We start from the raw sequence: 226,261 nt of genomic DNA on the forward strand, positions 1-226,261 counted from the left end.
GCAGGACTACTACAAGGCCAACGTCGAGTTCTTCGACGACATCGGCTCACCCGGCGGCGCCGCCAAGGTCGGCGTGATCCACAAGGACCACCCCGTCATCTCCGAACTGCCTCCGCAGGGTCAGGATCATGCCTGACCGGGCATACTCGGCCTCACCGGCGTCGCTGACATCGGTCGAGGTGGATGCGCTCGTGATCGGCGGTGGTCCGGCGGGCCTGTCCGCAGCGCTCAACCTGGGCCATTCGCGCGCGTCGGTCGTGGTCCTCGACGCCGGTCGGCCGCGCAATGCGGCGACCGTCCGATCGCACGGGTTTCTGACGCGCGACGGCATGCCGTCACAGGAGCTGCGTCGGCTGGCTCGCGCCGAGCTCGCCTCCTACCCCACCGTCAAGCTCTTCGACCGCACGACGGTGTCGGCGCTGCTGCCGACGGATTCCGCCCGCGGCATGCGCTTCATCGCCGCCCTGCAGGGCCGCGGCGCCGGTGCGCCCGCCGTCGCCGCGCGGTCGGTCGTGATCGCCACCGGGCTGCGCGAGACGCTGCCTTCGATCGCGAACCTTCGCGCGTTCTACGGCCTCAGCGTGTTCAGCTGCGCGGCCTGTGATCCGTGGGAGCTGCAGGATCGTCCGCTCGGCCTGATCGGCGAAACCCCCGACCTCGCCGCGCGGGCGCGCCTGATCGCCCGTTGGACCGACCGGCTGACGGTCTTCACCAACGGCGCGGATGTCGTCGCAGCCGACGAGGAAGCCGAGCTCGCAGCATCCGGAATCGTCGTCGAGCGCAACGTGATCGCCGAGCTCGCGGGTCAAGGCGGGGCGGTCACCGCGGTGCGCCTCATCGACGGCTCGAGCGTGGCGATCGAGGGCGGGTTCGTGCGGCCTCGGTGGCAGCCGTCCTTGGGCTTCCTCTCCCCGCTGACCGTCGAACGCGACGCGGACGGCGGCCTCGTGGTCGACGCGGCCGGTCGCACGTCGCTGCCGGGGTTGTACGCCGTCGGCGACGCCGCCGCCGCGGGGCCGCAGCAGCTCATCGTGTCGGCCGGTCAGGGCGCTCGGGCGGCGGCCTCGCTCGCGCACGACCTGGTGGGTGTGCGGACGGCCTACTGACGCGGAGTCAGGGGGTGTCCGCGTACACCGACACCGTGGAGCCGTCCACGACGAACTGCAGCGCTGTCCCTTCGGGGAATCGCTCGAGCAGCTCAGCGGGCATGTCGGCGTTCACGAGGAGCGCAGTGGTGGCGTCGAAGTCCCCGGCGGTGCACCCCGCGGTGAGGATTCCCGGGCCCTCCGTGCCCTGCAGCCTGTCGGTGCGCGTCATGTAGAGGCAGAAGGTGCCCTCGACGTCGGTCCAGTCGTCCGGCACGTAGATGGGCGTCACGCCGAGGAGCTCGTCGTAGATCACGGCGCCCCCACGCTCCGGGCCGAAGAAGCCCTCGGGCCACTCCGCTTCCGGATCGGCGTCGAGCACCGCCACTCGGTCGTGCCGGTCGACGGTGGCCATCGTCAGTGCGGCACCCACGACGGCCGCGAGGAACAGTGCGAGCGCGGCCACGGTGATCCGGCCCATCCGGCTCCGCAGGAACGCTCGGAAGGGGGATGCCGCGACCGGCGCGACCTCGGGGTCGGGGGCCGGCAGGTCCGCACCCTCCGCGGGCGACGCGGTCTCGGCGCCGGCGGGCGGATCATCCGTCAGCTCCGGCTCGGCGGAGAACTCCTCCGTCGAGGGCTGAGTCGCCGGGCTCTCCTGGCCTGCGAGGCCGGGGCCGGGGCCGAGCGCGCTCTCATCGACGGGCACGGCGGCGGCGCGCCCTTCGAGCTCGTTCAGGCGCGCGAGCGCGGCAGGATCGAGACTGATGTCGGCGTCCGGCCCGTAGGCACGTTCACGCAGCATCCGAAGCTCGTCGACCGGGTGATCGTCCATCGGATCCGTCCTGGCACCGGCTGTTCGTCGCACGGTGTGAGAACATCCTCGCCCTTGTCGCGGGCGTTGCCTAGACGACCGGATGCCGTCGTGCGGGCTGCCGCTATGCCCCGCGGGATCCGGCGTCGGTCGAACCGACGTCGGTGCGGTGGAAGTTCTGGAACGACCGCGACGCGGTGGGTCCGCGCTGCCCCTGGTACCTGTTTCCGTACGGACCCGATCCGTAGGGATTCTCGGCGGGAGACGACAGCCGGAAGAAGCAGAGCTGTCCGATCTTCATGCCCGGCCAGAGTGTGATCGGCAGCGTGGCGACGTTGGACAGCTCGAGCGTCACATGACCCGAGAAGCCGGGATCGATGAAGCCGGCGGTCGAGTGCGTGAGCAGGCCGAGTCGGCCGAGCGACGACTTGCCCTCCAGCCGGGCGGCGACGTCGTCGGGCAGCGACACGAGCTCGAAGGTCGACCCGAGCGCGAACTCTCCGGGGTGCAGGATGAACGGCTCGTCGGGGGCGACCTCGATCATGTGCGTCAGGTCGGGCTGGTCCTGCGCGGGATCGATGAACGGGTACTTGTGGTTGTCGAACAGCCGGAAGTAGCGGTCGAGCCGGACGTCGACGCTCGAGGGCTGCACCATCTCGGGCTGCCACGGGTCGACCCCGATTCGTCCCGCGTCGATCTCGAGTCGGATGTCACGGTCGGAGAGCAGCACGCGCCCAGCCTAGCGGCGGGACCCCGCCTGTCCGGATGAGTGTGACGAGAGAGCGGATGCCGCGGCCCTCGGCATCCGCTCTGTTATTCTGTCCAGGCGCCGCAAGGTCTGCCCGGGGATGTAGTTCAATGGCAGAACTTCAGCTTCCCAAGCTGATAGCGCGGGTTCGATTCCCGTCATCCCCTCCAAAGCTCCGACATACGGCCGAAGGCCGTGGGTCGGAGCTTTCGTGTTGATGCCGTAGGAACCGACCCGCTTCGGGTGGTCCCGCTCCGCGAGAGGCTCCGTGCAGCGCGGAGCGATGCATGGAGTAGCGGAGTGGCCGATTCCCGTCATCCCCTCCAACGCCCTCATGAGTAGCATGCAACGCATGCCGATCAAGCTCGAGAACGTCGCCATAGCGGTCCGAGACCTCGAAGAGACGATCGCCTTCTTCACCGACCTGGGCCTCACCGTCATCGGCCGCGACACCGTCAGCGGCGAATGGACCGACACCGCGGTCGGGCTCGACGGCAACCACGCCAAGATCGCGATGCTCCAGACGCCCGACGGGCAGGGGCGGCTCGAGCTGTTCGAGTACATCCATCCTGAGGCGATCGAGACCGAGCCCACGCTGCCCAACGAGATCGGCATGCATCGCGTCGCCTTCTCCGTCGACGACATCGACGAGGCACTCGCGATCGCCGCGAGACACGGGTGCCGTCCGCTGCGCGGTGTCGCCACCTATCAAGACGTGTACAAGCTCACCTACGTGCGCGGCCCGAGCGGCATCATCGTCATGCTCGCGGAGGAGCTGAAGAAGGGCTGAGCTCAGTCGTGCGGCGGGCGCCGCAGGCGCTTGACGTCGGTGCGGCGCTTCTTGGCGTCCAGCCGCCGTTCCCTGGAGCCCCGCGTCGGGGCCGTCGGTCGCCTCGGCGGCGAAGGCGGCCGCAGCGCTTCCGCGACGAGGGCGGCAAGGCGGTCGCGAGCGGCATCCCGGTTGCGCAGCTGCGCACGATACTCGGATGCCGCGATCGTCAGGACACCGTCCACCAGGCGTCCACTCAGGCGTTCGAGAAGGCGCTCCCGCTGCAGCGGAGACAGCACGGCTGAGCCTGCGACATCCCAGACGAGCTCGGCTCGGGAGTCGGCGGTGTTGACTCCCTGGCCGCCGGGGCCCGATGAGCGCGAGAACCGCCACGACAGCTCGGATTCGGGGATCGTGGTCCCCGAGGTGACCCGAAGTCCGGGACGGTGGGCGGCGGGCATGCTTCCATCATCCTCCGGTGTTCGAGCGACGAACGAAGAGCCGGGGTCAGCCGCCGCCCGCGTCGTACGGCCCGTGGCGCCGCTGGTCGGTGGCCCCGTAGTGCTGCGAGGCGGGATCAGCGCCCGGCGCGCCACCGTGACCGCGGCGCGTCTCGTACGTCTCGGTCTCGGGCCGGAAGAAACGCGTGATCCGGAACCACAGTGATGTCTTCTCGCTCATATGCGCTCCTAACGCGTGGCACGAAGCTACCAGCATCGTCCTCCATTACACGGTCGAGGCGTGCCAAGGGAACCCCCCTGAAGTCAGGGCGCACACCGGGGAACCGCCTTGCTAATGTTCCGATCCATGAGCACGATTGCCCTCTATGTGAACGGCGGCCGCTTCGAACTCGCCGACCACTACACAGCGGACGATCTCGGCATGTACCTGCGCAGTCCGAAGGCGGGCTTCCTCGAGCTCCAGCTCGCGCACGGCGGCACGGTGCGCTTCGGCATCACTCCTGGCCTGGCCTGGGCGGTCGAGGAGATCCCGTGAACGCCGATGGGCGCCGTTCGTAGGTGAAGGCCCCCGCGTAGCGGAATACCTCGCCGAGCAGCGGTGCGGTGATCCGCACGTCGACGCACTGCCGAGCGGCGCCGGCCGGATCCATGCGCTCGTCCAGGTGCATGACGGCAAGCCGCGGCAATGGCAGACGAAGGCGACCGATCCACAGCGCCAGCCGCGTCGACCGCATCCGCAGCCCGCCATCTATGACGGACAGCCGGATGCCGACCTCCAGGCCGCGTCTCTTCCCGAGCCGGTCGACCAGAGCGCCGCCGGCGACCTCCATGGTGTCTTCCATGATGCGCACGCGTTCCCCGAACGCGAAGGTCCGCACAGCGCTGAGCGTGCCGTCCGCCGCGGCGGAGTTGACGACCGTGAAGGGCACCCCGTGGCCGTACTCGGGAAAGAGGACGTTCCGTCGAGCCATCACCGACAACAGGGGGCGCAGCATCCGGATCCGTGAACCCGCCTCCTCATAAACGCCCGTCCCGACCCCGGCCTCTCCGGGAGCGAGCGGCCCGAAGTACCGCTGAAGCCGTGGATCGAGCCGCGAAAACTCATCGCCCAGCACACGCTGGTAGACGGAAGGCGCGGGCACGGCCACAGGTTACGCGAAACCCGCCTGTTGCCTTCCGCGTGCGTTTGTGTCCGAGCGCTGTCCGCGGCGTGGATCGACCGTGGGTTCGCTGTTGCCGACGCCTTCGTAGCGTTGCCATCAGTCGAAAAACATCCACCGCAGAACAGGAACTCGCACCATGAGCACGACCGACCTTCAGGCCACGAAGCCCGAGCCCGTCCGTAACCGGGCGCGCATCATCGTCCCGCTCGCGGGCCTCCTGGTCGCCGCTGCGATCACGGTCGGCTCTGGCGCGGACTTCGTCGCCAACTCGGTGAACACCGGCAACGCGTACAGCACCGGCACCCTGCTGCAGACCAACTCCAAGGCCGACAGTGCGATCTTCAACCTCACGAACCTCAAGCCGGGCGACACCGTCAACGGCAAGGTCACGATCACCAACTCCGGCACGCTCGCCGCGGCCATGAAGCTGAACGAGAACGCCGTCAACGGCTTCGCCACCAAGGCGAACCTGGCGCTCACGATCACCGCGACCGGCACGGCCACTCCGGTCTGGTCCGGCACGCTCGGCGACCTCACCGCCGCCGGACCGCTCGACCTCGGCACCTTCGCTGCCGGCGAGGCGCGCGAGTACACGTTCAGCGTGACGCTGGCGCAGGCCGCGACGAACGCCGAGCAGGGCAAGACCGCCACCGCGACCTACACGTGGAACGCCACGCAGACAGCCGCCACGACCACCAACCAGTAATCCAGACCTGGGGGATAGGGAGCGAACATGAGCGCCGCGACGAAGGCTAAGACTCTGGGCAACGTGGGGATCACCGTTGCCGCCATCCTCGCCCTCGGCGTCGCGGCGCTCATGTTCGTGCCGGGGGTGCTCGGCTTCGACCGCTACGTGATCACGGGCGGCTCGATGTCGGGCACCTTCGAGCGCGGCGCCCTCGTGTTCGAGCGCCAAGTGCCGGTCTCCGACCTGCGTGTCGGCGACGTCATCACCTACCTTCCCCCCGCAGATTCGGGTGTGACCGAACTGGTCACGCACCGGATCTCGTCGATCGAGCCCAGCCCCGACGCTGCCGGCGCCCTCATGTTCCAGACCAAGGGCGATGCGAACGCGAACGTCGACCCGTGGACGTTCACGCTCGCCGATACCGTGCAACCGCGCGTCGAGGGCTGGGTTCCCGAAGTCGGCTGGGTCTTCATCGCCCTGGCCGAACCCATGATCAGGATGCTGGCGATCGGGGTCCCCGCCGCGATCATCGCCGCGCTCAGCCTGTTCGACCTCGTGCGGGCCACTCGGCGTCGCCGGCCGTCCGCCATCGCGGCCCCCCTCAGTGGCTCGCCGGTGGCCGGCATCCCCGCCACAGCCTGACCGCGCTCTGCGCGGCACCGGTCTCCGCCCCCCCACCTCGGGAGATCCGCCATGATCCGCCACCGCACGCACCTGCGGGACGCGCTGCCCGCTTGGGTCGCCACCGCCGGCATCGTCATCGTCTCCGCCGCCCACCTGGCCGCGGCATCCACCGGCGATCTCGTCCGTGATCCCGTGGTCCTCATCGCGCTCGCTCTGGGCCTCGGCGGGCTGCTCGCCGCGCTGCGGTTCGCGGCCGCGGGATGCTTCGAATCCCGGCTCGCGATGATCCTCGTCGCCGCAGCATCGGTCGTCCTGGCGCTGCTCACCCACACGATCGGCGCACCGGGCACGCCCGCACTCCGCTGGAGTGCGATCGACGTCGCACTCCTCCTGCTCGCGGCCTGCCTGGCGGCCGTCACGTGGCGCGCCACCGCATCGATGGCCGCCGCCGGAGACTGCTCCCGCTGATTGTGGATCCGGTGAGGCCGTCCTGTGGCCTTGCTGTAACCGACCGCCACGTAGCGTCGGGAACGACCCGATCGCACGAGGAGAAACGATGACCGCGGCCGCACTTCGCACAGCGGTGCTCGTCGCGCTCGCGGCGGTCCTGTTCGTCGCTGTCACGCCCTTCGGTCCCGGCTTCTCCTCCGCCGCGTTCACCGCGCAGACCGTCAACTCGGGCAACCGCATCGGAGCGGCCGCCGACTGGACGCCACCGACCGTGAGCGTGCGGTCATCGGCCACGCCGCTGCGCGACATCGCGACGATCACCGCCGATGCCTCGGATGCCGAGACCGGCGTCCGCGACGTCGTCATCTCGGTGCAGGCCGCCGGCGCCACCACGTGGACGACGCTCTGCACCAAGGCCGTCGCCCCCTACAGCTGCTCCTGGGACACCCGCACCGTCGCAGACGGCTCGTACAGCCTGCGCGCCGTCGCCACCGACAACTCGAGCTACGTCACGACCTCCGCGCTCGTCCCGGCGACCGTCGGCAACACCGTCGGCGTCACCCTGGCCGACCCGGGCGACGCGGTGCGCGGCACCGTCGCACTCCCGACCACGCTGACCAACACCGGCGCCGGTCCGTACACGGTGCGCGTCGAGTACGCGGTCGCGGACTCCGAGCAGTGGAAGACGCTCTGCACCACCGCCGTCGCGCCGTACAGCTGCGCGTGGGTGACCACCGGCATCGCCAACGACTTCTACGACCTGCGCTCGGTCGTCACCGCTCCCGGCGTCGCCGCCACCGTCTCACCCGTGGTCGAGGCCGTGCTGGTCGACAACGCGGCCCCGTCCATCACGATGGCCGATCCCGGCTCGCCGCTGCGCGGCACCGTCACGCTCACGGCGACTGCGACCGACGACCACTCCGGCGTGACCGCCGTCACGATCCAGTACGCGCCGAACGGCTCGTCCTCGTGGCAGACCGCGTGCTCCATCGTCACCTCGCCCTACTCGTGCCGCTTCGACACGACGAAGCTCGCGGGCGGCAGCTACTCGTTCCGGGCGACGGCAGCGGATGCCGCGGGCAACGCCGCGACCTCCGGCACGGTCGGCGGGCGCACGGTCGACAACTCGGTCGCCTCGGTGGCCGTCGAGGACCCCGGCGCCTTCCTCTCGGGCACCGCGATCCTTACGGCGACCGCCGCCTCGACGGCCGGAGTCGCCAGCGTCGCCATCCAGGTCGCCCCGAGCGGCACGAGCAGCTGGACGACCGTGTGCTCCGACGCCAGCACGCCGTACACCTGCGCCTGGAACACCAAGACGGTCGCCGACGGCCTCTACGACCTCCGCGCCGTCCTCACCGACAGCGTCGGCACGCAGACCACCTCCGCGATCCTGACGCAGCGGCGCGTTGACAACCGCCCGCTGCGCGGTCTCGATGTCCAGATGTTGAACGGCAGCTCCTCGGTTGGTCGCCTGCAGACCGGCGACATGATGACCTTCACGTACAGCGCGCAGGTCAACCCCGCGAGCATCACGTCCGGCTGGAACGGGGCCGCTCTGCCGGTCACGCTCCGCCTGCGCGACGGCAACCTCCTGGGGACGGGCAGCATGGGCGACACCGTCGACATCCAGCGCTCGGGAGCGGTCGTGAACCTCGGGTCGGTGAACCTCAAGGGCGACTACGTCCGTCTCCTGCGGACGACGACCTTCGCCGCAACGATGACCGCGACGACCGCGACCGTGAACGGCCTTCCGGTCACCGTGGTGACGATCAATCTGGGCGCGGTCGCCACCAGCGGCGGCTCGCTGCGCACGGCCGCCACCTCGGCCAACGCGGTGTGGACGCCGTCCGCGCTGGCCACGGACCTTTCGGGATCGACCTCGTCCACCACCCCGGTGACCGAGTCCGGTGCCCTCGACAAGGAGTTCTGACATGAGCGAGAGCGGCAGCGGCGACACCCCCGGGCGTCCTGTCCCGGATCCGCACGACGACGTCGATAGCATCGACGTTGTGGGGCAGCGCATCCTGGTCGTGGAAGACGACGACGGCATCGCGGTCCCACTCGTTCGCACCCTGACCCGTGAGGGCTACGAAGTCGAGCGCGTCGCCGAAGGCGCGACGGCCGTCGAACGGGGCATCGCCGGCGGATTCAGCCTGGTCGTCCTCGACCTGGGTCTGCCCGACATGGACGGCCTCGACGTGTGCCGGCGCCTGCGCGAGCACGATTTCACCGGCGGCATCATCATCCTCACCGCACGTGACGGCGAACTGGATCGGGTCGTCGGACTCGACGTCGGCGCCGACGACTACATCGCCAAGCCGTTCGCACTGGCCGAGCTGCTCGCGCGCCTGCGCGCGCTGCTCCGCCGCAGCGCCGCCGCGGTCACCCCGGCACCTGCCGCCGAAGTCCCGATCGCGGCATCCGCCACCGCTCTCACCGTCGACCCCGACGCGCGCCGTGCCTTCGCGGGCGGCCGCGAGATCGCGCTCAGCACGAAGGAGTTCGACCTGCTCGCCCATCTCGATCGCCATCGCGGCGTCGTGGTGACCCGCGAGCGCGTGATGGACGACGTGTGGGACGAGAACTGGTTCGGTTCGACGAAGACGCTGGACGTGACGATCGCCCGCCTGCGGCAGAAGCTCGAGGACTCCGGCGCGGGGGTGCGCATCACCACGATCCGCGGGGTCGGCTTCCGGCTGGACGACGGGATGGCGGATGCGTGAACGCCTCGTGCTGGCGTTCGTCGCGCTGGCTGTCGCGATCATCGCCCTGTACGGCATCCCGCGCGCGTACATCATCGCCGATCTGATCGAGACGAGCGAGGAGCGCCGGGTGGTCCGGCTCGCCGACTTCCTGGCCGTGCTCATGGCCGAGCGCGAGGCCGAGAGCGAGGTCACCGAGGAGTTCCTGCTGCCCATGCTCGAAGAGGGCGAGCGCGTGACCTTCACCGCCGCCGACGGCACGGTGGTCCAGGCGGGCGCGGCGCCGGCCGCCGATGACATCACCTCCACCGCCGAGGTCGAAGGCGGGGGCACCGTCGAGTTCAGCAGGTCCGGCGAGATCATCTCGGGCCGCGTGCAGGAGGCGGTGATGCCGGTCGTCGTGATCGGCGTCGTGCTGCTGGTCCTGTCGGCGGCCGCGGGCGTCCTGCTCGCGCGGCGGCTGTCCCGGCCGTTCGTGCGCCTGGCCGGAGTCGCGCGTGACTTCGGCACCGGATCGCTCGATCACGACACCGAGGACTTCCGGATCCCCGAGGCACGGGCCATCGACGAGGCATTGCGCACCAGTGCGCGCACCCTCGAGGAGCGCATCCGCCGCGAGCACGAGTTCGCCGCCAACGCCTCGCATCAGCTGCGCACGCCGATCACCGCGCTGCGCCTCGAGCTCGAGGACCTGTCGCTGTGGCCCGAGACCCCGGAGCCTGTCCGCGAGCAGCTCGGCCATGCCCTCCACGAGATCGACCGGCTCTCGGACGCCATCGCCGAGCTTCTCGAACTCGCCCGCGGGGGCACCCCCGGCGCCGATGAGTGGGTCGGCCTCGACGGGATGCTGGAGCAGGCCGGCGAGCGCTGGCGTGCACAGGCCGACACCAGTCGCCGCGCCATCACCGTGGAGCCGGATGCCGTGCGCAGCGTGAACGCGCCGGCGCCGGCGTCGCAGATCCTCGATGTGCTCATCCACAACGCGCTGCAGCACGGCAAGGGCCGCGTCACCGTCTCGGGCGTCCCCGGCAAGGGCTACGTCACGGTCCACGTGTCGGACGAAGGGCCGCGGCCCCGCGGCAACTCGATCTTCCAGCGCACTCCGGGCAAGAGCACCGGCGGAGGCGAGGGCATCGGACTGGCACTGTCGGCAGAGCTCGCCGAAGCGCTCGGCGGGCACCTGCTGCTCGAATCGGCCGCGAAGACGACGTTCGCGCTCATCCTTCCGCAGCAGAACGCCTCGGCCTGACCGTCACGCGACGGGTGTCGCCGCTTCGCGTGCCGCTCGCGCCGAGGACCGCACGGCGCCGATGCTCGCCAGGATCACGAGCGCGATGCCCATGAGCTCGAGCGCGGTGAGGTGCTGGCCGAGCAGCACGAACCCGGCGAGTGCGGCCGTCGCCGGGGCCAGGCTCATCAGGATCGCGAACACCGCGGCCGGCAGTCGCCGCAGCGCGACCAGCTCGAACGCGTAGGGAATCGCCGACGAGAGCACGGCGACCGCGGCTCCGAGCGCGACGAGTTCCAGCCGCAGCAGGGCGGTCCCGGCATCCGCGATCCCGAAAGGCAGGGCGATCAGCGCGCCGACGGTCATGGCGAGAGCGAGTCCGTCGAGCTTGGGGAAGGCCGCGCCCACGCGAGCGGAGGCCAGGATGTAGAACGCCCAGCTGCCCGCGGCGCCGAGCGCGAAGAGCACGCCGATCGGATCCAGGCGATCCCAGCCTCCGCCGGCGAGCGCCACCACGCCGGCCAGCGCGAGCAGCGCCCACAGCCACGACGACGCGCGCCTGCTGGCCACGATCGACAGCACGAGCGGACCGAGCACCTCGATGGTGACGGTGATCCCCAGCGGGAGCCGCTCGAGGGCCAGGTAGAACAGCCCGTTCATGAGTGCCAGCACCAGCCCGAACCAGACGACGCCGCGCCAGTCCGCACCGGAGTGGCCGCGCAGAGCGGGCCGGGCGATCGCGAGCAGGAGCAGCGCCGAGAACACCAGGCGCAGCATCACCATGCCGAGCGGACCAACCTCGGGGAAGAGCAGCACCGCCAGCGAGGCGCCGATCTCCTGGCATGCGAGCCCGGCGACGACGAGGAGAATCGCGGGCGTTGCCGCCCCGCGCACGGCCATCGGCTACGCCGGCGGTGCTGCGCAGATCGCGCGCGCCGTGATCTCGGCGTGGTACTGCTCGGCCGTCCACGGCAGTCCGGCCTCGAAAACAGTTCCACCGTCGGCGGCCGCGGCCTTCGAGGCAATGGCGGCGAGCTCCCAGGCCAGGTACGCGCCGAGCTCGGGGGCGCCGGCGGAGTTGTTGAGCACGACGGCGACGGTCAGGCCGCTCTTCGGGTCGGCGAACGCCGCCGTGGTGTAGCCGGGCACCGAGCCGTACTGGCCGATCAGCGAGCCGGCCTGGACGGCGCCGCCGGCGGCCGTGAACCAGGACGGGCCGTCGGCGGCAATCGCCTTGGGGTCGCCGAACCGGTCGTCCACACCGGGGTGCAGGGCGCCCGTGGCGAGGGCCTGCGCGTAGCGGCCCAGGTCGTCGATGTCGGTCACGGCACCGCTGTCGGTGAAGAGCACGGATTGCGAGAGCGCGCCCATGTCGAGCGGCTGCACGCAGTCGCGAAGGCCGCCTTCGACAGGCGGCGAGTACAGGCCGGCCAGCACCGCGTCGGCGGACGGCTTGGCCAGCTCGGTCTCGTCGAGTCCGAGGGGGGCGGCGACGTAGCGCTCGATCAGTTCGTCGGCCGGCATCCCCATGGCGCGCTCCAGCGCCAGGCCGAGCAGCACGTAGCCGGTGTCGGAGTCGCGGTATGCCGAGCCCGGCTCGGACGCGCGCCCCTGGCCGAGTCCGAAGGCCGCCAGTTCACGGGGCGCCCAGCTGCGGCTGGGGTTGCCGATCCACGACGACATCAGCTGCGGACCGTGCGCACCGATGCCCGAGGTGCTGTCGCACAGCTGCTCGAGTGTCACGTCCGACATTCCGGGAACGCTCGCGACCCACTCCGACAGACTGTCGCCGAGCCTCACCTTGCCCTCGGCCGCCGCCGAATAGAGGACGTCGCAGATCATCGCGCGCGTGACCTTGCCCGCCCGGAACTGCATCTCGGGAGTCACCTCGCCCCCGCTGCCCGGGGACTGCGTGCCGACGCCGGTCACCCAGCTGCCGGCCCACGGCGCCCACACGCCGACGATCGCGCCCGAGGCTCCGCTGGAGGTCATCGCGTTCGCGAGGGCGGCCTCCAGCTGCTCGACGGAACCGTCGGGCAGGGTCACTTCGGCCTGCGGGGGAAGGTCGATGACGACCTCGGACTCGGGGGCGCATCCGGCGAGGCCGAGTGCGAGCGCCACAACGGCCGCGATGGCGACGGCGGCGTGCCGCGCTCTGCGTTGACCCTGCATGCTCACCCCCCGTGGTGGTCTATGAATTCAAACACACGACCGCTTGCGCGCCGCATCCGTCTCTAGGCTGATGTCATGCCCTACGAGTTCGATGACTCCGTGGTCGCCGGTGTGCTTCACCACATGAACGTCGATCATGCCGATGACAGTCTGCTGATCACTCGCGCCTTCGCGGGTGGGCTTGACATCGCGTCGGCGAGCATGACCGGCTTCGACGGAGACGGCGGGACGTGGCAGGCCGTCACGGCCGACGGGTCGGCGAACGAGCTCCGCGTCCCGTGGCCGGGCGGTTCCATCAGCGAGCGTCCCGACGTGCGGCGCCAGATCGTGGCGCTGTACGACGAGGCCTGCCGCCGTCTGGGCGTGGAACCACGGGCGCACGCCTGAGAAAATATGTCAGGTTAGGTCACCCTAAATCTCCTAGACTGACCCCATGAGCGACCCGATCCCGTTCTCCGCCGCGCTGCGCGACCGCTCCAGTCGTGCGCACTCGTCGAGCGAGCACGCCGGCTTCATGGCCGACCTGATGACCGGCGAGGGAACGCGTGAGGACTACGTCGCCCTCGTGGCGCAGCACTGGTTCATCTACGAGGCGCTCGAGCGCACGGCCGGCCAGATGCGCAACGACCCCGTCGCCTCGGTCTTCATCAGCGACAAGCTCACCCGGCTTCCCGCCCTCGAGGCGGACCTCGACTTCCTCGTCGGCGCGGACTGGCGCAAGAGCATCGCGCCGCTGCCGACGACCCGCCGCTACGTCGATCGCATCAACGAGGTCGGCGCCACCTGGGCCGGCGGTTTCGTCGCCCACCACTACACGCGCTACCTGGGCGATCTGTCCGGCGGCAAGTTCATCGGACGCCTGATGTCGCGCCGCTTCGGCTTCGAGACCAACGGCATCGGGTTCTACCTCTTCGACGACATCGCCGACCCGAAGGCCTTCAAAGAGGTCTATCGCGAGCAGCTCGACGCCGCGCCGTGGGATGCCGCCGAGCAGGAGCGCGTGATCGACGAGGTCCTCCTCGCCTACAGCTTCAACACGCAGCTCTTCGACGACCTCGCCGAGGCGAAGGCAGGCCAGGTCGCCTGAGCCCCGGCCGGGTCGCGCGTTTCGTCTCGCTCCGCTCGCTCAACGACCGGACTGCGCTGCTGCAGCCGCCTGTGCGCGCACGCCGGCCATGAATCGTGCGACATCGGGATCGACGCGGATGTCGCTCGGCCGCAGCGGCCGCGACAGGTAGAGCCCGTCGAGCGATGTCAGGCGGGACAGCGCGACGTAGGTCTGCCCGGGCGCGAAGGCGCCGGAACCGAGATCGATGACGGCGCGCTCGTACGTCTTGCCCTGCGACTTGTGGATCGTGACGGCCCACGCCAGACGCAGCGGGAACTGGGTGAACTCGGCGACGATCTCGCGCGACAGCGACTTCGACCCGGCGTCGTAGGCGTAGCGGAACCTCTCCCACACGGCCGGTTCGACGTCGAACTCCTCGCCGTCGACGTCGACGCGGACGGTGCCGCCTGCGATGCGGGTGACCGTGCCGATGGTGCCGTTGACCCAGCGCGGCGGCTCACCGAAGCCCTGCGTGTCATTGCGCAGGAACATCACCTGCGCGCCGACCTTCAGCTTGAGATCGACGTCGGCCGGGTACGAGGCATCCCCTCGCCCGAAGTCACCGGTGATCTCGGCGTTCGCCGTCTGCTCACGCCCGACGAGCTCGTTGAGATGGCGGCGGTTGATGTTGTTGACGATGTCGTTGCGCGTGGCGAGCGTGATGATCGGGTGCTCGCCATCGGCCGGATCCGGCGGCGTCCGTGCACCGGTGTCGTTGAGGATCTGCGCGATGTCGGCGGTGACCCGCCCGTACCGCACGGCGTTGAGCATGGCCTTGAACGCGGGATCGGACTGCCGGTGGATGTCGACGAGCTCGCGGATGTGCAGGTCGGCTCCGTACGAGCCGATGTCGATGATGCCGTCGCCGGCGGTCTCGCCGACCCACACCTTCGCGTCGAAGAACCAGAACGAGCGATAGTGGTCGCGGATGTAGCGCAGCTCGTCGCCGCGCGGCGGCACCGGTGCGAGCTGGTACGGATCGCCGAACATCACGATCTGGACGCCGCCGAACGGCTCGGCCCGCCGGCCGCGCGCCTGCCGCAGCGACCGGTCGATCGCGTCCATCAGGTCGGCGTTCACCATCGAGATCTCGTCGATGACGAGGGTGTCGATCGCGTTGAGGATCTTGCGGGCGGCGTCGGACTGGTCGATCTCGCCCTGCGCGATGAGCCCGATCGGCAGCCGGAAGAGCGAATGGATCGTCTGACCCTCGACGTTCAATGCGGCCACGCCGGTCGGCGCACACACCGCGATCTGCTTGCTCGTGTTCCAGGCCAGGTGCTGCAGGAGCGTCGACTTGCCGGTGCCGGCTCGGCCGGTGACGAACACATGCTCGCGGGTGTCTTCGATGAGCCGGAACAGCGCCTCCTGTTCTGCGGAGAGAGGCGGCGTGGTCACCGATTCATGTTAGCCAGCGGATGCCGCGTCCCGGCCCTGCGCGGCGCGATCGGTGGACGATGGGGCTCCGTCCAACGGTGACGCGTCCGCCGGCGGCTCGGCATCCCGCCACCGGCCCGTCCCCGCGACGACCTCGTCCATGATCGCGCGGAACCGCGGGCAGGTCGTGATGTCGTGCGACCGGCACCGCAGCGCGTGCTCGGTCATTCGGCGCGATCGCTCCATGTCCGCCATGCGCCGGTCGAGATCGGCGAGATGATCCTCGAGCACTCGATGACGCTCGGGTGCCTGCTCGTCGAGGAGGACGCCGATCTGCTCGAGGCTCATGCCGGCGGCCTTGCTGCGCACGATCACCCCGATGCGCACCAGGTCGTCGTCGGAGTAGCGGCGCCGGTCGCCGCCGTCGCGATCGGGACGCAGCAGGCCGACGCCCTCCCAGTGCCGCAGCACGTGGGTGGGCAGGTCGAACCGGGCCGCGGCATCCCCGATCGACACCTCGCTTGACTTCATGTCGACATGAAGTCACAGGATCGAGCCCTACGCAAGTTCGAGAGAGGAAACCCATGTACGACGCGATCGTGATCGGAGGCGGCCCGGCGGGTCTGCAGGCCGCCCTCACCCTGGGACGCATGCACCGGTCGGTGCTGCTGCTGGACTCCGGCGACTACCGCAACGGCACCGTGGCGCACGCGCACAATCTGCTGACCAATGACGGGGTCGCCCCCGCCGACCTCCGGAGCCGCGCGCGAACGGAACTCGCGAAGTACCCGACCGTGCGCCTGCGAGACGCCGCCGTCGACAGTGTGACGCCGTCCGGCGAAGGCTTCACGGTCACGCTCACGGGCGGCCCCGAGGCGCACGCGGCCCGGATCATCTTCGCCACCGGCATGCGCGACGAGCTGCCCCCGATCCCCGGTCTCGCGGCCGAGTGGGGCCGGCGCGTGGCGCAGTGCCCGTTCTGTCACGGGCACGAGTTCGCGGGCGAGACGGTCGCCGTGGCGATCGCCGGCGAGCACGCGCAGATGATCCGCCTGATGCTCGACCCCATGGTCGCCGAGGTCGTCCCGCTCGATCCCGCCGACCTCGCGGCCGTCGACTCGGAACCCGACGGACTCGTGCTGCGGATGCGCGACGGCTCCACGCGCGCCGTCGCGGGGATGTTCATCGGCGCGACGCCGTCCCAGCGCGCCCCGTTCGCCGAGCGCCTCGGCTGCCGGACGCTGCCGAGCGGCGGCATCGAGATCGATGACATCGGTCGCACATCCGTGCCCGGCGTCTACGCCGCAGGCGACATGGCCCACCTCGCGACCGCCGCGGGGCCGATGGTCTCGCTCGCGGCCGCCATCGCGGCAGGGCAGCTGGCGGCGGTGGCGGTCGTGCGCGATCAGATCGCGTCGCGGATGGCGCCCGCCGGTCACGCCGTGTGAACAGAGGTGAGAGGCCTTCGACCGGTTCTTCCTAGACTGGGGACGTGGACCAGGGTTCGGTGGGCACGACGGAGGGTCGCGGTTCTGCGCCGTCGACCGCATCCGCGAGCCCCGGGCCCTCGGCATCCGGAATGATCCAGCCGCCGCGCAAGCCGGTCCGCCGCCGTTCCCTGGCACTGGATCTCACGCTCCTCGGCATCGTCGGGGTGCTGCTCGTGGGCGCGGTCGCTGCGGCGTTCGGCGTCATCCAGCGCGAGTTCTACAGTCCGACCGCGTTCGTCGAGCGCTATCTCGCGCTCCTGTCGAACGGGCAGGCCGCCGAGGCGCTCACGCTGCCCGGTGTGGCCGTGGACTCCGCCGCGCTGGACGCCGCGGGACTCCCGGCGACGGCATCCGAAGCGCTCCTCCGAGAAGCGGCGCTGGCCACCCTCACCGACGTCACGGTCGTGTCGGAGACCGCCGAAGGCGATCTCACCCGCGTCACGGTCGAGTACCAGGCGGGCGGCTACCCGGGCAGCACGACGTTCGAGATCGAGCGCGACGGCACCGTGGGGATCGCGCCGACGTGGCGCTTCGCGACCAGCCCGCTCGCCGTCATGGACCTCGTCGTCAAGGGGTCGATGCAGTTCCAGGTCAACGGCTTCGAGATCGACAAGCGGCAGGTCTCCATCGACGGAGTGGATGCCGACCCGCTCGCCCCGCTGCCGCTGCTGGTGTTCTCTCCCGGCCTCTACTCGGTGTCCGTCGACACCGCCATCTCGGCGACGCCCGGTGTGGCCGTGCTCTCGGACAGTCCCTTCCACGAAGTGCCGGTCGAGGTGCAGGCCGAGGCCACCGACGAGTTCATCGCCGTCGTGCAGGAGAAGGTCGAGCAGTTCCTGTCGACGTGTGCGACGCAGGACGTGCTTCAGCCGACGGCATGCCCGTTCGGCTTCGTCGTGCAGGACCGGGTCGACTCGGCGCCGCAGTGGTCCATCACGACGCAGCCGACCGTCGACGTCGCGCCGGACGGCGCCGGGTGGAAGATCCTGCCTACCGAGGCCGTGGCGCATATCGAGGTCGACGTGCAGTCGCTCTTCGACGGCGAGATCGAGCGCGTCAGCCAAGACGTCCCGTTCATCGTCAACGGCACGATCACCGTCGGCCCGGACGGGAAGGCCACCATCGTGGTCAGCGGTCCCGACACGAACTGACCCGGTCAGCCCCCGCTGCGGGCGTCGCGTTCGGCCAGTTCGGCGAGCTTGGCGTTGTACGCCTCGAGCTCGGCGTCGCCGGTGCGATCGGCGTGACGGTCGCGGCGCCTGGTCTCGCGCGAATCGCTCCGGCTCCACTGGATCGCCACGGTGATCGCCAGGATCAGCGTCGGGATCTCGCCGATGGACCAGGCGACGCCACCCCCCGCGTACTGGTCCTCGAGCGGCGTCGCACCCCACGTGCGGCCCATCGACCCGAACCACTCCGAGACCATGAGCCCGGACTGCATCATGATCGCGATGCCGAAGAAGGCGTGCATCGCCATGATGCCGATGAGCAGCAGCAGGCGTCCCGGGTAGGGCAGCCGGTACGGCACCGGGTCGATGCCGATGAGCGTCAGCACGAAGAGGTAGCCGGTGAAGAGGAAGTGCGCGACCATCCACTCGTGCCCGAGGTGGTCGTACAGCGACCAGCGGAACAGGTCGGTGTAATAGAAGATCCAGAGCGACCCGATGAACAGGCCTGCGGCGACGAACGGGTTGGTGAGCACCCGCGCGACCGGCGAGTGCACCGCCCACAGGATCCATTCGCGTCCGCCGCGGGTGCCGTCGTCGCGCTTGCGGATCGCGCGTGCCGCGAGTGTGACGGGCGCTCCCGCCACCAGCAGCAGCGGGATCGCCATGGTCAGGAGCATGTGCCCGACCATGTGCATGCTGAACAGGTAGTCCTGGTAGACGTTGATCACGCCGCCGGTGACCCAGACGAGCAGCGCCAGCCCGGCCACCCACATGATGGTGCGGTACAGCGGCCAGTCGTCGCCGCGCCGGCGCAGGCGCCAGACGCCGGCCAGGTAGAAGAAGACTCCGAACCCGGCGGCGACCGCCCACAGCAGGTCGATGTTCCACGCCGTGAGCCACCGCTCCGGGGTGAGCTCGACCGGCAGCGGCGCGCCGGTGAGGATCTCCGCCGGTGTGCGGATGAACGTCGGCGCCGCGGCGTTCGGCGGCGGGGTGCGGGCCAGGGCGGCCGCGGCACCGCTGGCCGCGCCCATGAGCACGATCTCGAAGACGATGAGGCTCCAGAACGTGCGGGCAGCGGCATCCTCCCGCAGTCGGCCGATGAGCTTCAGCCGGTACCACGCGCCGAAGAGGCCGAGCCCGACGAGCGCGACGATCTTGACGCCGAGGATGAGCCCGTAGGGGGAGAGCAGAGCCTCCCAGGTCTGCAGCCCGATCGCCGCGCGCACGGTGCCCGAGACGGCGACGACGACGAACGCGGCGAGCGCGATGCTCGAGTAGCGCGCGAGCACCGCGGCCAGGCGCGGGCGGTCGAGCAGCGGCCGCACCAGCACCATGAGCATGAGCCCGCCGAGCCACACCGCCGCCGCGATGATGTGCAGGATGAGGGCGGTCATCGCCTCGTGGTGGTTGGCCTCTTCGCCCGAGTGCCCCTGCGTGCCCATCGGCACGAGCGCCGCGAGGGCGAGGATCGCGACGAACAGCGTCGCCGTCCACGAGCGCACCGCGAAGGTCAGCACCGTCAGGCCGGCGCCCGCGACCGTCGTGATCAGCCAGGTGCGGCCGACCTCGGTCTCGACGACGAACCGGCCGAGCTGCGCGCCGAACTCGGGGCCCGCGTCGATCGCCGGGTTGAAGGTGACGATGAAGGTGAGGAAGCCGGTCGCAGCGGCGGCGATGGTGAAGACGGCGGCCGACACGGATGCCGCGTCCAGCGCCAGGTCGAACTCGCGCTCGCCCGCCCGCAGCGCGAAGAGCGCGGTGACGAGCCCGCCGACCATGCCGGCGGCCGACAGGTTGACGAACAGCTTGACCGTCGGCAGGCCCCAGCGGGCGATGGGTCCGGGATCGGCGATCGCCAGCGGCGCCGCCCCGCCGCCGTACGCCAGCGCCCAGACCAGCACGACGAGGGCGGTCACGACGAGGATCAGGGGCCCCGCGACCCGCAGCGCGCGGGGAGGGGCCGTGGGGATCACCGTTCCAGCCTAGGCGCGACCACGCGGTGCGCGTTCATCGGCCGCCGACCGCAGACAGCAGAGGAGGGATGCCGCAGACGCGGCATCCCTCCTCTTATGTGGTCGTCGTTACTTGACGGCGGCCTTGAGCTTCGAGCCCGCGGTGACCTTGACGCGCTGGCCGGCGGGGATCTTGATCTCCGCACCCGTCTGCGGGTTGCGGCCCGTGCGAGCCGACGTCTCGACGCGCTCGAACGAGATCCAGCCCGGGATCGAGACCTTGCTGCCCTTGGCAACGGCGTCGGAGACGGTGGAGAAGAGGGAGTCGAGCACGCCCGACACGGCGGACTGGCTCTGGCCGGTCGCGCTGGCGATGCTCGCGACGAGTTCGGTCTTGGTGATGGACTTGTCAGCCATGGGGATTGTCCTCCGAAAGCGGCGGAGTCGCCGCTTGTTTCATTTCTCGGACCGGGCGGCTCGCGCCCCCCGGCTGGTCGGATCGACCACGGCCGAATGTACCCGACAACGCGCCCATATCCGCGTATTTCCGGGGTTTTCGGCACCTTCTATCGGCGTGTCGGGGGCGAAAGTGGCCAGTGTGACCCCTGTGACCGCCTTTTTCGGTCATGAACGGTCCGATCCGGACACGTTCGATCCGACGGCCGGAGGCTCCGTTCGACCGGCGTTCGTGCCTCAGACGCGGTGTGCCGCGAGCACTCCGCGAGCCGTACGGGCGAACGCCGGGGCCACGCGCTCCTGGCCGTCGAGGTAGCCGCCGACCAGTGCCGCGTCGCGCAGCAGGACGAGCGAGGCGGCCGCATCGGCGGGGTCGTCCAGTCCCGCGGCGGTGGCCAGCTGCTCGAGCGTCGCGCGGAACCACTCGCGGTGATCGGCGATGAGCTCGCGCACCGGGCCGGCGTCGGGGTACTCGGCGGCGGCGTTGATGAAGGGGCACCCGCGCGTGTGCCGATCGCGGATGTCCTGCTCGATCCCGCCGATGACGAGCTCGAGCAGCACATCGGGATCGGATGACGCGGCGCCCGCCTGTGCGAAGAGCTCGCGCAGCTGCCGGTCCTCGCCCTGCAGGTACGCGAGCACGAGGCCTTCCTTGCCGTCGAACTGCTTGTACATGGTCGCGCGCGTGACTCCGGCGGCGTCGATGATGCGGTCGACGCCGACCGAGTGGATGCCCTCGCTGTAGAAGAGGTCGGTCGCGGCATCCAGCAGGCGCTGCCTGGCGGGCGAGAGGCGTCTGCCTGCTTCGGGGACTGTGGTGCTCATGGGTCTCCTCCGGTGTCCATCGTGCCACCCCAGACGATTTCAAGAATCTTCGGGAAATGGTCTTGCGTAGATAGAACGTTCGGTCTACTATCTCAACTGTACCACCCACACCACCGACAAGGAGAAAGAAATGAACACCACGACCAAGACCCCCATCGTCCTGATCCACGGCCTGTGGATGACCCCGAAGAGCTGGGACACCTGGGCCGAGCGCTTCCGCGCCGCTGGCCACCAGGTCATCGTCCCGGGCTGGCCCGGGATCGATGACCGCACTGTCGAGGACATCCGCCGCAATCCCGCGGCGCTGAAGGGCATCGGCCTCAAGCAGATCGCCGACAACTACGAACGCATCATCCGCGGGCTGCCCGAGAAGCCGATCATCATCGGACACTCGTTCGGCGGCGTCCTCACCCAGATGCTCGCGGACCGCGGCCTCGGCGTCGCCTACGTCGGCGTCGCCCCGGGACAGACGGCCGGCGTCACGGCGCTGCCACTGTCGACCCTGTGGACCGGCACGCCGATCCTCGCGAACCCGTTCGGCCGCAACGGCGCCAAGCCGCTGTCCAAGCGGCACTTCCACTTCACCTTCGGCAACGACCTGCCCCGTGAGGAGTCGGACGCCCTGTGGGAGGAGTACGCGGTGAACTCGTACAACCGGGTCTTCTTCGAGGGCGTGCTCTCGGTGCTCAACGAGAAGGGCGGCGTCACCCACGTCGACTACGCCCGCGCCGACCGCGCCCCGCTCCTCATCATCACCGGCGAGATCGACAACGTCGTGCCGCCGGCGATCGGCGAGGCCATCGTGAAGAAGTACAAGAAGTCGGGCAGCCCTGCGGTCGTCGACTACAAGACGTACCCGGGTCGCACCCACCGCCTGGTCAGCCAGGACGGCTGGGAAGAGATCGCCGACTACGCCCTCGAGTGGGCGACCGCCCACGCGACCAGCTCTGTCGCGAGCTAGGCCTGGTCGGCGCCGAAGAAGTCGCGTGCCGTCGCCAGCTGGGCAAGCGCCATCAGGCCGGCGACGGCGAGGTAGATCAGCCCGATCGTGTCGGCGCCGTAGGCGATCGTCACCCCGGTCGCCAGCACGACCAGCCAGATCGAGGCCCACGCCCAGCGCTGCCTGATCCGGTACGGGAAGAGAAGCACCAGCAAGGCCAGCGCGTTGACGACCGCGTAGGCGATGAACATCCGGCCCTCGTCCGGCGACGAGGCCACCAAGAAGATCGCGACCAGATGATTGAGCAGCATCCCGGTGTTGAGCACGATCAGCACGATCCAGCCGGCCTTCGCCAGTCCAGTTCTCATGTCGCGAGTGTAGGACCGCCTGCCACACCGGGGATAGACGGTCGAGCGCTAGTCGTGCAGGCGGCGGAGCGCGGTGACCACGTCGGCATGCCAGCGACGTGCAGCAGGCAGCACTCCGGTGAAGATGGCGGTGTCGTGCGTGACTCCGAGGTACTGCACGGTGCTCGCGTCGACGCCGGCCGTCCGCAGGGCAGCGCCGTACGCGACACCGTCGCCGCGGAGGGGGTCGTACTCGGCGGTGAGGATCACCGTCGGGGGCAGCCCCTCGTGCGAGGCGGCGAGGAGCGGGGAGGCGTAGGGCTCGCGGGCCCGCGCCTTGTCGGGCAGGTAGGTGCGCACCACCGAGCGCAGCTCGCGCAGGGCTATCACGCTCGGGATGCCGAGGGCCCGCGTCGCCCGCAGATCGAGATGCTTGCCGGTGAGGTCGACCACCGGCACCTCGAGGATCTGCAGCCGGAGCGGGTAACCCGCCCGGTCGCGGTTGACGAGGGTGAGCGCCGCCGCGATGTTGGCGCCCGCCGAAGCTCCGGCCACGCCGATCCGCTCCGGGTCCATGCCGAGCTCGTCCGCCTCGGCGAACAGCCACTGCAGCGCGGCGTAGGCCTGCTCGACGGCTACCGGGTAACGCTGCTCGGGGGCGAGGGCGTAGTCGACCGCGACGATCGCGACGCCGGATTCGTCCGCGCGGCGGCGGAACGCGGCATCCGTTGTGGGGTAGTCGATGCTCCCGATGCGGAAGGCGCCCCCGAAGAACGCCAGCACCGCCGGCGTCGCGGTGCCGGACCCCGACGCATCCGGGTAGTAGACGCGCACGCGGACGGCGGGATGCCCGGGCACCTCGACCCGATGCTCGGTGGTGCGGATGCCGGGACCCGGCGTTCCGACGGCCTTGAGCTCGGAGCGATCCCAGGCCAGTGCCGCCTTGCGATGACGGGCCCGAGCCGACGCGCGCGCACCCGTCTTGACGGACGAGCGCTCGGCCGGCGTCAGCGGTCCGTCAGCCGTCGGCTCGGGAGCCTCACCGGCCGACCGGGGCGATTCGCGCGAGAACGGCCACAGCGACGCGATTCGCGCTCGCACCTGACGCACGTTCTTGTCGAGAAGGTATCGCCGGTGCACGCGGAGGCGCTCGGCGAAGAACGGATCCAGCGGCATCCGGTCTCTCCTTGTCGCTCGGGACCTTCGAGTGTACGAGCCCCGGAGACTACTGTTGCGGCATGCCGGTCCTCAGCGTCGTCGCGGGAGTGCTGCTCGTGGTGATCGCGCTGAACGACGTCTTCCACACGCTCCTGCGTCCGACGGCGACCGGCCGGCTCTCGACGTTCATCTTCCGCGCGGTGTGGCGGCTCACCCGTCACCGTCGGAGCGTGGCGACGGCCAGCGGGCCGCTCACCATCCTCGCCACGGTGACCGTCTGGCTGCTCCTGATCACCGTGGGGTGGGCACTGATCTACCTGCCGTGGATTCCGGACGGCTTCTCGTACTCGGGCGTCGACCCCGACGACTACAGCCGGTTCGGCGAGGCCATGGCCTTCTCGCTCGTCGCGCTCACGACCCTCGGGCTCGGCGACGTGGTGCCCGCCGCTCCCCTGCTGCGATTGATCACGCCTCTTGAGGCGCTGACCGGCTTCGCGATGCTCTCCGCTGCCGTCTCCTGGTTCATGCAGCTGTACCCGGCGCTCTCCCGGCGGCGGGCGTTCGCGATCGAGCTGACGAGCCTCCATGAGGCCGGGCTCACGGTGGGACTGGGCGAACTCAGCGACGAGCGCGCGGCATCCATCATCCGATCGGTGTCGCGCTCCCTCGCCGAGGTCACCGCCGACCTGGTGCAGAACACCGAGATCTTCTACTTCACCGAGAAGGACGACACACTGTCCGCCCCGCGCGCCCTGCACTTCGCCCTCGAGCTGCGCGACGCGGCCGAGGGGTCGACCAGCCCCGATGTGCGGGCCGAGGGGCGAGTGCTCGCGCGCGGGATCGATGAGCTGACCCGCGTGCTGCGGAGCCAGTATCCGCATCTCAAGGGTGAGTCGCCCGACGAGGTGTTCGGCAGCGCGGCGCGCGGCCACGGCCACCTGCCCGATGAGGTTGCCGGCACGGACGGCCGCTAGAACGGCCGGTGGGAACGACGAAGGGCGAGGTTCCGAGGAACCCCGCCCTTCGCGGAATGCTGTGCTGTGCTTACCAGCTCGACTTGGTCACGCCGGGCAGCTCGCCACGGTGTGCCATGTCACGGAAGCGGACACGCGAGATGCCGAACTTCGTGAGGACACCGCGGGGGCGGCCGTCGATGACGTCGCGCGAGCGGACGCGGGCAGGCGACGCGTTGCGGGGCAGCTTCTGCAGGCCCACGCGAGCGGCTTCGCGCTGCTCGTCGGTCGACTCCGGCGAGACAAGCGCCTTCTTCAGCTCGGCGCGCTTGGCGGCGTAGCGGTCCACGACCACCTTGCGCTGCTCGTTGCGTGCGATCTTGCTCTTCTTAGCCATGGATCAACGCTCCTCTCGGAATTCGACGTGCTTGCGGATGACCGGGTCGTACTTCTTGAGCACGATGCGGTCGGGGTTGTTGCGGCGGTTCTTGCGCGTGACGTAGGTGTAACCCGTGCCGGCGGTCGAACGCAGCTTGATGATCGGACGAACGTCCTGAGCCTTCTTAGCCATCAGAGCTTCACACCCCTTGCGAGCATGTCCTTGACAACGGACTCGATGCCACGAGCGTCAATGACCTTGATGCCCTTGGCCGAGACGTTGAGCTTGATGTTGCGACCCAGCGACGGAACGAAGTAGGTCTTCTTCTGCACGTTCGGGTCGAAGCGGCGCTTCGTCCGGCGGTGCGAGTGCGAGATGTTGTGACCGAAGCCGGGAACAGCTCCAGTCACCTGGCACACTGCTGCCATAGTGATGTCTCCTTAGTACCGTGAGGCCGGACGGCCCCACCCAAGATCCCTTGTCTGCACCCCGCGCCACAGAGGACCGTTTCCGGTCTTCGGAGGAGTTGGGATGCGAACTGCGTGCTGGAGTGCGCGCAGACAAAGAGTCAGTCTAGCACGGACGGCGTGTCGCTCCCGCGCTGCGGCCTCTCCACAGGGCACGGTGCGGCGCCGCGCTCTGCGCTGAGCGTCTCAATCGGTTCGGGGAGCAACGACCCTGGGAGGTCGGACGGATCCTGCATACTGACCGCATGGTGAGCTTCGCCGACAAGCCGGTCCTCGACCTCACGGTCAAGGAGTGGGAGGAGTACCTCGAGGGAGAGCCGAGCGCGGACGGCGTGCGCCTGAAGCTGCGCAAGAAGAACTCCTCCGCTCCGGGCATGACGTGGACCGAGGCGCTGGACGTGGCGCTCTGCTTCGGCTGGATCGACGGACAGGTGGCTCGCCTCGACGACGACTACGTCCTCCATGCGTTCTCACCCCGGCGCAGGAACAGCCCCTGGTCGCAGATCAATCGCGATCACGTCGCCCGGCTCACGACTGAGGGCCGGATGCGCGAGGGCGGGATCGCCGAGATCGAACGCGCCAAGGCGGACGGACGGTGGGAGGCGGCATACCGACAGAAGGATGCCGCTCCGCCGCCCGAGCTGCAGGAAGCCCTCGACGCCAACCCGGCCGCAGCGGCGTTCGTGGCCGGTCTGACGAAGGCCGAGCGGTTCCGGATCTACTTCCGTCTCAACTCGATCAAGACTCCGGCCGTGCGGATGGCGCGCGTCAGAGACGTCGTCGACAAGGCCGCGCTCGGCATCCAGCACTACCGCTGACGACGCGCCACTGGCGGACGGGGATCCCCTATGGGTAAGAGATCACCGTCACACTTTCGCTGAGCTGTTCGCGCGTTCCATCCCCGACTTGGACTTCGGGGAACTGGAACGTCCCGGCCTCTATGCGCGTGCCGCTCTTTAGCGTGAGTCCGGCTCCAAGCCCTCCACCGCAGCCCATCTGCTCCCACTCATCGTCGCGGATGTGAATGACGCAGAGTGTGTCGTCGGCCCCTCGCGCGATATAGAGCTCAGCGCCTTCCACTTCCCCAACGAACCGCGTTGTGTCGGCATCGATGTCAGCCTGAGCCGAGGCATCAGGAACGACATCCCGGTCGGTCTGCTCGGCTTCGAACTCTGGAAGCGTCGTTGCCGCACATCCGGCCAGCAGCAATGCAGCGGGCAGGATGAGCAGCAGCTTCGTTGACGATCGCATGACCGCACCCTACAAGCGGGCCTCCGAACTGGAGCGTCCATTGGCCGATCGGCGCTGAGGACCGCTATCCGCGCGTCGCCACCTCGGGCACGTCCAGCACAGCAGCCGAATCGCCCACACGAACCGATCGCGTATCGGGTCCCGCCGAATACGGTGGAGCGATGCAGATTCGCGCAGCGGTGATGGTCGGTACCTTGCTTCTCGCTTCTTCCCTGACCGCGTGTGCCACCCCCGCACCCGGTGCCGGGGTGCCGGCATCCGGCGAGCCAAGCGAGCCATCTGCGGTGAGCGAGCCGACCCCCACTCCTACGCCCAGCACGGACGCGGCGGCGCTCGCACAGGCGCAGGCCTGGCTCGACGCGGCGACGCTCCCGCCCGGAGCCGTGCGCTCAGAGAAGCGTCTGAGCGGCTTCAGCTCCTACACGGGGTGGCCATGTGGCCCGTACGAGGAGCTCGAAGCGTTCTGGACGATCCCCAGCGCCACGGTGAGCGCCACCGCGAACTGGCTGCGCGAGCATCCGACCGCCGATCTCATCACCACGTCGCCCATGCCGGTGTCCGATGACCCGGTGATCGACTCCGCCATCGTCGGCTACATCCCGAGACCCGACGCTCAAGAAGGAATCGTGTACACGATCGGGAAGTCCGGCGACGGCGTCGCGGTGAGAGCCGAGATCGCAGCCCAGACCGACTCGGCCGAGTGCCCGCCGCTCCCTGACGGCGCAGGGTACGGAGCACCGGGACAGGGCTGAGCGCCGCTCTCAGTCTTGGTCGGATCGCACGGTGGCGCAGAGCTCATCGCTGCGCCAGGATCACGGGATGAGCACCGTCATCACCGACGTCGACGAGAGTCACCTGCGGCGATGCGTCGCGCTCGCGATTCAGGCGCTCGAGAAAGGCGACGATCCGTTCGGCTCCGTCCTCGTCGACGCGGACGGGACCATGCTGGCCGAGGCGATGAACCGCGAGCAATCGGATGCCGATCCCACCGCGCATCCTGAGCTCACGCTCGTGAGATGGGCCATCGCCCACCTCACCCCGGAACAGCGTGCCACGTCGACGATCTACACGTCGGGTGAGCACTGCCCCATGTGCGCGGCCGCCCAGGGGTGGGCCGGCGTGGGGCGCGTCGTCGCTGCGGCCTCCACAAGGCAGCTCGCGGAGTGGCGGGCGTCGTGGGGTCTACCGCCGGGTCCCGTGGCGGCACTGCCGATCACGGATGTCGCGCCCGGCGTCGTCGTCACAGTTCCGGTCGCGCCCTTCGACGCCGAGATGCGCGAGGTGCACCGACGCGCGGCCGCGCGTCAGGATCGGTGACTCGTCGCAGTCCTCGACGCGACCGCTACTGACGCGCCGTGCGACGCCGTCGCACGGCGGCGGCGGTGACCGCGACGACGACCGCCACCGATGCAAGCCAGAGCCAGACGTTCGTATCGATCCCGATGAGCGAACGCTGGAATGTCTCGCACACGGAGGCTCCGCTGAGTGGTGCATCCGCACACCAACCCCCGCGGACCACCGGCGCGAAGAGGATTGAGGCCCCGAGCAACCCTGCCGCACCGAGCCAGATGATCGTGGCTGGTGATCGCAGGGCTGCCGTCATTTCTCAGTTGACTACGCAGGGATGCCGAGCGTGGTCAGCAAGGAACTGACTCGGCTGCTGATCCCTGCCAGCTGCCAAGAGCCGATCAAGACGGCGATGAAGGCGAACCACGCGATCGTGCCGAGTGGGCTCCGGCGCACGATCCGGTGAATGAGCAGACCGAGCACCGTGATGATGGCGATCGTGGCGCCGGCGACCGACGCGAACGCCATCCGCACGTAGTCCGCCGCGTCAGGCGCGGAGTAGCTCATGAAGATCGCGGTGATCGCAAAGGGAACGACCATGACGCCCACGACGAGGATCACGCCGGCCGAAAAGCCCCAGAGCCCGGTCCCCGGCATCGGTCGCTGCACGGTCTCGCGCGCGGGCAGAGTCTCGCTCATGGGCCGAGCCTAGAGGCTCGATGACCGGCGAGCCAGAACCAGCCCCTTGGTTCAGAGCGCGGCGACCGCGGCAGTCAGGATGCCGGTGTCGTAGACGATCCGATGGCCGTCGCTCAGTACCCGCCGCGTACCGGGGTCGAGCGGGACAGCGGCCCAGTCGGACGCTGCGAAGCCCAACTCGACCTGCAGGCCGGAGGGCAGCCGCATCCGTCGCTCCTTCACCGGCCCCCACTCCTTCGACCTGATCAGTCGGGCCCGCGGGCGCAGCTGGCGAAACCAGCCGACGTCCGTGAGGGGATCGGACCTGTCGGCGAGGACGATGATGTCGACATCGCTGCCCATCCGCTCGGCGCCGCGCGCATACGATCCGACGACTGCAACCGCGACGACGTCATCTCGGCCCGCTGCCCAGATGGCGATGTCCTCGATCACCGCAGCCGCGTCGCGGCGGCGCCCCTTCAGCCTGGTCGTCATCCCGGCGCCTCAGATCGCACTCATCACGGCACGAAGGGGTCGGTGTTGTTGATGCCGAGCTCGAAGAGCTCCCCACCCCACCCGATCTGGGCGATTGCGATCCCGATGACGGACGCGACAGCCACGGCGATGACCGCGCGCAAGAGCCCCTGGCGGCCATAGGCAGCCCACCCGAGGGTCAGGAGGACGGCCAATCCGACGAAGTGGGCGAGCACCAGCGGGATGCCGCCGAACATCTCGCCGAAGCCGGCCATTGTGTTGTCGGCAGAAAGCGCCTTTGGCTGCTCTGTCTGCGCCTCCCACTGCGCGAAGCCGTACCAGTTCCACGCAATGACCGCGGCGGGGATGCCGAGGACGGCCACGACCCAGAAGAGCGTCCGGTCTCTGTCGGAAGGGGCCGCGGCAGCCGGCATCCGTTCTCCGTCCGTCTCTTCCTCGGGCACCGGTCGCGCGTCCGCCCTAGTCGAGGGTCCGGTCGTACGTCACCACTCGCACGCCGCCGTCGAGATCGACGGTGTCGACCGGGCGAAACAGGCTCGGTGCGAACGGCCCGTCGAACAGCGGCACCCCCGTCCCGATGATCGACGGGTTCTGCTTCAGGATGAGGCGATCGATCTCGGGCAGGAGGACAGCTGCGAGCTTGCCGCCACCTACGAGCCAGATGTCCATCCCCGGCTGACTCTTGAGATCGCGGACGAAATCGGCAGGGTCAGAGTTGACGACCTCCACTCCGGGATCTGGGCTGGTCGTCATGCTGCGCGAGAACACGATGTGACGCAGGTGCGGATACGCGTTCGTCATGCCGGCCTCGAGACCGAGCTGGTATGGCGAGGGACCTTCCACGACGGTGTCGAATGCGACGGCCGGTCCATCGATTCCGAGGACCGCCCGGGCGGGCGCCGGCAGAGTCTCGGGAAAGTTCGCCGCCATGAACTGCACGAGGTCAGGGGTGATGCGGAAGTAGTCCGCGCCGCTCGGGTCGCCGCGGTCGGGACCCGCGATGAACCCATCCAAGGTGGTGGCGACGTAGTAGACGAGCTTGCGCATGCGGTCCTTCCATTCGTCTTGATCGGCGCTCATCAGTCTGGCATCGGCGGGTCGGCGGACGACCGCTTCCTCTTCTGCCTATCCGCCCAGAGAGTCCCGCACCTTCCTGGGCAGCCCCGCCACCACGAGCTCATAGGAACGATCGATCGCCTCGCACAGCTCGTCGTCGGGGATGCCGCCGCGGGTGCTGAGCGTGTTCCACCCCGAGCGTCCGATGTACGCCGCGACCGCGGCATCCTCCGGATACCGGATCAACCACTCGTCGGCCTCATCACGCGTCGTCGCGGACTTGACGCCGATCGAGGCGCCGCCGCCGAGGAACACGAAGATCTTGCCGCGCTCGAGCGGGCCGACCTTGAACACGACGTCACCCTCCCAGGGCTCGTCCTCCCACGCGCCGGGCTTCGCGGCGCAGTAGGCGTGGATCTCGTCAGGGCTCACGCGAGCGCTCCGGCCGGGGGGATCGTCTTGCGCATCACGGTCTTGCTCTTGCCGATGTGCCGCTCGAACGTGAAGCCGGCCTTCTCGAACATCGCCCTCGTGCCGTTGTGCAGGAACGACGATGACGTCTTCTTGCCGGGGACGAGCTCGTTCGGAAACGACACCACCTCGCCGCCGCCGGCCTGGGCGATCAGCTCGAGCGCGCCGTCGAGCGCCTCACGCGCCACCCCCGACCGGCGGTGATCGCGATCGACGAAGAAGCAGGTGATGCGCCACGGCGCCGGGTTGGCCTCGCCCGCGTCGTACTGCTTGCGGTGGTAGATGTTCGGCAGCTCGACGGGGCTCCCGAACTCGCACCACGCGATCGCGTCGTCGCCGTCGAACACGAGCGCGGCGTGGGCTACGCCCTCCTCGACCAGCCTCAGCTTGAACGTGGGGCCGTCATACTCCCGCTTGACGGTGTGCTCGGTGTCGTCGTGGAAGTAAGAGCAGTAGCAGCCACCCCACACCCCGTTGTGCTTCTGAGCGAGTGCCAGCCATGCCGGGAACGTCTCGGGCGTGAGCGCCCTGACCACGTGCGACCCCGCCGCGCCCACTTCACCGTCTCCACCTGGTGCCATGCCGTCATCCTGTCAGCGTCACCGGCCGCTGTCACCGGCTCGACGTCCGGCCGCTGGTATCCTTCCGGGGGCCGCAAGACAGATCGAGGAGGTGATACCCATGAACGATTCGACGTGGGTGCTCCTCTCTGGGGCCACAGTCGGGCGATAGATCGTCCGGGAGCGCCGCAAACGCAGCACTTCCGAAAGGCACGATCAATGCGATTCACCTCTGAACAGCATCTGTCCGGCGACGTCATCGAACGTCGATTCACGCTGGGCGACATTCCCGGCATCCTGTGGATGCCCGCTGCCGCGACGGCAGCCGCACCTGTCCCCCTCATCCTCATGGGCCACCCGGGCGGCCTGAACGGCATGTACCCCCGACTGGAGGCACGGGCCCGGTCCGCCGCGGACCAGGGATTCGCCGCCGTCACGATCGAACTGCCCGGAGGCGGCGAGCGCCCGCCGCTGGCCGCCGCGGAACAGGCCCGGGCCGACCTTCACCGGGCCTTGGCGGCCGGCGAGCCGGTGGACGAGGTCGTCGACCGGCTCGTCCTTCCTCTCGTGGAAGCGGCGGTGCCGGAGTGGCAGCGAACCCTCGACGCCGTCCTCTCCCTTCCCGAGGTCGGCGGGCCGGTCGGCTTGTCGGGCGGCGTCATCGGCATCGGCATCCGTCTCGCCGCTGTCGAACCGCGCATCGCAGCCGCAGGGCTCTTCGCGGGAAGCTACGTACCTCGCTCGATGTTCGAGGAGGCGCGGAGGATCACCATCCCGCTGCACGTGCTCCTGCAGTGGGACGACGAGGGCAACGACCGGCAGCTCGCGCTGGACCTGTTCGATGCCTTCGGCTCGGCGGAGAAGACGTTGCAGGCCAACATGGGCGGTCACCGCGGTGTTCCGGCCCACGCGGGTGAGGATGCCGCCCGGTTCTTCGCCCGGCACCTTCGGCCGTCGTCTACGCCCGAGTAGCCGCGCTCGAGACCGCCCAGAGTGCACGAACGACCGCGTGAGACCCGAACGCCCGTCGTTCGTGCACTCTCGACGACATCCCCACGCCGCGGCCCAGCGCGACCGCCCGTCAGTCCACCGGCCCGGCGCCGCGCCCCCAGCGGAACGCCGAGACCGTCGGATCGCCGGGGATCCAGAACCGCCACGGGAACACCGCGGTCCCCGCCTCGCCGGCGACCCCGACCCGCGGGCCCGTCGCCACCCCCGCGATCGGCTCGGTCCGCAGCCACAGCTCGGCGACCGCGCCGTGCCACGGCTCCCCGGTGATCGCGTCGATGCCGTCGTGCAGCGGATGCCGCAGCCCGATCGCGTCGCCGAGCCGCCCGGGTCCGCGCGCCAGGTCGCGCGCAGTGCGGGCTGCCGGACGGCGGGCGGCCGCGGCATCCGCCCCCTCGACGATCTCCCCGCCGCGCAGCAGGATTCCGCCGGCAGTGCCCTCGGGCCCGCACACCACGTTCACACACGAGTGGATGCCGTGGCTCAGGTACACGTAGAGATGACCGGGCTCGCCCCACATCGTGGCATTGCGGGCGGTGAGCCCCATGCGCGCGTGCGAGCCGAGGTCGGCCACCGGGCCGGTGCCGAGCCCGTGATACGCCTCGACCTCGGTCAGCCGCACGGTGACCGACGCGCCCCACACAACGGTGCGCAGGTGCGCCCCGAGCAGGCGCGGCGCGACGTCGGCGGGGAGCCCGAGCAGGTCGTCGCGGCGAGCGCGGCGCAGGTCGGGGGCGGGCATGCCGGGATTCTACGCAATACCCGGGTCACCCTTGCGGGGCGATCCGGTCCGGCGCCCGACGCCATACCCTTCGTCCATGAAGCGCTGGTTCGTCCTGGCCATCCTCGGGGTCTCGCAGTTCGTCATGGTGCTCGACAGCACGGTGATGAACGTGTCGATCACGACCGTGGCCGCTGACCTCGGCACCGACATCTCGGGCATGCAGGCGGCGATCACCCTGTACGCGCTGACGATGGCGGCGTTCATGCTCACGGGCGGCAAGCTCGGCGACAAGTGGGGCCGCAGCGCCGCCTTCCGCATCGGCTCGGTGATCTACGGACTCGGGTCGCTCACCACCGCGCTCGCCCCGAACCTCACCGTGCTGCTGTTCGGCTGGTCGCTGGTCGAGGGCCTCGGCGCAGTCCTCGTCATTCCCGCCATCGCCGCTCTCGCCGCGATCAACTACAGCGGGCGCGACCGCGTGATCGCCTTCGCCGCGCTCGGCGCGATCACCGGCTTCGCAGCCGCCGCCGGCCCGCTCATCGGAGGCCTCATGACCACGTACGCCGACTGGCGCTACGTGTTCGTCGGCGAGGCGATCGTCATGGCCTTCGTGCTCATCGTGTCGGGGCGCATCAAGGACGTGCCGGCCGACCGCACGCTCCGCATCGATCTGCTCAGCGTGATCCTCTCGGCGAGCGGCCTGGCCATGCTGGTGTTCGCAGTGCTGCAGAGCAAGACGTGGGGCTGGCTCGTGCCGCTCAACCCGCCCGAGGTCGCCGGCGTCACGATCGCACCGTTCGGGGTGTCGCCCGTCGCCTACATGATCCTGCTCGCGTTCGTCGTGCTCTGGTGGTTCGTCCGCCGGCAGCAGCAGCTCGAGCGCAGCGGCCGCATTCCGCTGCTGAAGGTCAGCCTGCTGCGCATCAGCGCGCTGCGCAGCGGACTGACGATGTTCCTCGCGCAGTACTTCGCGATCGCGGCGCTGTTCTTCGTGGTCCCCGTCTATCTGCAGACGATCCTCGGCTACGACGCCCTCGAGACCGGGCTCAAGATCCTGCCCCTGTCGGTGGGTCTCATCATCTTCTCGGTCATCGGATCGCGCCTGTCGACGGTGCGCTCGGCCCGCAACCTCGCCCGCATCGGACAGTTCACGCTCGGAGTCGGCCTGCTGCTGGTCTTCGTCTCGGTGCAGCCCGCCCTCGCCGACTGGCTCTTCGCGACGGGCATGTTCGTCGTCGGGGCCGGCTTCGGAATGCTGGCCTCCCAGCTCGGGAACGTCAACATGTCGGCGGTGTCGAAGGACGACACGTCCGAGGTGGGCGGCCTGCAGGGAACCTTCCAGAACCTCGGCTCGGCGTTCGGCACGGCGATCGTCGGCTCGGTGTTCATCCTGCTGATGACGACGGGCTTCGGCGTGGCCGTCGAGGCCAGCGAAACGCTCGACCCCGAGGTCCAGCAGCAGGTCGTGGTCGCCACCTCCACCGGGGCCCCGATCATCTCGCAGCAGCAGGCAGAGCAATTGCTCCTGGATGCCGGTGCCGACGCCGGCGACGCGGCCGAGATCGCTCAGACCTACGCCACGACCCAGGTCGACGCACTGCGACAGGCCCTCTTCCTGGTGTTCGCCCTGACGCTCATCGCCATCGTGCTCGCGCGCGGCCTGCCCGCGACGGTCCCGGTGCCGGCGGCGAAGGCGCCCGGCGAGCCGGTCGCCACGGACGCCGAGCGTCAGACCGGCGGCACCTGACACCACGAGATCGACGATCCGGCGAGCGCCACGACCGCCACGCCGTCGTCGAGCTCGAGGATGCGGGTCTCGGTGCGCTCGGGCAGCGGCAGCTGGTAGGTGTCGTACGGGTTGTCGATCGCGTCGGGGGCCACGGTCACCGCGGCATACCGGGCGCTCGGCGACACGCACACCTGCACCACGGCGTCGCTCTCGCCGATCTCGGTCAGCAGCCGCGTGGCGCCGTCCTCCTCGACGAGCGAGACCGAGGTGCGCCCTGTCGGACCCTCGGCGTCGAGCACCGCCGCCGTGCGGATGGTCGACCCGTCCGGCAGCGGCGTCACCGTGCTCACGCCGCCGAGATCGGTGTCGGGCTCGACGAGCGGCTCCTCCGCGGCGTCGGCGAGGTCGACCGTGGCCATGTTCTCGATGCGCTGGATGACGGCATCCGATGATCCACGCGCGATGCCCTCGATCGACAGCGCCGTCCCGAGGGCGGTCGCCCCGTCGCCGCCCGACCCCGTGAGCAGCAGGGACCCGTCGAACGACAGCAGCAGGATGCTGTCGGTCCCGGGAACGAACCGCCATTCGGCGACGCGCGGATCCGCGCCTTCCACGGCGACGGCCTCGGCCTCGGCATCCGGGTCGTTCAGCGAAGCGGTGAAGAGCATGCTCTCCCGGCCGCTGTCGGCGCTGATCTCGGCATCCGAGAAGGTGTAGCCGATCAGCTCGCCCCGGTCGGCGCTCTGCAGGTTCGACACGAAGCCGTCACCGGGCAGCGGGAGCTCCTGCGGATCCGCACCGTCCAGATCGGTCATGATGAGCGCCGGCTGGTCGTCCTCGGTGCGCACCGAGACCACCAGGTGCGCCGACGTGGCGCGGTAGTCCTCGATGTGGGGGTGGGTGAACACCGGCACCGCGTTCTCGCCCGACAGATCCGTGCGGAAGATCGTGTCGCCGTCCTCGCCTCGCTGGAGCAGCTCGATCTGCGCGGCAGGCGTGCGGAACGACTCGCTGATGCTCGCGGCCGGCCCCCCGCTGACGGACTCGACACCTTCGATCTCGACGGTGTACTCGGTGTCGTCCCACAGCGGCAGCGCGAAGCGCACCCCGACGCTGCGGCCCGAGGTGTCGACGGTGAAGGGCGTCGCCGGCGTGACGGTCACCTGCGACTCGGCCACCTCGGCGAGGGACTGGGTGGTCGTGACGATGAGACGGGAACCGGATGCCGAGACCGCCGCGGCCGGGTCGACCTGCACGTCCGTGACCCGCGGCCCCTGCGCGACGCTGGCGGCCGCCCCGGCGAGCCCGAGCACGGCGAGCACCGCGACGACGATTCCGAAGGACGCGGCGAACGCACGGCCACGCCGGCGCAGGCCGCGGGCGCGGCGGCTGACCGGCTCAGTACTCATACGGATCCTGCGGCTCGTCGATCAGCTCGACCGTGTCGGGGTCGATCTCGAGGCGCCCGTCGGGGTTCGCGCGGACCGTGCCGGTCACGGTGACCCACTGGCCGGTATCGGGGAGCGGCTCGCCGGTCACGGGGATGCTCGCGGGCTGCGCGTCGATGACGCAGTGCGTGATGACCAGGCGAGTGAGGTCGAAGTCGCCGCCCTCGCCGGGGGTGACGAAGCCGGTGAGGGTGATGGGGTCGCCGTCGAAGGCGTCGGGGTTCGTGGTCGTCGCGAACACCGTCGCCCACTCACCGACCCCGAACGAGGAGGTGTCGCCCGTGGCGGCGAGAGTCACGACATCCGCCCCGGCGAACAGCGGGGGCGCGCCGACGTCGCGCGCCATCGCGAGCTCGGCCGACAGCGAGGCCGGCGGAAGCACCAGCGTGAGCACGACGGCGCCGGATGCCACGACCCCGCCCGCCACGGTCGCGACGAACCCGACCGGATGCCGGCTCTGGTCGTGGTCGTGATCGTGGCCGTCGTCCTCCTCGGCGCCGAGCGGCAGCGCGAACGAGGCGACCGCGCCGACCAGCACGAGCACGGCCATCGAGACGGCGAACCAGGAGGAGTCGGGGTTGATGTACAGCCCGAGCCGGCCGGTCACCGCGAGCGAGATCGTGACGACGGCGAGGACGGTGGCGAGCCCGACTCCGAGCCACCGGGTGGCGATGAAACGTCCGCTACGCAAGGAGGTTCACCACCGTTCCGATGACGAACGCCGACAGCAGCACGACCACGACGATCCCCGCGAGCGTGCGCGTGGTGAAAGTCGTCCGCATGAGCGCGAGCATCTTGACGTCGACGAGCGGGCCGACGAGCAGGAACGCGACGATGGACCCCGGCGTGAAGGTCGACGCGAACGACAGTGCGAAGAACGCGTCGACGTTCGAGCAGATCGACACGATCATCGCGAGGGCCATCATCGCCGCGATCGACAGGGCCGGGTTCGACCCGACAGCCACGAGCGTCTCGCGCGGGATCAGCACCTGAACGGCGCCGGCCAGCAGCGAGCCGATCACCAGCGCCGGCATGACCGCGCGCAGCTCGACGACGAACTGGGCGAGCGTGCGGCGTCCGCGGCCGCCCCGCTCGTGGGTGACGAGCTCGCAAGTGTCGCGGAAGCGGTCGGTCAGCAGCGCGTCGGGCGAGGGATGCCGGCTGTAGAGCCACCCGATGAGGTTGGCGATCAGGTAGCCGCCGACGAGCCGCGCGATGAGGATGCCGTCGCTGAAGCCGAACGCCTGGTGCGTCGTGATGATGACGATGGGGTTCACGATCGGCGCCGCGATCAGAAACGTCATCGTCTCGGGCACGCTGAAGCCGCGCATCAGCAGACCGCGGGCGAACGGGACGTTGCCGCACTCGCACACCGGCACGACCATGCCGAGCAGCGAGAGCACTGCCCTGCGGGCCCACGCCCGGCGCGGCATCCATCGCTCGATCACGCCCGGAGGCACCCACACCTGCACGACGATCGACAGCACGACGCCGAGCACGACGAAGGGCAGCGACTCGATGAGCACGCTGATCGCGAGCGTCAGGCCGTCCTGGGCGCGGGTGGACAGGGAGGCCGGGAAGAGCGTCGGCGCGAGCGCGTCGATCAGGAAGAGACCGGCGACTGCCGCCGCACCGATCGAGAGTGCGACGAGGATCTTCGCCGTGCGCGGGGGCGCAGCGACGGGGCGGAGGTCAGTCCGCGTCACGCTCGTCCCGGGCCGACGCGCAGTTCGCGCAGAGGCCGAAGATGTCGACGATGTGCTCGGCGTCCCGGAAGCCGTGCTTCTCGGCCGTGCTGCGTGCCCACTGCTCGACGTCCGTCGCCTCGATCTCGACGGTCAGTCCGCAGCTGCGGCAGATCAGATGGTGGTGGTGGCCGGTGCTGGTGCAGGCGCGATAGAGCGCCTCGCCCTCGGGGCTCTGCAGCGAGTCGGCGTCGCCCTGGGCCGCGAGGCCCGCCAGCGTGCGGTACACGGTGGCCAGGCCGATGCCGGTGTTCTCGTCGCGCAGCGTGGCGTGCAGCGACTGAGCGCTCACGAATCCGGTGGCGTCGGCGAGCGCCTCGCGCACGCGTTCGCGCTGCCAGGTGTTGCGCTGAGCCATGGCCGGGAGTCTACCGACGGGCCCTGAGAGGCTCCCGGACGCGGGAGGCGCTCATGCGTGCACCGCCTGGCGGGTGACCCGGCCGCGGCGCGAGCCGACGGCGCGGCAGACGAGGTAGATGACGAACGAGATGGTCGTGATGTACGGGCTCACCGGCAGGGTGCCGGCGATGGCGAGCAGGATGCCGCCCACGGCCGACACGAACCCGAACAGCGCCGCGAGCAGCGGCACCGCCAGCGGGCCGGTGGCGATGCGCATCGCCGCAGCGGCGGGGGTCACGAGCAGGGCCATGACCAGGAGCGCCCCGATGATGTGCACCGCGACGGCGACCACCAGTCCGAGCAGCAGCATGAAGGCGAGCGAGACGGCGGTCGTCGGTACACCGCGCGCGGCCGCCGACTGCGGGTCGAGCGAGTCGAAGCGCAGCGGGCGCCAGATGGCGAGCAGGCCGAGCAGCACGAGCAGGCTGATGACGACGAGCCAGCCCAGCTGGCCGGACTGCACCGAGACGATCTGCCCGGTGAGCAGGCTGAAGCGATTGGCGCTGCGGCCGTCGTACAGCGAGAGGAACAGGATGCCGAGGCCCAGGCCGAAGGGCATGAGGACGCCGATGATCGAGTTGCGGTCGCGCGCCCGCGCGCCGAGCCAGCCGATCAGCGCGGCAGCGATCAGCGAGCCGACGATCGACCCGGTGACGACGTCGCCGCCGATGAGCAGCGCCGCCGCCGCACCCGCGAACGACAGCTCGCTGATGCCGTGCACGGCGAACGCCATGTCGCGCTGCATGACGAGCACGCCGATGAGACCGCCGACCAGGCCCAGCACCGCGCCGGCCCACACCGAGTTCGACACCAGTGCGAGGATCTCGCCGTAGACCGGCAGCCCCCCGAACATCGCGTCGGCGACGTCGTCCCAGTTCATGCGTGGTCCTCGTCGTGGTGATGGTGGTGCGACTCCTCGGCGTCGGGCGCGCCGACCACGACGAGCCGATCGCCCGCCCGCAGCACGAACACCGGCGCGCCGTAGAGGTCGGTGAGCACGCGGGAGTTGAGGACCTCCTCGGGCGTCCCGAGCGTGAACCGTCCGCCGGCGAGGTACAGGATGCGGTCGACCTTCGACAGCACCGGGTTGATGTCGTGCGTCACCAGCAGCACGGCGGCGTTCTTCTCGCGCCGGTGGCGATCGATGAGGCCGATGACCGCCTGCTGGTTGGCGAGGTCGAGGCTCGTGAGCGGCTCGTCGCACAGCAGCAGGCCGGGGTCGTCGGCGAGGGCCTGCCCGGCGCGCAGGCGCTGCTGCTCGCCGCCGGACAGCTCGCCGACGGGGCGGTCCGCGAAGTCCTGGGCGTCGACGGCCGCGATGAGCTCGTCGACGCGAGCCGAGTCGCCCCGGCGCGGGAACGGCAGCCCGAAGCGGTGACCCGAGACGCCGAGCGTCACCAGGTCGCGGCCGCGCAGCGCCGTGTCGGGCGGCAGCGGGCGCGACTGCGGCAGGTAGCCGACGCGGCGGTTGCCGGCGCCGCGCACCGGCTCGCCGAGCACCGAGATCGTCCCCCCGCTCAGCGACTCCAGCCCGAGGATCGCGCGGAGCAGCGTCGTCTTACCCGAGCCGCTCGGGCCGAGCACGGCGATGAGCTCGCCGGGGCTGACGGTGAGGTCGAGCCCGGCCCACAGCTCCCGGTCGCCACGGCGGAGCGAGGCATCCGTGATCTGCAGCGCGGGCGCGCCGGAACTCACGCCGCCAGCGCGGTGCTCAGGGCCTCGATGTTCGCCTGCATCCACGAGATGTAAGTCTGGCCCTCGGGGAGCGTTTCTGAAAACGCGATCGTCGGGATGCCGCGGCTCTCGGCCTCGTCGAGGATCTGCGTCGTCTCGGCACCGCCGGTCTGCGTGTTCGTGATCACGACGCGCACGTCACCGCTCTCGAGAAGCCCGAGTGATTCGAGCAACGTCGCGGGCGCCACGTCCTGACCCTCTTCCACGGCCTCGCTGAAGTCGCCCGGAGTCGCGTTCGTCAGGCCTGCCGCCTCGATCAGGTACACCGGGACCGGCTCGGTCACGAAGACCTGGTCGCCGCCGTACGTGGCCGCCACTGCGTCCAGGTCCGCCTCGAGACCCTCGATCTCGGCGGTGAAGGCTTCGGCGTTCGCGGTGAAGGTCGCCGCGTCGTCGGGGCTGAGCTCACCGAGCTCGTGCGCGATCTCCTCGGCGACGTGTGCGACGGTGTGGGGGTCGTACCAGACGTGCTCGTTGAACCCCTCGATGTGGGCGTGCTCGCCATGCTCGTCCTCGGCGTGCTCGTCCTCTTCGTGCGCGGCCTCTTCGTCGTGGCCGGCGTTGTCGGGGTAATCGTGCGAGTACTCCGCCGCAGTGATGACCGGCGCTTCGCTGCCGCTGGACTCGATCAGCGCGTCGACGAACGAGTCGTAGCCGCCGCCGTTCTCGATGATCAAGTCCGCATCGGCGATCGTGAGCTGGTCGCGCGCGCTCGGCTCGAAGCCGTGGGGATCCTGCGCGTCGCTCGTCACGATCGAGGTCACCTCGACGAGGTCGCCGCCGACCTCCTCGGCGATCTGACCGTAGACGCTCGTGGACGCCACGACCTGCAGCAGGGCGTCGTCCGGCCCCTGTCCGCCGGCGGCGGCTCCGCTCGCGCATCCGGCCAGGGCGAGGGTGGATGCCGCGGCCAGGCCGAGCAGGGTCGTGCGTCGTCGGAGGGTCATGCCTCCACTGTAATGGTATTGAGAATCGTTCTCAAACCGGGGCTAGCGGGTGGTCCTGGGCGGGTCAAGCCCCGCTCCCGACCACGGTGCTGTCCGTAGCGTGAGCGGACCATGCCTGCTTCCTCCCGTCCCGACGCCGCGCCGCCGATCGCTCTCGCGAACCGGCGCCAGCTGATCGCGACCTGGGGCATCCCCGACCGCTATGGCGGCATGACGGCGTCGCTGCTGCATCGTGCCCGGTCGATCGTGCGGCTGACCGGCGCGACCGTCGACATCGTGACTTTCGACACCCGCCCGGATGTCGCGAGCATCCGCTCCCGCCTGATCGAGTGGGGCGAACTCGTCGACGGCGTTCGGCTGCGCAATGTCTACGAGGATCTCCGGCACGCACGACGGCGCCCCATGGCCGTCCCGATCGCCCCGGAGCTCGCCTCCCCACCGGGCGGCGACGTGACGGCGTGCCGGGACGGGAGCCTGGTGCTGTGGACGGACGATGCCGGCACGATCCTGCGGGCCGAGCACCGGCGCGCGGACGGGACCCTGGCGGTGCTCGATGAGCGCGAGCGTGCGGACGGACCACGGCGCCTGCTCACCGCGTTCGATCGGCACGGCCGCGCCACCGGCCAGTGGCGGACGGCGAAGCGCATGTACTTCGCGTGGCTCGACACGATCCTCGACGGCGACGCGGCGACGCTCGTGGTCGACAGCAAGACGGCGGCGCGCGCGCTGCAGCACTATCGGCGCCCCTCGGTGACGACCATCCACCGGGTGCACGGCTCGCACCTCGCCGGCGACGGCAGCGGACAGCTGTCGTCGGTGCGGCGCGACGTGTTCGAGCACCTCGACCGCTGGGACGCCGTGGCCCTGTTCACCGAGCGCCAGCGCTCCGACGTCGTCCGGATGCTGGGCGATCCCGGCAACCTCGAGGTGGTGCCCAACGCGATCACGGGCCCCGAGTCGCTCGGGCCCCTGCCCCCGGACCCGCTGCACGGCGTGATCGCCTGCCGCCTGGACCGCGCGAAGCGCGTCGACCAGTCGCTGCGCGTCATCGCCGCCGTGCGCGCCAAGGGTATCCCGGTCACCGTCGACATCGCGGGCGAGGGGTCACAGCGCACCGCGCTCGAGGCCGAGGCACGCCGGCTGGGGCTGGAGGGGGCGGTGCGGTTCCTCGGCTACACGCCGCACGCGAGACGGCTGCTGACGGGCGCGGCCTGGACGCTGCTGACCAGCAGGTCGGAGGGCACCCCGCTCGCGATCCTGCAGGCGATGGCCGCCGGCTGCATCCCGATCTCGTACGACGTGCCGTACGGCCCGGCCGATGTGATCCAGCACGGCCGCACCGGCTGGCTCGTGCCGGACGGCGACATCGCCGGAGCCGCGCGGCTGCTGGCGCTGCAGTGCCGGCTCGACGAAGGCAGCCGGGCCGCGATGCGGCGCGCGGCGCGCGAGTCCGCCCTGCGGAACACCGATCGCGTGGTCGTCGCGCGGTGGGCCGAGATCGAACGGGCCGCGGTCGCGCGCCACCGAGAGCGCGGCATCCCGGCCCCCGCGTCGCCAGACCGGCGACCGCTGACCGCGCGAGTCGCCGGGCGCGCCAAGCGCCTGCTCACCGCCGGCGTGCTCGTGCCGCTGCGGCGTTCCGCCCTCTGACCCGCGGCCCACGAACCGTCGCGGGTGGTCGTTCGCACCGCGGGCAGACAGCCACTGGCGACGGTTCGGCGACCCTCGACCCCGCCCGCTCTGACCGGCCTGCGTCAGTCGAGCAGCAGCGCGGGCTCCTCGAGGATCGACGCCACGTCGGCGATGAACCGCGACATGCCGTCGCCGTCGATGACGCGGTGGTCGAACGAGCCGGCGACCGTGGTGACCCAGCGCGGGCGCACCTCGCCGTCGACGACCCACGGCTTCTGGCGGATGGTGCCGAGGGCCACGATGCCGGCCTCGCCGGGGTTGATGATGGGTGTGCCCGCATCCATCCCGAACACGCCGATGTTCGTGATCGTGATGGTGCCCTGCTGCTGGTCGGCCGGCGTCGTGCGGCCCTCGCGCGCGGTGAGCGTGAGCTTCTCGAGCGCGCGGGCGAGGTCGCGCAGCGACAGGTCCTGCGCGTCCTTGATGTTCGGCACGAGCAGGCCGCGCGGGGTCGCCGCCGCGATGCCGAGGTTCACGTAGCGCCGCACCCGGATCTCGGCGCCGCCCTCGGCATCCACCCATGCGGCGTTCACCATCGGCGTGCGCTGCGCCGCCCAGATCACGGCGCGAGCCATGATCAGCAGCGGCGAGACCTTGATGTCGGCGAAGTCCGCCGAGGCTTTGAGCCGCTTGACGAGCTCCATGGTGCGCGTCGCGTCGACGTCGGTCCACACCGAGACGTGCGGCGCCGAGTAGGCCGACTGCACCATCGCCGACGACGTCGCCTTGCGCACGCCCTTGACCGCGATGGTCTCCTCGCGCGCCTCGACCGGCGGAGCCGAAGGACGGGACGGAACGGATGCCGCAGCCGGCGCCGCGACTGGGATGCGCTCCTCGCGCACGTCGCCCCACGCCGGGGTCTCGATGTTGCGGAAGACGCTGGCCTGCGAGGCATGCCGCACGACGTCCTCTCGCGTGACCTCGCCGGCGGCACCGCTGGGAGCCACGGCGCCGAGGTCGACGCCGAGGTCGCGGGCGAGCTTGCGGATCGGCGGCTTGGCGATGACCCCGACAGATGACTCGACCCGCTCCTGCGCGGTGGCCGCGGGCTTGCGCCGCCGTGACTGGACGGGACCCCCGGTGCCGTAGCCCACGAGGACGGCACCGTCGCCCTCGGCGGCGGGCTCGGCCGGGGCTCCGTGCTCGGACTGTCCGACGGTGGCCGGGCCTGCGGCATCCGTCGTCGACGCGATCGTGATGATCGCCGCCCCGACGTTGACCGTGTCGCCCTCACCGGCGAGGAGCTCGCCGACCGTGCCGGCGAACGGCGACGGGAGCTCGACGAGCGACTTCGCGGTCTCGATCTCGACCACGACGTCGTTGACCGCGACGACATCGCCGGGGGCGACGCGCCACGTGACGATCTCGGCCTCGGTCAGGCCTTCCCCGACATCGGGGAGGACGAAGGTCTGAATGCTCACTGGTAGTCCTTTCGATCACCGGTCGTCGAGCGAGCGGAGCGAGACGAAACGGGTCGCAGGACGCGTTTCGTCTCGTCGCTCCGCTCCTCGCTCAACGACCGGAACATCAGTAGGCGAGGGCCCGATCGACGGCCTCGAGGATGCGGTCGGCGTCGGGAAGGTAGGTGCCTTCGAGCTTGGCGGCGGGGAACGGGGTGTCGAACGCCGAGACGCGGAGCACCGGCGCTTCGAGCGCGTAGAAGGCCCGCTCCATGACGGTGGCGGCGACCTCGCTGCCCACGCTGGTGAAGCCCGGGGCCTCCTGCGCGTAGACCATGCGTCCGGTCCGGCGCACCGAGTCGAGGATCGGACCGTAGTCGATGGGCGAGAGCGAGCGGACGTCGACGACCTCGCAGCTGGTGCCCTCGGACTCGGCGAGCGCGGCCGCCTGCAGCAGCGTCGTGACCATGGCGCCGTGCCCGACGAGCGTGACGTCGGTGCCGCGGCGCACCACCCGGCTGGCGTGCAGCGGCAGAGCGCGCGAGGCGGTGTCGACCTCGCCCTTCTGCCAGTACTTGCTCTTGGGCTCGAGGAAGATGACCGGATCGTTCGACGCGATGGCGTCCTGAATCATCCAGTACGCGTCGTTCGCCGTGGACGGGCTGACCACCCGCAGGCCCGGAGTGTGCGCGAAGTACGCCTCGGGGCTCTCCTGGTGGTGCTCGACCGCGCCGATGTGTCCGCCGTAGGGGATGCGGATCACGACGGGCATCTGCAGCACGCCCTCGTGGCGGTTGGTGAACTTCGCCAGCTGCGAGGTGATCTGGTCGAACGCCGGGAAGACGAAGCCGTCGAACTGGATCTCGCAGACCGGGCGGAAGCCGGCCATGGCGAGCCCGATCGCGGTGCCGACGATGCCGGACTCGGCCAGCGGGGTGTCGAGCACGCGCCGGTCGCCGAATTCTGCCTGCAGCCCCTCGGTGACGCGGAACACGCCGCCGAGCTTGCCGATGTCCTCGCCCATGAGCAGGACCCGGTCGCTGCCGGCGAGCGCGGCGCGCAGGCCGGCGTTGAGGGCGCGGCTGATGGGCATGGTGGTCACGTCGCTCACGATGCGCCCTCCTCGAAGGATGCCTCGTACCCGGCGAGCCACGCCCGCTGCTCGTCGATCAGCGGATGGGGCTCGGAGTAGACGTGCGCGAACATGGCCTCGGTCTCGATGCCGCCCAGCGCGTTCGTGCGGGTGCGGACGTCGTCGGCCACCGCGCGGGACTCGGCCTCGACGTCGGCGAAGAACGCCTCGGAGGCGCCGCGCGCCTTGAGGAACGTCTCCATGCGCGCGATGGGGTCGCGGCGGCGCCACCACTCCTCCTCCGCCGAGGTGCGGTACTTCGTCGGGTCGTCGCTGGTGGTGTGCGCGCCCATGCGGTAGGTCATCGCCTCGATGGCGCGGGGGCCCTCACCGGACCGCGCCTCGTCGAGGGCGAGGCGGGTGACGGCCCAGCTCGCGAGGACGTCGTTGCCGTCGACCGGGATGCTCGGCATCCCGTAGCCCGCTCCGCGCCGGTACAGCGGTCCGCGCGACTGCGTCGCAACGGGGACCGAGATCGCCCACTGGTTGTTCTGCAGGAAGAAGACCTCGGGAGTCTGGTAGCTCGTCGCGAAGACCATGGCTTCGTGCACATCGCCCTGGCTGGACGCGCCGTCGCCGTAGTAGACGATGACGGCCTCGTCGCGCTCGGGCTCGCCGGTGCCGCAGCGCCCGTCGAAGACCAAGCCCATCGCGAGACCGGTCGCGTGCAGCGTCTGCGCGCCGAGCACGAGCGTGTAGATGTGCGTGTTGCCGTTCTTGGGGTCGGTCGGATCCCAGCCGCCGTGGGTGAGGCCGCGCATCAGGCGGATGATGTCGACGGGGTCGACGCCGCGGATGCGCGCGACCACGTGCTCGCGGTACGACGGGAACAGGTGGTCCTGCGTGCGCGCGGCCCGAGCCGAGCCGACCTGGGCCGCCTCCTGGCCGAAGCTCGGCGGCCACAGCGCGAGCTGCCCCTGGCGCTGCAGGTTGGTCGCCTGCACGTCGAACGCGCGGATGACGGCCATGTCGCGGTAGAAGCCCTCGAGGTCCGCATCGGCGAGGCCGTCGACGAGATCGAGGTACGGCTCCGCTGCGGCGGAGGGCGCGAATGAGCCGTCGGCCGCGAGGAAGCGGACGAGCGCGGGGTCATCCGGGTGCACGGCGACGTCGGGCGTCGCGGACTCGGTGACGCTCATCGGGTCACGCTCGCCTGGATGCCGCGGTGCCCCGCGGGGAGATCGTCGATGACGGATGCCGCGACCGCCACGATGCGCTGCACCGCAGCCTCTTCACCGACGGAGATGCGGATGCCGTCACCGGCGAACGGGCGCACGATCAAGCCGGCATCGTCGAAGGCCTGCCCGACCGAGAGGGTCTCGTCGCCCGCGGGGAGCCAGACGAAGTTGCCCTGGGCGGCGGGCACGCGCCAGCCGGTCTCGCGCAGGGCGTCCGCGAGCCGATCGCGGCGCTCGGCGATCTCGGCGACCCGGGCGAGCAGATCGGCTTCGGCGTCGAGGCTGGCGATTGCGGCGACTTCGGCCTGCGCCGTGACCGAGAGCGGGATGCTCGTGCTGCGGGCGGCATCGAGGATGCGGCGGTGGCCGATGGCGTAGCCGACGCGGAGGCCCGCCAGGCCGAACGCCTTCGAGAAGGTGCGCAGCACGACGACGTTCGGGTGCGCACCCGATGCCAGCACCCGGGCGCCGTCGACGGCCTCGGGATCGGTGACGAACTCGGAGTACGCCTCGTCCAGCATCACGAGGACGTCGGCCGGCACCTGGGCGACGAACGCATCGAACTCGGCCTGCGTGACGATCGGGCCGGTCGGGTTGTTCGGGCTGCAGACGATGACGGCCCGCGTGCGGTCGGTGATGGCCGCAGCCATGGCGGGCAGGTCGTGGCGCGCGTCCTCGGTGAGCGGCACCTGGACGCCCTTCGCGCCGGCGACGATCGCCAGCCACGGGTAGGCCTCGAACGACCGCCACGCGTAGATGACCTCGTCCCCCGGCCCGGCAGTGGCCTGGACCAGCTGGGCGAGGATCGACACGCTGCCCGCCCCGATGTGGACCTCGTCGGGGCCGACGCCGAACCGCGCGGCCAGGCGCTCCCGCAGTCGGGCGGCCGAGGCATCCGGATAGCGGTTCACCGCGGTCGTCGACTGCAGAGCCTCGACGACGCCGGGGAGCGGATCGAACGGGTTCTCGTTGCTCGACAGCTTGAACGCGTCGGAGCCGGCCTGGCGCCCCTGCTTGTACGGCGGCAGGGCTGCGATCTCGGGGCGGACGCGGATGGGGATGTCGGGGGCGTCGGTCACCCTGCGAGTCTACGAGCGCGATCATTGCCCGCGGGAGGATACGTGGACGTCCGAAAACACCCCCGTTCGTCCTCGCACCGGCCGGGCCCCGCATGCGAGACTGCGGCGTATGGGATTCCTCATCCGCGTCGTCGTCAACGCTTTCGCGATCTGGGTCGTCACCCTGATCACCGTGCTCGGGGTCACGGTCGTCCCGTTCCCGCCGGGCGAGACGCTGCAGTTCGTGCTGACGCTGCTGATCGTCGCGGCGATCTTCGCGCTGGTCAACACCCTCATCGGCACCGTCATCAAGGTGCTCGCGTTCCCGCTGTACATCCTCACGCTCGGCCTCATCGGCCTGCTCATCAACGCGTTCCTGCTGTGGCTCACGGCCTGGATCACGAGCTTCTGGGGTTGGGGCCTGCGGGTCGAGGACTTCTGGCTGGGCCTCATCGCGGCGATCATCATCTCGCTGATCAACTGGCTGTTCGGCATCATCCTCCGCCCTCGGAAGCGGGACTGAGCTCACCGGGCTCGCCCGCGCGGAGGGCACCGTACTCGACGACCTCGACGGACTCGGCACGGCCGAGCTCCTCGAACACGTCGTGCACGGCGTCGACCCGCGGATCGGACGAGGCGTCGATCAACGCCGCCGTCTCGGCGTAGGTCGCCATCTGGTGTGCCGGAATGTGCATGTCGTGCTTGCCCGTCGCCGGATCCGCCTCGCGCTCCACGATGAAGCTGCCCGGAGCGCCGACCGGCGTGGAGTGACCGCCCCCGGCGAGCGCGGCCGCGGGGTCGTCGGTGTGCCGCACTGCGACGCTGAGGGTCGACGCGCCGAGGTCGGCCTCGACCGGCGACCCGAAGGCCACGTGGGTGCGGACGTCGTAGCCCTCCTCGAGCGCGATGTGCGCCGTGATCATGCCGCCCTGCGAGTGCGCGAACGCGTGCACCACATCGCCCGGCTGGGCGCCCGCTGCTGCGAGGGCGGCGACAGTGGCCTCGTAGGAGGCCGACGCGTTGCCGGTATAGAGCTGCGCGTTGGACAGGTTGTCCCACGCGTCGTCGCCGCCCACCCCGTACGACTGCGTGCCCGCGACGTACACGGCGTACTGCTTGGAGCCGTCGCTCATCGTGTAGGTCTCGACCCTCACGCGCGAATCTCCGCCGCCGGGCATGCGCGCCGCGACTGCGGCCAGATCGGCCGGCGCCGCCGTGGCGGTCGGCGCCGGCGGAAGGGGCACGAGCATCGCCTCCACGCCGCGTCCCGAAAGCCGCGCATCGGCCGGGACCCGGCCCTGCCCCCCGTACCCGGTGATCGTCGCCAGCCCGATGGTGCCCAGACCCAGGGCAGCGCCCGCGATGACGCCGCCTTCGGGACCGATCTCCATGCCGCCGAGCAGGCCGAGCTCGGTGGCCTGACGCACCAGGTGCGCCGGCCACATGACCGCGCGATCCAGTTCCGCCGTCGACGCGGCCCAGAGCACATCCGGGTATCGCTCGACGAGCGCGTCGCGCCGGTCCTTGATGAGCGCCGCCGCGTCGAAGTCACCGGCCCAGACCGCGGCGCGGTACGCGACGTTGATCTCGACGAGCTCGTACATGGCCGCCGCCTCGCGGAGCGCGTCGCCGACCAGCGTGGCCTTCTCGATGCACGTGACCAGCCGGGTTCGCAGCACGTCGGTGTCGTGCCAGGCATCGACTCCGTGGTGCCCCTGGTCTCCGAGCACCGACTGCACGGCATCCAGGCGCAGCGAGACCGACTCGAGGTCGCCGCGCACCTGAACGAACGCGTCTGCGGTGCTGCGCAGCGTCTCGGTATCGACGGCGACCACACCGCCGCCCCGGATCTCCATCTCGCCCGACATCACACCCCTCCGGCGCGATACGTCCAGGCGTTGTCACGGGCACGCGCAGCGGCGTCGCGCGCGGCGTCGGCGAGGTCGTACAGCCCGGCGACGTCGCGTGCCCACTCGTCAGCCTGGGTATGGAACGCCTCCGCAGCGCGCGCCTGCCAGTCGGTCGCGGCGGCGAGGGCCAACGCCACCGTGGCGCTGTCGATCAGCCTTTGGCCGAGCCGCTCGAGCTCGCGGACGACGAAGTTCAGCTGTGCGGCGGTCGCCGCCCCGCCTGTGGTGTCGTAGAACATCGCCCCATGCTCGACCGCGGGCGCACACCGACGATGACCGGGATGGGGGTCTGTGCACGACAGCGCCCCGCCGCGGCCTGTGCAGGAGTCACAGCGCACCAACGGTCGGACCACTAGCAAGCGGGGCCGGATGGGTCAATCCCCCTTGCTCCGACGCGGAGGGCGCCTAACGTCGCCGCATCCGAAGTGAGCGCGCTGCCCGTCGCGCGCCGCCCCCCGACGTTCGGAGGCACGTCTATGGCCGGATGGAATGCGGACACGCTCGCCCCTCCTGTGGGAGCCGGATCCGTCACGATCCTCGAAGGATCCTCGTTCTGCACCTCCGCCGCGAACGGCGACATCGTTCCCGACCTGCCCTACGGCCTGTTCTTCCGCGACACCCGGATCGTGTCGCGATGGGTGCTGCTCATCGACGGCGCCCCGGTCGAGTCGCTGTCGTCACTGACGCCCGAGCCCTATCACGCCGTGTTCGTCGGACGCGCGGGTCACCTGCCCGGCCGCGCCGACACCCCGCTGACGGTCGAGCGGGATCGACACGTCAACGGCGGACTGCGCGAACGCCTCACCATCCGCAGCTACTCGAACGACCCGATGTCGTTCCGGGTCGAGATGCTGCTCGAGGCCGACTTCGCCGACATCTTCGAGGTGAAGGAGGGCAGGGCACGCGGCATCCCGCGCCCTACGCGCCGCGATGACTCCGGCCGCTTCCGGGTCGATGCGGTCGGCATGGTCGACCCGCTCGGCCTGGTCGTGCAGGCTCCCGAGGCCACCGTCGCCCGGGACCGGATCGCCTTCCGGGTCGTGCTGCCGCCCCGCGGCAGCTGGACCCAACTGCTCGTCGTCTGCCCGACGGTGAACGGCGAGGAGGTCACGCTGGGTCCACCGGTCGAAGGGCCGCTGCAGCACGAGGAGCCGGTGCGCCGGCTGCTCGCCTGGCAATCGGGAGTGCCCGTCGCCTCGATGGAGGACGGCGCGCTCGAGCGGGTGGTGCGCCAGAGCCAGCGCGACCTCGGCTCGCTCCGCATCTTCGACCCGAACCACACCGACCGCGCCGTCGTCGCGGCGGGCGTGCCGTGGTTCATGGCCCTGTTCGGACGCGACTCCCTGCTCACCGCCTACATGGCGCTGCCACTGGACCCCACCCTGGCGCTCGGTACGCTCCAGACCCTCGCGGACCTGCAGGGCACGGCCTGGGACCCGGCCTCCGAGGAGCAGCCCGGCCGCATCCTCCATGAGGTGCGACTCGGCGCCACCACGAACCTCGCGCTCGGCGGGGAGTCGGTGTACTACGGCACGATCGATGCCACGCCGCTGTTCGTCGTGGTGCTCGGCGAGCTCGCCCGCTGGGGCGGCCTGCCCGACGACGCGGGCGCGCTGCTGCAGGCCGCGGACCGTGCGCTCGAGTGGATCGAGCGCGACGGCGACCGTGACGGCGACGGCTTCGTCGAGTACGCACGGCTCAACGACTTCGGCCTCATCAACCAGGGCTGGAAGGACTCGTGGGACGGCGTCAACTTCGCCGACGGGTCGCTCGCGGATCCCCCCATCGCGCTCTGCGAGGTGCAGGGCTACGTCTATGCGGCGTACCGCGCTCGTGCCCTGCTCGCCACGATGAGCGGCGAAGCATCCGTCGCGCGGGAGTGGGACGCGAAGGCGGACGAGCTCAAGGTCCGGTTCAACGAGCGCTTCTGGATCCCCGACCGGGGGTGGTACGCCATCGCACTCGACGGCGACAAGCGGCAGGTCGACGCATGCGCGTCCAACATGGGTCACTGCCTGTGGACCGGCATCGTCGACGACGACAAGGCCCCCCGAGTCGCCGAAGCCCTCATGTCGCAGCGGATGTTCACCGGGTGGGGCGTGCGTACGCTGGCCTCGGACATGGGCGCGTACAACCCCGCGAGCTACCACAACGGCTCGGTCTGGCCCCACGACAACGCCATCGTCGCCGCCGGACTCATGCGCTACGGATTCGTCGAGGAGGCCCAGCGCATCACCGTCGGCCTGTTCGAGGCGGCGAACCGCTACGGCGGCCGCCTGCCCGAGCTGTTCTGCGGCTTCGATCAGGAGGAGTACCCGGAACCCGTCGTGTACCCGGCCTCGTGCTCGCCTCAGGCGTGGGCCGCGGCAGCGCCGCTGTCGCTGCTGCGCACGGTGCTGCGCTTCGACCCGTCGGTGCCGAGCGGCGAGGTCTGGGTCGCGCCGGCTCTGCCACCCGAGTTCGGCGACGTCCACCTTCGCAACGTCCCCTTCGCCGGGTCCCGGGTATCCGTCGACGTTGCGGGCGACACGACCACGATCGAGGGGCTGCCCGACCACCTCACCCTGCACCACGAGCCGCGCGGCGCGCGGACCGCGTCCAGTCGGCGGAGGACGCCATGAGGATCGGCATCATCGCTCCGCCGTGGATCCCGATCCCGCCGACGGCGTACGGCGGCATCGAGTCCTTCATCGACATGCTCGCCGTCGAGCTCGCCGAAGCCGGTCATGACGTGGTGCTCGCGGCATCCGGCGACAGCACCTGCCCCGTCGAGCGGCTTCCCGGGTTCCCGGCCGCCGACCCCGCCGCGATCGGCACGACGTCCGCGGAGCTGCGCCACCTGATCCGCGCCTACGCCGGCCTCGACGACGTCGACGTGATCGTCGACAACACCCTCGGCGGGCCGGTGCTCGCCCGCAGCGCCGCCCGACGGCCCGTCGTGACCATCGTGCACAGCCCGTTCGAGGACGTCGTGCTCGAGCTCTTCGGCGCCACGGGACCCGAGATGACGTTCGTCGCCATCTCCCACCATCAGGCGTCCACCTCGCGTCACATCCGCGTCTCGGAGGTCATCCACCACGGCATCCGGGTGCAGGATGTGCCGGTCGGACCCGGCGGAGACGACGCGTGCTTCGTGGGGCGGATGCATCCGGCGAAGGGGCTCCTCGAAGCGATCCGGGTCGCCGAGCTCGCCGGCATCCGCCTACGGATCGCGGCGAAGATGCGCGAGCCCCTCGAGCAGGCGTACTTCGACGAGGTCGTGCGCCCGGCGCTGGGATCGAACGCGGAGTACGTCGGCGAGCTGTCGACCGAGGAGAAGTACGAGCTCACCGGCGCCTCGTGCGCGCTGCTGAACCCCGTTCAGTGGGACGAGCCGTTCGGCCTGGTGATGATCGAAGCCCTCGCGACCGGAACCCCCGTCGTCGCCACCCCGCGCGGATCGGTGCCTGAGATCGTGCAGCCGGGCCGCAACGGCTTCATCGACGACGACCTGCACGACCTTGCCGCCGCACTTCAGCAGGCGCGTTCGCTCGATCGGGCTACCTGCCGCGCCGGCGTCGAAGAGCGCTTCACCGCGGCTCAGATGGCCCAGAGGTACGTCGCGCTGTTCGAGCGGATCCTCGAGAAGGGACCCCGCCGCGTCGGCGAGGGCACCCTGGCCGCTCTGCCGCTCGAGCGCTCGCGCGTGCCCCTGCCGAACGCACGAGACGCCGCCTCCTGAGGAAGCGGCGTCTCGGCGGAGGGCGTCAGAAGAGGTTCTTCAGCCCCTTGATCCCGACGACGACCGTGGCCGTGTCCGTCGCCGTGTTGCCCGCGGCATCCGTCGCCGTATAGGTGAAGGTGTAGATCGCGCCGTTCACGGCCTTCACCTCGAACCGACGGTCATCGAGCTGCGTGACCTCGGCGCGGGTGGACCCGCTCGCCTCGACCCCGGTCAGCGCGACCGTGACCTCGCCGCGATCGTCGGATGCCTCGACCAGCACCGTCACGGTGTGGTCCTTGTTGTTCGGCGCGAGGATGAACCACGGCACCGCGACCGCCTGGATCTCGGGCGCGGTGGTGTCGGGGGGCGTGAGGTCCAGTCCCACCAGCACCGGGTCGTGGTCGCTCGACCGGAACGGGTCGGGCGCGAACAGCGCGTCCTGTGCCGGCAGCTTGAACGACATGTCGTAGTCGATCAGGCTCGGCTCGTCGGCGTTGATGTTCCACGGCGCGGCGCCGCGGACGTCGGCCAGCAGGCCCGGCCCTGCCAGAGCGTGGTCGAGGTAGCCGAGCTGACCGTCGAACACGTAGCTGTAGGCATCCTCTCCCTGGTACTTCAGCAGGAGATCGGTGTAGCCCTTCGCCGTGAGCGTCGCGATCGGGTCCTCCTTGTCGTACGCGTTGAGGTCGCCGATGATGAGCTCGCGGCCGACGGTGCCCTGACCGGTCGGGTCGGTGGCGAGCCAGTCGGCGAGCGCGGCGGCGGCCTGCGTGCGCGTGACGTTGCAGTTGCCCTGCAGCGGGTGCTCAGGGTCGCCGGTGCACGCCGATCCCTTGGACTTCAGGTGGTTCACCACGACCGTGAACTTCGCGCCATCCGCGTCCTGGAACGTCTGCGTAAGTCCCGGCCGGTTGCGGTCGTCGAGCCAGCGGGCGTCCTTCTCCTGGTTCATGAGAGCGAAGGCGCCCACCGGCGTGACCGCAGCCGGCTTATAGAGCAGCGCCGTCTTGATCGAGTCGGTGCCGATCTTCCCGGTGGGAATGTACGCGTAGGTGCCCTCGCCGACCTTCGCGTTGAGGGCGGCCGTGATCGCCTTGACGGCGGCGTCGTCCTCGACGTTCTCGATCTCGATGAGGCCGAGCACGTCGGCGTCGATCTCGGCGAGCGCCGCCACGATCTTCGCCTCCTGGCGCTGGAACTCCTCGACGGTGTCCGCACCACGGGTGAGGTCGTCGTCGTTCGAGTTCGCCGGGGTCGGGTCGATGGTCGTGTAGTAGTTGAGCACGTTGAAGCTCGACACCACGAGATCGCCGCCGACGGCGGGGACGTCCGGTCGCGGATTGGTGACCTCGAACTCGGCGCCCTGCGTGGGCTGGATGGCGTACGCGCCGAACCGCTGGTCGAGGACTCCCGTGACATCGGTGACGAGGTCGCCGCCGCGGAACGTGTTCTGCAGCGTGAAGATCTCGCCGTTGGGGTGGATCGCCGGGTCGGGGTTCTGGCTGCTGCGCCCGTCGTCGATCGTGATCCGCTCGAGCAGGTTCTGCGCCGCGAGAGCAACGGCGGCGGGGTCGATCGGGGCGAACTGCGCCGTCGGCGTCGCCTGACGGTCCAGGCCGACATCGATCGTGCCGAAACGCCCGTACTCGAAGAACTCGAGGATCGCGAGGCTCTGCGGGAGCGTGACGTACATGCCCTCGACGGCTTCGCGCTGGGCGTCCGTCGCCGGGAGGGAGAACTCCAGCGGCGCGGGAAGCGCGGCGTCGGTCGCGCAGATCGCTGCGTCGATCGCCTCGATCTCGGTGAGGCCGCTGAACTCCTTGACCACTCCCACCACGTGCACCACGTCACCGGTCTCGACCGCGTCGCCGTTCGGGGCGAACACGAAGACGCCATCCGAGGTGGCGGCGATGCCGTCGCCGGCATCCTGCAGGTAGTACCCGCCGAACCCGCCGGTCTGGAAGTCGCCGACGACCGTGCCTTCGACGCGGACGGTCGTGCCCGCCACCGGCGATGCCGCGCCGCTGCCCTGCACCGCGCTGATCGCGGAGACATCGAGCGCACAGTCAGCGACTGGGGCCGGTGGGTCGACGGGCGGCTCGAGGTCGCTGCACTCGGTGGTGTGCGCGCCGAGTCCGGTGACCGTGTCGACGGCGAAGCCGTTCCACTGGACGGCCGGGTCGAAGGCATCCGCACCATTGGGATCGCCGACGCAGATCGCGGGCTTGCGCTGAAGCGTGTTGTCGGCGGTCGAGGTGAGGCCGGTGCCCCACTCGGTGCCGGGGTCGACGCCGATCTGGCCGAAGACGTCGACGACCGTGGCGTTCTTCACCAGCGCCAGGGCGTCATCGCCGTTGAAGAGGCCGGTGCCGGTCGTCTGATCGGCCTGCGCCAGGATCGCGGCGTTGGATGACGAATGGGCGACGACATGGACGCCTCCGGGTGCGATGGTGCCCGTCAGCTCGATGGTCACTCCTGCGGTCACCGCGCCATTGGAGAACTGCTGGAGGCGGTACGCCCCCGCACCGAGGTCGATCGGCGCGGGAGTGGGGTTGTAGATCTCGACGGCCTTGTTGTTGCTGGAGCCTTCGATCACCTCGCTGAGGATCAATTCAGCGGGGTCGGCAGCCATCGCAGGCGCCGCCATCAGCCCGGTCAGGGCGATGGCGGCGGCGGCGGTGGCTGCGACGGTTGCACGGAAACGGCGCACGGAACCTCCTGGACATGGGAAAAGGCCGGGTCGGCCTCCGGGCACAGGCTAGGCGAGCCTCCCGACGCGCGGAAGGCCTGGTCGAGGAGAGTTCCTTAACGATTCGTGTCGGCGGCGGTGATGGAGCCCTGTTCCCGCTTTGGCGAGCGCGAGAGGCAGGGCCAGAATGGTGCCATGACGGCCACTTCCGGAGACCCCTTCCGCGTGGTCTTCGTGTGCACCGGCAACATCTGCCGCTCGCCCATGGCCGACGTCGTCTTCCGCGGTCTGGCGGATGCCGCCGGCCTGGGCTCACGGGTGGCCTCGACCAGCGCCGGCACCGGCGATTGGCACGTCGGCGAGCGCGCCGATCAGCGCACCATCGACGCCCTCGACCGGGCAGGCTACGACGGCACCCGGCACCGCGCGCGGCAGTTCACCCACGCGGACTTCGCGCACAGCGACCTCGTCATCGCGCTCGACCGCAGTCACGAACGGATCCTCCACGGCTGGGCGCGCGGCGAGGGCGACGCCGACAAGATCGCGCTCCTGCTGTCGTTCGACTCCTCCGCCGCCACCCTCGATGTCCCGGACCCGTACTACGCCGGGCCGGGGATGTTCGATGAAGTGCTCGGTATGATCGAGAGCGCGAGCCGGGCGCTCTTCCGGCAGCTCGAACCCGCGATCCGCCCGGCGAAATGACGCCGGGCTCGCCCTTGCGTTCCGACGGGAGCACCGTGACCAACCTCCCCCCTCAGCCGCTGAGTCCTCTCGACGGCCGATACCGCGCCGCCGTCACCGGACTGGCCGACTACCTCTCCGAGGCGGGCCTCAACCGTGCCCGCGTCGAGGTCGAGGTCGAGTGGCTCATCGCCCTCACCGACCGGTCGCTGTTCGGCTCGTCGCCGCTGAGCGATGACGACAAGGCCCGGCTGCGCGCGCTGTACCTCGAGTTCGGCCAGGCCGAGATCGACTGGCTCGCCGAGAAGGAGGCGGTGACGCGTCACGACGTGAAGGCCGTCGAGTACCTGGTGCGCGACCGGCTCTCCACGCTCGGCCTCGACGCGATCGCCGAGCTGACGCACTTCGCGTGCACGAGCGAGGACATCAACTCCACGTCGTACGCGCTCACCGTGCAGCGCGCGATGCAGCGCGTCTGGCTGCCGAAGCTGCGCGCCGTGATCTCGGTCCTGAGCGACCTGGCCGTCGCGCACCGCGACGCGGCGATGCTCTCGCGCACCCACGGTCAGCCCGCGACGCCGACCACCATGGGCAAGGAGCTCGCCGTGTTCGCCTGGCGTCTCGAGCGCGTGGCCGCGCAGATCGAGTCCGGCGAGTACCTGGCGAAGTTCTCCGGTGCGACGGGCACCTGGTCAGCGCACCTCTCCGCCGAGCCCGACGTGGACTGGCCCGAGCTGACCCGCTCGTTCATCGAGGGGCTGGGTCTGGGGTTCAACATCCTCACCACGCAGATCGAGTCCCACGACTGGCAGGTCGAGCTCTACGATCGCGTGCGTCATGCCGGCGGCATCCTGCACAACCTCGCCACCGACGTGTGGACCTACATCTCCATCGGGTACTTCACGCAGATCCCGGTCGCAGGTGCGACGGGCTCGTCGACGATGCCTCACAAGATCAACCCGATCCGCTTCGAGAACGCCGAGGCGAACCTCGAGATCGCCGGCGGCCTGCTCGCCACGCTGTCGCAGACGCTCGTCACGAGCCGGCTGCAGCGCGACCTCACCGACTCGACGACTCAGCGCAACATCGGCGTCGCCCTCGGCCACTCGCTGCTCGCGCTCGACAATCTGCAGCGCGGACTCGGCGAGATCTCTCTCGCCGAGGACGTCCTGCTGGCCGACCTCGACGGCAACTGGGAGGTGCTGGCCGAGGCGATCCAGACCGTCGTGCGCGCCGAGATCGCCGCGGGCCGCTCGCAGATCACCGACCCCTACGCCCTGCTCAAGGACCTCACCCGCGGTCGCCGCGTCGGCGGGCCGGAGCTGGCCGAGTTCGTCCGCGGACTCGACATCGGCGATGCCGCGAAGGAGCGCCTGCTCGCGCTGACCCCGGCGACGTACGACGGGCTCGCGTCGAAGCTGGTCGACGAGCTCGGCTGACCCGGGTCAGGCCTTCGGGTCGGCGGATGCCGCGGCATCCGTCCCGTCGTCCTCGTCCGGCAGCAGCACCGGCTTGTCGATCGGCTTGGCGACCTGCGCCGGATCGACGGCCAGCAGCAGCAGCGAGACGATGAGCAGCACCGCGATGAAGGTGATCCCGGCGACGATCAGCGCGAGCACGACGGCGGCCTGGGTCTTCTCGGCGCCGCCCGCCTGGAAGAAGCCCATCGACACGAGCGTCACGACACCGGCGAACAGCGCGGCGCCGAAGGCGAGCCCGAGCAGCTGAACCGGCTTCATCAGGTCGCGGCGGGTGGGGCGGTCGTCGCTCACAGGGAATCCTTCTGGTCGGCGGAGACGGATGCCGTGGCCTCGGTCGCGACCGGGGCATCCTTTCGCGGCGAGAAGCCCGCGATCCCGAGATACACGGCGACGATCGCCGCGTAGGCACCGAAGATGCCCACGCCGATCGTGATGCCCGTGAGGGTGAACGTCTGGTGCGCTTCGTCGATCGTGTACTGCAATGAGTAGCCGGCCGGCACGATGGCCAGCCCGGCGGCGAGGAGCAGTCCCAGGGCGCCGACCACGACCGCGTCGCGGCTGTCGGACCGCCGCCCGGTGTCGGCGACCGCGGGGCGGGCATCGGCGACGCCCGGAGCGATGTCACGCCGGGTCCGCGGACCGCGGAGGCCGCGGAGGCCGCTGATGAGCTCGACCAGACCGGTCACCGCAGCCCACGCGATGACGACGGCGAAGAAGCCGGTGGCGGTGCGCAGCGGCCCGAGGCCGCCCACCATGCCGGCCACGAGGGTCAGGCCGCCCAGCACACCGGCGGGCCAGCGGAGGCCAGCGGGGTAGACGAGCCAGACCGACAGCAGCAGCACCAGACCGGTGGCGACGGCGTACCCGCTGAACACCGACATCCCGACCAGAGCGGAGTGGTCCGGCGAGAACGTGATCATCACCGCGGCGAGCGCGGCGAAGGCGGCACGCGCGAGCTGCACGTGACGCACGTCGAACGTGCGGGCGGAAGAAGCTGAGGTCACGGCGGATTCCTGCGAAGCGGAAGGGACGCCTCCAGTCTAGGCGCGCTGCCTGGACGAAGCCGCCGGGCGCTCAGGCCAGGGAGTCGAGGATGTCGACGAGCAGGTCATAGGTGGTCAGCGGGGAGATGATCGCGAACCGGAGGACGGGTTCCCCGGCGTGCGAGCTCGGCACCACGAAACCGCGCTGCTCTTCGAGGAGGCGGTCCGACCACGCCTGGTAGTCCGCCGCCGTCCACCCCTCCCGCCGGAACACGACGACCGACAGCTGCGGCTCGCGCACCAGCGACAGGCCGTCGCGGCGGGCGATCTCATCGGCGATGCGCCGCGCCAGGTCGATGCCGTACTCGATCGTCGCCCGGTACTGCGCGGTGCCGTGCGTGGCCAGCGAGAACCAGAGCGGCAGGCCGCGCGAGCGCCGGGTCAGCTGCACCGCGAGATCGGACGGGTTCCAGTCCGGCGACCCGGTGAGCGTGTCGAGGTACTCGGCCTTCTGCGTGTGCGCCTGCAGGGCGAGCGAGGGCTCGCGGTAGATGAGCGCGCACGCGTCGAAGGGCGCGAACAGCCACTTGTGCGGGTCCACGATCACCGAGTCCGCGAGCTCCACGCCGGCGAATGCGGGGCGCATCCGCTCGACGAGCATCGCCGCGAGGCCGTAGGCGCCGTCGACGTGCAGCCAGATGCCGCGCTCCTTGGTCACCGCGGCGACCGAGGCGATGTCGTCGACGATGCCGAAGTTCGTCGTGCCGCCGGTCGCGACCACGGCGAGCACAGCGCCCTCGTGGGCGTCCAGCACCGCGGCGAGCGCGTCGCCGTGGAGTCGGCCGCCGGCGTCCGGGGCGGCGGTGACGACGTCGACGTCCATCACCTCCGCCGCCGACGCGATGGACGAGTGCGCCTCGGCGCTGCACGCGATCACCCAGCGCGCCGGGTTCGGACGCCCGGCCTCCGCGTTGCGCCGGCGCGCGGCATCCCGTGCCGTCACCAGCGCCGAGAGGTTGCCGATGGTCCCGCCCTGGACGAAGACGCCGCCGGCGGTCGCGGGCAGGCCGAACTCCCGCCCGAGCCAGTGCAGCACCTCGTTCTCGGCGTAGACGGCGCCGGCGCCCTCCATCCACGAGCCGCCGTAGATCGCGGATGCCGACACGACGACGTCGAACGCAAGGGAGGCCTTGCTCGGCGCGGAAGGGATGAAGGAGAGGTATCCCGGGTGGTCCGTCGAGATGCACGCCGGAGCGAGGACGTTCTCGAACAGGGCGATGGCCCGTCGTGCGCCGATCCCGCCGTCGGTGATGGATCCCGACGCCAGCCGCGCGAGGTCGTTCGGCCGCAGCGGCTTGTCCAGCGGCACGTCCTCGTAGAGCGCACGGCGGCGGGCGTAGTCGAGCACGTCGTCGACCGTGTGGATCGTCTGCTCCGAGATGGCGTGCATCTGCTCGGGGCGCGCGGGCGAGGTCATGGCATCTCCATCGATCGGGTGACACCTCACGCTAGGCGCGCCCGCCGGGGCGGACAAGTCGGACCTGCGACAAGAGGGCAGGAATGGAGAAGCGGATGCCGCGGCTCGTGCGTAGCGTGAAACACGACAGGCCGCCGGTGCGGCCGCCACGACGTGAAGGAGAAGGACATGGCAGAGAAGACGACCTCGGACGGACTGAGTCAGGAAGAGCGGCAGGCCGTCAAGGACCGCGCGAAGGAGCTGCGCGCCCAGGCGAAAGCGGGCAAGAACCGCGAAGCGGGCTTGAAGCAGGTGCTCGAAGCGATCGGCAAGCTGGAGGGCACCGACAAGAAGCTGGCCGAAGGCCTGCACAAGGTCGTGTCCGAGACCGCGCCCGACCTCGTGCCCAAGACGTTCTACGGCTTCCCCGCGTACGCGAACGGCGACGGCAAGGTCGTGGTGTTCTTCCAGCCGGCGTCGAAGTTCAAGACCCGCTACGGCACGGTCAACTTCGACGAGCCCTCGCAGCTCGACGACGGCGACATGTGGCCGGTCGGCTTCGCGGTGATCGCGTGGACGTCCGAGGTGGAGAAGAAGATCACGCAGCTGGTGAAGAAGGCCGTCGGCTGACGTCCGGGCTCACGAGGGGTCGCCCGACGCGGGCGGCCCCTCGTCACGCACGGGGCGTCCGGAACTGCGCCGAGCCGAGAACGCGCTCGACCTGCAGCTCCAGCACGACGCGCTCCGGGTTCACCCGCGGCTGACGGTAGCGCGCCGCGTAGAGCGCGACGGCGTGGGCCACGGCATCCGGATCCGTCCGCACGCGAGCGGGCCCCTCGAAGCTGATCCAGCGGGCACGGTCCACCGAGCAGATCGTGGCGCGGCCGCGACGCTGGGCGTTGAGGAACTTCTGCGAGCCGCCGGTGCCGATGACCCGGACGATGCCCTCTTCATAGGTGAAGCCGACGGGAACCGCGTGGATGCGATCGTCGCGCCCGAGGGTCGACAGGGTGGCGAGGTGATACTCGCGGAGGAACTCGAGGGCGTCGTCGGTCAGCACTCGTCCAGCCTCGCACGCGGCGGGTCAGCCGGAGGCCGGTGGCCCCTCGCCGTCGGGCTCCCAGCGCAGGATGTCTCCCGGCTGGCACTCGAGCACCTGGCAGATCGCATCGAGCGTCGTGAAGCGCACCGCCTTCGCGCGCCCGTTCTTGAGCACCGCGAGGTTCGCCGGTGTGATCCCCACGCGCTCGGCGAGCGTTCCGACCGACATCTTTCGGCGGGCCAGCATGACGTCGACGTCGACGATGATGGCCATCAGATCACCTCATCCAGCTCGTCGCGCAGATGCCGCGCCTCGTTCTCGCGCTCCATCGCCTGCTTCAGGAGCATGCGCATGACGACGACCAGCAGCGCGACGCCGGCGATCACGAGCGAGGCGCCGCAGATCAGGCCCACGATGCCCGGCGCGGTTCCACCGGGCGCCAGGAACACGGCAAGGGCGAACATGAGAGCGGATGCCGCGGCGATCGCGCCGATGATCACGTCGACGTAGCGGAACGCCCCGGGCGAGAACACCGAGCCGCGGCGCACCATCGTCAGTAGCTGCCAGATGCAGACCGCGCACACCTGGAGTGTGACGATGCCCAGTGCGAAGAGGGTGATCAGCGTGATGCGGGCCCAGAGCTCGACGTCGTCGAGATCGCGCCAGACGGCCGGCAGGATCATGACCTGGACGAGCAACGAACCTGCGAGCGACAGTGCGATGACGACGCGCAGCGCCCAGATCGTCTTCTTCCCCATGCGAACTCCCGTTGATCTATCGATGTACGCATGGAATCTATCGAATAACGATAGAAATCACAACTCAGTCGATAGGTCTAGTGGAAGTCGCCGCCCGGTGCCATGTCGGTGAAGCGCGAGAAGTGCCCCTGGAACGCGACCGTGATGGTGTCGGTCGGGCCGTTACGGTGCTTGGCGACGATGAGGTCTGCCTCGCCCGCGCGCGGGCTGTCCTTCTCATAGGCGGCCTCGCGATGCAGCAGCACGACCATGTCGGCATCCTGCTCGATCGAGCCCGACTCACGGAGGTCGGAGAGTGCCGGCTTCTTGTCGGCGCGCTGCTCGGCTCCACGGTTCAGCTGCGAGAGGGCGATGACCGGCACCGCGAGCTCCTTCGCGAGCAGCTTGAGCGCTCGGGAGAACTCCGAGACCTCCTGCTGGCGGGACTCGACGCGCTTTCCCGAGGTCATGAGCTGGAGGTAGTCGATGACCACCATCTTCAGGCCGGCCTTCTGCTTGAGCCGTCGGCACTTCGCCCGGATCTCGACGAGGGTCATGTTGGGGCTGTCGTCGATGTAGAGGGGCGCGTCGTTGATGCGACCGCGGGTCGAGGCGATCGTGGTCCAGTCGCGCGAGTCGAGCGTGCCCTTGCGCATGGACTGCAGTGGCACCGAGCCCTCGGCGCTCATGAGGCGCATCGCGATCTCGCTGCGGCCCATCTCGAGCGAGAAGAAGATGGTCGGCATGTTGTGCTTGATGGCGGCCGAGCGCGCGAAGTCCAGCGCGAGCGTGGACTTACCCATGGCAGGTCGCGCCGCGATGATGATCATCTGCCCGGGGTGCATGCCGTTCGTGAGCTGATCCAGCCCGGAGAAGCCGGATGGGATGCCGGTCATTTGACCGTCGCGGCCGCGGGCGGCCTCGATCTCTTCGACGGCCGCGTCGACCGCGATGGTGAGCGGCACGTAGTCCTCGGCGGCCTCGGCGCCGGTGACCGAGTAGATCTCGGCCTGCGCGTTGTTCACGAGGTCGAGCGCCTCACCCTGACCGGAGTAACCCATCTGGACGATGCGGGTGCCGGCGTCGACCAGCCGGCGCAGCAGTGCGCGCTCCGACACGATGGAGGCGTAGTACCCGGCGTTCGCCGCCGTCGGCACGATCGAGGTCAGCGTGTGAAGGTAGTCGGCGCCACCGGCGCGCTGCAGCTCGCCGCTCTTGATGAGCTCGTCGGTGACGGCGACGACATCCGTCGGCTCGCCGTGCGAGTAGAGCGTCAGGATCGCTTCGAAGATCAGCTCGTGCTTCGGGATGTAGAAGTCGGTGCCGCGCAGCGTCTCGATGACGTCGGCCACCGCATCCTTCGACAGCAGCATGCCGCCGAGGGCGCTCTGCTCGGCGAGGAGGTCATGCGGAGGGGTGCGCTCGAACTCGCGCGGTCCGCCCATGCGCTCTTCCGAGATGTCGGCGATCGACATAGGTGCAGGATCCTCCACGTGTTCGATCGATGCTCGACCCGAAGGGCCGCGCCCCACGTTAGGCAGGGGTCCGGACACCTGCAACACGGCCTGTGGATAACTATGTGGAAAGACTGCGAGAAACGCCGGGAGACCTGTGAACAACGGGTGTGGACAAAGGCGGATCAACGGGTCGGTTCTGCGACGGAAACGCCGTCTGATCAGGCATCGCTGATTCCACAGCCTGTGGAAGAGGACGCGCTTGAAGTCAGGCTTGAAGGTTGCTGCGTTCAAGCCCGCCTGTGCACAATTCCGCGCGGAATCGATCGTGAACGAACGGCGCGAGTTGTCTGCCCCCCTAGACAATTGGTCCATCCAAGGTTTACCCTCTGAAATCCAGGCACCCTCAGCGCATTCCGTCCGGAAGGCGCGGCGTTGTTCGTCGTGGGAGGTGAACGTGGAGATCGCAAACTCGAAGTCGAGTGTCGTGCGACTCGCCCTTGTCGGGGCGGCCACCGCGTTCGCCTGGATCATCCTCTCGCTGCTGCTCGGCCTCGGTTCTGGGCAGGCGCACGCTGATGAGGGCGACAGCGACGGCAATGGCCTGCTGGGTGCCGTCACATCTCTCGTCGACCGCACGGCCGGCACCGTCACCGGTACGGTCACCGCCGTCACCGGCGGCGTCACCGGGGTCGTGAACACCGTGGTCTCCGTGGCTCCCGCCCCCGTGCAGCAGCCGGTCCGCGAGGTGGTCCAGACCGTCGGAACAGTCGTCACCGCCGTCACCACGCCGGTCACCGAGGTCGTCTCGGGCGGCGTCGTCGGCGCGGTCACGCAGCCCGTGGTCGACATCGTCACGCAGGTGCCGGTCGTCGGTGGCATCGTCTCGGGCATCGGCCTGGACGATGCCGTCACAGACCTGACCACGACGGTGGACGACACCCTCGGCGGAGTAGCCGGCGCCGTGACGGAAGTCGGCGAGACCGTGGGCCAGCCGGGTACCGGCAGCCCCGTTATTCCGGGCGTTCCCGGCCTCCCCGGCACGGTCGACCCCACCGAGACGGCGGATGCGGCGACACCGGCACAGGCCCTCCTCGCCGCCACCCTGAACACTTTCCGCGCCTTCGCCGCGGCATCCCTCCACAGCACGGCGGACACCGCGGCCTTCGCGCCCGGATCAGGCTCCGCCGCGTCCGCTGTGGCTTCCATGACGTCTTCTGACGGTCCTGGACCCCTGTCTCCGGCGGGAGGACTCTGCCCGCCGTCTGCAACCTCCACGGGACCCGGTGCCTCGGGTCTCGGCGCCTGGGCGCTTCTTGCCCTCGGTCCGCTTGCCGCACACCGTGCCTGGGTGCGTCGCGCCGGACCAGAGGACGAGCATGCTCCTCCGGCGCCCGTTGGTTCCACGGACGTCTCCCCCGACTGACGCAGTCGACCGTCTCATCGAGAACGGCTCGACTCAGCGCACCCTCACGCGCTGCGACAACTCAGTCAACAAAGGGGAAACATCATGCGTACTTTCATCAAGCGCGCCCTGTTGGGCACGCTCCTGGCCGGCGGCATCACGCTGATCGGCTCCACGGTGGCCAGCGCCGCCGAGACCACGGGTGAGGACGGGCTGCTCTCGGGCACCCAGGCCCTCATCAACATCAACCTCCCGATCGACCTCAGCGGAGTCTCACTCTCGGTCCTCGGTGACTCCACGAGCCAGTCGGCGCCCGCGCCCGCTCCTGCTCCTGCTCCTGCTCCGGCTCCCGCCGCGGCTTCGACCAGCGGGTTCGACGGCATCGCGTCGGGCACGCAGGCGATCGTCGCCGTCAACGCGCCGGTCACCGTATCGGGGAACGCCATATCGGTCGTCGGTGACTCGACGTCGACCGGCGCAGCTCCGGCTCCGGCGCCTGCATCCGCTCCCGCCCCCGCGGCGTCGACGTCGGGCCTGGACGGTGTGCTCTCGGGCACGCAGGCTCTGCTCTCGGTCAACGCGCCGATCACGGTCTCGGGCAACGCCATCTCGGTGCTCGGGGACAGCCAGAGCACGAGCGCCGCACCGGCGCCCGCAGCGAGCACCGGTGCCACCACCACGGCCTCATCGGCTGAAGGGTGGACCGACGGCAGCGACTCGATCCTCGGAGGCACCCAGGTCGTCGCTCCCCTCACCGCCCCCGTCTCCGTGATCGGCAACGCGATCTCGGTTCTCGGCGACAGCGAGAGCCAGACCGCACCTGCGACCACTGCCACCGGCACCGCTGCAGCACCCGGCGGCACCGGCGGGGAGACGAGCGGCGCCGACGGCATCCTCGGAGGCACTCAGGTCATCGCACCCATCGCCGCTCCGGTCACCGCGGTCGGCAACGCGATCTCGGTTCTCGGCGACAGCACGAGTGAAACCGCCAACGCATCGGCCGCACCCGCCACCGCATCCACCGGCGGCGGAACCGGAGCCATGACCGACGGTGCCGACGGCATCCTAGGAGGCACCCAGGTCGTCGCACCGGTCACCGCGCCCGTCAACGTGATCGGCAACGCGATCTCGGTCATCGGCGACAGCATGAGCACCGGCGCATCGGCGGCACCCGCCTCCGGAACGACCGGCGGCACCACCGCAGCCGAGACCGATGGTGCCGACAGCACCGCCGGCGGCACGCAGGTCGTCGCACCGATCACCGCACCCATCGGCCTGGTGGGCAACGCGATCTCGGCCGTCGGCGACAGCACGACGACCGGCGCTGCCGGTGGTTCGGCGGGCACCGGCGAAACGAGCACCTCCGGCACGTCCGGCACGGACTCGATCCTCGGCGGCACGCAGATCCTGGCGCCGCTGAACCTGCCGATCACGGTCGGCGGCAACGCGATCTCGGTGATCGGCGACAGCACGGTGACCACTCCGACCGGCCCGGTCGACCCGACGGATCCCACGGACCCGACGGACCCGACGGACCCGATCGACCCCACGGACCCCGGCATCCCCAGTAGCCCGGGTTCCACGAACGGCGGAGGCATAACCGGTTCGCCTGCCGGCACAAGCGCCGCCGTTCTCGCCACGACGGGAGGGACGAGCGACTTGCTCGGCCTGCTGATGGGCCTCGTGCTCGTCGCGGCCGGTGCGCTGGCGCTCGGGTCGCGGCGACGCTCCGCGTGAGTAGCGGGGGCGGGAAGGCGTCCCCCTCAGGCAGCCCCGCCTGCTATCGCGAGCGTGGCGGGAGGGCCGTTCCCCCGGCCCTCCCGCTCTCCTCGAGGAACATCACCATCTGACCCTCCACACGGGCGACCGGGCTATGCCTGGACCGGTCGCCCGTGGACGAGGCCCCAAGACAAGGCGGATGCCGCGAACCGGGGGGCCTTGCGGCATCCGTCCTCACCCATCCACCGCGTTCGCCGCGGTGGTACCGACCGGTCGTCGTCCACGCGGACCACGGCCCCGAGACAAGGCGGATGCCGCGAGCCGGGGGGCCTGCGGCATCCGTCTTGACCACCCACACCCCCAGAAAAGACGGATGCCGCGGACCCGAAGGTCCGCGGCATCCGTTCTGTATCGCTGCCTTACTTGGCGGCGACCACCTGCAGGGTGATCACGGCGGTGAGGTCGTCGCGGAGACGGATCGTCGCCTCGTGCTCGCCCACCGACTTGATCGGGGAGGTGATGTGGATCTTGCGCTTGTCCAGGTCGCCCAGGCCGGCGGCCTTGACCGCGTTGGCCACGGCCTCGGTCTTGACCGAGCCGAACAGACGGCCCTCGGCGCCGGCCTTGACGGCCAGCTTCACCTTGTTGGACTCGAGCGCGTTCTTCAGCGCCACAGCCTCTTCGTGGTCGTGGATCGCGCGAGCGTCGCGGGCGGCGCGGATAGACGCCACCTGCTTCTCGCCGCCACGGGACCACGCGACTGCGAAGCCCTGAGGGATGAGGTAGTTACGGGCGAACCCGTTCTTGACCTCGACAACGTCACCGGCGCTACCGAGCCCGGCGACCTCATTCGTGAGAATCAGCTTTGCCATCGGATGCTCCTTAGCGGCCAGCGCCGGCGTACGGCAGGAGCGCCATTTCGCGCGCGTTCTTGATCGCCTTGGCGATCAGACGCTGCTCCTGCACCGAGACACCGGTGATACGACGGGCGCGGATCTTGCCACGCTCCGAGATGAACTTGCGAAGAGTCGCGACGTCCTTGTAGTCGATGAGACCGACACGGATCGCCTTCGCGGGGGCCGCGTTCTTCGCGCCCTTCCGCGGCTTCCGGCGATCGCCGGTTGCCTTTCCAGCCATGGGTGTTCCTTACGTGTGGAGACCGGGTGCCTCAGCCGAGGCATCCGAAATCTGGTTCTGAGTTCAGAAAGGGGTGTCGTCGCCGTAGGCGCCCGGAGCCGCCCAAGCGTCGCCACCACCGGCGTTCGCGCCGCCCGCGTTCGCCGACCCGGGGGTCGACCACGGAGCGTCTGCGACCTGCGACTGACCGCCGCGCGACTGGCCACCGCCGCCGGCGGCACGCGTGACCTGTGCGGTCGCGTAACGCAGCGAGGGGCCGATCTCGTCGATCTCGAGCTCGAGGGAAGTGCGCTTTTCGCCTTCCTTCGTCTCGTAGGAGCGCTGCTTGAGGCGACCGGTCGCGATGACACGGGAGCCCTTCGTCAGCGAGCCGGCGACGTGCTCGGCGAACTCGCGCCACACCGACGCGCGGAGGAACAGCGCTTCGCCGTCCTTCCACTCGTTGGATGCGCGATCGAGGGTGCGCGGCGTCGACGCGATCGTGAAGTTCGCGACGGGAAGACCGTTCTGCGTGTAGCGCAGCTCGGGATCAGCCGTGAGGTTGCCCACGACGGTGATGATCGTCTCGCCGGCCATCGTCGTTACGCGTCCTGCTTGACGGGCTTCGCGGGACGGGCGGCCTTGCGGGCAGCCTTCTCGTCGGCACGCTGCTTCTCGGACGCGATCATGGCGATCGCCTCTTCTGCGCGCAGGACCTTGGTGCGCATGATCTGCTCATTGAGGTTCAGCTGACGGTCCAGCTCCTGCGTGGTGGCGCTGGTAGCGGTGAAGCTGACGACGGCGTAGATGCCCTCGGTCTTCTTCTGGATCTCGTAAGCAAGACGGCGCTTGCCCCAGATGTCGACGTTCTCAATCGTGCCGCCATCGTTGGTGATGACCTTGAGGAACTTGTCGAGGTTCGGGGCGACCTGGCGCTCGTCGATCTCGGGGCTCAGGATGACCATGAGTTCGTACTGGTGCGTCACTAACCCACCTCCTTCGGACTTGAACGGCTGTCGGGCATTTCCCGGCAGCAGGAGGGTGTGGTGCACGTCATCCGGCTTCTCGCGCACAGGGGCGCATGCGGACAACCCTCCAATGGTACCGGAAGCCAGGTCAGGCGGCTAATCAGGGTCAGCGGAAGGCGGCGATCCCGGTGAGGTGCTGGCCGAGGATGAGCGTGTGCACCTCGTCGGTGCCCTCATAGGTGCGGACGGACTCGAGGTTGGCGGCATGGCGGATCGGCGAGTTGTCGAGAAGCACGCCATCGCCGCCGAGTATCGTGCGGGCCTCCCGGGCGATAGCGATCGCCTCGCGCACGCTGTTCAGCTTGCCGAGCGAGACCTGCTGCGGCGTGAGGGTGCCGGCATCCTTCGCCCGCCCCAGCTGCAGGGCGAGCAGCGCGCCCTTCTGCAGCTCGACGACCATGTTCACGAGCTTCTGCTGGGTGAGCTGGAACGCCGCGATCGGCCGGCCGAACTGCTCGCGCCGGAGGGCGTGGCGCAGCGCGGCCTCGTAGCTGTCGCGCCCCGCGCCCAGGGCGCCCCAGACGATCCCGTACCGGGCCTCGTTCAACCCCGAGAACGGACCCTTCAGCCCGCGGGCCTCGGGGAGCAGAGCGGATGCCGGCAAACGCACGTCGTCGAAATGCAGCTCGGCCTGCACCGACGCCCGCATCGATCCCTTCGGCCCGAGCACGCTCGCGTGGAATCCGGCAGCGTCTGTCGGGACGAGGAAGCCCCGGACCCCGTCCTCGGTCTGCGCCCACGCGACGGCGACCTGCGCGACGGTCGCGAGGCCGATCCAGCGCTTTGCGCCCGAGAGCACCCAGTCGTCGCCGTCCCGGCGGGCGAACGTCGTCATGCTCGCCGGGTCGGAGCCGGCGCCGGGCTCGGTGAGCGCGAAGCAGCCGATCGCCTCGCCCGCGGCCAGCCGCGGAAGCCACTCCCGCTTCTGCTCCTCCGACCCCCAGCGGTGGATCGAGCCCATCGCCAGCGAGCCCTGCACCGACACGAAGGTCCGGATTCCCGAGTCGCCGGCCTCGAGCTCGAGCGCGGCGAGGCCGTACTCGACCGAACTTCGGCCGGGGCATCCGTAGCCGTCCAGCGTCATGCCCAGCACGCCGAGCCGGCCGAGCGCGGGGGCGAGCTCGGCCGGGAAGTGGGCCCGGTCGAACCACTCCGCGATGTGCGGGCGGATCTCGGCGTCGACGAACGCGCGCACCCGGTCGCGCGTCTCGCGCTCCTGCGGACTGAGCAGCGCGTCGATGGCGAGGACATCGGATGCCGCACGCAGCCCGTCGAGGTCGTCGGGGTCTCGCTGCGTCATCGGTCACTCCCTCGTTCGATCCGTCCCGTCGATTCTGCCCGGTCCCGACGCGAGCCGCGGCGCGCCTCCTTGGGCCGAAGCGGGGCCGCTAGCGTGGGCGCATGGAGTGGACCGCTGACGTCGGAGCCGGCGACTGGATCAGGGATCGGATCGACGACCCCTGGCAGGGGACGATCCACGACGTCGTTCCGCGGGGGTTCCCCTTCTATACGCGGATCTTCCACCCGGCGACTCGCTCGAAGCCGATCGGCAGTGACTGGCCGCCGCTGCCGTACGACCGGAATCGGCGGGGCTGGGAGGCATTCGCCAGGGAGCAGACCGAGATCGAGACGCTTCCGGCGCGGTGGGTCGACGCGGCGACAGCCTTCGGCACCGAGATGCATGCCGGCGCTCAATGGGGAGCGCTCGTCCGTGCGCGCGGCACGGACTGGGACCCGAACGCCTGGCAGCAGTCGCACGCGCCCGATGGCTGGCAGTTCGATGCTCCCTCGGAGGGCAAGCTCGACCCTGGTCTCGTGAGCGTGGTCGCAAACATCGCGGGCGTGCACACGTCGACCCCCGACGACCTCTTCATCGGGCTGTGGGAGGGCTGGGGCGGCGTCGTCGGCGCCATGGGCTGGGGACCGTCGCGCGTGCTGCTCACCGTGTCTGACGATGAGACCCCGGATGCCGCCACCGCACAGCACCTCGGTTTCCTCGGGAACTCCGCGCGCGACGTGTTGAACGACGTCTTCCGTCCGCCCACATGGCAGCCGGGCATCCTGTCGGACGAGGTCTCGCGGGGGCCGCGCCTGCAGCTGCCGAACCGGGACTATGTCCTGTTCCGGGGCGAAGTGAGCGACCTGGCCCGCGAGGACTGGATCCTTCGCGCGCCGTGGCGTGACACGAAGATGGAAGAGCACGGCTCCGCTCCCAGCGCGGAGTCGCCCAGCCTGATCTGGCCGGCTGATCGCTCGTGGGTGGTCGTCAGCGAGATCGACTGGGACTCCACGATCGTCGGAGGGTCGTCCGGGCTGCAGCGCGCCCTCTGCACCGACCCCCGCATAGAGGCCCTCGGCATCCGCGCCGACGTCTGCCTCCACTGGGACTCCGACGAGGTCAACCGATGACGGGGATGCCGCAGCCGGCCTCGCGCGCCTATCCCTTCGACGCACGCCCCCTCGTCGAACCGGTCGACCCCGCTGCCGCCCGCGCGTTCGCGCAGCACCTGCGTCAGACCGGACGGGCGCCGTCGGCCTTCCCGGGGTCGTCGGTCTTCAGCATCGTGTTCCTCGTCGTCTTCGCGGTCATGTTCGGCACGGTCGGCCTGGCGATCATCACCACGCTCGTCGGCCTCTTCGCGTCGATGGGCGACGGCGGCATCGCCGGCTTCCTGTTCAGCCTGCTGCCGTTCCTGCTCCTGGCCGCCATCGTCGCGGTGGTGGTCGTCTCGTTCGTGTCGTCGAGCCGGTCCACCGCCCTGCGCCTGTTCCGGCTCGACCGCTTCGCCCGTGCCAACCACATGACGTACGTCCCCCGGGTCGACGCCCCCGGCCTGCCGGGCATGATCTTCAGTCTCGGCGGGGCGCGGCACGCGACCGACCTCGTGCGCGGCGAGCGACCTCGCTTCGTCGAGTTCGCCAACTACCGCTACACGACCGGCTCGGGCAAGAACCGCACCACCCACGTGTGGGGCTACGTCGCTGTGAAGCTCGACGTGCCGCTGCCGCACATCGTGCTCGACGCCGTCGGCAACAACGGCCTGTTCGGATCGAACCTGCCCGCGACCTTCGACAAGGACCAGCGGCTGAGCCTCGAAGGCGACTTCGACCGGTTCTTCTCGCTCTACTGCCCCGAGGGGTACGAGGCCGACGCCCTCTACCTGTTCACGCCCGACATCATGGCGCGGTTCATCGACAACGCCGCGGCGCTCGACGTCGAGATCGTCGACGACTGGCTCTTCCTCTACGCCAAGCGCGACTTCTCGACGCCCGACCCCGCGATGTGGGCGTGGCTGTTCTCGGTGGTCGGCGCACTCCTGGACAAGTTCGCGCAGTGGGCTCGCTGGCGCGACGACCGCCTGCGCGCGCAGGCGGCGATGACGGATGCCGCGACCGCCGTCCCGGCCGGAGTCGGCGCCGCGGTGCCGGGCGCGGCATCCGTCCCCTTCGTGGCACCGCTCCAGTCGCTCCGCCCGCCACCGGGCGTCGCCCCTCAGGGCAGGCGGCTGCAGCGCGGCGTGCCGTGGGTGTCGATCATCGTGGTCGGGTTCGTCGCGGTCTACTGGCTCGTGTCGCAGACCGGCGTGCTGGCCCTCTTCTTCCGCTGATCAGCGGACGCCGGCGCGCTCCGACAGGTTGTGCGAGGCCCACTCGCCGAGCTGGTCGAGGATCGGAAGCAGTCGTTCGCCGCTGTCGGTGAGGCAGTAGGACACGGTCACCGGAGGCCCGGAAGCCACCGCCCGCAGCACAAGCCCCGCCTCGGCCAGTTCGACGAGCCGATCCGACAGGACGGCGTCGCTGATGCCGGGCACCGCACGTCGAAGGCCGACGAACGTGGACGCACCACCGCCGAGAGCCGAGACGATCATGCCGTTCCAGCGCTTGCCGAGCACCGAGAACGCCAGAGTCACCGCCGCGTCGCAGCGGCTGTGCTCCTGTTCGACCTCGGCCATCCCCCCATCGTACGCGTGCTACAGTCTCCGGAGTCGCTAAGTTTTACATAGCGACTCTCATTTCACGATCGGAGAATCATGTCGCTGTTCCGGCTCGATGCCAGCATCCTTCCCACCACCTCGGCGAGCCGTTCGCTGGCCGATCTCGTCGAAGCCGAATGGCTCGCGGCGCATCCCGAGTCCGGAGTGGTCCGTCGCGACCTCTCTGTGGAGCCCGTGCCCGCGACGGCCTGGCCGGACGCCGTCACCGGCGGCTTCGCACCCGAGGCCGACCGCACCGAGCGCCAGCGCGAAGCGCGCGCCCTCGCGACGACCCTGGCCGATGAGCTCATCGACGCCGAGGCGCTGCTGCTCGCGGTGCCCCTGTACAACTACGGGGTATCGCAGCACTTCAAGACCTGGTTCGACCTCGCGTACACCGATCCGCGGATCGACCCGCAGGGCACGGCCCTTCGCGGGAAGCCCGCCACGCTGGTGACCGTGCTCGGCGGCAACTACGCCCCCGGATCTCCGAAAGAGGGCTGGGATCACTCCACCGCCTGGCTGCGTCGCGTCCTCGAGGACGTCTGGGGGCTGGACCTGCGCATCGTGGAGCGTCCTTTCACGCTCGTCGGCGTGAACCCCGCGCTGGATGCGTTCACCGAGGTGGCCGCAGAGCTCAAGCAGACGGCCGAGACGCACGCCGTCCGCTCGGGCCGCGAGATCGCCCAGCTCGCCGCATCCTCCCGCTGAGCCATCCCTGGCGAGGGGTCGCGTCCCGCTCCGTTCACTCAACGAGCGGTGAAGGTCAGGAGCGGGCGGCCCACCACGCGAGCAGGCGGCGCTCGGCCTCGTCGACCCCGAGGATGCCCTCGTCGAGCCGCAGGTCCAGCAGGAACCGGTAGGCCTCCCCGACCTCGCGGCCGGGGCCGATGCCGAGCAGTTCCTGGATGCGGTTGCCGTCGACCTCGGGCCGCATCGCGGCGAGCTCCTCCTGGGCCGAAAGCTCGGCGATCCGGCGCTCGATGTCGTCGTACGCGCGCGCGAGCCGCCCGGCTTTCTTGGCGTTGCGGGTCGTGACGTCGGCGCGCGTGAGGATGTGCAGGCGATCCAGCTCGTCACCGGCATCCCGCACGTAGCGGCGCACCGCGGCGTCGGTCCACGCACCCTCGGAGTAGCCGAAGAAGCGCAGGTGCAGCTCGATGAGCCGCGTGACCACGCCGATCGTGTCCGAATCGAACCGCAGGGCCTGCAGGCGCTTGCGGGCCAGGCGCGCGCCCTTGATGTCGTGGTGGTAGAACGTCACGCCGCCACCGGGCTCGAGCTTGCGCGTCGCGGGCTTGCCGATGTCGTGCAGCAGCGCAGCGAGCCGCAGCGGGACGTCGGGAGCGGCTGGGCCCACGCGGCCGGAGGCTCCGCCCGACGCGTCAGCGTCGGGTGGAGGGGCCGTGGGGACCGGATTCCGCGTCTTCTCGAGCTCGATCGTCTGGCGCAGCACGGTGAGCGAGTGCTCGTAGACGTCCTTGTGGTGGTGGTGCTCGTCGACCTCGAGCTTGAGCGCCGGGACCTCGGGAAGGAAGCCGTCGATCAGGCCGGTCTCGACGAGAAGACGGATGCCGATCACCGGGTCGTCGGTCTGCAGCAGGCGGACGAGCTCACCCTGGATGCGCTCGGGACTCACGATCGCCAAGGTGGCGCGCAGCTGCTCCATGGCCGTCACCGTGGCCGGGTCGACGGCGAAGTCGAGCTGCGAGGCGAACCGGGCTGCCCGCAGCATCCGCAGCGGGTCGTCGCCGAAGCTGATGTCGGCGGCTGCCGGCGTGCGCAGTCGTCGGGCCACGAGGTCCTCGACGCCGCCGGTCGGGTCGACCAGCGTGCGGGCGGGCACCCGCAGGGCCATCGAGTTCACGGTGAAGTCACGGCGCACCAGGTCGCCCTCAAGGGTGTCGCCGAACTCGACCGTCGGCTTGCGGGTCACGCCGTTGTAGCTGTCGGCGCGGTACGTCGTGATCTCGACCTGTTCGCCCCGCACCTTGGCGCCGATGGTGCCGAAAGCGCGGCCGATGTCCCACTGCGCGGTGCTGATCGGCTTGACGATCCGCAGGATGTCATCGGGGCGGGCGTCGGTCGTGAAGTCCAGGTCATGCACCGCGCGGCCGAGCAGCGCGTCGCGCACCGGGCCGCCGACGATGGCGAGATCGTGGCCGGCGTCGGCGAAGGCGCGGCCGAGCGCGGCGACCACCGGAGACTCGGCGAGCGCGCCGAGGCGCGCGACACCCTCGGCCATGTTGAGCATGCTCCGAGCCTACCGAGCGAGGCCGCCGGTCCCCGCGTCGCTGCTCGCCCGCCGGTCAGGGGAAGGCGAGGAATCCGGTGACGACCAGCTCGCGGACCCGGGGAAGGAGGTCGGCGCGCAGGGCCGCGGCATCCACTCCCATCAGCTCCGCGATCGCGTCGACCAGGACGCCGACGGGGAGGTCACCGTCGCACGCGCCGACGAGCGCCGCGAGGCCCGGATCGACTCCGAGGGAGCGTCCGAACCCGCTGCCCTGTCGCAGCTCGATGACCGTCGGATCCTCCTGTCCGGGCAGGTGATGCCGCGCCTCGGTCACATCGGGAGCGACGGTGAGCAGCGTCGCGGCGAGCGCGTCGTCGTCGAGTCCGGCGAGCCGGTCGTGGGCGTCGAGCGACGCCGCGAGATGGGCGCCCAGACCGTCGCCCGGCAACGCCTGATGCAGCCGTTCGTAGCGTGCGAAAGTCGGCGCACCCTTAACCGGACGGCGCAGCAGCAGATACCCGAAGCCGACCTCGCTGACCTCCCGCGCCGAGAAGTCGTCGAGCCACGCGTCGATGAGACCCGCGAAGCCCTGCGAGCCGACGAGAGTGCCGCCGTCGCGCACCCAGAGCTCGGCGTATTCGAGCGGGTCGAGGCTCTCTCGCTCGACCACCCAGACGTCCAGCGGCACGGGCGAGCTGTCGGCCCACGCGCGCACCCGGTCGAGTCCGGGCCGGCCGCCCCGCGTCTCCCAGTTGCCGAGCAGCTGCGCGATGCCGCCGGGCTCGAGGTGCTCGCCGACGCCGCGGACGAATGCGGCCACGATGTCGTCGCCCTCCATGCCGCCGTCGCGGTACTCGTAGGCGGGAACGCCCTCGCGGCGCGGCGTGATCACGAACGGCGGGTTCGACACGATCCGGTCGAATCGCTCGCCCGCGACGGGCTCGAACAGGCTGCCGAGGCGCACCTCGATCCCGTCCACGCCGTTGAGCAGCGCGTTCAGCCGGGTGAACCCGAGCGCCCGCTCCGAGATGTCGGTCGCGACGACCGTCTCGACCGCACGGCGGGCACGGAGAGCCTGGATGCCGCACCCCGCGCCGACGTCGAGTCCGCGCCGCGCCGGAGTCGGCAGCTGCAGCGCCGCGAGCGTGAGCGACGCCCCGCCGACGCCCAGCACGTGGTCCTCTGCCAGCGGCCCCCCGAGCGCGGCCTCGTCGAGGTCGCTCGCGATCCACCAGCGGCCCGCGCCCGACTCGTCCGCGTACGACTGCGGGCGCACCAGGGCGAGCGGCCGCACCACGTCGCGGTCGAGTTCCGCAAGCCCGAGACGCACGACGCCGTCGGCGCCGGTCCGCGCGAGCGCGCGGGAGACGGATGCCGCGGGCTGCGGCATCCCGAGCACGAGAAGGCGGCCGAGAACCGCGAGCGGGTCGTCGCGTCCGGCGATGCCGCGCTCCGCCGGTGCGCGCAGACCCCTTGCGATCCCGTCGTCGGCGGAGGCACCCCACGCGTCGCGCAGCGCTTCGGCGGTGAATCCGGCGTCGTGCAGGTCGGCGGCCAGGTGACGGCATAGGGACGGATCGGGTTCGGGGAGCACGCCTCCATTCAACCCTGGCGTGCGCTACTTTCTGGGGCTCCGCCCCAGACCCCCGGCTTGCTGACGCGCGCCTCCTCGGCCCGAACGGCGGGTGCGCGGGAACCTCCGAGGCCCGGACCGTAGAATCGCACACGATCGTGCGGTCCGGACATCGCACAGGAGCCAACCACCCAGCATGACCGTGACCACGTCGAGATCGCCCGCCCGCCGCCGCGCCACCCGCGCCGCCGCGGTGGCCGCCGCGACTCTCGCACTCGTCGGAACGCTGCTCGCGCCGGCCGCCGCGATCGGGGCCGCGCCGTCGCCCACGCCCACTCCGACTCCGACTCCGCCCATCACGTCGGGTACGACGGCATTCACGCTGTCTCCCATCTCGGACGGGATCGTGCGACCGGGCGAGCCGCTGACGGTGTCGCTGACACTGCAGAACGAGACGGATGCCCCGACCCCGCCGATCACGGCCACGATCGCCCTCGGCCGCACCGAGCTGCCGGACCGCGCCGCGCTCACCGCATGGCTGTCGGGCGATACGGGACGCGTGACCGCTGAGCCCGTGGCGACGGCGGCGATCGAGTCCGTGGCACCGGGCGGGCAGGCCGTGACACCCGCCCGCATCGACCCTTCCTCGCCGGCGCTGGCAGGGCTCGAGCCGGGCGTTTACCCGCTCGTCGCGACCTACGAGTCGGCCACGGGCCCGGTGACCTCGACCAGCGCGATGATCGTCCCGCCCTCCGACGACGACGCAGTCGGCATCGGCGTGGTCGTTCCGATCACCGCGCAGCCGCTGACGGAAGGGCTGCTGACCGCCGAGCAGCTCACGGAGCTGACCTCGCCGGGCGGCAGCCTCACCTCGCAGCTCGACGGCGTCGACGGAACGTCCGCCATCCTCGCGATCGACCCCGCCATCCCGGCATCCATCCGCGTCCTCGGCGGCACCGCACCCGAGTCGGCGGTGGCGTGGCTCACCCGGCTGGAGACGCTCGCGAACTCGCGCTTCGCGCTGCAGTTCGGCGATGCAGATGTCGCGGTGCAGATCGAGGCCGGCCTCGAGCGACCGCTCGCGCCGCCCTCGCTGCTCGCGTACATGGATCCGGCCGAGTTCATCCCCGAGACCGCCGCGACCCCGACTCCGACCCCGGAGCCCGGCGTCGATCCCGCCGCCCCGGTCTTTCCCGAGCGCGCGGAACTCCTCGACATCGGGCCCGCCACCCGCGGCGCGGTCTTCTGGCCGGCAGCGGGCACGGCCGACGCCCCGGTCGTCGAGGCCCTCGGAGCCGTCACCTCAGGAGACCAGCGCTCGCTGACCCTCGTCGCATCGACGGAGACCGCCGCAGGCGCAACGGGTGGCACCGTGCCTGCCCATGCGCGAGCGGGCGAAGCCGAGCTCCTCGTCTACGACGCGGCCGTCTCCGCTGCGCTGCATCGTGCCTCGGGCCTGGAGGAGACCTCGCTCCGCGGCGCCGCGCTGACCGAGGCGACCGCCTACCTCGCGTTCGCGACCGCGGAGACCGGCGGAGCCCCGCTGCTGGTGACCCTCGGGCGCGACCCCGCCCGCTCCCGCGTCGCCCTGGGAACGACCATCGAGAGCGTGACCTCGGCGCCGAACGTCAGCGCATCGACCCTCGGCGCCCTCGCCAACACAGGGGCCGTGGACCTGGAGGTCGCCGGGGGCACGAGCGAGCAGACCCGAGTGGATGCCGCGACCGCCCTCATCGCCGAAGAGACCGAGGTCTCGCGCTTCGCGACCATCCTCGACGAGCCCCGCATGCTCACCGGCCCGCAGCGGGCCGAGATCCTCCAGCTCCTGGGCGTGGGATGGATTCCCACCCCCGAACCGTGGACCGACGCCGTCGTCGGCCATCGCGCGGCCACCCAGGTGACGCTGGACTCGGTCTCGCTGCTGCCGACGAGCACCATCGATCTTTACGGGTCCAACGCCGGGCTGCGGTTCTGGGTGCGCAACGACCTCGAGTACCCCGTGAACCTCGTCCTCTACGTGACGCCCGATGACCTCCGCCTCGACGTGCAGCGCGCGAATCCGGTGGTCGCCCAGGCCGAGAGCAACACCCGCGTCGAGGTCCCGGTGCAGGCGCGCGTCGGCAACGGCGAGGTGACCCTCGACCTGCAGCTGCGCAGCCGCGCGAGCGTGGCGATCGGCGACCCGGCTTCGGTCGACGTCACGGTGCGCGCCGAGTGGGAGACGTTCGGGATCACCGCGCTGGGCGTCGTCATCGGCGGACTCCTGCTGCTCGGCATCGTCCGCACGGTGCTGAAGCTGCGTGCCCGCCGCCGGGGTCGCGCTGCGTCGCGCGATGCGGGCGCGGCTTCCGGCACGACCGGTGACGATGGCAAGGAGACCCTCACGTGAGCGTCGGCCGCGCGAGCGTCGTCATCGGAGCGGGCACGCTCGTCTCGCGCCTCACCGGCGTCGTGCGCACGATCGTGCTGGTCACGGTGCTCGGATCTGTCGCGAGTCGCGCCGGCGATGCCTTCCAGGTCGCGAACCAGCTCCCCAACACGATCTACGAGATCATCTCGTACGGCATCCTCACCGCGGTCATCGTGCCGCAGATCGTGCGCTCGGCCGCGCACGCCGACGGCGGACGCACGTTCATCTCCAAGCTCTTCACCCTCGGCACCGTGGTGCTCCTGGTCACGACCCTCGTCGCGACGCTCTGCGCGCCACTGCTCGTGGAATTGTTCGCCCCGTCGTTCAAGCCGGAGCAGCACGCGATGGCGACGGTCCTGGCGTACTGGTGCCTGCCGCAGATCTTCTTCTACGGGCTCTATGCGCTCGTCGGCGAGGCGCTCAACGCACGCAAGGTCTACGGGCCGTTCACATGGGCGCCGATCGTGAACAACGTCGTGTCGATCATCGGGTTCGTCCTGATCGGCGTCTTCTTCGGCACGGACCTCAGCAGCGTCGCCGACTGGACCCCCGACATGATCGCGGCGCTGGGCGCCACCGCCACGGCGGGCATCGTCGTGCAGGCCGGCGTGCTGCTGCTTTTCTGGCGGCGCACGGGCCTGCATCTGCGACCGGACTTCCGCTGGCGCGGTGTCGGACTGGGCGACATCGGCCGCCTGGCCGGCTGGACCTTCGCGATGGTCGTCGTGCGGACCCTCGCCGGTGTCGTGCAGACCCGGGTGGTCACCGAGGCTTCAGGCGACGGAGCATCCGCTTTCGCGATGGCGAACGCGTGGCTCGTCTTCATGCTCCCCTACTCGATCATCGTGATGTCGATCGGCACGCCCTACTTCACCCGGCTGGCCGAGCACGCGCACGAGGGGCGCGACGAAGACGTGCGCACCGACCTCTCCGCGAGCATCCGCATCACCGGGCTGCTCGTCACGATCGCCGCGGCCGCCCTCATGGTGGCCGCGGTCCCCGCGACACGCGTGTTCGTCAACTTCGCCGATCAGGCCGTGGCGGCGGCGCCCGTGCTGGTCGCCTTCCTCATCGGGCTCATCCCACTGTCGATCCTCTTCGTCGTGCAGCGCGCCTTCTACGCCTACAACGACACGCGCACGCCGTTCTTCTTCACCGTGATCCAGTGCGCGCTCTTCGTCGCGCTCGTGCTCGTCGCCCGCGAGACCCTGCCTGTCGAGCAGCTCGCGGCCGGAATCGCGCTCGGGCAGTCGATCTCGACGGCCGTCCAGGTCGCGATCGCCGCCGTGCTGCTGCGACGGCGGCTGAGGCGCCTGGGCGCACGCTCATGGCTCGTCTCCTACGGACGGTTCGTCCTCGCCGCTCTCCCCGCTGCCGGCGCCGGATGGCTCGTGTATCAGCTGATGGGCGGAGACGACGGCTGGACCACGGCCGACAAGCTGCTGGGTGCGCTCGGCACGGCGATCATCTGCGCGGTGGCGTTCGTCGTCTACCTCGGCGTCCTCACCGTCCTCCGCGCACCCGAGCTGCGACCGGTTCTCGATCAGCTCCGGCGATTCATTCCGGGCGGGCGCTGAGCGCGGCATCCGGAGCACGCCGACATCCGCCTCGGTGCAGGAATGCCGCGCGGTTACCATGTGTTGAGGCAGGCGGGGCCATCGGGTCCCGATACAGAAGGGGGCGCGGTGCGTCACGTCATCATCATCGGATCGGGGCCTGCGGGCTACACGGCAGCCATCTACGCGGCGCGCGCGAACCTCGAGCCGCTCGTGGTCGCGAGCTCGGTCGAAGCGGGCGGCGATCTTATGACCACCACCGACGTCGAGAACTTCCCGGGCTTCCCCGAGGGCATCCAGGGCCCCGACCTGATGACCAAGATGCAGGAGCAGGCCGAGCGCTTCGGCACCGAGGTGCTGTACGACGACGTCGTCTCACTCGACGTCGACGGCCCGGTCAAGAAGATCGTCCTGGGCAGCGGCGCCGAGTACGAGACGCGCTCCATCGTGTACGCGACGGGCTCGGCCCACCGCAAGATCGGCATCGAGGGCGAAGAGCGCCTGTCGGGCCGCGGTGTGTCCTACTGCGCCACGTGCGACGGCTTCTTCTTCCGTGAGCGCGTCATCGCCGTCGTCGGCGGCGGCGACTCCGCGATGGAAGAGGCGACGTTCCTCACCAAGTTCGCCTCGAAGGTCTACGTCATCCACCGCCGCGAAGAGCTGCGCGCCTCGAAGATCATGCAGGAGCGCGCGTTCGCGAACGAGAAGATCGAGTTCGTCTGGAACAGCGCCGTCGTCGACGTGCTGGGCGAGGACGCGGTCACCGGCGTCGTTCTCGAGAGCACCGTCGACGGCACGCGCAGCGAGCTCGCCCTCGACGGCCTGTTCGTCGCCATCGGCAACGACCCGCGCACCCACCTCGTGCACGGCAAGCTCGACCTGACACCGGAAGGCACGATCTGGGTCGACGGTCGCTCGTCGCGCACGTCGATGCCCGGCGTCTTCGCCGCCGGAGACGTCATCGACCCGACCTACCGTCAGGCCGTCACCGCCGCGGGCAGCGGAACCGTGGCAGCCCTGGATGTCGAGCACTTCCTCGCCTCGCTCGGCGAGGCGGGCGCACCCGACGTCGTCGGCGATCCCATCGCCGGGCTGGACCCGAGCACCGACCGTCAGGCCGCGGACGCCGCCTGAGTCCCGCGCACCGGAACAATCCGGTCGCACTGCGCGTTCGAACAATCGAGAGACTTCCCCATCTTGAAGGAGATGACATGACCGCCAAGTCGACCACGTCCGCCACGTGGGAGCAGGACGTGCTCCAGGCCGACGGACCCGTACTCGTTGACTTCTGGGCGGAATGGTGCGGCCCGTGCCGCATGGTTTCGCCCGTGCTGGACCAGATCCAGTCGGAGCACCCCGACAAGATCACGATCCTCAAGCTCAACGTGGACGAGAACCCCGATCTGGCCATGAAGTACCAGATCACCTCGATCCCTGCCATGAAGGTCTTCAACAAGGGCGAGGTCGAGACGACGATCATCGGCGCCAAGCCGAAGTTCGCGCTCGAGAAGGACCTCGCCGCGTACATCGCCTGACGACTTCTGCGTTGAACCCCGCCGCCCCGGACCCCCGGATCGGCGGGGTTTTCGCGTACATGCCGGTGGCGGCATCCTTTCTCTGCGAAGTTTTTTCGGCGAGGATGTCGATCTCGGCCATGCTCGTACGACGTACAGGGTGAAGGGGCCGAAGCGGCTCCCGGGCCGCACGGCTCGCAAACCAGAAGGAGAAGTGACATGCGTTACATGCTGATCATGCAGGTGGAGCCCGAAGCCGCAGCGCGGGCGGCGGAAGACCTCGACATGGAGCAGGTCATCGCGGCCATGGGCGCCTACAACGAGAGCCTGCAGAAGGCGGGCGTCTTCCTGTCCGCGGAGGGCCTGTCCGACGCCGAGGAAGGCTTCCGCGTCGACTTCACGTCTGTCCCGCCGGTCATCACCGACGGCCCCTTCGCCGAGGCCCGCGAGGTCTTCACGGGGTTCTGGATCATCGAGGTCGCCAGCCGCGAAGAGGCCGAGCACTGGGCCAAGCAGTGCCCGCTCGGCCCGGGTGTCGCGCTCGAGGTCCGGCGCGTCAACGAGCTCGGAGACTTCGACATGCCCGACAACGAGTGGGTCGCCAAGGAGCAGGAGTGGCGAGCGGCCAACTCCTGACTCAGCCCCCGAGCTCAGTGTGCACGAGCTCAGTGCGCGTCGACACGCACCGTCGCATCCCAGCGGCGGTGCGTGTTCGCTTCGCCCAGCAGACGCCAGACCGCGGGGGTCAGCTCGGGGTACTCCAGCGCGATCTGCCGGAGCACGCGATAGTGGCGGGCGGCATTCGGCCGCGATCCGCCGTTGGCCTCGATGTTCTCGGCACGCAGGGTGAAGACGACGAGCTCGTCGACGGTGGGGAGGTCCTCCATGAACTCCCACGGGTCCTCTCCGCCGCGCAGACGCTCCGCGATGACCACGGCGAGCTCGTCGGATGCCTCGGCACGCAGAAGCTCGAGACTGGCCCGCCGGCGCGGAGTCTGATCTGGTGTCGGCACCTATCCAGGGTACGACGCTCCACCGACGTGAGGCATCGATCCACGCCTACTCTGGACGCATGAACGACGCGGACGCGCACGCCCGACGGGCGGTCGAAGCGGTGTGGCGCGCAGAGGCCGCTCGCATCGTGGCGGCCCTCACGCGTCAGACGGGCGACTTCACATGGGCCGAGGATCTGGCGCAGGATGCGCTGCTCGAAGCCCTCGCGAAGTGGCCGGCGAGCGGCATCCCCGACAATCCCGGCGCGTGGCTGCTGTCCGTGGCGAAGCGGCGCGCGATCGACGGCTGGCGCCGGCGGGAGCGGATGGGTCAGCGCGAGCCGCTGTTCGCCGCCGAGGTTCTCGACGCCGAGCGCGCCGATGCCGTGCCCGAGCTCGGGGATCCCGACCGGATCGACGACGACGTTCTCCGCCTGGTGTTCGTGGCCTGCCACCCGGTGCTCGCACCGCAGGCACGTCTCGCGCTCACCCTGCGCACGGTGGCCGGCCTCACCACCGAGCAGATCGCCCGAGTGCTGCTGATGACCGTGCCGACCGTGCAGCAGCGGATCGTGCGCGCCAAGCGGGCGCTGGCCGACGCCGCCGTGCCGTTCGAGGTCCCTGACCGCTCCGAACGCGGGGCGCGGCTCTCGAGCGTGCTGCAGGTGATCTACCTGCTGTTCACCGAAGGCTACGCCGCGGCAGCAGGCGATCGTCCGGTGCGCCCGGAGGTCGCTCGCGAGGCCGTACGCCTGGCCCGTCAGCTGCGCGCACTCATGCCGGCCGAACCGGAGGTCGATTCCCTCATCGCGCTCATGGAGTTCCAGTCCTCGCGCTTCGTCGCGCGGGTGGATGAACGCGGGCTCCCCCTCACACTCGGCGAGCAGGACCGCGCCCGGTGGGATCGCTCCGCGATCGCCCGGGGCAGCGAGGCACTGCGACGAGCGGATGCCGCGGGGCGGGGTCTCGGCTACTACGGACTGCAGGCGGCGATCGCGGAGTGCCATGCGGTCGCCCCGACGTTCGACGCCACCGACTGGGACCGGATCGTGCGCCTCTACGACGCGCTGGTGTCGCTCGCCCCGTCGGCGGTCGTCCGGCTCAATCGTGCCGTGGCCGTCTCGATGGCCGACGGGCCGGCAGAAGCGCTCGACCTCGTCGCCGAGCTCGAGCCGGAGCTCGACGGGTTCCGGCCGTTCCACGCGGCGCGAGCCGAGCTGCTCGAGCGGCTAGGACGGACGGATGCCGCGGCCGCCGCTTTCGAGCGTGCCGCCGAGCTCGAAGGGAACGACGCCGAGACGGCGGTGCTACAGCGTCGCGCCGCCGAACTCGCTGCGCGCGGCCCCGTCACAGCGGTCGGTGGTCACGCGGACGCGTAGCCCGACTCACCGATCTCATCGAGGATGCGATTGAGGTCCTGGATGCTCGCGAAATCTATGCTGATCTGGCCTTTACGCGCAGTCAGAGAGATCCGTACCCGTGTGTTGAGCCGGTCACCGAGGCGATCCGCCACCTCGTCGAGGTGCGCACGACGTGCCCCAGCCTGCGGCTTGGCCGGACGAGCCAGCCCGGCGCCCGGAAGCTTCGTGGCAGCCTCGGCGGCGCGCACGGAGAGATCCTCGTTGACGATCTTGTCCGCGAGGCGCTGCATCGCCTCCGGGGTGTCGAGGGCCAGGATCGCACGCGCGTGCCCGGCGCTGAGCACCCCGGCGGCGACGCGCTGCTGCACCGGCATGGGGAGCTTGAGCAGGCGGATGGTGTTGCTGATCTGCGGGCGCGAGCGGCCGATGCGGCTGGCGAGCTCCTCCTGGGTGATGCCGAAGTCCTCGAGCAGCTGCTGGTAGGCAGAAGCTTCTTCCAGGGGGTTCAGCTCGGAGCGGTGGAGGTTCTCGAGCAGCGCGTCGCGCAGCAGGTGCTCGTCGGCCGTTTCGCGGATGACCGCCGGGATGGAGGTCAGACCGGCCTCGCGAGCGGCGCGCGTGCGCCGCTCCCCCATGATGAGCTCGTACTCGCCCTGCTCATTGGCGCGGACGACCACCGGCTGGAGCACACCGAACTCGCGGACGCTGTGCACCAGCTCGGCAAGGTCCTCTGAGTCGAAGTGCGTGCGCGGCTGACGAGGGTTCGGCACGATCGAGTGCGGGTCGATGTGCGCGAGCCGCGCGCCCGGGACCGCGACCAGGTCCTCGGTTGCCGCGGCATCGCCGGAGCCGTTCGTGGACTGTCCGTCGGCGGTCTCCTCCGACGCGACCGACCGGGGGAAGAAGACGTCGGACGGACGATCCTCAGCCGGCTCGGCCGTCGGGATCAATGCCCCGATCCCTCGTCCCAGGCCTGTGCGCTTGGCCATCAGGATTCCTCTCCGCTGTTGTTCTCGTCGGCTGCTCGAACGACCGATTGGCCGTCGCGCCGAATGATCTCGACCGCTGCCTCGCGGTATGCCACCGCGCCGGCGGACTGCCCATCGTATGCGATGACGGTCTGGCCGAAGCTCGGCGCCTCCGACACGCGCACGGAACGCGGGATCACCGAGTCCAGCACCTCACCCGCGAAGTGCTCGCGCACCTCTTCGGCGACCTGCTGCGCGAGACGGGTACGGCCGTCGTACATCGTGAGCAGGATGGTCGAGAGATGCAGTGCCGGATTCAGGTGCTTCTGGATCATCCGCACAGTGCCCAGCAGCTGGCTCAGACCCTCGAGCGCGTAGTACTCGCACTGGATCGGGATGAGCAGCTCGCTCGCGGCCGTGAAGGCGTTGATGGTCAGCAGTCCCAGCGAGGGCGGGCAGTCGATGATGACGAAGTCGATGCGCTCCTCGACCGCGGCGAGATACTCGTCGAGCGCGGTACGCAGGCGGTGCTCACGGGCGACCTGCGAGACGAGTTCGATCTCGGCGCCGGCCAGGTGGATGGTGCTCGGGGCGCAGAGAAGGTTGGGGGATTCGGGGCTGGTCTGCACGATGTCGGCGAGCGGGAACTCGTCGATGAGGACGTCGTAGACGCTGGGGATGTCAGCGGTGTGCGGCACACCCAGCGCGGTCGAGGCGTTCCCCTGCGGGTCGAGGTCGATGACCAGCACACGGGCGCCGACCGAGGCCATCGCGGCGGCGATGTTCACGGCGGTCGTCGTCTTCCCGACGCCGCCCTTCTGGTTCGACACCGTGAGCACGCGGGTTCGACCGGACATCTTCACGTCGGCGCTCTCGAGCACGCGGCGACGTGCAGAGAGATCGGCCAGTTCGCGAGCGAGAGGAGTGTCGTCGAACGAGAAGGATGCTGTGGCCTCCGCCTCGTCGGGCTGTTTCACGTGAAACACTCTCCCTTTCGCGAGCGAACAACAACGTCACCCACTCTATCCCGCCACCGCTCGCGCGACGTGCCTTCACTCCCCTTGGGCGACGGCTCTGAGTCACGTTTCACGTGAAACAAGCCGACCTGCGTTGCGGGCCGTTCACGTGTCTCGGCACGGGATACTGCCGAACAGAAACGGCCCAGTGTGAACACCGTGCTCTGACGGATGGCTGGGCACGATGAAAGGGGCGGGTATTGGGGCGCTGACGCTCCGACGCCTTGTCTGGTGTCGCTCGACCCGGCGGTTTGATCGGGCGATCCCGCACCCTTTCGAGATTCTGCAACTTCACGTGGCCGGTAGCGCGTGGCAGTAAGGGCGCGGGCAGCGATCTGGCCTTGCGCGTCGGATCAGTGGCTTGCGTGATTCCAGTAAACCTCCGAGCTCGTCGGCTCATCGACGTGGGCCAGCGGCCTGAACACAACGCGCACGGCGATCCCGCCTCTCGCGGGGACGTTCGAACGCGAGGGCACACGGGTGCGTGATTCAGCAGCGAATGATGCACATCACCGCTCCTACCGGGTGGTCCAGCGCGGTTCGACACACACGCTTGCGACGAGCGCGTCGTCTCTTCCACCGAGCAGTCGGTGGCATGGCACCGACTCGTGCGTTCGCGACAGAGAGCAGCTCGACTCCTCCTGACGCACTCGGCTCAGCCGGGCCCGGACCGAGCGAAGACGATTCTCGTGGTGGTGCGGGCGGTGGTCGAGCGGTCGAGCCCCTCCGTGGTGCATGGTGCGAACGCGACAGGGCGAGTCTCACTTCTCACTCTCCGCCTGGCGCGACCAGCACCGCTCCACCGCGCATATCCAGACTGCCAACAGCGGTACGGGGGCCCCATCAGCCTGCAGACAGAAATCAGTACGGCACGTCGGGTTGCGAACCCGCTCCCCTATGCGCCTAGGCGTCGTGGCGGTCTTCCCATCCGTCGACTCCCTCGCTTTCGATGTTTCACGTGAAACGAACTGATCGAAGGTGCGCGGCAACGTAGCGGTTCTGGTTGCGAGAGCAGATGGCCGACCAGATCCACGCTCGACCACACGCGACCAACTCAACACACCGTGCTGCACCGAATGGGCGACTGCGATCGGTTCGTACTCGGCGTTACGCGGGTTGCCTCATGGAATCGCAGTGCGCCTCGCAGTGTCGGTAGTAGGCTCTCATCCTCGATCAGCTCCCGCCGCCGTCGCACTTTCGGCGATGTTTCACGTGAAACGAGCGAATCCAGCGACGACGACGTCGCCGCTCGACATCCGCGGAAAGCGAGCCTGGACTGAACTGTGTCCCTGACTCTCGCATCCCTGCTCGGCGGCCTGATGCCACTGAGCTAGACGGCACGTTCGGCCTTCCGTGGAGGCGATCAGGCTCATCGCGACAACGCTCGGCATGCGCGGCGGTGAGTCGAGCCGAGGGCGGGACACGAGTTCGGACGAGTACGTCCGAAAGTCGGCGGGAAACAGGGCGGCTAGCCACTCAGGCGTAGCCGACCTCGCATTGCCAGTGAGTCGGACAAGCGATGGCCCTGCAGCCCCCGACTCGAGAATCGGCGCAATACCCACCCCATCGATTCGATCGTCGCGTGCTGTGGGTCAGACAGAGTTCCACAACCCCGGGGTGTCCGGCACCAACTCCTTGACGTCAGCCCAGCCCCGTGCGTACAGGCTTTCCAACGCGTTTCACGTGAAACATTGACGACCAGCTGCAACCCCTGCGGTCCCAGGACGGGCGTGCGAGCCGTGACGCGTGAGCAATCGGCATCGTGCATCGACCCGCGACAGCTGCGTCATCCCGAGGATCTCGATCCGCGCGGGCCGACGCATGGTATGCACAAAGCTCGTACTCGTGGGGTCCGATGTTGCACGTGAAACACCGATCGGCTGAGATCGGCAGGTCAGGTCAGCGGACGGTCGCTCGCACGACTCGCGAAGGCTCCTCGAGGAGTCCTTCGCCCACCACTTCGAGTCGAGCGTTCGTCACGCGGTACTTGCGAAGCTGCTTCTCGGCTGCGTCGATCTCGGACGCGCCACTCGCGCCCTTGAGAAGGATGAGCTCGCCTCCGTTGCGAACAAGCGGCGCAGTCAGCGGAACGAGTGTGCGAAGCGCACTCACGGCACGGGCTGTGACGGCGTCCAGGACCGGGCCGAACTTCCAGTCTTCAGCGCGCGCTCGAACCACTTCGACGTTGTCGAGCCCGAGCTCTGTCGACTGCTCTGTGAGCCAGGCGACCCGGCGCTCCATCGGCTCGATGAGCACCCACTGCACATCCGGTCGAGCGATCGCCAGGACGATTCCCGGCAGACCGGCGCCCGATCCCACATCGCCCACGCGTCCCGGAGAGAACAGCGGCGCGATGACGGCGCTGTTGAGGATGTGCCGGCTCCACAGGCGGGGCGGCTCGAGGGGTCCGATCAGACCTCGCTCCTCGCCGTACTCACCCAGTGCTTCCGTGAACCGGCGGGCCAGTTCGATCCGGTCTCCGAAGAGAACTGCAGCCGCGGAAGGTTCCTGCTCGATCTCAGTCATCGATGTTTCACGTGAAACGCAGCGTCAGCCGCGCTTGATCACCGTGTGGCGGTCGGCGCCCTCGCCGTACGACTCCGACACGAAGCCCCGGTCCGACACGATGTCGTGCACGAGCTTGCGCTCATAGCTCGACATAGCGGGCAGCGAGGCCTGCGTCGCGCCTTCCTTCAGGCGATCGATCGCTCGGTCGACCAGAGTCGCCAGCTGACGCTGACGTGTGTCGCGCGACCCGCCGACGTCGAGGATCAGGCGGGAGAAACGACCGGTGCGCGTCTGCACGGCGATACGGGTCAGCTCCTGGAGGGCCTGGACGGTGTCGGGCTCGGCGATCAACGCCACCGATCCGCCTTCCGGTGCTTCCACTGAGACGTAGGCGCGACCGCCGCGCACATCGAGGTCGAGATCGCCGTCGATGTCGGCGATGTCGAGCAGTCCCTCGATGAAGTCGGCAGCGACATCGCCTTCCTGCTCGAGCTGCTCCGCGGTGGCGGGCACGCGTTCTGCGGGTGCGGAGTCGACGGGCGCGAACTCGGGAGTGCTGGTCATGGTGTCCTCAAACTCAGGGGGGCAGTGCTCAGGTCGTCAGGATGCGGTGCCGGCAGGGTCTTCAGAAGCATCGCCGGGGGTCGCCTTCTGTCCCTGCTGCTTCTGGCCCTGCTTCTTGGCACGCTGCTTGCCGACGGGCTGCTGGCGCTTGGGCGCGGCCGCACGCGCACGTTCGGCCTCTTCGTACAGGCGCTGCTGCTCGGCGACGTACTTCTCCATCGGCACGACCTTGCCCGAGGCGTCGATGGCCTTGCCCTTGCGGGCGAGGCGCTCCTCACGGGCCTTCGCCGCGTCCGAACCCGGCGTCGGCATCTCGCGGATGACCAGGAACTGCTGACCCATCGTCCAGAGGTTCGACACGAACCAGTAGATGACGACACCGAGCGGGAAGAAGACGCCCGAGAAGACGAAGGCGAACGGCAGCACCCAGAGCATGATCTTCTGCATCTGGTAGGCCTGGCCGGTCTTGGCCTCGGGGGAGAGGTTCTTCGAGATGATCTGCAGCTGGGTGAAGAACTGCGATGCGATCATCAGCACCACGAGCGTCGCCAGAATGGCGATGGCCGCCGTGTTGCCGGTATTGACCGCGTCGATCAGAGTCTCGTGCAGCGAAGCGACGCCGAACAGCTTCGCGTTGTAGAACTCAGCGGTGAGCTCTGCGTTGAGGAGCCCGACACCGCCGATGCCCAGCTGATAGTGCTTCGTCACGTCGTTGAGCACGCTGAACAGGGCGAAGAAGATCGGCATCTGCACGAGCAGCGGAAGACAGCTCGACACGGGCGTCGTGCCGTGCTTCTTGTACAGCGCCATGGTCTCGCGGCTCATGGCCTCGCGAGAGAGCTGGTCGCGCTTGCCCTTGTACTTCTCCTGAACTTTTCGCAGTTCAGGGGCAATTTCCATCATCTTGCGCTGGCTCTTGATCTGCTTCACGAAGAGCGGAATGAGAGCCGAGCGCACCACGATGACGAGGCCGACGATCGACAGCACCCAGGTGATGCCGTCCGCCGGCGGAAGACCAACCGCGGTGAAGAACCAGTGCCAGGCGACGAGGACAGCCTCGACCGCCCACTTCAGGGGCCACAGGATGATCCCGATGAGATCGAACCCGCCTGCGGCGGCGTCAGGGGCGGGAGTGGAGGCCAGCAAGAGATCCATGCGGAGGATCAGTCCTTTCCGGTGGGAGCAGGCACGACGAAACCACGGGTGGTCAGCGCGTGCCGGAAGTTCGAGTGCGCAGGGACGTCATCGACGCCGCCCACCGCCCAGGGGTGACAGCGGCCGAGGCGGGCCGCAGTGAGAGCAGCGCCCTTGACGGCGCCGTGCTGCTGCACCGCACCGACGGCGTAGGCAGAGCACGACGGGTAGTACTTGCAGACGTCGCCGTAGGTGTGCGAGATCGTCGCCCGGTAGCCGTGCAGCACCGCGAGCACCGCATTGCGGGGAAGCAGGGGTGCCGCACGAAGAAGAGCGGATGCCTCGAAGTGGGCCTCGCCGATGGCGTAGGACGGCAGGACGCTCATGTCGTCCTCCGTGCCAGGCACCGGGCTACCTCATCGCGCAGCTCGCCGAACGGAATGGTCGCGGCGCTCGGAAGAGCGCGAATGACGATGTCGATCCCGGGGCGCAGGGTCGGCAGCGACTCGGCCGAGAGCGCCTTCAGGCGACGACGAACCGTGTTGCGCACCACAGCACCGCCGACCTGCCGGCTCACGATGAAGCCGAAGCGCGCAGGACCCTCGGGATCGGATGCCGGATTGACGTAGGTCACGGTGTGCGCACCGGCGCAACGACGACCCCGGCGGACGACGGCCTTGTACTCCGCACCGCGGGTGAGTCGGTTCGGCCGCGCCAGCACCGCTGGGGGTCAGGCCGAGAGCTCGGTGCGGCCCTTGCCGCGACGAGCCGAGAGGATGGCACGGCCGGCACGGGTGTGCATGCGGGCACGGAAGCCGTGCTTCTTGGCGCGGCGGCGGTTGTTGGGCTGGAAAGTGCGCTTGCTCATGAGGATCGCTTCCGGATCAGGTGTCACCGGGAATCTGAGACCGGAGACGCTACGTACAAAGGGACTGCCGAATAGGCATAAGTCAACCGATTTAGGGTACGCCGAGCCGCCTGAGAACTCAAACTGAGCGGGTCGGACCGGCATTATGCCGCGGCGCGTGTCGGCGGTCCGGAACGACACACCGCATCCATCCACAGTGGGGTTTGCTCCAGGGTCGCCCGGGAACTAGCGTAGCTCGGGCAGTTATCCACAGGCCTCCGCGGGAGCTTTCCGCGGCTCCGGGTGGATTCATCAACACCCCGGGGGGGCCATGTCACCGCACGAGATTCCAGATGTTCCGGTCTGGTCGGCGGTGCTCGACGAACTCGCGGGGGACGAGCGGATCACCCCGCAGCTGCACGGCTTCCTGAGCCTCGCGGTGCCGCAGGGCGTCATGAGCGGCACTCTCTACCTCGACGTGCCCAACGATCTGACGGCCGCGCAGTTCACCAAGCGCATGCGCACGCCGATCATGGAGGCCCTGACCCGGGTCGGCCAGTCAGAGGAGACGCCGGCGACGTCCTTCCGCGTCGTGGTGAACCCCGAGCTGGCCGATGCGCACATGACGGCTCCGCTGCCGGTGCAGACCCAGAGCAGTATCGCCCCGACGGTCGTCGCGCGCCCCCCGATGGAAGAGCCCGGGGACGTGGCATCCGCTTCGTCGCGCAGCGACACCCGACTGAACCCGAAGTACACGTTCGACAACTTCGTCATCGGGCAGTCCAACCGCTTCGCGCATGCCGCCGCGGTCGCAGTGGCCGAGGCCCCTGCAAAGGCGTACAACCCGCTGTTCATCTACGGCGACTCGGGCCTCGGCAAGACGCACCTGCTTCACGCGATCGGCGACTACGCCCTCAGCCTCTACACCGGCATCCGGGTCCGATACGTCTCGAGCGAAGAGTTCACGAACGACTTCATCAACTCGATCGCCAACAACCGCGGGTCGGCCTTCCAGGCGCGCTACCGGGACGTCGACATCCTCCTCATCGACGACATCCAGTTCCTGCAGGGACGTGCCGAGACGCAGGAGGCGTTCTTCCACACGTTCAACACCCTGCACGATCACGACAAGCAGGTCGTGATCACCAGCGATGTCCCGCCCAAGCACCTCACCGGGTTCGAAGACCGCATGCGCAGCCGGTTCGAGTGGGGTCTCATCACCGATGTGCAGGCACCCGACCTCGAGACCCGCATCGCGATCCTCCGCAAGAAGGCGCAGAGCGAGCGGCTTCACATTCCCGATGAGGTGCTCGAGTACATCGCCACGGTGGTGTCCTCGAATATCCGCGAACTCGAGGGCGCGCTCATCCGCGTGTCCGCGTTCGCGAGCCTGAACCGATCGACGCTCGACATGTCGCTGGCGCAGACCGTGCTGCGCGACATCGTCGACCAGGACGACGCCAACGTCATCTCGCCGACCGACATCATCACCGCGACCGCGCAGTACTTCAAGCTGACCGTCGACGACCTGTACGGCTCGAGCCGTTCGCAATCGGTCGCCACCGCGCGTCAGATCGCCATGTACCTGTGTCGTGAGCGCACGAGCCTGTCGCTGCCCAAGATCGGCCAGTTGTTCGGCAACCGCGATCACACCACCGTGATGTACGCCTACAAGAAGATCAGCGACCTCATGAAGGAGCGTCGCTCGATCTACAACCAGGTGTCCGAGATCACCACTCAGCTCGGTCGCAACGGCCGCTGATCCCCGCTGCGGTCATATGCCGCAAGAAGTGCTTGACACCGGTCCCACAGAGGGCCAATATTCGCGTTCTTCACAGTGTGGAAAACCTGTGGATAACTCCACAAGCCTGCGGAAACATTGTTCGTGGGGCCGTCCGAGCCTGTGGATAGCTGTGGACAGCCGGTGCTGGGCGGAGGTCGTCTCCCGCAGCCCGTCCTCAGCCGTTCCACAAGTCACAACGATGTGGTTTCCCTCTCTCGACTGAGATCGGCCGAGTTGTCCACAGTTTCCACAGCGGTTAACACCATGACATTAAGTGTTTGATGAAGACCGGATCCGATGACCTTGACGGTGGAGAGCTCCGGTGGACGGATGCCGCGTCCATCGGCACTAGCATCGGAGGGGCCTGCCACTAGCATGAGAAGCCCCAACCCGCAGTCGAGGGAGCATTCGTGAAGTTCCACGTCAATCGCGATGTGTTCAGCGAGGCCGTGTCGTTCGTCGTCAAGCTCCTTCCGCAGCGCAATCCGCAGCCGATCCTGGCCGGCGTGCTGATCGAGGCATCCGAGGCGGGTCTTTCGCTCGCGGCCTTCGACTACGAGGCATCCGCACGCACGACCATCGAAGCGACGGTCGACGAGCCGGGCACCATCCTCGTCCACGGCCGTCTGCTGTCCGAGATCGCGAGCCGCCTGCCCAACGCCCCGATCCAGATCGAGGTCGACGAAGACGGCGGCATCGTCCTGACCTGCGGCTCGGCACGCTTCACCCTGGCTTCCATGCCGGTGCAGGAGTACCCCGCGATTCCCGAGGTCACCGGTGACTCCGGGCTGGTCCCGGCCGAGGATTTCGCCACGGCCATCGCGCAGGTCGCCTTCGCCGCGTCCCGAGACGACGTGACTCCCGTCCTCACGGGCGTGCAGCTCGAGGTGTCCGGCACCGCCCTCAGCCTCGTCGCCACCGACCGCTACCGCGTCGCGCTCCGCGAGATCCCCTGGGACGGCGGCGCATCCAGCTCGGACGAGCCGACCACCGCCCTGGTTCCGGCGCGGACCCTCATCGAGGTCGGCAAGACCTTCGCCCACGGCGGCGACATCTCGATCGCGTTCTCCGGATCGGGCGACCGCGAGATCATCGCGTTCACGGCGGGCAACAAGACCGTGACGTCGCTGCTGATCAAGGGCAACTTCCCGCCGGTGCGACGGCTTTTCCCCGAGGCCACGGAGCACCACGCGGTCGTCAACACGGCCGAGCTCGCCGAAGCCGTCCGTCGTGTCTCGCTTGTGCTCGATCGTTCTGCGCCGCTGCGGTTCACATTCACGACCGACACGGTCTCGATGGACGCCTCCGGCACCGAGCAGGCGCGCGCCACCGAGTCGGTCGACGCGAACCTGGTGGGCGAAGACGTCACGCTGGGGCTCAATCCCCAGTACCTGCTCGAGTCGCTCAGCGCGGTCAAGAGCGAGTTCGCGCGCATCACGTTCACCTCGAGCGAGAACGCCAACAAGCTGAGCCCCGTGCTGATCACGCCGCAGACGTCGGTCGACAAGGCCGGCTCGGACTCGTTCCGCTACCTGCTCCAGCCGAACCTGCTGCTGCGCTGACGATCCAGCCGGCGTCCGCGCCCGTCATTAGGCTTGACCGGTGATCGTGGAGCAGCTGAGTCTCGTCGACTTCCGCAACTATGCGGTCGCCGATGTCTCGCTGGCACCGGGACCGAACGTCTTCGTCGGCCGGAACGGCCAGGGCAAGACGAATCTCGCCGAAGCGATCGGCTTCTTCGCGACCCTCGGCTCGCATCGTGTGTCCAACGACGCGCCGATGGTGCGTGACGGAGCGGATGCCGCGATCATCCGGGCGCGTCTCGCCCACGGTGAGCGGCGGGTGCTGCTGGAGGTCCAGCTGAACAGGCAGGGCGCCAACAAGGCTCGGGTCAACGGCGCCCCGGTCAAGCCCTCCGAGCTGCCGCGGTACGCGCAGGTCGTGCTCTTCGCACCGGAGGATCTCCAGATCGTCCGCGGCGATCCGTCGTCACGCCGGCGATTCGCCGACCAACTCCTGGTGCAGCGCACACCCCGTATGTCGGGAGTGCTCGGCGACTACGATCGCGTGCTCAAGCAGCGCACCGCCCTGCTCAAATCCGCGAAGTCCCGGGGACTCCGCGGCGAGGCCCTGTCGACGCTCGATGTGTGGGACGACAAGCTCATCGTGCTCGGCACCGAACTGATCGAGGCGCGCCTGTCCCTCGCCGCCGACCTCAAGGGACCCCTGGCCGCCGCGTACACCGCGATCGCCGGCGCCGATCACAGCCCCGTAGCAGAGTGGGCACTGTCGGTGTCGGGCGCCGACCCGGAGGAGGGTTCCGATGGACCTGTCGACGCGGCATCCGGTTCCCGCGTCGCGGAGCTGTTCCGGCAGGCACTCGCCGACCGGCGCTCGGCCGAACTCGATCGCGGCCTCACCCTGGTCGGCCCTCACCGCGACGATCTCGTGCTCCGCGTGCGCGGTCTGCCGGTCAAGGGCTACGCGTCGCACGGCGAGTCGTGGTCGGTCGCGCTCGCGCTGCGGCTGGCCTCGGCCGAGCTGCTGCGGGCCGAGTCGCGCCTGGGTGATCCTGTGCTCATCCTCGACGACGTCTTCGCCGAGCTCGACACCGATCGCCGGGCCCGCCTCGCGCAGCTGGCCGGCGGTTACGAGCAGGTCGTCGTCACCGCCGCCGTCGAAGAGGATGTCCCCACCGCGCTGCGAGCCCGCATCGTCCGCGTCGAGGCCGGCACGATCCTGGAGTCCGCAGATGCCTGAGCCGATCGAGGGCGGCGGATCCACGGCCGACACCCCGGCCGTGCCGGAGACGATCGCGACCTATCTGCGGCTGCGAGGGCTCGAGCCGACGGCGCGCTCGTACCGCAAGCGCCGCCGCCGCACCGCAGATGACGAGAACGCGCCGTTCACCCCGGGCCGGGATCCCCGCGGGGTCGGCGACGTGCTGTCTGCGCTCACTCGCGAAGCCGGCTGGGACAAAGAGCTCGCGCGTGAGGACGTCGTGCGCGCGTGGGCCGACGTCGCCGGTGACGACACATCGAAGCACACCCGCCCGGTGGCCTTCTCGGAGGGCACGCTGACGGTTCAGGCAGACTCTACGGCGTGGGCGAAGCAACTCCAGCTGATGCGCGCGCACATCCTCTCGGAGATCGTCCGACGGTTCCCCGACGCCGGGGTCGACGCGATACGTTTCATCGGCCCGGACGTCCCCTCCTGGAAATGGGGCCCCAGAACGATTCCAGGGCGTGGCCCGCGCGATACCTACGGCTGAGTCACGTCAGATATCGTCCGAACAGATTTCCGTTCGCCACAGGGGCGTAGAGGCCCCTGAAACACAGCCGCACTTGATAGGCTGGACGGTGCCCCCGCCGAACGATCTGGAGCGCCCTGACTAATGACGTCCGTGAATCCCGAAGCCGTTCCCGAGGAACCCGCAGCTCGCTCCGCTGACCCCCTTCCGAACGGGTACGGGGCCGACGACATCCAGGTGCTCGAAGGCCTCGAGGCCGTTCGCAAGCGCCCCGGCATGTACATCGGCTCGACCGGAGCGCGCGGGCTCCACCATCTCGTCCAGGAGATCGTCGACAACTCCGTCGACGAGGCGCTGGCGGGGCACTGCGACCTGATCGACGTCACGATCCTGTCCGACGGCGCCGTCCGCGTCATCGACAATGGCCGCGGCATCCCGGTCGACATGCACCGCACCGAGGGCAAGTCCACCGTGGAGGTCGTTCTCACCGTGCTGCACGCCGGCGGAAAGTTCGGCGGCGGCGGCTACGCCGTCTCCGGTGGTCTGCACGGCGTCGGCTCCTCGGTCGTCAACGCGCTGTCCACGCGCCTCGAGGTCGAGGTCAAGCGCCAGGGCTACGCGTGGCGCCAGTCGTACCGCGACGGCGGCCAGCCGATCTCGCCCCTCGCCAAGGAGGAGGAGACCGACGAGACCGGCACGACGATCACCTTCTGGCCGGACGCGTCCATCTTCGACACCGTCGATTTCGACTACGACACGCTGCGCACTCGCTTCCAGCAGATGGCGTTCCTCAACAAGGGGCTGCGCATCAGCCTCCGCGACGAGCGGCCCGAAGGCCTCACCGAGGCGAGCGCACCGGGCGAGAGCGAGACCGACGAGCTGAAGCCGCGCCACGACAGCTTCCTCTACGAGCGTGGTCTCGTGGACTATGTCGAGCACCTCAACAAGGTGCGTCACGCCGACGTCGTCAATGACGAGATCATCGACTTCGAGACCGAAGACACCGAGCGCAAGATCGCGCTCGAGCTCGCGATGCAGTGGACGACGAGCTACACCGAGAACGTCTTCACCTACGCGAACACGATCAACACGCACGAGGGCGGAACCCACGAAGAGGGCTTCCGCGCCGCGCTCACCACGCTCGTCAACCGGTACGCGCGGGCGAACAACCTTCTCAAGGAGAAGGACGAGAACCTCACCGGCGAGGACATCCGCGAGGGTCTGACCGCCGTCATCTCCGTCAAGCTCTCCGAGCCCCAGTTCGAGGGCCAGACCAAGACCAAGCTCGGAAACACCGAAGCCAAGGCGTTCGTGCAGAAGGTCGTCGGCGATCAGCTGGGCGACTGGTTCGACCGCAACCCGGCGCAGGCCAAGAACGTGATCCGCAAGGCGATCGACGCGGCGACCGCCCGCCTCGCCGCACGCAAGGCCCGCGAGACCGCGCGGCGCAAGAGCGTCTTCGAATCGGCGGCCATGCCCGACAAGCTCAAGGACTGCACCAGCAAGGACCCCTCGATCAGCGAGATCTTCCTCGTCGAGGGTGACTCGGCCGGTGGCTCGGCGGTCCAGGGCCGCGATCCGCACACGCAGGCGATCCTGGCGCTGCGCGGCAAGATCCTCAACGTCGAACGCGCGCGGCTGGACCGCGCGCTCGGCAACAAGGAAGTCCAGGCGATGATCCAGGCCTTCGGCACGGGCATCGGCGAGGACTTCGACATCGCCAAGGCGCGATACCACAAGATCGTCTTGATGGCGGATGCCGATGTCGACGGCCAGCACATCACCACGCTGCTGCTGACCCTGCTGTTCCGCTACATGCGCGGACTCATCGAGGCCGGCTTCGTCTACCTCGCGCAGCCGCCGCTGTACCGCCTCAAGTGGTCCAACGCCGCGCACGAGTACGCCTACAGCGACCGGGAGCGCGACGCGCTGCTCGCCGAGGGCGCCGCAGCAGGACGCCGCATCCCGAAGGACAACGCGATCCAGCGCTACAAGGGTCTCGGTGAGATGAACGACCACGAACTGTGGGAGACCACCATGGATCCCGAGACGCGCACGCTCAAGCAGGTGACGATCGACGATGCTGCCGCAGCCGACGAGATCTTCACGATCCTGATGGGCGAAGACGTCGAGTCGCGCCGCAGCTTCATCCAGCGCAACGCCAAAGACGTGCGCTTCCTGGACATCTGAGCGCTTCGACCACTGAGAACTGAGTGAACATGGCTGACGACGAACGCCCCACCACCGAACCCGCGCACAACCACGGTCACATCGACCAGGTCGACCTCCAGTTGGAGATGCAGCGCAGCTACCTCGACTACGCGATGAGCGTGATCGTCGGGCGCGCTCTGCCCGACGTGCGCGACGGCCTGAAGCCCGTGCACCGCCGCGTGATCTACGGCATGTACGACGGCGGATTCCGGCCCGACAAGTCGTTCTCCAAGTGCGCCCGTGTCGTCGGCGAGGTGATGGGTCACTACCACCCGCACGGCGACGCCCCGATCTACGACGCCCTCGTGCGCCTCGTGCAGCCGTGGTCGCTGCGCTACCCGCTGGCTCTCGGCCAGGGCAACTTCGGCTCGCCCGGCAACCAGGGCGCGGCCGCGCCGCGATACACCGAGACGAAGATGGCTCCCCTCGCGCTCGAGCTCGTGCGCGACATCGAAGAGGAGACCGTCGACTTCCAGGACAACTACGACGGCCAGACCCAGGAGCCCACGGTCCTGCCGGCGCGCTTCCCGAACCTCCTGGTCAACGGGTCGGTCGGCATCGCGGTCGGCATGGCGACCAACATCCCGCCGCACAACCTTCGCGAAGTCTCCTCGGGCGCGCTGTGGGCACTCGAGAATCCGGATGCCTCGCGTGAAGAGCTGCTCGAGGCGCTCATGGAGCGCATACCCGGGCCCGACTTCCCGACGCACGCGCAGATCCTCGGAACGCGTGGCATCAAGGACGCCTACCGCACCGGCCGCGGCTCGATCACGATGCGCGCGGTCGTCAACGTGGAGGAGATCCAGGGCCGGACGTGCCTGGTGATCACCGAGCTGCCGTACCAGGTCAACCCCGACAACGTCGCGGTGAAGATCAGCGACCTCGCCCGCGAGGGCAAGATCACCGGCATCGCCGACATCCGCGACGAGACGTCGGGCCGCACGGGTCAGCGCCTGGTGATCGTGCTGAAACGGGATGCCGTCGCCAAGGTCGTGCTGAACAACCTGTACAAGCACACCCAGCTGCAGGAGAACTTCGGCGCGAACATGCTCGCGATCGTCGACGGCGTGCCGCGCACGCTTCCGCTCGACGGGTTCGTGACCCACTGGATCGAGCACCAGATCGAGGTGATCGTCCGGCGCACGACCTACCGCCTCCGCAAGGCGGAGGAGCGCATGCACATCCTGCGCGGTTACCTCAAGGCGCTCGATGCGCTCGACGAGGTCATCGCGCTCATCCGCCGGTCTCCCACCGTGGATGAGGCCCGCGAGGGGCTCAAGTCGCTGCTCGAGATCGACAACGACCAGGCCGACGCGATCCTGTCGATGCAGCTCCGTCGCCTTGCCGCGCTCGAGCGTCAGAAGATCATCGACGAGGCGAACGACCTCGAGGCCCAGATCACCGACTTCAAGGCGATCCTCGCCGACGAGTCGCGTCAGCGCCTGATCATCCGCGAAGAGCTCACCGCGGTCGTGGACCGTTTCGGCGACGACCGCCGCACCGAGATCCTGCACGGCTACGACGGCGACATGTCGATCGAGGACCTCATCCCCGAAGAGGAGATGGTACTCACCGTCACGCGCGACGGGTACATCAAGCGCACCCGCAGCGACAACTACCGCCAGCAGCACCGCGGCGGCAAGGGAGTGAAGGGCGCGCAGCTGCGCGCCGACGACGTGGTCGAGCACTTCTTCGTCACGACCACCCACCACTGGCTCCTCTTCTTCACGACCAAGGGCCGGGTCTACCGCTCCAAGGCGTACGAGGTGCCCGAGGCCGGGCGCGACGCCAAGGGCCAGCACGTCGCGAACCTGCTGGCGCTGCAGCCCGACGAGGAGATCGCCCAGATCCTCGACATCCGCGACTACTCCGCGGCCGAGCACCTGGTGCTCGCCACCCGCAGCGGGCTGGTCAAGAAGACCCGCCTCACCGAGTACGACACCAACCGCCAGGGCGGCGTCATCGCGATCAAGCTGCGCGAGGGAGACGAGGTCGTCAGCGCGCTCCTGGTCGAGTCCGGCGACGACATCCTTCTCATCAGCCGGCACGGGATGTCGCTGCGCTTCACCGCCACCGATGAGGCGCTGCGCCCCATGGGACGGTCGACCGAGGGCGTCAAGGGAATGTCGTTCCGCGGCGACGACAGCGTGCTGTCGGCGTCGGTCGTGAAGGACGACGGCTCGGTGTTCGTGGTGACCGAAGGCGGGTACGCCAAGCGCACCGCCGTCGACCAGTACCGCACCCAGAGCCGCGGCGGACTCGGCATCAAGGTCGCCCGTCTGACCGATGATCGAGGGGTCCTCGCGGGCGGTCTGATCGTCGCCGACGACGACGAGGTCTTGGTGGTTCTTGCCAGCGGCAAGGTGGTACGCTCTGCCGTGGCCGAGGTCCCAGCCAAGGGCCGCGACACGATGGGCGTCGTCTTCGCTCGTGCCGCTGACGAAGATCGCATCATCGCGATTGCGCGGAACGGAGAGCGGGGCCTGGCCGAGAACGCAGAGGCCGCCGACCCGGAATCGGCCACCCCCGACGCCTCTCCCGAGACCCCCGAAGAGAGTACTGACGCATGAGCACCGTAGCCGACAAGCTCGCCAAGAAATCCAGCCACAAGTCCAGCACCAAGCAGGTCCGCCTGCGCCTGGTCTACATCGACTTCTGGTCGGCGGTGAAGCTGTCGTTCCTGGCGGCCATCGCCCTCGCAGTGGTGACGGTCGTCTCGTTCGTGCTGGTGTACCTGGTGGTGCAGACCACGGGTCTCATCGCGCGGGCGGATGAGTTCTTCGGCAACTTCACCGACGGCAGCATCCTGCTCTCGCAGTTCGTGAGCCTGCCGCAGGTGCTCGCGTTCTCGGCGATCGTCGCGATCCTGAACCTCGTCGTGGTGACGGTGCTCGGCGCTGTGCTGGCCGGCATCTACAACCTCGCCGTGAAGGTGACGGGTGGCCTCCTGGTGGGCTTCACCTCGAACTGATCTCCGCGACTCTGCCCGATTCGTGAAAACGACTCCTGTCGGGTAAAGTCTTGGAGGCTGAACGGCGCGCAAATCGCCGTTGCAAGCGGGGGTATAGCTCAGGCGGTTAGAGCGCTTCACTGATAATGAAGAGGTCCCAGGTTCAAGTCCTGGTACCCCCACCACACAGCCGCGGGGCCTTAGCTCAGTTGGTAGAGCGCCTGCTTTGCAAGCAGGATGTCAGGAGTTCGAATCTCCTAGGCTCCACAATGCGAGACGGACTGGCCCGAAGGGTCGGTCCTTCTCGCATTAACGGGTTCAGCGATTCGAGGAGGAGCCGAGCGCAGCGAGGCGACGGAGTCTCCTAGGCTCCACGTTGAAGGACCGGCCTATCAGGCCGGTCCATTTATGTTCCAGGGGTAACATCAGATGTTTTTGTAGATCACGTCCCCCAATCGGTGGACAGCATGTAGGTTGCACACAAAGGACGACGCTTCCCGCCCTGCTCCTGCTCCGCTCGGCGACAGCATTCCGGCGCCGGCGGACCTCGCAGCGCTAAACCTGCCTCACCAATATCGGACACCTCGTTCGAGTGGGAGGGGATGGACATGCACTGGTCATGGATCAGACTCGCGGTGGGGGCCGCCGGTTTGTCAGGAATCGCGGCGGGATACGTCGTCAACGTCGATCGCGCCACGCGGCAAGGGGCCGACCTCTCGGTCGTCCTCGCAAACTATTTCGGGATGTTCACCATCGTGTCCACGATGCTGAGCGTCATCGCCCTCGGAGTCGCGGCTGCCTGGTCGCGGCTGCATCCGGGCACCACCCGCGAACCGCGGTCGGTCGCTCTGGGCCTCGCGTTGGCCACGGTGCCGATGCTGCTGCTCGGCATCGTCTACAACGTGCTGCTGCGCGCGGCTCCCTCGGGCATCGCACTCGGTGACTCGGCGGGGATCGCCATCCTCGACTCGTACGCGGTCGAGGTGCTCCACGTGGTGCTGCCGGTGTATCTGCTGGTGGATCTGCTGTTCGCGACGCGGCGGCGCGGTCTGCCATGGTGGAGCCTCGCGGTGCTGGCCGCCTACCCGCTGCTCTGGCTGTTGCACACGATGGTCCGGGGCGAGTTCGTCGCCGACCCGTTCGGCTCGACCCCGTGGTGGTATCCGTACCCGTTCCTCGACCCGCACGGTGCCGGTGGGTGGGGATCGGCACTGATGTACATCGCGGCGATCTTCGTGGCCTTCGTCGGGATCGGCGCGGCGGTCATCGCGACCGGCCGCTATCGTGAACGCCGCGCGGCCCGCAGGGCGCTGACGCCGGAACGGGTCGCCGTGCTGCACCGCTGATCCTGAGCTCGAGGCGGCCATTCCCGTGCGCGGGAATGGCCGCCCGTTATGGTGAAGCATGGATCTGCGCGTCGCCGCCTACGCGGTCGTCATCGACGACGACCAGCGCATCCTCCTCGCCCATTGGAACGAGGGCCGGCGCTCCGCCTGGACGATGCCGGGTGGGGGACTCGAGCCCGGTGAGGATCCCGAGACGGCCGCACGGCGTGAGGTGCGGGAGGAGACGGGCTACAAGGTCGAGATCGATGAGCTGCTCGGCATCCATTCACGCGTCATCCCTCCGAGCAGACGCCTCACCCCCGGGGTGACCGAGCCCCTGCACACGCTGCGCATCGTCTACCGCGCGAGTGTGACCGGCGGGCGACTGCGCAACGAGAAGAACGGAACGACGGACCGCGCGGAGTGGTTCCCGCTCGCCGAGGTGCCCGCACTTCAGCGGGTGAAGCTCGTGGACATCGCGCTGGGCATGGCCCAGCCGAAGACGAACTGAGACGGATGCCGTCAGCCGGCCGGCTGCGAGATGTCGGCGACGGTCGCGCCATAGGCTGCGATGAGGTCGTCGGCCTCGACGAACAGGCTGTACCCATGGGCGCCGGCGCCCATCGCGATGCGTCGCCCGGCGATCTGCTCGTCGGCGTAGACCGGCCAGTCCTGCGAACTGCCGATCGGCACGATCGTGCCGCGTTCGTACCCGGTCGCCTCGAGCGCGCGCTGCGGATCGGGCAGCTGCAGCTTGTTCACACCGACGACGGCACGCAGCTTGGGCCAGGAGATCGACCGGTCGCCGGGCACAAGGGCGAACAGGAAGGTGTCGTCGCTCCGCTTCACGACGAGCGTCTTGACGATGCCCGCGGGCTCGATGCCGAGCAGCGCGGCCGCCTCGGGCAGGCTCGCTGCCACGGGGCGTTCGCGCAGCTCGATGGCAAGGCCTCGAGCGGATGCCGCTTCTCTGACGCGATCGAGGGGATCAGGCATCCGGGGCGCGCAGCGGGTCGTCCGCGACCCACAGCTCGTCGTCGGCGCGGAGCGTCTGCCAGGCGGCGTAGAGCACTCCGAGCGCAGCGGCGACTCCGAGGATGAGGGCGATGACGCCCCCCGCTCCCATGCCCTGGCGCTGCGGGGTGCGTCCAGCGAGCTTGGCGGACATCGCCTTCGTCGCCTCCTTGGTGTACTTGTCCATCTTCTTGGAGTACTTCGCCGCGTCGGGCATCGACAGGCCCTTGCCGGACGCGAGGCGGGCACGGGTGTCGTTCGCGGCATCCCACACCGACAGCGCGGAGCCGACGACGGCGCCCGCGGCGGGCACGATGTTGTTCTCGAGGAGGTGCTTGGACGCCTTGACGCCACGATCGACGTAGGGGGCGGCGTACTGCTGGTAGCCGGCCTGCACCTGCGGCTTCACCTGTTCGCGGCCGAAGTGGCCGAGCTGCTTGCTGGCCTCTCGGGCGACGCTCGCGGCCTCACCCACGAGCACCTGCTGAGCCTCCCAGAGCTGATTGGCCTGGTTCTGAAGCTTGCGGAGTTCCTTCTTGCGCTTGCGGCTGACGCTCACGGTGCCCTCCCTTTCGACGGGGATCTGGATTTCCCCCATCTTGCCAGACCCTTCCCCGGGCGGGAGGGGTTGCACAGAACTCTGGAAGAATGTAGGAATGCCGATCCCCACCGCTGTCGCCACTTTCCACACCAACCACGGCGACATCGTCGTCAACCTCTTCGGGGACCACGCTCCTCGCACCGTCCAGAACTTCATCGGCCTGGCCGATGGAACGCTCCCCTGGACGCACCCCGCCACCGGCAAGCCCGGCGACGGACCGCTCTACAAGGACGTCGTCTTCCACCGCATCATCTCGGGCTTCATGATCCAGGGCGGCGACCCGCTCGGTCAGGGCGTGGGCGGTCCCGGCTACAACTTCGACGATGAGATCAACTCCGAGCTCACCTTCACCGAGCCGTACAAGCTCGCCATGGCCAACGCCGGACTCCGCCGCAACGCCATCACCGGCAAGGCGGAGGGCACGAACGGATCGCAGTTCTTCATCACGGTGCCCGGCCAGGGCGGCCGCGGTCCCGAGTGGCTGCAGGGCAAGCACACCATCTTCGGCGAGGTCGCCGACGACGCCTCGAAGGCCGTCGTCGACAAGATCGCGGACGTGCCCACCGCTGCGGGAGACCGTCCGATCGAGCCGGTCGTGCTCGAGTCGGTCGACATCGCCGCGGTCTAGGTTCACGCCGCGTCGTGACCACCGACCAGTTCAGTCGCAACCGCGACAACTTCTGCTACCGGCATCCCGACCGGCAGAGCTTCGTGCTCTGCCAGCGCTGCCTGCGCACGGTGTGCCCGGAATGCCAGACTCCGGCCGCCGTCGGAGTCGTGTGCCCCGAGTGCCTGCGGAACCAGCAGAAGGCGCAGTCGCCCGCGCAGCGGACGGCGGAACGTCGGTGGTCACGTGCGCGTCCCATTGCGGTGCGTGACACGCGCCCGATCGTCACGTACGCGATCATGGGGCTGACGGGATTCGTCTTCCTGCTGCAGCTGATCCCCGGGTTCGGCACGACGGTCACGCAGTCCCTGTACTTCTGGGCGCCGGCCCTCTATCCCGGGCTCACCGGAATCTTCGAGCCATGGCGCATCTTCACGGTCATGCTCGTGCACGATCCCGACGGGATTTGGCACGTCGCGCTCAACATGCTGGCCCTGTGGATGATCGGCCGGAGTCTCGAACCCCTGCTCGGGCGCTGGCGCTTCCTCACGCTGTACCTCCTCAGCGGCCTCGGCGGTTCGGTCGCGGTGGCCCTGCTCGGCTTCGGCATCCCCGTGGTCGGCGCGTCGGGCGCGGTCTACGGCCTGTTCGGCGCGCTCCTCATCATCGGGCGCCACATCGGAGCGAACATCACCGGGATCGTCGTGATCCTCGGAATCAACCTCGTCATCACCTTCCTCCCGCTGTTCACCGGCGGGGTCGCCCGTGTGTCCTGGCAGGCGCACGTCGGCGGGCTCCTCGTCGGGCTGCTGGTCGCGTTCATCTTCACGCGGACGCGGGCCGCGAGCCAGAAGTCGCTCCAGATCTGGCTGCTCGTGGCTCTCGGGGCGGTCCTCGTCGGCCTCTTTCTGATCCCGCCGTTGCTGTACTTCTGACGTCAGCGGAGCGCGGCCCGAGAGTTATCCACAGTTTCATCCACACCTGGGGATGAATGACACGGGTGTAATTCCACACCTGTTGACAGAGCTGTTAACAACTCCGGACGCACGAAAGCCCCGGATATTCCGGGGCTCTCGCAGAGATGATGGAGGCGGCTAGCGCCAGCGGGTGGTCATGAGGAAGCCGACGAACGCGATGCCGAACCCGATGACCAGGTTCCATGCGTCGATGCCCGGGATCGGGTACTGCATGCCGCTCAGATAGAACACGAGCACCCAGACGAGTCCGACCAGCATCAGGCCGATCATGATCGGCTTGAACCACACCGGGTTGGGTGCGGCCTCGCCTTCTGCGCGCTCGACGAGCGAGTCGTCTTCTTTGCCGGGTCGTGCCATGCCAGCAGTCTAACTGCCAGCCGGCCTCCAGCGTGCCCTGACTAGAATCCACCTGTGGAGGAAGCGCTGACCGGCCACGCGGGGGATGCCGGAACCCGCCGTCCGCGCGCGCGCCCGCGCACCTCGGTCATCGGCGTCATCGGTGAAGTGCTGATCACCGCCGGCGTCATCACTCTGCTCTATGTCGTGTGGCAGCTGTGGGTCGGCGACATCATCTACGGCGCCGAGCACAATGCCACCGGGAAGGAACTCTCCGAGGTCTGGGCCCAGGAGTACACCGCCCCTCCACCGACGCCCGAGGCCACCCCGACAGAGGATGAAACGCCCGCCGATGCGGTGACGGCCGCCCCGATCATCCTGGCCGAGCCCGGGGACGCCGAAACGTTCGGCGTGCTGCGCGTGCCTCGCTTCGGTGCGGACTATGCGGTCCCCATGGCCGGCGGGGTCACACGTGCACGCACGCTCGACCCGATCGGCATCGGCCACTATCCCGGCACCAGCATGCCGGGTGAGCCCGGCAACTTCGCGGTGGCGGCGCACCGCACCACGTGGGGCAAGCCGTTCAACCGCATCGCCGACCTCCGGGTGGGCGATCCGATCGTGGTCGAGACGGAGGGTGGCTGGTACACCTATCGATTCCGAACCCTGGAGTACGTCAGGCCGGACGCGGTCGACGTGCTGCTGCCGGTGCCGCAGGCGATGGACGTCCCGCCGGGAACGAGCTACATCACCATGACCAGCTGCAGCCCGATGTACTCGCTGGCCGAGCGCATCGTCGCGTACGGCGTCTTCGAGTCATTCACGCCGCGCACCGCCGGCGAGCCCCCCGCGCTCTCGGAAGCGGGGGCCTGATGTACGCGGCGCTCTGGCGAGTCCTCCCCGGCCCCTGGTGGGTGCGGGTGCTCATCCTTCTCGTGCTCGTCGCGGCGGTGCTCTACGGCCTGGTGTTCTATGCGTTCCCGTGGATCAGCCAGTTCGTGAACCCGCAGGAAGTCACCGTCCAGTGACCGCAGAGCGATGAGCACGTCGCCGGTGCTGATCGTCGACAACCACGACAGCTTCGTCCACACCCTCGCCGGCTACCTCCACGAGCTCGGCGTCGCGACGGACATGGTGGAGGCCGACGCCGTCGAGGATCCCCGCTCGGCGATCGCGCCGTACCGCGCCGTGCTGGTCTCACCGGGGCCGGGCGCTCCGGGCGACGCGGGCGCATCGATCGACATCGTGCGCGCGGCAGCAGAGATGCGGATGCCGCTCCTCGGCGTGTGCCTCGGCCATCAGGCCATCGCCGAAGCGTACGGAGCCACGGTCGACCACGCCCCCGAGCTGATGCACGGCATGATCTCGGCCGTGCACCACGACTCGAGTGCGCTCTACGCGGGGCTGCCCGACCCGTTCACGGCGACGCGCTACCACTCGCTGGCCATCGTGCCCGAGACGCTTCCCAACGAACTCGTGGTGACCGCACGGACGGACAGCGGCGTGGTGATGGGGATCGCCCACCGCAGCGCGCCGATCGTCGGGGTGCAGTTCCACCCCGAGAGCGTGCTCACGGAGGGCGGTCATCGCCTGCTGGGCAACTGGCTGGCTTCCGCAGGATTCACGGATGCCGCCGCCCGCGGCGCCGTGCTCAGCCCGCGTCGCTGAGCCGGTCGTGCGCTAGGTCCCCGAGCAGAAGACGAGCACGATCTCCGAACGCACCGGGACGTCGCCGGGAGCGAGCGACTGTGTCGACACGGTGGGCGGCGCCGACGCCGGGCACGCGGTGTCCTCGGCTGTGGACACGGTGAGCCCCAGCGCTTCGAGTTCGCGCTGAGCCGCTTCGACCGTGTACCCGGTCACGTCGTCGATGGTGACCTTCCCGGAGGCGACGACCAGGTTCACGGCGGTGCCGGCGGCGAGGCTGTCGCCCTCCTCCGGATCGGACGAGATGACCGTCCCCGCCGCGAGCGCCGGGTCGTTGCGCTGCGTGACCGTGCCCAGGGCCAGCCCTGCGGTCTCGAGGGCAGCGGTCGCGGCATCCTGTCCCAATCCCTCCAGAAGCGGAACGGTGGCCATCTGCTGGCCCTCGGAGACGTAGACGCGCACCTCGTAGCCCGGCGTGACGGACTCCCCCGCCGCGGGATCGGTCCGTATGACGTTGCCCTCGGCGACCTCGGAGCTCTCCTCGTCGACGCGGAACGCGAGCAGGTCGGCCTCGAGGAGCTCGGCGTTGGCCCGCTCGTACGTCATGCCGGCCAGCTCGGGGACGATGCGCGCGTTGGCGGGGACGTCGTCGCTCGGGTTGATGGTGGTGACCCAGAACACGATCGCGATCAGCAGCACGGCGAGCACGCCGACCCCGGCCCAGATCCACGCGACCGGAGGCCCAGCCTGCGTGCGCTTCATGGTGGTGTCGGTGCTGAGCTGGCGGAGTGACCGCGCGGTTTCGGCGGCCTGCTTCGGGTTGGGACCGTACAGCTCGCTCGTCAGCGCGCCGACCTGGCGCTTGGACGGCGAGCGTCCGTCGACGGTCGCGTCGAGGGCCTCACGGAAGCTCGCGGCATCCTGGTAGCGCTGGAAGGGGTCCTTCGCGAGAGCGCGCAGGGCCACCGCGTCGAGCGAGCGCGGGACCGTGTCCACCAGCTCGGACGGCGGAACCGGGGCTTCGCTGACGTGCTGATAGGCCACGGCGACCGGCGACTCGCCGCGGAAGGGCGGCCGGCCGGCGAGCAGCTCGTAGAGCACCACGCCGGCGGAGTAGAGGTCGGCGCGGGCGTCGACGGGCTCGCCCTTGGCCTGCTCGGGCGAGAAGTACGCGGCGGTGCCCAGGATGGTGGTGGTCTCGGCGACCGTGGCGGATCCGTCGGATACCGCTCGCGCGATGCCGAAGTCCATCACCTTCACCTGTCCGGCATCCGTCACCATCACGTTGCCGGGCTTGATGTCGCGGTGCACCACACCCGCGCGGTGCGAGTACTCGAGGGCTTCCAGGATGCCGTCGACGTAGCGCACGGCGTCGGGCACCGGCACCGGACCGGCGCTGATGATGTCCTTGAGCAGCCTGCCCGTGACGAGCTCCATCACGATGTACGGCACCGGACGGACGGTGCCGTCGGGGTTCGTGTCGGTGTCCTCGCCGGCGTCGAAGACGCGCACGATCGTGGGGTGCGCCATGCGCGATGCCGCCTGGGCCTCGAGCCGGAAGCGGGTGCGGAACGCATTGTCGCCGGCGAGCTCGCGATCGAGGATCTTGATGGCCACCGAGCGGCCCAGGGTGAGGTCGTAGCCGCGGTAGACGCTGGCCATGCCGCCGCGTCCGATGGGCTCGTCGATGCGATAGCGCCCCGAAAGCACGCGCGGGTCAGCTGTCACGATCTCTCCCTGCAAGGAACAACACCCAGACTAGCCGAGCGTTGACGGCGAGCCTCATCCGAGGCTCGCCGTCAACGGCGTCACGGGGTCGGAGCCGGCGTCGGGTCGGTGGGCGTCGGAAGCGTCGTCGTGCTCGAGGTGGGCGATGCGCCGGACTGCCGCGACTCCCCGCCGGACCCGCCGGTGCAGAAGAACACGTAGCTGGCGGTCACCTGCGAGGCGGGCTGGTTGGTGACGGAGATCTCCGTCGTCAGCTCGCCCGGGCCGAAGTCACGCGTGGTGGATCCGCCCTGGACGAAGGTCGCCCCGCTGATCGTCACCGTGAAGCCGCTCAGCGTGCCGGTCCCCGACGGGCACGAGCCGGACTGCCAGGTCAGATCGACCGTGGTGCCCTGCACCGGCTGCGCGCCGCCGTTGATGGTCGGGCCGCTCGACGGGCCGGGGATCGAGGTCTGGTCCGTGTAGCACGTGATCGTCAGCGAGGAGCCCACTGTGGGGTTTCCGCCCGAGGGATCGGTCGACTCCACCGTTCCGATGTCGCCGGCGGACGGCGCGGCGGAGCCGGCGGCCCGGACCGGCTTCAGGCCGGCCTCGGTCGCCTTGACCAGAGCGTCGTCGCAGTTCGAGCCGACGAGCGCGAGAGCGGCCAGGTCGACTGTCTCGGCGCTGGGGGTCGGAGTGCTCGATGGGGTCGGCGACGCGGACGACGACGACTTCGAAGGCTCGGGCTCAGGACCCTGGTTCGAGAGCATCGCCCAGATGGTGCCGCCGAGTACGAGCAGCAGCAGCACGATCAGCGCGATGAGGGGCCACGTCCACGGGCTGCGCTTCTTCTTCTCGGTCTCTTCACCCTGGACGGGCACGTCCTCGCCGGGGACCGGAGCGACGAGCACGCGAGTGGCTGCCGAGGTGTCGGCTCCCGAGGTGAGGAGCTGCGTCGCATCGCTCGCGAGGGCGACGCCTGCGACGGCGGGCACAGCGGCGGCAGCTGCCGCGACGTCACCGCGACGCAGGGCGCCCGCCGCACGCGCGACAGCGGCGGACGAGGCCGGGCGCTCTTCGGGCTTCTTGGCGATCATCGCCATGACGAGGTTCTGCACCGGAACCGCGACCGTCGGCGGCAGCGGCGGAGGCTGCTCGTTGATCTGCGCCATGGCGATCGCGACCTGGGACTCGCCGGTGAACGGGCGCTTGCCCGCCAGGCACTCGTACGCCACGATGCCCAGCGAGTAGGTGTCGGTCGCGGGCGATGCCGGATGACCGGATGCCTGCTCGGGCGAGAGGTACTGCACGGTGCCCATGACCTGACCGGTCGCGGTCAGCGGAACCTGGTCGGCGATGCGCGCGATGCCGAAGTCCGTGATCTTCACCCGCCCGTCGGGCGTGATGAGCAGGTTGCCCGGCTTGATGTCGCGGTGCACCAGGCCGGCCGCGTGCGCGGCCTGGAGCGCGGCGGAGGTCTGCGCGACGATGTCGAGCGTCTTGTCGGTCGACAGCGAGCCGTCCCGCTCGAGGATGGTGGACAGCGCCTCGCCCGGCACCAGCTCCATCACCAGGAACGCGCTGCCGGCCTCTTCGCCGTAGTCGAAGACGCTCGCGATGCCCTCGTGGTTCACGAGGGCCGCGTGCCGGGCCTCGGCGCGGAAGCGCTCGAGGAACCCGGGGTCTCCCATGTACTCGTCTTTGAGGATCTTGATGGCGACCGTCCGTCCGATGACGTGATCGGTCGCCTCCCAGACCTCACCCATGCCGCCGATCGCGATCCGCGAATCAAGCTCATAGCGGCCGCCGAAGGTCACACCTTGCGTCGGTCTCATCTGCCCAGCACCGCCTCCATGACCTTCTTTGCGATAGGTGCGGCGATGGTGTTGCCGCTCCCCGACTGACCTCTGCCGCCGCCGTCTTCGACGACGACCGCCACGGCGACCTGCGGGTTGTCCGCCGGAGCGAATCCGGTGAACCACAGGGTGTACGGATCGTCGGGTCCGTTCTCCGCAGTGCCGGTCTTACCGGCCACCTCGACGCCGTCTATTCTTGCACCCGATGCCGCGCCGTCACTGACATTGGCGACCATCATCGCGACCAGCTCGGCGGCGATCTGCTGCTCGAGCGCCCGTCCGAACTCGGTGTCCTCGACGATCTGCTGCACCGAAAGATCGGGTCCGATGACCCTCTCCACCATGCGTGGGTTCATCACGAGGCCTCCATTCGCGATGCCGGCAGACACCATCGCCATCTGCAGCGGGGTGGCCGTCACCTGTCCCTGCCCGAATCCGGTCAGAGCGGTCTGCGCGTCGTCCAGCGCACGGGGATAGCTCGACGCGGTCGAGACGAGCGGAAGCTCGAACGACGAGTTGAAGCCGTACTTCTCGGCCTCTTCGCGGATCGCGGTGTCGCCGAGGGCGACGGCGAGCTCTGCGAACGGGATGTTGCAGCTGAGCCGCAGCGCATCGGCGATCGTCACCGTCTCGCCGGGGCCGCACGTGGTGCCGCTGGCGTTGTGGACGATGCTGCTGGACTGGGGCAGCTGGTACGACGCGGGGTTCGGCAGCGTGGAGGCGGGCGTGTACTGCCCCGAGGCCAGCGCGGCGGAGGCGACGACGAGCTTGAAGGTCGACCCCGGAGGGTTGAGGTCGCCGGCGATCGAGCGGTTGGAGAGCGGATCGCCGGGATCGGCCTCGAGGGCGTCGTACGTGGCGATCGCCTCGCCCGTCTGGTGGGAGGCGAGCAGGTTGGTGTCGTAGCTGGGGCTCGTCACCATGGCGAGCACTCGCCCAGTGGCGGGCTCGATCGCGATGACGGCGCCCTCGAGGTCGCCGAGCGCGTCGTACGCGGCACGCTGCACCTGGGCGTCGAGCGTGAGGACGACGTTCGACCCCCGAGGAGGCTGGCCGGTGAAGATGCGCTCGATGCGCGAGAGGAACTGCGAGCTCGCGGTGCCGCTCAGGTAGGAGTTCATCGCCTGCTCGATGCCGGTCGAGGACCCCAGCGTCGGGTTGATGTAGCCCGTGACCGGTGCCCACATGTCGGCATCCGTGTAGACCCGCTGCCAGCTGTAGACGTCGTCGGAGGGGACCGACGTCGCGATCGCGGCCCCGCTGGCGATGATCGAACCGCGCTGCACCTCGTAGGAGTCGTAGAGTGCGCGGGTGTTCCGCGGATTCTGCGCGAGCTCCTCGGCCTCGATCACCTGGATCCAGCTCGTGGAGGCGAACAGCGCGAGGAACATGACGAGCATCAGGATGCTCAGCCGACGGAGTTCTTTGGTCATGTCAGCCGATCACCACCCGGGGACGGCTGCGCACGGCATCCGAGATGCGCAGCAGAAGCGCGACGATGATCCAGTTCGCCACCAGCGAGGATCCACCGGCGGCCAGAAACGGCGTGGTGAGCCCGGTCAGCGGGATGATGCGGGTGACGCCGCCCACCATGATGAAGACCTGCAGCGCGATCGTGAACGACAGCCCGGTCGCGAGGAGCTTGCCGAAGTCGTCCTGGCCGGCGAGTCCGATGCGGATGCCCCGGCTGGTGAACACCATGTACAGGCACAGGATCGCGAAGACGCCGATGAGGCCGAGCTCCTCCCCCAGCGCGGGCAGGATGTAGTCGCTCTCGGAGACCGGCGTCAGGTACGGCCGGCCCTGCCCGAGCCCGGTGCCGAGGATGCCGCCCTGGGCCAGGCCGAAGATGCCCTGCACGAGCTGGTAGCTGCCGCCGTTCGCGTCGATGACCTCGGGGTTGAAGGCATCCAGCCAGTTCGTGAAGCGGCCGTTCACGTACGACAGCACCTGCGACGCGATGAAGGCGCCGACGGCGGCCAGCGTCACGCCGATGAGCACCCAGCTGGTCTTGCCGGTGGCGACGTAGAGCATCGCGACGAACATGCCGAAGATCAGCAGGCCGGTGCCGAGGTCGCGCTGCATGACGATGATCCCCAGCGAGATCAGCCAGATCACCAGCAGCGGGCCCAGCTCGCGAGCCCGCGGCCACGTCATTCCGAGGAACCGGGTGCCGACCGAGGTGAGGCTCTCGCGGGTGCGCACCAGATACCCGGCGAAGAAGATGCCGAGCGCGATCTTCGCCAGCTCGCCGGGCTGGAACGAGAAGAAGCCGAGCGAGACCCACACGTCGGCGTTCGCGTCTGTCCCGAGGCCCGGGATGATCGGCAGGATCAGCAGCCCGATGCCGACGAATCCGAAGATGTAGGTGTACCGGAACAGCACCCGGTAGTTGCGCAGCAGGATCACCACGACGACGGCGCAGAACAGCGCGATCCCCGCCCACGCCAGCTGTCGCGTCGAGAACGCCTCCCAGCCGTGGCGGTCGCGCGCGATGTCGATGCGGTAGATCATCGCGATCCCGAGGCCCGTCAGCAGCGTCGCGATGGGCACGACGAACGGATCGGCGTCGCGGGCGCGCAGACGCAGCACGATGTGCAGGGCGACCACGAGGGCGGTGAGCCCGCCGCAGTAGACCAGGAAGGTCCAGTCGATCGCGCCCATCGCGCCGAGCTGCACCAGGGCGACGGTCGAGGCGTTGATCACGAACGCGAACAGCAGCAGTGCCAGTTCGCGGTTGCGCTGGGTCTGCGGCACCCGGATGCGGCGCAGCGCCCGCACCACCGCGGTGTCGGTCGAGACCGCCTCGGTGGCCGTTCCCGTGGAGCCGCTCATCCGTTCAGCTCCGCGGTGTCGCTGATCGTCGCGACGATCTGACGGGCATTGGAGAGCGAGCCGGCCGAGATGGTCTGCTCGACGGTGGCCCGCGCGAACTCCGACAGGGAATCCAGCGGGATCTCGGTGTCTTCGTACGGGGTCGACAGCGAGATGGGCCCGATGCCCTGCTGCACCCCGCGGAAGATGACGACCGTGTCTTCGTCGGCTCCGACGTAGTACCTCGTCTGCGTCCACTGGTAGCCGACCCACAGCACGCCGATCAGGATGCCGAGCACGAGCACCGCGCCGGCGATCCAGCCGATCCGCCGCCGGCGGACGCGACGGCGATCCTCCTCGATGAGCTCCTCGAGGAACTCGGCGGCGGGTTCGAAGTGCGTCGGCTCGTTCGCGGCCTGGCGGTTCGGGTGCAGCCAGCTGGGGCGGCCCGCCCGGGCGGCGGGAACGCCCACGCCGACCGGGTTCGAGGCGGAGCCGACGACCGTGGGCGTCCCGGAGAAGAGCGGATGCTGTCCGCCGACGTCGACGATGACGATCGTGACGTTGTCGGGAGCGCCGCCGTCGAGCGCCTGCTTGAGCAGGATGTCGGCCGTGCGTCCGGGGGCGACGCCGAGCCCGAGGGCCTTGCCGGTGTGCGGGTCGTCGACGACGCCGGAGAGGCCGTCGGAGCACAGCAGCCAGCGGTCGCCCGGCTGCGTCGGCATGATGAACGTGTCGAGCTCGGGGTCGGGGTCCATGTCGCCGAGCACGCGCATGAGGACGGAGCGCCGCGGGTGGTACCGCGCCTCTTCGGGCGTGATGCGTCCGGAGTCCACGAGCCGCTGGACGAAGGTGTGGTCCGTCGTGATCTGGGTGAGCGCCCCGTCGCGGAAGAGGTAGATGCGCGAGTCGCCGATGTGGGCGATCACCGCGTAGTCGTCGACCATGATCAGCGCGCTGACGGTCGTGCCCATACCGGCGAGCTCCGGGCGGTCGTGGACCGTGTCGATCAGCTCGGTGGCGGCATCCCCGATCGCATCACGCAGCGCCTTCTCGGCGGCCCCCGTCGACTCGTACGGCTTGTCGAGGCGCTCCAGGCGCGCGATCACCATGCTCGAGGCGACGTCGCCGCCCGCGTGCCCGCCCATGCCGTCGGCCACGACGAACAGGTTCGAGCCGGCATAGCCGGAGTCCTGGTTGTTGGAGCGCACCTTGCCGGTGTGCGAGATGGCGACGCTCGAGCCCTGGAAGACCATAGGTGGTGGGTCCGCCCGCTACTTCCGCAGTTCGAACGTCGTCGCGCCGACGCGGATCGGGGCGCCGATCGTCACGGGTGCGGGGGCGCTCACGCGCGCGCCGTCGTGCCAGGTGCCGTTCGTCGAGTCGAGGTCCTGGATCATCCACTGGTCGCCCCACAGCACGAGGCGGGCGTGGTGGCTGGAGGTGTAGTCGTCGCGGATCACGAGCGCCGACTCGCTCGACCGGCCGATCGTGAGCGGCTCGCTGCCGAGCGGCAGCTCGATCCCGGCCTTCGGCCCGCTCGTGATGACGATGCGCGACACGGCGCCGGCGGTCGCCGGGCCGCCCTTCGGCGCGGGCGCCGACGCGACGGGAGCGGTGGCGGTGTTCGCGCGGGCGGGAGCCCCGGCCGCGACGGGTACGGCGGCCGCCTGCGCCTCGGGCATGCGCCGGACCTTCACGCCGAACAGATCCGCGCGGAGCGAGTACACGACGGCGAACACGAAGGCCCACAGCAGCACCAGGAACCCGATGCGCAGCAGGAGAAGCGTCAGTTCGCTCATGCCAGCGGTCCCCCGTCGCGGACGTCATAGGCGCGGGTGGCGTCGTCGGCCGACATCGTCGGCCTGGGGGGTGCGGCCTGCGCGATGACGTGGAAGACGATGTCGGTGCGGCCGATGGTGACGGTGGAGTCCGGCGGCAGCGGCGCCTCCGAGACCTTGCGTCCGTCGAGCAGGGTGCCGTTTGTGGACTGCAGGTCACGGACCATCGCGCGCTCGCCATCCCACAGGATCTCGACGTGCTTGCGGCTGGTGCCGGCGTCGGCGATCGTGATGTCGGCGTCGCTGCCGCGGCCGATCACGGTGCGGCCCTTGACGAGCGGATGCCGCTTCCCGGCGATGTCGACGACACCACGCCACGACACCTTGCCGCCCTGCGCCGTGGTCGACTCGACCCGCAGCGTGCCGGTGGCGATCTGGTCGTCGCGCGACAGCGAGATCGAGACGGGGCCCGCGAAGGAATAGCCCTGCGCCTTGGCGTGCTTGTGGACGAGGGTGTCGAGCTCGTGCACGAGGGCGTCGCCCATTCCCGACATCCGCTCGTCATCGGCGGTCGACAGGTGCACGGTGAAGGTGTTCGGCGCGAGGATCCGGTCGCGGCTGACCACCGCCGCCTTCTTGTCGAGCTCGCTGCGCAGGGCGGAGGCGATCTCGACGGGCTGGATGCCGCTGCGGAAGGTCTTGGCGAACGCGCTGTTCACTGCGCGCTCGAGACCTTTCTCGAAGCTGTCAAGTAGTCCCACGGGGCTCCTCGGACGGGGGTAGCCGGATTGGTACATGCTAGTTGCACACTCTGCGCCCAGCATGGACGCTCCACCGAGATTGCCAGGTTCGAGGCCCGTCTTCTCGCGTGATATCCTCGGGAAGTTGAGTTTCGCGGGATCTTCGGATGCCGCGACTCGCGCGAGTGGCGGAATAGGCAGACGCGCTGGCTTCAGGTGCCAGTGCCCGAAAGGGCGTGGGGGTTCAACTCCCCCCTCGCGCACAGAGCGCAGAAGAAGGGCCCCGGGATCCGGGGGCCCTTCTTCGTTTCCGCTAGATGCCGTCGAGCGCGGGCACGAGGGTGAAGATGATCTCCTCGACCTCGCGCCCGACACCGGGAGCGAAGTCGACGTTGCGCGACACCTCGGTGAAGCCGACGTGCGCGAGCACCGCTCTCGAGCCGGCGTTCGCCGTCGCGGCGCGTGCGAAGAGGGGGCGCACCGGCTCACGGGAGATGAGCTGGCGCAGCGCGGCCGTCGCCACTCCCCTGCCCCAGGCGTGCCGGGCGATCCAGAAGCTCACCTCGCGGTCTCCGTCGATGGTGAACGCGGCAATGGTCCCAGCGAACCCGCCGTTCTCGGTGACGACCTGATAGAGGACGTCGGGGTTGGCGCGCTGCCGGGCGACCCAGGCGTCGAAGGCGGCGCGGTCATCGGGGTCCTCGGCGGTGAAGGCCGCCTGCGCCACGGCCTCGGGGTCGCGCATCATCTCGAAGATCGCGTCGAGGTCGTCGTCGTCGAGATCGCGCAACTCGATGTGGTTCACCGTCCCACCGTACCGAGGCCCCGGTACCATGGGGATGCCGCGTTTCGGCGTGGCCTATCCGGGGGGATCCGTCGACACCCGGGCTTGGAGCACCGCTCGGCCCGGGTGTGCGATGGGCCGCGACGACACCGCGCGACGCGTGTGCAACATTTTCGTCACCTTCGGACAACCCCTGTTGCGCAGGATTCCTGCACCGTTATTTTGGTGGCAACTCGTGGCATGAGCGCGGGGCAACACGAAAGAACGGCAAGTAATGAGCACGCAGGGCACCGTCAAGTGGTTCAACTCGGAGAAGGGCTTCGGCTTCATCGCTCCCGATGAAGGCGGCGCAGACGTCTTCGCGCACTACACCGCCATTTCGGCGAGCGGCTACCGCTCCCTGGAAGAGAACCAGCGGGTCGAGTTCGAGATCGCCCAGGGCCCCAAGGGCCTGCAGGCAGAGGACATCCGCCCCATCTGACCCAGCAGTCGCGCCGCGGCATCCCTCGCTTGTGCAGGAAGGGTGTCGCGGCGCAGCGGTATCGCGGCGAGCCCGCGATGGGTCAGCCGCGGTCGCCCCGCACCAGGTCGAGCCCGGTGCCGGCGAACTGGCGCAGTGTGGCGTCCGGCAGGAACGCGCGCGTGAGGCCGGCGCCGATGCGTGCGAGGTCGCTCTCGTCGCGGTAGAGCAGGTACAGCGTCTCGTAACGCGGGTGGAACTTCTCCTTGAAGCGATGCAGGGACGAGAAGCCGTAGACCGGCTCGAGCATCGTGGCCAGCCGATCCGAGAGCACCGCGATAGCCCCGGCATCCGGCGGGTACTCGTGCGCCAGCGGCGCACCCGAGAGCGACATGATCTCGGCTCCCTCATCCGAGAACAGTCGCGCCGACGAACCGATGAGGTACTCCATGACCGGGCCGAAGCCGCCCTCGCGGCGGCGCATGAGGTCCAGCGTCCAGCCGCGGACCCGGTCGTCCCCGGCGTAGACCGGCAGCCACGACAGGAACCCGTCGACATCGCCCGCCGGCGAGATCGCCAGCGCGAGCCGGACCTCGGGATCCTCGGCCTGCTCGAGCGTTCCGAGCGTGAATCCCATCTCGGGCAGTCCCTTGTCGCCCACCCAGGACTCGGAGATCGCGCGGAGCTGCTGACGGATGCCCCACGGTTCGTCGCCGAGTCGCGTCATCCGGAACAGCATCTCCTCGCGGCCGGCGCGATTGAGCGAGGTGCGCACCGCGTTCCACCGCTTGCCGGTGAACTCCAGTCCCGGCAGGTCGACGATCGTGTCGTCCGCGACCACGAGACTCCGCCACCCCTCCGGCACCGCCCGACGAGTCTCCTCGGCGCAGCTGAAGAAGCACGGCACCAGCCCGGCGAGCTCAGCGGACCGGATGAACTCCCGGACGGACGCGTGACGGGATTCCGGCGGACCGATCGGGTCCGCCAGGGCAATGGCCGCCCCGGCGTGGCGCTGGAACGCCACGAACCCGGAGGACGTGCGGGCGTAGGCGTTGCCATCCCACGTCGTCATCCACGAGAGCGTGCCCCCGCCGCCTGAGCGCAGCGCGGCCTTGATGTCGTCGACGGCGGGCGCCGGCGGCTCGCCGAGCTGCGCGCGCCGACGGGCGCGGAAGGCGCCGCGCACCCATACGAGATAGACGAGGAGTAGCAGCCACATCGCGGACTGGGCCACGGCGACGTTCACATCGCCGATCGGCCCGTCGATCCGGTCGGAACCGAGAACGAGCGTGAGGATGCCGAGCAGCGTGCCGGTCACGACGTTGATCGCGCCGAGCACGATCGTCCAGATCCAGGCCCAGCGGCGGCCGCGACGCAGGCCCGTGGCGAGCAGTGCGATGACGACGACATCGAGGGCGACGTCGAGGATCGATCCGCCCGCTGCTGCGGTGTGACCGAAGGGACCGTCGGTCGCCACCAGCAGCGTCAGCAGCTCGACGGCCAGGATCACGAGGACGGCGACGAAGGCGATCAGCCGCTGCTCGCGCACGGTCGTGCGCTGGATGCGGAGCGAGCGGTCGACGACGAGGATGAGGAGGACGGCGAAGGCGTGCTCGAGGTCGGCGAGCGACCCCCAGAAGAACAGGGTCACGAACGAGAAGCCGAGGAGGACCAGCCAGCCGCGCACCCGCCACGGCGCCGGAAGCAGTCCGATCGCGGCCGCGATGCCGGCCATCGTGCCGCCCGAGGGCCCGACATCGAGCACCAGAGCCTCGGCCTGCGCCCACGGCCAGGGCAGCATCGCCGCGAGCCACAGGAAGAGCGCGCTGGCGAAGATCGCGAACAGCTGGCCGATGCCGAAGTAGCCCAGCGCCGCGAGGGAGCCCCGCCGGTACTCGAGGTACGCGAGGCCGGCGAAGGTGGGGAGCACGAAGAGGTAGACGAGGGGATGATCGACGAAGAACGTGCCCGTGATCGGCGTCCACCATCGCCCCTCGATGAGGGCGGGAAGCCCGTATGCGACGGAGTCGAAGAGGGGATTCGCGGCGAAAGGAGTCCACAGCCCGCCCCAGATGAGGCCGGTGAGGAGCAGCGCGGCGATCAGCGACAACGTCACCGGCATCCGCGAGAGCGCGGTCACGACAGCAGGGCGCGCGCGCTGCGGGGCGTCGGTCATGGCTTCACGATAGCGACGCGGTTCGTCAGCTCCGGGCGGCCCGGGCGTAGTCCGCGAGGGCCTTGGCGTCCTCGGCATCGCGCATCGCGCGTCGTGCCGCGTCGAGAGCGGCCACGGGATCCTGGGCCTGCCGTGCGCGGGCCAGTTCGTGCTGCGCCGAGATGAGCCGCGCGCGGGCATCGGCTCCGGCGTGGACGTGGGCGACGGATGCCTCGGCCCGCGCGATCGCGCCGCGGGCGGCGGCGAGCGTTCCGGGCAGCGCGGTGCGCGCGCCGCGGAGGCGCTGCTGCGCCGAGCGGGCATCGCCCACCGCGAGATCGAGCCGGAGGCGCAGGCGCGCGATGCGGTCGACCGACCGCGACGGCCGGCGCGCGGCATCCGCTTCGGTCTTCTGCAGCTCGGCCTCGATGGCCCGCAGCTCCCCGCCCAGCCGGTCGGCGTCGGCGGCATCGAGGTGCTCGCGCACGACCACGGCCTGCCGGAGGGCGCTGCGCACGGCGTCGAACTCGCCGGGCAGCGCCTGTGCCGCCTGCACGACGAGCCGGTGAGCCTCTTCGAGGATCCGCGCGTCGGCGGCGGCCTGACGCAGTGCCCGCTCGGCCGCGGCGACCTCGGCGAGCACGCTGCGCGTGGGATCCGCGGATGCGGCCGCTGCCTGGTCGAGCAGCCGGGCGGCGGTATCCGCCTCGCTCACCGCGGCGTGCGCAGCGGATGCGGCCGCGCGCCACTCGGACTCATCGAATCGCGCCGACAGCTCCGCCACCAGGGCAGCGGGGTCCCCCATGGTGCCGCGGAGCTCACCGAGACGAGCCTGAGCCGCGGCGATCTGATCGACCGCCGACACGTTGGCGGCCACCCAGGCAGCGTGCTGCGCCCGCGCGCCGGCGATGCTCCGGAGGGTGTCGGTCGCCCGCCGCTGGATGCGCGCGGACACGCGCCGCACCTCCATCGGCGGCGCCTGCGTCGTGGTGAGGCTGCGGTACTCGTCGAAGGACTGGTCGCGGACGTGCTGCGCGGTCAGTCTCGCGCGGCGGAGGGATGTCGGAGCACCGCCGCCGTAGAGCGCGCCCGACAGGCCGACCTCGAGATCGAGCTCTCCGACCGCGTCGTCCAGCTGCACCAGGGCGGCGCCGGCCTGGACCCGGAGCGTCTCCGCCGCCGCGCGTGCTCGCGGGGAACGGCGCGCCCGCCGGATCGCCCATGCCGTGATCGCGATGGCCAGCGCCGCGACGCCGAACACGACCAGCGCGGGCACCAGCCACGCGACGATCGTGCCGACGATCTCAGTCACCGTGCTCCTCGACCAGCAGCAGACGGCGCAGCTGGTCGACGTCGTCGACGACCGCCTGAGCCCCGTCCGCCTCGTGCGGCCAGCTGAAGCCCCAGCGCACGAAGATCACCGGGACGCCGTGCTCGGCGCCGCCCTCGACGTCGTGGTGGCGGTCGCCCACCAGGACCGGCCGGCTCGTGTCGACGCCGGCGACCTCCAGGCGCCGCAGCGACTCGGCGACGATGTCGGCCTTGGCGCTCAGCGTCTTCTCGTCCTGCGTCGCGCCGACGGTGGCGGTCAGCGACGACGAGAGGTCGAAGTGGTCCATCAGCGCGACGACCTGGATCTCGGGTTTCGAGCTGGCCGTCGCCTGCGGAATGCCCGCGGCCGCGACATCCCGAACCAGCTCACCGACCCCGTCGAAGAGCCTGGCGCCGGTCGTGTAGCCGTCCTTCTTGCCCAGCACGCGATAGAACGCGACCGCCTCGGAGGCCTCGGCCGGACTCATGCCGACGTTGACCTGGAACGACTCGAACATCGGCGGCCCGATCCAGTGGACCAGCTCGCCGCGGGTCGGCGGACGCTTGCCGAAGTGCTCGAGCGCGATCGTCAGGCGGCGGAGGATGCCGTCGGATGCATCCACGATGGTGCCGTCGACGTCCCAGAGCACACAGGTCCACGGCGATCGTCTCGGCATCCTGACAGCCTATTCGCGCGCCGAGTCGGCGGCGTGCGTCAGAAGAGACGCGGGGCGCCGGACTCGATGCCCTTCATGCCGTCGTAGTCCAGCGTCACGCAGCGGATCCCGCGGTCGGCGGCGAGCACCTTGGCCTGGGGCTTGATCTCCTGCGCGGCGAAGACTCCGGTCACCGGGGCGAGGTGCGGGTCGCGCCCGAGCAGCTCGAGGTAGCGCGTCAGCTGCTCGACACCGTCGATGTCGCCGCGGCGCTTGACCTCGACGGCGATCGTGCCGCCCGCCGGGTCGCGCAGCAGCAGGTCGACGGGTCCGATCGCGGTGGGGAACTCGCGGCGCACGAGCGTGAGGCCGTCACCGATGACGTCGACCTGTTCGGCGAGCAGGCGCTGCAGGTCGGCCTCGACGCCGTCCTTCTGCAGCCCGGGGTCGATGCCGAGCTCGTGGGATGTGTCGTGCAGCACCTCGTAGATGCGCACCAGCAGCGCGTCGCCGGTCTTCGCGTGCGTGACGCGCCAGTGCTCGAGCACGCCGGCCGAGGCGGACTCCTCATCGGGCACCTCGACGTCGAGCCGGCAGGGCGGGCTCATCCAGTTCAGCGGCTTGTAGGACCCGCCGTCGGAGTGCACGAGCAGACTGCCGTCGCCCTTGTGGACGAGCAGGCGGGTGGCCAGGGGGAGATGCGCGGTGAGCCGGCCGGTGTAATCGACGGAGCAGCGGGCGATGACAAGACGCACCCGATGAGCCTAAGCCCGGTGGCGTCGCTCAGCCGACGGTCAGTCCTGCGCGTGACCGGCGCCGACGGTGGAGCCGGCGATCGGCTTGGCGGCGCCGGAGGCGAGACCGGATGCCACGATCAGCGCCACGAGGATGTACAGCGTGTTCAGCAGGCCGATGCTCTCGCTGATGAGGCCGAGCAGCGGCGGGCCGCACAGGAAGGCGATGTAGCCGATGGTCGCGGCCGCGCTGACGCGCGCCGCCGCCTTGGCCGGGTCATCCGCCGCGGCCGACATGCCCAGCGGGAAGCCGAGCGAGACGCCGGCACCCCACAGGGCCGCGCCGACGAAGACGAGCGGGGTGTTCGGCGCGAGGATGAACAGCAGCAGCCCGAGAGCCGCGAGCATCGAGAGCACCCGCAGGGTGGCGACGCGCCCGAACCGGTCCACGAGGGGCCCGCCGAAGATGCGGACCACGGTCATGCTGACCGAGAACACGGCCAGTCCGAGCGCTCCGACGGCCGGTGTGGTGCCGTGACCTTCGACCATGCCGAGCGCGAGCCAGTCGTTGGCCCCGCCTTCGGCGAAGGCCATTCCGAGCATGATCACGCCGAGCGCGTACGTGCGGGGCTCGCGCCACGCCGACATCGACGTGTGCAGGCGCTCGCGCCAGTGCGGGCGGTCGGCTTCGGCATCCGCATCGCCCGTCAGCTCGCGCGCAGGCACGTTGGCGAAGGCGGCGAACGCGATGACGACGATGACGACGGCCATCACGGCGGTGTGCACCAGCACGCTCACGCCCCACGCGGCGGCGACGGCGCCGATGCCCGCGCCGATCACGGTGCCGAAGCTGAAGAAGGCGTGGAACAGCGGCAGGATCGTCTTGCCGGACTGCTTCTCGATCGCCGCACCCTCGACGTTCATCATGACGTCGACGGCACCGTTGCCCAGTCCGAACATCGCCAAACCGGCCACCACGACGACGAAGCTGCCGGCGAGATCGGTGCCCACGCCGATGAGCAGGACGCCGACCGCGAAGACGATCATCGCGCCGAGCATGCCCTTGCGGGCGCCGAAGCGGGCGATCACGGGCGTCGAGATCGAGAGTCCGATGATCGACGCGATGCCGGCACCGAGCAGCATGAGCCCGATCTGGATGTTGTCGATGTCGAGGGTCTCTTTGATGGCCGGAACTCGCGAGGCCCACGTCGCGATCGACAGGCCGCTGGCCAGGAAGATGGCGAACACCGCAGTGCGCCAACGCACGAGCTGCGAGCGGGTCAGAACGAGTTCCATGCCGCAAGGGTAACCAACGGATTCCCCACGTGTCGAATCGATTCGACGCCCGCCACGCCATGGCGTTACGATCAGAGGGACATGAGCACGCGACGAGCCACCATCTCCGACGTCGCCCGCGAGGCGGGCGTGTCGGCGTCGACGGCGTCGGTCGTCTTCAGCGGGAAGACCCCGGTCTCGGATGCCACCCGCCGCCGCGTGCTCGACGCCGCCTCGGCCCTCGGCTACACCGGACCCGACCCACGCGCCGCGTCGCTCCGTCGCGGTCGCTCGGGCATCGTCGGCGTCGTGTTCGAGGAGCACCTCGGCACGGCCTTCCTCGACCCCATCAAGACGCTCATGATGGACGGCCTCGCCGACGGCGTCGCGCCGCTCGGCGCGGGCCTGCTCCTGCTGCGCGATCAGGATCCGAGCGGGACCGGCGCATCGCTCATGACGGCGCCGCTCGACGCCGCTGTGCTCGTGGGCTGCAGCGGACACCTTCGCGAGTCGCTGGCCGCAGTCACGGCGCGCGGCATTCCGGTCGTCGTCATCGAGGGCGACGCCGGCGACGACATCCCGCGCATCGGCCTGGACAACCGCGAGGCGCAGCGGCAGGCCGCGAGCCACCTGCGCACGCTCGGGCACCGCAAGGTCGCCGTCGTCACGCTGCCGGCACGCGCCGGCTGGGAGGCGGGCTGGCTGCTCGACGGCACGCCCATCGTCATCGACGTCACGCGCGAGCGCCTCGCCGGTGCACTGGAGATCTTCCCGGATGCCCCGGCCTACGCCGCAGCGGGCAGCTTCATCGCCGAGGGGCTCGCCGCCGGTCGCGTGCTGTTCGCCGACCCGGCCGAGCGGCCGACCGCCGTGCTCGCGCAGAGCGACCTGCTCGCCGCCGGTGTCATCCGGGCCGCGGAGGAGGCCGGGCTCCGCGTGCCCGAGGACGTCAGCGTCACCGGATTCGACGGCATCGTCGTCGACGGCCTCGCGCCCTATGAGCTCACGACGCTGGTGCAGCCCGTCAACGAGAAGGGCCGCGCAGCCGGCATGGCGGTGGCGGCCATGCTCGACGGCGCCGAGGCGGCCTCGATCACCTTCACGTGCGACTTCCGCGAGGGCAACACGTCGGGGCCCGCGCCGCTCTGACCGCGCCGGCCTGACCGCGGCCGGCCAAGCGCCGAACCAGGGGTTCCGCGCCGAGACCGGTGACGTCGCCCTCGGGTTCGGCCCGAAGCCCTGAGTTCGGCGAGCAGTCCGCGAGCGGAGCGGGCGTCAGGAGCGCTGCGGACCGAGGGGCAGGGCGCGCTCCCCGAAATCGGCGATGGTGTACCGCCCGCACGGGACGAGCTCGGCATCGTCCATCGACGTGCCTGGCGGCAGCTCGAAGGCCGGCGACTGGGCGTCGAGCACCAGGAACGTCACCTCGCCCACCGCGAAGTCGTCGCGGTCGACGAGCCACGCGTACCCGCGCAGCTCGTGGTCGACCTGCACCAGCGACCGCGGATCGGCGACGTGCGCCTTCGGCAGGCGCACGGTCCAGAACTGGCCGGCGCCGGTGCGGCCCGAGGCATCCGTCCACGCCACGACGCAGTCCAGGTCGGCGTCGGGCGCGGTCGCGGACGCCGCGATCCGAGGGATGCCGATCGCTCCGGCGAGCACGAGGGCGACAGCAGCCGCGCCGGCCAGCACCGCTCCGAGCGTTCGCGGAAGCGCCACGCGTGGGGTGAGCCGAGGGAGCACCACGAGCCCGACGACCGGAGCGAAGGCGATCGGCTGCAGGTACCGCGCGGCGTGCGTGCCGAGGCCGATCGCCCCGACGACCACGAGCACCGGCGCGATCCAGCCGAACGCCGCGACGACGAAGGCACCGGTCTCGCGCCGGCGGGCGAGCACGACCGCAGCGACGCCGCACCAGAGCCACAGCGCGACGCCCGCGATGACGGCCACGGCGCCGCCGGGCGAGTTCCACCGTTCGGCGGCGAGCTGGGCGTAGTAGCCGAGGGACTCCAGGGCGCGCGACGGGTCGGCGTAGCCGGCGCCGGTGTTCGCGATGAGGCCGGCGAGCGGCATCCGCAGCACGAACCCGGCCGCGCAGCCCACCGCCACCGCCACGACGAGCCGGGGTGCTCCGGAGCCGCGTCCGCGCAGTGCGACGACCGCGAGCACGGCGATCAGCGGGATGCCCGCCCACGCCGCGAACAAGGGGTTCGTGAGGACGGATGCCGCGGCCACCGCCGCGATCGTCCACGGAGCCCACCCGCGGCGCGGCGCCTCGAGCCCGCGCCCCGCGATCCCGACGGCGAGGACCGCCGCGATCACGGTGGCGCTGTAGTAGGTGGTCGTGAGCAGAAGCGATGCCGGTTCGAGGGCGTCGCGGCTCACCGAGCCCTCGGTGACGGCGAACAGGCAGAAGGCGCCGAATCCCAGCAGTGCGCCGGCCACCGGTGCGGGGGAGCGGCCGCGGGCGCCGGCGGCGACGCGGAACGCGCCGTACAGCGCGATGAGGTTCAGGACGGCGGCGAGGGCCAGCGTCCCGGCGACGCCCAGTCCCACGGCGGTGAGCAGGGCCACTGTCGCGGTCTCCGGCAGGAAGAGCACGGATGACATCGCCCAGTCCTGCCGCTGGCCGACGGCGAGCGAGCGGACCACGAGCGTCGTGACGAGGGAGTCGGCGTCGCGGAAGAGCAGCTCGGCGCGCGGGCTCGCGGCGACCAGCGCGACCGTCGTGATCGCGAGGGCGGCAGCGGTCGCGGCGCCGGTCGCTTCGGGCACCCAGCGCCGGGCGCGCGGCTGCTCGGGGTCGGCGTTCACGCGTCCACTCTGGCATGTGGGGTCGGCCGCGGACCGGGAGGGGGCGGCTGCGGTCATCGGCCACGGCCGCCGTCCGCGGGAATCGTCCCGGTAGACTGGACCGGACACCCTGATCGCCCGAGCCGCGCGCGTGAGCCCCCGGCCGACGACCACGAGGAGGCCGCGTATGCTCCTCGTTCTCGGCGCGTTCGCGATCACCCCGATCCTGCTTCCCTGGCTGGTCGCACGCGTCGGAGCCCGGGCGTTCTACGTCGCCGCGCTGCTCCCGATCGCGGGCTTCGTCCAGGCGGTCCTCTTCACCCCGGCGGTCCTCGCGGGCGACTACCCGTTCGAGTCCTACGACTGGATCCCGCCGCTGGGCATCGAGCTGTCGATGCGCATGACGACGCTGTCCTGGCTGATGACGCTCATCGTCACGGGCGTCGGTGCGCTCGTGATGATCTACTGCCGCTGGTACTTCGGCGGCAAGAGCGAGAACCTCGGCCAGTTCTCCGCCGTGCTCCTCGCCTTCGCCGGCGCCATGTACGGGCTCGTGCTCACCGACGACCTCGTCGTGCTCGTGATGTTCTGGGAGATCACGAGCGTCCTGTCGTACCTGCTCATCGGCTACTACAACCGCCGCGCCGCCAGCCGCCGTGCGGCGCTGCAGGCGCTGCTGGTCACCACGCTCGGCGGCCTCGTGATGCTCATCGGCGTCGTGCTGATGGTGGTCGATGCCGGAACCTCGAGCATCTCGACGATCCTCGCTGACGCCCCGACCGGGCCGGCGATCGACGCCGCCCTCGTGCTGCTGCTCGTGGGCGCCCTCAGCAAGTCCGCGATCTTCCCCTTCCACTTCTGGCTGCCCGGCGCCATGGCCGCACCGACGCCGGTGAGCGCGTACCTGCACGCCGCCGCGATGGTGAAGGCGGGCATCTACCTGATCGCGCTCCTGGCCCCGGTGTTCGCCGGCGCGGCAACCTGGCGGCCGATCGTGATCTCGCTCGGCGTCTTCACGATGCTGCTCGGCGGGTTCCAGGCGCTGCGCGAGACCGACCTCAAGCGCATCCTCGCCTTCGGGACGGTGAGCCAGCTCGGCCTCCTCGCCGTCGTGCTGGGTTACGGCACGCGCGACGCGGCACTCGCCGGGCTCGCCCTGCTGCTCAGCCACGCGCTGTTCAAGTCGGCCCTGTTCCTCGTGGTCGGCGTGATCGACCGCCAGCTCTCGACGCGCGACATCGCCGAGCTCAGCGGCGTCGGCCGCCAGGCGCCCGTCATGGCGACGTTCTCGATCATCGCCGTCGCCTCGATGGTCGGCGTGATCCCCACCGTGGGCTTCGTGGCCAAGGAGGGCGCCCTCACCGCGCTGCTTCACGAGGCGGTCGCCGGGGCGCCGTGGGGGATCGTGGCTTTCGCCGGGGTCGTCGCCGGTTCCGTGCTGACGGCGGCCTACGGCATCCGCTTCCTCTGGGGCGCGTTCTGGACGAAGCGGGATGCCTCGCGCCAGGCCGTGCCCGCGACGGAGTGGCCCGACCCGCCCATCGGCTTCCTCGGGGCGCCCGTCGTGCTGTCGGGTCTCACGCTGGTCGCCGGATTCGCGGCGCCGCTGCTCGACATCGCGTTCACCGGCTACGCCGATCAGGCCCCGGCCGGAGTCGGTGCCGGCGAGCACCCCGCGCACCTCGCGCTCTGGCACGGCCTCGAGCCGGCGCTGTGGATCTCGCTCACCACGATCGCGGTCGGCGCCTTCTGCTTCTGGATCACCGCCCGTGCCGGCTGGTCGCGGCGCGTGCTGCCGTTCACGGCATCCGACGCGTACAACGCCGTCCTCCGCGGCATCGCCCGGCTGTCGGTCCTCACCACGAGCTTCACCCAGCGCGGCTCGCTGCCGGTCTACGTCGGCACCATCTTCGTCGTCTTCGTCGCCGCCGAGGGCACCGCACTGCTCGCCGCCCCGAACTGGCAGGCGCAGCTCGACGCCTTCCACACTCCCGTGCAGCTCGTCGTCGCGCCGGTCATGATCATCGCGGGGGTCGTCGCAGTGCGGGCGCAGAAGCGCTACACCGGCGTCGTCCTCGTCTCGGCGACGGGCCTCGGCATGGTGGTCCTCTTCGCCACGAGCGGCGCGCCCGACCTCGCGCTCACGCAGATCCTCGTCGAGACCGTGACGCTCGTGGCCTTCGCCCTCGTGCTGCGTCGCATCCCCTCCCGCATGGGCGAGCACAACGCCTCGGTCTGGCCCGTGGCCCGCGCCGTGCTCGCCGCGGCCGTCGGCGCGACCATGGCGGCCGTGGCGCTCGTCGCGACCGCCGCCCGGACCGAGACGCCGATCTCCGAGCGGTTCCCCGAGCTCGCGTACGAGGTGGGGCACGGCAAGAACGTCGTCAACGTGGCGCTGGTGGACCTGCGCGGGTGGGACACGATGGGCGAGCTGTCGGTGCTCATCCTCGCCGCGACCGGCGTGGCCTCCCTCGTCTTCGTGACGCACCGCGCCGACACCCTCTCGCGTTTCATCGCGCCGCTGCCCGCGGCGGCCGCGCGCACGCGCCGGCCGCTGGTCGAGACGGCTGACGGCGTCAAGCCGGGCGGCGAAGGCCGCGGCCGCATGGCGTGGCTCGTCGGCGGCCAGCGGGTCCGGCCCGAGAACCGCTCGATCATGCTCGAGGTCATCGTGCGGATCCTCTTCCACACGATCATCATCGTGTCGCTGTACCTGCTGTTCGCGGGCCACAACCTGCCCGGTGGCGGTTTCGCCGGGGGGCTGGTCGCGGGTATGGCGCTCGTCATGCGGTACGTCGCGGGAGGCCGGTACGAACTCGGCGCCGCGGCCCCGACCGACGCTGGACGACTGCTCGGCGTCGGCATGACGATCGCCGTCGCGTGCGCGATCGTGCCCCTGCTGTTCGGAGCCGCACCGCTCACCAGCACCTACTTCGAGGCGGACCTGCCGGTGCTCGGCGAGGTGGAGTTCGTCACGTCGACGCTCTTCGACGTCGGCGTCTACCTCGTCGTCATCGGGCTGGTCCTGGACGTGCTGCGCAGCCTCGGGGCCGAGGTCGACCGCCAGGCGCAGGAGACCCGCGACGGCGCGCGCACCGAGGCGGGTCTCTCGTGAACGTCTCGGGCGTCCTGATCGTCGTGATGGCCGTGCTCTTCGCGTGCGGCGTGTACGCGATGCTCGAGCGCAGCCTCACCCGCGTGCTCATCGGCTTCCTGCTGCTCGGCAACGCCGCCAACCTGCTGCTGCTCATCGTGATGGGCGAGCCCGGGGTCGCGCCGTTCTTCGGGTCAGCGGCATCCTCAGACGAGATGTCCGATCCGCTGCCGCAGGCGCTGACGCTCACGGCCATCGTGATCACGTTCGCCGTCTCCGCCTTCCTGCTCGCCCTGATCTACCGGTCGTGGCAGCTGGGCCAGGCCGACACCGTCGAGGACGACGAGGCCGACCGCGCCGTGCGCGAGGGCACAGCCGACGTCGACGAGACCATGGACGTGGAGTACGAGATCGAAGACGAGGACGACGACGCGACCACCGACTTCGTCGGTCTCGACACCTCACCGATCACGGTGCTGGGGAGCCGCGACTTCGCCGGGCTGCGCGACGATGCCCCGGTCGACAGCCCCTCCGATCGCGCCGCCGGGCGCCGCGACGGCGGTGAGGACGAATGACCAACCTCGCCCCCGCCCTCGTGCCGCTGCTGGTCACCCTGCCCCTGCTCGGTGCCGCGATCGCGCTGATCGCCGGCCGGCACCGCCGGACTCAGGTCGTCGTCTCGGTCATCACGCTCACCATCGTCTGCGTCATCGCGGCGATCCTGCTCTACGTCGTCGACGCCGGCGATCAGGCCATCGCGGTGTCTGTCGGCGGCTGGGAGATCCCGTTCGGCATCGTGCTCTACGTCGACCGGCTCTCGGCGCTGCTGGTCGTCGTCTCGAGCATCGTGCTCCTCGCGGTGCTGCTGTTCTCGGTCGGACAGGGCGCCGCGGACGGCGACGACGAGACTCCCGTCTCGATCTTCCACCCGTCGTACCTGATCCTCGCGGCCGGCATCTTCAACGCCTTCATCGCCGGCGACCTGTTCAACCTCTACGTCGGCTTCGAGATCCTGCTCGTCGCGTCGTACGTGCTGATCACCCTCGGCTCGACGGAGTCGCGCATCCGCACCGGTGTCGTCTACATCGTCGTCTCGCTGGTGTCGTCGATCCTCTTCCTCGCGGCGATCGCGATGATCTACGGCGCCCTCGGCACGGTCAACATGGTGCAGATCTCGGAGCGTATGGGCGAGCTCCCGCAGGAGACGCAGCTGGTCCTGCACCTCATGCTGCTGCTGGCCTTCAGCATCAAGGCCGCCGTCTTCCCGCTGTCGTTCTGGCTTCCCGACTCGTACCCGACCGCGCCGGCGCCGGTGACCGCCGTCTTCGCGGGCCTGCTGACGAAGGTCGGCGTCTACGCGATCATCCGCACCGAGACCGAGCTCTTCCTCGACAACGACGTCAACTTCCTGCTCATGGTCGTGGCGCTCGCGACGATGATCGTCGGCGTGCTCGGCGCCGTCGCGCAGGCGGAGCTCAAGCGCATCCTGTCGTTCACGCTCGTCAGTCACATCGGCTACATGATCTTCGGGCTGGCCATAGCCACGCCCGCGGCCATCGGCGCGACGATCTACTACATGGTCCACCACATCGTGGTGCAGACGACGCTGTTCCTGGCCGTCGGCCTGGTCGAGCGCCGGGCCGGCAGCACATCGATCCTGCGGGTCAAGGGCCTCATGAAGGCCGCACCGGTGATCGCGGTGCTGTACTTCATACCGGCCGTGAACCTCGGCGGGCTCCCGCCGTTCTCCGGGTTCATCGGCAAGTTCGCGCTGTTCGACGCCGCGGCCGAGGTCGGTACCCCGATCATGATGGTGCTCATCGTGGGCGGCATCCTGACCAGCCTGCTCACCCTCTACGCGCTGATGCGCGCCTGGAACCTCGCGTTCTGGCGCGAGGAGGACGACTCGGCCGAGACCGAAGCCCGCATCTCGTACCTCGGCGCCTCACCGAGCGGCGTCGAGACCGAGCGCCGCGCCATCCCGAAGATCATGACGGCGTCCACGACCGGCATGGTCGCGATCACCGTCGCGCTCACGATCTTCGCCGGGCCGCTCTACGACGTGTGCACGCGCATCGGCGCGGCCCTCCTCGAGCCCGTCACCCTCGTGCAGCTCCAGGAGCAGCACGAGGTGAGCACCGGCGACACCGGAGAGGAGGGGCAGCCATGACCGAGGCGCATCCCGACCGGGGCGACAAGAAGCTGCTGCTGACCCAGCTGTGGAAGCAGCTGCCGTTCTTCGTGTGGCTCATCGCCCTCTGGATGATGCTGTGGGGCCAGTTCACGTGGGTCGCGTTCCTCACCGGCCTGGTCGCCGCGCTCATCGTGACGCGCGTGTTCCGGCTGCCGCCGGTGGAGCTGTCGGGCCGCGTGAACCTCTGGTACGGCGCGATCTTCGTGCTCGAGTTCCTCGCCGCCGTGGTGTGGGGCTCGCTCACCGTCGCCGCCCAGGTGCTGAACTTCTCCCGGCAGCCGGGGACCGCCATCATCGCGGTGCAGCTCGTGACCGACGACGACCTGATCATGACGCACACGGCGGTCACGGCATCCCTCATCCCCGGCTCGCTCATCGTCGAGACCGATCGCGACCGCCGCATCCTCTACCTGCACGTGATCGGGGTGCGCTCGTCCCGCGACGTCGAGCGGCAGCGCGCGACCGTGCGGCGCTGGGAACGGCAGATCGTGATGGCGGTGGGCTCACGCGCGCAGCTGGCGCTGGTCCGAGCGGATGCCGCGACCGCCGCCCAGGGAGGTGCCCGGTGAACCTGATGCTCGTGGTCATCGCCGTCGTGTTCGGCGTCGCCGCGCTGCTCACGCTGTGGCGCATCATCATCGGGCCGTCGATCCTCGACCGGGCCGTGGCGTCCGATGTCCTGCTCACCGAGGTGATGTGCATGCTCGGCGCGGAGATGGCCATCAACGGCCACACCCGCTCGCTGCCGGTGCTGCTGATCATCGCCGCGGTCGGCGTCTTCGGATCGATCTCCATCGCCCGGTTCGTCGCGCGAAGGGACAATACGCAGTCATGACCGCCGACAACTGGCTCGACCTCATCGCGCTGATCCTCATCCTGATCGGCGCCGTGCTCTGCCTGATCGCCGCGATCGGGCTGCTGCGGTTCCGCGACGTGCCGACGCGTCTGCACGCGGCGACCAAGCCGCAGGTGCTCGGCCTCATCCTCATCTGCATCGCCGTCGCGCTTTCGCTGCGGTCGTGGCCGGTCGTCGCGTTCCTCGTGCCGATCGTGCTCATCCAGCTGGCGACCGCACCGCTGTCGGCGCACATGGTCGGACGCCAGGCCTACCGCAACGGCACGATCGAGGAGACCGGCCTGTTCGTCGACGAGCTCGCCGACTCCCGCCGCACCCCGCCCGCCGCCGGCGGCTGAGAGCTCGCCCTCCGGCGCCGAGCGCTCGCCGGGGAACAGATTTCGCCGAGGGTGCGCAAATGACCGCTGGTGGTCGGGTCGCACGGTGATTCGTGCACTTTCGGCATAGTTCCGAGCGATGCGCGGCACCGGGGGCGGGCGACGCACCCGACGAGGCTGCGACTGGAACCGATCCTGCCCTCGATGACTCAAACCACGCCGAGAGCGCGCAGATGACAGCTGGTGGTCGGGTCGCACGGTGATTCGTGCACCTTCGGCGGTTCCTCCCATGCGGTGGGCGGGGAGTCCCCGTCCACCGGAACCGCTCGTCGATGAGATCCGATCAGAGGCCCGCGACACACTCCGACGATGGAGAGCGTGCCGTACTGGATGGAGGGCGTCCCGTTCACGCTGCCGGAGGGTCGAGACGCTGGTCTGTCAGACGCAGTCATGCGTCGCCGTCAGTTCGAGCGTCCGTTCCACGGAGTGCGAGTGACGGCGGGAAGTGGACGGCACAGCGATGAGCTTGCCGACCGGTGCGCGGCATTGCGTGTCGCGCTTTCACGGGATGCCGTCTTCAGCCATGCCACGGCGGCACGGCTGTACGGGATGCCGCTACCGCCGTGGATCGACGAGAGGCTGCATGTTCTCGTGCCGGGCGGCGGCGCGGTCCGTCGCCCAGGGGTCATCGGCTGGAAGCGAGCGGCCGATCTATCCTTCGCGGCCAGCCTGCACAGCCTCCCGGTAACGTCGCCCGCCGACACCTGGGTCACGCTCGCGGCAATGACGGGCGGGCGCGGCGGAAAGCTCTCGCGGGAATGGCTCGTCGCGATCGCAGACTTCATCGTCTCCGGTCACCGAACCCGCTATGGCAGAGAGCCGGCGCTCGCCACGCTTGACGACCTGACTGCTGCGCTGGGACGTCACGGCTCCGGCAGAGGAGCGACGGGCCTCGCCTGGGCGCTCGAGCGCGTGCGCGCGCCCGTCGACTCGCCGCCCGAGACGTTTCTCCGGCTCGGGCTCGTGCGGGCACGGCTGCCTGAGCCGAAGGTGCAGCCGACCATCGTCACGAGCGCCGGGCCACGGCATCCGGATCTCGCCTATCTCGAGGAGCGCGTGGTCATGGAGTATCTGGGCGACGTCCACCGGACCGACCGTGCGACATGGCTGAAGGATCTGCAGCGCGTGCAACTGTTCGAGGATGCCGCCTACCGCGTGATCCTCGTTGGTGGGGACGACCTCAGCCCGACAGGGATGCCTGCGCTCTGCGCGCGGGTTCGGCGAGCCCTTCGTCGGCCCTGACTGCGTCGAGAGGTCATGAATGACGCTCGCCCGCGCGGACGCTCGTCATTCGTGCACTCTCGACCCCATCGCGCGCCCCGAGCCGGAGTCAGCCGGCGGGGACGAGCGTCAGCGTGTTCGTCGTGGTGGCGTCGACAGCGTCGCGCGAGAAGGCCCACGGCGTCATGCGGGCTTCCTGCCAGGCCTCGGTCTGGTCGGTGTAGTTGGCGTGGAAGGCGTGGCCGCTCGTGCCGGTGAGGTGGTTCCACCGCGAGTCGTCGAAGTCGGCGAGGTCGACGACCATGCGCATCGACGGGACCGTGACGGTGGCGAACCCCTCGTCCATGGTCCAGCCCGTCGCGTTGACGACCGACGAGCCGCCGCCGACCGGGTACGGGCCGCGATTGAAGAGCCACTCGATCGGGGCGATGCCAGAGGATCCGAAGGTGTCGCTGCGCAGCGTGAGCGCGTGCAGGTCGCCCCAGTTCCACCTCGCCATGTTCTCGCCCTGCAGCTCGCCCAGGCGCTCGGCCGCATCGATCGCGGTGAGGGCGAGTAGCTCTTCTTGGCTCGACACGTCGAGCTCGTCGTTCGTCCACCAGTCCGACTGCGGGTCACGCAGCAGCCCATCGACGACCAGGAAGAGGCGCGCCTGATCCGACACCGGCGCAGGCTCGTCGCGGCCCTCGACGAAGAGGTTGTCGACGAGCTCGCTCCACAGCACGTTGGCGTAGGCGGCGGCGGCGGAGTCGGGGTCGTTCTGGGCGTCCCACGATCGCAGCAGGTCGAGCGCGGCATCCGCGGACTCGTCGCCGGTCTCGATCTCGGCGTACACGCCGGACAGCCGCATGCCGAGGAAGAACCCGTTGTCGGCCTGGATGTCGCGCATGTCGTCGGCCGTCAGCGGACCCTCGGCGGCCTTGCGCTGGATGAGGTCGACGATGCGCGCGGCGCGCCAGCCGTGATCCCAGTCGCGCGTGAGGAAGTGCGGGTACTCGTCGCCCACGATGGCGTTGTTCGCCGTGACGATGTAGCCCTCGTCGGGGTTGTAGAGCACCGGCAGCTCCTCGAACGGGATGAAGCCCTGCCAGTCGTAGGCCGAGTCCCACCCGGGCTGCGGCATCGAGCCGTCGCCGGCCCCGCGGATCGGCAGCGACCCGGGCGTCTGGTAGCCGATGTTGCCGTCGACGTCCGCGTAGACGAGGTTCTGGGCCGGCACCGCGAACAGCTGTGCAGCCGCGCGGAACTCCGCGAAGTCCTGCGCGCGGTTCATGGCGAAGATCGCGCCGGGCGTGGTGCCGGGCTCGAGCGCGGTCCACTTCAGGCTCACCGCGTAGTCGCCCTCGGGGGCGTCGACGGGCTCGTCGATGTCGTCCGTGTCGCCCGTATAGGGGTCCGCGGCGATCGCGGTGAAGTCCTCCGTCAGCCCGGACACGATGGGGCCGTGGGCCGTCGAGCGGATGACGAGCTCGACGTCTTCGCCCCCGGCGACCTTCAGCGTCTCGGTGCGCTCCTCGAGCGGCTCGAGGACGCCGTCGCGCCAGTAGCCGTCGTCCTCGATCTTCTCCAGGTACAGGTCGGTGACGTCGGTGGTGAGGTTGGTGAACCCCCACGCGATGCGGTCGTTGTGCCCGATGATCACGCCGGGAACCCCGGCGAACCCGAAGCCGGCGACGTCGTAGGCGCAGGCATCCGTGACGATGCGGCACTTGAGGCCGACCTGGTGCCAGACGCTCGGCAGGCTGGCGCCGAGGTGCGGGTCGTTGGCCAGCAGGGGCATCCCCGACTCGGTCAGGTGTCCCGAGACGACCCACGAGTTCGAGCCGATGCCCTCGCCGGCGCCGCCGACGAGCTCGCCGACGGCCTCGATGACCCCGTCCACCTCGGACCACTCGATGGCGGCGGTGGCGGCATCCGCTGCGATGTCCTCGGTCGTCGCGGCGACGGCCTCCGGGGCGGTCGAGATCGACGGCACGATCACCGGGTTCCGCTCGAACGGGTACCCGGGGTACAGCTGCGCCATCTCCTCGGCGGGCAGATCGGCGGCCACGACGGCGCGCTCGGTTTCCTCCTCGATGTTCGAGCGGAGGTCCCAGGCCATGGCCTTGAGCCAGGCGACGGAGTCGGCCGGGGTCCAGGGCTCGATCTCGTAGTCCGCGTTCTGCAGGCCGAGCACGGCGTACTCCAGCGAGACGTCGGCGCCGTCGTGATCGGCGAGGTAGGCGTTCACGCCGTCGGCGTACGACTCGTAGTGCGCGCGGGTGGTCTCGTCGAGTGCCTCGACCTCTTCTTCCGCGATCGCGCGCCAGCCGAGCGTGCGCAGGAACTTGTCGGTCTCGAGCTGCGATTCGCCGAACAGCTCCGACAGGCGCCCGCCCGTCACGTGGCGGCGGAAGTCCATCTCCCAGAACCGGTCCTGCGCGTGCACGTACCCCTGCGCATAGAAGAGGTCCTCGGCGGTCGTGGCGGTGATGGTGGGGATGCCGAGCGCATCGCGCTGGACGGTGACCTCGTCGCCCAGCCCGGCGACGGCGACCTCACCCGAGACCTGGGGGAACGAGCGCTGCACCGTGTACGCGAGGAATCCCGTCGTGACGAGGGCGAGCACCACGACGCCGGCGACGACCGAGAACAGTGTGATCCCCGCGATGCGTCCGCGCGAGCGGCGGCGCGGTGGGGCGTCCTCGGTCTCGGTGAGGACGGGTTCGGTGCTGGGCTTCGACATTGAAGGACTCTCGGGTCGGCGAGGGCGGCACGCGGTGTCAACCACCGTGAGCTTCGGTGCCGCGCTTTCGGGTCGCACGCACCGTCAGGCATCGTAACCCGCCCGAAGGCGGGAAGGATGCAGGCGGATGGATCTCGACCGTGGCGCGCTCGCCGGCGAAAGGGTCCTCAGTCGGAGCCGAAGTCGAACGCGGCGCCCTCGGACGCCTCGTCGACGGCATCCGCCAGCTCTTCGCGCGCGGCGTCGAACGCCTCGGCGTGGCCGGTGATCTCGTCGGCCTCGCCGGCGGTGACCCGGCCGACGAGCTCGCCCGCGGCACCCCCGATGATGCCCTGCGCGGCGTAGAGCTCGAGGCGCGCACGCGAGTCGGCGATGTCGAGATTGCGCATCGTCAGCTGGCCGATGCGATCGGTCGGGCCGAACGCCGCGTCGCCGACGCGCTCCATCGACAGCTTCTCGGGTCCGTACGACATGTGCGGCGCCGTCGTGTCGAGGATCGTGTAGTCCTCGCCTCGGCGCAGGCGCAGCGTCACCGAACCGGTGATCGTCGAACCGACCCACTTCTGGATGGATTCGCGCAGCATGAGCGACTGCGGCTCGAGCCACCGTCCCTCGTACATCAGGCGGCCGAGGCGGCGGCCCTGCTCGTGGTACGTCGCGAGAGTGTCCTCGTTCAGGATGCTGTTGACCAGGCGCTCGTACGCGGTGAAGAGCAGCGCCATGCCCGGCGCCTCGTAGATGCCGCGCGACTTCGCCTCGATGATGCGGTTCTCGATCTGGTCGCTCATGCCCAGTCCGTGGCGGCCGCCGATGCGATTGGCCTCGAAGACCAGCGCCACCGGGTCGGCGTACTCGACGCCGTTCAGCGCGACCGGCCGGCCGGCGTCGAAGGTGATCGTGACGTCCTCGGCCTCGATGGCGACCTCGGGGTCCCAGAAGCGCACGCCCATGATGGGCTCGACGGTCTCGAGCGAGACGTCGAGGTGCTCGAGGGTCTTTGCCTCGTGCGTCGCGCCCCAGATGTTGGCGTCGGTCGAGTAGGCCTTCTCCGCCGAGTCGCGGTACGGGAAGCCGTGCTCGACGAGCCACTCGCTCATCTCCTTGCGGCCGCCGAGCTCGGTGACGAAGTCGGCGTCGAGCCAGGGCTTGTAGATGCGCAGCGCGGGGTTCGCGAGCAGGCCGTAGCGGTAGAACCGCTCGATGTCGTTGCCCTTGTAGGTGGAGCCGTCGCCCCAGATGTCGACGCCGTCCTCTTTCATGGCGCGCACGAGCAGCGTGCCGGTGACGGCGCGGCCGAGCGGCGTGGTGTTGAAGTAGGTGCGGCCGCCCGAGCGGATGTGGAAGGCGCCGCAGGCGAGTGCGCCGAAGCCCTCTTCGACCAGAGCGGGCTTGCAGTCGACGATCCGGGCGATCTCGGCGCCGTACTGGAGCGCGCGCTCGGGGATGGCGTCGATGTCGTCCTCGTCGGGCTGGCCGAGGTCGCCGGTGTACGTGCAGGGCACGGCGCCCTTGTCGCGCATCCATGCGACGGCGACCGAGGTGTCAAGGCCTCCGGAGAAGGCGATGCCGACGCGTTCGCCGACGGGCAGGGACTGAAGGACCTTCGACATAGTTCGCCAGTCTACCGGCGGGCATTCTCTCACCTCTCCGGTGTGACGGCGGTGGAATGGCGCACCGGCCGTCCGTGCGTCAAAGTGGGTGCATGACCATCCACGTCAACGCGGACAACTTCACGCGGGCCGAGACGGACCGCATGTTCGCCGACATCCAGCGCGACGCAGGTGCCGTGAACACCTTCCGCCACAACCGCGAACCGGCCTCGATCGACGCACAGACCGTCATCCGCCTCAATCGCGACACGCTCTACAGCTTCGCGATCGTCGACCTCTCCGACGGCGCGCGACTGACGGTGCCCGACGCGGGCGAGCGCTATCTCTCGGTCATGATCGTCGACCACGACCACTACGTGCGCGCCGTGCTGCACGGCGCGGGCGAGTACGACCTGGCCGAGCACGCTCCGGACGCCGACTACGTCCTCGTCGCCGCCCGCACCCTCGTCGACCCGGACGACCCCGCCGACCTCACCGAGGTGGCCGCGGTGCAGGACGGCCTGCTGCTGGAGGTCGGCTCGTCCGTTCCGTTCGAGAGCCCCGAGTACGACCGGGCGTCCCTCGACGCCACGCGCACCGCGCTGCTCTCGCTGGCCTCGGGCCTGCGATCCTTCGAGCGCACCTTCGGCTCGCGCGACGCGGTCGATCCCGTGCGCCACCTGATCGGCACCGCGGCGGGCTGGGGTGGACTGCCCGTGGAGGAGGCCTCCTACGTCGGGGTCGCGCCGCAGCTGCCGGTGGGCTTCTACGACCTCGCGATGCACGACGTCCCGGTCGACGCGTTCTGGTCGGTCTCGGTCTACAACGCCACCGGCTACTTCGAGCCCAACGACGAGGGCCGCTACACGATCAACAGCGTCACCGGCGTGAAGGCCGAAGACGGCTCGATCACGGTGCACTTCACACCTCCGGGGTTCGCCACGGAGCCCAACAGCATCCCGGTCCCCGAGGGCTGGAACTACCTCATCCGCCTGTACCGGCCGCGGCCGGAGATCGCCGACGGGTCATGGCAGGCGCCCGACCTGGTACGGCGCCGTGATCGTGACGCCGAGCTGCCTCGCCCCGCCGAGCCGGTGGCGGTTCCGGATGCCGCGACCGGCGAGCAGGCCGACACGACGGATGCCGCGGCCGACGTCGCCGCCTCGACCGAGGCGGACGCGACGGATGCCGCGACCGACGTCGCGGTCGATGACGCAGACGCGTGGGCCCCGGCTGGGACGGACGACGAGGTCGAGCCGTCCGCGGACGCCGAGACGCCTGAGACGGGCCCAGAGGAGCCGTACTCGGAGCACTGATCCTGGCCTGCGTCCGGCGCTCCCTTGATTCTGTGTCCCCCGTATCCCTGGCGTTCCGCCACGCCCGCTGGTTAGGCTGACGAAGCCGCGAACCACCATCGGACCCGGTGAGTGGGGCGTGGGCACGCGACCACGACGGGGGTTCTGGTGCAGTTCACGGCACGTCTGAGAATGGCGGCGTTGACCGTCGTCGCAGTCCTCACAGCCTCTCTGGCGATTTCGCCGGCCGCTCTCGCAGCACCCGTGATCGCCGACCCCGCCCCCACCGATGTGACGGCGGTCGCCTCGCTCGCTAAAGAGGCGAGCGTCGCCCAGGTTGCACCAGGTGACACGTTCACCTACACCCTGACCGTCGGCTGCTCGTCGATCACCGACCTCGGATGCCGTGACGCCGTGCTCACCGATGTCGTGCCGGCGCCGTTCGTGGTCGTCGGCGCCGTGGTCGGGGCGGGCGTGAACACCGCCTTGGAGCCGGTGATCTCGGGCAACACGGTCACCGTGACATGGGTGACGGACCTCGATGGCGACGGCGGCGACGCGGTCGGCATCCTGGATGCCACGACCGGTGTGGTCGAGATCACCGCGCGCCTCCCCGAGGACGCGTCCTACGACACCAATGGGGTCGAGGTCTTCAACGAGGCGTACATCGAAGGTTCCAACTTCGTCGACGTGCGGGCCTCCGCCGGCGTCACCCCGATCATCACCCTCGACCTGGCCACCACCCCCACGAAGACGTTCACCCCCACGTCGGCGATCGCGACTCCGGGAACCGCGGTCACTGCGACGCTCGGCGGGAGCAACGACTCGAACGCCACGGTCGACACGCTGGTGATCCAGGATCCGGCCGACGAGACCGCCTCGCCGAACCCGTTCGACTACCTCGGATTCACCGGCTTCGGGACGGTCACCGCCCCTGCGGGCACGACGGGGACGACCTACGAGGTCTACGTCCCGCCGACATGGGTGGAGGCGCCCGGAGGAGTGCTGCCCGGCGGCGTAGCGGCGGAGGACGTGCGGGGCACCCGCGTCACCTTCACGGGCGAGATCCTGGCCGGCGCGACCGCGTCGGTCGAGATCGACCTCGCGACGACCGACCTCGCCGCGGCGCAGCCAGACGGCACGGTCGTCGAGAACACGGTGTCTTCGCAGGTCGCGCTCGCCGGTCAGTCGGCGACGGGGGAGACGAGCGCGGACTTCACGATCCTCGCGAACGACGTGCAGGTCGGCGCGACGAAGTCGTTCGACCCGGGCCTCGTGATCGCGGGCGAGCCGAGCACGGTCACGATCGGCGCCTCGAACGAGTCGACCATCCCGCTCGAGCAGGTCACGATCCGCGAGCCGGCGACCGGCGAATTCCCCGCGGAGTACACGTTCGCCGGCATCACCGACCCCATCGAGTACCCGGCCGGAGCGACCTCGGGCACGGTCATTTACCACCTCGTGGGCGGCGGCGAGCAGATCTCGCCGTTCGCGGACGGCGCGGTCCCGGCCCCCGCCGAAGGCGACCCGGCGCTCGTCGGGTGGTTCGAGGTCGTCTTCGAAGGCGCCATCCTGCCCGGCGGCGAGACGTCCGTCGTGTTCGACGTCGAGACCGACCCTGAGCTCGCGGGTCTTCCGCTGGCCGTCACCAACGTGGTCGGCGTCGAGGGCGAGAACCAGGGCGTGACGGGTGGTGCGGAGGAATCCGCCGACCTCTACATCTACGACGAGGTCGTCCAGCCGTACATCGGCAAGCAGGTGCGGCCGTCGCAGATCCTCGCGGTCCCCGGTCAGGTCGTCACGGTCTCGTTAGAGGGCGGGCTCACCGACCGCCCCAGCCCGCCCGAGACCCCCGACGGCTCCACCGGCAACGCCGACGTGATCGTCATCCAGGACCCGCAGTCGCCGATCGAGGGCGATCTGTGGTGGAACGCCTTCGACATCACCGCGATCGCGCAGACCCCGGTTCCGGCGCAGTCGTCGCTGACGATCGAGTACTACGACACGACCGACGGCCTATGGAAGGTGCTCACCGCCGACATCGAGGGCCCGCAGATCTACTCGGCCGCCGTTCCCGCCGACATCTCGGCGGTGGCCGGGGGCATCCGGTTCACCTACACCTACACCGGCGATGACGGACTCGGCTTCCCGCCGGGCACCGACCTCGCCCCGAACTTCACGAGCGAGCTGCGCGAGGCGGGCCGGTACACCGGGACGCCGCCGTTCTCGGAGGACGAGCCGACGTTCGTGCCCGACTGCGCCGAGTCGTCGGCCGGAGCGACCACACCGGGAGTGCCGACGGGCTCGGCCACGATGCCGACCGAAGAGTGCCCGGAGGTCGAGCTCATCCCCGTCGATCCCGGCACCGAGGATCTGATCGACAAGACGTTCGGAACGTCGAGCTCCGGCGGCCTGAAGTCCGTCATCGCGCGTTCGGGTGACACCATTCCGTCGACGCTGTCGTGGTCGACCGGCGGGTACTCCGGCCTCGAGACCGTGCAGATCACGGACGTCGCCGACCCGAACGCCGTCTCGCCTCCCTTCAGCATGTACGACGCCTTCAACCTCACCCGCGTGCAGGCGATCACCTCGGCCACCGATCCGCTGATCGTGTACGACCAGGTGACCGATGTGCAGCTGTGGAACGGCACCGCGTGGGTCGGCGCGGCCAACGACCCCTGCCCCGCGGGCTGCATCGGCCAGTTCCCCGGCATGAGCCTCACCTCGGGGGAGCAGGCGAGCACGACCGGCGTCCGGCTGATCTTCGCCGAGAGCCCGGACCGCGCCGCCGCATCGGCCGGCAGCCCCGACGCACCGCCGGTCGGCTCGGGGGTGGCCCGCTCCTTCGGCAACACGCGCCCGATCACCCTGGTCTGGCAGATTCGCGACGCACGCCGGTCGAACGGCGTGCCCGTCCTCGGTGATGTGCTCTACAACATGGACGAGCCCGGCGTCGTGCGCAACACCGCTCGCGCCGAGGGCTTCCCGTCCGACGGCGGCGACTCCATCGGCTCGGATGCCTCGGACGACGTGGTGATCGTCGACGTGCCCATCACGACCACCACCGACAAGAACTGGCAGGGCGGGCCGCTTGCGGTGCCGACCGACACGAGCATCCCGATCGGGCAGTACCCGCTGAGCCGTCTCACGGTGACGACGCGCAACACAACGCCGGCGCGGGTGGATCAGCTGCAGATCACGGACCCGGCTCCGGGGTCTGTGACCGACCGGCGCCAGGATCCGTTCCAGGCGTTCACGTTCAACAACTTCGCGGCGATCACGGTGCCGGCGGGTACGAGCTCGGCGGTCGTCCGGCTCTTCTGCCCGTCGCCGGCCGCGCCGGTGGATTACACCGTCGCCCAGGCGCTCGCCCTCGTGCCCGCCGCGCTGCCGTGCGACGTGACCGGCATCCAGGTGACGTTCGACGGCCGCATCGCCGCGAACGGCGCGGGTGTCGTCGCGTTCGACGTGCGCCTGCGGCCCTTCTGGCGCGGCACGACCGAGCGCGTCTCGGTCGCGGATTCGCCGATCTCGAACACCGCTCAAGGGGTCGTCGCCGACATCGAGCCGATCGGTGCGTGCCCGCCACCGGCCGACTCGCGCTACGCGTGCGACCAGGAGACGGCCTTCATCCAGCTGGAGGAGCCCACCTTCTCGGTCACCGCCGGAAAGTCGTTCTCGCCGGCGTCGCAGAAGGACGGCGACACCGGTCAGATCACGATGACGTTGACGGGCCAGCCGGGCGGATCGGCCCGGGCCCGGTTCCTGACCATCACCGACGACGATCCGACGTTCTGGAACGCGATGGACTTCGCCGGGATGTCTCCCACCTGGACGCTGCCCGTCCCCGTCGGTCAGGTGCGAGCCTGCTACCTCTCGGGCGGTGACTTCAGCGCGGCGAACGTCGTGGCCGACACCGTCGGCGGAACCTGGACGTGCCAGCCCATCACGCCGGGCTCCATGACGACGGCGACCGCCACGGCCTTCCTCGACGCGGCGCCGGACGATCTCCACGGCGTGCGGTTCACGTTCGCCCAGGCGAACGACCTCGGGTGGCAGAACCCGTCCAATCCGGTCGTGAACGTGCCCGTGCTGCTGGAGCGCCGAGCCGATCTCCGCACGGGCGGACCCGTGCCCACGACCCGCGCCGATCAGGTGCCGTCGCCCGGCGAGGAGGACGCGGGCATCTTCTGGAACACGGTCGAGGTGGACGGCGAGTCCGCCAACGTCGGAGCCGGGCCGCTGACCGACAGCGACACCGCCGACGCGGAGTACCGCTACCTCCACCTCGAGGCGGCTATCGCGGTGACGAAGTCGCCGACCGGCGACATCCGCCCCGGCGCCGTCGTGCCGTTCACGCTGACCTTCACGAATACCGGCGAGGCGCCGCTGCACGACCCCCTGTTCGAGGATCGGCTGCCGACGGACGAGAACGGCGTCATGCTCGTGCTCGACCCCGACCGCGATCCCACCGTGTCGCCGTATGCGTTCGCGCTCACCGGCACGGCACCCGTTCCGCCGCACGGCACAGCGCTTCCGACCGATCCCGACCTGGTCGACGTCGACGTCCTGGACGACACGATCTTCTTCCGGATGCCGGCGGGCAGCGTCCTCGAACCGGGTCAGACCTACACGATCACGATCCAGTTCATGCTGCGGCCCGGGCTTCCGGCGGGGACGCAGGTGCAGAACTGGGCGGTGGTCAGCGTCGACGAGCCCCTCGACGACTGCGTGCCCACGCTCGGCCCCGATGGCGAGTGCATAGACGACGCGATCGTCTCGCCGCTCGCGGTGCCGGCGCTCAGCACGATCAAGTACGTCCAGTCGGATGCCGATCACGGCCAGCCCGGCATCCCGGAGGTGTTCTCGACGATCGAGGGCTACGAGTGCGAGGGCACCGCGGTCGCCGGCCGGTTCTACCGTTCTCCCTGCATCCCCGTCACGCTCCCCGGCGGAACCGAGACGTGGCGCTTCCGGGTCGTGAACGCCGGCACGCTGCCCCTCGATCAGGTCGTGTCGATCGACAACCTTCCGACTCCGGGCGACCAAGGCCTCATCGTGCAGCTGCCGCGTGAGAGCGAGTGGCAGCCGACCTTCGTCGGCGACGTCGCGCTGGTGCCGACGGCCACGACGCCCGCCGGTGCGCTGCTGACCACCTTCTACTCGACGTCCTCCGTCCCCTGCGTCGCCGACCTCAATCCCCTCGGCACGCAGTGCGCGGCGGGCCAGTGGCTTCCGCTCGACGACTCCGTCGATCCGGCTGTGGTCCGCAGTCTGAAGTTCGTGGTCGAGTTCTCGGACGCTGATCTGCTGCACCCCGCCGAGACGCTCGACATCCAGTTCCGGACGCGCACGACACCCAGCATTCGGGCCGAGTCGGACTTCCCCATCGCCTACAACACCGTGGCGACCGGCGGATCCGCGGTGGGCAACACGCCGACCGTCGTGCCGGCCACCGAAGGGCGACGGGTCGGCGTCAGCTACCCGACCGGTCCGATCGAGCTGCAGAAGATCGTCTCCGGCCCGGCGGCCGAGTTCGCCCCCGACGAGTTCCCGGTGCAGCTGGTGTGCGCGAGCGCCGGGCTCGAGGTGCTGGACCTGCCCGAGGTGGTGCTGGTTCCCGGTGCGGAGCCGGTCGAGGTCGATCGTCTGCCCTGGGGCGCCGAGTGCACCGCGACCGAGGGTCAGTACGGCCAGACCTCGACGATCGTCGGCACCGCGACGGTCGGCGGCCCGGAAGACGAGATCGGCCTGATCACCGTCGAGAACGTCTTCGACGTGTCCGCCCTCTACCTGCGCAAGGTCGTGGATGCCGCGGGCCGGAATGCGCTCGGCGACCCCGTCGAGTACGGCCCGTTCACGTTCAGTGTCGCCTGCACCTTCGAGGGCGTCGAGGTCTGGGCGACCGGGTACGACGCGGACGACCCCATGACGGAGTCGCTGACCACCGACGAGACCTGGGCGCTCGGGGGCATCCCGGTCGGCGCTGACTGCGTGATCACCGAGGACGACACGGTGGGCGCGACCGCCACCTCGTTCGTGGTGAGCATCGACGGCGAGGTGCTGCGATCGGTTCCGGGGTCGGAGGTCGCGGTCACGATCGTCGACGGGACGAGCGTCGATGTCGAGGCGGTCAACGAGTTCGCCGCCGGATCCCTGATCCTCGAGAAGGTGCGCGACGGAGACGCGTGGGAGGAGTACGGCCAGGGGCCGTTCCGGATGGCCGTCGACTGCACGCTGGACACGGGCGCGGGTCCGGCGCGCGTGTGGACCGGCTTCGTGGTCCTCGACGAGGCGAACGACTACGAGTCCGAGATCGCGGACATCGCCACCGGCGCGACGTGCACCGTGGCGGAGGTCACCAGCGGCGGTGCGACGGGGGTCGCGATCGAGCCCGGCTCGGTCACCATCGGCGATGGCGAGCCCGTCACGGTCACGGTGACCAACACGTTCGACGCCGGCTCGATCACGGTGACCAAGGAGATCGCCGGCGACGGCGGCGAGCTGTGGGGCGCCGGTCCGTTCGAGGTATCGCTCGCGTGCACCACGCCGCTCGGGCGGCCGGTGGACCTGCCGTTCGACCCGGTCCGAGAGCTCACGGCTCCCGACTACACGACCACGTACGAGCCGCTGCTCATCGGGCTGGACTGCACCGTCACCGAGACCGACACCGGCGGTGCCACGTCGACGACGGTCACCGACGCGCAGGGGGAGCCGATCGACGTGATCGAGGTCACCGCCGCCGATACCGCCGTGACGGTGACCAACACGTTCGACGTCGGATCGCTCGTGGTGACCAAGACCGTGTCGGGCACGGATGCCGCCGCCCACCGGACCGACGAGTTCGCGGTGTCGGTGGCGTGCGTGTGGGACGGCGACGAGATCGAGGTTCCCGGCGGTGCCGTCCGCCCGCTCACGGCGGCCGCGCCCGCGCTCTACGAGGATCTGCCGGTCGGCGCCGAGTGCGCGGTCACCGAGACGGACGACGGCGGGGCGGATGCGGTGACGCTGACTCCCGCATCGCCCGACGATCCGACGACCGCGATCGTGACGATCGGGGCGGATGCCGCGGCATCCGTCACCGTCGACAACCGGTTCGACCTGCCGCTGCCGGCGACCGGCTCCGACTCGACCCGCCTCGCGGCTGCCGGCGGCATCGCGTTCCTGACGATCGCGGCCGGGGTGCTGGTGGTCGCCGGGTCCCGTCGCCGCCGCGAGGTCTGAGCGACGACAAAGGGGCGTGCCCGCAGCCGCGGGCCCGCCCCTTCGTCGATGGACTCAGTCGAGCTGCGCTTCGCGCGCCTCTCGCCACTCGTCCTCGAGGTGGTCGCCCGTCTCGTGATCCAGCTCGCGCTCCTGGCCGATCCGGCGTCCCCACCAGACGACGAGGGCGGCGACGCCGAGGAACACCGCGGCGATCACGACCACCCAGAACCCGACGGCGGCCCAGCCGCCCGCACCGTTGGGATTGAGGAACGGGTAGGGGTACCAGAACGGGTCGCCGCTGACCGGGTTCGTGATCATGGGGCCGCGGAGCAGGGTGTAGGCCGTCCAGGCGAGGGGGAAGGCGATGATCGCCCATACGGCGCGCCACCGCAGCGCACGGCGCTGCGGTCCGACGAACAGGTCGGCGAGCAGGAAGAGCGGCCCGATGAGGTGCAGGACCTCGTTCGACCACGGGATGGGCGCGCTGCCCTGCGGCAGCTCGATGTTGCGCAGCAGCGCGTTGTAGACGATGCCGGTGACGATCATGTAGCTCGTGACCGAGGCGAGCGCGAGCGCGAGCGCGGGTGGCTCGACCGCTGCGTGCCGGCCCCTCGCGAAGAACCACACCGCCGCCCAGATGAGCACCACCGCCGCGGCGGCGTTCGAGAGGATCGTGAAGAAGCTGAAGAAGTTGGCGACCGTGGTCGCGACATCCCGCTCCAGTTCGATCGCCGTGCCGACCGACTTCGACAGCTGCGCGATGATCGCCGCGGCGATGAGCGCCGCCATCGCCAGGCGCATGACAGACCAGGTTCGAGCCCATGCCGTGGTTCGCATGAGGTCACGATAGCGGCGAGAGGCGGTGCGGCGTCGATAGGATGGGGTGTAACCGTCAGATAACGGGGGAGTAGCCCATGCCAGGCATCGTGATCGTCGGAGTCCAGTGGGGAGACGAGGGCAAGGGCAAGGCCACCGATCTGCTCGGTGAGCGCACCGACTGGGTGGTGAAGTTCAACGGCGGCAACAACGCCGGCCATACCGTCGTCATCGGAGACGAGAAGTACGCGCTGCACCTGCTGCCCTCGGGCATCCTGTCGCCCGGCGTCAACGCCGTCATCGGCAACGGCGTGGTGATCGACCTCGAGGTCCTCTTCGCCGAGCTCGAGGCGCTCAACGCCCGCGGCGTCGACACTTCGCGGCTGCGTGTGAGCGCGAATGCGCACATCATCACGCAGTACCACCGCACGCTCGATAAGGTCACAGAGCGCTTCCTCGGCAAGCGTCAGATCGGCACCACCGGTCGCGGCATCGGTCCGGCATACGCCGACAAGATCAACCGCGTCGGCCTGCGGGTGCAGGACCTCTTCGACGAGAACATCCTGCGTCAGAAGGTCGAGGGCTCGCTCGACCAGAAGAACCACCTCCTGGTGAAGGTCTTCAACCGCCGCGCGATCACGTGCGACGAGATCGTCGAGGACCTCCTGTCGTACGCCGAGCGCGTGCGGCCGATGGTCGCCGACACGGGCCTGCTGCTCGGCAACGCCCTGGACGCCGGCGACGTCGTCGTCTTCGAGGGCGGCCAGGCGACCATGCTCGACGTCGACCACGGCACCTACCCGTTCGTCACCTCGTCGTCCGCGACGGCCGGAGGTGCGTCCACCGGATCGGGCGTCGGCCCGAACCGCCTCGACCGCATCGTCGGCATCGTGAAGGCGTACACGACCCGCGTCGGCTCCGGCCCGTTCCCGACCGAGCTCTTCGACGAGAACGGCGACTTCCTGCGCTCGCGCGGCTTCGAGTTCGGCACCACGACGGGCCGCCCGCGCCGCGTCGGCTGGTACGACGCCCCGATCACGCGCTACGCCACGCGCATCAACGGCATCACCGACCTCGTCCTCACCAAGCTCGACATCCTGACCGGGCTCGAGCAGATCCCCGTGTGCGTCGCGTACGACGTCGACGGCGAGCGGTTCGACGAGGTGCCGGTGAACCAGTCCGACTTCCACCACGCGAAGCCGATCCTGGAGTACTTCCCCGGCTGGAAGCACGACATCTCCGGTGCGCGCACCTTCGAGGACCTGCCGATCGAGGCGCAGGAGTACGTCCTGGCGCTCGAGGCGATGAGCGGCACGCGCATCTCCGTGATCGGCGTCGGGGCCTCGCGTGACGCCGTCATCGTGCGTCACGACCTCGTCGACTGACGTGCGACTTCTGCTGGGCGGGTACACCGCCGACATGGAGGGGTCAGCGACCGGGATCGGGATGCTGCTGGCCGGCGCCGCCGAAGACGGATCGGCCGGCGGTGCCCTGACCTTCACCGGCGACGTCGCGGCCGCCGCGTCGCCGTCGTGGCTGGCTCCGCATCCGACGCTGGACGTGGTGTACGCGGCGCTGGAGAAGCAGGGCGCAGTGCAGGCGTTCCGCCGCACCGGTGAGGCGACCTTCGCTCCTCTCGGCCGTGCCGTGCCCGCGGGCGAGGCCGCCTGCCACATCGCCGTCGCTCCCGACGGCCTCTCGCTGCTGGTGGCGTGCTGGGGCGACGGCCGCGTGGTGCGGATGTCGCTCGACGACGCCGGCGCGCCGTCCGGTCCGGTGGTCCTCGTCGCCGCGTCCGACCCCCTCGACGAGGCCGCGCAGCCGCGCGGCGGCGACGTCGACCTGGCCGCGGCGACGCGGGCGCTCCGCGAGGCGGCCGGGCCCGAGTACGCCCACCTCGTTCCGGATCACGATCGCCCTGCCGAGGAGGCCACGGGCGCGGCATCCGATCGTCCGTCACGTGCGCACCAGAGCGTCTTCCTGCCAGGGGGCGCCGTGGCGACCACCGACCTCGGGCTGGACCTCGTGCGCTTCTGGCGGACGACGGCGTCGGGGCTGCGACCCGGACAGCAGCTCGTGCTTCCGACCGGCAGCGGTCCCCGCCACATGGTGTGGCATCCGAGCGGCCATCTGTACGTCGTGACGGAGCTGTCCCGTGAGGTGTTCGCGCTCGCCGCGGGCGCCGACGGGCAGTGGCGCGTCGCGGGAGGCGTGTCGCTCGGCGCCGGAGCCACCCTCGCCGGCGACACGGCCGCCGAGCTCGCCGCGTCGCGCGACGGCGGCTTCCTCTATGCCGGCGTCCGCGGCAGCGACACGATCGCCACACTCAAGGTGCGAGGCGCCGGCGAGACCCTCGAGCCCGTCGCCCTCGTCGAGGCCGGGGTGCACTGGCCCCGTCACCATGCCGTCGTGCGCGACACGCTGCTCGTGGCGGGTGAGCGGTCGAACGAGGTGGTCTCGCTCAGCCTCGACCTGCGCACCGGGGTGCCCGGTCGTGTGCGCCATCGCACCGCCGCGCCGTCGCCGACCTGCCTGCTCCCGGTCGCCGCGGCCTGAACGTCTCGGGCGCCGGCGGGCACGTTGGGTAGCCTGGAGCGGACGAAGGATGCGAATGAGCTCGAGCGGGTCGGTGAGTCCGGATGCCCGGAACCGCCTCTTCGCGTTCAGCGGGTCCGTGTGGATCGGCGGGCTGGTGGTGATCGCGCTGATCGGCTGGGCCACGTTCGCCGACCTTCCGGATTCGGTCACCGCTCAGGGCGACTACACCTACGCGCCGTGGGAGAACCCCGATCCGACCGCCGCCGAGGCTGAGGGCGACGGGATCTACAGCGGCCGCGACGGCGATGTGATCCGGCTGGACGACCTCGATCCGTCGCAGCCTCTGCTGGTGACCGAGCTCGACGACACGTACGTCGGAGGCGTCACAGTGACGGGGCCGGGCGGAGAAGCGCTCGTCGAGGGCGAGTACGGCGATCCGCCGACCTTCGAGTCATACGCCTACGGGCTCGACGGGCAGTACGTCATCGTGACGTCGTCCTCGGCAGAGCTGTGGATCGATGGGTTCAGCGACGAGGCGTGGCGGCTGAAGATCTCGACTCCGGAGGTGCCGGACGAGTCGGGCACCGTGAGCGGCATCGGCCCGATGGTCTTCGCGTACTCGGGTGCGGCCACGACGGCGCGGGTGAGCACCCGCGGCGAGGGCTCGGTCGGCATCGAGACCGCGACGGCGCAGGGCGTGACCGAGATCCTCTACGAGGCCGACCCGGTCGATCGCTCGATCGCCTGGGAGGACGGCGATCTCGTCCTCTTCGTCGTCGACGCCTATGCCGACGCCGGATGGACGATCGCGTTCGACGACGATGCGCCGGCCCCCGCTCCCACGGCGACCCCGTCTCCGACGGGCGGTGACGGATGAGCGACGCCGCCCCGCAGCGCATCCGGCGCTTCTCGATCGGCGTCTGGATCGTCGGCACGATCGCGGTCGCCATCACCTCGTTCGTCGTGCTGCCGACGATCGTCGCCGATCCGGTGACCGGCGAGGTGCTCGTCATCGGCGACGACGAGGACGGCTACCGCGACTACCCCTGGTTCGACCCCGATCCGGACGAGTACGAGATCGTCGACGGCGTCATCCACGGCACCGCGCAGGGCGGATTCCTTCGGCTGGATGCCGGGGCCGAGCTGATGATGCTCACCACCGATGATGACGCCCAGGACGGCATCCTGCTCTATCAGCAGCTCGACACCGAGCTGGATCCCGAGGCGGAGGGCTGGGACCCCGGAGGGTTCGTCGGCTCGCTCTACCCCGACAGCCAGTCGCTGATCATGCCGGGCGCGGAGGACGGACTGCTGTGGTTCGGCCGCTCGGCGGGCGAGTGGACGGTGACGGTCACGACGCCCGAGACCACCACGATGGGCGAGTCGGCATCCGGAGACGAGAACGCCGTGCTCCTCTACGAGGGCGACGCCCTGAGCGGGCGATTCCAGCACACCGGCGACGGTCTGTTCATCGTCGAGGCCGTCACGGTCGGCGGCTGGCAGCTGCTCGTGAACGAGTTCGACGAGGTCGACGTGCGAACCTCGTGGGAGCCCACCGACCGCGTCGCGCTGTTCGTCTCGGCGGACACCGGCGAGGGCAGCTGGACCATCACCCTCGACACCCCGGCGAGCGACCTCACGCCGACCCCGACTCCCACCCCCTGAACGCACCAAGCAAGGAGACGATGTGACCTTCGCCGACACACTGGACGAGGCGTTCAAGGCGCGCCTGCCGCTGCTGTACATCGAGACGGGCGAAGAGGTTCGCGCGATCGCCGCGGTCACCGACTCTGCGCAGGCCCAGCGCAACCCGCGGGGCGTGTGGACCTGGACCTCAGCCCTCGGGCTGATCGGGCCCGACGGCAAGGCGATCGCGAACACGGCCCACCCGACCCGTGCGCTGCAGCACGTGGCGGGCGTGCACGATCCCTCCGCGTTCGTCTTCTGCGACCTGCACGCCTACTTCGGCTCGGAGCACCGGGCCGGCGATCCGGCCATCGTGCGCACCGTGCGCGAGACGGCCCTCGAGTTCCGCCACGGCGATGTCTCGCGCACGCTCGTCATCACCGCGCCGGTGCGGGTGATCCCGCCGGAGCTCGACGAGGTCACCCACCTGCTCGACTTCCCGCTGCCGACGGCGGAGGAGATCCGCGATCTGCTCGAGACGATGATCGACAACAACGCCAGCGGAGGCGGCCGCATCACCATCGATGCGGACGACACGGCTCAGGAGCAGCTCGTGCATGCGGCCCTCGGTCTCTCGATGGCCGAGGCCGAGAACGCCTTCGCCCGCGCCATGGTCAACGACGGCACACTGACCGCTGCCGACATCGCGGTCGTGCTCGACGAGAAGCGGCAGGTGGTGCGCAAGTCGGGCGTGCTGGAATTCGTGAAGGGCGACACCGACCTCGACGACGTCGGCGGGCTCAACAACCTCAAGCGCTGGCTCTCGCGCCGCGACGGCTCGTGGCTCGGCGGGGCGCGTTCGTACGGCCTGCCCGCGCCCAAGGGCGTGCTCATCACGGGCGTGCCCGGCTGCGGCAAGTCATTGACGGCCAAGGCGACCGCCGCCTCGTGGGGACTGCCGCTGCTGCGTCTGGACATCGGCCGCATCTTCTCGGGCCTCGTCGGCTCGAGCGAGCAGAACCTCCGCACCGCGATCGCCACCGCCGAGGCCGTAGCCCCGTGCGTCCTGTGGGTCGACGAGATCGAGAAGGGCTTCTCGAACACGACCGGCCAGGGCGACTCCGGCACGACCGCGCGCGTCTTCGGCACGTTCCTGACCTGGATGCAGGAGAAGTCGCGTCCGGTGTTCGTCGTCGCCACGGCCAACAACATCGACGCGCTGCCGCCCGAGTTCCTGCGCAAGGGCCGCTTCGACGAGATCTTCTTCGTGGATCTGCCGACCTCGCACGAGCGTGAGGTGATCTGGAAGCTGCAGATGTCGTCCCGCGCCACGGAGGCGAACGGGCTGGACGCGGTCGTGCGGGACGCGAGCGCCGTCGCCGCACTGGTCGCCGCGAGCGAGAACCACTCCGGCGCCGAGATCGAGCAGGCGGTGATCTCGGCCCTCTACGAGGGCTACAGCGCGGGTGGCGCCGTCACGCGCGCGACCGTCGAGCAGGTGGTCGAGACGATGATCCCGCTGGCGGTGACCCAGGCCGAGGAGGTCCAGCGGATCCGCAGCTGGGCCGCCGAGCGGGCCGTGCGGGCGACGGGTGCGGAAGACCTGGATGCCGCGGAGGTCACCGGAACCGAGCCCGAGGGCGTGCTGTCGTCGCGCCGCGGCGGGCGCACGGTGGACTATTGAGGACCGTGGACCAGTGACGGGGCGCCGAAGCGCGACGAGGAGGACGACATGGTGAAGCAGCTCGTGGTGAAGCTCCGCCCCGACGGCACGGTCGATGCGGAGACGTTCGGCATGCACGGGCCGGAGTGCCTGGACTACATCGAGACGCTCGAGGCGCTGCTCGACGCCGAGACGACGTCGTCGACCTTCACGCCGGACTACACCGCCGTCTCGACGGTCGCCGAGGTGGAAGCCGAGCAGGAGAACAGGAACCTCTGATGCGCGTCGTCGCCGAGTCGCCCGGACGAGGGGGATCGACCTCTCTCCTCGGCACCGCTGCGCCGCCGGAGGTCCCGGAGGGCGAGGTGCGCTGGTCGCGCTTCTTGGCGGCCACCGAAGCGGAAGGGCCCGGCGTGCGCGCTGCGCTCTGGCTGCAGGGCTGCGCGGTGCACTGCCCCGGATGCTTCAACCCGCAGCTGTGGGCCCCCCGAGGCGGCGCGCTCACCCCGACCGCGGAGACCGCGCGCGCGTGGGTCGACCAGGCGCGTTCCGCGGGCGCTGCCGGCGTCACGCTGCTCGGCGGCGAGCCGTTCGATCAGGCCGGCGCATCGGCGGTGGTGGCCGAGGCCTTCCGTGACGGTGGGCTGACGGTGATGACGTTCAGCGGCTACCCGCTCGAGCGGCTCACCGCCTGGTCGGCCGAGCGCGCCGATGTCGCACGTCTTCTCGCGGCGACCGATCTGCTGTGCGACGGCCCGTATCTGCAGGAAATGCCCGATCCGCACCGGCCGTGGATCGGATCGCGGAACCAGGGGATCCGGGCCCTGACCGACGCGCATGCGGATGAGGTGCGCGCCATCGCCGTCCACGGCCGGCTCGACACCCTCGAGATCCGGATCGCACGCGACGGCACCGTGGGTGTGAACGGCTGGGCGACGGATGCCGCGCTCGCCGCGCTCCTGGACGACCTCGGTGCACGGGCCGACCGGCCCGGAGACATGCGTGACCAGCAATGGAAGGCGGAGGCCGTTCGATGAGCGTTTCCCTGATCCTCATTCCCGCGGCGATCGCCGCCGTCACCGCGATCAGCGCCACCGGCGTCGGCGGCATCCTGTCGCTCGGCGGCCGGTCGGAGGCGAAGGAGTCGTCCGACGTCGGCGACGCGGCACGCCCGGTCGCGGTGCAGACGCGCATGAAGGATCCCGAGCTGCTGGGCGACGCCCTGCGTGACATCGGCGCCCTGAACGTCTCGGTCACGGGCGACGGGATCTCCGCCGAACTGGACGAGCTCACGATCACGATGACCCGCACGCCCGAGGGCATCTGGGCCGCTCACCTCGAGCGGCTGGACGGACACGAGCTGGCGGCATCCGACGCGACCGCACTGGTCCAGCGGCTCGATGCCGCCTATGCGCTGCGCGTGCAGCAGGCCGTCGCCGAGCGGATCCGCAGCCGCGCCGACACCGCCGGCTTCGAGCTCGTGTCCGAGACCCGCGACGAGGACGACACCCTGACCATGGTGCTGAACGTGAAGGACTACGCGTGACCGATGCGCGGGTGACGGCCGCTACGCCGAGCTTCCCCTGGCTGATCGGCATGAGCTCGTGGATGCTGCTCACCGCGGTGCCGGGGCCGATGCTGGCCTGGCTCGGCTTCGGCATCGTCGGCCTGGTCTCGCGCCGGCCCCGCTTGATGATCCTGGCCGTTGCGGCAGGTGCCGTGGCGATCCTCGTGAACATGCCGATCTGGGGGCAGTGGCAGGCGGTGGTCGCGGCGGTCGCCTACCTCGCCGGCATGGTCGTCGCCCTCATGGTCAACCCCTCGTGGCTGCGCATCATGTGGGAGCGGCGCATGAGCTCGCCGAACCGCGCTCCGCTGGTGCGACGACAGGCTGCGGCATCCGGATCCGCGTCGACGCGCAGCAGCGCGAGCGGCACGAAGACGTCGCGCCGCCGGCGCAGGCCCGCGGCCGAGCCCAAGCCGAAGGCGGAAGTGAAGGCCGAGCCGAAGCAGGCGCCGGCGGTCGAGGCGGAGGCGCTCGCGCGCACCGCGGGGGCATCGTCGGACGACCTCCTGGCCACGACCGATGGCCCGGCCGAGCCCGTGGACGTCAACACCGCGACCGTCGACGAGCTCGCGACTCTGCCGGGCGTCACCCGGTCGCGCGCCCGGCGCGCGCACAAGGAGCGCGAGCGCCAGGGCGGATTCACCTCGGTCGAGGACTTCGGCGAGAGCATCGGCCTTCAGCCGCACGAGATCGTCCGCCTGCGCCGACTCGCCAGCTGTTCGCCTCGTCCGCGGGGTGAGCGCCGCTTCGGACGTCGCGTCGACTACTGACGACGAAGCGCCCGATCCGAGGAGGACCGGGCGCTTCGAAACGGATCAGATCTTGGCGTCCTGCTTCTTGAAGAAGACCTGTTTGATGATCAGCAGGATCGATGCCGTCACCGGGATCGCGACCAGCGCGCCGATGAACCCGAGCAGGGTGCCGCCGATCAGAGCCCCGATCACCACGAGCGAGCCGGGGATCTCGATGGCCCGGTTCATGACCTTCGGGGTGAGGACGTAGGCCTCGATCTGGATGTAGATCAGGTAGCAGATCGCGAAGATCAGCGCCGAAAGCGGGCTGGTGAAGAGAGCGATCACGGTCGCGACGATCCAGTACAGCACGGGTCCGATGAGCGGGATGATCGTGATCGAGAACGCGAGAACACCCATGAGCAGCGGGTACGGCAGCTGGAGGACCGCGTGGAGGATCGTGGCCACCACGGAGTTGAAGAACGCCAGGATGACCATTCCCATCAGGTAGCCGCCGACCGAGTCGGTGATCTGGTCGGTCATGGCCCGCACGGTCACGCGCTTGCGTGCCGGCGCGAACTGCATCAGCGAGTCCTTGATGCCGGGGAGCGACGCGACGAAGTACAGGGTCAGGACGACGACGATCAGGCCGCCGGACACCGCCGCCGCGATGCCGCCCGCGACCTTCAGCAGGCCACCTGAGATCGCGGCGATGTTCGCCGGGTCGAAGATGAACTTCTCGACCTCGTCGAGCAGCGTGGTGAGCCCGGTGCCGAAGATGCCCTCGAGGAATGCGTAGAAGTCGGTCTTCTCGAAGTTCGAGATCATGTCGGGGAGTCCGGTGAAGAACTGCTGGATCTGGTCGATGAGCGTCGGCACGACCAGGAACATGAGTCCGACGCCGATGATGGTGCCGGTCAGGAAGATGATGGCGATGGCCCACCCGCGCTTGACGCCGTGCTTGCCGAGCCACTTGATGACCGGGTCGAGGCCGAGGGCTGCGAACATCGCGAGGCCGATGTAGACCAGGATCGTCGCGATGTTGCTGAGCGCGAGTCCTAGCAGAATGGCGACCAGGCCGCCGAGTGTCAGCAGCAGCCCGACGGAGAACGGGTTGTCGAGCCGCGCCCACAGCGGGCGGCCCTGCCGGTTGTCCGCCAGGGGCGAGGAGCCGGCGTGGTCGGCGACGACGCCGTCGGCCGAGACGGCCAGGTCGGTTCCGGCGGTAGGGCTCACGGCGATGGGGTCCGCGGCTTCGGCGGCGCTCGCGCCGAGGGGTGACGAGGCGTCGTTCATGGTCACACTCTAGGGGCGAGGGCTTCGCGGCCATGTTCCCATGTCGCGATTTCACCCGCGACGGGCGAGGAGTCACGCGCCGCCGTGCCTTCGAGGCCTCCGGTATCGTCGGAGATCGAGGAGGCCCCCATGACCGAGGACCCGATGACCACGCTCCGACGACTGCGCAGCAGCATCGACAACATCGATGCCTCGCTGGTCTACCTCCTCGCCGAGCGGTTCAAGGCGACCAAGCAGGTGGGGTACCTCAAGGCCGAGCACGGCATGCCCGCGTCCGATCCCGCTCGCGAAGAGCAGCAGGTGGCCCGGCTGCGACGCCTCGCCGAAGAGGCGGACCTCGACCCCGCGTTCGCCGAGAAGTGGTTCAACTTCGTCGTCGCCGAGGTCATCCACCATCACACCGAGGCAGCCGACTCCCGCTGACCAGGCCGGATCAGCCGAAGCGGCCCGAGACGACGAGCTCGCTCCCGGCGGTGTCCACCGCCAGCCCGACCAGGCGCACGCCCGCGGGCATCGACTCGTTGAGATCGAACGAGCGGCCCTCGTACGCGCGGATCTTCGAGCGCACCGCGAGCAGAGCCAGGCCGAGGACCGGGTTCGCACTGCGCACGGAGAGCCGGGTGACCGTCGCGGACATCGTCATCGGATCGATCCGGACCTCGGCGCGTGCCCGGGCCTTCGCAGACAGGATGCCCTTCCGAAGCCGCGCCTGCACCCAACCCGAGAGCTCGGTCCCGCGACGGGCGCGCAGATCGAAGTCGAAGGAGCTCAGGCCGAAGCGCGCTGCCGCCAGCTCGGCCGTGAGCGCCGCGCGAAGCCCGGCGCGCGCCTCCTCGACAGGCACGCAGAGCCGGAAGTGCGCACGCAGATCACCGGCCCGGGCCTCGTCGAGGCGGATCCACAGCTCACCCTCGGCATCGGTGACCCACTCCACCGGAAGGTCCGATGCGTCCAGCAGGAGGTCGAGCGGAACGCCCGCCACGTCCATCGGCGACGCGAGGACGCGAGCGCTCGCGATCAGCGCCGGCTGCACGTGCCCGATCTCGGCGGACCGGGGCTCGGCGACGTCTGCGTCCTCGCCCTGTCCGCCGACCGGCACGGCGTAGCCCGTCAGGTCGAGCTCGATCGAGGCGAGGTCGGGCCGCGCGCTGAATGCCGCAGTCCATCCGGGGATCGAGTCCCATCCTGCGGCGGGCTCGGGCCACTCCGCGGCGATCGCCGTTCGGAGCCGCGACGCGAGCTCGGCGTCTGTGGCCGGAAGCGGCCCGTGCCCGAGAGGGATGGCGTCGGACTCGTCGACGAGGGTGCTGCGCGAGGAATTCATCGGCGCCACCCTACCCGCGCGTCGACGCGACGGACGAGGATGCCCTGCCCCGGACCGCGCGGGGCGGCCGGGACGGGGCATCCGCTCGAGGGCTGCCTAGGGGACCGCGCGGCGGAGCGTGAAGAACGCGATCACCGCGAGCACGAGCCCGAGGGCGACGCCCCACAGCGACAGCCCGAACGCGCCCTGCGTGGCGAACCAGGTGAACACCTCGACCCATGCGTTCGCCTGGCCGACCACCCAGAGGCCTGCGACCAGCAGCGCGCCGATGCCGACCAGCACCACCGTCAGCCACAGCGATCCGAACCGCTTGAAGATCGTCGCAGCCCAGAACCCCACGATGAAGAACAGCATCGCGACGGTGAAGTAGAAGAGCGCGGCAGCCGCCGGACCGCCTTCCCAGATCCAGGGCAGGAAGAAGAAGTAGCCGTCCATTCCCCAGCCGCCCGTGGCCTTCTCGAGCAGACCCCCGACGACGAACACGGCCGAGAGGATGAGGCTGGTCAGCACTGCGGTGAGCAGCGTGCCGAGGTAGAACTCGCGGCGCGTGACGCTCATCGCCTGTGAGAAGGGGAACGTCAGCGTGAGGGCCTGGATCCCGACGACGGCGAAGTACCAGAGCGGAGCCTGTGCCCCACCGCCGTACTTGGGCCCCACGACCCCGGCGCTCTCCAGCGTCGCGTAGATCGCGAGCGTGATGAGCAGCGACCCGGCGAGCACCAGGAGGGGCACCCAGACGTAGGTCTGGCGATTGATCAGCTGCATGCGGACGACGCTGACGGTGCGGCTCATCGCAGGGCTCCTTCGTCGATGATGGTCTGTTCGGGGGATCCGCTCGCGTGCTGCGTGGTGCGCACGATGAGCTGCTGGAGCGAGACGGGGGCGACGTCGAGGCCCGCGGCGTCGAGCCGCTGCAGGTCGGCCGCGGTGAGTCCTCCGACCACGGTGACGGATGCGACGCGGCCGAGGCTCTCCCGGTGGATCACCTCGCGCCCCGCGACGAACGCGTCGACAGCGGCTGCCTCGCCGACGATGTTGGCCGCGCGGTCGCGGACCGCGTCGGTCTCCTCGTCCATGATGATGCGGCCCCGGTCGATCACCAGGACCCGCTCGATGAGGTTCGAGACCTCGTCGATCAGGTGGCTGGAGAGGATGATCGTGCGCGGGTGCTCCGTGTAGTCCTCGAGCAGACGGTCGTAGAAGACCTGACGTGCGACGGCGTCCAGACCCAGATAGGGCTCGTCGAAGAACGTGATCTCGGCACGGGAGGCGATGCCGATGATCACGCCGACGGCCGAGAGCTGTCCGCGCGAGAGCTTTTTGATGCGCCGCTTCATCGGCAGCTGGAAGTCCTCGATGAGCCGATCGGCGAGCGACTGGTCCCAGTTCGGGAAGAACAGGCTCGCGGTCTTGAAGGCATGCTTGGGCAGCGCGTCCTCCGGGTACTTCTGGCTCTCGCGCACGAAGCACATGCGACCGAGCACCGCGGCGTTCTCGTAGGGATCTTCGCCGAAGACCCTGATGTCACCGCTGGTCGCGAAGTTCTGGGCGGTGAGGATCGACATGACCGTCGTCTTGCCGGCGCCGTTGCGTCCGAGCAGGCCGTAGATCGTGTCCTTCTCGATGGTGAGGCTCACGTCGTCCACCGCGAGCGTCTCGCGGTAGCGCTTGGTGAGCCCGTTCACCTCGATCACGTGCGTCATCGTGCGTCTCCTTCGTGACTGGTCGCGACGGGCGCGGGGGCGCGGTCGCGGATGAGCAGGGTCAGGTCGTCCGCGTCGAGGCCGAGCTTGTGCGCCTCGGCGATGAGCGGCCCCAGGTAGCGATCGGCGAAGGCCGCTCGACGCTCGCCGAGCAGCCGATCGCGGGCGTTCGGCGCGACGAACATGCCGATGCCGCGCTTCTTGTAGATCACGCCTTTGTCGACCAGCACCGCGACGCCCTTGGCCGCGGTCGCGGGGTTGATCCGGTAGAAGGCTGCGAGCTCGTTCGTCGACGGCGCCCGGTCCTCTTCGGCCAGCGAGCCGTCGATGATCGAGTCCTCGACGCTCTCCGCGATCTGCAGGAAGAGCGCCTTGCCTTCTTCGATCACGCCGGCCTCCGGTTGTCTGGTTACTTACTCGACTAAGTAACCACAGAACCGAGCGCACTGTCAACCGCGCCCCTGAAGCGGGCGGGCGGGGCGGCGGATCAGGGGTGCGACTTGGGGTGGATGACGCGCCCCGGCGCCGTGTCGCCCGAACCGCGCGAGGGCACGGGCCACTGCGCAGGCAGAGGTGTTGGTCCGGTCTGCGGAGAGGGGCGGGATGCCGCGGCCCCGGCGTCCGGCGCGGGGGGCGGCGTGGTCGATGCACGCGGGGGTGCGGCATCTGCTGCCGGCGATGACGTGTTCGCGGGGCCGAGCTCGAGCGAGACCTTGGACTCGAGCACCTCGATCGCGCCGTCGGAGAGCGAGATGAGGCCGTCGAGCTCCTGTCGCACCCGGCGGTACGCGAGCTGGCGCTCGGCGGGGGTGGCGGCCTGGTCGATCGCGACGGTGAGCAGCTGCTTGGCGGTGTCGAGCCGTTTGCGCTCGACCTCGGTGAAGCTGGAGTCCTTGATGCGCCGCGCGTCGCGCTCCGCGACGTCGAACGCCACCTCGAAGTCCGCGACGGCGCTGCGGTACTCGGCGAGCTGCTCCTTCGTCAGACGCGCTTTGGGCGACGCGGGACGAAGGCCGTCCGCGATGCGCTTCGCGCGCAGGAACGCGGCGGTGAGCGGCTGGCGCCCGTCGCTCATCGCCGGGAAGGCGATCGTCTTGGCGACGTCGAGCTCGTACTCCAGCCACCGGGCGGTGACGGCGTCGTGGGTCGCGAACAGGCGCTCGAGCTGCGTCGCCTGCGTCTCGCGGGTCGGCGCTGCGCCGCCGATCGTGGTCGCCGTCGCGCCGGTGACGGCGGGGAGGGATGCCGCGGCCACCTGTCCGCGGGCGGCGGCCTTCAGCTCAGCCTTCGCGTGGAGCACCTCGAGGCGGCGCTTGTGGCGGCGCCGGGCGCTGCGCTCCCAGGCGCCACCGACCGCGCTCATCACCCCGAAGAGCGGGAAGACGAGCCACCAGTAATTGCCCAGGAACTGGAAAACGGGCTCCACCCTGTCATGCTAACGGGCGGACGGACGGCTGCGTCGGGCTCAGGGCACCCTGCCAGTGAGCGCTCCCACGCTCAGGAGTCGCGGGGGCGCCGTCACTCGGTCAACGCGGCGCGGAGTCCGGGGGGCGAGGCGAGAAGAGGTGAGGGCGCACCAGCGAGGAACGCAGGCCGTCCAGCATCGGGATCGCGGCATCGATCGCGTCGGCGACCGACCCGAGCACGCCGGCGACGCCGCTCTGCGGGTTGCGCTGCGCCCCGGGCACTCCCGCCTGCCGCTCCGCCTCCGCCAGCGTCGACTCCATCTCTGCGACAGCGACGCGGTATCGGACGAACTCCTCGGGCGTCACCCGCCGGCCGGGCGTCGGTCGCAGAAACTGCGCCCGGCGCTGCGCCTCGAGGAAGGCCAGCGCGGCCGGATGCCTCGAGTCGGTGACCAGCGGGTACGCCAGCGCCTTGTCGACATCGGTCTCGTAGGTGAGCCAGCGCGCGTTGACCGTGTCCTGCGCGGCGTACAGCCGCTCGATCGGCAGAGCTTCGGTCGTGGAGCTCGCACGGTACTGCACGTACGAGGCCTTCACGCGGGCACGGCTGGCGCGCAGCGCGAACGACGCGGCGCGTTCGGCGTCGCGGGCCGACTGCAGTGCGCGCTTCGCCCGGAGAGAAGCCGCCGAGCCGGACCGCGCGCGTTCGGAGAGGACGTCCGCCTGGGCGGCGCGCAGCTGGGCCTTCGCGGCCGCCAGCGCGCGGTAGGCCTGGGTCTCCTCGTGCCGGGACGCGTCGAGCTCCAGCCGTCGCGCGCGGCGACGGCCGGTCGTCAGGCCCATGTAGGAGGCGGCTCCGGCGCTTGCGACGGCCGGAGCGACCCACCACCAGCCCTGCACGAGCAGGATGAGAGGCTCCACCCTGTCATGGTAGCCGTGGCGCGGCCTGCCGGCACGGGGTCGCGGCGAACGCTCAGCCGAAGAGCAGCGCGAACACCGTCGCGCCGCCGCCGACCAGGATCAGGGCGACGATCGTCACCCAGGCGATGACCTTGGTGCGCGCCTGACGCGTGTCGTTGAATCCGCTGTACTCGTCCTCGTCGGCAGCCATGGCTCAATCCTAGGCCGGTGTCGTTCAGGCGACCGGCTCGGCGACCGTGGCACCGAAGGCGGCGGGCAGGGTGGCGGTGGACAGTGCGCTCAGCTCGGCCAGCGGCAGCGTGAAGAGCCCCTGGATCTCGAGCGCAGGGCCCTCGCCGTCGCCCGAGGCGTCGGTCACGCCGATGCGCAGCACCGGGTAGCCGCGACCCTCGCAGAGTCCGCGGAACTTCACATCGTCCTCGCGCGGCACCGACACGATCACGCGACCCGTGGACTCCGAGAACAGGGCGGTGGCGGCATCCACTCCATCGCGGTCGATGATCTCGTCGAGCCACACCCGCGCGCCGACGCCGAAGCGCATGGACGCCTCCGCGAGGGACTGCGCCAGGCCGCCCGACGAGAGGTCGTGCGCCGACGAGATGAGGGACTGCTGGCTGCCCGCGTGCAGCAGCTCGGCGAGCTTGCGCTCCTGGCCGAGGTCCACCGCCGGCGGGCGTCCGCCGAGGTGCCCGTGGATCGTGCCGGCCCACTGTGAGCCGGAGAGCTCGGTGGAGGTCACGCCGAGCAGGTAGATGTTCTCGCCGGCGTCCTGCCATCCCGACGGGATGCGGCGGGCGACGTCGTCGATGATGCCGAGGACGCCCACGACCGGGGTCGGGAAGATCGGCTGGTCGCCGGTCTGGTTGTAGAACGAGACGTTGCCGCCGGTGACGGGGACGCCGAGTTCCAGGCATCCGTCCGACAGGCCGTCCACGGCCTGGGAGAACTGCCACATGACCTCGGGGTTCTCGGGCGAGCCGAAGTTCAGGCAGTCGGTCACCGCGGTGGGGACCGCGCCGGTGACGGCGACGTTGCGGTACGCCTCGGCCAGGGCGAGCTTGGCGCCCTCGTAGGGGTCGAGCTGGCAGAAGCGGCTGTTGCAGTCGGTCGCGATCGCGAAGCCGAGCCCGGAGTGCTCGTCGACGCGGATCATGCCGGCGTCGTCGGGGAACGACAGCGCGGTGTTGCCCATGACGTAGTAGTCGTACTGGTTGGTCACCCACGACGGGTCGGCGAGGTTCGGGCTCGCGACCAGCCGGGTGAACTGCTCGCGGAGCACCGCCGGGTCCACGTCGCGCGGCAGGGCCGAGGCCGAGCCCTCGCGCAGCGCGTCGATCCACGTCGGGTAGGCGACGGGACGCTCGTACACTGGGCCGTCGACGGCGACCGTGGACGGGTCGACGTTGACGATCTCCTCGCCGTGCCAGAAGATCTGCAGGCGTCCGTCGCCGGTCACCTCGCCGAGCACGCTGGTCTCGACATCCCACTTGCGCACGACCGCGAGGAACGCGTCGAGCTTCTCGGGCGCGACGATCGCCATCATGCGCTCCTGGCTCTCGCTCATGAGGATCTCCTCGGGCGTGAGCGTGGGGTCGCGCAGCAGGACGTTCTCGAGGTCGACGCGCATGCCCGAGCCGCCGTTGGCGGCGAGTTCGCTGGTCGCGCACGAGATGCCGGCGGCGCCGAGGTCCTGGATCGCCTCGACGAGCTCGTCCTTGTAGAGCTCGAGGCAGCACTCGATGAGCACCTTCTCGGCGAACGGGTCGCCGACCTGCACCGCGGGCCGCTTGGTCGGGCCGCCGTCGGCGAACGTGTCGGACGCGAGGATGGACGCCCCGCCGATGCCGTCGCCGCCGGTGCGGGCGCCGAACAGCACGACCTTGTTGCCGGCTCCCGTGGCGTTGGCCAGCTTGAGGTCCTCGTGGCGCAGGACGCCGACCGCGAGGGCGTTGACGAGCGGGTTGCCCTGGTAGACCGAGTCGAAGACCGTCTCGCCGCCGATGTTGGGCAGGCCGAGGCAGTTGCCGTAGAACGAGATGCCGCTGACGACGCCGTGGACCACGCGCGCGGTGTCGGGGTGGTCGATGTCGCCGAAGCGCAGCTGGTCCATGATCGCGACCGGGCGTGCGCCCATCGAGATGATGTCGCGGACGATGCCGCCCACGCCGGTCGCGGCGCCCTGGAACGGCTCGATGTAGCTGGGGTGGTTGTGCGATTCGACCTTGAAGGTGACCGCCCAGCCCTCGCCGATGTCGACGACGCCGGCGTTCTGGCCCATGCCCACCATCAGGCGGGTCTTCATCTCGTCGGAGACCTTCTCGCCGAATTTGCGGAGATAGATCTTCGAGGACTTGTAGGAGCAGTGCTCGCTCCACATGACCGAGTACATCGCCAGCTCGCCCGAGGTGGGGCGGCGGCCGAGGATCTCGCGGATCTTCGCGTACTCGTCGGCCTTGAGACCGAGGGCCGCGTACGGCTGCTCCTTCTCGGGCGTGGCGGCGGCGTTGTCGACCGTATCGGCCTGGGCAGTCTGAGAGGGGGTGGTCACGCGGCTGAACTCCAGAGAATGAGGGATGCCGGACGGGGTCAATCCTACCGGCGACGGAGGTGTTGACATCGCGGGGTGACGGGTGCGGCTGCGTCTGACGCTGCCCGGTGAGAATTCATCTCCGGAGTGGGACCGGGGCCAGCTCGTCGTCGCGGGCGAGCTGACCCGGGCGGGCTGCGAGGCGTCAGCGGGCGCCGGCTTCTTCCGCCACCTTGGGCGCAGCGTTCGTGGCAGTGGCGATCACGTCGGCGACGGTCTCGGCCTGCGTGATGAACAGGGCGTGACTGCCGGGAACGGTCGTGATGTCGGCGCCGATGCGGTCGGCCATGTGCTGCAGCATCGCCTGGTCGAATGCCTTGTCCTCTGTCGCGATGACCGCCCAGCTCGGCTTGTCGCGCCACGCGGCCACCGTGACGGCCTCGCCGAAGACGGCCATGTTCACCGGCACTTGGCTGTCGGCCATGAACATCGCGTCGGCCTCGCTCACATCGGCGGCGAATCCGGCGTGGAAGGCGTCCCTGTTGAGGCGGCCGAAGCCGTCGTCGGCCACGTCGATGACGAACTCCGGTGTGGCGGCGAAGCCCTCGTACTGCTGCCCGCTGGTCTCACCGGCATCCGGGATGAGGGCAGACACGTAGACCAGGCCGGCGACCTTCGGGTGCACGCCCGCCTCCGTGATGACCGTGCCGCCCCACGAGTGGCCGACGAGGATGGCCCGGCCGTCTTGTGCATCGAGGACACGATTGGTCGCGGCCACGTCGTCGGCGAACGAGGTAAGCGGATTCTGCACGATCGAGACGTGGTAGCCGCGGGCGGTGAGGAGGTCGTAGACCCGGCGCCAGCCGGATCCGTCAGCAAAAGCCCCGTGCACGAGGACGACGTTCTTGATCTCTTCGATGGTTGTCATGACTCTTCCTTTCGAGTTCGGCTCCATGAGCCGGCCGGGTTGGGTGAAAGGTGTACCGCAAGCGATACGCAATATATTGCATGCACGATCAACGAGCAATGGGCATGTCGGCTTGCATTCAGTAACCGGAAGGTGCGCAATATATTGCATGCCGATTCCACGCGCCCCAGGTGTCGACCGCACGCTTCTCCGTGACGATGTCTTCCGACGGTTGCGCGACGCGATCGTCGACGGCACGTTCCTCCCTGGCGAGCAGCTGAAGGACGCGGATCTCGCGGAATGGCTCGGTGTGAGCAGGACGCCGGTGCGTGAAGCGCTGCTGCGGCTGGCGGCGAGCGGGCTCGTGATCGCCAGACCGGGCCGATCCACGACGGTGAGCGCCCTCGATCCCAAAGCGATCCGAGATGCTCGAGACGTTGTGGCTGCGATGCACGTGCTGGCCGTCCGGGGAATGGCGGGAAACGCCGCCGATGGCGATCTCGAGCGCATGAGGGATGCGAACCGCCGCTTCGCCGAAGCGCTGAGCGCCGGTGATATCGCCGCGGCGATGGACGCCGACGAGGACTTCCATCGCGTGCCGGTGGCGGTTCTGGGCAACGATGCGATCGTGGCGGTGCTCGACCAGTTCGGGCCTGTCGTACGTCGTGCGGAGCGAGCGCGGTTTGCGGCCGACGGCCAGTCCTCGCTCGAACGTCATGAGCACCTCGTCGCGCTACTCGCCCGTGGGGATGTCGACGGCGCCGCGGATCTCACCTTCAAGACCTGGCACACCTTGTCCGTCGACGACGAGGCGGCACACGAGGCGCGCTGAGCGGACGAGGGCTGTCCGCCCGAGACTCCTGACCGGCTCCCCGCAGCGATCACCCGCCGGCCCGACGAGAGCGCGGTTCCCACCCGCGGGGTTGACGGATACCGCGACGCCGTCTATCGTACAACCAAATGGTTGTACGAATTGAGTTGAGCGATGAAGAAATCGACCGCGTATTCCACGCCCTGTCGACGGCGACCCGCCGCGACATCCTGCGCCGCACGATCGAGGGCGAGCACTCGGTGTCGGCCCTCGCGAGCGACTACGACATGTCATTCGCCGCAGTGCAGAAGCACGTTGCCGTCCTGGAGGCCGCCGGTCTCATCATCAAGCGCGCCGAAGGCCGCGAGCGGCTGGTCCGCGCGGATCCGGCCATGATCGCCCGCGCCCGGGCACTGCTCGCCCGCTACGAGGAGCTGTGGCGCTCGCGCATCGATCGCCTCGACGCGATCCTCGCCGAACCCGCGGCCTCGACCGCACCGCACGACACCGAGAACACCGACACCGAAGGAGCATGAGATGCCCGTCACCGCAGTCACGACCGATCCCGAAGCCCTGACCATGACGCTCACGGCGGAGTTCGATGCTCCGCAGGAGCGCCTGTGGGAGGCGTTCACCGATCCGCGCCAGCTCGAGCGCTTCTGGGGCCCGCCCGGATACCCGGCGACCTTCACGGCATTCGACCCCGTGGTCGGCGGTCACGCGAAGTACCACATGACCAGCCCCCAGGGCGAGAAGTTCTACGCGACGTGGGAGTTCCTCGAGATCGACGGGCCGCGCTCGCTTTCGGTGCTGGACTCGTTCGCGGACGAGAACGGCGCCGTCCGCGAGGAGATGCCGACTTCCCGCATGACGATCACCTTCGAGCCCACCGCGACAGGGTCACGCCTCGAGAGCATCACGCGCTTCACCTCCGCCGAGGCGCTCCAGCAGTCCATCGACATGGGCATGGTCGAGGGCACCGAGATGGCGTTCAACCAGGTCGACCGCGTGCTGCAGGGGCTGCGGGACTACGCCGCCGGCAAGGGCACGCAGACCGAGCTGCTCGACGACACGCACGTGCGCATCACGCGCTTGATCGACGGCCCGATCGACCTCGTCTGGCGCGCTCACCAGGAGCCCGAGCTGCTGAAGCAGTGGATGCTCGGCCCGGACGGCTGGCGGCTCGACGTGTGCGAGGTCGACCCGTCGGTCGGCGGCCGCTACCGCTACGAGTGGGCTCCGGTCGACGGCGCCGAGGGCGAGCGCTTCGGGTTCGACGGCGAGACGCTGCTGTCGGAGGCGCCCCGTCGCGCGGTGACGACGGAGCACATGACGGGCACGGACTTCCCGTCGACGCTCAACGACCTCAACCTCGACGAGGAGGACGGTGCGACGCTGATCACGCTGCTCATCGAGTACCCCGACAAGGAGACCCGCGACATGGTGCTCGCCACCGGGATGACCGACGGCATGGAGGCCAGCTACGCGCGCCTCGAACGGGAGCTCGTCTCAGCCTGAGCCGGGCCACGACAGAGAGAAGGCGAGCGGATGCCGCAGCATCCGCTCGCCTTCTCCCGTGCGTGCGCTCAGGCGTTGCGGAAGCGGTTCACCATCGGGCAGTCGAACGGGTCGCGCGCGGCGAGACCGACGCGGTTGAGGTAGTCGATCACGATGGCGTAGGACTGGATGAGGCTCGTCTCGGTGTACGGCACGTCGCGTGTCCGGCACTGCTCGATGACGATCTCGCGGGCCTTGGAGAGGTACGGGCGCGCCATGCTCGGGAAGAGGTGGTGCTCGACCTGGTAGTTCAGGCCGCCCATGAGGGTGGTCGCCCACCAGCCGCCGCGGATGTTGCGCGAGGTGCGGACCTGCTTGGAGAAGAAGTCGATCTTGGCGTCGGCCGCGATGATCGGCATGCCCTTGTGGTTCGGTGCGAACGAGGCGCCCATGTACAGGCCGAAGACCGCGAGCTGCACGCCGAGGAACGCGAAGGCCATGCCGATCGGCAGGAACAGGAAGATCGGCGTGAGGTACAGGGTGAACCGCGCGACGATGAGCGACAGCTCGATCCAGCGGCCCTTGACCTCGCCGCGCGAGAGCAGGTGCTTCATGCCCAGGAAGTGCAGGTTGGCGCCCTCGAGGGTGAGCAGGGGGAAGAAGAACCAGCCCTGCTTGCGTGTGATGAGCGCGTGCAGGCCCTTGGCCTTCGCGGCATCCTCCTCGATGAACGAGATCGTGTCGATCTCGATGTCGGGGTCCTTGCCCACGCGGTTCGGGTTGGCGTGGTGCCGGTTGTGCTTGTTGTTCCACCAGGAGAGGCTGATGCCCACGACGCCGGCGGCGAGGAAGCGGCCGAGGCGGTCGTTGGCAGGGCCCGACGCGAGGATCTGGCGGTGCGCCGCCTCGTGCGCCAGGAACGACACCTGGGTGAAGATGATGCCGAGCGCGGCGGCGATCAGCAGCTGGAACCAGGAGTCGCCGAGCAGGATGAAGCCGGTGATCGCGCCGCCGAAGGCGAGCACGAGCGCGGTGCCCACGAGCGCGTAGAACCACTGGGCCCGCTTGAGGAGCCCGGTCTCGCGGACGACCTGTGACACCTCGGTGTACGCACGGGCGACCGGAGGGAAGCTCTCCGCCCGGGCGTAGGTCTGGCGGACTTCGCCGAGACGGGCGCCCGGTGCGACTGCTGTGATGGTGGCGATGATCGCACCTTCTTCGGTTCGGATGCCGGCTACCTTGCCGACGCGGAGCCAAAGGCGGTTGTGCCGATCGCTGTGGCTCACACTACGCGCGTCCATATGAACCAGCGGGTATGCGTGGCGGGGATTGACAGCGGGTTGCGAGATCCCGTACAGGAACGTTCCAGCCGCGAGTTTCCGGGCGGCGTGCCGCCTACGATGGGCGGGTGGACTTCTCCCTGGACCTGACCCCGGATCTCATCGCCGTCTTCCTGACGCTCTTCGTGCTCGAGATCGTGCTCGGCGTCGACAACGTGATCTTCATCTCGATCCTCGCCTCGAAGCTCCCGAAGGAGCAGCAGGCCCGGGCCCGCAACCTGGGCCTCACGCTCGCGATGGTGATCCGCGTCATCCTGGTGTTCTTCGCCGGCTGGATCATCACGCTCAAGGCCGATGTCTTCTTCATCGGCGAGATGGGCTTCTCGTGGAAGGACCTCATCCTCATCGCGGGTGGCCTCTTCCTCGTCTACAAGGCCGTGACGGAGATCCACCACAAGCTGGAAGGCGCCGAGGAGGAGCACGGCTCGGGCAAGAAGGTCGCTCAGGTCACCTTCGGCTCGGTGATCGCGCAGATCCTGCTGCTGGACATCGTGTTCTCGCTGGACTCGGTGATCACCGCCGTCGGCATGACCGAGAGCATGATCGTGATCATCACGGTCGTCGTGCTGTCGTTCGGCATCATGCTCTTCGCTTCGCGCTTCATCTTCACGTTCGTGAACAAGCACCCCACGGTGAAGATGCTGGCGCTGTCGTTCCTGCTGCTCATCGGCGTGTTCCTCGTGGCCGAGGGCTTCGGCGTCCACGTCGAGAAGGCGCTCATCTACATGCCGATGGCGTTCGCGGTCCTGGTCGAGGGCCTGAACCTCTGGGCCGCGACCCGCAAGGCCAAGCGCGAGCACCGTCGTCAGCACGCCGTGCAGCTGCGCCCGACGTACCCCGACATCGACGAGTCGGTCGCCGTCGCGGCCGCGCTGTCCGGCGGGGCGAGCGGCGGCTCGGTCGGCCTGTCGAGCAAGCCGGTCGCCGGCGACGTCGCACCCGGCGAAGACGAGCGCGCCGGTCTCGGCTGACCCGAGGCCGCAGGGGACGGATGCCGCGGCATCCGTTCACCCGCCGGACCGAAAGTCTTCGCCCGCCTGACACGGCCGGGCAGGCCGGGGTCGATTGGCTCGCGGCATGAGCCGATTCCTCAGATCCCGCGCCATGCCGCGGGCACTCGCCCTCTCGGTCGCCGCCGCCACGGTGGCCGCTGTGCTGATCCCCGCGCCCGCGCTCGCCGCGCCCGACTCCACGCCGGGCAACTCGGGCACCGTCAAGACCGTCGCGCCGACCCTGGTCGCCCGCGCCACCCTCTCCGCCGATCACCTCGAGGCCGGGCCGCCGTCGGGCGCGCTGGCGAGCTCGGCGAACGGGCGCACCGGTCCCTGGGCAGGTCAGGTGATCCCCGGCTTCTCGGCCGCGATCGACAACGGTGACGGAACGTTCTGGGCGCAGCCCGACAACGGCTTCGGCAGCAAGGGCAACTCCGCGGACTTCCTGCTGCGCAGCTATCTCGTGCGGCCGGCCTGGCAGACGGCTGCGGGAGGGGACGGCACGATCGCCGTCGAGACCTTCATCTCCTACAACGACCGCAACGGCGTGCTGGACTTCCCCATCGCGAACGAGGCGTCCGCGGACCGCCTGCTCACCGGCGCCGACTTCGACATCGAGTCGGTCGTCCGCGCGAAGGACGGCAGCTTCTGGGTGGGCGAGGAGTTCGGGCCGTTCCTGCTCCACTTCGCCGCCGACGGCACGCTGCTCGAGAAGCCGTACTCACTGCCCGGCGCCAAGTCGCCGCAGAACCCGTACCTGCAGCCGGGCGAGACGCCCCGCGTGCGGGCCAGCCGCGGGTTCGAGGCACTCGCCGGATCCGTGAACGGGCACTACCTGTACCCGATCGTCGAGGGGTCCTACGCCGACGACTCCGACCTCCGTCGTCGAGAGGTGCTCGAGTTCGACACGCGCCGCGGCGTCTACACCGGACGCACCTGGAGCTACCAGACCGACCAGGAGCCGAACGTCATCGGCGATGCCTTCACGACGAAGAACGACCGGCTACTGATCGTCGAGCGTGACGACTTCGAGGGCGACCAGGCCGTCACCAAGCGCATCTACGAGGTGAACCTCAAGACTGTCGACGCCCAGGGGTACCTCGAGAAGACGCTCGTCGTCGACGCGCTGCGCATCCAGAACCCCGACGGCATCGGCGCGGGCGACGGCTACGGCACGGGCGCGGTGTTCTCGCTCCCCGTCCAGTCGTTCGAGACGGTGGTGCAGCTGAAGGACGGCCGGCTGCTCATCGGCAACGACAACAACTACCCCGGCAATGACGCGCGCGTCCCCGGCACACCCGACGACACCGAGTTCGACATCATCGACCTGCAGCGCGAGCGCATCGAGCCGTCGGCGATCACGGTCGTCGGCCACCGCGGCGCGAGCGGCTTCCGCCCCGAGCACACCCTCGCCGCCTACGAGACGGCGATCGTGCAGTGCGCCGACTACATCGAGCCCGACGTCGTCTCGACCAAGGACGGCGTGCTCGTCGCGCGGCACGAGAACGAGATCGGCGGCACGACGGATGTCTCGGCCCGGCCTGAGTTCGCCGACCGCCGCACCACGAAGACCATCGACGGCGCCCGCGTCACGGGGTGGTTCACGGAGGACTTCACCCTCGCCGAGCTGCGCACCCTGCGCGCCAAGGAGCGACTGCCGCAGACTCGTCCGGCCAACACCGCGTTCGACGGGCTCTACCTGGTGCCGACCCTCGACGAGGTCATCGATCTCGCCCGCCACTCGGTCAGCTGCGACGGCCGTCAGGTCGGCGTGTACCCCGAGACGAAGCACCCCACCTACTTCGACTCGATCGGCCTCTCGCTCGAGGAGCCGCTGGTGGCGGCGCTGCAGGCGAACGGCGTGGACCGCGCCGATGCCCCGGTCATCCTGCAGAGCTTCGAGGTCGCGAACCTCAAGGAGCTGAACACGATGACGGACGTCACGATCGCCCAGCTCGTGAGCGGCTCGGGGCGCCCGTACGACTTCACCGCCGCCGGCGACCCCCGCACGTACAAGGACCTCGTCACGCCCGCCGGCCTCGCCGAGATCGCGACGTACGCCGATGGCGTCGGGCTCGAGAAGTCGGTCATGATCCCGCGCACCGCCGCAGGCACCCTGGGCACGCCGACGCCGGTGATCGCCGATGCGCACGCCGCCGGCCTCACGGTCCACGGCTGGACCTTCCGGCTCGAGAACCAGTTCCTGCCGGTCGAGTTCCGCTCGAGCTCGGACCCGAACGCAGCCGGTGACCTTCCGGGTGAGATCCGGGTGTTCCTCGACGCCGGCATGGACGGCCTCTTCAGCGACCAGCCGGGCGTGGCGACCGCGACGGTCGGCTGAGCGGACGTCGCGAAACAGCGGGCGGATGCTTCGGCATCCGCCCGCCTTCCCGTTTCAGGCGTCGAGGACCAGCCGGTAGCCCATGCCCGCCTCGGTGAGCAGGTGCACGGGGCGGGCGGGGTCGGCCTCGAGCTTCTTGCGCAGCTGCGACAGGTACAGGCGGAGGTAGCCCGTGTCGGTGATCTGCTCGGTGCCCCAGATGTCCTTCAGCAGCGCCTGACGCGTCACCAGGGTCCCCGGGTTGCGTGCGAGGAACTCGAGGATCTGCCACTCGGTCGGCGTGAGATGCACGAGAGCGCCCGCGCGCGTGACGGCCTTCGCCGCGAGGTCCACCTGCACATCGCCGAACGAGACCACCGGTTCGCCGGGGGATGCCGAGACCCGGCGCGACAGCGCGCGCAGACGGGCGAGCAGCTCGTCGATCTGGAACGGCTTCGTCACGAAGTCGTCGGCCCCGGCATCCAGCGCCTCCACCTTGTCGGCGGAGCCGGTGCGTCCGGAGACGACGATGATCGGTGCCGTTGTCCAGCCGCGGAGGGCGTGGATCACGCCGACGCCGTCGAGGCGCGGCATCCCGAGGTCCAGCATGACGATGTCGGGACGCTCGGCCGCCGCGAGGGTGACCGCCGCGGCGCCGTCGGGAGCGGCGACGACCTCGTAGCCGTGAGCGGAGAGGGTGATGCGGAGCGCCCGGACGAGCTGCGGGTCATCGTCGGCGACGAGGATCTTCACGGGGCCGCCTGTGCGACCGGAAGCGCGATCACCATCGTGAGTCCTCCTCCGGGGGTCTCCTCGGGGGTGAGCGTACCGCCCATGCCCTCGGTGAACCCCTTGGAGAGGGCGAGCCCCAGTCCGAGGCCGGTCGTGTTGTCGGTGTCGCCGAGACGCTGGAACGGCGCGAACATCTCCTCGTGGCGCTCGGGGGCGATGCCCGGGCCGTGGTCGGCGATCCGCAGTTCGACCCTGCCGCTCCGGGAGCGTGTCGTCACCTCGACCACGGCGCCGTCGGGGCTGTGGCGCTCGGCGTTGGCGAGCACGTTGACCAGCACCCGCTCGAGGAGGACCGGGTCGGCGGCGACCGTGGGCAGCGCCGCATCCAGCGCGAGCCCGACGGAGTCCGGGCCGAGGTCGAGCTCCTCCAGCGCGGCCAGCACGACGTCCGCGGCGTCGACCGGCTGGAGCGAGACGGCCAGGACCCCGGCCTGCACGCGGCCGACATCGAGCAGATCGGTGACGAGCCTCGACAGGGCGGCCAGACTCTCGTCGGCCGTCTCGAGCAGCTCGTGGCGGTCCTCCGATGACAGGTCGGACCCTTCCGCGCGCAGGCCTCCCACCGCGGCGATGGCGGCGGCGAGCGGGCGGCGGACGTCGTGGCTGACGGCGGAGAGCAGGGCGCTGCGCACCTGGTCCGCGACCGCGAGCGCTTCGGCCGCGCGGGCGGTCTCGGCCAGTTCGGCGCGTTCCAGGGCGGCCCCGAGCTGGGCGACGATGACGTCCAGCAGGCGCCGGTCCGCGGCATCCACTGTTCCGCCGTGCAGTTCGAGGACGGCGCTCGCCGCCCCGCCGCCCCGGGTCACGGCGACCGAGGCGAAGCGACCGTCGCGGACGGGTTCGCCGTCGGTGGCGATGACCTCTCCTTCCGGCCCGATCAGGCGCACGCCCGACAGGTCGAAGGCCTCCCGTGCCCGGGTGATCAGCGCGGGCACGGCGCTCTCGCCGCGCAACACGCTGCCGGCGACGGTCGCCAGCAGCTCGGCCTCGGCCGTCGCCCGCTGCGCGATGCGGGTGCGACGTGCGGCCTGGTCGACGACGTAGCTGACGAGGATGGCGATCACGATGTACAGGATCAGGGCCCACAGGTGCAGCGGGTCCGAGACCGCGACCGTGAACTGGGGCGCCACGAAGAGGAAGTCCAGCGTCAGCCCCGACAGCACGGCGGCGAACAGGGCCGGCCAGATGCCGCCGATGAGCGCCACCACGACGACGAGCAGCTGGTAGGCCAGCACGTCCGAGGTGATCGACTCCGGGGTGCGCGCGGAGTAGAGCAGCCACGTCAGCAGGGGGCCGACCACGAGAGCCACGACGAAGCCGAGCACGATGCGGTCCGCACTGAGCGATCCCGTCCAGGTGCGGGGCAGCACCGGCAGGCGGTCCAGCGTGTCGATCTCGTTCACGTCTCGATCCAACACCCGTCGCTCGGCCGTGCTGCCGGTCCTCACGACATCCATGCGGCGCGTCGGTCCGAAAAGACTCAGGCGCGGTTGAGGTCGTCCTCGAGCGCGACCCACGCGAGCATCGCGCACTTGACCCGCGCGACGTACTTCGAGACGCCCGACAGCGCGGCGGCATCGAGGTACACGTCCTCGTCGAGCAGGATGCTCCCGCGCGAGCGGAGCGCCTCACGGAAGCCGTCGATGAGAGCGGATGCCTCGGCCTTCGGCATCCCGTCGACCAGTTCCGCGAGCATCGAGGCGGAGGCCTGCGAGATCGAGCAGCCGTTGCCCTCCCACGTCACGTCGCGGATCACGTCGCCGTCCTCCGCCAGCCGGAGCCGGAGCGTGATCTCGTCGCCGCAGAGCGGATTGTGCTGGTGCGAGGTCGCCGAGCGGCCCTCTACGCCTGCGAGCCCGAAGCCCACCTTGCGCTTGGAGTGATCGAGGATGAGCTCCTGGTAGAGCGATTCGAGGCCGCTCATGCGCCCGCTCCGAAGAACGCGCGGACGCCCGCCACGGCGTCGAGGAACGTGTCGACCTCGTCGGCCGTGTTGTACAGCGCGGCGGATGCCCGCACCGAGGCAGTCAGGCCGAAGCGCCGGTGCAGCGGTGCGGCGCAGTGGTGCCCGACGCGGACCGCGATGCCGCGCGAGTCGAGGAACTGGCCGACGTCGTGCGCGTGCACGCCGTCGACGTCGAAGGCCCAGAGGCCCACGCGCTCGACTCCCGGGGCATCGCCGAGCAGGCGGATGCCGGGGATGCCGCGCAGCCCTTCGCCCATACGCGCCTCGAGCGCGCGCTCGTGGGCGTGGACGGCGTCCATGCCGACGCCGTCGAGGTAGCGCACGGCGGCGGCGAGGCCGATGGCCTGCGACACCGGCTGCGTGCCGGCTTCGAACCGCTGCGGCGGCGGCAGGTACTTCGCCTCGTCGAGGGTCACCGTGGTGATCATCGACCCTCCGGTGAGAAAGGGCGGCAGTGCCTCGAGCACATCGGCGCGGCCGTAGAGCCCGCCGATCGCGTAGGGCCCGAGCATCTTGTGGCCCGAGAACACCGCGAGGTCGACGCCGAGCGCGGGAAGGTCCAGCGGCAGGTGCGGCGCGGACTGGCACGCGTCCAGCACGGTGAGGGCGCCGGCCGCCTGGGCGAGGGCGACGAGCTCGGCGACCGGGTTCACGATGCCCAGCACGTTCGAGACGTGCGGGAACGCGACGACGCGGGTGCGGTCGGAGATGACGGATGCCGCGGCATCCAGGTCGATCGTGCCGTCATCGCGGACGGGGATGTGGCGCAGCACGGCTCCGGTGCGGGCGGCCAGCTCTTGCCAGGGGATGAGGTTCGCGTGGTGCTCGCTCTCGGTCACCACGAGCTCGTCACCGGCGCGCAGGGCGAAGCGCTCGCTCGCCGGGGCGCCCCGGCCGAGCGTGGCATTGCCGATCGCATAGGCGACGAGGTTGAGCCCGGCGGTGGCGCCGCTGGTCCAGACCAACTGCTCAGGTCGTGCCCCGACGAACGAGGCCACGGTCGCGCGGGCGTCTTCGAACAGCTCGGTCGCCTCGGCGGCGAGCGTGTGCGCGCCGCGGTGCACCGCGGCGTTGGACCGGGTGAGGAACGAGACCTCGGCGTCGATCACCGCCTGCGGCTTCTGGCTCGTCGCGGCGGAGTCGAGGTAGACGAGGGGAGCCTCGTTCACGCGCTCGCCGAGGAGCGGGAAGTCGGCGCGGATGGCCGCGAGGTCGAGCACGGGCGCGGGGGAAGTCACCCTCCCAGGCTACGCGCGTTGCCTGGGCGCGGCACGCGGGTCAGCGCCGACCCGATGCGGGCTCGGGCTCGACCGGAGCGGCGGCCGGCGGACCGGCGGGGCGCGTGGCCCGGCGTCCGTGCGTCTGCACGCGGGCCTCTGTCTCGGGCCCGGGCCGGCCGCTGCGATCGTCGCCCGGCAACGGCCGTGAGCGCCTGCCGTAGATGAGCTCCGACGAGTCGAGCAGCCACGGCACGAGCGTGATCGACACCCCGTGCACGAGCATCAGCTGCTGCGCGATGCGACGCGACCGCCGGTTGTGCAGCAGCGACTCCCACCAGTGCCCGACGATGTACTGCGGCAGGTAGACCGTCACCACGGACGACCCGAACTTCTCGCGGTACTGCGTGATGAACGTGGCCACGGGCGACGCGTACGACCGGTACGGCGACTCGATGATGACCAGCTTCATCGGCACCCGGTGCTCCTCCCACTGGCGTTGCAGCGCCGCCGATTCCTCGTCGCTGACGGCGACGTGCACGGCGATCGCCTTGTCGTGCTCGGCGGCCAGCGCGTACTCCACGGCCTTGAGCACCGGCTTCTGGAGCCGGTTCACCAGGACGATCGCGAGATCGCCGTCGGAGCCGAAGTGCGTCGTGTCGTCGACGCGGATCTCGTGCTCGACGTCGCGGTAGTACCGGTTCACGCCGATCATCAGCACGGCCAGGATCGGGATCGCGATGAAGACGAGCCAGGCGCCGTGGGTGAACTTCGTGATCGTGACGATGAGCAGCACCGAGATGGTCATCGCCGCGCCCAGGCTGTTGATCGCGAGTCCGCTGTAGGCCGACCGGCGCTCTCGGCGGGCGGATGCCGAGGCCGCGGCATCCGGTTCCGTCATCGCCTGCTCGCGCAGCGCTCGCCGCCAGTGCTTCACCATGCCGATCTGGCCGATGGAGAACGACACGAACACCCCGATGATGTACAGCTGGATCAGCGTGGTGAGGTTCGCCTGGTAGACGATGAGCACGACGATCGCGGTGATCCCGAGAAGGATCATGCCGTTCGAGTAGACCAGGCGGTCGCCCCGCGTGTTCATCGCCTTCGGCGCGAAGCCGTCGCGGGCGAGGACGGCGCCGAGCAGCGGGAAGCCGTTGAACGCGGTGTTGGCGGCCAGCAGCAGGACGCAGGCGGTCGCCGCCTGAATGACGTAGAACGGGATCGACCCCATGCCGAAGGTGGCCGCGGCGACCTGGGCCATGAGACTGGGCTGAGGCCCCGCCTCGCAGTCGAAGCCGATCAGATGGCAGGGGTTCTCGGCATAGTGGACGCCGGAGACCAAGGCGAGGGCGGTGAGCCCCGAGAACAGGAGGATCGCGATCCCGCCCATGAGGGTCAGCGTCATCTGCGCGTTGCGGACCTTGGGCAGACGGAACGCGGGCACGCCATTGGATACGGCTTCGACGCCGGTGAGGGCGGAGCATCCGCTCGAGAAGGCGCGGAGCACGAGCAGGATGACGGCGGCCTGGGTGAGCGATTCGGCCTGCACCGCGTACTCCGCGCTCGAGGCGACCGGCGGGTCGCCCATCAAGGTTCTGGTCAGACCGACGACGATCATCAGGGCGACGGAGCCGATGAAGACGTAGGTCGGGACCGCGAACGCGAACGACGCCTCACGAACGCCGCGCAGGTTCACGAGGATGATGAGCACCACGAAGCCCACGGCGAGCTGAACACGGAACGAGTCGAGCTCGGGGAGGGCGGAGATGATGTTGTCGACCCCGGAGGCGACCGAGACCGCCACCGTCAGCACATAGTCGACGAGGAGGGCGGCTGCCACGACCACTCCGGGCACCTCGCCGAGGTTCTTGCGCGCGACCTCGTAGTCGCCCCCGCCGGAGGGATAGGCCTTGATGAGCTGTCGGTAGCTCGCCACCACGACGATCAGCAGCAGCACGACGCCGGCAGCGACCCACGGCGCGAAAGAGAGGAAGGCGAGACCGCCGATGAGCAGGATCATCAGGAGCTCCTGCGGCGCATAGGCCACCGAGCTCAGCGCGTCCGACGCGAAGATCGGCAGCGCCCGCTTCTTGGGGAGAAGCTGCCCGTCGATCTCCTCCGAGGTCAGCGGCTCGCCGAGGATGAGGCGTTTGGCGCGGGGTGTCTCTTCGCCGTGCTCACGGATATCACTGGTCACGGCAGGCGACGCTACGCCCGCCCGGACGTCTGTGATGCGTCGAAAGCGGCATCCTCACGGAATCCATGCGCCGGCCGCCGGTGAGGTCAGTCCGCGGCGGGACCACCGAGGAACTCGCGCGCGGCGACGACGAAGTTCGCGACGCCGTTGTCGAGCGTCGGCTGCAGCACCGGGGCGAAGAACGGCGAGTGATTGGTGGGGATGTCGCGCTCGACCGTTCCGGCCGCGGTCGCGGCCGCGAACTTCTCCTTGTCGACGCCGCCCCAGAACCAGAAGACCAGCGGCGCACCGGAGTCGCGGGCGAACCACGAGACGTCCTCGCTGCCGGTGAACATGCCCGGGTCGACCACGGTGCCGTCGCCGAAGGCGGAGTCGAAGGCTAGGCGCAGGCGCGCCGTCGCGTCGACGTCGTTGATCGTCGGGGGCAGGGAGTGATCGATCTCGATCACGGGCTCTTCCTCGGCTCCGGATGCCTGGGCCTCGGCGCGGACGACGCGCTCGACCTTCTCGAGCACGCGGGCCCGTGCCTCGTCGTCGGGGTAGCGCAGGCTGAGCTCGAGCCGGGCCTCTGCCGGGATGATGTTGTTCTTGAGCCCGGCGTGGATCGAGCCCACGGTGACCACGGCGACGTCGCGGGGGTCCACCTCGCGCGAGACGATCGTCTGCAGGCGCATCACGGTCGCCGCGGCCATCACGACGGGGTCGATGGTCGAGTGCGGGCGCGACCCGTGGCCGCCGCGGCCGAGGAGGGTCACCGTGAGGCCGTCGGACGCCGCCATCTGGGTGCCGCTGCGCACGCCGATGGTGCCGGCGGGCAGGGGGGTGACGTGCTGGCCCAGCACGATGTCGGGCTTCGGGAAGCGGTCGAGCACGCCGTCTGCGATCATCGCCTGCGAGCCGGCGCCGTACTCCTCGGCGGGCTGGAACACGGCGACGATCGTGCCGCTCCACTCGTCCTTCGTTGCGACCAGCTGCTCGAGCGCTCCCAGCAGCGCGGCGACGTGCATGTCGTGGCCGCAGGCGTGCATGACGGGCACCTCGGTGCCCGAGGGGTCGGTGCCGCGTGCCGTGCTCGCGTAGGCCAGGCCGGTCTGCTCGGGAACGGGGAGCGCGTCCATGTCGGCGCGCAGCCACACGACGGGCCCTTCGCCGTTGCGGAGGATGCCGGCGACTCCGGTGCGGCCGATGCCCTCTTCGAAGTCGATGCCCAGATCGGCCAGATGCTTCGTGACGACTCCGGCGGTCCGCGTCTCCTGGAAAGACAGTTCCGGATGCCGGTGCAGGTCGATGTACAGCGCCTCGAGGTCGATCGTCATGCGGACGAGCCTATCCGGGCGCGTCAGCCCGGCAGGCGCGCGGTCGACCCGCGAACGATGAGCTCGTACGGCAGGTCGCCCGGCTGGTGCACCGGCACGGCGGCCCCGTTCGCCTCGAGCTCGGCGAGGATGGCGTCGGCCGCGCGCTCGCCCTGTCCCAGCGGGAACTGGTCCACGGTGGTGAGGCGGAAGAACTCGCCCAGCTCGTGCCCGTCGATGCCGACGACCGAGAGGTCTTCAGGCACCCGGTAGCCGAGCTCGCGAGCGGCCAGCAGCGCGCCGATCGCCATCTCGTCCGACGCGGCGAAGATCGCGGTCGGCCGGCCACCGGGCTTGCCGAGCAGCTGCTTGGCGGCGCGGAACCCGCCTTCGATCGTGAAGTCGGCGGGCTCGAACAGCGAGGGCTTCACCGGGATGCCGGCATCGGCCAGCGCCTGCTCGAAGCCCTGACGACGATGCGTGGGGATGTGGAAGTCGATGTCGAACTCGGGGCTCGCGCCGATGTGCGCGATGTCGCGGTGGCCCAGGGCGAGCAGGTGCTCCGTCGCCAGGCGCGCGACCGCGACGTCGTCGACGGTCAGTGTCGTGAGCCGTGGGTTGGGCCCGCCGATCGCGATCACCGGAAGGTCGAGGGCCATCAGCTGACCGGTCTCCTCCTCGCCCAGCTCGATCGAGATCGCGATGACGCCGTCGACGCGCTGGCGCCGCAGGAACGTCGCGAAGACGTCGCGACGCTCTGCGCGGTCGGCGGTGAGGCTGTAGAGGGTGATGTCGTACCCGCGCCGCATGAGCGCCGAGCTGATCCCGCTCAGCACGGTCGAGAAGAACCACCGGTCGAGGAACGGGACGAGCACGCCGATGTTGCGTGTGCGACCCGACGCAAGGCTGGAGGCAGAGGCAGAGACGACGTAGCCGAGGCTCTTCGCCGCAGCCTCGACCCGGGCCTTGGTGGCGCCCGAGACGTGCCCGCGTCCGCTCAGGGCGCGGGAGACGGTGGCCGTGGAGACGCCGGCCTGCCGCGCCACCTCGTCGATGCTGACCACGTCGTCCCCACTCTCTTTCCCTGATGGGGCTCCGCCCCAAACCCCCGGCTTGCTGACGCGCGCCCCTGAGGCGGGCTGAGCCCGCGACGCGGGCTTCATCCCGTCGGGCGGATCTCAGTCGTTGGCGAGCCAGACCGTCGTGTCGGCCGGGAGTTCACCGGAGGAAATAGGACCGCTCGCCGCGATCACGATACCGTCCGGCAGCGCGATCGCCGTGGCGCCGGTGTTGCCGATGACCGTCACGTCGCCGTTGCGGAACGCGACGACGTCGGTGCCGAAGCCCTCGAGCCACTCCAGTGCTCCGGCGCCGAGGCCGCGCTCGCGGCGGGCGGCGATGAGCGCGCGGTAGAGCGACAGCGTCGAGTCGTCGTCGCCGGCCTGCACGTCGCGGGCGAGGTGCGCCCACTCGGCCGGCTGCGGCAGCCAGGCGTCGCCGGTCGGGCTGAAGCCGTAGGCCGGGGCATCCGCGGTCCACGGGATCGGCACGCGGCAGCCGTCGCGACCGTACCGCTCGCCGTTCGTGCGGAACCAGGTCGGGTCCTGGCGCGCGTCGCCGGGGATGTCGATGACCTCGGGCAGGCCGAGCTCCTCGCCCTGGTAGAGGTACGCCGAGCCCGGGAGCGCCAGCATGAGGGTGGTCGCGGCGCGCGCGCGGCGCAGCCCGACCTCGGGGATGGGCTTGCCGGGGGAGTCCGGGCCGATGCCGTGTCCCTGCGGGTTCTCGGCGGTCAGCGCCAGGCGCGACGCGTGGCGGACGACGTCGTGGTTGGAGAGCACCCAGGTGCTGGGGGCGCCGACCGCGGCGTAGGCGGCGATCGACTCAGCGATCACGGCGCGCAAGGCCGGGGCATCCCATGCCGTCTCGAGGTAGGCGAAGTTGAACGCCTGGTGCATTTCGTCGGGACGCACCCACAGCGCCGTCTTCTCGGGGGTCGGCATCCAGGCCTCGGCGCACAGTGCGCGGTCGCCCTCGTACTCGGCCATCAGGAGGTGCCAGTCGCGGTAGACCTCGTGCACGCCGTCCTGGCCCCAGTACGGGACGTCCGCCTCTTCGCCGCCCATCGAGCCGGCGTCGGGGTCGGGCGTGTAGTCGGGCAGGCCCGCGGCCTTGACGAGGCCGTGCGCCACATCCACACGGAACCCGTCGACGCCGCGGTCGAGCCAGAAGCGCAGGATGCGACGGAACTCCTCGCGGACCTCGTCGTTGGACCAGTCGAAGTCGGGCTGCGACGAGTCGAACAGGTGCAGGTACCACTGGCCGGGCGTGCCGTCGGCCTCTACGACGCGCGTCCAGGCCGGACCGCCGAAGACGGACTCCCAGTTGTTCGGGGGCACCTCGCCCTCGACGCCCTTGCCGTCGCGGAACATGTAGCGCGCGCGCTCACGGCTGCCGGGAGCCGCGGCCAGCGCCTGCTGGAACCATTCGTGCTGGTCGGAGGAGTGGTTGGGGACCAGATCGACGATCACTCGGATGCCGCGCTCGTGCGCCGCGCCGAGCATGAGGTCGAAGTCGCTCAGCGTGCCGAAGAGCGGATCGACGTCGCAGTAGTCCGAGACGTCGTAGCCGGCATCCTTCTGCGGCGACCGCTGGAACGGGCTCAGCCAGATCGCGTCGATCCCGAGGTCGCGCAGGTCGTCGAGTCGCGACGTGATGCCGGGGAGGTCGCCGATGCCGTCGCCAGAGCTGTCCGCGAACGAGCGGGGGTAGATCTGGTAGATGACGGCGGTGCGCCACCACTCCGACCCCAGTGGGGCTCCGCCCCACACCCCTGGCTTGCTGTCGCGCGCCCCTGCGCGGGGGGCGGGCGCGTCGGTGCGTTCGGCGGTCTGCGGGGAAGTCATCGCAACAGGATACTGCAAGCGCTTACATTCGCAGTGCGAACAGGCTCAATGTGTTGGTGCGCTCCTTCATCGACCGACCGCCGGGGGTATCGTGAGGCGGTGTCCGAAGCCCTGGTGCGTGCCGAATCGCTGATCCGAACGATCCCCGACTACCCCGAGCCGGGCGTGATGTTCCGCGACATCACGCCTCTGCTGGCGGATGCCTCGGCCCTGCGCACCGTGATCCACGCGCTCATCGCCCCCTTCGACGGCGACTTCGACGTCGTCGCCGGTGTGGAGGCGCGCGGGTTCCTGCTCGCAGGGGCCGCGGCGATGGAGGCCGGCGCCGGCCTGGTGCCGATCCGCAAGGCGGGCAAGCTGCCCCGGCCCGCGGCATCCGTCGATTACGCCCTGGAGTACGGCACGGCGACGATCGAGGCGCACGACGACATCCGCGACGGCATGCGGGTCCTGCTGGTGGACGATGTCCTCGCGACCGGCGGCACCCTCGTCGCCGCTCGCGATCTGGTGGAGCAGCTGGGCGGCACGGTCGTCGGCACCGCCGTTCTCATGGAGCTCGAGGCGCTCGGCGGGCGTGAGGTCGTCGGCGAGGTGCACGCCGTCTTCACGGCCTGATCCGATGCTCCCCAGCCGCACTTCGTTGCGGTGGCCGCAGTTCGAACCACGGCGGATGCCGCGCACTGCGGCGGACCAGCGCCTGACGGAAGAAGCCGGGCCGCATCCCGAAGGACACGGCCCGGCTGCGGGTGGGTGCGGCCGGAGGATCCCGCCATGGTGAAGAACCGGCCGCACCTGCCGGGATCGCGGCTACGGGACCGCGATGGCCTGCTCGATGTCGGCGATCACCGCCTCCACCGCGCGCAGGAGCACGGCGCGGGCATCGAGGTTCTCGACGCGCTCCGGGATCTGCGTCCGGACGAATCGCAGCTCTGTGAGCGCCTTCGCGGTGTCGCCCGCCGCATACGCCGCGGCTGCGCGGTCCAGGCGCATGCCGAGCGACACGAGCGCGCCGTTCGTCACGTCACCGGACTGACGCAGCGCCGTGAGCGCGGCATCCACATCGGCGATCGAGGTGGTGAACAGGAACCGGTCCAGATCGACGCCTCCGGTCGACGTCACGACGACCCGCCCGGTGCCCTCGGGCACCTCGATCAGCGGCGTCGACGCGAGCGACCAGTCCGCCGAGTCGACGGCGAAGGTCGCGAACGGCTCGGCCCCGGCGTCGCCCCAGTGCAGCGACACCTCGCCCTCGCCCGCCGCCCGCAGCTCGACCCCGGTGATGCCGCCGAACTCGACCGGCTCGTACGCGAGCCACTCGCCCGGTCCGAGGTCCGTCAGCTTGCGGAAGCCGGCCGCCGACTCGTCGTCCACCACGGTCGTGCCGTCCGAACGGGCGTCGGCGTGCTCCGCCTGCAGCTCCCTCGGGTTGAGCAGCGCGACATCGTCGCTGGTGAGCTCGGGAGCGACCGCGCCGCCCAGGTCGGTGTACGAGGCGCCGATCTGGCCGTAGATGTTCTCGGTCTCCCCGTGACCTGCCTCGAGAGACGTCTCGACCACGGCGGTGCAGCCCGATCCCGTGAACAGCGGGTGGGTGTGGGTGTTGTCGTGGCCCAGGCCATAGCTCCACAGCACGCGGCTGCAGTCGATGACCTCGTCCTCGGCATCCGTCACCTTCACCTCGAACTGGACGCGGTCGCCCCAGTCGACGAACGAGCCGTCGACCGGTGTGACGATCTCGATCACCGGAGCGGTGTTGCCCACCGTGATCGTCACCGACGCGAGGCTGACCCGGCCGGATGAGTCCGTCACCTGCACGCGGGCGGCGTACTGGCCCTCTTCGGTGTAGGTGTGCGACGTCGTCGCCGGGCCCGGGGTGAAGGTGCCGTCACCCTCGACATCCCATGCGAAGCTCAGCGCGAGCCCGTCGGGGTGCTTCGAGCCCGAGGCGTCGAACTCCACCGCGAGCGGAGCCTGGCCCGAGGTGACCGAGGCCTGCAGGTCGACGCGCGGGCCCTTGGTTCCCTCGACGTAGTCCACCCGGTACAGGCCCGAGTCGGGGTTGGGCCGGAAGAACCCGTCGCCGTAGTCCAAGACGTACAGCGAGCCGTCCGGACCGAACTCGATGTCGATCGGATTGTCCCAGATCGGCATGCCGGCCGCGGTGAGCGCCGCGTTGGGCAGGAAGTCCTGGATGCGCGTGACCGGTCCGTCGGCCGTGTCCTGGGTGAAGGCGAAGATCCGGTCGCGCGAGAACTCGGCCATGAAGGCCTTGCCGTCCCAGTACGCCGGGAACTTCGTCGTGGCGGGGTTCTCCTCGTCGTAGCGATACGTCGGACCGCCCATCGGTCCTTGACCGCCTGAGCCGAACTCGGGCCACGGCTGATGCGTCGGCTGGTCGCCGTAGTAGAGCTGCGGCGCGGTCGCGCTCGGAAGCGTGGACAGTCCGGTGTTGTACGGGCTGTTGTTCACGAGCGTGCCGTTGCAGTCGTACCAGGCGCCGGGAACGAGCAGCTCGTAGTCCCAGTCGTTGTAGTTCGCGTTCGGGCCGTGGCAGAAAGGCCAGCCGCCGTTGATCGGAACCGTCGTGGATTGCCATTCGACGTAGCCCATCGGGCCGCGCTCGGGGTTGGCCGTGCCTGCATCGGGACCGTAGTCGCCCCACGTGATGGCGCCCGTGACCGGATCGGCGTCGATGCGGAACGGGTTGCGCAGGCCCATCGCGAAGATCTCCGCCCGCGCGCCGGCCGTGCCGGGCGCGAAGAGGTTGCCCGAGGGGATCGTGTACGAGCCGTCGTCCTGCACGTCGATCCGCAGGATCTTGCCGCGCAGGTCGTTGCTGTTGCCGGCGCCGCGACGTGAGTCGAGGCCGGGGTTGTAGCCCACCCGGTCGTTCATCGGGGCCATGCCGTTCGCGCCGGGCGTGCCGGCGGGCGTGTTGTCGCCGGTGGCGAGCAGGAGGTTGCCGTCCTTGTCGAACGCGACGTCACCGGCGACGTGGCAGCACTGACCGCGCTGCACCTCGACCCGGATGATGTCCTGCTGGGTCGACAGGTCGAGCGAGTTCGTCGCGTCGTTCCAGGTGAAGCGGCTGAGCTGGTTGTAGCCCTTCCACTGCTCCCAGTACGACGCGTCCGCGCCGGCCGGAAGCGTGTTGGGCGCCGAGCCGGTCGCCGTCGTCGTCGGGTACGGCGCCACCATCACGCGGGGCGCGTAGTAGAGGTACACCCACTTGTTCGTGGCGAAGTCGGGGTCGAGGGTGACGGTCTGCAGACCGTCCTCGGAGTTCGCGTAGACGTCGATCGTGTTGACGATCGACGTCGTGCCCTGGGCCGGATCGGTCAGCCGCACCTGCCCGTTACGGGTGGTGTGCAGCACGCGCGAGTCGGGGAGGACCGCGAGGTCGATGGGCTCGCCGACGTCGCGGGAGAGGGTCACACGCTCGTAGTTGGCCCACGTGGTGGCCGAGATCTCGTCGCCGTGGTCGTGGCCGGGATGAGCCGCCGCGGGGAGGGCGATTGTGAGGGATGCCGCGACGAGAAGTCCCGTCGCGAGTGCCACGAGGCGTGGCGGCGCTGCGTTGCGCATGTAGTGCTCCAGTCGGATGAGTGGCGGGATCCGTTTTGCTGGAGTGCGTCTTGCGATGGCTGCGGGTGTGGAAGGCGGACGGGATCGAGGGGTGAGGAGGGGGGCGGTTGGACCCGGTTGTTCGGCGCCCCCCTCCGGTACGGGAGCGGCTAGCCGCGGAGCGAGGCCATGTGCTGGTACGACGAGGCCGCGTTCTCGAGCGACATCGAGGGCGATGCCGTCGGGACCGTGGCGGCGTTGTCCTGCTCGTACATCGAGTTGTGCGACCCCTTGGCGCCGATGCGCTGGAAGAACGTCGTGTAGTCGATGCTGCCCTGGCCGAACGGTGCGATCGTGTAGCCGGCCGGGAGGTCGGGACGCGCCGCGCCGTCCTTGGCGTGGAACAGCGGGAAGCGCTGGGTCTGCGCCGCGACCAGGCCGGCCGGGTCGAACACGTCCGCCACGACCGAGCCGTCAGGCGCGGTGAAGCTCTGGAAGCGATGCTGCGCGACGTGCGCCCAGTAGACATCCATCTCGAGGTACACGTAGTTCGGGTCGGTGTTCTCCAGGAACCACTCGAGCCGTCGCGCGCCGCTCGAACGGGTCGGCCGGCCGGTGGCATCCAGCGGTCCGCTGTCGAGCAGGAAGCTGTACGCCGCATCGTGGTTGTGCGTGTAGAGCTTCAGCCCGTGGGTCGCCGCGCGCTGCCCGAAGAAGTTCCAGCGTTCCGCCGCGGCCTGCCAGTCGGTCAGGTACGCGCTGGAAGTCGGGTCGTTGCCCGTGCCGATGTGGCCGAATCCGAGGATGTTGGCGATCTCGCACTGCGCATCGAACTGCGCGATCGTCGCGTCGCTGATCGTGGACGGGATCTGGCCGTGGTTGCCCTCGCCCTCCAGCCCGAAGTCGTCGAGCCAGGTGCGCAGCAGCTGCGCTCCTGCGACGTTGTTGACGTTGCCACCCTCGGAACTGACGTTCTGGCCGTAACCGGCGAACTCGATCTGCTTGTAGCCGATGTCTGCGAGCTGCTTGAGCACCGCCTTGAAGCCCGACGGCAGCGGCGTGCTGTTGGGGTCACGGCTGATCGCGTCGCGCACGGTGTACAGGATGATGCCGCGCTTGCCCGGGGGCACCAGCACGCCGTTTCCGCCGCCCTTCGATGCGGCGAGCCCGGCTGCGGCAGCGCCCGAGTGGGCGTGCGCATGACCGGTGCCGAGGCCGAACATGGCGGCAGCCGCCATGCCGGTCGTGGCAGCGAGAAGCTGCCGTCTGCTGAGGCCGAGCTTGCGTCCGAGGACGCGAGCGTCCTCCTCCGCCTGGTGAGTGACGTCGTCCATGGTGCTCCCTTGCACGGATCGGTTCCCGGAAAGTGCGCTGGAAAAGAGCGAACACTTTTCTCGGACCATAGGGCATTTGTCCGAGGAGGGTCAACCAAAACTTAATTGCTTCTCATGCAACTTTCATCAACAATCGTCAAAAGTATCCGACACCCCTTGTGCCGACTGGGATCGCGGCACGAACTCAGCCGCCGAGCACGACGTTCGCCGGCGGCTCTCCGGCCGCCATGCGCTCGATCTGGGCCCGCACCAGGCGCGTGATACGCGGTGTCATGGCCGTCGACGCCCCTCCGACGTGCGGTGCGACGAGCACACCATGCAGGGACCAGAGCGGATGCCCCGGCGGCAGCGGCTCGGGATCGACCACGTCCAGCGCGGCCCGGAGCCGGCCACGACGCACGTGCTCCACGAGCGCATCGGTGTCGACGAGCGACCCGCGCCCGACGTTGACGACGAGCGCGCCGTCCGGCAGTGCGCCGAGGAATGCGTCGTCGACGATGCCGCGGGTCTGCTCGCCGCCCGGAAGCGTCAGCACGACGATCTCGGCATCGCCGAGCAGGCCGGGCAGCTCGTCGACGCCGTGCACCGGCACCCCGTCCTCCGTGCGTGCGCGATGCGCGACCACCGTGAGGTGCACCTCGAACGGGGCCAGGCGTGCGGCGATCGCCTTGCCCACCCCGCCGTAGCCCAGCAGCAGAACGCGTCGATCGGCGAGGCTCGTCGCGAACACCGGGTCCCATATGCCGGAAGCGGTATCGATCGCGAACTTGTCGATCCTGCGCTGGGCGGCGATCATCAGCCCGACGGCGAGCTCCGCCGTCGAGGTCTCGTGGACGCTTGCCGCGTTGGCGAACATCACGCCGTCCGGCAGCAGCTCTTCGACGCCTTCATACCCGATGGACTGGCTCTGGACGAGGCGGACCGCCACGCCCTCCAGCTGCTCCAGCACCGTCGCCATCTTCATGTAGGGCGGGACGACGAGATCCAGCCGATCACGCGGCGCGGGTCCTTCCATCGACCACACGACGAGCTCGACGCCGTCGGGCAGCCGGCCGAGATCAGCGGCGAGCCGCTCGGTCGGCACACTCACGACAAGGGACGGGATGCCTTCACTCACGCATCCACGCTAGCGGCGCGCTGTGATGACGGGGTCGAAACGCAGCGCTACGCTCGCGATCAGCGGCGGCATCGGCAGGTCCGCCCGACGAAGGAGACGAAGATGGTCCCTGAGATCAACTACTGGGCCGTGCTGATCGCCACGCTCTCGACGATGATCGTCGGCTCCGTCTGGTACGCGCCGAAGGTCTTCGGCACGCGCTGGGCGAAACTGGCGAACGTCGACATGAATCGCGACCAGACCTCTCTCCAGGCCTGGATGCCGATCATCGTCACGGTGTTCGTCAGCTTCGTGTCGGCATGGGTGCTGGCGGGGGCGACCTCGATCGCGTGGCACTTCTACGGCGGCGGCTACCTGCTCGCCTCGCTGGGCACGGCGATCATCCTGTGGGCCGGCTTCACCGCGGCGCGGTTCATCACCCACGACCAGTTCGAGGGGCGGCCGACGTCGCTCACCGTGATGAACATCGCGCACGAACTGGTCACGTTCGTGGTGATGGGCATCATCATCGGAGTCTGGCCCCCGGCCGGCACCGTCTGACGACGGGGCTCAGGCCGCGGCTGCCACCACCGCGGCGATGGCCGAGGTGAAGAACGGCAGGCCGTCGACGCCCGAGCGCATCGCGGCACTCGTGTCGGGGCCGAAGCCGGGCTCGACCGCGTGCTCGGGGTGGGGCATGAGGCCCACGACGTTCCCGCGCTCGTTGACGAGGCCGGCGATGTCGCGGAGCGAGCCGTTGGGGTTCACGCCGACGTAGCGGAAGGCCACGAGGTTCTCGCCCTCGAGGCGGTCCAGTTCGGCCTCGGAGGCGATGTAGCCGCCGTCGGCGTTCTTGAGCGGGATCGTGATCTCCTGGCCGGCGGAGAAGTCGCTCGTCCAGGCGGTGTCGTTGTTCTCGACACGCAGGCGCTGGTCGCGGCGGATGAACTGCTGGTGCGCGTTGCGGATCAGGCCGCCGGGCAGCAGGTGGGCCTCGACGAGCATCTGGAAGCCGTTGCAGATGCCGAGGATCGGCATTCCCTTGGCGGCGGCATCCTTCACCTCGGCCATGATCGGCGCGAGTGCGGCGATGGCGCCGGCACGCAGGTAGTCGCCGTAGCTGAAGCCACCCGGCAGCACGAGGGCGTCCACACCCTCGAGGTCGTGCGAGCCGTGCCAGAGTGCGACGGGCTCGCCGCCGGCGACGGCGATCGCGCGCTGCGCGTCGCGGTCATCGAGCGAGCCGGGGAAGGTGATGACCCCGATGCGAGCGGTCATTCGACCACCTCGACGCCCACCACATCCTCGATCACGGAGTTGGAGAGGATCTCGTCCGCGACGCGGCGGGCGGTCGCGAGCAGCTCGTCATCGACCTCGCCCTCGACGGTGAGCTCGAAGCGCTTTCCGATGCGCACGGACGTGAAGGCGTCCTGACCCAGACGCGCGAGTGCGCCGGAGACGGCCTTCCCCTGGGGGTCCAGCAGCTCGGCCTTGGGCATGACGTCGACGACGATGGTGGGCATTGAAGAGCTCCGGATGTCGCGGGAAGGGATCCTCCCCAGTCTACGGGCCGCGGCATCCCCGTTCGTCCGGTTGTTCTGGATGTGTCGTGACGCAACCGTGACACATTCGTGGGAGCGCTCCCTTGACATTCGTGGGAGCGATCCCATAGCGTTGCCCGCAGTCCGATGGGACCGCTCCCACGGCATAGCCGCCGAAGGATGAATCCCGACCACGGCTGCACCTGCAACACATCTGTACTTGACCAAACACAAAGGAGTGACAGTGAACTCACGTGCCTTCCGACGGAGCGCCGTGGCCGTAGCCGCGTTCTCGGCTTCCGCGATCGTCCTCGCCGGCTGCGCCGGTGGCGGCGAGACCCCGCCCGCCGACAGCGACGAGCCCATCACGCTCACCATCGCCACGTTCAACGACTTCGGCTACACCGATGAACTCCTCCAGGAGTACATGGACGAGAACCCGAACATCACCGTTGAGCACACCCGTGCCGCCGAGTCCGGCGACGCCCGCGCGAACTACTTCGCCAAGCTCGGCAAGGGCGGCCTCGCCGACATCGAGGGCGTCGAGATCGACTGGTTCGCCGAGGCGATGCAGTACTCCGACCTGCTCGCCGAGGCGCCCGACAGTGTGAAGGGCCGCTGGCTCGACTGGAAGGAAGCCGCTGCGACCGACGCAGACGGCCGTCTCGTCGGCTTCGGCACGGACATCGGACCGCAGGGCATCTGCTACCGCGCCGACCTGTTCGCGGCGGCGGGCCTGCCCACCGACCCCGAGGGCGTCGCAGAGCTGTTCAACGGCGACTGGGAGGCCTTCCTCGACGTCGCGGATGAGTACAAGGCCGCGACCGGCAAGCCGATGATCGACTCGGCCAACTCCGTGCTCCAGGGCATCATGAACCAGCTGGAGTACACCTACACCGAGGAAGACGGCGCGGTCATCGCGACCGAGAACCCCGAGGTCGCGAACGCGTACAACCTCGTCGCCGAGCGCGCGGTGCCCAACTCGGCATACGCCGGTCAGTGGTCCGACGACTGGTTCGCCTCGATGGCCGGCGGCGAGTTCGCCACGATGCTGTGCCCCGGCTGGATGCTGGGCATCATCGAGGGCAACGCGCCCGACACCGCCGACTGGAACATCGCCGATGTGTTCCCCAACGGCGGCGGCAACTGGGGCGGGTCGTACCTGACCGTTCCGGCAGACGGCGAGAACGTCGAGGCTGCGCTGCAGCTCGCCGACTGGCTCACCGCTCCCGAGCAGCAGATGAAGGCGTTCGCCAACGCGGGCACCTTCCCGAGCCAGACGGAGGCCCTCGAAAGCCCGGAGCTCGCCGACGCCACCAACGCGTACTTCCAGGACGCACCGGTGGGTCAGATCCTGACCACGCGCGCGGAGGCCGTCACGGTGGCCCCGTACAAGGACGCGAGCTACTTCCAGTACCACCAGGCGCTGCAGGACGCAGTCACGCGAGTGTTCGACGGTCTGGAGAACCAGGAGGCCTCGTGGAACACGTGGGTCGCCGAGGTCGAAGCGTTCTGATCTGCTCCGTCTGATCGCCATGGCCGCTCGCCCGGCCGTGGTCTGACAGGAGGAGGTGTGCGCGGGCCGCTCGCCGGCCCGCGCACACTCTCCTCACCCCCTCCTGAAAACAGTCGACATCGATTCGGAGTCACCGGTGACCACGACCGCAACCCGCCACACGGCATCCGGGCCGGCCGGCCAGCCGTCTCCAGACCGCGCCCCGCGCGTGCTCTCCTTCTCTCAGAAGCTGAGCAAGTGGGACCTCAAGGTCTCGCCCTTCCTCTACATCTCGCCGTTCTTCATCATGTTCGCGATCGTGGGTCTCTTCCCCATCGCGTACACGGCCGTCATCTCCTTCATGGACTGGGACCTCGTCCGCAACTCCGGCGAGTTCATCGGGTTCGACCAGTACATCTGGATCCTTCAGAACCCGCAGTTCTGGACGGCCCTGCGAAACACCTTCAGCATCTTCCTGCTGTCGACGGTGCCGCAGCTGATCCTGGCGCTCTTCATCGCCGCGATGCTCGACAAGAACATCCGCGCCAAGACGTTCTGGCGCACGAGCGTGCTGCTCCCGTACGTGATGGCGCCCGTTGCCGTCGCCCTGATCTTCAGCAACATGTTCGGCGACAACCACGGTCTCGTGAACAACATCCTCACCGACATCGGTCTGCAGCCGATCCCGTGGCACAAGGACCCGTTCTGGAGTCACGTCGCCATCGCCACGATGGTCAATTTCCGCTGGGTCGGCTACAACGCCCTGATCCTCCTGGCCGCCATGCAGGCCGTGCCACGCGAGTACTACGAGGCCGCCACCGTCGACGGTGCCAACACGTGGCGCCAGTTCACGGCCATCACGATGCCGTCGCTGCGGCCGACGCTGATCTTCGTCATCATCACCTCGACGATCGGCGGTCTGCAGATCTTCGACGAGCCGAGTCAGTTCGACAACACCGGTCAGGGTGGTGCGGCCCAGCAGTGGCTCACCGTCACGCTGTTCCTCTACAACATCGGCTGGCGGGAGTGGAACTTCGGACGTGCGGCAGCGCTCGCCTGGATCCTGTTCATCATCATTCTCGTGATCGGCCTCATCAATCTGATGATCACGCGTCGTCTCGTCCGCGACGAAGGCGGCAGAGGCGTCCTCGTGCGCCGCAAGAAGGGATCCCGCCGATGAGCACCACGCCTCCCATCGCGATGGTCGAACAACCCGTCGCCACCGCCGAGCTCGGTGGCGGGCGCCGCTTCAGGACGGTCAAGATCCGCGGCTTCCGCGCCGGTTTCTGGACCTACGCCGGACTCGCGCTCGTCGTCGCCTCTGCAGTCTTCCCGTACTACTGGTCGTTCCTGATCGGCTCCGGGGACTCGACGACCATCAGCGACCCCAACATGTCGTGGATCCCGGGCGGGAACTTCATCGCGAACGCTCTCTCGGTCGTCAACGACCCCGCGGTGAACTTCTGGCCGGCGCTGTGGAACTCGATCTACAGCTCGACGCTGATCGCGGCATCCGTCGTCGTCACCTCCACCCTCGCGGGGTGGGCGTTCGCGAAGCTGCGGTTCAAGGGCAGCAAGGCCCTCCTCATCTTCGTCGTCGCGACCATGGCGGTGCCGATGCAGCTCGGCGTGGTGCCGCTGTACATCCTGTTCGCCGACCTCGGCTGGACCGGGCAGGTCGGCGCGATCATCGTTCCCGCCCTGACGAGCGCGTTCGGGGTGTTCTGGATGACGCAGTATCTGCAGCAGACGGTTCCCGACGAGCTGATCGAGGCCGCGCGCGTCGACGGGGCCACGATGCTCCGGACCTTCTGGACCGTCGCCGTGCCGGCCGCGCGTCCCGCGGCGGCCATGCTCTTCCTGTTCACCTTCGTCGGTGCGTGGAACAACTTCTTCTGGCCGTTCATCGTGCTCGATCGACGCGAACCGACCCTTCCGGTCGCGCTCTCGCTTCTGCAGTCGAACTACTTCGTCGACTACTCGATCGTCCTCGCAGGCGTGCTGCTCGCGACGATCCCGCTCCTGATCCTGTTCGCCTTCGCCGGCAAGCAGCTGGTCAGCGGCATCATGGCCGGCGCTGTCAAGGGCTGATCGCCCTGCGCCTCCTGCTCGTACCCTTTCCTGACCCCCGATCCCAGAGAGGACGCCGTCCGCATGACTGCGAACCCTGAGCGCGCCTTCCCGTCGAACTTCCTCTTCGGTGCGGCCACTGCCGCCTACCAGATCGAGGGCGCCGCCCACGAGGACGGTCGCCGCGACTCGATCTGGGACGCCTTCAGCCGTGTGCCCGGTGCGGTCATCAACGCCGACAACGGCGACGTGGCCTGCGACCACTACCACCGCTACGCCGACGACGTCGCCCTGATGAAGTCCATGGGCCTGCAGACCTACCGCTTCTCGACGTCGTGGTCGCGCGTCCGGCCCGACGGCGGCGCGCTCAACCCGAAGGGCGTCGACTTCTACAAGCGGCTGGCAGACGAATTGCTGGATGCCGGCATCCTTCCGTGGCTGACCCTGTACCACTGGGACCTTCCCCAGGCGCTGCAGGAGCGCGGTGGCTGGGCCAACCGCGAAACGGCTGACCTGTTCACCGAGTACGCGCTCGACATGCACGATGCGCTCGGCGACCGGGTGAACGTGTGGACGACGCTCAACGAGCCCTGGTGCTCGTCGTTCCTGAGCTACACCGCGGGCGCGCACGCGCCGGGCCACCAGAGCGTCGAGGAGGGCGTGCTCGCCGCGCACCACCTGATGCTCGGGCACGGCCAGGCCGTCCGCGAACTCCGGGCGCGCGACTCGTCGCTCAACCTCGGAATCACGCTGAACCTCACCGTCGCCGATCCGGTCGACGAGAACGACCCGGCCGACCTCGACGCCGCCCGGCGCATCGATGGCCAGTTCAACCGCTGGTTCCTCGACCCGATCTTCCGCGGCGAGTACCCCGCCGACGTGGTCGAGGACATCCGCGCCGTCGATCCCGCGGCGATCGCCGCGCTCGAGGAGGCGATCCGCCCGGGCGACCTCGAGGCGATGTCGGTGCACATCGACACCCTCGGCGTGAACTACTACCACGGCGAGCTCGTGGGCGGCCACGCTCCTGCGATCGCGCCGATCGGCGGCGACGCGCCGACCGACCGGGCGACGAGTTCGCCGTTCCCATCGCACGAGGGCATCCACTGGCACGACCGCGGCCTGCCGCGCACCCCGATGAACTGGGAGGTGCAGCCCGAGGGGCTCACGCGGCTCCTGGGTCGCGTGTGGGACGAGTTCGCCCAGCCCGCCGGGACGGTTCTCTACGTCACCGAGAACGGTGCCGCTTACGACGACGAGCGCGTGGTGGAGGACGGCGAGGTGCGCGTGCACGACGCCGACCGGGTGGACTTCGTGCGCTCCCACCTCGGCGCGATCCTCGACGCGGTCGAGGCCGGCGTCGACGTGCGGGGATACTTCTACTGGTCGCTGCTGGACAATTACGAGTGGGCGTGGGGGTACGAGAAGCGGTTCGGCATCGTCCGCGTCGACTACGACACCCAACTGCGCACGGTCAAGGACAGCGGTCGCGAGTACAGCCGGATCATCGGCGCACGGTCGCTGGAACGCGACACGGTCGCCGCGGGGTCGTAGCATCCCGTTAGGAGAGGGCAGGGTCATGACGACGGACGTGGTGCGGGGATCGGTCACGATCGAGGAGGTCGCCGCCGCGGCGGGCGTCTCCAGGTCGACGGTGTCGCGCGTCGTCAACGGCTCGACCGCGGTCAGCGCGGAGGCTCTCGAGGCCGTCAAGCGGGCGATCGCCGATCTCAACTACGTTCCCAATCGCGCGGCGCGCTCGCTCGCGAGCCGTCAGACCCACGCCATCGCGCTGATCGTGCCCGAGGACACCACGCGGTTCTTCGGCGATCCCTTCTTCGCCGCCATCGTGTCGGGCATCAACGCCCGGCTGAGCCGCTCGGACTACGTCCTGAACCTCTTCATCGCCAACGACGACCCGGGCGACAAGACGACGAGCTACGTCCGCAGCGGAGCGGTCGACGGCGCGATCATCGTGTCGCACCACACCAGCGACACGTTCATCGACCGCATCGCCAGCGCCGTCCCTGTCGTCTACGGCGGTCGTCCCGTGCGCGAGCGCGAGCGCGACTATTACGTCGATGTCGACAACGTGCGCGGCGGGCACGACGCCACCACGTACCTGATCGAGCGCGGCCACCGGCGCATCGCGATGATCACCGGCCCGCTGACGATGCCGGCGGGCGTCGACCGTCTGCAGGGCTATCGCGATGCGCTGACGGCGTGGGAGCTGCCCGAGGGTCCGGTCGAGGACGGCAACTTCACGGCGGCCGGCGGCGCCGACGCGATGCGCCGCATCCTCGAGTCGGGGGAGCGTCCCGACGCCGTCTTCATCGCCAGCGATCTGATGGCTCGCGGTGCGCTGACCGTGCTGGCCACCGAGGGCCTGCGCGTGCCCGAGGACATCGCGGTCATGGGATTCGACGACTCGCCGGTGGCCACATCGGTCACGCCCACGCTGACCACGATGCGCCAGCCGTCGTTCGCCCAGGGCGAGCGCATGGCCACCGTGCTGCTCGATCTGCTCGCGGGCAAGCACCCGCGCCACGTCACGATCCTCGAGACCGAGCTCGTCGTCCGCGAATCGGTCTGACCCGGCCCGACCTGCAGGGTGTCAGGCGGACGGAACCGCCGCGACGAGCAGGTTCGCCCACGGATCCTCGAACGACACCGAGCGGCCGTCGTCGCGCACTTCGACGCCGCGGTGACGCAGCCGCTCGCCGAGCTCGCCGAGGGAATCGGCCGTCGGCAGCGCGAGATCGACGCGGCCGAGCCCGAGCGCCGGCATGCGCGGCCCTGCGCCGCGCGAGTTCCAGACGTTCATGGCCATGTGGTGGTGGTAGCCGCCGGCGCTGACGAACAGCGCCTGATTGCCGAGCTCGGCGGTCGCGTCGAACCCGAGGGCGTCCACGTAGAAGGCGCGGGCGGTCGCGACATCCCCCACCGACAGATGGACGTGACCGACGGATGCCGCATCCTGCGCCGTCGCGCCGGTCGCGGCCTCCTCGGTGAGGTGCTCCGCCAGGAAGGCCCGGGGGTCGAGGAACAGCGTCGCCATCTCGACCTGCCCGTGGGTCCATGACCACTCTGTCCGCGCGCGATCCCAGTACAGCTCGATGCCGTTGCCCTCGGGGTCGGTGAAGTAGAACGCCTGGCTCACCAGGTGATCGGCGGAGCCGGTGAAGGTCCCGGGCGCGTGCCGCGCGACCGAGGCCAGGGCGGCGGCCAAGGCGGCCTGCGTCTCGAACAGGATCGCCGTGTGGAACAGGCCGGCAGAGCCCGGGCCGGCATGCCGGAGGGCGGGCTCGTGCCGCAGCACGACGATCGGGCGCCCGGCGCGCCCCAGTGTGACGGTGTCGCCGTCCGCGCTCAGGACCTGCAGGGTCACCACGTCGCGGTAATACGCGGTCATGGCGTCCAGGTCGCCCACGAGCAGCGTGACCGCACCCATCGCTGTGTCGGCGGCGAGCTTCTCATTCATGTGAATGAACAACGACCGGAGCGCCGTCGCCATTCCCTGAACGAGGACGTCAGGCCGTGGTGAGAAGCTCGAGCAGCTCGCGGTAACGGGCGGCGGTGCGCTCGACGATCTCCTGGGGGAGTGCCGGCGGCTCGCCCTGCTTGTCCCAGTTGGCGGCGAGCCAGTCGCGCACGATCTGCTTGTCGAAGCTCGCCATGCGCTCGTCCGGCGTCGTGCCCGACGCCCAGGCCGCGGCATCCCAGTACCGGGAAGAGTCGCTCGTCAGCACCTCGTCGGCGAGGGTCAGCACGCCCTCGGCGTCGACCCCGAACTCGAACTTGGTGTCCGCGAGGATCAGCCCGTGCTGCTCGGCGGTCCGCGCTGCGCGGTCGTAGATCTCGAGTGACAGGTCGCGCAGCTCGGCCGCTCGCTCGGGCCCGACGAGCTCGACGGTGCGCTCGTACGAGATGTTCTCGTCGTGCTCGCCCATCGGCGCCTTCCAGGCCGGGGTGTAGATCGGCTCGGGCAGACGGTCGCCGTTGGAGAGCCCGGCAGGCAGCGGGATGCCGCACACCGTGCCGTCGGATTGATACTCGGCCCAGCCCGAGCCCGTGAGATAGCCGCGCACCACGCACTCGACCGGCTGCATGTCGAGGCTCTTCACGACCATCGCACGGCCGGCGACCTCCGCCGGGATCAGCGACTGCAGGTCGTCGGCGGTGTTCGCCTCGCCGTCCGCCCCGAGCGTCAGCACGTGGGAGGCGACGAGATGATTCGGGATGCCGCGCCCGCCGTCGCCGCCCGCCAGGCGGTCGAACCACCACAGGCTCAGGGTCGTCAGCAGCACGCCCTTGTCGGGGATGCCGGGGGAGAGGACGTGGTCGAACGCGCTCACGCGGTCGCTCGCCACGACGAGCATGCGCTCGGCGGTGGCCGCGTCGGCCGCGTCGTCGGGGATGTACAGGTCGCGGACCTTGCCCGAGTAGACATGGCGCCAGCCGGGAAGGTCGAGGGTGCTCGTCACCCGCCCATTATCCCGGGCGCGCCGTGCGGCCGTGGACCGGGGTCAGGGCGTGATCTCGTCCACGTACGCGAACGCCTCCGCGAGCAGCGGCTCCCACCGCTCGCCAGCCGCGGCGGGCGCCAGCATCCACTCGCGCATCGCCCGCTCGCGCATCACCATGCGCTCCAGCCCGTCGATGCCGTCGAGCTCATCGACGCGAGCGGCGGGAAGCTTCACGACCATCGCGCCCCGGTGACCGACGAACGCGAACACCTTGCCGCGGACGCGCAGGCCCTCGCTGCCGAACATCGGCCCGATGTCGACGTCCGGCCGCACCAGGTATTCGGCGGCGAGCGGATCGAAGATCGCGTGCGCCTCGGCAACGGCTGCGGCATCCGTCATGACCGCCACCGTAGCGGCCCTCGCCGACATCGATAAGCCCTAGGGTCGAGTGCGACGAACACGACGGAGGGCCGCACGGCGATGACGGAGCAGAAGACGCAGGCAGCGGCATCCACTCGACCCGGCAAGGCTCCGCGCGGACCCTGGCCCGCCCTGTGGGCGCTGGTCATCGGGTTCTTCATGATCCTCGTCGACACGACGATCGTGTCGGTCGCGAACCCCGCGATCAAGGCGGCGCTCGATCCCGAGACCAACAACCTCGACAACGTCGTGTGGGTCACCTCGGCGTATCTGCTGGCCTACGCCGTGCCGCTGCTGATCACCGGGCGCCTCGGCGACCGGTTCGGGCCGAAGAACATCTACCTGATCGGCCTCGCCGTCTTCACGCTCGCCTCTCTCGCGTGCGGCCTGTCGGGCACGCTCGAGCTGCTCATCGCGTTCCGCGCGGTGCAGGGCACCGGCGCGGCGATGATGACCCCGCAGACCATGGCCGTGATCACCCGCACGTTCCCGCCGAATCAGCGCGGTGCGGCGATGGGGCTGTGGGGTGCGACCTCGGGCGTCGCGATGCTCGTCGGCCCGCTCGCCGGCGGTCTGCTCGTTGACGGCCTCGGGTGGGAGTGGATCTTCTTCATCAACATCCCGGTGGGCATCGTCGGCTTCGTGCTCGCGTGGATCCTGGTGCCCAAGCTCGAGACGCACCCCCACAAGTTCGACATCGTGGGCATGGTGCTCAGCGCCATCGCGCTGTTCCTCATCGTGTTCGGCCTGCAGGAGGGCGAGACGTACGACTGGGGCGTCGTGTGGGGTCCGATCACGGTGTGGGGCCTCATCATCTCGGGCGTGATCGTGCTCGGCCTGTTCATCTGGCAGCAGGCGAAGACCAAGAGCGAGCCCCTCGTGCCGATGGAGCTGTTCCGCGACCGCAACTTCTCGGTCGCCAACATCGGCATCGCGACCGTCGGCTTCACCGTGACGAGCATGTCGCTGCCGCTGATGTTCTTCATCCAGCTCGGCCGCGGGCTCACCCCGACCGAGGCCGCGCTGCTGCTCGTGCCGATGGCCGTCGCCGCCGGCGTGCTGTCGCCGCTCGCCGGTCGCTGGCTCGACCACACCGATCCGCGCGTGCTGCTCGTGCCCGGGCTGCTGCTGGTCGCCGGGTCGCTCGTGCTCTACTCCGTGCTGATGAACCTCGAGACGCCGATCTGGATGTTCCTGATCCCCTCGTTCATCATGGGTGTCGGCAACGCCGGCATGTGGGGTCCGCTCGCCACGACCGCGACCCGCAACCTCTCACCGCGACAGGCGGGCGCCGGCGCGGGCATCTACAACACCACGCGCACCATCGGCTCGGTGCTCGGCTCGGCCGCGATCGCGGTGTTCATGCAGAGCCGGCTCGAGGCGAACATCCCCGGCGCTGCCGATGCGGATGCCGGATTCGCCGGCGGAGCGCTGCCCCCGGCGATCGCCGAGCCGTTCTCGACCGCGATGTCGCAGGCGATCCTGCTGCCGGCGGCGGTCATGCTCGTCGGCGTCGTGGCCGTCCTGTTCCTGCGCAAGCCGGTGACGATGGCGACCACTGACTGGCAGGCCGCCGAGCACGCGGAGTAGCGGTGCGCAAGGGCCGCGTTTCGTCTCGTCGCTGCGCTCCTCGCTCAACGAGCAGGTGTGATCCGGTCGTTGAGCGAGCGGAGCGAGACGAAACGCGCCCGGCTCAGCCGGCGACGCGCGCTGCGATGTCGGTGCGGTGCTGGCCGCCCTCGAGGCCGATCTCGGCGAGGGCGCGGTAGACGCGGTCGCGCGCCTCGGCGAAGGTCGAGCCCACGGCGACGACGTTGAGCACACGGCCGCCGGTCGCGACGAGACCCTCGGCCGACTCGGCCGTGGCCGCGTGCGCGAGGTGCACGCCGTCGACGGCGGCTGCGGCATCCAATCCCGTCAGCGGGCGTCCGGTGAGCGGAGTCTGCGGGTAGCCCTCGCTCGCCACGACGACGGTCACGGCGGCCTCGTCGGCGAACCGGGGCCGCGGGTGGGATTCCAGGTTGCCGGATGCCGCCGCCAGCAGCAGCTCGGACAGCGGGTCGACGAGGCGGGGCAGCACGACCTGGGTCTCGGGGTCGCCGAAGCGCGCGTTGAACTCGATGACCTTGACGCCCGCCTCGGTCAGGATGAGTCCGGCGTACAGCAGCCCGATGAACGGCGTGCCCTCGGCGTCGAGCCGGCGGATGACCGGCTCGGCGACCTCACGGGTCACGAGGTCGACGAAGGCCTCTTCGCCGCCGAAGCCCTCGTCGAGCCAGGGGAGCGGCGAATACGCGCCCATGCCGCCGGTGTTGGGGCCGGCGTCGGCGTCGAGGAGGCGCTTGTAATCCTGCGCGGGGCTCAGGGGCAGCACGTGGTCGCCGTCGCTGAGGAAGAACAGCGAGACCTCGGGGCCGGCCAGGAACTCTTCGACGAGGACGGGTCCGAGCGGCAGGTAGGCGTCGGCGTGGGCGAGCGCCTCTGCGCGGTCCTCGGTGACGATGACGCCCTTGCCTGCGGCGAGTCCGTCGGCCTTGACGACGTACGGTGCGCCGAGGTCGTCGAGCGCGGTCTCGAGCTCGGCACGGCTGGCGGCACGCAGCGCACGGCCGGTCGGCACGTCCGCGGCATCCATGATCCGCTTCGCGAAGGCCTTGGAGCCCTCGAGCTGAGCGGCGGCCTTTCCGGGCCCGAAGACCGGGATGCCGTGCTCGCGCACCGCGTCGGCGACACCGGCGACCAGCGGAGCCTCGGGGCCGATCACGACGAGGTCGACGGCGTGGGTCTTCGCGAACATCGTGACCGCGGCGGGGTCGTTCTGGTCGAGGTCGACGACCGTGGCGTCCCGCGCGATGCCGGCGTTGCCGGGAGCGGCGAAGATCTCGTGATCGGCCTCCTCGGACCGCAGCGCGAGGATGATGGCGTGCTCGCGCGCGCCCGAGCCGAGAACCAGGATCTTCACGCCGCCCAGCCTACCGAGCCGCCCTGGGCCTGTTTCGGCGCGTACGGATCCCGGTGCCCGCGCCCGGCGTACCGTTGACTCATGGCACGCAGGATCGGCACGGCGGAGGGGCGAGAGGCCCTCGAAGCGGTGCACGCCGCGGGTGTGGCATCCCTTCCCGCGCGCACCGATCTCGCGACCGCCGTCCGCTACCTGCTGCAGCTGCTGGCCGAGAAGGCCCCGGGCAACTCCGTCGAGGTCCGCGTGCCGCCCTTCGGCGCCGTGCAGGTCGTCGAAGGCCCGCGGCACACGCGCGGGACGCCGCCGAACGTCGTCGAGACCGACGCCGCCACGTGGATCGCGCTCGCGACCGGGCAGGAGCGGTGGACGGATGCCGCGGCCCAGGGCCGCATCCTGGCCTCGGGCGTCCGCGCCGACATCTCGGACCTGCTTCCTCTGCGTCCCTGAGAAGAGGCCCGCCCCAGCGGCCCGGAGTGGGACAATGGAGGCATGGGCGAGCATGTCGAGGACCACATCGAGACGGTGCGCGTGCGCCGGGCGCCGAAGTTCTCGGTCTTCCTGCTCGTGGGCGCCGCCCTCGGAGTGATCGCCGCGATGATCTTCACCTTCGGGTTCGACGGGTCGTCCGAGATCAGCCCCAACACCGGCCTGGTGTACTCGCAGGGGCAGGTGTTCGGATTCCTGCTGCTCGTCTGCGTGCCCGTGGGCCTGGCGCTCGCGGCCGTGGTCGCGCTCATCTTCGACCGCCGGTCGCGCCGGCACACGCGTGACGTGGTCGTGGACCACGAGTCGGTGCAGACCGACGACGAGGCCTGATCCGGCCGGAGGCTACGCCAGCTCGGCGATGATCGGGTGGATCGCCGCATCGAAGGCCGCGACATCCCCCCGCAGTCCGTCGGTCACCGCGATGGTCAGCGATCCGATCCACCAGACGCCGCGCTGCGTCAGGGGCAGCACCTGCACGTTCAGCTCGAACGAGTGCGCGCGCCGGCCGACCTGGCGCTCGTGCTCGGCGATGGCTCCGGCGTAGGCCCGGTACGAGGTGCCGGTGCCGGGGCTCGCGTCACGGCGGTAGCGCGCGTGCGCGGACTGCGCGAAGGCGAGTGCCTCGGCCGCATGCGGCGTCACCGCGGCGCGCAGCTGGGCGGCACCCTCGGACGGCAGCGCGAGCAGCAGGTCGAAGCCGTCGACCAGCTCGAGGGGCACGGGCGACGGGTGCGCCTGCGGCTCGACGGTCATGGCCCAGTACTCGCGCCACTGGCGCTCGAGAAGGGCCTGGTCCTGCTCGTCGCGATCGACGAAGCGGGGAGGGATGCCGCGCAGCGGGGGCAGCTCATCGGGGGAGCGGATCCCGAGCACCTGACGCAGATAGAGCGCAAGGAGGACCGGCTGGCCCGCGTCCTCGCGGATCAGCCACTCCGGAGCCCCCATGCCGCCCATGCGGCCATTCTAGATCGGTGCTGTCCGGACGGGCCGGGTTGAGAAGCACGGATCCACGGCGCTCGAGCGGTGCTCGCCGCCTGCCGTCATGCGGAGTCGATGCCTCCCGGCCGCGGGTAGGCTGGTGGCCGTGGCCTCTCCCGCACCCGACGCCCCCGCTGCCGGCGGTACACCGGTCAACCCCTACGCCGCCGCCGGTGTCGACACCGCGGCCGGCGATCTCGCCGTCGAACTCATGAAGTCGGCCGTGCGCAAGACGCACGGACCCGAGGTGCTGGGCGGCGTCGGCGGATTCGCGGGCCTGTTCGACGCGAGCGCGCTGCGCTCCTACGACAAGCCGCTGCTCGCGACCAGCACCGACGGCGTCGGCACCAAGGTCGCCATCGCCCAGGCGATCGACAAGCACGACACCATCGGCCTCGACCTGGTCGGCATGGTCGTCGACGACATCGTCGTGGTCGGCGCCAAGCCGCTCTTCATGACGGACTACATCGCGTGCGGCAAGGTCTTCCCGCAGCGCATCGCCGACATCGTGCGCGGCATCGCGGCCGGCTGCCACGAGACCGGCACCGCGCTCGTGGGCGGCGAGACCGCCGAGCACCCGGGCCTCCTCGGCGTCAACGACTACGACGTCGCCGGTGCCGCCACCGGTGTCGTCGAGGGCGACGCCGTGCTGGGCGCCGACCGCGTGCGCGACGGCGACGTCATCCTCGCTCTCGCCAGCAGCGGACTCCACTCCAACGGCTACTCGCTCGTGCGGCACATCGTCGCCGGCGCGGGCATCCAGTACGGCGACCGCGCCGCCGATCTCGGCGTGAACGGCACGACGTGGGGCGAGGCCCTGCTCGAGCCCACCCGCCTGTACACCCAGCCGCTGCTGCGGCTGATCGACCAGTCGAACGGCGCTGTCCACGCGCTCAGCCACGTGACCGGCGGAGGCATCGCCGCCAACCTGGCTCGTGTCCTGCCGCAGGACGTCTGGGTCGAGGTCGACCGCTCGACGTGGTCGCCGCCGCCGGTGTTCCGCGTGCTCGCGGACCTGGGCGACCTGGACCTCGAGTCCACCGAAGGCACCTGGAATCTGGGCATCGGCTTCCTCGCCGTCGTCGCTGCCGACCAGGCCGAGGCCGCGGCATCCGCTCTCATCGGCGAGGGCATCGCGACGTGGCAGGTGGGAGTCGTGCACAGCGGCACGCGTCCCGCCGGCGAATTCGAGCAGGGCGCCAAGGGCGTCGACGGCGGCGCGGTGCGTCTCGTCGGTGCCTACGCCGAGACCAACGGAGCGAAGTAACACCCCATGTGCGGAATCGTCGGGATGGTCGGACGTGGAAACGTCAACCAGGAGATCTACGACTCGCTGCTTCTGCTGCAGCATCGCGGGCAGGACTCGACGGGCATCGCGACCGCCGAGACGAGCGGCGTCTTCCATGTGCACAAGGAGCGCGGTCAGGTGCGCGAGGCCTTCCGCACCCGCGACATGCGCGCGCTGCTCGGCAACCTCGGCCTCGGCCACGTGCGCTACGCGACGAAGGGAACCGCCTCCAACGAGGAGGAGGCGCAGCCGTTCTACGTGAACGCGCCCTACGGCATCGTGCTGGTGCACAACGGCAACCTGACGAACACGCGCGAGCTGACCGACGAGCTGTTCCGCAAGGACCGCCGGCACCTGAACACCTCGTCCGACACCGAGCTTCTCGTCAACGTGCTCGCCAACGAGCTGCAGGGCTCGATCTCGGGCGTCGAGCTCGCTCCCGAGCAGGTCTTCCAGGCCGTCAGCCGCGTGCACGAGCGCGTCGAGGGATCGTATGCCGCGATCGCGCTGATCGCCGGCTACGGCCTTCTCGCGTTCCGCGACCCCTACGGCATCCGCCCGCTCATCCTCGGAACCCGCAAGAACGAGGACGGCAGCTACGAGTGGGTGGTGACGAGCGAATCGCTCGTGCTCGAGAACGGCGAGTTCGAGATCGTCCGCGACGTCGACCCGGGCGAGGCCGTGTTCATCGACCTCGACGGGCACCTGCACACCCAGCAGTGCGCGACAGACCCCAAGCTGGTGCCGTGCTCGTTCGAGTACGTGTACCTCGCACGCCCCGACTCGGTGATGAACGGCATCTCGGTGTACGAGGCGCGACTGCGTCTGGGCGACCGCCTGGCCGACACGATCGCCAAGTACACGCCGACGGGCACCATCGACGTCGTCATGCCCATTCCGGACTCGTCGCGTCCGGCCGCGATGCAGGTGGCGCGCAAGCTCGGCATCGAATACCGCGAGGGCTTCTACAAGAACCGCTACGTCGGCCGGACGTTCATCATGCCGGGCCACGCCATCCGCAAGAAGAGCGTGCGCCAGAAGCTCAATGCCATGTCGAGCGAGTTCAAGGGCAAGAACGTGCTCCTCATCGACGACTCCATCGTGCGCGGCACGACGTCGAAGGAGATCATCCAGATGGCTCGGGATGCCGGGGCCAAGAGCGTCACGTTCGCCTCGGCCGCCCCGCCGGTGCGCTACCCCCACGTGTACGGCATCAACATGCCGTCGCGTCACGAGCTCGTCGCGCACGGCCGGACCATCCCCCAGATCGCCGAAGAGCTCGGCGCCGACTACATGGTCTACCAGGAGGTCGAGGACCTGAAGGCCGCGATCCTCGAGGGATCGGACGTGCAGGACCTCGACATGAGCTGCTTCGACGGCCGCTACGTGACCGGCACGGTCACCGACGAGTACCTGGCCTGGGTCGAGGGCTCACAGGAGAGCTGAGTCAGACCGCCTGCCGCTGCTGCAGGAGCGGGCACTCGAACGGATCGCGCTCGCCGAGTCCGACGCGGTTGATGTGACGGACCATGATGCCGTACGACTCCCACAGGCCCGTCTGCGAGTACGCGACGCCGCGCTCGCGGCAGTAGTCGGCGATCAGCCCGGAGGCCTTGCGCAGGTGCGGTCGCGGCATCGACGGGAACAGGTGGTGCTCGATCTGGTAGTTGAGACCGCCCATCGCCGTGTCGAGCAGCCGGCTTCCGCGGATGTCGCGGCTCATGAGCACTTGACGCCTCAGGAAGTCGATCTTCACGTCGGCGGGGACGATCGGCATCCCCTTGTGGTTGGGGGCGAACGCCATGCCCATGTAGACGCCGAAGAGCCCGAGCTGCACCCCGAGGAAGGCGAATGCGAGCCCGGGGGAGAGAACCAGGAACACCAGCGTGAGATAGCTCGCGGTGCGCACGACGAGAAAGGCGATCTCGACCGGGCGACGGCGGAGCGGCTCGCGAGAGAAGACGCGGCGGACTCCCGACGCGTGGAGCGAGAGGCCCTCGAACAGCAGGATCGGGAAGAAGAAGACCCCCTGGTGCGCCATCAGCCATCCCAGCGGACCATGCCGACGGCGGGCGGCCTGGTCGGGGGTGAACGACACGACGGGGAGTTCGATGTCAGGATCCGCACCGATCTTGTTGGGGTTGGCGTGGTGCTTCGTGTGCTTGTGCTGCCACCAGCCGTAGCTCATGCCCACGATCAGGTTGGCGATGACCAGCGACGTCCAGTCGTTCCATCGGCCGGAGCGGAAGATCTGGCGGTGCGCCGCGTCATGTCCGAGCATCGCGATCTGCGTAAACATCACCGCGAAGACCACCGCGGTGGCGAGCTGCCACCAGGATTCGCCGATCCAGATGAAGACGAGCACCATCGCCGCGATGACGACCGGCACGGCGAGCAGCTTCGTCCAGTAGTACCCGTACCGCCGGCGCATCAATCCGCTCGAGGTGACGGCCTGGGACAGAGCGGTGAAGTCATTCCCGCCCTTGGGCTTCGTCGTTCGGACAGCCGTGGTCCGGGGTGCGGAGAGTGCATCAGGCACGGGATTCCCCTGTCGCTCGTGAGCGAGGCGGACTGCCTGCTCCGACGGCGGGGTCCCGGCCTAATGCGAAGGTAACCCCCGCCCGGCCCGACCGCCATGCCCCTGGCGAATTCCGGGCGAACTGGGGGCTATGGTGAGCCCATGTCACACGCCGAGCTGCGATTCGAGGCGCCGATCGGAGTCGACGTCAAGGGCGAGATCTGGCCCTGCGTCGAGATCCCCGGATCGGCCGATTCCTTCGGAACCCGCAAGGCGGTCCGTGTCGACGTGGAGGTCGACGACATCCGACTGGAGAACGTCGGCGCCATGGTGACGGGCACGGGCGGCCACATGGTCTCGCTCAACGCGAAGGTGCGCAGACAGCTCGGCAAGGACATCGGCGACGTCGTCCGAGTCGCCGTGACGCGCCGCTGACGCGCCCCGGGCCGCGGCATCCGTCCCCCGCCTAGGCTTGACCGGTGAGTTCCACCCCTCGACCGCTCTGGCAGGGGAGGGCTCTGGCCCTCGTCGGCATCGTCCTCTTCGCGTTCTCCCTGCGTACCGCCGTGGCATCGCTGTCGCCGGTCGTCGGCTACGTCGACGCCGACTTCGCGCTTCCGGCGGCTGTGGTCGGGCTGATCGGCACGGCTCCGCCCGTCTGCTACGCGCTCTTCGGCATCCTCACGCCGAGGTTCGAACGGCGATTCGGGCTCGAGCGCCTGGCGCTCGCAGCCATGGTCGTCGCGGTCATCGGGCTGGGCTGGCGCGGTCTCGCGACCGGCGCCCCGACCCTGGTGCTCTCGACGGCGCTGATCTTCGCCGCGGTCGGTGTGGGCAACATCCTGCTGCCGCCGCTGGTGAAGAAGTACTTCCCCGATCGCATCGGCCTGATGACGACGATCTATTCCACGACCCTGGCGTTCTCGACGCTCATACCGCCGCTGGTGGCCGTGCCGGTGGCGGATGCCGCGGGCTGGCGCCTCTCGCTGGGCATGTGGGCCGTGTTCGCAGCTGCGGCCATCGTCCCGTGGCTGCTGCTCATCGCGCGGCCACGGGTGGCGGCATCCGACGAGGCGATCGCCGCGCCCGCGCCGCAGGCGTTCCGCCGCATGTGGCGGCTGCCCCTGGCGTGGGCGCTCGTCGTCGCGTTCTCGGTCTCAGGTGTGCTGGCCTACACGGCGTTCGCCTGGCTGCCGCTCCTGCTCGAGGACGTGGCGGGCGTCTCGCCCGCCACGGCCGGGGCGCTGCTGTCGCTGTTCGCGGCCGTGGGTCTGCCGGCATCGCTCCTGGTGCCGCTGCTCGTCGTGCGCTTCCACGCGACTCGCGCGCTGTTCGGCGTGGCGGTCGTCGCGGGCCTGATCGGGATCGCCGGCCTGCTCTTCGCCCCGCAGACCGCCACCTGGCTCTGGGTCGTGCTGCTGGGGACTGCGCCGCTGCTGTTCCCGCTGACGCTGGTGCTGCTCGGGCTGCGCACGCGGACGCCCGAGACCGCTGTCGCGCTCAGCGCGTTCGTGCAGAGCCTCGGCTACGCGGTCGTCGCGCTCTTCCCGCTCGGGATCGGACTCATCCACGGCTGGACCGACTCGTGGACCGTGCCGCTGGTGATCCTCGCGGTCGTAGTGATCGCCGCAGCGCCCGCAGGGGTCGTCGCGGCCCGGCGCCACACCGTCGAAGACGACTGGGAGCAGCGCCACGGCGCCTGGTGAGGCATCCGCGGCTGAGTGCCGCGGCGCGCTCTCAGGCCCCGGGTGCGCCTACAGCTGAGACGACGAGACGGCAGACGTTTCGTCTTCGTCCTCGTCCTTGTATTCGTCCGCCCACTTGTCGACGTAGGCGTCGTCTGACGGGTGACCGAGCTCGCGCTGAAGTGCACCGTAGTTCACGGAATGCACGTCGTACTTGAGCTCGCGGGCGATCTTGGTGTGCTTCGCCTTCTGACGGCCACGCCCCATGCGAGACCCCCTCATGATGTGAGTCGCGGGCTTCGAGATGCCCGCCGCAACGACGCCGGCTTCGAAGCCGGTAAGAGTAGCATTCAGGATAACACGGAGCCCTCGTACCCCGGCGGCTCCGCCACTGGTTGCGGCATCGGTGCGAAGGAGCGAAGACACATGACGGATGAGGCATCCGACGTGACACAGGCCGCTGCGGCGGACGAGGACCTGCACGGCGCCGTGATCGCCGGAGTCATTCCGGATCAGTCGACGCGCGTGCTGACCGAAGCCGCGCGGTACGCCAAGCTCATGGGCGTGACCCTTGTGGTCGTCCACGTGGACGTCACGCGCTTCGTGACCTACGAGGACCCCGACGGCTATGTGCACTCGGCCCCGATCGACGTGAACATCGCTGCCGGCGAGGGCGAGCTGGACCGCGTCCGCGCGATGGCCGACACCGCACTCGCGGGCCACGGGCTGAAGTGGACGGTGCGTCAGCTCGTCGGCGATCCCGCCATGGCACTGAAGCACCTCGCCGATCAGCTGGACGCGAAGCTCATCGTCGTGGGCACGCGCAAGCGCGGCATCGGCGAGTCCATCCGGGAGTTCTTCACCGGTTCGGTCGCGGCCCGTCTGGCCCACCGCCAGCACCGGTCGATCCTGGTCGTGCCGCTGGGCGAGCCGGTCCCCGACGACGAGGAGATCTGGCCGGCGTGACGGCAGAGACGTGAAAGGGGCAGGACACCGGATCGAACCGGGTCCTGCCCCTTCCTCGCGGGGTCGCGACGTTCAGCCGCGCAGGTTGCGCGTGACGTCGCGCGCAATGCGGTCGAGATCGTTCGCGAGCTCGTCGACGAACGACGCGGCCAGTTCGCCGCCGCGGGCGACGTGGCTGCGCAGCTCCGAGCGCAGCCGGGCGCGGAACTCGCTCACCGCGGCATCCGCCCGATGAAGCTGCTCGCGGCTCAGCACGCGCGGGTCGTCGTCCGTCGAGGGCGGCGTCTCGGCGGCGCGCTCCGCCGTCCGCGCCGCCGCGAGGTCGGCGCGGAGGCTCTTCATGGCCTCGCGCACGCTGCCGCGCACCTCATCGGCGATGAGCCGGACGGAGTCCGCCAGCCCCGCCTCGATGCCCTCGAGGTCGCCGGCGCGGGACGCGACCTCGGCGCGCCCGGCCTCGGTGATCTCGTAGACCGTCTTGCGGCCGTCGACGGACTTGGTCACGAGGCCCTCCTCTTCCAGCTTCGCCAGTCGCGGGTAGATGGTGCCGGCGCTGGGCGTGTAGGTGCCGCCCGTGCGGTCGGCGAGCGCCTGCATGATGTCGTAGCCGTGCCGCGGCCCCTCGTCGAGGAGGTTCAGCAGGTACAGGCGCAGGTCGCCGTGGGAGAAGACGGGGCTCATCACAGCTCTCCCTCGTCGTCGCCGAACGTCTCCTCGGACGGTCGTTCGGCGCCCGAGACCGCCTCGGCGGACGATGCGGCCGGCACGCTCGAGGCGGCACGGCGCAGGACCGTCACGTCGCCCGACACCGAGTTGGCGCGCACGTCGGCGAAGCTGCCGCTGAGCTCGCCGACCGAGCCGACGAAGTTCGTGGTCGGGCCGAAGCCGTTGCCGGAACGGACCGATCCGTCCACCTGCACGCGGCCGCTCACGCTGCGGATGACGTAGTTGGCGGGATAGCCCTGGTCGAGGCGGATGGTGGTGGCACCGCTCACCGTGTTGAGGCTCACGGAGTGCAGGTCGCCGCTCGAGTCGATGAGCATGGCGCCGGACACGGTCTCGATACCGGCCTTGCGGAGCGAGCCCGTCGCGGCGATGTCGCCCGAGACGCTGTTGGCGTTCAGCGCGCCGACGAGCTCGCGCACCTGCACATCGCCGGACACCGCGTTGACGGTGAGGTCGCCCGTGATGCCGTCGACGATGATGTCGCCCGACACGGTGTTCAGGCTCGCGTCGTTCTGGAGCCCCGCCACGAGGGCGCTGGCGCTGACGACACCGAGGTTCAGCGCGACGGAGCGGGGGACCGCCACGCTGATCTCGGCCTTGGGGCCGCTCGAACCGAAGTTGCGGAACACCTCGAGGAAGTTGTCCCACCGCAGCTGCGGGTGGTCGATCTCGAGGGCGTCGCCGGTCACCTCGATGCGGAGGTCCTTCACCGTCACGCCGTGCACCTCGATGCGGGCGCCGGGCTCGTCGTGGGCGATCACGTCGATCTGTCCGCCGACGAGGCCGATCTTGAGCGAGCGGACGGTCTCGATGTCGATGACGCGCGTCTCGCCCGGGTGGATGATCCACTTCTCCAGGGTCATGGTCTTCTCCAAGGGGTTGGGGTAGTCGCGATATATCGCGTTGAAAGACCATAACACGATATATCGCGAGTCTGTCAAGATCGAGCGAGAGATCCGGCTTGACCTTGACGCAACGTCAACCTCTAGCGTGGTCCACATGAACGAGAACGAGTGGTCGATCCAGCAGATCGCGAAGATCGCCGGCACGACCAGCCGCACACTCCGTCACTACGGAGACATCGGCCTGCTGCCGGCGTCGAGCATCGGCCACAACGGCTATCGCTACTACGACCAGTCTTCGCTCGTGCGACTGCAGCGCATTCTGCTGCTGCGCGAGCTCGGGCTCGGACTGCCGCAGATCGGCGAGGTGCTCGGCCGGGAGGCATCAGAGGCTCACGCGCTCGAGAGTCACCTCGCGTGGCTGCGGGCGGAGCAGGACAGGCTGGCGCGGCAGATCGCGTCGGTGCAGAGCACGATCACGGCATTGAGAGGAGGTGAACGACTGATGGCAGAGAACATGTTCGACGGATTCGACCACACCCAGTACAAAGAGGAGGTCGAACAGCGTTGGGGGAAGAAGGCCTACGCCGACAGCGACCGCTGGTGGCGCGGGATGACCGCCGACGAGAAAGCGGCGTGGCAGCAGCGGGTGTCCGAACTGGGTCGCGACTGGATCGCGGCCGCAGAGAGCGGCGCCGCGCCCGACAGCGACCAGGCGCAGGCGGTGGCCGAGCGTCACGTGGAGTGGCTGACCGGCATCCCGGGCACGCCCGCGGCAGTGCCGGGCGGCGACGTGAAGGGCTACGTCATCGGCCTCGGCGAGATGTACGTGGCCGATCCCCGCTTCGGAGCGAACTACGCGACGGCGCAGGGGGGAACCCACGGCGCCGAGTTCGTCCGGGACGCGCTGCGCGTCTACGCGGAGAACAACCTCTAGAAACAGCGGATGCCGCGGCCCGAGGGGCCGCGGCATCCGTGGTTTCCGGGGGAAGGCCCGGAAACCCTCTAAACCCGTCGACTTCCGCTGATGACGCGGAAGAGGAACACGATGAGGGCGATGACGCCGACGATGAGCGCCACCCACAGCAGCCAGCTCAGGGCGCTGTTGAGGCCACCGACGATCGCGAGGACCACGGCGACGACGATGATGATGATGAGGGCGAGGTTCATGGAGGTTCTCCTTCTCCTAAGTCGATGCGCGGGGTTGGCGCATCGGATGCCGTGAGCGGCACGTGATCACTGTGGCACCTGCGCCCATCGCGTCGGGAGGGGCTTGACGACGGCTCCTGGACGGTGATAGCCGCTTGCAGCAGCCGCCCTCTGCCGCCGCCGGGCGTTGTGTCAACCCCCTGCGATCGGTCCCCTGGCCCCTCTAGCGTGGCTCTACGTCACCAAGCTGAAGGAGGAGAGCCATGCCTCGCGGACGCGGTTCCAACAGTCTGAAGGACCCGGAGCTCTATGAGGAGCTGCGGGACGACGGAGCGTCGAAGGAGAAGGCCGCGCGCATCTCGAACGCCGCGGCGCGCGATGGTCGCAAGAAGGTCGGTGAGCGCGGCGGAGAATCCGGTTCGTACGACGACTGGACGGTTCCCGACCTGCGCAAACGGGCCAAAGAGCTGGGGATGACGGGATACTCGGGCAAGAAGAAGTCCGAGCTGATCGGCATGCTGCGAAACCACTGACCCTTCCGGGTCCGGCGGTGATCGGCTGCCGGAGAGGCGGAAGGTGGGGGATGGCGAAGCTCGTCAGAGTGCGGCCGTACGAGGACCGCGGCTATCGGCGCGTGCGCGCGGGAACGGGGTTCCGGTACCTCGACGCAAGGGGCGGCGCGGTGGGCGAGCGGCACGTCGAGCGCATCCGCGCACTCGTCATTCCGCCGGCCTGGGAGCAGGTCTGGATCTGCGCGCGCCCGGACGGCCACATCCAGGCCGTCGGCGTCGACGACGCAGGACGCCGCCAGTACATCTATCACCCGGCCTGGAGCGCCGGCCGGGACAAGGGCAAGTTCGCCCGCGCCCTCGCGCTCGCCGAGGCGCTGCCGCGGGCGCGAGCGCGGGTGACCACGTCGCTGCGGCGCTCGGACCTCGACCGGGAGCGCGTGCTCGCGGTGTCGTTCCGGCTCCTCGACCAGGCCGCGCCCCGTATCGGGTCGGAGCGCTACCTGGCGGCGCACGGCAGCAGGGGTTTGACCACGCTGCAACGACGGGATGCCTCGGTGCAGCCTCCGGTCGTGACGCTGGCGTTTCCGGGCAAGAGCGGCAAGCGCCAGCTCCTCGAGATCGAGGACGACGACCTGGCCACCGTGCTCGAGCTGCTGGCGGCCGGTAGACCCAAGTCGGCACTGCTCGCCTGGGAGCGCGGACGCCGGCGCGTCCCGCTGACCCCCGCCGAGGTGAACGCCTACGTGCGCTCGCTGACCGGCGGCAAGTTCACCGCCAAGGACTTCCGCACCCTGCGCGGCACGATCCTCGCGGCGGAGGCGCTCGCCCGCATCGGCACGGTCGACACCGAGAACGATCGCAAGCGCGCCGAGCAGCTCGCGGTGCGAGCGACCGCCGAGGCCCTCGGCAACACGATCTCGGTGGCGCGGGGGTCGTACATCGACCCTCGCGTGTTCGCCCGGTACCGCGACGGCCGCGTGCTGGATCTGTCGATCTCGCCCGAGTCGGCCATACGGGCGCTGATGGGCTCGGGACGGGCGGCCGCCGGCGAGTAGCGTGAGGGGATGCCTCACCGCGTCGACCAGCGTCTGCTGGGCTACGTCGTGGTCGGCGGGGCGCTCGGCGCCCTGGCGCGGGCGTCGCTCATCGCTCCGATCTCGGACGCCCAACTCGTGCCCTGGGCGACGCTCGGGATCAACGTGACCGGCGCCCTCCTGCTGGGCGTCGTCGTCGGCGCCCTCGGCGATCGCCACCCGAACGCCCGCGCGTTCCTGGGCGCCGGGATGCTCGGCGGCTTCACCACCTACAGTGCGCTCGCGGTCCAGACCGCGCTGTGGCTGGACGACCCATGGCGCGCGGCGGGGCTGGCCGCGGCATCCGTCATCACCGGCGTGGCGGGCGCGATCGTGGGGCTCCTCGTCGGACGTGCGCTTGCGCGACGGCCCGCGGCGGCTGAGGAGGAGGCTGAATGAGCCGGCCCCTCGAGCTTCTCGTGATCGCCCTCGCCGGAGGCCTCGGCGCGGGCCTGCGGTACGTGCTGGATCGCGTCGTCGGCAGCCGCGGCGGCTTCCCCTGGGGAATCCTCGTCGTCAACGTCACGGGCTCGTTCGCCCTCGGAGTGCTCACGGGGTTGGGTGCCGTGGTCGCACCCCAGGTCGCGCTCGTGCTGGGGGTGGGCCTTCTCGGCGGCTACACCACCTTCAGCGCGGTCGCCGTGGACACGGTGCTGCTCGCCGAACGACGGCGATGGCGGGATGCCGCGGCCGACCTGTTCGGCACGCTCGTGCTCTCGGTCGCCGCGGCGGCGGGGGGAATCGGGCTGGGCCTGGTGATCTCGGGCGCAATGAGATACTGAAGCCGATACATTCCCGTATCCGGCCGCCTCAGGCGCGCACCATCTGCACCATTCCCGCGAAGGCATCCGTGTCGAACCTCGCCGTCCTCAGCCTCAAGAACCGGGCGCTCATCGCGCTCGTGACGATCATCGCCGCCCTGTTCGGGTCGCTCGCGCTCGTCAACCTCAAACAGGAACTGATCCCGTCGATCGAGTTCCCCGCGCTCATCATCGTCTCGGCCTACCCGGGCGCGTCGCCCGAGGTCGTCAACAACGACGTCTCCACGCCCATCGAGAACGCGATCCAGGGGGTGCCCGGGCTCGAATCGAGCACCGCGACCAGCACCACCAACGCGTCGATCGTGCAGGCGTCGTTCACGTATGGCACCGACCTCGCCACCGCGGAGCAGAAGCTCACCCAGGCGATCAACCGGATCAGCGCGCAGCTGCCGGAGGGCGTCGAGCCGAACGTCATCACCGCGAGCATCGACGACTTCCCCGTCATCCAGCTCGCCGTCACCGGCTACGACGACCCCGACACCATCCAGGCCGAGCTCGAGGCATCCGTCATCCCCGATCTCGAGGATGTCCCGGGCGTCAACGAGGCGCAGATCGTCGGCGGCGTCGGCCAGCGCGTGACCATCACCCCCGACCAGGCGGCCCTCGCCGGCGCGGGCTACACGCAGCAGGCCATCCGCGATGCGCTCGACCAGAACGGCGTGCTCTTCCCGGGCGGCGAGATCACCGAGGACGACGAGACGCTCACCGTCCAGACCGGCACCAAGATCGAGTCCGTCGACGAGATCGCCTCGCTGCCGCTCGTGCCCTCGGATCCGCAGCAGTTCGAGGACGGCACCGTCACCATCGGAGACGTCGCCACCGTCGCGCAGGAGGAGGATCCCACCACGACGGTCTCGCGCGTCAACGGCGAGCCCGCGCTGACGATCGCGGTCACGAAGCTCCCCGCCGCCAACACCGTCGACGTCTCGCGCGGCGTCCTCGCGATCCTGCCCGAGCTCGAGGACTCGCTCGACGGCGCCACCTTCACGGTGGTCTTCGACCAGGCCCCGTACATCCAGGAGTCGATCGACACGCTCGCGAAGGAGGGTCTGCTCGGCCTGTTCTTCGCAGTGCTCGTGATCCTGATCTTCCTGCTCTCGGTGCGGGCCACGCTGGTGACCGCGATCTCGATCCCGACCAGCGTGCTGATCACCTTCATCGGCATCCAGGCGTTCGGCTACTCGCTCAACATCCTCACCCTCGGCGCCCTGACGATCGCGATCGGGCGCGTCGTCGACGACTCGATCGTCGTGATCGAGAACATCAAGCGCCACTATGTGGGCGATGCCGACAAGAGGGCGTCGATCCTGCTGGGCGTCAAGGAGGTCGCCGGCGCGATCACGGCATCGACCATCACGACGGTCGCCGTCTTCCTCCCGCTCGCCTTCGTCGGCGACGTCACCGGTGAGCTGTTCCGCCCCTTCGCGATGACGGTCACGATCGCGATGACGGCGTCGCTGTTCGTCGCACTGACGATCGTCCCGGTGCTCGCGTACTGGTTCCTCCGTCCCGGCAAGCCGCTCCTCGACGCCGGCGGCGCGCCCATCGACCCCGAGCACCCCGATGCACCGCCGAGCCGCCTGCAGAAGTCGTACCTGCCGGTGCTGCGCTGGACGCTCAAGCACTCCTGGTCCACGCTCGCGCTCGCCATCCTCGTCCTCGTCGGCACCGGTGTGCTCGCGGCGGTGGGCCTGCAGCAGGGGTTCCTGAAGACGAATTTCCTCGGCGACTCCGGGCAGAACACGTTCACCATGACGCAGTCCATCGGCGCGTCCCCGAGCCTCGAGGCCGAGAGCGCTGCGGCCGAGCAGGTCGAAGAGGCCCTCGTCGGCATCGAGGGCATCGAGACCGTCCAGGTGTCGATCGGCTCGAGCGGCTCCGCCCTGCGCGACGCCTTCTCGGGCGGCGGCAGCGGCATCACCTACTCGATCACCACCGATCCCGCCGCCGACCAGGTGGCGCTGCGCGAAGAGGTGCAGCGAGCCGTCGCCGACCTCGATGACGCCGGAACCATCACCGTCGCCTCGTCGGGTGGCGGGTTCGGCTCGAGCGACATCGCGATCGACGTGACCGCGCCGGATTCGGTGACCCTGCAGGAGGCGACCGACGAGGTCGTCGACGCGGTGGAGGGCGCCGAAGGCGTCGGCCAGGTCTCGACCAACCTCTCGGCCTCGCTGCCCTACATCGCGGTGATCGTCGACCGCGACAAGGCCGCCGCCGTCGGGCTGTCCGAGGTCGCCGTCGGCGCGCTCGTGTCCAACACGATGCAGCCCCAGTCGATCGGGGTCGTCGAGATCGAGGACACCTCGCTCACGGTCTACCTCGCGGCTTCGCAGACCCCGGACTCGCTCGACGCGCTCCGCACGCTTCCGGTGCCCAGCGCCGCCGGCGTGATCCCGCTCGAGCAGGTCGCGACGGTGGAGCAGAGCGAGGGCCCGACCTCGATCACCACCGAGGGCGGTCAGCGCACCTCGACCGTGACGGTCACGCCATCCACGGACGACCTCGCAACCGCGACCGCCTCGGTGACGGCCGCGCTCGAGGGCGCCGAACTGCCGAACGGCGCAGACGCCACCCTCGGCGGCGTCGTGACCCAGCAGCAGGACTCGTTCTCGCAGCTCGGTCTCGCGCTCCTCGCCGCCATCCTGATCGTCTACGTCGTCATGGTCGCGACGTTCAAGTCGCTGCGCCAGCCGCTGCTGCTGCTCATCTCGGTTCCGTTCGCGGCGACCGGTGCGATCCTGCTGCAGATCATCACGGGCGTGCCCCTCGGCGTCGCGTCGCTCATCGGCGTGCTGATGCTGATCGGCATCGTGGTGACGAACGCGATCGTGCTCGTCGACCTCGTGAACCAGTACCGCGAGAAGGGCCTCTCGGCCCACGACGCGACGGTGGCGGGCGGGTCGCGCCGACTGCGCCCGATCCTCATGACGGCGCTCGCGACGATCTTCGCGCTCATCCCGATGGGGCTGGGCATCACCGGTCAGGGCGGGTTCATCTCGCAGCCGCTCGCGATCGTCGTCATCGGCGGCCTGGTGTCGTCGACCTTCCTGACCCTCCTGGTGCTGCCGACGCTGTACAACCTCGTCGAAGGTGCCAGGGAGCGCCGCGCGCTGCGGCGCCGGGACGCGGACGGCGACGGCATCGACGACGCGGACGGCACGCCCGTCGCGATCGCCGAGCCCGCGCCGGTGCTCACGCGTCGTGAGCGCCGAGCGCTCGAATCGGGCAACCCCGACACCGCCTCCATCCCCGTGATCACCGTGCCGATGATCGAGGAAGGGCCTGACGTCGAGGTTCCCCTCGACGGCCCGCCGCCGGTCGAGGCCCAGTCGGACGAAGAGACGCAGACGGATGCCGCGGCCGACGTCGCGGGAGAAGCCGTCGACGAATCCGACGCGGACGCGGCTGTGGCCGAGGCCGATGCTGACGCTGCAGCGACCGAGCCCGACGCCGACGACTCGGCACTCGAGCCCGAAGCCGACGTTACGGACGAGTCTGAGGCCGACGCTTCGGACGACGAGTCCCCCGAGTCGGAGGCTGAGGCTTCGGACGAGCCTGAGGCCGACGCTACGGACGAGGAGCTCGCCGAGTCTAAGGATGAGCAGGCTGAGCATGCCGAGCAGGCTGAGCCCGAGTCCGACGAGCCTGGCGAGTCCCGCGACTCCGAGTCCGGCGAGCACGCGTAGCGCAGGAGAAGTGCGGCTCCGCAGGAGGATCGGCCCGGATTCCTCCTGCGGAGCGCGGGATCTCCTGCGGAACGCCGGCGGTCGATCGACCCCGGACGGGATCGGCTGAGCTCAGCGCTGCAGCCAGGGGCGCAGCATCCGGGTCACCCAGGGAAGCACCGCGTACGTCATCACCGGCGTGAGCAGCACCGTCGTCAGCAGAATGCGGAGGACGAGCGGCCATTCCGCGAAGCCGGGAGCGAAGCCCAGGAGCCACGACGCGAGGAGATTGGTCGGGAAGAACCCGAGCCAGATCGCGACGGCCTGCTTCCACCGCGGAGGCGCAGCCGGGATGGGCTGCTGGATCGGGCCGGTCGCGACGACTTCGCCATCACTGCCGGCGCGCGATTCGATGTGCGTCGCGAAAGGCGCGTCGAACCAGCCCTCGATCCCGGTGCGTCGCTCGACCCGCACCTCGCGGGCGAAAGCGCGACCCGAGTCGAGCCACCAAGAGCGCTGCGGTGACTGCTCCCAGGCCTCGAGAGTCGGGATGTCACTGAATCGGTAGAGCATGTACCAGAGGTCGCTGCCCTCTCCGGCGCGGACCCAGCCGGAGCCGAGGAAGCCGGCGAAGCCGGTCGCGAGATCGGTGCCCGCCTGCATCCAGCTTGTTGCCTCCGCGGTGCGGGACGGGTCGATGCGACGCTCGATCGCGACGGTGACGGGGTGAGCCGCAGGTTCTGGCATGACATCCATTCCACACGATCGGACGAGGGCTCCTGCGCAGGCCGGCACGCAGCGAGCACGCGGGGGAGCCGGCACAGCCAGATGCCCACCGCCGAGAACCCGACGATCTCGAAGAGTGCGAGGGTGATGAAGCCGGCGGTCAGGGCGACCATCCCGACGGCGAGCAGCACGACGCAGGCGATGGATGCGCGTCGGAAGCCCCGAGCGAGCGAGGGCAGGCGCAGGCTGGTCGCGACGACGGCGAGCAGCGAGAGGCCGAGGCCGGCCGCGACGATGTCATGCAGCTCGGTGCTCACCGACAGCGGGATCACTCCCACGATGGACAAGTGCAGTCCGGTCGAGATCACCGCGGCGCGGAACGCCCGCCTCGCGCTGCGCCGAGTCTCCTGCGGCAGAGCGGCCGCGACGAGCACGCCGTAGGTCGCCATCAAGATGCCCGCGACGATCGTCGTGGAGTTGAACATGCGCGCGGAGAAGTCGTCCAGCATCCCGAGGCGGGAGAAGTGGAGGTGCCACCACAGCGGGTCGCTCGTGGTGAGGATGGCGACGGCCACGCCGACGACGAGCGTCGAGATCGCGGCCAGGCTGAATCTGTGCACGGGGTCGGTCGACGCGCTGGCCGCCGTCCGAGCGGGGCGCACCACGCTCTGGCGTTCGGGTTCGGCGAGAAGGGTCAACGGACTCACGTTCTGTGTGTGCGCCGACCCCGCAGTACCGATCCCCAGTCGGGTGCCGCGGAGAACGCCGCGCGACGCGGACGGAATCCCCCAGTAGCGGGCAAGCCCGCTGGGGCCTATGGTAACGGCACACCGCCTGGGAATACACCGGTGTATGCGCGACGCGCCCCGGAACTTCACAGAGTGATCCGGTATTCTGGGCGGGTCGGCTCTGGACACCGCGCTGTGCGCGGATGGGTTTGTGAGTCATAGGGGCCGATGGTGGAGACGAATCCGTCTCGACGACCATCACTGAATGGCCCCCGGCCGAAGACAGTCCGGGTTACTCCACGCCGCCTCTGAGCGGCGCGCACGCGTGCGCCTCAGGAGAGCTGTTCGCGCAGAACAACCCAGAAGAGAACACCATGCCCAAGAGCAAGAAGCCCGCCGGCGGACGACCCGCCAAGAACTTCGAACCGCGCTACGGCGCCAAGACCAGCTTCCAGGACCGCAAGCGCCGTCCGGGCGAGGCGTCGGCCGGCAAGCCCGGCAGCAAGAGCGCCGGTCACCGCGGCCACCGCACCGAGCAGACATCGGATGCCGCGGCCAAGGGTCGCTGGACCGCTCAGGAGCGCGTCGGTCGCGACGAGGCCCGCGGCATCCGCAACAGTGCGCACGGTCGCGACGACCGCGCTCCGCGCTCGTTCGGTGACCGCCCCGCCCGTTCGAACGACCGTCCCGCTCGCTCCTTCGACGATCGTCCGAAGCGCAGCTACGACGACCGTCCGGCCCGCGCGAACGATCGTCCGGCCCGCGCGAACGATCGTCCGGCCCGCGCGAACGACCGTCCGGCTCGTTCGTTCGATGACCGCCCCAAGCGCAGCTTCGACGATCGTCCGGCACGGACGTCGCACATGGACCGCGTCGACCGCGACAACCGCCGTTCGTTCGGCGACGCGCGTCCCTCGTACCGCAACGACGAGCGTCCCGCCCGTTCGAGCGACCGCCCGGCGCGTTCCAACGATCGCCCGGCCCGTTCGTTCGACGACCGCCCGAAGCGCTCGTTCGATGACCGCCCGAAGCGTTCCTTCGACGACCGCCCGAAGCGCAGCTACGACGACCGCCCCGCACGTTCGGGCTGGGACGCTCCGGCCCGCACCGCCGCGCACGAGGCGCACGTCGACGTGGTCCACGACCGTCTGCAGGCGGAGGCCGTGCAGGCCGGCGAAGTGAAGGACATCAGCTTCCTCGACCTCGGACTGGGCCAGAACATCGTCGGCGTCCTCGCCGACCAGGGAGCCGCGAGGCCGTTCCCGATCCAGGCGGCGACCATCCCGTCGATCCTCGCCCGCAGGGACGTCCTCGCACGCGGTCGCACCGGCTCGGGCAAGACGATCGCCTTCGGCGCCCCGCTCGTCGAGAGCATCCTCCGCTCGCAGTCCGGCAAGCGCCGCGAGTTCGCCCGCGCGCCGCGTGCGCTGATCCTGGCGCCGACGCGCGAGCTTGCGCTCCAGATCGACCGGACCATTCAGCCGATCGCCCGCAGCGTCGGCCTGTTCACCACCCAGATCTACGGCGGCGTGCCGCAGGGTCGCCAGGTGGGCGCGCTCCGCAAGGGCGTCGACATCATCATCGGCACCCCGGGACGCATCGAGGACCTCGTGCAGCAGGGCAAGCTCGACCTCTCGCAGATCGAGATCACCGTCCTCGACGAGGCCGACCACATGTGCGAGCTCGGCTTCCTTGAGCCCGTGCAGCGCATCCTGCGTCTGACCGCCGACGGCAGCCAGAAGCTGCTGTTCTCGGCGACCCTCGACCGCGAGGTCGCCGCGCTGGTCGACGAGTTCCTCGTCGAGCCCGCGGTCTACGAGGTCGCCGGTGAGGACCAGGACTCGGGCACCATCGAGCACCGCATCCTCGTGATCGAGCACCGCGACAAGGCCGAGATCCTCAACTCGCTGGTGCGGCGCGAGGGCAAGACCCTCGTGTTCGCCCGGACCCGTGCCTACGCCGAGATGCTCGCCGAGCAGTTCGACGACGAGGGCATCCTCGCGCTCGCCCTGCACGGCGACCTGAACCAGGCCAAGCGCACGCGCAACCTCGAGAAGCTGACGTCGGGCCGCGTGCAGGTCCTCGTCGCGACGGACGTCGCGGCACGCGGCATCCATGTCGACGACATCGACCTGGTCGTCCAGGCCGACGCTCCCGACGAGTACAAGACCTACCTGCACCGTTCGGGCCGCACCGGTCGCGCCGGTCGCTCGGGCACCGTCGTCACGCTCATCACCCGCCAGCGCCGTCGGCGCATGACGGAGATGCTCGACCGCGCCGAGATCGACGCGCCCTTCGAGGAGGCTCGCCCCGGCGATGACCTCATCGAGGAGATCAGCGGGCGTCAGCTCTCGAACGTCGACGCGTAAGCAGCGTTCCCAAGGCCCGATCCCGTTCGCGGGGTCGGGCCTTCTCGCGTCCTAAGCCGCTGCGGGGACGCGGGAGATCCGCGCGACGACGTCCGCGTCGGCGCCGAGCGAGAGCAGTCGCGCCCGCAGCGCCACGGCTGCTCGGTCGTACGGCTCGAAGCTGGCGTGCAGCAGCGATCGAGTGTTGGCTGCCTCCAGGAACGAGACGATCTCGAAGGTCAGCTGGCAGGCGTCGTCGAGCCCGGGCAGCTCGCCGGCGGCCATGGCGTGCTCGATCGAGATCGCGAGATAGTCCTCCCACTGACTCGAGGCGGCGACGACCGCGTCGCGCACGGCCCCCGGCCGGGCGTCGTACTCCACGGAGGTGGCCGCGAAGAAGCAGCCGCCGCGGAAGACGCGCTCGTCCGAATACTCGAGCCACGATGAGATGAGGGCGCATACCCGCGCGAGCCCGCGCGGCGAGCTCGCGCGTGCGGGAGCGACGACGCGGTCGATGAAGACCTCACGCGCGGCCCCGACGGTGGCGAGCTGGAGCTGCTCCTTCGACCCGAACAGCGTGGCGACACCGCTCTTGCTGTGTCCGGCGGCCTCCGCGAGCCTGCCGATCGTGAGCCCCTCGAGCCCGTCGACCGACGCGATGTCGATCGCGTGGGAGAGGATCACGCGCCGGGATTCATCGCCCCGAACGCGTCGTCCATCCCGCTCTTGTGTCACGCCCTCAGGTTACCGTACGATCGTTCGTATTCATACGTACGATCGTTCGTACAACTCTGCAGGATCGGAGCAGTCGTGAACATCTCCCTCTCCGCGGCCGGCCTCGCGGTACGCAGCGCCGGGGCCTTTTCGCCCGAATGGGGCGGGGCCGTCGCGCTTCCCCTGTTCGGTCACGTCGGCAGGCCACGCCCGGTCGCCGCCGGTGCTGCCGCGACCATGTGGCAGGCGCATCGTTCGACGGTCCGCGTGGCGGGGCTCTCGCGCGCCGGTGCCGACGTGGTCGTGTACGGCTGGGGCAGGGGCGACCGCGTGATCGTCTTGGCGCACGGGTGGAGCGGGCGCGCGAGTCAGTTCGCGACCCTGGTGAGGGAGCTTGTCGCCGAGGGCTTCCGGGTCGTCGCCTTCGATGCGCCCGCGCACGGTGACACCCTCGGCCGCGGGACCTACCTCATCGACTGGATCGACATCCTGGCTGCGCTGCAGACTCGATTCGGCCGCCCTCATGCGGTCGTCGGCCACTCCTTCGGGGGATTGGCGGCACTGGTGGCCGCCGCCGACGGCCTCGACGTCGAGCGCGTCGTGACCGTCGCGTCGCCCGCGGACGCCGACCTGTTGCTGTCGCAGTTCCAGGCCATGCTCGGCTACGGCGATCGGACAGCGGCGGCCCTGCGGCGGCGATTCGCCACGCGCTACTTCCCGGAGGAGGCGGATCCCTTCGCTCGGCTCTCGCCGCTTCTCCGTCCTGTGCCGGCGGGCATCGACATGCTCGCCGTCCACGACGAAGGGGACCGTGTCGTGCCCTACGGCGAGCTCGTGCGCATCGCCGCCGCGCATCCGACGGCGCGAGCGCTCACCCTGCGGGGTTTCGGGCACAACAGGATCCTCGACTCCGACCCCTTCCTCGACGCAGTCGTCGAGTTCGTCGCGGCGCCGCCGCGCAAGGGCTCGGCAGTCGTGAACACCCTCCCGAACGATCGGGTCGACGCCGCCGCCTGATCAGCCAGCCGGGTAGCCCTGTCAGCGACTGACGCGGCGCACGCGGACCGTCACGAGCAAGGTCATTCCGGCGAGCAGTGTGAGAACACTCGTCGCCACACCGGCGATCAGTCCGCGGATGCCGGTATCGGCGAGACCGCCCGTGAAGGCCGGCGGGAGGACGGGCGCGGGCAGCAGCCGGAACGACGCCTCGGACTCAGCGCTCTCCACAATCGCTCCGGAGGCGGTCAGCGCGGTCGCGAGGGCGGTGTTGTCCACTCGGGCAGCTCGGACATCGGCATCCGTCGTCGTATAGCCGGCGGTGCAGACGAGTGATTCTCCCGGTGCCAGCGTCAATTCGGGGCATATCACCGCGGGCGACGCCCCCGTCCCGCTGAAGGCGACCTCGAAGATCGCCACAGCCGACACCGTGACAGCGCCGGAGTTCGTTACGGTGAACGAGTAGTCGACCCCGACTCCTGGGCCCGTCACCGTGCTCCTGTCGACCGCCTTCACAAGGGTGATGGCCGCGACGGCGTCGATCGCCACAGTTGCGGTGTCCTCGAGCGACGACATCAGCACGCCGGAGGGCGGCACGCCGGTGGCGACGGCAGTGTTGACGAGATCGGAGCCGGCATCGATGTCGTCCTGGGTGGCCAGATAGGAGGCGGTGCAGGCCAGGGTCTCCGAGGGCGCCAGCGCCGGGGAGTCGTCGCAGTCGAGCGGTGACAGGGTTCCGGTGCCCGTGAACCCGAGCTCGGTCACATCCGGATCGGAGATCGTGACGTTGCCTGTGTTGGTCACGACGAAGCGGTACGTCACCGTCT

General features: G+C 69.8%; 222 protein-coding genes, 4 tRNA genes and 3 pseudogenes (1 of these 229 cut by a window edge). 107 read left to right on the top strand and 122 right to left on the bottom strand.

Going from position 1 to position 226,261, the window contains the following annotated elements:
- Positions 1–136: pseudogene (locus ASD56_RS16460) on the top strand (ferredoxin); the annotation flags it as partial.
- A complete protein-coding gene (locus ASD56_RS04235; protein ID WP_055961578.1) occupies positions 129–1,106 on the top strand; it encodes an NAD(P)/FAD-dependent oxidoreductase in 978 nt (325 codons plus the stop codon). The pseudogene ASD56_RS16460 and the gene ASD56_RS04235, both read left to right, overlap by 8 nt.
- A 7-nt stretch (positions 1,107–1,113) precedes the next feature.
- Here the strand turns inward: ASD56_RS04235 and ASD56_RS04240 are convergent, their stop codons facing one another.
- Both ASD56_RS04240 and dcd read right to left on the bottom strand, forming a co-directional pair.
- Positions 1,114–1,920, bottom strand: a complete 807-nt coding sequence (locus ASD56_RS04240) for a hypothetical protein (RefSeq protein ID WP_055961580.1) — start codon at positions 1,918–1,920, stop codon at positions 1,114–1,116.
- Between the two features lie 103 nt (positions 1,921–2,023).
- The gene (dcd, locus tag ASD56_RS04245; RefSeq protein ID WP_055961583.1) at positions 2,024–2,629 is read right to left on the bottom strand and encodes a dCTP deaminase; all 606 of its coding nucleotides are present in this window, start codon (positions 2,627–2,629) and stop codon (positions 2,024–2,026) included.
- Between the two features lie 114 nt (positions 2,630–2,743).
- Here dcd and ASD56_RS04250 point away from each other — a divergent pair.
- Both ASD56_RS04250 and ASD56_RS04255 read left to right on the top strand, forming a co-directional pair.
- Positions 2,744–2,817: transfer RNA gene (locus ASD56_RS04250), tRNA-Gly, on the top strand.
- Between the two features lie 182 nt (positions 2,818–2,999).
- The gene (locus tag ASD56_RS04255; RefSeq protein ID WP_055961586.1) at positions 3,000–3,437 is read left to right on the top strand and encodes a VOC family protein; all 438 of its coding nucleotides are present in this window, start codon (positions 3,000–3,002) and stop codon (positions 3,435–3,437) included.
- A gap of 2 nt (positions 3,438–3,439) precedes the next feature.
- Here the strand turns inward: ASD56_RS04255 and arfB are convergent, their stop codons facing one another.
- Positions 3,440–3,877, bottom strand: a complete 438-nt coding sequence (gene arfB / locus ASD56_RS04260; protein WP_055961590.1) for an alternative ribosome rescue aminoacyl-tRNA hydrolase ArfB — start codon at positions 3,875–3,877, stop codon at positions 3,440–3,442.
- Positions 3,878–3,923: 46 nt separating this feature from the next.
- Positions 3,924–4,097, bottom strand: a complete 174-nt coding sequence (locus ASD56_RS16345; RefSeq protein ID WP_200947454.1) for a hypothetical protein — start codon at positions 4,095–4,097, stop codon at positions 3,924–3,926.
- A 126-nt stretch (positions 4,098–4,223) separates the two neighbouring features.
- Between ASD56_RS16345 and ASD56_RS04265 the strand changes: the two genes are divergently transcribed.
- A complete protein-coding gene (locus ASD56_RS04265; protein ID WP_157535759.1) occupies positions 4,224–4,412 on the top strand; it encodes a hypothetical protein in 189 nt (62 codons plus the stop codon).
- Here ASD56_RS04265 and ASD56_RS04270 read toward each other — a convergent pair.
- The gene (locus tag ASD56_RS04270; RefSeq protein WP_055961596.1) at positions 4,372–5,025 is read right to left on the bottom strand and encodes a DUF4166 domain-containing protein; all 654 of its coding nucleotides are present in this window, start codon (positions 5,023–5,025) and stop codon (positions 4,372–4,374) included. The genes ASD56_RS04265 and ASD56_RS04270 overlap by 41 nt on opposite strands.
- Before the next feature lie 151 nt (positions 5,026–5,176).
- Between ASD56_RS04270 and ASD56_RS04275 the strand changes: the two genes are divergently transcribed.
- The 6 genes from ASD56_RS04275 (at position 5,177) to ASD56_RS04300 (ending at position 10,753) form a co-directional block, all read left to right on the top strand.
- Complete coding sequence (locus ASD56_RS04275; RefSeq protein ID WP_055961599.1) at positions 5,177–5,746, top strand: TasA family protein; 570 nt, start codon at positions 5,177–5,179, stop codon at positions 5,744–5,746.
- A gap of 27 nt (positions 5,747–5,773) precedes the next feature.
- On the top strand, positions 5,774–6,370 hold the full coding sequence (locus ASD56_RS04280; protein ID WP_082541243.1) for a signal peptidase I: 597 nt from the start codon (positions 5,774–5,776) through the stop codon (positions 6,368–6,370).
- Between the two features lie 51 nt (positions 6,371–6,421).
- Positions 6,422–6,820, top strand: coding sequence for a hypothetical protein (locus ASD56_RS04285; protein ID WP_055961602.1), 399 nt, complete (start codon positions 6,422–6,424; stop codon positions 6,818–6,820).
- Between the two features lie 88 nt (positions 6,821–6,908).
- Positions 6,909–8,732 carry an Ig-like domain-containing protein gene (locus ASD56_RS04290; protein ID WP_055961605.1) on the top strand — a complete coding sequence of 608 codons (1,824 nt, stop codon included), beginning with the start codon at positions 6,909–6,911 and terminating at the stop codon, positions 8,730–8,732.
- Between the two features lies 1 nt (position 8,733).
- Entirely contained in the window at positions 8,734–9,525 is a 792-nt protein-coding gene (locus ASD56_RS04295; RefSeq protein ID WP_082541244.1) for a response regulator transcription factor, read from the top strand.
- Positions 9,518–10,753 carry a sensor histidine kinase gene (locus ASD56_RS04300; RefSeq protein ID WP_055961607.1) on the top strand — a complete coding sequence of 412 codons (1,236 nt, stop codon included), beginning with the start codon at positions 9,518–9,520 and terminating at the stop codon, positions 10,751–10,753. The genes ASD56_RS04295 and ASD56_RS04300 overlap by 8 nt, the downstream gene beginning before the upstream one ends.
- A 3-nt stretch (positions 10,754–10,756) precedes the next feature.
- Here ASD56_RS04300 and ASD56_RS04305 read toward each other — a convergent pair whose 3' ends face one another.
- Together ASD56_RS04305 and ASD56_RS04310 are read right to left on the bottom strand one after the other, a co-directional pair.
- On the bottom strand, positions 10,757–11,626 hold the full coding sequence (locus ASD56_RS04305) for an EamA family transporter (protein WP_235565514.1): 870 nt from the start codon (positions 11,624–11,626) through the stop codon (positions 10,757–10,759).
- Positions 11,627–11,635: 9 nt separating this feature from the next.
- Positions 11,636–12,904 carry a serine hydrolase domain-containing protein gene (locus ASD56_RS04310; protein ID WP_055961613.1) on the bottom strand — a complete coding sequence of 423 codons (1,269 nt, stop codon included), beginning with the start codon at positions 12,902–12,904 and terminating at the stop codon, positions 11,636–11,638.
- Between the two features lie 75 nt (positions 12,905–12,979).
- Between ASD56_RS04310 and ASD56_RS04315 the strand changes: the two genes are divergently transcribed.
- Both ASD56_RS04315 and ASD56_RS04320 read left to right on the top strand, forming a co-directional pair.
- Positions 12,980–13,291, top strand: a complete 312-nt coding sequence (locus ASD56_RS04315; protein ID WP_055961616.1) for a DUF2470 domain-containing protein — start codon at positions 12,980–12,982, stop codon at positions 13,289–13,291.
- Between the two features lie 46 nt (positions 13,292–13,337).
- Positions 13,338–13,991 carry a biliverdin-producing heme oxygenase gene (locus ASD56_RS04320; protein WP_055961620.1) on the top strand — a complete coding sequence of 218 codons (654 nt, stop codon included), beginning with the start codon at positions 13,338–13,340 and terminating at the stop codon, positions 13,989–13,991.
- A gap of 39 nt (positions 13,992–14,030) precedes the next feature.
- Here the strand turns inward: ASD56_RS04320 and ASD56_RS04325 are convergent, their stop codons facing one another.
- Together ASD56_RS04325 and ASD56_RS04330 are read right to left on the bottom strand one after the other, a co-directional pair.
- Positions 14,031–15,410: an ATP-dependent DNA helicase gene (locus tag ASD56_RS04325; protein WP_055961622.1), complete on the bottom strand. Its 1,380-nt coding sequence runs from the start codon at positions 15,408–15,410 to the stop codon at positions 14,031–14,033.
- 9 nt (positions 15,411–15,419) lie between these two features.
- Positions 15,420–15,920: a MerR family transcriptional regulator gene (locus tag ASD56_RS04330; RefSeq protein ID WP_082541245.1), complete on the bottom strand. Its 501-nt coding sequence runs from the start codon at positions 15,918–15,920 to the stop codon at positions 15,420–15,422.
- A 53-nt stretch (positions 15,921–15,973) separates the two neighbouring features.
- Between ASD56_RS04330 and ASD56_RS04335 the strand changes: the two genes are divergently transcribed.
- Together ASD56_RS04335 and ASD56_RS04340 are read left to right on the top strand one after the other, a co-directional pair.
- Positions 15,974–16,837, top strand: a complete 864-nt coding sequence (locus ASD56_RS04335) for an NAD(P)/FAD-dependent oxidoreductase (RefSeq protein ID WP_055961625.1) — start codon at positions 15,974–15,976, stop codon at positions 16,835–16,837.
- A gap of 44 nt (positions 16,838–16,881) precedes the next feature.
- Positions 16,882–18,030 (top strand): hypothetical protein, encoded by a 1,149-nt coding sequence (locus ASD56_RS04340; RefSeq protein WP_327043317.1) that lies wholly within the window; start codon positions 16,882–16,884, stop codon positions 18,028–18,030.
- A gap of 5 nt (positions 18,031–18,035) precedes the next feature.
- Here ASD56_RS04340 and ASD56_RS04345 read toward each other — a convergent pair whose 3' ends face one another.
- The 3 genes from ASD56_RS04345 to ASD56_RS04355 all read right to left on the bottom strand — a co-directional run bounded on the left by ASD56_RS04345 (position 18,036) and on the right by ASD56_RS04355 (position 21,284).
- A complete protein-coding gene (locus ASD56_RS04345) occupies positions 18,036–20,024 on the bottom strand; it encodes a cytochrome c oxidase assembly protein (protein WP_235565516.1) in 1,989 nt (662 codons plus the stop codon).
- Between the two features lie 108 nt (positions 20,025–20,132).
- On the bottom strand, positions 20,133–20,420 hold the full coding sequence (locus ASD56_RS04350) for an HU family DNA-binding protein (RefSeq protein ID WP_055961628.1): 288 nt from the start codon (positions 20,418–20,420) through the stop codon (positions 20,133–20,135).
- A gap of 276 nt (positions 20,421–20,696) precedes the next feature.
- Entirely contained in the window at positions 20,697–21,284 is a 588-nt protein-coding gene (locus tag ASD56_RS04355) for a TetR/AcrR family transcriptional regulator (RefSeq protein ID WP_055961632.1), read from the bottom strand.
- Between the two features lie 130 nt (positions 21,285–21,414).
- On the opposite strand from ASD56_RS04355, the gene ASD56_RS04360 reads away from it, so the two are divergent.
- Positions 21,415–22,245 (top strand): alpha/beta hydrolase, encoded by an 831-nt coding sequence (locus tag ASD56_RS04360; RefSeq protein WP_055961634.1) that lies wholly within the window; start codon positions 21,415–21,417, stop codon positions 22,243–22,245.
- Here the strand turns inward: ASD56_RS04360 and ASD56_RS04365 are convergent.
- Positions 22,242–22,592, bottom strand: coding sequence for a hypothetical protein (locus tag ASD56_RS04365; RefSeq protein WP_055961637.1), 351 nt, complete (start codon positions 22,590–22,592; stop codon positions 22,242–22,244). The genes ASD56_RS04360 and ASD56_RS04365 overlap by 4 nt on opposite strands.
- Positions 22,593–22,640: 48 nt before the next feature.
- A complete protein-coding gene (locus ASD56_RS04370; RefSeq protein ID WP_055961640.1) occupies positions 22,641–23,747 on the bottom strand; it encodes an alpha/beta hydrolase in 1,107 nt (368 codons plus the stop codon).
- Positions 23,748–23,809: 62 nt separating this feature from the next.
- On the opposite strand from ASD56_RS04370, the gene ASD56_RS04375 reads away from it, so the two are divergent.
- Complete coding sequence (locus ASD56_RS04375) at positions 23,810–24,703, top strand: potassium channel family protein (RefSeq protein WP_055961643.1); 894 nt, start codon at positions 23,810–23,812, stop codon at positions 24,701–24,703.
- A gap of 70 nt (positions 24,704–24,773) precedes the next feature.
- Here the strand turns inward: ASD56_RS04375 and rpsN are convergent, their stop codons facing one another.
- From rpsN to rpmB, 3 genes are read right to left on the bottom strand one after another with little or no spacing between them, the layout of a single operon-like run.
- Positions 24,774–25,079, bottom strand: coding sequence for a 30S ribosomal protein S14 (gene rpsN, locus ASD56_RS04380; protein ID WP_055961646.1), 306 nt, complete (start codon positions 25,077–25,079; stop codon positions 24,774–24,776).
- A 3-nt stretch (positions 25,080–25,082) separates the two neighbouring features.
- On the bottom strand, positions 25,083–25,253 hold the full coding sequence (rpmG, locus tag ASD56_RS04385; RefSeq protein WP_005051772.1) for a 50S ribosomal protein L33: 171 nt from the start codon (positions 25,251–25,253) through the stop codon (positions 25,083–25,085).
- Positions 25,253–25,489: a 50S ribosomal protein L28 gene (gene rpmB, locus ASD56_RS04390; protein WP_055961649.1), complete on the bottom strand. Its 237-nt coding sequence runs from the start codon at positions 25,487–25,489 to the stop codon at positions 25,253–25,255. The genes rpmG and rpmB overlap by 1 nt, the downstream gene beginning before the upstream one ends.
- A 284-nt stretch (positions 25,490–25,773) precedes the next feature.
- Between rpmB and ASD56_RS04395 the strand changes: the two genes are divergently transcribed.
- Positions 25,774–26,346 (top strand): YdeI/OmpD-associated family protein, encoded by a 573-nt coding sequence (locus ASD56_RS04395; RefSeq protein WP_055961652.1) that lies wholly within the window; start codon positions 25,774–25,776, stop codon positions 26,344–26,346.
- 28 nt (positions 26,347–26,374) lie between these two features.
- Here the strand turns inward: ASD56_RS04395 and ASD56_RS04400 are convergent, their stop codons facing one another.
- Complete coding sequence (locus ASD56_RS04400) at positions 26,375–26,779, bottom strand: hypothetical protein (RefSeq protein WP_055961655.1); 405 nt, start codon at positions 26,777–26,779, stop codon at positions 26,375–26,377.
- A 284-nt stretch (positions 26,780–27,063) separates the two neighbouring features.
- Between ASD56_RS04400 and ASD56_RS04405 the strand changes: the two genes are divergently transcribed.
- Together ASD56_RS04405 and ASD56_RS04410 are read left to right on the top strand one after the other, a co-directional pair.
- Complete coding sequence (locus ASD56_RS04405; protein WP_055961665.1) at positions 27,064–27,531, top strand: hypothetical protein; 468 nt, start codon at positions 27,064–27,066, stop codon at positions 27,529–27,531.
- 67 nt (positions 27,532–27,598) lie between these two features.
- On the top strand, positions 27,599–28,096 hold the full coding sequence (locus ASD56_RS04410; RefSeq protein ID WP_055961667.1) for a nucleoside deaminase: 498 nt from the start codon (positions 27,599–27,601) through the stop codon (positions 28,094–28,096).
- Between the two features lie 25 nt (positions 28,097–28,121).
- Here ASD56_RS04410 and ASD56_RS16555 read toward each other — a convergent pair whose 3' ends face one another.
- From ASD56_RS16555 to ASD56_RS04440, 7 genes are all read right to left on the bottom strand, one after another.
- The gene (locus ASD56_RS16555) at positions 28,122–28,250 is read right to left on the bottom strand and encodes a hypothetical protein (protein ID WP_268777894.1); all 129 of its coding nucleotides are present in this window, start codon (positions 28,248–28,250) and stop codon (positions 28,122–28,124) included.
- Positions 28,251–28,393: 143 nt separating this feature from the next.
- A complete protein-coding gene (locus tag ASD56_RS04415; RefSeq protein WP_055961669.1) occupies positions 28,394–28,765 on the bottom strand; it encodes a hypothetical protein in 372 nt (123 codons plus the stop codon).
- 51 nt (positions 28,766–28,816) lie between these two features.
- Complete coding sequence (locus ASD56_RS04420) at positions 28,817–29,239, bottom strand: nucleotidyltransferase domain-containing protein (RefSeq protein ID WP_055961672.1); 423 nt, start codon at positions 29,237–29,239, stop codon at positions 28,817–28,819.
- 23 nt (positions 29,240–29,262) lie between these two features.
- A complete protein-coding gene (locus ASD56_RS04425) occupies positions 29,263–29,652 on the bottom strand; it encodes a hypothetical protein (protein ID WP_055961674.1) in 390 nt (129 codons plus the stop codon).
- Positions 29,653–29,698: 46 nt separating this feature from the next.
- Positions 29,699–30,319, bottom strand: a complete 621-nt coding sequence (locus ASD56_RS04430; RefSeq protein ID WP_235565518.1) for a dihydrofolate reductase family protein — start codon at positions 30,317–30,319, stop codon at positions 29,699–29,701.
- Between the two features lie 45 nt (positions 30,320–30,364).
- Positions 30,365–30,727: an MmcQ/YjbR family DNA-binding protein gene (locus ASD56_RS04435; RefSeq protein WP_055961677.1), complete on the bottom strand. Its 363-nt coding sequence runs from the start codon at positions 30,725–30,727 to the stop codon at positions 30,365–30,367.
- Positions 30,724–31,347, bottom strand: a complete 624-nt coding sequence (locus tag ASD56_RS04440; RefSeq protein ID WP_055961679.1) for a GNAT family N-acetyltransferase — start codon at positions 31,345–31,347, stop codon at positions 30,724–30,726. Before ASD56_RS04440 ends, ASD56_RS04435 begins: the two co-directional genes overlap by 4 nt.
- Before the next feature lie 198 nt (positions 31,348–31,545).
- Here ASD56_RS04440 and ASD56_RS04445 point away from each other — a divergent pair, with 198 nt between their 5' ends.
- Positions 31,546–32,298 (top strand): dienelactone hydrolase family protein, encoded by a 753-nt coding sequence (locus ASD56_RS04445; protein ID WP_055961681.1) that lies wholly within the window; start codon positions 31,546–31,548, stop codon positions 32,296–32,298.
- 109 nt (positions 32,299–32,407) lie between these two features.
- Here ASD56_RS04445 and ASD56_RS04450 read toward each other — a convergent pair whose 3' ends face one another.
- Entirely contained in the window at positions 32,408–33,076 is a 669-nt protein-coding gene (locus ASD56_RS04450; protein WP_055961683.1) for a DNA-3-methyladenine glycosylase, read from the bottom strand.
- A 76-nt stretch (positions 33,077–33,152) separates the two neighbouring features.
- On the opposite strand from ASD56_RS04450, the gene ASD56_RS04455 reads away from it, so the two are divergent.
- Positions 33,153–34,805 (top strand): MFS transporter, encoded by a 1,653-nt coding sequence (locus ASD56_RS04455; protein ID WP_055961686.1) that lies wholly within the window; start codon positions 33,153–33,155, stop codon positions 34,803–34,805.
- On the opposite strand, the gene ASD56_RS04460 is transcribed toward ASD56_RS04455, so the two are convergent.
- Genes ASD56_RS04460 through ASD56_RS04490 form a run of 7 tightly spaced genes read right to left on the bottom strand, consistent with a single transcriptional unit; the run spans position 34,787 to position 41,060 of the window.
- Positions 34,787–36,196, bottom strand: a complete 1,410-nt coding sequence (locus tag ASD56_RS04460; protein ID WP_055961689.1) for a hypothetical protein — start codon at positions 36,194–36,196, stop codon at positions 34,787–34,789. The genes ASD56_RS04455 and ASD56_RS04460 overlap by 19 nt on opposite strands.
- Positions 36,186–36,926, bottom strand: a complete 741-nt coding sequence (locus ASD56_RS04465) for a TIGR03943 family putative permease subunit (protein ID WP_082541246.1) — start codon at positions 36,924–36,926, stop codon at positions 36,186–36,188. The genes ASD56_RS04460 and ASD56_RS04465 overlap by 11 nt, the downstream gene beginning before the upstream one ends.
- The gene (locus ASD56_RS04470) at positions 36,919–37,941 is read right to left on the bottom strand and encodes a permease (protein ID WP_055961692.1); all 1,023 of its coding nucleotides are present in this window, start codon (positions 37,939–37,941) and stop codon (positions 36,919–36,921) included. Before ASD56_RS04470 ends, ASD56_RS04465 begins: the two co-directional genes overlap by 8 nt.
- Entirely contained in the window at positions 37,928–38,338 is a 411-nt protein-coding gene (locus tag ASD56_RS04475) for a Fur family transcriptional regulator (RefSeq protein ID WP_055961695.1), read from the bottom strand. Before ASD56_RS04475 ends, ASD56_RS04470 begins: the two co-directional genes overlap by 14 nt.
- 51 nt (positions 38,339–38,389) lie before the next feature.
- A complete protein-coding gene (locus ASD56_RS04480) occupies positions 38,390–39,259 on the bottom strand; it encodes a metal ABC transporter permease (protein WP_055961700.1) in 870 nt (289 codons plus the stop codon).
- On the bottom strand, positions 39,256–40,074 hold the full coding sequence (locus ASD56_RS04485; RefSeq protein WP_055961703.1) for a metal ABC transporter ATP-binding protein: 819 nt from the start codon (positions 40,072–40,074) through the stop codon (positions 39,256–39,258). Before ASD56_RS04485 ends, ASD56_RS04480 begins: the two co-directional genes overlap by 4 nt.
- A complete protein-coding gene (locus ASD56_RS04490; RefSeq protein ID WP_055961706.1) occupies positions 40,071–41,060 on the bottom strand; it encodes a metal ABC transporter solute-binding protein, Zn/Mn family in 990 nt (329 codons plus the stop codon). The genes ASD56_RS04485 and ASD56_RS04490 overlap by 4 nt, the downstream gene beginning before the upstream one ends.
- A 111-nt stretch (positions 41,061–41,171) precedes the next feature.
- Between ASD56_RS04490 and ASD56_RS04495 the strand changes: the two genes are divergently transcribed.
- On the top strand, positions 41,172–42,710 hold the full coding sequence (locus ASD56_RS04495) for a glycosyltransferase (RefSeq protein ID WP_055961709.1): 1,539 nt from the start codon (positions 41,172–41,174) through the stop codon (positions 42,708–42,710).
- A gap of 104 nt (positions 42,711–42,814) precedes the next feature.
- Here ASD56_RS04495 and ASD56_RS04500 read toward each other — a convergent pair whose 3' ends face one another.
- The 4 genes from ASD56_RS04500 to ASD56_RS04515 all read right to left on the bottom strand — a co-directional run bounded on the left by ASD56_RS04500 (position 42,815) and on the right by ASD56_RS04515 (position 47,541).
- Positions 42,815–44,173 (bottom strand): dihydrolipoamide acetyltransferase family protein, encoded by a 1,359-nt coding sequence (locus ASD56_RS04500; RefSeq protein WP_055961712.1) that lies wholly within the window; start codon positions 44,171–44,173, stop codon positions 42,815–42,817.
- Between the two features lie 106 nt (positions 44,174–44,279).
- A complete protein-coding gene (locus tag ASD56_RS04505) occupies positions 44,280–45,245 on the bottom strand; it encodes an alpha-ketoacid dehydrogenase subunit beta (protein WP_055963647.1) in 966 nt (321 codons plus the stop codon).
- Between the two features lie 14 nt (positions 45,246–45,259).
- Positions 45,260–46,423, bottom strand: a complete 1,164-nt coding sequence (locus ASD56_RS04510) for a thiamine pyrophosphate-dependent dehydrogenase E1 component subunit alpha (RefSeq protein ID WP_055961714.1) — start codon at positions 46,421–46,423, stop codon at positions 45,260–45,262.
- Positions 46,420–47,541: a histidinol-phosphate transaminase gene (locus tag ASD56_RS04515; RefSeq protein WP_082541247.1), complete on the bottom strand. Its 1,122-nt coding sequence runs from the start codon at positions 47,539–47,541 to the stop codon at positions 46,420–46,422. Before ASD56_RS04515 ends, ASD56_RS04510 begins: the two co-directional genes overlap by 4 nt.
- Positions 47,542–47,650: 109 nt before the next feature.
- Between ASD56_RS04515 and ASD56_RS04520 the strand changes: the two genes are divergently transcribed.
- Positions 47,651–48,043 carry a phage holin family protein gene (locus tag ASD56_RS04520; protein WP_055961718.1) on the top strand — a complete coding sequence of 131 codons (393 nt, stop codon included), beginning with the start codon at positions 47,651–47,653 and terminating at the stop codon, positions 48,041–48,043.
- On the opposite strand, the gene ASD56_RS04525 is transcribed toward ASD56_RS04520, so the two are convergent.
- Together ASD56_RS04525 and ASD56_RS04530 are read right to left on the bottom strand one after the other, a co-directional pair.
- A complete protein-coding gene (locus tag ASD56_RS04525; RefSeq protein ID WP_055961720.1) occupies positions 48,015–49,388 on the bottom strand; it encodes a hypothetical protein in 1,374 nt (457 codons plus the stop codon). The genes ASD56_RS04520 and ASD56_RS04525 overlap by 29 nt on opposite strands.
- The gene (locus ASD56_RS04530) at positions 49,388–49,669 is read right to left on the bottom strand and encodes a hypothetical protein (RefSeq protein ID WP_055961723.1); all 282 of its coding nucleotides are present in this window, start codon (positions 49,667–49,669) and stop codon (positions 49,388–49,390) included. Before ASD56_RS04530 ends, ASD56_RS04525 begins: the two co-directional genes overlap by 1 nt.
- A gap of 237 nt (positions 49,670–49,906) precedes the next feature.
- Between ASD56_RS04530 and ASD56_RS04535 the strand changes: the two genes are divergently transcribed.
- Both ASD56_RS04535 and ASD56_RS04540 read left to right on the top strand, forming a co-directional pair.
- Positions 49,907–52,051, top strand: a complete 2,145-nt coding sequence (locus ASD56_RS04535; protein ID WP_055961726.1) for an amylo-alpha-1,6-glucosidase — start codon at positions 49,907–49,909, stop codon at positions 52,049–52,051.
- Positions 52,048–53,151, top strand: coding sequence for a glycosyltransferase family 4 protein (locus tag ASD56_RS04540; RefSeq protein ID WP_055961729.1), 1,104 nt, complete (start codon positions 52,048–52,050; stop codon positions 53,149–53,151). The genes ASD56_RS04535 and ASD56_RS04540 overlap by 4 nt, the downstream gene beginning before the upstream one ends.
- 25 nt (positions 53,152–53,176) lie before the next feature.
- Here ASD56_RS04540 and ASD56_RS04545 read toward each other — a convergent pair whose 3' ends face one another.
- Positions 53,177–55,843, bottom strand: coding sequence for an ExeM/NucH family extracellular endonuclease (locus ASD56_RS04545; protein ID WP_055961732.1), 2,667 nt, complete (start codon positions 55,841–55,843; stop codon positions 53,177–53,179).
- 174 nt (positions 55,844–56,017) lie between these two features.
- Here ASD56_RS04545 and ASD56_RS04550 point away from each other — a divergent pair, with 174 nt between their 5' ends.
- Complete coding sequence (locus ASD56_RS04550) at positions 56,018–56,524, top strand: low molecular weight protein-tyrosine-phosphatase (RefSeq protein WP_200947456.1); 507 nt, start codon at positions 56,018–56,020, stop codon at positions 56,522–56,524.
- Positions 56,525–56,559: 35 nt separating this feature from the next.
- A complete protein-coding gene (gene purB / locus ASD56_RS04555) occupies positions 56,560–57,942 on the top strand; it encodes an adenylosuccinate lyase (RefSeq protein ID WP_055963657.1) in 1,383 nt (460 codons plus the stop codon).
- 6 nt (positions 57,943–57,948) lie between these two features.
- Here the strand turns inward: purB and ASD56_RS04560 are convergent, their stop codons facing one another.
- The 3 genes from ASD56_RS04560 to ASD56_RS04570 form a co-directional block, all read right to left on the bottom strand.
- A complete protein-coding gene (locus ASD56_RS04560; protein ID WP_055961736.1) occupies positions 57,949–58,275 on the bottom strand; it encodes a hypothetical protein in 327 nt (108 codons plus the stop codon).
- Positions 58,272–58,988, bottom strand: a complete 717-nt coding sequence (locus ASD56_RS04565; protein WP_055961738.1) for a hypothetical protein — start codon at positions 58,986–58,988, stop codon at positions 58,272–58,274. Before ASD56_RS04565 ends, ASD56_RS04560 begins: the two co-directional genes overlap by 4 nt.
- A gap of 70 nt (positions 58,989–59,058) precedes the next feature.
- A complete protein-coding gene (locus tag ASD56_RS04570; RefSeq protein ID WP_055961742.1) occupies positions 59,059–60,444 on the bottom strand; it encodes a pyridoxal phosphate-dependent decarboxylase family protein in 1,386 nt (461 codons plus the stop codon).
- A 168-nt stretch (positions 60,445–60,612) separates the two neighbouring features.
- Here ASD56_RS04570 and ASD56_RS04575 point away from each other — a divergent pair, with 168 nt between their 5' ends.
- Positions 60,613–61,053: a hypothetical protein gene (locus ASD56_RS04575; protein ID WP_055961745.1), complete on the top strand. Its 441-nt coding sequence runs from the start codon at positions 60,613–60,615 to the stop codon at positions 61,051–61,053.
- Positions 61,054–61,096: 43 nt separating this feature from the next.
- On the opposite strand, the gene ASD56_RS04580 is transcribed toward ASD56_RS04575, so the two are convergent.
- The 4 genes from ASD56_RS04580 to dnaB all read right to left on the bottom strand — a co-directional run bounded on the left by ASD56_RS04580 (position 61,097) and on the right by dnaB (position 63,677).
- Positions 61,097–61,483 (bottom strand): PPOX class F420-dependent oxidoreductase, encoded by a 387-nt coding sequence (locus tag ASD56_RS04580; RefSeq protein WP_055961748.1) that lies wholly within the window; start codon positions 61,481–61,483, stop codon positions 61,097–61,099.
- Positions 61,484–61,507: 24 nt separating this feature from the next.
- Positions 61,508–61,738 (bottom strand): helix-turn-helix domain-containing protein, encoded by a 231-nt coding sequence (locus ASD56_RS04585; RefSeq protein WP_055961751.1) that lies wholly within the window; start codon positions 61,736–61,738, stop codon positions 61,508–61,510.
- Positions 61,738–62,223, bottom strand: coding sequence for a DUF2975 domain-containing protein (locus ASD56_RS04590; RefSeq protein ID WP_055961754.1), 486 nt, complete (start codon positions 62,221–62,223; stop codon positions 61,738–61,740). Before ASD56_RS04590 ends, ASD56_RS04585 begins: the two co-directional genes overlap by 1 nt.
- 77 nt (positions 62,224–62,300) lie before the next feature.
- Complete coding sequence (gene dnaB, locus ASD56_RS04595) at positions 62,301–63,677, bottom strand: replicative DNA helicase (RefSeq protein WP_055961756.1); 1,377 nt, start codon at positions 63,675–63,677, stop codon at positions 62,301–62,303.
- 436 nt (positions 63,678–64,113) lie between these two features.
- Between dnaB and ASD56_RS04600 the strand changes: the two genes are divergently transcribed.
- Both ASD56_RS04600 and ASD56_RS04605 read left to right on the top strand, forming a co-directional pair.
- The gene (locus ASD56_RS04600) at positions 64,114–65,082 is read left to right on the top strand and encodes a hypothetical protein (protein WP_235565520.1); all 969 of its coding nucleotides are present in this window, start codon (positions 64,114–64,116) and stop codon (positions 65,080–65,082) included.
- A gap of 84 nt (positions 65,083–65,166) precedes the next feature.
- Complete coding sequence (locus tag ASD56_RS04605) at positions 65,167–66,798, top strand: chaplin family protein (protein WP_055961759.1); 1,632 nt, start codon at positions 65,167–65,169, stop codon at positions 66,796–66,798.
- A 401-nt stretch (positions 66,799–67,199) separates the two neighbouring features.
- Here ASD56_RS04605 and rplI read toward each other — a convergent pair whose 3' ends face one another.
- The 5 genes from rplI to ASD56_RS04630 all read right to left on the bottom strand — a co-directional run bounded on the left by rplI (position 67,200) and on the right by ASD56_RS04630 (position 70,224).
- The gene (gene rplI, locus ASD56_RS04610; RefSeq protein WP_055961762.1) at positions 67,200–67,652 is read right to left on the bottom strand and encodes a 50S ribosomal protein L9; all 453 of its coding nucleotides are present in this window, start codon (positions 67,650–67,652) and stop codon (positions 67,200–67,202) included.
- A 10-nt stretch (positions 67,653–67,662) separates the two neighbouring features.
- Positions 67,663–67,917, bottom strand: a complete 255-nt coding sequence (rpsR, locus tag ASD56_RS04615; protein ID WP_045301896.1) for a 30S ribosomal protein S18 — start codon at positions 67,915–67,917, stop codon at positions 67,663–67,665.
- A gap of 63 nt (positions 67,918–67,980) precedes the next feature.
- A complete protein-coding gene (locus ASD56_RS04620) occupies positions 67,981–68,493 on the bottom strand; it encodes a single-stranded DNA-binding protein (RefSeq protein WP_055961765.1) in 513 nt (170 codons plus the stop codon).
- Between the two features lie 5 nt (positions 68,494–68,498).
- Positions 68,499–68,882, bottom strand: coding sequence for a 30S ribosomal protein S6 (rpsF, locus tag ASD56_RS04625; RefSeq protein WP_055961767.1), 384 nt, complete (start codon positions 68,880–68,882; stop codon positions 68,499–68,501).
- A gap of 148 nt (positions 68,883–69,030) precedes the next feature.
- Positions 69,031–70,224 (bottom strand): acyl-CoA dehydrogenase family protein, encoded by a 1,194-nt coding sequence (locus ASD56_RS04630; protein WP_055961769.1) that lies wholly within the window; start codon positions 70,222–70,224, stop codon positions 69,031–69,033.
- 101 nt (positions 70,225–70,325) lie between these two features.
- On the opposite strand from ASD56_RS04630, the gene ASD56_RS04635 reads away from it, so the two are divergent.
- Both ASD56_RS04635 and ASD56_RS04640 read left to right on the top strand, forming a co-directional pair.
- The gene (locus ASD56_RS04635; RefSeq protein ID WP_055961770.1) at positions 70,326–71,333 is read left to right on the top strand and encodes a hypothetical protein; all 1,008 of its coding nucleotides are present in this window, start codon (positions 70,326–70,328) and stop codon (positions 71,331–71,333) included.
- 5 nt (positions 71,334–71,338) lie between these two features.
- Positions 71,339–72,532 carry a hypothetical protein gene (locus ASD56_RS04640; protein ID WP_055961774.1) on the top strand — a complete coding sequence of 398 codons (1,194 nt, stop codon included), beginning with the start codon at positions 71,339–71,341 and terminating at the stop codon, positions 72,530–72,532.
- Here ASD56_RS04640 and ASD56_RS04645 read toward each other — a convergent pair whose 3' ends face one another.
- The gene (locus tag ASD56_RS04645; protein WP_055961777.1) at positions 72,533–72,877 is read right to left on the bottom strand and encodes a winged helix-turn-helix transcriptional regulator; all 345 of its coding nucleotides are present in this window, start codon (positions 72,875–72,877) and stop codon (positions 72,533–72,535) included. It abuts the gene before it with no gap.
- Between the two features lie 78 nt (positions 72,878–72,955).
- Between ASD56_RS04645 and ASD56_RS04650 the strand changes: the two genes are divergently transcribed.
- Positions 72,956–73,609 carry an FMN-dependent NADH-azoreductase gene (locus tag ASD56_RS04650; RefSeq protein ID WP_055961780.1) on the top strand — a complete coding sequence of 218 codons (654 nt, stop codon included), beginning with the start codon at positions 72,956–72,958 and terminating at the stop codon, positions 73,607–73,609.
- Between the two features lie 55 nt (positions 73,610–73,664).
- Here the strand turns inward: ASD56_RS04650 and ASD56_RS04655 are convergent, their stop codons facing one another.
- Positions 73,665–75,152 carry a CCA tRNA nucleotidyltransferase gene (locus ASD56_RS04655; protein WP_055961783.1) on the bottom strand — a complete coding sequence of 496 codons (1,488 nt, stop codon included), beginning with the start codon at positions 75,150–75,152 and terminating at the stop codon, positions 73,665–73,667.
- A gap of 55 nt (positions 75,153–75,207) precedes the next feature.
- Positions 75,208–76,728, bottom strand: coding sequence for a DUF7059 domain-containing protein (locus tag ASD56_RS04660; RefSeq protein ID WP_055961785.1), 1,521 nt, complete (start codon positions 76,726–76,728; stop codon positions 75,208–75,210).
- A gap of 181 nt (positions 76,729–76,909) precedes the next feature.
- Between ASD56_RS04660 and ASD56_RS04665 the strand changes: the two genes are divergently transcribed.
- The 5 genes from ASD56_RS04665 to ASD56_RS04685 all read left to right on the top strand — a co-directional run bounded on the left by ASD56_RS04665 (position 76,910) and on the right by ASD56_RS04685 (position 82,823).
- Positions 76,910–79,096 (top strand): DUF6049 family protein, encoded by a 2,187-nt coding sequence (locus tag ASD56_RS04665; protein WP_157535761.1) that lies wholly within the window; start codon positions 76,910–76,912, stop codon positions 79,094–79,096.
- Complete coding sequence (murJ, locus tag ASD56_RS04670; protein ID WP_055961786.1) at positions 79,093–80,694, top strand: murein biosynthesis integral membrane protein MurJ; 1,602 nt, start codon at positions 79,093–79,095, stop codon at positions 80,692–80,694. The genes ASD56_RS04665 and murJ overlap by 4 nt, the downstream gene beginning before the upstream one ends.
- A 108-nt stretch (positions 80,695–80,802) precedes the next feature.
- Positions 80,803–81,807: a thioredoxin-disulfide reductase gene (gene trxB, locus ASD56_RS04675; protein ID WP_055961788.1), complete on the top strand. Its 1,005-nt coding sequence runs from the start codon at positions 80,803–80,805 to the stop codon at positions 81,805–81,807.
- A 77-nt stretch (positions 81,808–81,884) separates the two neighbouring features.
- Complete coding sequence (gene trxA / locus ASD56_RS04680) at positions 81,885–82,208, top strand: thioredoxin (RefSeq protein WP_055961791.1); 324 nt, start codon at positions 81,885–81,887, stop codon at positions 82,206–82,208.
- A gap of 198 nt (positions 82,209–82,406) precedes the next feature.
- Positions 82,407–82,823 (top strand): YciI family protein, encoded by a 417-nt coding sequence (locus ASD56_RS04685; RefSeq protein ID WP_055961794.1) that lies wholly within the window; start codon positions 82,407–82,409, stop codon positions 82,821–82,823.
- A gap of 29 nt (positions 82,824–82,852) precedes the next feature.
- Here the strand turns inward: ASD56_RS04685 and ASD56_RS04690 are convergent, their stop codons facing one another.
- Complete coding sequence (locus ASD56_RS04690; protein ID WP_055961797.1) at positions 82,853–83,200, bottom strand: hypothetical protein; 348 nt, start codon at positions 83,198–83,200, stop codon at positions 82,853–82,855.
- A 59-nt stretch (positions 83,201–83,259) separates the two neighbouring features.
- On the opposite strand from ASD56_RS04690, the gene ASD56_RS04695 reads away from it, so the two are divergent.
- Complete coding sequence (locus tag ASD56_RS04695) at positions 83,260–84,558, top strand: RNA polymerase sigma factor (protein ID WP_055961799.1); 1,299 nt, start codon at positions 83,260–83,262, stop codon at positions 84,556–84,558.
- Here ASD56_RS04695 and ASD56_RS04700 read toward each other — a convergent pair.
- From ASD56_RS04700 to rpmH, 8 genes are all read right to left on the bottom strand, one after another.
- A complete protein-coding gene (locus tag ASD56_RS04700) occupies positions 84,543–85,529 on the bottom strand; it encodes a ParB/RepB/Spo0J family partition protein (protein WP_055961802.1) in 987 nt (328 codons plus the stop codon). The genes ASD56_RS04695 and ASD56_RS04700 overlap by 16 nt on opposite strands.
- Positions 85,529–86,485 (bottom strand): ParA family protein, encoded by a 957-nt coding sequence (locus ASD56_RS04705; protein ID WP_055963667.1) that lies wholly within the window; start codon positions 86,483–86,485, stop codon positions 85,529–85,531. The genes ASD56_RS04700 and ASD56_RS04705 overlap by 1 nt, the downstream gene beginning before the upstream one ends.
- Before the next feature lie 1,938 nt (positions 86,486–88,423).
- Positions 88,424–89,050, bottom strand: coding sequence for a 16S rRNA (guanine(527)-N(7))-methyltransferase RsmG (gene rsmG, locus ASD56_RS04710; protein WP_055961804.1), 627 nt, complete (start codon positions 89,048–89,050; stop codon positions 88,424–88,426).
- Positions 89,051–89,074: 24 nt separating this feature from the next.
- A complete protein-coding gene (locus ASD56_RS04715; protein ID WP_055961807.1) occupies positions 89,075–89,596 on the bottom strand; it encodes a Jag family protein in 522 nt (173 codons plus the stop codon).
- A 36-nt stretch (positions 89,597–89,632) separates the two neighbouring features.
- On the bottom strand, positions 89,633–90,751 hold the full coding sequence (yidC, locus tag ASD56_RS04720; RefSeq protein ID WP_055961809.1) for a membrane protein insertase YidC: 1,119 nt from the start codon (positions 90,749–90,751) through the stop codon (positions 89,633–89,635).
- A gap of 8 nt (positions 90,752–90,759) precedes the next feature.
- Entirely contained in the window at positions 90,760–91,116 is a 357-nt protein-coding gene (yidD, locus tag ASD56_RS04725) for a membrane protein insertion efficiency factor YidD (RefSeq protein WP_055961812.1), read from the bottom strand.
- A complete protein-coding gene (rnpA, locus tag ASD56_RS04730) occupies positions 91,113–91,451 on the bottom strand; it encodes a ribonuclease P protein component (protein ID WP_055961814.1) in 339 nt (112 codons plus the stop codon). Before rnpA ends, yidD begins: the two co-directional genes overlap by 4 nt.
- A gap of 9 nt (positions 91,452–91,460) precedes the next feature.
- On the bottom strand, positions 91,461–91,598 hold the full coding sequence (rpmH, locus tag ASD56_RS04735) for a 50S ribosomal protein L34 (protein WP_055961817.1): 138 nt from the start codon (positions 91,596–91,598) through the stop codon (positions 91,461–91,463).
- Positions 91,599–91,908: 310 nt separating this feature from the next.
- On the opposite strand from rpmH, the gene dnaA reads away from it, so the two are divergent.
- From dnaA to ASD56_RS04790, 11 genes are all read left to right on the top strand, one after another.
- Positions 91,909–93,339 (top strand): chromosomal replication initiator protein DnaA, encoded by a 1,431-nt coding sequence (dnaA, locus tag ASD56_RS04740; RefSeq protein ID WP_055961820.1) that lies wholly within the window; start codon positions 91,909–91,911, stop codon positions 93,337–93,339.
- 431 nt (positions 93,340–93,770) lie between these two features.
- Positions 93,771–94,922 carry a DNA polymerase III subunit beta gene (dnaN, locus tag ASD56_RS04745; RefSeq protein ID WP_055961823.1) on the top strand — a complete coding sequence of 384 codons (1,152 nt, stop codon included), beginning with the start codon at positions 93,771–93,773 and terminating at the stop codon, positions 94,920–94,922.
- A gap of 40 nt (positions 94,923–94,962) precedes the next feature.
- A complete protein-coding gene (recF, locus tag ASD56_RS04750; RefSeq protein WP_055961826.1) occupies positions 94,963–96,120 on the top strand; it encodes a DNA replication/repair protein RecF in 1,158 nt (385 codons plus the stop codon).
- Positions 96,113–96,631, top strand: coding sequence for a DUF721 domain-containing protein (locus ASD56_RS04755; protein WP_055961829.1), 519 nt, complete (start codon positions 96,113–96,115; stop codon positions 96,629–96,631). The genes recF and ASD56_RS04755 overlap by 8 nt, the downstream gene beginning before the upstream one ends.
- Before the next feature lie 123 nt (positions 96,632–96,754).
- Positions 96,755–98,800: a DNA topoisomerase (ATP-hydrolyzing) subunit B gene (gene gyrB / locus ASD56_RS04760; protein ID WP_055961832.1), complete on the top strand. Its 2,046-nt coding sequence runs from the start codon at positions 96,755–96,757 to the stop codon at positions 98,798–98,800.
- 29 nt (positions 98,801–98,829) lie between these two features.
- Entirely contained in the window at positions 98,830–101,391 is a 2,562-nt protein-coding gene (gene gyrA, locus ASD56_RS04765; protein WP_055963669.1) for a DNA gyrase subunit A, read from the top strand.
- Entirely contained in the window at positions 101,388–101,792 is a 405-nt protein-coding gene (locus ASD56_RS04770) for a DUF3566 domain-containing protein (RefSeq protein ID WP_055961836.1), read from the top strand. Before gyrA ends, ASD56_RS04770 begins: the two co-directional genes overlap by 4 nt.
- Before the next feature lie 87 nt (positions 101,793–101,879).
- A tRNA-Ile gene (locus ASD56_RS04775) sits at positions 101,880–101,956 on the top strand.
- A 9-nt stretch (positions 101,957–101,965) separates the two neighbouring features.
- Positions 101,966–102,038, top strand: a tRNA-Ala gene (locus ASD56_RS04780).
- A gap of 341 nt (positions 102,039–102,379) precedes the next feature.
- On the top strand, positions 102,380–103,117 hold the full coding sequence (locus ASD56_RS04785) for a Pr6Pr family membrane protein (protein ID WP_157535763.1): 738 nt from the start codon (positions 102,380–102,382) through the stop codon (positions 103,115–103,117).
- Positions 103,118–103,175: 58 nt separating this feature from the next.
- Entirely contained in the window at positions 103,176–103,607 is a 432-nt protein-coding gene (locus ASD56_RS04790) for an NUDIX hydrolase (RefSeq protein WP_055961843.1), read from the top strand.
- A gap of 11 nt (positions 103,608–103,618) precedes the next feature.
- Here ASD56_RS04790 and ASD56_RS04795 read toward each other — a convergent pair whose 3' ends face one another.
- A complete protein-coding gene (locus ASD56_RS04795) occupies positions 103,619–104,092 on the bottom strand; it encodes an aminoacyl-tRNA deacylase (RefSeq protein WP_055961846.1) in 474 nt (157 codons plus the stop codon).
- Entirely contained in the window at positions 104,085–104,669 is a 585-nt protein-coding gene (locus ASD56_RS04800) for a hypothetical protein (protein ID WP_055963673.1), read from the bottom strand. Before ASD56_RS04800 ends, ASD56_RS04795 begins: the two co-directional genes overlap by 8 nt.
- A 97-nt stretch (positions 104,670–104,766) precedes the next feature.
- Between ASD56_RS04800 and ASD56_RS04805 the strand changes: the two genes are divergently transcribed.
- The gene (locus ASD56_RS04805; RefSeq protein ID WP_055961850.1) at positions 104,767–105,339 is read left to right on the top strand and encodes a peptidylprolyl isomerase; all 573 of its coding nucleotides are present in this window, start codon (positions 104,767–104,769) and stop codon (positions 105,337–105,339) included.
- A 14-nt stretch (positions 105,340–105,353) separates the two neighbouring features.
- The gene (locus ASD56_RS04810; RefSeq protein WP_055961853.1) at positions 105,354–106,253 is read left to right on the top strand and encodes a rhomboid family intramembrane serine protease; all 900 of its coding nucleotides are present in this window, start codon (positions 105,354–105,356) and stop codon (positions 106,251–106,253) included.
- Between the two features lie 159 nt (positions 106,254–106,412).
- Here the strand turns inward: ASD56_RS04810 and ASD56_RS04815 are convergent, their stop codons facing one another.
- Entirely contained in the window at positions 106,413–106,652 is a 240-nt protein-coding gene (locus tag ASD56_RS04815) for a cell division protein CrgA (protein WP_055961856.1), read from the bottom strand.
- Between the two features lie 54 nt (positions 106,653–106,706).
- Between ASD56_RS04815 and ASD56_RS04820 the strand changes: the two genes are divergently transcribed.
- From ASD56_RS04820 to ASD56_RS04825, 3 genes are read left to right on the top strand one after another with little or no spacing between them, the layout of a single operon-like run.
- The gene (locus ASD56_RS04820) at positions 106,707–107,504 is read left to right on the top strand and encodes a class E sortase (RefSeq protein ID WP_235565522.1); all 798 of its coding nucleotides are present in this window, start codon (positions 106,707–106,709) and stop codon (positions 107,502–107,504) included.
- Entirely contained in the window at positions 107,504–107,659 is a 156-nt protein-coding gene (locus tag ASD56_RS16350) for a hypothetical protein (RefSeq protein WP_200947457.1), read from the top strand. Before ASD56_RS04820 ends, ASD56_RS16350 begins: the two co-directional genes overlap by 1 nt.
- A gap of 10 nt (positions 107,660–107,669) precedes the next feature.
- Positions 107,670–108,299, top strand: a complete 630-nt coding sequence (locus tag ASD56_RS04825) for an anthranilate synthase component II (RefSeq protein ID WP_055961859.1) — start codon at positions 107,670–107,672, stop codon at positions 108,297–108,299.
- Positions 108,300–108,311: 12 nt separating this feature from the next.
- Here ASD56_RS04825 and pknB read toward each other — a convergent pair whose 3' ends face one another.
- The 7 genes from pknB to ASD56_RS04860 form a co-directional block, all read right to left on the bottom strand.
- Positions 108,312–110,006 carry a Stk1 family PASTA domain-containing Ser/Thr kinase gene (gene pknB / locus ASD56_RS04830; RefSeq protein WP_082541355.1) on the bottom strand — a complete coding sequence of 565 codons (1,695 nt, stop codon included), beginning with the start codon at positions 110,004–110,006 and terminating at the stop codon, positions 108,312–108,314.
- A gap of 80 nt (positions 110,007–110,086) precedes the next feature.
- Complete coding sequence (locus tag ASD56_RS04835; RefSeq protein WP_082541249.1) at positions 110,087–111,823, bottom strand: serine/threonine-protein kinase; 1,737 nt, start codon at positions 111,821–111,823, stop codon at positions 110,087–110,089.
- On the bottom strand, positions 111,820–113,277 hold the full coding sequence (locus ASD56_RS04840) for a peptidoglycan D,D-transpeptidase FtsI family protein (RefSeq protein ID WP_055961865.1): 1,458 nt from the start codon (positions 113,275–113,277) through the stop codon (positions 111,820–111,822). Before ASD56_RS04840 ends, ASD56_RS04835 begins: the two co-directional genes overlap by 4 nt.
- 1 nt (position 113,278) lies before the next feature.
- The gene (locus tag ASD56_RS04845) at positions 113,279–114,679 is read right to left on the bottom strand and encodes an FtsW/RodA/SpoVE family cell cycle protein (RefSeq protein ID WP_055961867.1); all 1,401 of its coding nucleotides are present in this window, start codon (positions 114,677–114,679) and stop codon (positions 113,279–113,281) included.
- Positions 114,676–115,914, bottom strand: coding sequence for a PP2C family protein-serine/threonine phosphatase (locus tag ASD56_RS04850; protein WP_055961870.1), 1,239 nt, complete (start codon positions 115,912–115,914; stop codon positions 114,676–114,678). Before ASD56_RS04850 ends, ASD56_RS04845 begins: the two co-directional genes overlap by 4 nt.
- Positions 115,915–115,932: 18 nt before the next feature.
- A complete protein-coding gene (locus tag ASD56_RS04855) occupies positions 115,933–116,460 on the bottom strand; it encodes an FHA domain-containing protein FhaB/FipA (RefSeq protein WP_055961872.1) in 528 nt (175 codons plus the stop codon).
- On the bottom strand, positions 116,457–117,200 hold the full coding sequence (locus ASD56_RS04860; RefSeq protein WP_055961875.1) for an FhaA domain-containing protein: 744 nt from the start codon (positions 117,198–117,200) through the stop codon (positions 116,457–116,459). The genes ASD56_RS04855 and ASD56_RS04860 overlap by 4 nt, the downstream gene beginning before the upstream one ends.
- Before the next feature lie 158 nt (positions 117,201–117,358).
- Here ASD56_RS04860 and ASD56_RS04865 point away from each other — a divergent pair.
- Positions 117,359–117,442: transfer RNA gene (locus ASD56_RS04865), tRNA-Leu, on the top strand.
- A 50-nt stretch (positions 117,443–117,492) separates the two neighbouring features.
- Here ASD56_RS04865 and ASD56_RS04870 read toward each other — a convergent pair.
- A complete protein-coding gene (locus ASD56_RS04870; RefSeq protein WP_082541251.1) occupies positions 117,493–117,984 on the bottom strand; it encodes a GNAT family N-acetyltransferase in 492 nt (163 codons plus the stop codon).
- A gap of 253 nt (positions 117,985–118,237) precedes the next feature.
- Here ASD56_RS04870 and ASD56_RS04875 point away from each other — a divergent pair, with 253 nt between their 5' ends.
- Entirely contained in the window at positions 118,238–118,444 is a 207-nt protein-coding gene (locus ASD56_RS04875) for a cold-shock protein (protein WP_055961882.1), read from the top strand.
- An 82-nt stretch (positions 118,445–118,526) separates the two neighbouring features.
- Here ASD56_RS04875 and ASD56_RS04880 read toward each other — a convergent pair whose 3' ends face one another.
- Genes ASD56_RS04880 through ASD56_RS04900 form a run of 5 tightly spaced genes read right to left on the bottom strand, consistent with a single transcriptional unit; the run spans position 118,527 to position 124,575 of the window.
- Positions 118,527–120,599 (bottom strand): bifunctional lysylphosphatidylglycerol flippase/synthetase MprF, encoded by a 2,073-nt coding sequence (locus tag ASD56_RS04880; RefSeq protein ID WP_055961885.1) that lies wholly within the window; start codon positions 120,597–120,599, stop codon positions 118,527–118,529.
- Positions 120,600–120,624: 25 nt separating this feature from the next.
- A complete protein-coding gene (locus ASD56_RS04885; protein ID WP_055961888.1) occupies positions 120,625–121,890 on the bottom strand; it encodes a hypothetical protein in 1,266 nt (421 codons plus the stop codon).
- Entirely contained in the window at positions 121,883–122,566 is a 684-nt protein-coding gene (locus tag ASD56_RS04890) for an HAD hydrolase-like protein (protein WP_055961891.1), read from the bottom strand. Before ASD56_RS04890 ends, ASD56_RS04885 begins: the two co-directional genes overlap by 8 nt.
- 38 nt (positions 122,567–122,604) lie before the next feature.
- Positions 122,605–123,300 carry an endonuclease NucS gene (gene nucS / locus ASD56_RS04895; protein ID WP_055961893.1) on the bottom strand — a complete coding sequence of 232 codons (696 nt, stop codon included), beginning with the start codon at positions 123,298–123,300 and terminating at the stop codon, positions 122,605–122,607.
- A gap of 39 nt (positions 123,301–123,339) precedes the next feature.
- The gene (locus ASD56_RS04900; RefSeq protein ID WP_055961896.1) at positions 123,340–124,575 is read right to left on the bottom strand and encodes an MFS transporter; all 1,236 of its coding nucleotides are present in this window, start codon (positions 124,573–124,575) and stop codon (positions 123,340–123,342) included.
- Positions 124,576–124,656: 81 nt separating this feature from the next.
- Here ASD56_RS04900 and ASD56_RS04905 point away from each other — a divergent pair, with 81 nt between their 5' ends.
- Positions 124,657–125,703: a LacI family DNA-binding transcriptional regulator gene (locus ASD56_RS04905; RefSeq protein WP_055961899.1), complete on the top strand. Its 1,047-nt coding sequence runs from the start codon at positions 124,657–124,659 to the stop codon at positions 125,701–125,703.
- Positions 125,704–125,829: 126 nt separating this feature from the next.
- Here ASD56_RS04905 and ASD56_RS04910 read toward each other — a convergent pair whose 3' ends face one another.
- Positions 125,830–127,368 carry a hypothetical protein gene (locus ASD56_RS04910; RefSeq protein WP_235565525.1) on the bottom strand — a complete coding sequence of 513 codons (1,539 nt, stop codon included), beginning with the start codon at positions 127,366–127,368 and terminating at the stop codon, positions 125,830–125,832.
- Between the two features lie 166 nt (positions 127,369–127,534).
- Here ASD56_RS04910 and ASD56_RS04915 point away from each other — a divergent pair, with 166 nt between their 5' ends.
- The 7 genes from ASD56_RS04915 to ASD56_RS04945 all read left to right on the top strand — a co-directional run bounded on the left by ASD56_RS04915 (position 127,535) and on the right by ASD56_RS04945 (position 135,110).
- The gene (locus ASD56_RS04915) at positions 127,535–130,462 is read left to right on the top strand and encodes a Na+/H+ antiporter subunit A (protein WP_055961901.1); all 2,928 of its coding nucleotides are present in this window, start codon (positions 127,535–127,537) and stop codon (positions 130,460–130,462) included.
- Positions 130,459–131,016: a Na(+)/H(+) antiporter subunit C gene (locus ASD56_RS04920; RefSeq protein WP_055961903.1), complete on the top strand. Its 558-nt coding sequence runs from the start codon at positions 130,459–130,461 to the stop codon at positions 131,014–131,016. The genes ASD56_RS04915 and ASD56_RS04920 overlap by 4 nt, the downstream gene beginning before the upstream one ends.
- Positions 131,013–132,611, top strand: a complete 1,599-nt coding sequence (locus ASD56_RS04925) for a Na+/H+ antiporter subunit D (RefSeq protein ID WP_055961906.1) — start codon at positions 131,013–131,015, stop codon at positions 132,609–132,611. Before ASD56_RS04920 ends, ASD56_RS04925 begins: the two co-directional genes overlap by 4 nt.
- A complete protein-coding gene (locus ASD56_RS04930; RefSeq protein WP_055961909.1) occupies positions 132,608–133,204 on the top strand; it encodes a Na+/H+ antiporter subunit E in 597 nt (198 codons plus the stop codon). The genes ASD56_RS04925 and ASD56_RS04930 overlap by 4 nt, the downstream gene beginning before the upstream one ends.
- A 5-nt stretch (positions 133,205–133,209) precedes the next feature.
- Positions 133,210–133,470 (top strand): monovalent cation/H+ antiporter complex subunit F, encoded by a 261-nt coding sequence (locus ASD56_RS04935; protein ID WP_442922394.1) that lies wholly within the window; start codon positions 133,210–133,212, stop codon positions 133,468–133,470.
- Positions 133,467–133,829, top strand: coding sequence for a monovalent cation/H(+) antiporter subunit G (gene mnhG, locus ASD56_RS04940; RefSeq protein WP_055961915.1), 363 nt, complete (start codon positions 133,467–133,469; stop codon positions 133,827–133,829). Before ASD56_RS04935 ends, mnhG begins: the two co-directional genes overlap by 4 nt.
- 348 nt (positions 133,830–134,177) lie before the next feature.
- Entirely contained in the window at positions 134,178–135,110 is a 933-nt protein-coding gene (locus ASD56_RS04945; RefSeq protein WP_157535765.1) for a hypothetical protein, read from the top strand.
- 88 nt (positions 135,111–135,198) lie between these two features.
- Here ASD56_RS04945 and ASD56_RS04950 read toward each other — a convergent pair whose 3' ends face one another.
- The gene (locus ASD56_RS04950) at positions 135,199–137,814 is read right to left on the bottom strand and encodes a penicillin acylase family protein (RefSeq protein ID WP_082541252.1); all 2,616 of its coding nucleotides are present in this window, start codon (positions 137,812–137,814) and stop codon (positions 135,199–135,201) included.
- 167 nt (positions 137,815–137,981) lie between these two features.
- Positions 137,982–139,424, bottom strand: a complete 1,443-nt coding sequence (gene argG / locus ASD56_RS04955) for an argininosuccinate synthase (RefSeq protein WP_055961921.1) — start codon at positions 139,422–139,424, stop codon at positions 137,982–137,984.
- Positions 139,425–139,516: 92 nt separating this feature from the next.
- Here argG and ASD56_RS04960 point away from each other — a divergent pair, with 92 nt between their 5' ends.
- On the top strand, positions 139,517–140,719 hold the full coding sequence (locus ASD56_RS04960; protein ID WP_082541253.1) for a DUF1254 domain-containing protein: 1,203 nt from the start codon (positions 139,517–139,519) through the stop codon (positions 140,717–140,719).
- A 180-nt stretch (positions 140,720–140,899) separates the two neighbouring features.
- Complete coding sequence (locus ASD56_RS04965; protein ID WP_055961923.1) at positions 140,900–147,922, top strand: DUF5979 domain-containing protein; 7,023 nt, start codon at positions 140,900–140,902, stop codon at positions 147,920–147,922.
- 54 nt (positions 147,923–147,976) lie between these two features.
- On the opposite strand, the gene ASD56_RS04970 is transcribed toward ASD56_RS04965, so the two are convergent.
- Entirely contained in the window at positions 147,977–148,741 is a 765-nt protein-coding gene (locus ASD56_RS04970; RefSeq protein ID WP_235565526.1) for a Pr6Pr family membrane protein, read from the bottom strand.
- Between the two features lie 77 nt (positions 148,742–148,818).
- On the opposite strand from ASD56_RS04970, the gene ASD56_RS04975 reads away from it, so the two are divergent.
- The 9 genes from ASD56_RS04975 to ASD56_RS16560 are packed head-to-tail and all read left to right on the top strand — an operon-like array spanning position 148,819 to position 156,884.
- Entirely contained in the window at positions 148,819–150,105 is a 1,287-nt protein-coding gene (locus ASD56_RS04975; RefSeq protein ID WP_055961926.1) for an adenylosuccinate synthase, read from the top strand.
- Position 150,106: 1 nt separating this feature from the next.
- Complete coding sequence (locus tag ASD56_RS04980) at positions 150,107–151,276, top strand: lactonase family protein (protein WP_055961929.1); 1,170 nt, start codon at positions 150,107–150,109, stop codon at positions 151,274–151,276.
- A gap of 55 nt (positions 151,277–151,331) precedes the next feature.
- Positions 151,332–152,135: a hypothetical protein gene (locus ASD56_RS04985; RefSeq protein WP_055961932.1), complete on the top strand. Its 804-nt coding sequence runs from the start codon at positions 151,332–151,334 to the stop codon at positions 152,133–152,135.
- Complete coding sequence (locus ASD56_RS04990; protein ID WP_055961935.1) at positions 152,132–152,923, top strand: hypothetical protein; 792 nt, start codon at positions 152,132–152,134, stop codon at positions 152,921–152,923. Before ASD56_RS04985 ends, ASD56_RS04990 begins: the two co-directional genes overlap by 4 nt.
- 22 nt (positions 152,924–152,945) lie before the next feature.
- On the top strand, positions 152,946–154,568 hold the full coding sequence (locus ASD56_RS04995; RefSeq protein ID WP_055961937.1) for an AAA family ATPase: 1,623 nt from the start codon (positions 152,946–152,948) through the stop codon (positions 154,566–154,568).
- Between the two features lie 48 nt (positions 154,569–154,616).
- On the top strand, positions 154,617–154,826 hold the full coding sequence (locus tag ASD56_RS05000; RefSeq protein WP_055961940.1) for a DUF2997 domain-containing protein: 210 nt from the start codon (positions 154,617–154,619) through the stop codon (positions 154,824–154,826).
- On the top strand, positions 154,826–155,584 hold the full coding sequence (locus ASD56_RS05005; RefSeq protein WP_055961943.1) for a 4Fe-4S single cluster domain-containing protein: 759 nt from the start codon (positions 154,826–154,828) through the stop codon (positions 155,582–155,584). The genes ASD56_RS05000 and ASD56_RS05005 overlap by 1 nt, the downstream gene beginning before the upstream one ends.
- Positions 155,581–156,093 carry a hypothetical protein gene (locus tag ASD56_RS05010; protein WP_055961946.1) on the top strand — a complete coding sequence of 171 codons (513 nt, stop codon included), beginning with the start codon at positions 155,581–155,583 and terminating at the stop codon, positions 156,091–156,093. Before ASD56_RS05005 ends, ASD56_RS05010 begins: the two co-directional genes overlap by 4 nt.
- A complete protein-coding gene (locus ASD56_RS16560) occupies positions 156,090–156,884 on the top strand; it encodes a ComEA family DNA-binding protein (RefSeq protein WP_268777898.1) in 795 nt (264 codons plus the stop codon). Before ASD56_RS05010 ends, ASD56_RS16560 begins: the two co-directional genes overlap by 4 nt.
- Positions 156,885–156,929: 45 nt before the next feature.
- On the opposite strand, the gene ASD56_RS05020 is transcribed toward ASD56_RS16560, so the two are convergent.
- Positions 156,930–158,141 carry an AI-2E family transporter gene (locus tag ASD56_RS05020; RefSeq protein ID WP_055961948.1) on the bottom strand — a complete coding sequence of 404 codons (1,212 nt, stop codon included), beginning with the start codon at positions 158,139–158,141 and terminating at the stop codon, positions 156,930–156,932.
- A 129-nt stretch (positions 158,142–158,270) separates the two neighbouring features.
- Here ASD56_RS05020 and ASD56_RS05025 point away from each other — a divergent pair, with 129 nt between their 5' ends.
- Positions 158,271–158,564, top strand: a complete 294-nt coding sequence (locus ASD56_RS05025; RefSeq protein WP_055961952.1) for a chorismate mutase — start codon at positions 158,271–158,273, stop codon at positions 158,562–158,564.
- A gap of 10 nt (positions 158,565–158,574) precedes the next feature.
- Here ASD56_RS05025 and ASD56_RS05030 read toward each other — a convergent pair whose 3' ends face one another.
- From ASD56_RS05030 to ASD56_RS05065, 9 genes are all read right to left on the bottom strand, one after another.
- Positions 158,575–159,465, bottom strand: coding sequence for a hypothetical protein (locus ASD56_RS05030; protein WP_157535767.1), 891 nt, complete (start codon positions 159,463–159,465; stop codon positions 158,575–158,577).
- Between the two features lie 96 nt (positions 159,466–159,561).
- Positions 159,562–160,257: a hypothetical protein gene (locus ASD56_RS05035; protein ID WP_055961958.1), complete on the bottom strand. Its 696-nt coding sequence runs from the start codon at positions 160,255–160,257 to the stop codon at positions 159,562–159,564.
- The gene (locus ASD56_RS05040) at positions 160,254–161,168 is read right to left on the bottom strand and encodes an ABC transporter ATP-binding protein (protein WP_055961961.1); all 915 of its coding nucleotides are present in this window, start codon (positions 161,166–161,168) and stop codon (positions 160,254–160,256) included. The genes ASD56_RS05035 and ASD56_RS05040 overlap by 4 nt, the downstream gene beginning before the upstream one ends.
- Positions 161,165–161,557, bottom strand: coding sequence for a GntR family transcriptional regulator (locus ASD56_RS05045; RefSeq protein ID WP_055961964.1), 393 nt, complete (start codon positions 161,555–161,557; stop codon positions 161,165–161,167). Before ASD56_RS05045 ends, ASD56_RS05040 begins: the two co-directional genes overlap by 4 nt.
- Before the next feature lie 98 nt (positions 161,558–161,655).
- Positions 161,656–162,594 (bottom strand): hypothetical protein, encoded by a 939-nt coding sequence (locus ASD56_RS05050; RefSeq protein WP_055961967.1) that lies wholly within the window; start codon positions 162,592–162,594, stop codon positions 161,656–161,658.
- A 100-nt stretch (positions 162,595–162,694) separates the two neighbouring features.
- Positions 162,695–163,495, bottom strand: coding sequence for a hypothetical protein (locus ASD56_RS05055; protein WP_055961969.1), 801 nt, complete (start codon positions 163,493–163,495; stop codon positions 162,695–162,697).
- A 52-nt stretch (positions 163,496–163,547) separates the two neighbouring features.
- A complete protein-coding gene (locus ASD56_RS16355) occupies positions 163,548–163,685 on the bottom strand; it encodes a hypothetical protein (RefSeq protein ID WP_200947458.1) in 138 nt (45 codons plus the stop codon).
- Between the two features lie 24 nt (positions 163,686–163,709).
- Positions 163,710–166,112, bottom strand: coding sequence for a phosphoribosylformylglycinamidine synthase subunit PurL (gene purL / locus ASD56_RS05060; protein ID WP_442922384.1), 2,403 nt, complete (start codon positions 166,110–166,112; stop codon positions 163,710–163,712).
- Between the two features lie 115 nt (positions 166,113–166,227).
- Complete coding sequence (locus ASD56_RS05065) at positions 166,228–166,950, bottom strand: alpha/beta fold hydrolase (RefSeq protein WP_082541254.1); 723 nt, start codon at positions 166,948–166,950, stop codon at positions 166,228–166,230.
- A gap of 148 nt (positions 166,951–167,098) precedes the next feature.
- Between ASD56_RS05065 and ASD56_RS05070 the strand changes: the two genes are divergently transcribed.
- The 3 genes from ASD56_RS05070 to ASD56_RS05080 all read left to right on the top strand — a co-directional run bounded on the left by ASD56_RS05070 (position 167,099) and on the right by ASD56_RS05080 (position 169,258).
- A complete protein-coding gene (locus tag ASD56_RS05070; protein WP_055961979.1) occupies positions 167,099–167,761 on the top strand; it encodes a GntR family transcriptional regulator in 663 nt (220 codons plus the stop codon).
- Between the two features lie 128 nt (positions 167,762–167,889).
- Entirely contained in the window at positions 167,890–168,276 is a 387-nt protein-coding gene (locus tag ASD56_RS05075) for an ArsR/SmtB family transcription factor (RefSeq protein WP_055961982.1), read from the top strand.
- Between the two features lies 1 nt (position 168,277).
- A complete protein-coding gene (locus tag ASD56_RS05080) occupies positions 168,278–169,258 on the top strand; it encodes an SRPBCC family protein (protein ID WP_055961985.1) in 981 nt (326 codons plus the stop codon).
- Positions 169,259–169,326: 68 nt separating this feature from the next.
- Here the strand turns inward: ASD56_RS05080 and ASD56_RS05085 are convergent, their stop codons facing one another.
- Positions 169,327–170,466: a fatty acid desaturase family protein gene (locus ASD56_RS05085; RefSeq protein ID WP_442922395.1), complete on the bottom strand. Its 1,140-nt coding sequence runs from the start codon at positions 170,464–170,466 to the stop codon at positions 169,327–169,329.
- 179 nt (positions 170,467–170,645) lie between these two features.
- Between ASD56_RS05085 and ASD56_RS05090 the strand changes: the two genes are divergently transcribed.
- Positions 170,646–171,548 carry a TerC family protein gene (locus tag ASD56_RS05090; protein ID WP_055961988.1) on the top strand — a complete coding sequence of 301 codons (903 nt, stop codon included), beginning with the start codon at positions 170,646–170,648 and terminating at the stop codon, positions 171,546–171,548.
- Positions 171,549–171,654: 106 nt separating this feature from the next.
- Complete coding sequence (locus tag ASD56_RS05095) at positions 171,655–173,910, top strand: esterase-like activity of phytase family protein (protein WP_055961989.1); 2,256 nt, start codon at positions 171,655–171,657, stop codon at positions 173,908–173,910.
- A 54-nt stretch (positions 173,911–173,964) separates the two neighbouring features.
- Here the strand turns inward: ASD56_RS05095 and ASD56_RS05100 are convergent, their stop codons facing one another.
- The 8 genes and pseudogenes from ASD56_RS05100 to ASD56_RS05135 form a co-directional block, all read right to left on the bottom strand.
- A complete protein-coding gene (locus ASD56_RS05100) occupies positions 173,965–174,642 on the bottom strand; it encodes a response regulator (RefSeq protein WP_055961993.1) in 678 nt (225 codons plus the stop codon).
- Positions 174,639–176,048: pseudogene (locus ASD56_RS05105) on the bottom strand (sensor histidine kinase); the annotation flags it as partial. The gene ASD56_RS05100 and the pseudogene ASD56_RS05105, both read right to left, overlap by 4 nt.
- A 113-nt stretch (positions 176,049–176,161) precedes the next feature.
- Complete coding sequence (gene sufU / locus ASD56_RS05110; protein WP_055961996.1) at positions 176,162–176,605, bottom strand: Fe-S cluster assembly sulfur transfer protein SufU; 444 nt, start codon at positions 176,603–176,605, stop codon at positions 176,162–176,164.
- A complete protein-coding gene (locus ASD56_RS05115; RefSeq protein WP_055961999.1) occupies positions 176,602–177,885 on the bottom strand; it encodes a SufS family cysteine desulfurase in 1,284 nt (427 codons plus the stop codon). Before ASD56_RS05115 ends, sufU begins: the two co-directional genes overlap by 4 nt.
- 40 nt (positions 177,886–177,925) lie before the next feature.
- Entirely contained in the window at positions 177,926–180,061 is a 2,136-nt protein-coding gene (locus tag ASD56_RS05120; protein WP_235565528.1) for an APC family permease, read from the bottom strand.
- A gap of 86 nt (positions 180,062–180,147) precedes the next feature.
- A complete protein-coding gene (locus ASD56_RS05125) occupies positions 180,148–181,377 on the bottom strand; it encodes an amidohydrolase (protein ID WP_055962001.1) in 1,230 nt (409 codons plus the stop codon).
- Between the two features lie 23 nt (positions 181,378–181,400).
- Positions 181,401–182,420, bottom strand: coding sequence for a LacI family DNA-binding transcriptional regulator (locus ASD56_RS05130; protein ID WP_055962004.1), 1,020 nt, complete (start codon positions 182,418–182,420; stop codon positions 181,401–181,403).
- Between the two features lie 114 nt (positions 182,421–182,534).
- The gene (locus tag ASD56_RS05135) at positions 182,535–184,262 is read right to left on the bottom strand and encodes a glycoside hydrolase family 13 protein (protein ID WP_082541258.1); all 1,728 of its coding nucleotides are present in this window, start codon (positions 184,260–184,262) and stop codon (positions 182,535–182,537) included.
- Positions 184,263–184,310: 48 nt separating this feature from the next.
- On the opposite strand from ASD56_RS05135, the gene ASD56_RS05140 reads away from it, so the two are divergent.
- A complete protein-coding gene (locus tag ASD56_RS05140) occupies positions 184,311–184,877 on the top strand; it encodes an adenine phosphoribosyltransferase (RefSeq protein WP_055962007.1) in 567 nt (188 codons plus the stop codon).
- A gap of 192 nt (positions 184,878–185,069) precedes the next feature.
- Here ASD56_RS05140 and ASD56_RS05145 read toward each other — a convergent pair whose 3' ends face one another.
- From ASD56_RS05145 to ASD56_RS05155, 3 genes are all read right to left on the bottom strand, one after another.
- Complete coding sequence (locus ASD56_RS05145) at positions 185,070–187,847, bottom strand: PQQ-dependent sugar dehydrogenase (protein WP_055962010.1); 2,778 nt, start codon at positions 187,845–187,847, stop codon at positions 185,070–185,072.
- A gap of 149 nt (positions 187,848–187,996) precedes the next feature.
- Positions 187,997–189,160, bottom strand: a complete 1,164-nt coding sequence (locus ASD56_RS05150; RefSeq protein ID WP_055962013.1) for a sugar phosphate isomerase/epimerase family protein — start codon at positions 189,158–189,160, stop codon at positions 187,997–187,999.
- A gap of 184 nt (positions 189,161–189,344) precedes the next feature.
- Positions 189,345–190,277 (bottom strand): 2-hydroxyacid dehydrogenase, encoded by a 933-nt coding sequence (locus ASD56_RS05155; RefSeq protein WP_235565529.1) that lies wholly within the window; start codon positions 190,275–190,277, stop codon positions 189,345–189,347.
- Positions 190,278–190,379: 102 nt separating this feature from the next.
- Here ASD56_RS05155 and ASD56_RS05160 point away from each other — a divergent pair, with 102 nt between their 5' ends.
- On the top strand, positions 190,380–190,817 hold the full coding sequence (locus ASD56_RS05160; protein WP_055962016.1) for a DUF1761 domain-containing protein: 438 nt from the start codon (positions 190,380–190,382) through the stop codon (positions 190,815–190,817).
- A 9-nt stretch (positions 190,818–190,826) separates the two neighbouring features.
- Here ASD56_RS05160 and purQ read toward each other — a convergent pair whose 3' ends face one another.
- Both purQ and purS read right to left on the bottom strand, forming a co-directional pair.
- Positions 190,827–191,534: a phosphoribosylformylglycinamidine synthase subunit PurQ gene (gene purQ, locus ASD56_RS05165; RefSeq protein WP_055962019.1), complete on the bottom strand. Its 708-nt coding sequence runs from the start codon at positions 191,532–191,534 to the stop codon at positions 190,827–190,829.
- Positions 191,531–191,779 carry a phosphoribosylformylglycinamidine synthase subunit PurS gene (gene purS / locus ASD56_RS05170; RefSeq protein ID WP_055962022.1) on the bottom strand — a complete coding sequence of 83 codons (249 nt, stop codon included), beginning with the start codon at positions 191,777–191,779 and terminating at the stop codon, positions 191,531–191,533. Before purS ends, purQ begins: the two co-directional genes overlap by 4 nt.
- Positions 191,780–192,041: 262 nt before the next feature.
- Between purS and ASD56_RS05175 the strand changes: the two genes are divergently transcribed.
- The 5 genes from ASD56_RS05175 (at position 192,042) to ASD56_RS05195 (ending at position 197,955) form a co-directional block, all read left to right on the top strand.
- Positions 192,042–193,313, top strand: coding sequence for an ABC transporter substrate-binding protein (locus ASD56_RS05175; RefSeq protein WP_055962025.1), 1,272 nt, complete (start codon positions 192,042–192,044; stop codon positions 193,311–193,313).
- 136 nt (positions 193,314–193,449) lie between these two features.
- Positions 193,450–194,472 (top strand): carbohydrate ABC transporter permease, encoded by a 1,023-nt coding sequence (locus ASD56_RS05180; protein WP_055962028.1) that lies wholly within the window; start codon positions 193,450–193,452, stop codon positions 194,470–194,472.
- Positions 194,469–195,383, top strand: coding sequence for a carbohydrate ABC transporter permease (locus ASD56_RS05185; protein WP_055962031.1), 915 nt, complete (start codon positions 194,469–194,471; stop codon positions 195,381–195,383). The genes ASD56_RS05180 and ASD56_RS05185 overlap by 4 nt, the downstream gene beginning before the upstream one ends.
- 63 nt (positions 195,384–195,446) lie before the next feature.
- A complete protein-coding gene (locus ASD56_RS05190) occupies positions 195,447–196,916 on the top strand; it encodes a GH1 family beta-glucosidase (RefSeq protein ID WP_055962033.1) in 1,470 nt (489 codons plus the stop codon).
- A 25-nt stretch (positions 196,917–196,941) separates the two neighbouring features.
- Positions 196,942–197,955, top strand: a complete 1,014-nt coding sequence (locus tag ASD56_RS05195; RefSeq protein WP_055962036.1) for a LacI family DNA-binding transcriptional regulator — start codon at positions 196,942–196,944, stop codon at positions 197,953–197,955.
- 21 nt (positions 197,956–197,976) lie between these two features.
- Here ASD56_RS05195 and ASD56_RS05200 read toward each other — a convergent pair whose 3' ends face one another.
- Genes ASD56_RS05200 through ASD56_RS05210 form a run of 3 tightly spaced genes read right to left on the bottom strand, consistent with a single transcriptional unit; the run spans position 197,977 to position 200,227 of the window.
- Positions 197,977–198,843, bottom strand: a complete 867-nt coding sequence (locus tag ASD56_RS05200) for a VOC family protein (RefSeq protein WP_055963703.1) — start codon at positions 198,841–198,843, stop codon at positions 197,977–197,979.
- Positions 198,844–198,892: 49 nt separating this feature from the next.
- Positions 198,893–199,846: a phosphoribosylaminoimidazolesuccinocarboxamide synthase gene (locus ASD56_RS05205; RefSeq protein WP_055962039.1), complete on the bottom strand. Its 954-nt coding sequence runs from the start codon at positions 199,844–199,846 to the stop codon at positions 198,893–198,895.
- 42 nt (positions 199,847–199,888) lie between these two features.
- Positions 199,889–200,227 carry a hypothetical protein gene (locus tag ASD56_RS05210; RefSeq protein ID WP_055963706.1) on the bottom strand — a complete coding sequence of 113 codons (339 nt, stop codon included), beginning with the start codon at positions 200,225–200,227 and terminating at the stop codon, positions 199,889–199,891.
- Positions 200,228–200,308: 81 nt separating this feature from the next.
- Between ASD56_RS05210 and ASD56_RS05215 the strand changes: the two genes are divergently transcribed.
- On the top strand, positions 200,309–201,838 hold the full coding sequence (locus tag ASD56_RS05215) for a DHA2 family efflux MFS transporter permease subunit (protein ID WP_055962042.1): 1,530 nt from the start codon (positions 200,309–200,311) through the stop codon (positions 201,836–201,838).
- Between the two features lie 103 nt (positions 201,839–201,941).
- Here the strand turns inward: ASD56_RS05215 and purD are convergent, their stop codons facing one another.
- The gene (purD, locus tag ASD56_RS05220) at positions 201,942–203,210 is read right to left on the bottom strand and encodes a phosphoribosylamine--glycine ligase (protein ID WP_055962045.1); all 1,269 of its coding nucleotides are present in this window, start codon (positions 203,208–203,210) and stop codon (positions 201,942–201,944) included.
- Positions 203,211–203,291: 81 nt separating this feature from the next.
- Between purD and ASD56_RS05225 the strand changes: the two genes are divergently transcribed.
- On the top strand, positions 203,292–203,657 hold the full coding sequence (locus tag ASD56_RS05225; protein WP_055962048.1) for a sterol carrier family protein: 366 nt from the start codon (positions 203,292–203,294) through the stop codon (positions 203,655–203,657).
- A 42-nt stretch (positions 203,658–203,699) separates the two neighbouring features.
- On the top strand, positions 203,700–204,026 hold the full coding sequence (locus ASD56_RS05230) for a hypothetical protein (protein ID WP_055962051.1): 327 nt from the start codon (positions 203,700–203,702) through the stop codon (positions 204,024–204,026).
- A 12-nt stretch (positions 204,027–204,038) separates the two neighbouring features.
- Here the strand turns inward: ASD56_RS05230 and ASD56_RS05235 are convergent, their stop codons facing one another.
- Positions 204,039–204,650, bottom strand: a complete 612-nt coding sequence (locus ASD56_RS05235) for a hypothetical protein (protein WP_055962054.1) — start codon at positions 204,648–204,650, stop codon at positions 204,039–204,041.
- Between the two features lie 235 nt (positions 204,651–204,885).
- On the opposite strand from ASD56_RS05235, the gene purM reads away from it, so the two are divergent.
- The gene (purM, locus tag ASD56_RS05240; protein ID WP_235565587.1) at positions 204,886–205,941 is read left to right on the top strand and encodes a phosphoribosylformylglycinamidine cyclo-ligase; all 1,056 of its coding nucleotides are present in this window, start codon (positions 204,886–204,888) and stop codon (positions 205,939–205,941) included.
- A gap of 6 nt (positions 205,942–205,947) precedes the next feature.
- A complete protein-coding gene (purF, locus tag ASD56_RS05245) occupies positions 205,948–207,408 on the top strand; it encodes an amidophosphoribosyltransferase (RefSeq protein WP_055962058.1) in 1,461 nt (486 codons plus the stop codon).
- A gap of 1 nt (position 207,409) precedes the next feature.
- Here the strand turns inward: purF and ASD56_RS05250 are convergent, their stop codons facing one another.
- Complete coding sequence (locus tag ASD56_RS05250; protein WP_055962061.1) at positions 207,410–208,501, bottom strand: fatty acid desaturase family protein; 1,092 nt, start codon at positions 208,499–208,501, stop codon at positions 207,410–207,412.
- Positions 208,502–208,642: 141 nt separating this feature from the next.
- Here ASD56_RS05250 and ASD56_RS05255 point away from each other — a divergent pair, with 141 nt between their 5' ends.
- Both ASD56_RS05255 and ASD56_RS05260 read left to right on the top strand, forming a co-directional pair.
- Positions 208,643–208,915 carry a DUF1905 domain-containing protein gene (locus tag ASD56_RS05255; RefSeq protein WP_055962064.1) on the top strand — a complete coding sequence of 91 codons (273 nt, stop codon included), beginning with the start codon at positions 208,643–208,645 and terminating at the stop codon, positions 208,913–208,915.
- Positions 208,916–208,959: 44 nt separating this feature from the next.
- The gene (locus ASD56_RS05260) at positions 208,960–210,186 is read left to right on the top strand and encodes an MFS transporter (RefSeq protein ID WP_055962067.1); all 1,227 of its coding nucleotides are present in this window, start codon (positions 208,960–208,962) and stop codon (positions 210,184–210,186) included.
- A 48-nt stretch (positions 210,187–210,234) separates the two neighbouring features.
- Here the strand turns inward: ASD56_RS05260 and ASD56_RS05265 are convergent, their stop codons facing one another.
- Complete coding sequence (locus ASD56_RS05265) at positions 210,235–210,432, bottom strand: DUF3073 domain-containing protein (RefSeq protein ID WP_055962070.1); 198 nt, start codon at positions 210,430–210,432, stop codon at positions 210,235–210,237.
- A 159-nt stretch (positions 210,433–210,591) separates the two neighbouring features.
- Between ASD56_RS05265 and ASD56_RS05270 the strand changes: the two genes are divergently transcribed.
- Positions 210,592–211,131, top strand: coding sequence for a universal stress protein (locus ASD56_RS05270; RefSeq protein WP_082541261.1), 540 nt, complete (start codon positions 210,592–210,594; stop codon positions 211,129–211,131).
- Between the two features lie 72 nt (positions 211,132–211,203).
- Here ASD56_RS05270 and ASD56_RS05275 read toward each other — a convergent pair whose 3' ends face one another.
- Positions 211,204–211,812, bottom strand: a complete 609-nt coding sequence (locus ASD56_RS05275) for a PadR family transcriptional regulator (protein WP_055962073.1) — start codon at positions 211,810–211,812, stop codon at positions 211,204–211,206.
- The gene (locus ASD56_RS05280; RefSeq protein WP_055962076.1) at positions 211,812–212,720 is read right to left on the bottom strand and encodes a DUF4097 family beta strand repeat-containing protein; all 909 of its coding nucleotides are present in this window, start codon (positions 212,718–212,720) and stop codon (positions 211,812–211,814) included. Before ASD56_RS05280 ends, ASD56_RS05275 begins: the two co-directional genes overlap by 1 nt.
- 136 nt (positions 212,721–212,856) lie before the next feature.
- On the opposite strand from ASD56_RS05280, the gene ASD56_RS05285 reads away from it, so the two are divergent.
- Positions 212,857–213,636: a MerR family transcriptional regulator gene (locus ASD56_RS05285; protein WP_055962079.1), complete on the top strand. Its 780-nt coding sequence runs from the start codon at positions 212,857–212,859 to the stop codon at positions 213,634–213,636.
- Positions 213,637–213,704: 68 nt separating this feature from the next.
- Here ASD56_RS05285 and ASD56_RS16360 read toward each other — a convergent pair whose 3' ends face one another.
- The gene (locus ASD56_RS16360) at positions 213,705–213,869 is read right to left on the bottom strand and encodes a hypothetical protein (RefSeq protein WP_200947459.1); all 165 of its coding nucleotides are present in this window, start codon (positions 213,867–213,869) and stop codon (positions 213,705–213,707) included.
- Between the two features lie 242 nt (positions 213,870–214,111).
- On the opposite strand from ASD56_RS16360, the gene ASD56_RS05290 reads away from it, so the two are divergent.
- The 5 genes from ASD56_RS05290 (at position 214,112) to ASD56_RS05310 (ending at position 219,943) form a co-directional block, all read left to right on the top strand.
- A complete protein-coding gene (locus ASD56_RS05290; RefSeq protein WP_055962082.1) occupies positions 214,112–214,381 on the top strand; it encodes a DUF7218 family protein in 270 nt (89 codons plus the stop codon).
- Positions 214,382–214,431: 50 nt separating this feature from the next.
- Complete coding sequence (locus ASD56_RS05295; RefSeq protein WP_055962085.1) at positions 214,432–215,415, top strand: DNA topoisomerase IB; 984 nt, start codon at positions 214,432–214,434, stop codon at positions 215,413–215,415.
- Positions 215,416–215,424: 9 nt separating this feature from the next.
- Entirely contained in the window at positions 215,425–215,832 is a 408-nt protein-coding gene (locus ASD56_RS05300) for a fluoride efflux transporter FluC (protein WP_055962088.1), read from the top strand.
- The gene (locus tag ASD56_RS05305; RefSeq protein ID WP_055962091.1) at positions 215,829–216,215 is read left to right on the top strand and encodes a fluoride efflux transporter FluC; all 387 of its coding nucleotides are present in this window, start codon (positions 215,829–215,831) and stop codon (positions 216,213–216,215) included. Before ASD56_RS05300 ends, ASD56_RS05305 begins: the two co-directional genes overlap by 4 nt.
- A gap of 68 nt (positions 216,216–216,283) precedes the next feature.
- Entirely contained in the window at positions 216,284–219,943 is a 3,660-nt protein-coding gene (locus ASD56_RS05310; RefSeq protein ID WP_082541262.1) for an efflux RND transporter permease subunit, read from the top strand.
- Between the two features lie 111 nt (positions 219,944–220,054).
- Here ASD56_RS05310 and ASD56_RS05315 read toward each other — a convergent pair whose 3' ends face one another.
- Complete coding sequence (locus ASD56_RS05315; protein WP_082541263.1) at positions 220,055–220,678, bottom strand: antibiotic biosynthesis monooxygenase; 624 nt, start codon at positions 220,676–220,678, stop codon at positions 220,055–220,057.
- A gap of 125 nt (positions 220,679–220,803) precedes the next feature.
- A pseudogene (locus ASD56_RS16620) lies at positions 220,804–221,211 on the bottom strand (DUF998 domain-containing protein); the annotation flags it as partial.
- Between ASD56_RS16620 and ASD56_RS16470 the strand changes: the two are divergent.
- Both ASD56_RS16470 and ASD56_RS05330 read left to right on the top strand, forming a co-directional pair.
- Complete coding sequence (locus tag ASD56_RS16470; protein WP_055962099.1) at positions 221,102–221,443, top strand: hypothetical protein; 342 nt, start codon at positions 221,102–221,104, stop codon at positions 221,441–221,443. The pseudogene ASD56_RS16620 and the gene ASD56_RS16470 overlap by 110 nt on opposite strands.
- Before the next feature lie 307 nt (positions 221,444–221,750).
- On the top strand, positions 221,751–223,745 hold the full coding sequence (locus tag ASD56_RS05330) for a DEAD/DEAH box helicase (protein ID WP_055962103.1): 1,995 nt from the start codon (positions 221,751–221,753) through the stop codon (positions 223,743–223,745).
- Between the two features lie 51 nt (positions 223,746–223,796).
- Here the strand turns inward: ASD56_RS05330 and ASD56_RS05335 are convergent, their stop codons facing one another.
- The gene (locus ASD56_RS05335; protein WP_235565530.1) at positions 223,797–224,408 is read right to left on the bottom strand and encodes a TetR/AcrR family transcriptional regulator; all 612 of its coding nucleotides are present in this window, start codon (positions 224,406–224,408) and stop codon (positions 223,797–223,799) included.
- Positions 224,409–224,534: 126 nt separating this feature from the next.
- Here ASD56_RS05335 and ASD56_RS05340 point away from each other — a divergent pair, with 126 nt between their 5' ends.
- Positions 224,535–225,455 carry an alpha/beta hydrolase gene (locus ASD56_RS05340; RefSeq protein WP_055962109.1) on the top strand — a complete coding sequence of 307 codons (921 nt, stop codon included), beginning with the start codon at positions 224,535–224,537 and terminating at the stop codon, positions 225,453–225,455.
- 21 nt (positions 225,456–225,476) lie between these two features.
- Here ASD56_RS05340 and ASD56_RS05345 read toward each other — a convergent pair whose 3' ends face one another.
- On the bottom strand, positions 225,477–226,261 hold the 3' portion of the coding sequence (locus ASD56_RS05345) for a DUF7507 domain-containing protein (RefSeq protein WP_055962112.1). Its footprint extends 2,632 nt past the window's final position; 785 of the gene's 3,417 nt are visible here — the last part of the coding sequence; its start codon lies off the right edge, out of view; the stop codon is at positions 225,477–225,479.

The organism is Microbacterium sp. Root166, assembly GCF_001427145.1.
Taxonomy (GTDB): Bacteria; Actinomycetota; Actinomycetes; order Actinomycetales; family Microbacteriaceae; genus Microbacterium.

Coding starts and splice junctions, on each gene's coding strand:
- ASD56_RS04235 (WP_055961578.1), top strand. CDS start 129: ATGCCTGACCGGGCATACTCGGCCTCACCGGCGTCGCTGACATCGGTC.
- ASD56_RS04240 (WP_055961580.1), bottom strand. CDS start 1,920: ATGGACGATCACCCGGTCGACGAGCTTCGGATGCTGCGTGAACGTGCC.
- ASD56_RS04255 (WP_055961586.1), top strand. CDS start 3,000: ATGCCGATCAAGCTCGAGAACGTCGCCATAGCGGTCCGAGACCTCGAA.
- arfB (WP_055961590.1), bottom strand. CDS start 3,877: ATGCCCGCCGCCCACCGTCCCGGACTTCGGGTCACCTCGGGGACCACG.
- ASD56_RS16345 (WP_200947454.1), bottom strand. CDS start 4,097: ATGAGCGAGAAGACATCACTGTGGTTCCGGATCACGCGTTTCTTCCGG.
- ASD56_RS04265 (WP_157535759.1), top strand. CDS start 4,224: ATGAGCACGATTGCCCTCTATGTGAACGGCGGCCGCTTCGAACTCGCC.
- ASD56_RS04275 (WP_055961599.1), top strand. CDS start 5,177: ATGAGCACGACCGACCTTCAGGCCACGAAGCCCGAGCCCGTCCGTAAC.
- ASD56_RS04280 (WP_082541243.1), top strand. CDS start 5,774: ATGAGCGCCGCGACGAAGGCTAAGACTCTGGGCAACGTGGGGATCACC.
- ASD56_RS04285 (WP_055961602.1), top strand. CDS start 6,422: ATGATCCGCCACCGCACGCACCTGCGGGACGCGCTGCCCGCTTGGGTC.
- ASD56_RS04290 (WP_055961605.1), top strand. CDS start 6,909: ATGACCGCGGCCGCACTTCGCACAGCGGTGCTCGTCGCGCTCGCGGCG.
- ASD56_RS04295 (WP_082541244.1), top strand. CDS start 8,734: ATGAGCGAGAGCGGCAGCGGCGACACCCCCGGGCGTCCTGTCCCGGAT.
- ASD56_RS04300 (WP_055961607.1), top strand. CDS start 9,518: ATGCGTGAACGCCTCGTGCTGGCGTTCGTCGCGCTGGCTGTCGCGATC.
- ASD56_RS04310 (WP_055961613.1), bottom strand. CDS start 12,904: ATGCAGGGTCAACGCAGAGCGCGGCACGCCGCCGTCGCCATCGCGGCC.
- ASD56_RS04315 (WP_055961616.1), top strand. CDS start 12,980: ATGCCCTACGAGTTCGATGACTCCGTGGTCGCCGGTGTGCTTCACCAC.
- ASD56_RS04320 (WP_055961620.1), top strand. CDS start 13,338: ATGAGCGACCCGATCCCGTTCTCCGCCGCGCTGCGCGACCGCTCCAGT.
- ASD56_RS04330 (WP_082541245.1), bottom strand. CDS start 15,920: ATGAAGTCAAGCGAGGTGTCGATCGGGGATGCCGCGGCCCGGTTCGAC.
- ASD56_RS04335 (WP_055961625.1), top strand. CDS start 15,974: ATGTACGACGCGATCGTGATCGGAGGCGGCCCGGCGGGTCTGCAGGCC.
- ASD56_RS04350 (WP_055961628.1), bottom strand. CDS start 20,420: ATGGCTGACAAGTCCATCACCAAGACCGAACTCGTCGCGAGCATCGCC.
- ASD56_RS04355 (WP_055961632.1), bottom strand. CDS start 21,284: ATGAGCACCACAGTCCCCGAAGCAGGCAGACGCCTCTCGCCCGCCAGG.
- ASD56_RS04360 (WP_055961634.1), top strand. CDS start 21,415: ATGAACACCACGACCAAGACCCCCATCGTCCTGATCCACGGCCTGTGG.
- ASD56_RS04365 (WP_055961637.1), bottom strand. CDS start 22,592: ATGAGAACTGGACTGGCGAAGGCCGGCTGGATCGTGCTGATCGTGCTC.
- ASD56_RS04370 (WP_055961640.1), bottom strand. CDS start 23,747: ATGCCGCTGGATCCGTTCTTCGCCGAGCGCCTCCGCGTGCACCGGCGA.
- ASD56_RS04375 (WP_055961643.1), top strand. CDS start 23,810: ATGCCGGTCCTCAGCGTCGTCGCGGGAGTGCTGCTCGTGGTGATCGCG.
- rpsN (WP_055961646.1), bottom strand. CDS start 25,079: ATGGCTAAGAAGAGCAAGATCGCACGCAACGAGCAGCGCAAGGTGGTC.
- rpmG (WP_005051772.1), bottom strand. CDS start 25,253: ATGGCTAAGAAGGCTCAGGACGTTCGTCCGATCATCAAGCTGCGTTCG.
- rpmB (WP_055961649.1), bottom strand. CDS start 25,489: ATGGCAGCAGTGTGCCAGGTGACTGGAGCTGTTCCCGGCTTCGGTCAC.
- ASD56_RS04395 (WP_055961652.1), top strand. CDS start 25,774: ATGGTGAGCTTCGCCGACAAGCCGGTCCTCGACCTCACGGTCAAGGAG.
- ASD56_RS04400 (WP_055961655.1), bottom strand. CDS start 26,779: ATGCGATCGTCAACGAAGCTGCTGCTCATCCTGCCCGCTGCATTGCTG.
- ASD56_RS04410 (WP_055961667.1), top strand. CDS start 27,599: ATGAGCACCGTCATCACCGACGTCGACGAGAGTCACCTGCGGCGATGC.
- ASD56_RS04415 (WP_055961669.1), bottom strand. CDS start 28,765: ATGAGCGAGACTCTGCCCGCGCGCGAGACCGTGCAGCGACCGATGCCG.
- ASD56_RS04420 (WP_055961672.1), bottom strand. CDS start 29,239: ATGACGACCAGGCTGAAGGGGCGCCGCCGCGACGCGGCTGCGGTGATC.
- ASD56_RS04425 (WP_055961674.1), bottom strand. CDS start 29,652: ATGCCGGCTGCCGCGGCCCCTTCCGACAGAGACCGGACGCTCTTCTGG.
- ASD56_RS04430 (WP_235565518.1), bottom strand. CDS start 30,319: ATGAGCGCCGATCAAGACGAATGGAAGGACCGCATGCGCAAGCTCGTC.
- ASD56_RS04440 (WP_055961679.1), bottom strand. CDS start 31,347: ATGGCACCAGGTGGAGACGGTGAAGTGGGCGCGGCGGGGTCGCACGTG.
- ASD56_RS04445 (WP_055961681.1), top strand. CDS start 31,546: ATGCGATTCACCTCTGAACAGCATCTGTCCGGCGACGTCATCGAACGT.
- ASD56_RS04450 (WP_055961683.1), bottom strand. CDS start 33,076: ATGCCCGCCCCCGACCTGCGCCGCGCTCGCCGCGACGACCTGCTCGGG.
- ASD56_RS04455 (WP_055961686.1), top strand. CDS start 33,153: ATGAAGCGCTGGTTCGTCCTGGCCATCCTCGGGGTCTCGCAGTTCGTC.
- ASD56_RS04460 (WP_055961689.1), bottom strand. CDS start 36,196: ATGAGTACTGAGCCGGTCAGCCGCCGCGCCCGCGGCCTGCGCCGGCGT.
- ASD56_RS04475 (WP_055961695.1), bottom strand. CDS start 38,338: ATGGCTCAGCGCAACACCTGGCAGCGCGAACGCGTGCGCGAGGCGCTC.
- ASD56_RS04480 (WP_055961700.1), bottom strand. CDS start 39,259: ATGAACTGGGACGACGTCGCCGACGCGATGTTCGGGGGGCTGCCGGTC.
- ASD56_RS04490 (WP_055961706.1), bottom strand. CDS start 41,060: ATGACCCTCCGACGACGCACGACCCTGCTCGGCCTGGCCGCGGCATCC.
- ASD56_RS04495 (WP_055961709.1), top strand. CDS start 41,172: ATGCCTGCTTCCTCCCGTCCCGACGCCGCGCCGCCGATCGCTCTCGCG.
- ASD56_RS04505 (WP_055963647.1), bottom strand. CDS start 45,245: ATGCCCATCAGCCGCGCCCTCAACGCCGGCCTGCGCGCCGCGCTCGCC.
- ASD56_RS04510 (WP_055961714.1), bottom strand. CDS start 46,423: ATGAGCGTCACCGAGTCCGCGACGCCCGACGTCGCCGTGCACCCGGAT.
- ASD56_RS04520 (WP_055961718.1), top strand. CDS start 47,651: ATGGGATTCCTCATCCGCGTCGTCGTCAACGCTTTCGCGATCTGGGTC.
- ASD56_RS04525 (WP_055961720.1), bottom strand. CDS start 49,388: ATGTCGGGCGAGATGGAGATCCGGGGCGGCGGTGTGGTCGCCGTCGAT.
- ASD56_RS04530 (WP_055961723.1), bottom strand. CDS start 49,669: ATGTTCTACGACACCACAGGCGGGGCGGCGACCGCCGCACAGCTGAAC.
- ASD56_RS04535 (WP_055961726.1), top strand. CDS start 49,907: ATGGCCGGATGGAATGCGGACACGCTCGCCCCTCCTGTGGGAGCCGGA.
- ASD56_RS04540 (WP_055961729.1), top strand. CDS start 52,048: ATGAGGATCGGCATCATCGCTCCGCCGTGGATCCCGATCCCGCCGACG.
- ASD56_RS04550 (WP_200947456.1), top strand. CDS start 56,018: ATGACGGCCACTTCCGGAGACCCCTTCCGCGTGGTCTTCGTGTGCACC.
- ASD56_RS04570 (WP_055961742.1), bottom strand. CDS start 60,444: ATGACCTCGCCCGCGCGCCCCGAGCAGATGCACGCCATCTCGGAGCAG.
- ASD56_RS04575 (WP_055961745.1), top strand. CDS start 60,613: ATGGCAGAGAAGACGACCTCGGACGGACTGAGTCAGGAAGAGCGGCAG.
- ASD56_RS04585 (WP_055961751.1), bottom strand. CDS start 61,738: ATGGCCATCATCGTCGACGTCGACGTCATGCTGGCCCGCCGAAAGATG.
- ASD56_RS04590 (WP_055961754.1), bottom strand. CDS start 62,223: ATGGGGAAGAAGACGATCTGGGCGCTGCGCGTCGTCATCGCACTGTCG.
- dnaB (WP_055961756.1), bottom strand. CDS start 63,677: ATGTCGATCGCCGACATCTCGGAAGAGCGCATGGGCGGACCGCGCGAG.
- ASD56_RS04605 (WP_055961759.1), top strand. CDS start 65,167: ATGCGTACTTTCATCAAGCGCGCCCTGTTGGGCACGCTCCTGGCCGGC.
- rplI (WP_055961762.1), bottom strand. CDS start 67,652: ATGGCAAAGCTGATTCTCACGAATGAGGTCGCCGGGCTCGGTAGCGCC.
- rpsR (WP_045301896.1), bottom strand. CDS start 67,917: ATGGCTGGAAAGGCAACCGGCGATCGCCGGAAGCCGCGGAAGGGCGCG.
- ASD56_RS04620 (WP_055961765.1), bottom strand. CDS start 68,493: ATGGCCGGCGAGACGATCATCACCGTCGTGGGCAACCTCACGGCTGAT.
- ASD56_RS04630 (WP_055961769.1), bottom strand. CDS start 70,224: ATGACGCAGCGAGACCCCGACGACCTCGACGGGCTGCGTGCGGCATCC.
- ASD56_RS04635 (WP_055961770.1), top strand. CDS start 70,326: ATGGAGTGGACCGCTGACGTCGGAGCCGGCGACTGGATCAGGGATCGG.
- ASD56_RS04640 (WP_055961774.1), top strand. CDS start 71,339: ATGCCGCAGCCGGCCTCGCGCGCCTATCCCTTCGACGCACGCCCCCTC.
- ASD56_RS04645 (WP_055961777.1), bottom strand. CDS start 72,877: ATGGCCGAGGTCGAACAGGAGCACAGCCGCTGCGACGCGGCGGTGACT.
- ASD56_RS04650 (WP_055961780.1), top strand. CDS start 72,956: ATGTCGCTGTTCCGGCTCGATGCCAGCATCCTTCCCACCACCTCGGCG.
- ASD56_RS04655 (WP_055961783.1), bottom strand. CDS start 75,152: ATGCTCAACATGGCCGAGGGTGTCGCGCGCCTCGGCGCGCTCGCCGAG.
- trxA (WP_055961791.1), top strand. CDS start 81,885: ATGACCGCCAAGTCGACCACGTCCGCCACGTGGGAGCAGGACGTGCTC.
- ASD56_RS04685 (WP_055961794.1), top strand. CDS start 82,407: ATGCGTTACATGCTGATCATGCAGGTGGAGCCCGAAGCCGCAGCGCGG.
- ASD56_RS04695 (WP_055961799.1), top strand. CDS start 83,260: ATGAACGACGCGGACGCGCACGCCCGACGGGCGGTCGAAGCGGTGTGG.
- ASD56_RS04700 (WP_055961802.1), bottom strand. CDS start 85,529: ATGGCCAAGCGCACAGGCCTGGGACGAGGGATCGGGGCATTGATCCCG.
- rsmG (WP_055961804.1), bottom strand. CDS start 89,050: ATGACTGAGATCGAGCAGGAACCTTCCGCGGCTGCAGTTCTCTTCGGA.
- ASD56_RS04715 (WP_055961807.1), bottom strand. CDS start 89,596: ATGACCAGCACTCCCGAGTTCGCGCCCGTCGACTCCGCACCCGCAGAA.
- yidC (WP_055961809.1), bottom strand. CDS start 90,751: ATGGATCTCTTGCTGGCCTCCACTCCCGCCCCTGACGCCGCCGCAGGC.
- yidD (WP_055961812.1), bottom strand. CDS start 91,116: ATGAGCGTCCTGCCGTCCTACGCCATCGGCGAGGCCCACTTCGAGGCA.
- rpmH (WP_055961817.1), bottom strand. CDS start 91,598: ATGAGCAAGCGCACTTTCCAGCCCAACAACCGCCGCCGCGCCAAGAAG.
- dnaA (WP_055961820.1), top strand. CDS start 91,909: ATGTCACCGCACGAGATTCCAGATGTTCCGGTCTGGTCGGCGGTGCTC.
- ASD56_RS04755 (WP_055961829.1), top strand. CDS start 96,113: ATGCCTGAGCCGATCGAGGGCGGCGGATCCACGGCCGACACCCCGGCC.
- gyrB (WP_055961832.1), top strand. CDS start 96,755: ATGACGTCCGTGAATCCCGAAGCCGTTCCCGAGGAACCCGCAGCTCGC.
- gyrA (WP_055963669.1), top strand. CDS start 98,830: ATGGCTGACGACGAACGCCCCACCACCGAACCCGCGCACAACCACGGT.
- ASD56_RS04770 (WP_055961836.1), top strand. CDS start 101,388: ATGAGCACCGTAGCCGACAAGCTCGCCAAGAAATCCAGCCACAAGTCC.
- ASD56_RS04785 (WP_157535763.1), top strand. CDS start 102,380: ATGCACTGGTCATGGATCAGACTCGCGGTGGGGGCCGCCGGTTTGTCA.
- ASD56_RS04790 (WP_055961843.1), top strand. CDS start 103,176: ATGGATCTGCGCGTCGCCGCCTACGCGGTCGTCATCGACGACGACCAG.
- ASD56_RS04795 (WP_055961846.1), bottom strand. CDS start 104,092: ATGCCTGATCCCCTCGATCGCGTCAGAGAAGCGGCATCCGCTCGAGGC.
- ASD56_RS04805 (WP_055961850.1), top strand. CDS start 104,767: ATGCCGATCCCCACCGCTGTCGCCACTTTCCACACCAACCACGGCGAC.
- ASD56_RS04815 (WP_055961856.1), bottom strand. CDS start 106,652: ATGGCACGACCCGGCAAAGAAGACGACTCGCTCGTCGAGCGCGCAGAA.
- ASD56_RS16350 (WP_200947457.1), top strand. CDS start 107,504: ATGTACGCGGCGCTCTGGCGAGTCCTCCCCGGCCCCTGGTGGGTGCGG.
- ASD56_RS04825 (WP_055961859.1), top strand. CDS start 107,670: ATGAGCACGTCGCCGGTGCTGATCGTCGACAACCACGACAGCTTCGTC.
- ASD56_RS04835 (WP_082541249.1), bottom strand. CDS start 111,823: ATGAGACCGACGCAAGGTGTGACCTTCGGCGGCCGCTATGAGCTTGAT.
- ASD56_RS04840 (WP_055961865.1), bottom strand. CDS start 113,277: ATGACCAAAGAACTCCGTCGGCTGAGCATCCTGATGCTCGTCATGTTC.
- ASD56_RS04845 (WP_055961867.1), bottom strand. CDS start 114,679: ATGAGCGGCTCCACGGGAACGGCCACCGAGGCGGTCTCGACCGACACC.
- ASD56_RS04850 (WP_055961870.1), bottom strand. CDS start 115,914: ATGGTCTTCCAGGGCTCGAGCGTCGCCATCTCGCACACCGGCAAGGTG.
- ASD56_RS04855 (WP_055961872.1), bottom strand. CDS start 116,460: ATGAGCGAACTGACGCTTCTCCTGCTGCGCATCGGGTTCCTGGTGCTG.
- ASD56_RS04875 (WP_055961882.1), top strand. CDS start 118,238: ATGAGCACGCAGGGCACCGTCAAGTGGTTCAACTCGGAGAAGGGCTTC.
- ASD56_RS04880 (WP_055961885.1), bottom strand. CDS start 120,599: ATGACCGACGCCCCGCAGCGCGCGCGCCCTGCTGTCGTGACCGCGCTC.
- ASD56_RS04890 (WP_055961891.1), bottom strand. CDS start 122,566: ATGCCGAGACGATCGCCGTGGACCTGTGTGCTCTGGGACGTCGACGGC.
- ASD56_RS04900 (WP_055961896.1), bottom strand. CDS start 124,575: ATGGAACTCGTTCTGACCCGCTCGCAGCTCGTGCGTTGGCGCACTGCG.
- ASD56_RS04905 (WP_055961899.1), top strand. CDS start 124,657: ATGAGCACGCGACGAGCCACCATCTCCGACGTCGCCCGCGAGGCGGGC.
- ASD56_RS04915 (WP_055961901.1), top strand. CDS start 127,535: ATGCTCCTCGTTCTCGGCGCGTTCGCGATCACCCCGATCCTGCTTCCC.
- ASD56_RS04925 (WP_055961906.1), top strand. CDS start 131,013: ATGACCAACCTCGCCCCCGCCCTCGTGCCGCTGCTGGTCACCCTGCCC.
- ASD56_RS04930 (WP_055961909.1), top strand. CDS start 132,608: ATGACCGAGGCGCATCCCGACCGGGGCGACAAGAAGCTGCTGCTGACC.
- ASD56_RS04935 (WP_442922394.1), top strand. CDS start 133,210: ATGCTCGTGGTCATCGCCGTCGTGTTCGGCGTCGCCGCGCTGCTCACG.
- mnhG (WP_055961915.1), top strand. CDS start 133,467: ATGACCGCCGACAACTGGCTCGACCTCATCGCGCTGATCCTCATCCTG.
- ASD56_RS04945 (WP_157535765.1), top strand. CDS start 134,178: ATGGAGAGCGTGCCGTACTGGATGGAGGGCGTCCCGTTCACGCTGCCG.
- ASD56_RS04950 (WP_082541252.1), bottom strand. CDS start 137,814: ATGTCGAAGCCCAGCACCGAACCCGTCCTCACCGAGACCGAGGACGCC.
- argG (WP_055961921.1), bottom strand. CDS start 139,424: ATGTCGAAGGTCCTTCAGTCCCTGCCCGTCGGCGAACGCGTCGGCATC.
- ASD56_RS04960 (WP_082541253.1), top strand. CDS start 139,517: ATGACCATCCACGTCAACGCGGACAACTTCACGCGGGCCGAGACGGAC.
- ASD56_RS04970 (WP_235565526.1), bottom strand. CDS start 148,741: ATGCGAACCACGGCATGGGCTCGAACCTGGTCTGTCATGCGCCTGGCG.
- ASD56_RS04975 (WP_055961926.1), top strand. CDS start 148,819: ATGCCAGGCATCGTGATCGTCGGAGTCCAGTGGGGAGACGAGGGCAAG.
- ASD56_RS04985 (WP_055961932.1), top strand. CDS start 151,332: ATGAGCTCGAGCGGGTCGGTGAGTCCGGATGCCCGGAACCGCCTCTTC.
- ASD56_RS04990 (WP_055961935.1), top strand. CDS start 152,132: ATGAGCGACGCCGCCCCGCAGCGCATCCGGCGCTTCTCGATCGGCGTC.
- ASD56_RS05000 (WP_055961940.1), top strand. CDS start 154,617: ATGGTGAAGCAGCTCGTGGTGAAGCTCCGCCCCGACGGCACGGTCGAT.
- ASD56_RS05005 (WP_055961943.1), top strand. CDS start 154,826: ATGCGCGTCGTCGCCGAGTCGCCCGGACGAGGGGGATCGACCTCTCTC.
- ASD56_RS05010 (WP_055961946.1), top strand. CDS start 155,581: ATGAGCGTTTCCCTGATCCTCATTCCCGCGGCGATCGCCGCCGTCACC.
- ASD56_RS05020 (WP_055961948.1), bottom strand. CDS start 158,141: ATGAACGACGCCTCGTCACCCCTCGGCGCGAGCGCCGCCGAAGCCGCG.
- ASD56_RS05025 (WP_055961952.1), top strand. CDS start 158,271: ATGACCGAGGACCCGATGACCACGCTCCGACGACTGCGCAGCAGCATC.
- ASD56_RS05030 (WP_157535767.1), bottom strand. CDS start 159,465: ATGAATTCCTCGCGCAGCACCCTCGTCGACGAGTCCGACGCCATCCCT.
- ASD56_RS05035 (WP_055961958.1), bottom strand. CDS start 160,257: ATGAGCCGCACCGTCAGCGTCGTCCGCATGCAGCTGATCAATCGCCAG.
- ASD56_RS05040 (WP_055961961.1), bottom strand. CDS start 161,168: ATGACGCACGTGATCGAGGTGAACGGGCTCACCAAGCGCTACCGCGAG.
- ASD56_RS16355 (WP_200947458.1), bottom strand. CDS start 163,685: ATGGCTGCCGACGAGGACGAGTACAGCGGATTCAACGACACGCGTCAG.
- purL (WP_442922384.1), bottom strand. CDS start 166,112: ATGTCAACACCTCCGTCGCCGGTAGGATTGACCCCGTCCGGCATCCCT.
- ASD56_RS05065 (WP_082541254.1), bottom strand. CDS start 166,950: ATGACAACCATCGAAGAGATCAAGAACGTCGTCCTCGTGCACGGGGCT.
- ASD56_RS05070 (WP_055961979.1), top strand. CDS start 167,099: ATGCCGATTCCACGCGCCCCAGGTGTCGACCGCACGCTTCTCCGTGAC.
- ASD56_RS05075 (WP_055961982.1), top strand. CDS start 167,890: ATGGTTGTACGAATTGAGTTGAGCGATGAAGAAATCGACCGCGTATTC.
- ASD56_RS05080 (WP_055961985.1), top strand. CDS start 168,278: ATGCCCGTCACCGCAGTCACGACCGATCCCGAAGCCCTGACCATGACG.
- ASD56_RS05095 (WP_055961989.1), top strand. CDS start 171,655: ATGAGCCGATTCCTCAGATCCCGCGCCATGCCGCGGGCACTCGCCCTC.
- sufU (WP_055961996.1), bottom strand. CDS start 176,605: ATGAGCGGCCTCGAATCGCTCTACCAGGAGCTCATCCTCGATCACTCC.
- ASD56_RS05125 (WP_055962001.1), bottom strand. CDS start 181,377: ATGACGATCGACCTCGAGGCGCTGTACATCGACCTGCACCGGCATCCG.
- ASD56_RS05135 (WP_082541258.1), bottom strand. CDS start 184,262: ATGACTTCCCCGCAGACCGCCGAACGCACCGACGCGCCCGCCCCCCGC.
- ASD56_RS05140 (WP_055962007.1), top strand. CDS start 184,311: ATGTGTTGGTGCGCTCCTTCATCGACCGACCGCCGGGGGTATCGTGAG.
- ASD56_RS05145 (WP_055962010.1), bottom strand. CDS start 187,847: ATGCGCAACGCAGCGCCGCCACGCCTCGTGGCACTCGCGACGGGACTT.
- ASD56_RS05150 (WP_055962013.1), bottom strand. CDS start 189,160: ATGGACGACGTCACTCACCAGGCGGAGGAGGACGCTCGCGTCCTCGGA.
- ASD56_RS05160 (WP_055962016.1), top strand. CDS start 190,380: ATGGTCCCTGAGATCAACTACTGGGCCGTGCTGATCGCCACGCTCTCG.
- purQ (WP_055962019.1), bottom strand. CDS start 191,534: ATGACCGCTCGCATCGGGGTCATCACCTTCCCCGGCTCGCTCGATGAC.
- purS (WP_055962022.1), bottom strand. CDS start 191,779: ATGCCCACCATCGTCGTCGACGTCATGCCCAAGGCCGAGCTGCTGGAC.
- ASD56_RS05185 (WP_055962031.1), top strand. CDS start 194,469: ATGAGCACCACGCCTCCCATCGCGATGGTCGAACAACCCGTCGCCACC.
- ASD56_RS05190 (WP_055962033.1), top strand. CDS start 195,447: ATGACTGCGAACCCTGAGCGCGCCTTCCCGTCGAACTTCCTCTTCGGT.
- ASD56_RS05195 (WP_055962036.1), top strand. CDS start 196,942: ATGACGACGGACGTGGTGCGGGGATCGGTCACGATCGAGGAGGTCGCC.
- ASD56_RS05200 (WP_055963703.1), bottom strand. CDS start 198,843: ATGAATGAGAAGCTCGCCGCCGACACAGCGATGGGTGCGGTCACGCTG.
- ASD56_RS05210 (WP_055963706.1), bottom strand. CDS start 200,227: ATGACGGATGCCGCAGCCGTTGCCGAGGCGCACGCGATCTTCGATCCG.
- ASD56_RS05215 (WP_055962042.1), top strand. CDS start 200,309: ATGACGGAGCAGAAGACGCAGGCAGCGGCATCCACTCGACCCGGCAAG.
- ASD56_RS05225 (WP_055962048.1), top strand. CDS start 203,292: ATGGCACGCAGGATCGGCACGGCGGAGGGGCGAGAGGCCCTCGAAGCG.
- ASD56_RS05230 (WP_055962051.1), top strand. CDS start 203,700: ATGGGCGAGCATGTCGAGGACCACATCGAGACGGTGCGCGTGCGCCGG.
- ASD56_RS05235 (WP_055962054.1), bottom strand. CDS start 204,650: ATGGGCGGCATGGGGGCTCCGGAGTGGCTGATCCGCGAGGACGCGGGC.
- purM (WP_235565587.1), top strand. CDS start 204,886: ATGAAGTCGGCCGTGCGCAAGACGCACGGACCCGAGGTGCTGGGCGGC.
- purF (WP_055962058.1), top strand. CDS start 205,948: ATGTGCGGAATCGTCGGGATGGTCGGACGTGGAAACGTCAACCAGGAG.
- ASD56_RS05255 (WP_055962064.1), top strand. CDS start 208,643: ATGTCACACGCCGAGCTGCGATTCGAGGCGCCGATCGGAGTCGACGTC.
- ASD56_RS05265 (WP_055962070.1), bottom strand. CDS start 210,432: ATGGGGCGTGGCCGTCAGAAGGCGAAGCACACCAAGATCGCCCGCGAG.
- ASD56_RS05270 (WP_082541261.1), top strand. CDS start 210,592: ATGACGGATGAGGCATCCGACGTGACACAGGCCGCTGCGGCGGACGAG.
- ASD56_RS05275 (WP_055962073.1), bottom strand. CDS start 211,812: ATGAGCCCCGTCTTCTCCCACGGCGACCTGCGCCTGTACCTGCTGAAC.
- ASD56_RS05280 (WP_055962076.1), bottom strand. CDS start 212,720: ATGACCCTGGAGAAGTGGATCATCCACCCGGGCGAGACGCGCGTCATC.
- ASD56_RS05285 (WP_055962079.1), top strand. CDS start 212,857: ATGAACGAGAACGAGTGGTCGATCCAGCAGATCGCGAAGATCGCCGGC.
- ASD56_RS16360 (WP_200947459.1), bottom strand. CDS start 213,869: ATGAACCTCGCCCTCATCATCATCATCGTCGTCGCCGTGGTCCTCGCG.
- ASD56_RS05290 (WP_055962082.1), top strand. CDS start 214,112: ATGCCTCGCGGACGCGGTTCCAACAGTCTGAAGGACCCGGAGCTCTAT.
- ASD56_RS05295 (WP_055962085.1), top strand. CDS start 214,432: ATGGCGAAGCTCGTCAGAGTGCGGCCGTACGAGGACCGCGGCTATCGG.
- ASD56_RS05300 (WP_055962088.1), top strand. CDS start 215,425: ATGCCTCACCGCGTCGACCAGCGTCTGCTGGGCTACGTCGTGGTCGGC.
- ASD56_RS05305 (WP_055962091.1), top strand. CDS start 215,829: ATGAGCCGGCCCCTCGAGCTTCTCGTGATCGCCCTCGCCGGAGGCCTC.
- ASD56_RS05315 (WP_082541263.1), bottom strand. CDS start 220,678: ATGGATGTCATGCCAGAACCTGCGGCTCACCCCGTCACCGTCGCGATC.
- ASD56_RS16470 (WP_055962099.1), top strand. CDS start 221,102: ATGCCCGCGACGATCGTCGTGGAGTTGAACATGCGCGCGGAGAAGTCG.
- ASD56_RS05330 (WP_055962103.1), top strand. CDS start 221,751: ATGCCCAAGAGCAAGAAGCCCGCCGGCGGACGACCCGCCAAGAACTTC.